199 protein-coding genes, 1 tRNA gene, 1 pseudogene and 2 riboswitches (2 of these 203 cut by a window edge) are annotated in these 226,171 nt (G+C 69.0%); of the genes and pseudogenes, 119 read left to right on the top strand and 82 right to left on the bottom strand.

Going from position 1 to position 226,171, the window contains the following annotated elements; genetic code table 11:
- Nucleotides 1-906 carry the final stretch of an ATP-dependent chaperone ClpB gene (gene clpB / locus E2F49_RS08020; protein ID WP_133393310.1) on the top strand. It extends 1,692 nt beyond the left edge of the window, so 906 of the gene's 2,598 nt are visible here — the last part of the coding sequence; the start codon falls outside the window, past its left edge; its stop codon occupies nt 904-906.
- Nucleotides 907-966: 60 nt separating this feature from the next.
- On the opposite strand, the gene E2F49_RS08015 is transcribed toward clpB, so the two are convergent.
- Nucleotides 967-1,440 carry a hypothetical protein gene (locus E2F49_RS08015; protein WP_133393309.1) on the bottom strand — a complete coding sequence of 158 codons (474 nt, stop codon included), beginning with the start codon at nt 1,438-1,440 and terminating at the stop codon, nt 967-969.
- A 250-nt stretch (nt 1,441-1,690) separates the two neighbouring features.
- On the opposite strand from E2F49_RS08015, the gene E2F49_RS08010 reads away from it, so the two are divergent.
- A complete protein-coding gene (locus tag E2F49_RS08010) occupies nt 1,691-2,590 on the top strand; it encodes a TIGR01777 family oxidoreductase (protein WP_133393308.1) in 900 nt (299 codons plus the stop codon).
- 89 nt (nt 2,591-2,679) lie between these two features.
- Complete coding sequence (locus tag E2F49_RS08005) at nt 2,680-3,549, top strand: AraC family transcriptional regulator (RefSeq protein WP_208004833.1); 870 nt, start codon at nt 2,680-2,682, stop codon at nt 3,547-3,549.
- A gap of 10 nt (nt 3,550-3,559) precedes the next feature.
- On the opposite strand, the gene E2F49_RS08000 is transcribed toward E2F49_RS08005, so the two are convergent.
- The 3 genes from E2F49_RS08000 to E2F49_RS07990 all read right to left on the bottom strand — a co-directional run bounded on the left by E2F49_RS08000 (nt 3,560) and on the right by E2F49_RS07990 (nt 8,655).
- On the bottom strand, nt 3,560-4,315 hold the full coding sequence (locus E2F49_RS08000; RefSeq protein ID WP_133393307.1) for an SIR2 family NAD-dependent protein deacylase: 756 nt from the start codon (nt 4,313-4,315) through the stop codon (nt 3,560-3,562).
- Between the two features lie 2 nt (nt 4,316-4,317).
- A complete protein-coding gene (ybaL, locus tag E2F49_RS07995) occupies nt 4,318-6,048 on the bottom strand; it encodes a YbaL family putative K(+) efflux transporter (RefSeq protein WP_133393306.1) in 1,731 nt (576 codons plus the stop codon).
- A 207-nt stretch (nt 6,049-6,255) separates the two neighbouring features.
- Nucleotides 6,256-8,655, bottom strand: a complete 2,400-nt coding sequence (locus E2F49_RS07990; RefSeq protein WP_133393305.1) for a TonB-dependent receptor plug domain-containing protein — start codon at nt 8,653-8,655, stop codon at nt 6,256-6,258.
- Between the two features lie 172 nt (nt 8,656-8,827).
- Between E2F49_RS07990 and E2F49_RS07985 the strand changes: the two genes are divergently transcribed.
- The 5 genes from E2F49_RS07985 to E2F49_RS07965 all read left to right on the top strand — a co-directional run bounded on the left by E2F49_RS07985 (nt 8,828) and on the right by E2F49_RS07965 (nt 14,350).
- Nucleotides 8,828-10,696 carry an ABC-F family ATP-binding cassette domain-containing protein gene (locus E2F49_RS07985; RefSeq protein WP_133393304.1) on the top strand — a complete coding sequence of 623 codons (1,869 nt, stop codon included), beginning with the start codon at nt 8,828-8,830 and terminating at the stop codon, nt 10,694-10,696.
- Nucleotides 10,697-10,753: 57 nt separating this feature from the next.
- Nucleotides 10,754-11,449 (top strand): hypothetical protein, encoded by a 696-nt coding sequence (locus tag E2F49_RS07980; protein ID WP_133393303.1) that lies wholly within the window; start codon nt 10,754-10,756, stop codon nt 11,447-11,449.
- Nucleotides 11,450-11,593: 144 nt separating this feature from the next.
- Entirely contained in the window at nt 11,594-11,914 is a 321-nt protein-coding gene (locus E2F49_RS07975; RefSeq protein ID WP_055249607.1) for an FmdB family zinc ribbon protein, read from the top strand.
- Nucleotides 11,915-12,048: 134 nt separating this feature from the next.
- Nucleotides 12,049-13,824 carry an aspartate--tRNA ligase gene (gene aspS, locus E2F49_RS07970; protein WP_133393302.1) on the top strand — a complete coding sequence of 592 codons (1,776 nt, stop codon included), beginning with the start codon at nt 12,049-12,051 and terminating at the stop codon, nt 13,822-13,824.
- A gap of 4 nt (nt 13,825-13,828) precedes the next feature.
- Nucleotides 13,829-14,350, top strand: coding sequence for a GNAT family N-acetyltransferase (locus tag E2F49_RS07965; protein WP_133393301.1), 522 nt, complete (start codon nt 13,829-13,831; stop codon nt 14,348-14,350).
- A 37-nt stretch (nt 14,351-14,387) separates the two neighbouring features.
- Here the strand turns inward: E2F49_RS07965 and E2F49_RS07960 are convergent, their stop codons facing one another.
- On the bottom strand, nt 14,388-14,816 hold the full coding sequence (locus E2F49_RS07960; protein ID WP_133393300.1) for an organic hydroperoxide resistance protein: 429 nt from the start codon (nt 14,814-14,816) through the stop codon (nt 14,388-14,390).
- Nucleotides 14,817-14,932: 116 nt separating this feature from the next.
- Here E2F49_RS07960 and E2F49_RS07955 point away from each other — a divergent pair, with 116 nt between their 5' ends.
- The 6 genes from E2F49_RS07955 to E2F49_RS07930 all read left to right on the top strand — a co-directional run bounded on the left by E2F49_RS07955 (nt 14,933) and on the right by E2F49_RS07930 (nt 20,382).
- Complete coding sequence (locus tag E2F49_RS07955) at nt 14,933-15,733, top strand: helix-turn-helix domain-containing protein (RefSeq protein ID WP_133393299.1); 801 nt, start codon at nt 14,933-14,935, stop codon at nt 15,731-15,733.
- 41 nt (nt 15,734-15,774) lie between these two features.
- Entirely contained in the window at nt 15,775-16,371 is a 597-nt protein-coding gene (locus tag E2F49_RS07950) for an esterase/lipase family protein (RefSeq protein WP_425481359.1), read from the top strand.
- 36 nt (nt 16,372-16,407) lie between these two features.
- Nucleotides 16,408-17,136 (top strand): YebC/PmpR family DNA-binding transcriptional regulator, encoded by a 729-nt coding sequence (locus tag E2F49_RS07945; protein WP_133393298.1) that lies wholly within the window; start codon nt 16,408-16,410, stop codon nt 17,134-17,136.
- Nucleotides 17,137-17,200: 64 nt separating this feature from the next.
- A complete protein-coding gene (gene ruvC, locus E2F49_RS07940; RefSeq protein ID WP_133393297.1) occupies nt 17,201-17,725 on the top strand; it encodes a crossover junction endodeoxyribonuclease RuvC in 525 nt (174 codons plus the stop codon).
- Between the two features lie 106 nt (nt 17,726-17,831).
- Complete coding sequence (gene ruvA, locus E2F49_RS07935; protein WP_055249919.1) at nt 17,832-18,422, top strand: Holliday junction branch migration protein RuvA; 591 nt, start codon at nt 17,832-17,834, stop codon at nt 18,420-18,422.
- A gap of 34 nt (nt 18,423-18,456) precedes the next feature.
- Nucleotides 18,457-20,382 carry a potassium transporter Kup gene (locus E2F49_RS07930; RefSeq protein ID WP_133393296.1) on the top strand — a complete coding sequence of 642 codons (1,926 nt, stop codon included), beginning with the start codon at nt 18,457-18,459 and terminating at the stop codon, nt 20,380-20,382.
- A gap of 48 nt (nt 20,383-20,430) precedes the next feature.
- Here the strand turns inward: E2F49_RS07930 and E2F49_RS07925 are convergent, their stop codons facing one another.
- From E2F49_RS07925 to rph, 6 genes are all read right to left on the bottom strand, one after another.
- Nucleotides 20,431-20,772: a PilZ domain-containing protein gene (locus E2F49_RS07925; RefSeq protein ID WP_243713510.1), complete on the bottom strand. Its 342-nt coding sequence runs from the start codon at nt 20,770-20,772 to the stop codon at nt 20,431-20,433.
- Nucleotides 20,772-22,982 carry a DUF1631 family protein gene (locus tag E2F49_RS07920; RefSeq protein ID WP_165971147.1) on the bottom strand — a complete coding sequence of 737 codons (2,211 nt, stop codon included), beginning with the start codon at nt 22,980-22,982 and terminating at the stop codon, nt 20,772-20,774. The genes E2F49_RS07925 and E2F49_RS07920 overlap by 1 nt, the downstream gene beginning before the upstream one ends.
- Nucleotides 22,983-23,240: 258 nt before the next feature.
- A complete protein-coding gene (gene hemW / locus E2F49_RS07915) occupies nt 23,241-24,419 on the bottom strand; it encodes a radical SAM family heme chaperone HemW (RefSeq protein WP_133393293.1) in 1,179 nt (392 codons plus the stop codon).
- Between the two features lie 27 nt (nt 24,420-24,446).
- A complete protein-coding gene (gene rdgB, locus E2F49_RS07910) occupies nt 24,447-25,052 on the bottom strand; it encodes an RdgB/HAM1 family non-canonical purine NTP pyrophosphatase (RefSeq protein ID WP_133393292.1) in 606 nt (201 codons plus the stop codon).
- Entirely contained in the window at nt 25,049-25,450 is a 402-nt protein-coding gene (locus E2F49_RS07905) for a VOC family protein (RefSeq protein ID WP_133393505.1), read from the bottom strand. The genes rdgB and E2F49_RS07905 overlap by 4 nt, the downstream gene beginning before the upstream one ends.
- 2 nt (nt 25,451-25,452) lie before the next feature.
- Nucleotides 25,453-26,181 carry a ribonuclease PH gene (gene rph / locus E2F49_RS07900; RefSeq protein ID WP_055249590.1) on the bottom strand — a complete coding sequence of 243 codons (729 nt, stop codon included), beginning with the start codon at nt 26,179-26,181 and terminating at the stop codon, nt 25,453-25,455.
- A gap of 141 nt (nt 26,182-26,322) precedes the next feature.
- Here rph and E2F49_RS07895 point away from each other — a divergent pair, with 141 nt between their 5' ends.
- The 11 genes from E2F49_RS07895 (at nt 26,323) to E2F49_RS07845 (ending at nt 37,661) form a co-directional block, all read left to right on the top strand.
- Nucleotides 26,323-27,183, top strand: a complete 861-nt coding sequence (locus tag E2F49_RS07895) for a YicC/YloC family endoribonuclease (RefSeq protein ID WP_133393291.1) — start codon at nt 26,323-26,325, stop codon at nt 27,181-27,183.
- A 115-nt stretch (nt 27,184-27,298) separates the two neighbouring features.
- Nucleotides 27,299-27,943: a guanylate kinase gene (gmk, locus tag E2F49_RS07890; RefSeq protein ID WP_133393290.1), complete on the top strand. Its 645-nt coding sequence runs from the start codon at nt 27,299-27,301 to the stop codon at nt 27,941-27,943.
- A gap of 105 nt (nt 27,944-28,048) precedes the next feature.
- The gene (gene rpoZ, locus E2F49_RS07885; protein WP_055249584.1) at nt 28,049-28,348 is read left to right on the top strand and encodes a DNA-directed RNA polymerase subunit omega; all 300 of its coding nucleotides are present in this window, start codon (nt 28,049-28,051) and stop codon (nt 28,346-28,348) included.
- Nucleotides 28,349-28,501: 153 nt separating this feature from the next.
- Entirely contained in the window at nt 28,502-30,673 is a 2,172-nt protein-coding gene (locus tag E2F49_RS07880; RefSeq protein ID WP_133393289.1) for a RelA/SpoT family protein, read from the top strand.
- A gap of 63 nt (nt 30,674-30,736) precedes the next feature.
- On the top strand, nt 30,737-31,120 hold the full coding sequence (locus E2F49_RS07875) for a RidA family protein (RefSeq protein WP_133393288.1): 384 nt from the start codon (nt 30,737-30,739) through the stop codon (nt 31,118-31,120).
- A 16-nt stretch (nt 31,121-31,136) separates the two neighbouring features.
- Nucleotides 31,137-33,245, top strand: coding sequence for an ATP-dependent DNA helicase RecG (recG, locus tag E2F49_RS07870; protein WP_133393287.1), 2,109 nt, complete (start codon nt 31,137-31,139; stop codon nt 33,243-33,245).
- A 204-nt stretch (nt 33,246-33,449) separates the two neighbouring features.
- The gene (locus tag E2F49_RS07865) at nt 33,450-34,103 is read left to right on the top strand and encodes a response regulator (protein ID WP_133393286.1); all 654 of its coding nucleotides are present in this window, start codon (nt 33,450-33,452) and stop codon (nt 34,101-34,103) included.
- Nucleotides 34,104-34,155: 52 nt separating this feature from the next.
- Nucleotides 34,156-35,091, top strand: coding sequence for a nucleoside hydrolase (locus E2F49_RS07860; protein ID WP_133393285.1), 936 nt, complete (start codon nt 34,156-34,158; stop codon nt 35,089-35,091).
- 81 nt (nt 35,092-35,172) lie between these two features.
- Nucleotides 35,173-35,424: a type B 50S ribosomal protein L31 gene (locus E2F49_RS07855; protein WP_055249571.1), complete on the top strand. Its 252-nt coding sequence runs from the start codon at nt 35,173-35,175 to the stop codon at nt 35,422-35,424.
- A gap of 265 nt (nt 35,425-35,689) precedes the next feature.
- Nucleotides 35,690-36,991, top strand: a complete 1,302-nt coding sequence (locus tag E2F49_RS07850) for a citrate synthase (protein WP_133393284.1) — start codon at nt 35,690-35,692, stop codon at nt 36,989-36,991.
- A 208-nt stretch (nt 36,992-37,199) separates the two neighbouring features.
- A complete protein-coding gene (locus E2F49_RS07845) occupies nt 37,200-37,661 on the top strand; it encodes a hypothetical protein (protein ID WP_133393283.1) in 462 nt (153 codons plus the stop codon).
- A 42-nt stretch (nt 37,662-37,703) separates the two neighbouring features.
- On the opposite strand, the gene E2F49_RS07840 is transcribed toward E2F49_RS07845, so the two are convergent.
- Nucleotides 37,704-38,336, bottom strand: coding sequence for a hypothetical protein (locus E2F49_RS07840; RefSeq protein ID WP_133393282.1), 633 nt, complete (start codon nt 38,334-38,336; stop codon nt 37,704-37,706).
- Nucleotides 38,337-38,482: 146 nt separating this feature from the next.
- Nucleotides 38,483-41,032, bottom strand: coding sequence for a penicillin-binding protein 1A (locus E2F49_RS07835; protein ID WP_133393281.1), 2,550 nt, complete (start codon nt 41,030-41,032; stop codon nt 38,483-38,485).
- 204 nt (nt 41,033-41,236) lie between these two features.
- Between E2F49_RS07835 and E2F49_RS07830 the strand changes: the two genes are divergently transcribed.
- The 12 genes from E2F49_RS07830 to E2F49_RS07775 all read left to right on the top strand — a co-directional run bounded on the left by E2F49_RS07830 (nt 41,237) and on the right by E2F49_RS07775 (nt 54,456).
- Entirely contained in the window at nt 41,237-42,295 is a 1,059-nt protein-coding gene (locus tag E2F49_RS07830) for a pilus assembly protein PilM (RefSeq protein WP_055249561.1), read from the top strand.
- Nucleotides 42,295-42,948 (top strand): PilN domain-containing protein, encoded by a 654-nt coding sequence (locus E2F49_RS07825; RefSeq protein ID WP_055249559.1) that lies wholly within the window; start codon nt 42,295-42,297, stop codon nt 42,946-42,948. The genes E2F49_RS07830 and E2F49_RS07825 overlap by 1 nt, the downstream gene beginning before the upstream one ends.
- Nucleotides 42,945-43,616 carry a type IV pilus inner membrane component PilO gene (locus tag E2F49_RS07820; RefSeq protein WP_133393280.1) on the top strand — a complete coding sequence of 224 codons (672 nt, stop codon included), beginning with the start codon at nt 42,945-42,947 and terminating at the stop codon, nt 43,614-43,616. Before E2F49_RS07825 ends, E2F49_RS07820 begins: the two co-directional genes overlap by 4 nt.
- 17 nt (nt 43,617-43,633) lie before the next feature.
- The gene (locus tag E2F49_RS07815; protein ID WP_133393279.1) at nt 43,634-44,158 is read left to right on the top strand and encodes a pilus assembly protein PilP; all 525 of its coding nucleotides are present in this window, start codon (nt 43,634-43,636) and stop codon (nt 44,156-44,158) included.
- 14 nt (nt 44,159-44,172) lie between these two features.
- Complete coding sequence (locus tag E2F49_RS07810) at nt 44,173-46,080, top strand: type IV pilus secretin PilQ (RefSeq protein WP_133393278.1); 1,908 nt, start codon at nt 44,173-44,175, stop codon at nt 46,078-46,080.
- 144 nt (nt 46,081-46,224) lie between these two features.
- On the top strand, nt 46,225-47,217 hold the full coding sequence (locus tag E2F49_RS07805; RefSeq protein ID WP_208004831.1) for an AAA family ATPase: 993 nt from the start codon (nt 46,225-46,227) through the stop codon (nt 47,215-47,217).
- Entirely contained in the window at nt 47,163-48,122 is a 960-nt protein-coding gene (locus E2F49_RS07800) for a DUF58 domain-containing protein (RefSeq protein WP_133393276.1), read from the top strand. Before E2F49_RS07805 ends, E2F49_RS07800 begins: the two co-directional genes overlap by 55 nt.
- 3 nt (nt 48,123-48,125) lie before the next feature.
- Nucleotides 48,126-48,584, top strand: a complete 459-nt coding sequence (locus tag E2F49_RS07795; protein ID WP_133393275.1) for a DUF4381 family protein — start codon at nt 48,126-48,128, stop codon at nt 48,582-48,584.
- Nucleotides 48,581-49,603 (top strand): vWA domain-containing protein, encoded by a 1,023-nt coding sequence (locus E2F49_RS07790; protein ID WP_133393274.1) that lies wholly within the window; start codon nt 48,581-48,583, stop codon nt 49,601-49,603. Before E2F49_RS07795 ends, E2F49_RS07790 begins: the two co-directional genes overlap by 4 nt.
- A complete protein-coding gene (locus tag E2F49_RS07785; RefSeq protein ID WP_133393273.1) occupies nt 49,600-51,342 on the top strand; it encodes a tetratricopeptide repeat protein in 1,743 nt (580 codons plus the stop codon). The genes E2F49_RS07790 and E2F49_RS07785 overlap by 4 nt, the downstream gene beginning before the upstream one ends.
- Before the next feature lie 8 nt (nt 51,343-51,350).
- Nucleotides 51,351-53,036 (top strand): BatD family protein, encoded by a 1,686-nt coding sequence (locus E2F49_RS07780; RefSeq protein WP_243713507.1) that lies wholly within the window; start codon nt 51,351-51,353, stop codon nt 53,034-53,036.
- A 46-nt stretch (nt 53,037-53,082) separates the two neighbouring features.
- Entirely contained in the window at nt 53,083-54,456 is a 1,374-nt protein-coding gene (locus E2F49_RS07775) for a dicarboxylate/amino acid:cation symporter (protein ID WP_133393271.1), read from the top strand.
- 61 nt (nt 54,457-54,517) lie between these two features.
- Here E2F49_RS07775 and E2F49_RS07770 read toward each other — a convergent pair whose 3' ends face one another.
- Nucleotides 54,518-55,084, bottom strand: coding sequence for a Dps family protein (locus tag E2F49_RS07770; RefSeq protein ID WP_055249537.1), 567 nt, complete (start codon nt 55,082-55,084; stop codon nt 54,518-54,520).
- Between the two features lie 83 nt (nt 55,085-55,167).
- Here E2F49_RS07770 and hrpA point away from each other — a divergent pair, with 83 nt between their 5' ends.
- Nucleotides 55,168-59,142: an ATP-dependent RNA helicase HrpA gene (hrpA, locus tag E2F49_RS07765; protein ID WP_133393270.1), complete on the top strand. Its 3,975-nt coding sequence runs from the start codon at nt 55,168-55,170 to the stop codon at nt 59,140-59,142.
- Here hrpA and E2F49_RS07760 read toward each other — a convergent pair.
- A complete protein-coding gene (locus E2F49_RS07760) occupies nt 59,135-59,602 on the bottom strand; it encodes a hypothetical protein (protein WP_133393269.1) in 468 nt (155 codons plus the stop codon). The two genes, hrpA and E2F49_RS07760, sit on opposite strands and share 8 nt — an antisense overlap.
- 58 nt (nt 59,603-59,660) lie before the next feature.
- The gene (locus E2F49_RS07755) at nt 59,661-60,176 is read right to left on the bottom strand and encodes a hypothetical protein (RefSeq protein ID WP_133393268.1); all 516 of its coding nucleotides are present in this window, start codon (nt 60,174-60,176) and stop codon (nt 59,661-59,663) included.
- 82 nt (nt 60,177-60,258) lie between these two features.
- Between E2F49_RS07755 and E2F49_RS07750 the strand changes: the two genes are divergently transcribed.
- Together E2F49_RS07750 and E2F49_RS07745 are read left to right on the top strand one after the other, a co-directional pair.
- On the top strand, nt 60,259-62,424 hold the full coding sequence (locus tag E2F49_RS07750) for a bifunctional (p)ppGpp synthetase/guanosine-3',5'-bis(diphosphate) 3'-pyrophosphohydrolase (RefSeq protein WP_133393267.1): 2,166 nt from the start codon (nt 60,259-60,261) through the stop codon (nt 62,422-62,424).
- 118 nt (nt 62,425-62,542) lie between these two features.
- A complete protein-coding gene (locus E2F49_RS07745; protein ID WP_133393266.1) occupies nt 62,543-64,024 on the top strand; it encodes a tetratricopeptide repeat protein in 1,482 nt (493 codons plus the stop codon).
- Here the strand turns inward: E2F49_RS07745 and E2F49_RS07740 are convergent.
- The gene (locus tag E2F49_RS07740; RefSeq protein ID WP_133393265.1) at nt 64,014-66,122 is read right to left on the bottom strand and encodes a glycosyltransferase; all 2,109 of its coding nucleotides are present in this window, start codon (nt 66,120-66,122) and stop codon (nt 64,014-64,016) included. The genes E2F49_RS07745 and E2F49_RS07740 overlap by 11 nt on opposite strands.
- A 123-nt stretch (nt 66,123-66,245) precedes the next feature.
- Between E2F49_RS07740 and mrcB the strand changes: the two genes are divergently transcribed.
- The 6 genes from mrcB to E2F49_RS07710 are packed head-to-tail and all read left to right on the top strand — an operon-like array spanning nt 66,246 to nt 73,821.
- A complete protein-coding gene (gene mrcB, locus E2F49_RS07735) occupies nt 66,246-68,717 on the top strand; it encodes a penicillin-binding protein 1B (protein ID WP_133393264.1) in 2,472 nt (823 codons plus the stop codon).
- Nucleotides 68,717-69,250, top strand: a complete 534-nt coding sequence (locus E2F49_RS07730) for a tetratricopeptide repeat protein (RefSeq protein WP_133393263.1) — start codon at nt 68,717-68,719, stop codon at nt 69,248-69,250. The genes mrcB and E2F49_RS07730 overlap by 1 nt, the downstream gene beginning before the upstream one ends.
- Nucleotides 69,251-69,270: 20 nt before the next feature.
- On the top strand, nt 69,271-71,343 hold the full coding sequence (yoaA, locus tag E2F49_RS07725) for a DNA repair helicase YoaA (RefSeq protein WP_133393262.1): 2,073 nt from the start codon (nt 69,271-69,273) through the stop codon (nt 71,341-71,343).
- Nucleotides 71,340-72,077, top strand: coding sequence for a tRNA (adenosine(37)-N6)-threonylcarbamoyltransferase complex dimerization subunit type 1 TsaB (gene tsaB, locus E2F49_RS07720; protein ID WP_055249521.1), 738 nt, complete (start codon nt 71,340-71,342; stop codon nt 72,075-72,077). The genes yoaA and tsaB overlap by 4 nt, the downstream gene beginning before the upstream one ends.
- Before the next feature lie 49 nt (nt 72,078-72,126).
- Entirely contained in the window at nt 72,127-72,756 is a 630-nt protein-coding gene (gene lepB / locus E2F49_RS07715) for a signal peptidase I (RefSeq protein WP_055249917.1), read from the top strand.
- A gap of 60 nt (nt 72,757-72,816) precedes the next feature.
- The gene (locus E2F49_RS07710) at nt 72,817-73,821 is read left to right on the top strand and encodes a class I fructose-bisphosphate aldolase (RefSeq protein WP_133393261.1); all 1,005 of its coding nucleotides are present in this window, start codon (nt 72,817-72,819) and stop codon (nt 73,819-73,821) included.
- 61 nt (nt 73,822-73,882) lie between these two features.
- On the opposite strand, the gene E2F49_RS07705 is transcribed toward E2F49_RS07710, so the two are convergent.
- Nucleotides 73,883-74,401: an O-acetyl-ADP-ribose deacetylase gene (locus tag E2F49_RS07705; RefSeq protein ID WP_133393260.1), complete on the bottom strand. Its 519-nt coding sequence runs from the start codon at nt 74,399-74,401 to the stop codon at nt 73,883-73,885.
- Nucleotides 74,402-74,499: 98 nt separating this feature from the next.
- On the opposite strand from E2F49_RS07705, the gene E2F49_RS07700 reads away from it, so the two are divergent.
- On the top strand, nt 74,500-74,982 hold the full coding sequence (locus E2F49_RS07700; protein ID WP_133393259.1) for a hypothetical protein: 483 nt from the start codon (nt 74,500-74,502) through the stop codon (nt 74,980-74,982).
- Between the two features lie 178 nt (nt 74,983-75,160).
- On the opposite strand, the gene cysK is transcribed toward E2F49_RS07700, so the two are convergent.
- A complete protein-coding gene (gene cysK / locus E2F49_RS07695) occupies nt 75,161-76,120 on the bottom strand; it encodes a cysteine synthase A (RefSeq protein ID WP_133393258.1) in 960 nt (319 codons plus the stop codon).
- A gap of 174 nt (nt 76,121-76,294) precedes the next feature.
- Here cysK and E2F49_RS07690 point away from each other — a divergent pair, with 174 nt between their 5' ends.
- The 6 genes from E2F49_RS07690 (at nt 76,295) to E2F49_RS07665 (ending at nt 84,402) form a co-directional block, all read left to right on the top strand.
- Entirely contained in the window at nt 76,295-77,413 is a 1,119-nt protein-coding gene (locus E2F49_RS07690; protein ID WP_243713506.1) for an efflux RND transporter periplasmic adaptor subunit, read from the top strand.
- On the top strand, nt 77,410-80,547 hold the full coding sequence (locus tag E2F49_RS07685; protein WP_133393257.1) for an efflux RND transporter permease subunit: 3,138 nt from the start codon (nt 77,410-77,412) through the stop codon (nt 80,545-80,547). Before E2F49_RS07690 ends, E2F49_RS07685 begins: the two co-directional genes overlap by 4 nt.
- Entirely contained in the window at nt 80,540-81,097 is a 558-nt protein-coding gene (locus E2F49_RS07680) for a GNAT family N-acetyltransferase (RefSeq protein ID WP_133393256.1), read from the top strand. The genes E2F49_RS07685 and E2F49_RS07680 overlap by 8 nt, the downstream gene beginning before the upstream one ends.
- A 107-nt stretch (nt 81,098-81,204) precedes the next feature.
- Nucleotides 81,205-82,695: an alanine/glycine:cation symporter family protein gene (locus tag E2F49_RS07675; RefSeq protein ID WP_243713505.1), complete on the top strand. Its 1,491-nt coding sequence runs from the start codon at nt 81,205-81,207 to the stop codon at nt 82,693-82,695.
- A 1-nt stretch (nt 82,696) separates the two neighbouring features.
- The gene (locus E2F49_RS07670; RefSeq protein ID WP_133393254.1) at nt 82,697-83,596 is read left to right on the top strand and encodes a TrmH family RNA methyltransferase; all 900 of its coding nucleotides are present in this window, start codon (nt 82,697-82,699) and stop codon (nt 83,594-83,596) included.
- Nucleotides 83,593-84,402 carry a methyltransferase domain-containing protein gene (locus E2F49_RS07665; protein ID WP_133393253.1) on the top strand — a complete coding sequence of 270 codons (810 nt, stop codon included), beginning with the start codon at nt 83,593-83,595 and terminating at the stop codon, nt 84,400-84,402. The genes E2F49_RS07670 and E2F49_RS07665 overlap by 4 nt, the downstream gene beginning before the upstream one ends.
- 8 nt (nt 84,403-84,410) lie before the next feature.
- Here E2F49_RS07665 and E2F49_RS07660 read toward each other — a convergent pair whose 3' ends face one another.
- From E2F49_RS07660 to E2F49_RS07645, 4 genes are all read right to left on the bottom strand, one after another.
- Complete coding sequence (locus E2F49_RS07660; protein WP_165971146.1) at nt 84,411-85,853, bottom strand: M28 family peptidase; 1,443 nt, start codon at nt 85,851-85,853, stop codon at nt 84,411-84,413.
- A 95-nt stretch (nt 85,854-85,948) separates the two neighbouring features.
- Nucleotides 85,949-86,377: a large-conductance mechanosensitive channel protein MscL gene (gene mscL / locus E2F49_RS07655; protein WP_133393252.1), complete on the bottom strand. Its 429-nt coding sequence runs from the start codon at nt 86,375-86,377 to the stop codon at nt 85,949-85,951.
- A gap of 39 nt (nt 86,378-86,416) precedes the next feature.
- The gene (locus tag E2F49_RS07650) at nt 86,417-87,142 is read right to left on the bottom strand and encodes a fumarylacetoacetate hydrolase family protein (protein WP_133393251.1); all 726 of its coding nucleotides are present in this window, start codon (nt 87,140-87,142) and stop codon (nt 86,417-86,419) included.
- Between the two features lie 66 nt (nt 87,143-87,208).
- Entirely contained in the window at nt 87,209-87,502 is a 294-nt protein-coding gene (locus E2F49_RS07645; RefSeq protein ID WP_133393250.1) for a hypothetical protein, read from the bottom strand.
- A gap of 78 nt (nt 87,503-87,580) precedes the next feature.
- Here E2F49_RS07645 and E2F49_RS07640 point away from each other — a divergent pair, with 78 nt between their 5' ends.
- Nucleotides 87,581-87,934 (top strand): Rieske (2Fe-2S) protein, encoded by a 354-nt coding sequence (locus E2F49_RS07640; protein ID WP_133393249.1) that lies wholly within the window; start codon nt 87,581-87,583, stop codon nt 87,932-87,934.
- Here E2F49_RS07640 and E2F49_RS07635 read toward each other — a convergent pair.
- The 4 genes from E2F49_RS07635 to thiS form a co-directional block, all read right to left on the bottom strand.
- The gene (locus tag E2F49_RS07635) at nt 87,931-89,775 is read right to left on the bottom strand and encodes an SLC13 family permease (RefSeq protein ID WP_133393248.1); all 1,845 of its coding nucleotides are present in this window, start codon (nt 89,773-89,775) and stop codon (nt 87,931-87,933) included. The two genes, E2F49_RS07640 and E2F49_RS07635, sit on opposite strands and share 4 nt — an antisense overlap.
- Nucleotides 89,776-89,907: 132 nt before the next feature.
- Nucleotides 89,908-90,663: a tRNA (guanosine(46)-N7)-methyltransferase TrmB gene (trmB, locus tag E2F49_RS07630; protein WP_133393247.1), complete on the bottom strand. Its 756-nt coding sequence runs from the start codon at nt 90,661-90,663 to the stop codon at nt 89,908-89,910.
- Nucleotides 90,664-90,673: 10 nt separating this feature from the next.
- Entirely contained in the window at nt 90,674-91,471 is a 798-nt protein-coding gene (locus tag E2F49_RS07625; RefSeq protein ID WP_133393246.1) for a thiazole synthase, read from the bottom strand.
- A gap of 203 nt (nt 91,472-91,674) precedes the next feature.
- Nucleotides 91,675-91,875: a sulfur carrier protein ThiS gene (gene thiS / locus E2F49_RS07620; RefSeq protein ID WP_133393245.1), complete on the bottom strand. Its 201-nt coding sequence runs from the start codon at nt 91,873-91,875 to the stop codon at nt 91,675-91,677.
- A 163-nt stretch (nt 91,876-92,038) separates the two neighbouring features.
- Between thiS and E2F49_RS07615 the strand changes: the two genes are divergently transcribed.
- The 3 genes from E2F49_RS07615 (at nt 92,039) to rimK (ending at nt 95,042) form a co-directional block, all read left to right on the top strand.
- A complete protein-coding gene (locus E2F49_RS07615; RefSeq protein ID WP_133393244.1) occupies nt 92,039-93,886 on the top strand; it encodes an autotransporter domain-containing protein in 1,848 nt (615 codons plus the stop codon).
- Nucleotides 93,887-93,963: 77 nt separating this feature from the next.
- Nucleotides 93,964-94,037 (top strand) — tRNA-Gly (locus E2F49_RS07610).
- Between the two features lie 81 nt (nt 94,038-94,118).
- Nucleotides 94,119-95,042: a 30S ribosomal protein S6--L-glutamate ligase gene (rimK, locus tag E2F49_RS07605; protein ID WP_133393243.1), complete on the top strand. Its 924-nt coding sequence runs from the start codon at nt 94,119-94,121 to the stop codon at nt 95,040-95,042.
- Between the two features lie 176 nt (nt 95,043-95,218).
- Here the strand turns inward: rimK and E2F49_RS07600 are convergent, their stop codons facing one another.
- Nucleotides 95,219-95,791: a hypothetical protein gene (locus E2F49_RS07600; RefSeq protein WP_133393242.1), complete on the bottom strand. Its 573-nt coding sequence runs from the start codon at nt 95,789-95,791 to the stop codon at nt 95,219-95,221.
- Between E2F49_RS07600 and E2F49_RS07595 the strand changes: the two genes are divergently transcribed.
- Both E2F49_RS07595 and E2F49_RS07590 read left to right on the top strand, forming a co-directional pair.
- Nucleotides 95,790-96,473 carry a response regulator transcription factor gene (locus tag E2F49_RS07595; RefSeq protein WP_055249477.1) on the top strand — a complete coding sequence of 228 codons (684 nt, stop codon included), beginning with the start codon at nt 95,790-95,792 and terminating at the stop codon, nt 96,471-96,473. The genes E2F49_RS07600 and E2F49_RS07595 overlap by 2 nt on opposite strands.
- Nucleotides 96,460-97,824, top strand: a complete 1,365-nt coding sequence (locus E2F49_RS07590; protein WP_133393241.1) for a sensor histidine kinase — start codon at nt 96,460-96,462, stop codon at nt 97,822-97,824. Before E2F49_RS07595 ends, E2F49_RS07590 begins: the two co-directional genes overlap by 14 nt.
- Before the next feature lie 30 nt (nt 97,825-97,854).
- On the opposite strand, the gene E2F49_RS07585 is transcribed toward E2F49_RS07590, so the two are convergent.
- Together E2F49_RS07585 and metF are read right to left on the bottom strand one after the other, a co-directional pair.
- Entirely contained in the window at nt 97,855-98,433 is a 579-nt protein-coding gene (locus E2F49_RS07585) for a hypothetical protein (RefSeq protein ID WP_133393240.1), read from the bottom strand.
- 46 nt (nt 98,434-98,479) lie between these two features.
- A complete protein-coding gene (metF, locus tag E2F49_RS07580) occupies nt 98,480-99,304 on the bottom strand; it encodes a methylenetetrahydrofolate reductase [NAD(P)H] (RefSeq protein ID WP_133393239.1) in 825 nt (274 codons plus the stop codon).
- 211 nt (nt 99,305-99,515) lie between these two features.
- Between metF and mqo the strand changes: the two genes are divergently transcribed.
- Both mqo and E2F49_RS07570 read left to right on the top strand, forming a co-directional pair.
- Nucleotides 99,516-101,219: a malate dehydrogenase (quinone) gene (mqo, locus tag E2F49_RS07575; protein ID WP_133393238.1), complete on the top strand. Its 1,704-nt coding sequence runs from the start codon at nt 99,516-99,518 to the stop codon at nt 101,217-101,219.
- 99 nt (nt 101,220-101,318) lie between these two features.
- Complete coding sequence (locus E2F49_RS07570) at nt 101,319-101,876, top strand: DUF3228 family protein (protein WP_133393237.1); 558 nt, start codon at nt 101,319-101,321, stop codon at nt 101,874-101,876.
- A gap of 70 nt (nt 101,877-101,946) precedes the next feature.
- Here the strand turns inward: E2F49_RS07570 and ahcY are convergent, their stop codons facing one another.
- Nucleotides 101,947-103,395, bottom strand: a complete 1,449-nt coding sequence (ahcY, locus tag E2F49_RS07565; protein WP_133393236.1) for an adenosylhomocysteinase — start codon at nt 103,393-103,395, stop codon at nt 101,947-101,949.
- A gap of 38 nt (nt 103,396-103,433) precedes the next feature.
- A riboswitch (S-adenosyl-L-homocysteine riboswitch) is annotated at nt 103,434-103,510 on the bottom strand.
- A gap of 202 nt (nt 103,511-103,712) precedes the next feature.
- Here ahcY and E2F49_RS07560 point away from each other — a divergent pair.
- Nucleotides 103,713-105,434 (top strand): LysM peptidoglycan-binding domain-containing protein, encoded by a 1,722-nt coding sequence (locus E2F49_RS07560; RefSeq protein WP_133393235.1) that lies wholly within the window; start codon nt 103,713-103,715, stop codon nt 105,432-105,434.
- 207 nt (nt 105,435-105,641) lie between these two features.
- Complete coding sequence (locus tag E2F49_RS07555) at nt 105,642-108,143, top strand: S9 family peptidase (protein WP_133393234.1); 2,502 nt, start codon at nt 105,642-105,644, stop codon at nt 108,141-108,143.
- Between the two features lie 60 nt (nt 108,144-108,203).
- Here the strand turns inward: E2F49_RS07555 and E2F49_RS07550 are convergent, their stop codons facing one another.
- The 4 genes from E2F49_RS07550 to metK form a co-directional block, all read right to left on the bottom strand.
- The gene (locus E2F49_RS07550; RefSeq protein ID WP_133393233.1) at nt 108,204-108,935 is read right to left on the bottom strand and encodes a proteasome-type protease; all 732 of its coding nucleotides are present in this window, start codon (nt 108,933-108,935) and stop codon (nt 108,204-108,206) included.
- A 76-nt stretch (nt 108,936-109,011) separates the two neighbouring features.
- Nucleotides 109,012-110,019, bottom strand: a complete 1,008-nt coding sequence (locus tag E2F49_RS07545; protein ID WP_133393232.1) for an alpha-E domain-containing protein — start codon at nt 110,017-110,019, stop codon at nt 109,012-109,014.
- 4 nt (nt 110,020-110,023) lie between these two features.
- A complete protein-coding gene (locus E2F49_RS07540) occupies nt 110,024-111,436 on the bottom strand; it encodes a circularly permuted type 2 ATP-grasp protein (protein ID WP_133393231.1) in 1,413 nt (470 codons plus the stop codon).
- Nucleotides 111,437-111,819: 383 nt separating this feature from the next.
- Nucleotides 111,820-113,031 carry a methionine adenosyltransferase gene (metK, locus tag E2F49_RS07535; protein ID WP_133393230.1) on the bottom strand — a complete coding sequence of 404 codons (1,212 nt, stop codon included), beginning with the start codon at nt 113,029-113,031 and terminating at the stop codon, nt 111,820-111,822.
- Nucleotides 113,032-113,196: 165 nt separating this feature from the next.
- Here metK and E2F49_RS07530 point away from each other — a divergent pair, with 165 nt between their 5' ends.
- On the top strand, nt 113,197-114,213 hold the full coding sequence (locus tag E2F49_RS07530) for a metal-dependent hydrolase (protein ID WP_133393229.1): 1,017 nt from the start codon (nt 113,197-113,199) through the stop codon (nt 114,211-114,213).
- Nucleotides 114,214-114,347: 134 nt separating this feature from the next.
- Here E2F49_RS07530 and E2F49_RS07525 read toward each other — a convergent pair whose 3' ends face one another.
- The 6 genes from E2F49_RS07525 to E2F49_RS07500 all read right to left on the bottom strand — a co-directional run bounded on the left by E2F49_RS07525 (nt 114,348) and on the right by E2F49_RS07500 (nt 123,032).
- Nucleotides 114,348-117,356: a TonB-dependent receptor gene (locus tag E2F49_RS07525; protein WP_133393228.1), complete on the bottom strand. Its 3,009-nt coding sequence runs from the start codon at nt 117,354-117,356 to the stop codon at nt 114,348-114,350.
- Nucleotides 117,357-117,804: 448 nt separating this feature from the next.
- A complete protein-coding gene (gene catB / locus E2F49_RS07520) occupies nt 117,805-118,449 on the bottom strand; it encodes a type B chloramphenicol O-acetyltransferase (protein WP_133393227.1) in 645 nt (214 codons plus the stop codon).
- Between the two features lie 31 nt (nt 118,450-118,480).
- On the bottom strand, nt 118,481-119,476 hold the full coding sequence (gene dusB, locus E2F49_RS07515; RefSeq protein WP_133393226.1) for a tRNA dihydrouridine synthase DusB: 996 nt from the start codon (nt 119,474-119,476) through the stop codon (nt 118,481-118,483).
- A 53-nt stretch (nt 119,477-119,529) separates the two neighbouring features.
- Nucleotides 119,530-120,480 (bottom strand): ribokinase, encoded by a 951-nt coding sequence (locus tag E2F49_RS07510; protein ID WP_133393225.1) that lies wholly within the window; start codon nt 120,478-120,480, stop codon nt 119,530-119,532.
- 31 nt (nt 120,481-120,511) lie between these two features.
- The gene (locus E2F49_RS07505) at nt 120,512-121,810 is read right to left on the bottom strand and encodes a NupC/NupG family nucleoside CNT transporter (RefSeq protein ID WP_055249434.1); all 1,299 of its coding nucleotides are present in this window, start codon (nt 121,808-121,810) and stop codon (nt 120,512-120,514) included.
- A gap of 88 nt (nt 121,811-121,898) precedes the next feature.
- Entirely contained in the window at nt 121,899-123,032 is a 1,134-nt protein-coding gene (locus E2F49_RS07500) for a GGDEF domain-containing protein (protein WP_165971145.1), read from the bottom strand.
- 99 nt (nt 123,033-123,131) lie between these two features.
- On the opposite strand from E2F49_RS07500, the gene E2F49_RS07495 reads away from it, so the two are divergent.
- The 10 genes from E2F49_RS07495 (at nt 123,132) to E2F49_RS07450 (ending at nt 133,050) form a co-directional block, all read left to right on the top strand.
- Nucleotides 123,132-124,100, top strand: coding sequence for an aldo/keto reductase (locus E2F49_RS07495; protein WP_133393223.1), 969 nt, complete (start codon nt 123,132-123,134; stop codon nt 124,098-124,100).
- A 105-nt stretch (nt 124,101-124,205) separates the two neighbouring features.
- On the top strand, nt 124,206-124,412 hold the full coding sequence (gene hemP, locus E2F49_RS07490; RefSeq protein WP_055249428.1) for a hemin uptake protein HemP: 207 nt from the start codon (nt 124,206-124,208) through the stop codon (nt 124,410-124,412).
- A gap of 155 nt (nt 124,413-124,567) precedes the next feature.
- Nucleotides 124,568-126,799: a TonB-dependent hemoglobin/transferrin/lactoferrin family receptor gene (locus E2F49_RS07485; RefSeq protein WP_243713504.1), complete on the top strand. Its 2,232-nt coding sequence runs from the start codon at nt 124,568-124,570 to the stop codon at nt 126,797-126,799.
- A gap of 2 nt (nt 126,800-126,801) precedes the next feature.
- Nucleotides 126,802-127,434: a Hemin transport protein gene (locus E2F49_RS07480; RefSeq protein ID WP_243713502.1), complete on the top strand. Its 633-nt coding sequence runs from the start codon at nt 126,802-126,804 to the stop codon at nt 127,432-127,434.
- Nucleotides 127,431-128,378, top strand: a complete 948-nt coding sequence (locus E2F49_RS07475) for a DUF6607 family protein (RefSeq protein WP_133393222.1) — start codon at nt 127,431-127,433, stop codon at nt 128,376-128,378. Before E2F49_RS07480 ends, E2F49_RS07475 begins: the two co-directional genes overlap by 4 nt.
- A 247-nt stretch (nt 128,379-128,625) precedes the next feature.
- Entirely contained in the window at nt 128,626-129,591 is a 966-nt protein-coding gene (locus E2F49_RS07470) for an SPFH domain-containing protein (protein ID WP_133393221.1), read from the top strand.
- An 11-nt stretch (nt 129,592-129,602) separates the two neighbouring features.
- Nucleotides 129,603-130,034 carry an NfeD family protein gene (locus E2F49_RS07465; RefSeq protein WP_133393501.1) on the top strand — a complete coding sequence of 144 codons (432 nt, stop codon included), beginning with the start codon at nt 129,603-129,605 and terminating at the stop codon, nt 130,032-130,034.
- An 81-nt stretch (nt 130,035-130,115) separates the two neighbouring features.
- Nucleotides 130,116-131,213 (top strand): glycine cleavage system aminomethyltransferase GcvT, encoded by a 1,098-nt coding sequence (gene gcvT / locus E2F49_RS07460; RefSeq protein ID WP_133393220.1) that lies wholly within the window; start codon nt 130,116-130,118, stop codon nt 131,211-131,213.
- Nucleotides 131,214-131,283: 70 nt separating this feature from the next.
- Nucleotides 131,284-131,679 carry a glycine cleavage system protein GcvH gene (gene gcvH, locus E2F49_RS07455; RefSeq protein WP_133393219.1) on the top strand — a complete coding sequence of 132 codons (396 nt, stop codon included), beginning with the start codon at nt 131,284-131,286 and terminating at the stop codon, nt 131,677-131,679.
- Between the two features lie 849 nt (nt 131,680-132,528).
- Nucleotides 132,529-133,050 carry a hypothetical protein gene (locus E2F49_RS07450; RefSeq protein WP_133393218.1) on the top strand — a complete coding sequence of 174 codons (522 nt, stop codon included), beginning with the start codon at nt 132,529-132,531 and terminating at the stop codon, nt 133,048-133,050.
- 264 nt (nt 133,051-133,314) lie between these two features.
- On the opposite strand, the gene E2F49_RS07445 is transcribed toward E2F49_RS07450, so the two are convergent.
- On the bottom strand, nt 133,315-134,730 hold the full coding sequence (locus E2F49_RS07445; protein WP_133393217.1) for a serine hydrolase domain-containing protein: 1,416 nt from the start codon (nt 134,728-134,730) through the stop codon (nt 133,315-133,317).
- Nucleotides 134,731-134,814: 84 nt separating this feature from the next.
- Between E2F49_RS07445 and E2F49_RS07440 the strand changes: the two genes are divergently transcribed.
- The 3 genes from E2F49_RS07440 to E2F49_RS07430 all read left to right on the top strand — a co-directional run bounded on the left by E2F49_RS07440 (nt 134,815) and on the right by E2F49_RS07430 (nt 138,316).
- Nucleotides 134,815-135,420 carry a LemA family protein gene (locus E2F49_RS07440; RefSeq protein ID WP_133393216.1) on the top strand — a complete coding sequence of 202 codons (606 nt, stop codon included), beginning with the start codon at nt 134,815-134,817 and terminating at the stop codon, nt 135,418-135,420.
- 50 nt (nt 135,421-135,470) lie between these two features.
- Nucleotides 135,471-137,363, top strand: a complete 1,893-nt coding sequence (locus tag E2F49_RS07435; RefSeq protein ID WP_133393215.1) for a M48 family metallopeptidase — start codon at nt 135,471-135,473, stop codon at nt 137,361-137,363.
- A 65-nt stretch (nt 137,364-137,428) separates the two neighbouring features.
- The gene (locus tag E2F49_RS07430) at nt 137,429-138,316 is read left to right on the top strand and encodes a DMT family transporter (RefSeq protein WP_133393214.1); all 888 of its coding nucleotides are present in this window, start codon (nt 137,429-137,431) and stop codon (nt 138,314-138,316) included.
- Here the strand turns inward: E2F49_RS07430 and E2F49_RS07425 are convergent.
- On the bottom strand, nt 138,313-139,917 hold the full coding sequence (locus E2F49_RS07425) for a GMC family oxidoreductase (RefSeq protein ID WP_133393213.1): 1,605 nt from the start codon (nt 139,915-139,917) through the stop codon (nt 138,313-138,315). The two genes, E2F49_RS07430 and E2F49_RS07425, sit on opposite strands and share 4 nt — an antisense overlap.
- 118 nt (nt 139,918-140,035) lie before the next feature.
- Here E2F49_RS07425 and E2F49_RS07420 point away from each other — a divergent pair, with 118 nt between their 5' ends.
- The gene (locus tag E2F49_RS07420) at nt 140,036-141,403 is read left to right on the top strand and encodes an NTP/NDP exchange transporter (protein WP_133393212.1); all 1,368 of its coding nucleotides are present in this window, start codon (nt 140,036-140,038) and stop codon (nt 141,401-141,403) included.
- Entirely contained in the window at nt 141,387-142,520 is a 1,134-nt protein-coding gene (locus E2F49_RS07415; RefSeq protein WP_133393211.1) for an NAD-dependent epimerase/dehydratase family protein, read from the top strand. Before E2F49_RS07420 ends, E2F49_RS07415 begins: the two co-directional genes overlap by 17 nt.
- 11 nt (nt 142,521-142,531) lie before the next feature.
- Here the strand turns inward: E2F49_RS07415 and E2F49_RS16630 are convergent, their stop codons facing one another.
- From E2F49_RS16630 to E2F49_RS07400, 3 genes are all read right to left on the bottom strand, one after another.
- Entirely contained in the window at nt 142,532-142,711 is a 180-nt protein-coding gene (locus E2F49_RS16630) for a hypothetical protein (protein WP_243713500.1), read from the bottom strand.
- Between the two features lie 209 nt (nt 142,712-142,920).
- Complete coding sequence (locus E2F49_RS07405) at nt 142,921-143,403, bottom strand: hotdog fold domain-containing protein (protein ID WP_133393210.1); 483 nt, start codon at nt 143,401-143,403, stop codon at nt 142,921-142,923.
- Nucleotides 143,404-143,496: 93 nt separating this feature from the next.
- Nucleotides 143,497-145,977: an acyl-CoA dehydrogenase gene (locus E2F49_RS07400; protein WP_133393209.1), complete on the bottom strand. Its 2,481-nt coding sequence runs from the start codon at nt 145,975-145,977 to the stop codon at nt 143,497-143,499.
- 184 nt (nt 145,978-146,161) lie between these two features.
- Between E2F49_RS07400 and E2F49_RS07395 the strand changes: the two genes are divergently transcribed.
- From E2F49_RS07395 to E2F49_RS07370, 6 genes are all read left to right on the top strand, one after another.
- Nucleotides 146,162-146,782, top strand: coding sequence for a TetR/AcrR family transcriptional regulator (locus E2F49_RS07395; RefSeq protein WP_055249399.1), 621 nt, complete (start codon nt 146,162-146,164; stop codon nt 146,780-146,782).
- A gap of 22 nt (nt 146,783-146,804) precedes the next feature.
- Nucleotides 146,805-147,548 (top strand): helix-turn-helix domain-containing protein, encoded by a 744-nt coding sequence (locus tag E2F49_RS07390; protein WP_165971144.1) that lies wholly within the window; start codon nt 146,805-146,807, stop codon nt 147,546-147,548.
- Between the two features lie 79 nt (nt 147,549-147,627).
- Nucleotides 147,628-149,400, top strand: a complete 1,773-nt coding sequence (locus E2F49_RS07385; RefSeq protein WP_133393207.1) for a phosphoenolpyruvate carboxykinase (GTP) — start codon at nt 147,628-147,630, stop codon at nt 149,398-149,400.
- Nucleotides 149,401-149,491: 91 nt separating this feature from the next.
- Nucleotides 149,492-150,766 (top strand): aspartyl/asparaginyl beta-hydroxylase domain-containing protein, encoded by a 1,275-nt coding sequence (locus tag E2F49_RS07380; protein ID WP_133393206.1) that lies wholly within the window; start codon nt 149,492-149,494, stop codon nt 150,764-150,766.
- A gap of 23 nt (nt 150,767-150,789) precedes the next feature.
- On the top strand, nt 150,790-151,272 hold the full coding sequence (locus tag E2F49_RS07375; protein WP_133393205.1) for a hypothetical protein: 483 nt from the start codon (nt 150,790-150,792) through the stop codon (nt 151,270-151,272).
- A gap of 10 nt (nt 151,273-151,282) precedes the next feature.
- Nucleotides 151,283-152,980, top strand: a complete 1,698-nt coding sequence (locus E2F49_RS07370; protein ID WP_133393204.1) for a putative 2OG-Fe(II) oxygenase — start codon at nt 151,283-151,285, stop codon at nt 152,978-152,980.
- A 646-nt stretch (nt 152,981-153,626) separates the two neighbouring features.
- On the opposite strand, the gene E2F49_RS07365 is transcribed toward E2F49_RS07370, so the two are convergent.
- From E2F49_RS07365 to hslO, 3 genes are all read right to left on the bottom strand, one after another.
- The gene (locus tag E2F49_RS07365; protein ID WP_055249389.1) at nt 153,627-156,521 is read right to left on the bottom strand and encodes a TonB-dependent receptor domain-containing protein; all 2,895 of its coding nucleotides are present in this window, start codon (nt 156,519-156,521) and stop codon (nt 153,627-153,629) included.
- A gap of 268 nt (nt 156,522-156,789) precedes the next feature.
- Nucleotides 156,790-157,641 carry an XOO1806 family protein gene (locus E2F49_RS07360; protein ID WP_055249386.1) on the bottom strand — a complete coding sequence of 284 codons (852 nt, stop codon included), beginning with the start codon at nt 157,639-157,641 and terminating at the stop codon, nt 156,790-156,792.
- 104 nt (nt 157,642-157,745) lie between these two features.
- Nucleotides 157,746-158,648, bottom strand: coding sequence for an Hsp33 family molecular chaperone HslO (hslO, locus tag E2F49_RS07355; protein ID WP_133393203.1), 903 nt, complete (start codon nt 158,646-158,648; stop codon nt 157,746-157,748).
- Between the two features lie 58 nt (nt 158,649-158,706).
- Between hslO and mtgA the strand changes: the two genes are divergently transcribed.
- Both mtgA and E2F49_RS07345 read left to right on the top strand, forming a co-directional pair.
- Nucleotides 158,707-159,465, top strand: a complete 759-nt coding sequence (mtgA, locus tag E2F49_RS07350) for a monofunctional biosynthetic peptidoglycan transglycosylase (RefSeq protein WP_133393202.1) — start codon at nt 158,707-158,709, stop codon at nt 159,463-159,465.
- Nucleotides 159,462-160,430 carry a glycosyltransferase family 2 protein gene (locus E2F49_RS07345; protein ID WP_133393201.1) on the top strand — a complete coding sequence of 323 codons (969 nt, stop codon included), beginning with the start codon at nt 159,462-159,464 and terminating at the stop codon, nt 160,428-160,430. Before mtgA ends, E2F49_RS07345 begins: the two co-directional genes overlap by 4 nt.
- 3 nt (nt 160,431-160,433) lie before the next feature.
- On the opposite strand, the gene E2F49_RS07340 is transcribed toward E2F49_RS07345, so the two are convergent.
- The 6 genes from E2F49_RS07340 to E2F49_RS07315 form a co-directional block, all read right to left on the bottom strand.
- Nucleotides 160,434-162,416: an AsmA family protein gene (locus E2F49_RS07340; RefSeq protein ID WP_133393200.1), complete on the bottom strand. Its 1,983-nt coding sequence runs from the start codon at nt 162,414-162,416 to the stop codon at nt 160,434-160,436.
- Nucleotides 162,417-162,490: 74 nt separating this feature from the next.
- Nucleotides 162,491-162,889 carry a hypothetical protein gene (locus E2F49_RS07335; RefSeq protein ID WP_133393199.1) on the bottom strand — a complete coding sequence of 133 codons (399 nt, stop codon included), beginning with the start codon at nt 162,887-162,889 and terminating at the stop codon, nt 162,491-162,493.
- Nucleotides 162,890-162,937: 48 nt separating this feature from the next.
- Nucleotides 162,938-163,591 carry a PAQR family membrane homeostasis protein TrhA gene (gene trhA / locus E2F49_RS07330; RefSeq protein WP_133393198.1) on the bottom strand — a complete coding sequence of 218 codons (654 nt, stop codon included), beginning with the start codon at nt 163,589-163,591 and terminating at the stop codon, nt 162,938-162,940.
- Between the two features lie 75 nt (nt 163,592-163,666).
- Nucleotides 163,667-165,271: a peptide chain release factor 3 gene (locus tag E2F49_RS07325; protein ID WP_133393197.1), complete on the bottom strand. Its 1,605-nt coding sequence runs from the start codon at nt 165,269-165,271 to the stop codon at nt 163,667-163,669.
- Between the two features lie 72 nt (nt 165,272-165,343).
- On the bottom strand, nt 165,344-166,246 hold the full coding sequence (locus E2F49_RS07320; protein WP_243713496.1) for a M23 family metallopeptidase: 903 nt from the start codon (nt 166,244-166,246) through the stop codon (nt 165,344-165,346).
- 8 nt (nt 166,247-166,254) lie between these two features.
- Complete coding sequence (locus E2F49_RS07315; protein ID WP_133393196.1) at nt 166,255-167,343, bottom strand: NHL repeat-containing protein; 1,089 nt, start codon at nt 167,341-167,343, stop codon at nt 166,255-166,257.
- 119 nt (nt 167,344-167,462) lie between these two features.
- A riboswitch (SAM riboswitch) is annotated at nt 167,463-167,592 on the top strand.
- 99 nt (nt 167,593-167,691) lie between these two features.
- Here E2F49_RS07315 and metX point away from each other — a divergent pair.
- From metX to E2F49_RS07295, 4 genes are all read left to right on the top strand, one after another.
- Nucleotides 167,692-168,747 (top strand): homoserine O-succinyltransferase MetX, encoded by a 1,056-nt coding sequence (gene metX / locus E2F49_RS07310; RefSeq protein ID WP_133393195.1) that lies wholly within the window; start codon nt 167,692-167,694, stop codon nt 168,745-168,747.
- The gene (locus E2F49_RS07305) at nt 168,744-169,982 is read left to right on the top strand and encodes an O-succinylhomoserine (thiol)-lyase (protein ID WP_133393194.1); all 1,239 of its coding nucleotides are present in this window, start codon (nt 168,744-168,746) and stop codon (nt 169,980-169,982) included. The genes metX and E2F49_RS07305 overlap by 4 nt, the downstream gene beginning before the upstream one ends.
- Entirely contained in the window at nt 169,979-171,061 is a 1,083-nt protein-coding gene (locus E2F49_RS07300) for a homoserine dehydrogenase family protein (RefSeq protein WP_133393193.1), read from the top strand. Before E2F49_RS07305 ends, E2F49_RS07300 begins: the two co-directional genes overlap by 4 nt.
- Nucleotides 171,062-171,181: 120 nt before the next feature.
- Nucleotides 171,182-171,934, top strand: coding sequence for a DUF1521 domain-containing protein (locus E2F49_RS07295; RefSeq protein ID WP_208004830.1), 753 nt, complete (start codon nt 171,182-171,184; stop codon nt 171,932-171,934).
- A gap of 57 nt (nt 171,935-171,991) precedes the next feature.
- Here the strand turns inward: E2F49_RS07295 and E2F49_RS07290 are convergent, their stop codons facing one another.
- The gene (locus tag E2F49_RS07290; protein ID WP_133393192.1) at nt 171,992-173,374 is read right to left on the bottom strand and encodes an L-serine ammonia-lyase; all 1,383 of its coding nucleotides are present in this window, start codon (nt 173,372-173,374) and stop codon (nt 171,992-171,994) included.
- Between the two features lie 49 nt (nt 173,375-173,423).
- On the opposite strand from E2F49_RS07290, the gene E2F49_RS07285 reads away from it, so the two are divergent.
- On the top strand, nt 173,424-173,657 hold the full coding sequence (locus E2F49_RS07285; protein WP_133393191.1) for a glutaredoxin family protein: 234 nt from the start codon (nt 173,424-173,426) through the stop codon (nt 173,655-173,657).
- Between the two features lie 168 nt (nt 173,658-173,825).
- On the opposite strand, the gene E2F49_RS07280 is transcribed toward E2F49_RS07285, so the two are convergent.
- From E2F49_RS07280 to E2F49_RS07270, 3 genes are read right to left on the bottom strand one after another with little or no spacing between them, the layout of a single operon-like run.
- Nucleotides 173,826-174,380 (bottom strand): YceI family protein, encoded by a 555-nt coding sequence (locus E2F49_RS07280; protein ID WP_133393190.1) that lies wholly within the window; start codon nt 174,378-174,380, stop codon nt 173,826-173,828.
- Between the two features lie 4 nt (nt 174,381-174,384).
- Entirely contained in the window at nt 174,385-174,966 is a 582-nt protein-coding gene (locus E2F49_RS07275) for a cytochrome b (RefSeq protein WP_133393189.1), read from the bottom strand.
- Nucleotides 174,963-175,637, bottom strand: a complete 675-nt coding sequence (locus E2F49_RS07270; protein WP_133393188.1) for a YceI family protein — start codon at nt 175,635-175,637, stop codon at nt 174,963-174,965. Before E2F49_RS07270 ends, E2F49_RS07275 begins: the two co-directional genes overlap by 4 nt.
- Before the next feature lie 224 nt (nt 175,638-175,861).
- On the opposite strand from E2F49_RS07270, the gene E2F49_RS07265 reads away from it, so the two are divergent.
- The 5 genes from E2F49_RS07265 (at nt 175,862) to pdeM (ending at nt 185,608) form a co-directional block, all read left to right on the top strand.
- On the top strand, nt 175,862-179,356 hold the full coding sequence (locus E2F49_RS07265) for a ligand-binding sensor domain-containing protein (RefSeq protein ID WP_133393187.1): 3,495 nt from the start codon (nt 175,862-175,864) through the stop codon (nt 179,354-179,356).
- A 119-nt stretch (nt 179,357-179,475) separates the two neighbouring features.
- Nucleotides 179,476-180,477 carry a ligase-associated DNA damage response exonuclease gene (locus E2F49_RS07260; protein WP_133393186.1) on the top strand — a complete coding sequence of 334 codons (1,002 nt, stop codon included), beginning with the start codon at nt 179,476-179,478 and terminating at the stop codon, nt 180,475-180,477.
- The gene (locus E2F49_RS07255; protein ID WP_133393185.1) at nt 180,474-182,177 is read left to right on the top strand and encodes a cisplatin damage response ATP-dependent DNA ligase; all 1,704 of its coding nucleotides are present in this window, start codon (nt 180,474-180,476) and stop codon (nt 182,175-182,177) included. Before E2F49_RS07260 ends, E2F49_RS07255 begins: the two co-directional genes overlap by 4 nt.
- Nucleotides 182,178-182,487: 310 nt before the next feature.
- Nucleotides 182,488-184,941, top strand: coding sequence for a ligase-associated DNA damage response DEXH box helicase (locus tag E2F49_RS07250; protein WP_165971161.1), 2,454 nt, complete (start codon nt 182,488-182,490; stop codon nt 184,939-184,941).
- A complete protein-coding gene (pdeM, locus tag E2F49_RS07245) occupies nt 184,934-185,608 on the top strand; it encodes a ligase-associated DNA damage response endonuclease PdeM (RefSeq protein ID WP_133393183.1) in 675 nt (224 codons plus the stop codon). The genes E2F49_RS07250 and pdeM overlap by 8 nt, the downstream gene beginning before the upstream one ends.
- 1 nt (nt 185,609) lies before the next feature.
- Here pdeM and hemE read toward each other — a convergent pair whose 3' ends face one another.
- The 4 genes from hemE to E2F49_RS07225 are packed head-to-tail and all read right to left on the bottom strand — an operon-like array spanning nt 185,610 to nt 188,727.
- On the bottom strand, nt 185,610-186,671 hold the full coding sequence (hemE, locus tag E2F49_RS07240; protein ID WP_133393182.1) for a uroporphyrinogen decarboxylase: 1,062 nt from the start codon (nt 186,669-186,671) through the stop codon (nt 185,610-185,612).
- A 37-nt stretch (nt 186,672-186,708) separates the two neighbouring features.
- A complete protein-coding gene (locus E2F49_RS07235) occupies nt 186,709-186,963 on the bottom strand; it encodes a WGR domain-containing protein (RefSeq protein ID WP_133393181.1) in 255 nt (84 codons plus the stop codon).
- Nucleotides 186,964-186,989: 26 nt separating this feature from the next.
- A complete protein-coding gene (aroB, locus tag E2F49_RS07230; protein ID WP_133393180.1) occupies nt 186,990-188,084 on the bottom strand; it encodes a 3-dehydroquinate synthase in 1,095 nt (364 codons plus the stop codon).
- Between the two features lie 52 nt (nt 188,085-188,136).
- Nucleotides 188,137-188,727: a shikimate kinase gene (locus E2F49_RS07225; RefSeq protein WP_133393179.1), complete on the bottom strand. Its 591-nt coding sequence runs from the start codon at nt 188,725-188,727 to the stop codon at nt 188,137-188,139.
- Nucleotides 188,728-188,941: 214 nt separating this feature from the next.
- Here E2F49_RS07225 and E2F49_RS07220 point away from each other — a divergent pair, with 214 nt between their 5' ends.
- Nucleotides 188,942-189,442 carry a transcriptional repressor gene (locus E2F49_RS07220; RefSeq protein ID WP_055249330.1) on the top strand — a complete coding sequence of 167 codons (501 nt, stop codon included), beginning with the start codon at nt 188,942-188,944 and terminating at the stop codon, nt 189,440-189,442.
- Between the two features lie 10 nt (nt 189,443-189,452).
- Here the strand turns inward: E2F49_RS07220 and E2F49_RS07215 are convergent, their stop codons facing one another.
- The 3 genes from E2F49_RS07215 to E2F49_RS07205 all read right to left on the bottom strand — a co-directional run bounded on the left by E2F49_RS07215 (nt 189,453) and on the right by E2F49_RS07205 (nt 193,623).
- Nucleotides 189,453-190,685 (bottom strand): MFS transporter, encoded by a 1,233-nt coding sequence (locus E2F49_RS07215; RefSeq protein ID WP_133393178.1) that lies wholly within the window; start codon nt 190,683-190,685, stop codon nt 189,453-189,455.
- Nucleotides 190,682-191,050, bottom strand: coding sequence for a MarR family winged helix-turn-helix transcriptional regulator (locus E2F49_RS07210; protein WP_243713494.1), 369 nt, complete (start codon nt 191,048-191,050; stop codon nt 190,682-190,684). The genes E2F49_RS07215 and E2F49_RS07210 overlap by 4 nt, the downstream gene beginning before the upstream one ends.
- Before the next feature lie 371 nt (nt 191,051-191,421).
- Nucleotides 191,422-193,623: a TonB-dependent receptor gene (locus E2F49_RS07205; protein ID WP_133393176.1), complete on the bottom strand. Its 2,202-nt coding sequence runs from the start codon at nt 193,621-193,623 to the stop codon at nt 191,422-191,424.
- 74 nt (nt 193,624-193,697) lie between these two features.
- On the opposite strand from E2F49_RS07205, the gene E2F49_RS07200 reads away from it, so the two are divergent.
- Both E2F49_RS07200 and E2F49_RS07195 read left to right on the top strand, forming a co-directional pair.
- Complete coding sequence (locus E2F49_RS07200; RefSeq protein WP_055249323.1) at nt 193,698-194,093, top strand: MerC domain-containing protein; 396 nt, start codon at nt 193,698-193,700, stop codon at nt 194,091-194,093.
- Between the two features lie 77 nt (nt 194,094-194,170).
- Nucleotides 194,171-194,398: pseudogene (locus E2F49_RS07195) on the top strand (30S ribosomal protein THX); the annotation flags it as partial.
- Between the two features lie 58 nt (nt 194,399-194,456).
- Here the strand turns inward: E2F49_RS07195 and hutI are convergent.
- Together hutI and E2F49_RS16330 are read right to left on the bottom strand one after the other, a co-directional pair.
- Nucleotides 194,457-195,677, bottom strand: coding sequence for an imidazolonepropionase (gene hutI / locus E2F49_RS07190; protein ID WP_133393175.1), 1,221 nt, complete (start codon nt 195,675-195,677; stop codon nt 194,457-194,459).
- Nucleotides 195,667-195,834 carry a hypothetical protein gene (locus E2F49_RS16330; protein ID WP_165971143.1) on the bottom strand — a complete coding sequence of 56 codons (168 nt, stop codon included), beginning with the start codon at nt 195,832-195,834 and terminating at the stop codon, nt 195,667-195,669. Before E2F49_RS16330 ends, hutI begins: the two co-directional genes overlap by 11 nt.
- A 61-nt stretch (nt 195,835-195,895) precedes the next feature.
- Here E2F49_RS16330 and E2F49_RS07185 point away from each other — a divergent pair, with 61 nt between their 5' ends.
- From E2F49_RS07185 to E2F49_RS07170, 4 genes are all read left to right on the top strand, one after another.
- A complete protein-coding gene (locus E2F49_RS07185) occupies nt 195,896-197,140 on the top strand; it encodes a formimidoylglutamate deiminase (RefSeq protein WP_133393174.1) in 1,245 nt (414 codons plus the stop codon).
- 106 nt (nt 197,141-197,246) lie between these two features.
- On the top strand, nt 197,247-198,890 hold the full coding sequence (locus tag E2F49_RS07180; protein WP_165971142.1) for a serine hydrolase: 1,644 nt from the start codon (nt 197,247-197,249) through the stop codon (nt 198,888-198,890).
- Nucleotide 198,891: 1 nt separating this feature from the next.
- On the top strand, nt 198,892-200,127 hold the full coding sequence (locus E2F49_RS07175; RefSeq protein ID WP_133393172.1) for a sensor histidine kinase: 1,236 nt from the start codon (nt 198,892-198,894) through the stop codon (nt 200,125-200,127).
- The gene (locus E2F49_RS07170; protein WP_133393171.1) at nt 200,124-200,888 is read left to right on the top strand and encodes a LytR/AlgR family response regulator transcription factor; all 765 of its coding nucleotides are present in this window, start codon (nt 200,124-200,126) and stop codon (nt 200,886-200,888) included. Before E2F49_RS07175 ends, E2F49_RS07170 begins: the two co-directional genes overlap by 4 nt.
- A gap of 15 nt (nt 200,889-200,903) precedes the next feature.
- Here E2F49_RS07170 and E2F49_RS07165 read toward each other — a convergent pair whose 3' ends face one another.
- The 3 genes from E2F49_RS07165 to E2F49_RS07155 form a co-directional block, all read right to left on the bottom strand.
- Nucleotides 200,904-201,416, bottom strand: a complete 513-nt coding sequence (locus E2F49_RS07165) for a methylated-DNA--[protein]-cysteine S-methyltransferase (RefSeq protein ID WP_133393170.1) — start codon at nt 201,414-201,416, stop codon at nt 200,904-200,906.
- On the bottom strand, nt 201,413-202,963 hold the full coding sequence (locus tag E2F49_RS07160) for a DNA-3-methyladenine glycosylase 2 (RefSeq protein ID WP_133393169.1): 1,551 nt from the start codon (nt 202,961-202,963) through the stop codon (nt 201,413-201,415). Before E2F49_RS07160 ends, E2F49_RS07165 begins: the two co-directional genes overlap by 4 nt.
- 287 nt (nt 202,964-203,250) lie before the next feature.
- A complete protein-coding gene (locus E2F49_RS07155) occupies nt 203,251-204,519 on the bottom strand; it encodes an alkaline phosphatase family protein (RefSeq protein WP_133393168.1) in 1,269 nt (422 codons plus the stop codon).
- A gap of 161 nt (nt 204,520-204,680) precedes the next feature.
- Here E2F49_RS07155 and E2F49_RS07150 point away from each other — a divergent pair, with 161 nt between their 5' ends.
- Nucleotides 204,681-204,998 (top strand): hypothetical protein, encoded by a 318-nt coding sequence (locus E2F49_RS07150; RefSeq protein WP_133393167.1) that lies wholly within the window; start codon nt 204,681-204,683, stop codon nt 204,996-204,998.
- A gap of 81 nt (nt 204,999-205,079) precedes the next feature.
- Here E2F49_RS07150 and E2F49_RS07145 read toward each other — a convergent pair whose 3' ends face one another.
- Nucleotides 205,080-205,787: a ThuA domain-containing protein gene (locus E2F49_RS07145; RefSeq protein ID WP_243713492.1), complete on the bottom strand. Its 708-nt coding sequence runs from the start codon at nt 205,785-205,787 to the stop codon at nt 205,080-205,082.
- Nucleotides 205,788-205,948: 161 nt separating this feature from the next.
- On the opposite strand from E2F49_RS07145, the gene hutU reads away from it, so the two are divergent.
- On the top strand, nt 205,949-207,619 hold the full coding sequence (gene hutU, locus E2F49_RS07140; protein WP_133393165.1) for a urocanate hydratase: 1,671 nt from the start codon (nt 205,949-205,951) through the stop codon (nt 207,617-207,619).
- Nucleotides 207,620-207,655: 36 nt separating this feature from the next.
- Here hutU and copM read toward each other — a convergent pair whose 3' ends face one another.
- Complete coding sequence (gene copM / locus E2F49_RS16625) at nt 207,656-208,120, bottom strand: CopM family metallochaperone (RefSeq protein WP_243713491.1); 465 nt, start codon at nt 208,118-208,120, stop codon at nt 207,656-207,658.
- 156 nt (nt 208,121-208,276) lie between these two features.
- Here copM and E2F49_RS07130 point away from each other — a divergent pair, with 156 nt between their 5' ends.
- Genes E2F49_RS07130 through E2F49_RS07120 form a run of 3 tightly spaced genes read left to right on the top strand, consistent with a single transcriptional unit; the run spans nt 208,277 to nt 209,738 of the window.
- Entirely contained in the window at nt 208,277-208,864 is a 588-nt protein-coding gene (locus E2F49_RS07130) for a hypothetical protein (RefSeq protein ID WP_133393164.1), read from the top strand.
- A gap of 55 nt (nt 208,865-208,919) precedes the next feature.
- A complete protein-coding gene (gene msrB, locus E2F49_RS07125) occupies nt 208,920-209,384 on the top strand; it encodes a peptide-methionine (R)-S-oxide reductase MsrB (protein ID WP_133393163.1) in 465 nt (154 codons plus the stop codon).
- A 60-nt stretch (nt 209,385-209,444) separates the two neighbouring features.
- Nucleotides 209,445-209,738 carry a hypothetical protein gene (locus tag E2F49_RS07120; RefSeq protein WP_133393162.1) on the top strand — a complete coding sequence of 98 codons (294 nt, stop codon included), beginning with the start codon at nt 209,445-209,447 and terminating at the stop codon, nt 209,736-209,738.
- Between the two features lie 22 nt (nt 209,739-209,760).
- Here E2F49_RS07120 and E2F49_RS07115 read toward each other — a convergent pair whose 3' ends face one another.
- Nucleotides 209,761-210,420 carry a hypothetical protein gene (locus tag E2F49_RS07115; protein WP_133393161.1) on the bottom strand — a complete coding sequence of 220 codons (660 nt, stop codon included), beginning with the start codon at nt 210,418-210,420 and terminating at the stop codon, nt 209,761-209,763.
- 11 nt (nt 210,421-210,431) lie between these two features.
- The gene (locus tag E2F49_RS07110) at nt 210,432-210,929 is read right to left on the bottom strand and encodes an RNA polymerase sigma factor (protein ID WP_133393160.1); all 498 of its coding nucleotides are present in this window, start codon (nt 210,927-210,929) and stop codon (nt 210,432-210,434) included.
- Between the two features lie 204 nt (nt 210,930-211,133).
- Between E2F49_RS07110 and E2F49_RS07105 the strand changes: the two genes are divergently transcribed.
- Entirely contained in the window at nt 211,134-212,498 is a 1,365-nt protein-coding gene (locus tag E2F49_RS07105) for an MFS transporter (protein WP_133393159.1), read from the top strand.
- A gap of 222 nt (nt 212,499-212,720) precedes the next feature.
- Here the strand turns inward: E2F49_RS07105 and E2F49_RS07100 are convergent, their stop codons facing one another.
- Nucleotides 212,721-213,512, bottom strand: coding sequence for a dioxygenase family protein (locus E2F49_RS07100; protein ID WP_133393158.1), 792 nt, complete (start codon nt 213,510-213,512; stop codon nt 212,721-212,723).
- Between the two features lie 285 nt (nt 213,513-213,797).
- Here E2F49_RS07100 and E2F49_RS07095 point away from each other — a divergent pair, with 285 nt between their 5' ends.
- The 4 genes from E2F49_RS07095 (at nt 213,798) to E2F49_RS07080 (ending at nt 217,332) form a co-directional block, all read left to right on the top strand.
- Entirely contained in the window at nt 213,798-214,385 is a 588-nt protein-coding gene (locus tag E2F49_RS07095; protein WP_133393157.1) for a sigma-70 family RNA polymerase sigma factor, read from the top strand.
- Entirely contained in the window at nt 214,382-215,041 is a 660-nt protein-coding gene (locus E2F49_RS07090; protein WP_425481340.1) for a ChrR family anti-sigma-E factor, read from the top strand. Before E2F49_RS07095 ends, E2F49_RS07090 begins: the two co-directional genes overlap by 4 nt.
- A 63-nt stretch (nt 215,042-215,104) precedes the next feature.
- Entirely contained in the window at nt 215,105-216,142 is a 1,038-nt protein-coding gene (locus E2F49_RS07085; protein ID WP_133393156.1) for an SMP-30/gluconolactonase/LRE family protein, read from the top strand.
- A gap of 32 nt (nt 216,143-216,174) precedes the next feature.
- Nucleotides 216,175-217,332 (top strand): AAA family ATPase, encoded by a 1,158-nt coding sequence (locus tag E2F49_RS07080; RefSeq protein ID WP_133393155.1) that lies wholly within the window; start codon nt 216,175-216,177, stop codon nt 217,330-217,332.
- Nucleotides 217,333-217,405: 73 nt separating this feature from the next.
- On the opposite strand, the gene E2F49_RS07075 is transcribed toward E2F49_RS07080, so the two are convergent.
- The 3 genes from E2F49_RS07075 to E2F49_RS07065 form a co-directional block, all read right to left on the bottom strand.
- Entirely contained in the window at nt 217,406-219,196 is a 1,791-nt protein-coding gene (locus E2F49_RS07075) for a M56 family metallopeptidase (protein ID WP_133393154.1), read from the bottom strand.
- Nucleotide 219,197: 1 nt separating this feature from the next.
- Nucleotides 219,198-219,587 carry a BlaI/MecI/CopY family transcriptional regulator gene (locus E2F49_RS07070; RefSeq protein WP_133393153.1) on the bottom strand — a complete coding sequence of 130 codons (390 nt, stop codon included), beginning with the start codon at nt 219,585-219,587 and terminating at the stop codon, nt 219,198-219,200.
- A gap of 189 nt (nt 219,588-219,776) precedes the next feature.
- A complete protein-coding gene (locus E2F49_RS07065) occupies nt 219,777-220,400 on the bottom strand; it encodes a dihydrofolate reductase family protein (RefSeq protein WP_133393152.1) in 624 nt (207 codons plus the stop codon).
- Between the two features lie 212 nt (nt 220,401-220,612).
- Between E2F49_RS07065 and E2F49_RS07060 the strand changes: the two genes are divergently transcribed.
- A complete protein-coding gene (locus E2F49_RS07060) occupies nt 220,613-220,984 on the top strand; it encodes a hypothetical protein (protein WP_133393151.1) in 372 nt (123 codons plus the stop codon).
- Between the two features lie 70 nt (nt 220,985-221,054).
- The gene (locus E2F49_RS07055; RefSeq protein WP_133393150.1) at nt 221,055-221,444 is read left to right on the top strand and encodes a hypothetical protein; all 390 of its coding nucleotides are present in this window, start codon (nt 221,055-221,057) and stop codon (nt 221,442-221,444) included.
- Nucleotides 221,445-221,472: 28 nt separating this feature from the next.
- On the opposite strand, the gene E2F49_RS07050 is transcribed toward E2F49_RS07055, so the two are convergent.
- Nucleotides 221,473-222,585, bottom strand: coding sequence for an alkene reductase (locus E2F49_RS07050; RefSeq protein WP_133393149.1), 1,113 nt, complete (start codon nt 222,583-222,585; stop codon nt 221,473-221,475).
- 244 nt (nt 222,586-222,829) lie between these two features.
- Between E2F49_RS07050 and E2F49_RS07045 the strand changes: the two genes are divergently transcribed.
- On the top strand, nt 222,830-223,345 hold the full coding sequence (locus E2F49_RS07045; protein ID WP_055249278.1) for an MgtC/SapB family protein: 516 nt from the start codon (nt 222,830-222,832) through the stop codon (nt 223,343-223,345).
- 114 nt (nt 223,346-223,459) lie between these two features.
- Nucleotides 223,460-224,281 (top strand): hypothetical protein, encoded by an 822-nt coding sequence (locus E2F49_RS07040; RefSeq protein ID WP_133393148.1) that lies wholly within the window; start codon nt 223,460-223,462, stop codon nt 224,279-224,281.
- A gap of 279 nt (nt 224,282-224,560) precedes the next feature.
- On the opposite strand, the gene E2F49_RS07035 is transcribed toward E2F49_RS07040, so the two are convergent.
- Together E2F49_RS07035 and E2F49_RS07030 are read right to left on the bottom strand one after the other, a co-directional pair.
- Nucleotides 224,561-224,932, bottom strand: a complete 372-nt coding sequence (locus E2F49_RS07035) for a DUF1428 domain-containing protein (RefSeq protein ID WP_133393147.1) — start codon at nt 224,930-224,932, stop codon at nt 224,561-224,563.
- Nucleotides 224,933-225,072: 140 nt separating this feature from the next.
- Nucleotides 225,073-225,465 carry a MerR family transcriptional regulator gene (locus E2F49_RS07030; protein ID WP_133393496.1) on the bottom strand — a complete coding sequence of 131 codons (393 nt, stop codon included), beginning with the start codon at nt 225,463-225,465 and terminating at the stop codon, nt 225,073-225,075.
- An 88-nt stretch (nt 225,466-225,553) separates the two neighbouring features.
- Here E2F49_RS07030 and E2F49_RS07025 point away from each other — a divergent pair, with 88 nt between their 5' ends.
- Nucleotides 225,554-226,171 carry the 5' portion of a MauE/DoxX family redox-associated membrane protein gene (locus tag E2F49_RS07025; RefSeq protein WP_133393146.1) on the top strand. It continues 162 nt past the right edge of the window, so only the first 618 of its 780 coding nucleotides appear in the window; it begins with the start codon at nt 225,554-225,556; the stop codon falls past the right edge of the window.

Below are 226,171 nucleotides of genomic sequence, written 5' to 3'. Positions count from 1 at the left end.
CAGCTGCACACGCGCGTGATCGGCCAGGAGGAAGCGATCAAGGTCGTGTCCGATTCGGTGCGCCGCTCGCGCGCGGGTCTGTCCGATCCCGATCGTCCGACCGGCTCGTTCCTGTTCCTGGGCCCCACCGGCGTCGGCAAGACCGAGCTGTGCAAGGCACTGGCCGAGTTCCTGTTCGACAGCCAGGACGCGATGGTGCGCATCGACATGAGCGAGTTCATGGAAAAGCACTCGGTCGCGCGCCTGATCGGTGCGCCCCCGGGCTACGTCGGCTACGAGGAAGGCGGCTATCTGACCGAGGCCGTGCGTCGTCGCCCCTACAGCGTGATCCTGCTCGACGAGGTCGAGAAGGCCCACCCGGACGTCTTCAACATCCTGCTGCAGGTGCTCGACGACGGCCGCCTGACCGACGGCCAGGGCCGCACCGTCGACTTCCGCAATGTCGTCATCGTGATGACCTCCAACCTCGGCTCGCACCAGATCCAGGAGATGAGCGAGCGCGGCACCGACGCCGACAGCGCTGAGGGCTACACGCAGATGAAGGCCGCGGTGATGGGCGTCGTGCAGGCGCACTTCCGCCCGGAGTTCATCAACCGGCTCGATGACATCGTGGTGTTCCACCCGCTGCAGAAGGCGCAGATCCGCGAGATCGCAAAGATCCAGATGCGCGGGCTCGAGAAGCGCCTGGCCCAGCGCGGACTGCGCATCGAGGTGTCGGAAGCGGCGTTCGATCTGCTGGGCAACGTCGGATTCGACCCGGTCTACGGCGCGCGTCCGCTCAAGCGCGCGATCCAGCAGCAGCTGGAAAACCCGCTCGCCTCGAAGATCCTCGCAGGCGACTTCGCGAGCGGCGACACCATCGCCGTCGATGTGGCGGGCAGCGAGCTGGGGTTCTCGAAGCGATGATTCGCAGTCGGCTGCATCGGCGCGTGCGTATACGCGCCGATGCAGCGCTGCGAGTTCCGGTTACGACGCCTGTGGTCCGACGCAGCGGCTGTCGGGTAGTACGTCGCCCTGCGGGTCACGCGCACTGCCGATCACGTAGCGCGCGTTCGGGTGACCGAGCGAGGCGATGAAGTCCGCGCGGCTGGCGTCGTCGAATACCAGTACCAGGCGCGCTTGGCGCTTCCATGCGGGGCCTCGTGCATCTTCCGCCTGGCGCATCGCGACGAGTGCGTCCATGCCGATCACATCGATCAACGTCTCGAGATCGCCGACGGCCGAACTCAGCATGCCCTCGAGATTGCGATCGCCCACCAGCATCTGCGCGCGGGCTGTGCGCAGATGGGGATGCGGGGTACGTAGCGACGCGGCCTGCAGCGTGTAGGTGTGCATCGCGCGCTGTCGCTCACGGGCGTCGCCTTGCAACGCGACGTCGCGGCGCGTGGAGGACGAGTCGACGTACGGCGCATGCAAGGTGCACGCGTGCTGGACGGGCATGCGCGCAGATACGTGCGGCGGGACGAGCACCACGGCGAAACACGCCAAGGCAGCATCGCGGATGGGGCGCACGGGCGGTCCTTATGCCTCTCCAGGGCGGACAGGGTACATGCCCCGCTGGCGGGCATTCGCGTGGCACAGCGCATCGAACAGCACATTTCGAAGACCTGTACGCGCATCGCGACGACTTGATCGTGCCTGGACGGCGGTTCTGCCAGCATCCAGACGGACCTCCACGTGGACATCGCGCATGCGCATCCTGATCACCGGCGGCAGCGGCTTCATCGGCAGCGCGCTGACGGCGCGGCTTCAGCGCGAGGGCGCGCAGGTGACCTGGCTGTCGCGCCGGGCGTCGACGCCGGCGCCCGAAGGCGTGGAAGTGCGCGACTACGCCTCGTTGTGGGCCGACGACCGGTTCGATGCGGTGATCAATCTCGCCGGCGCGGGCATCGCCGACGCGCGATGGACCCGGTCGCGCAAGCAGACGCTGCGCGACAGCCGGCTGATTCCGACCGGCGTGCTGACCGACTGGATCCGCTCGGTGCACACGCCGCCCAAAGTGCTGCTCAGCGGTTCGGCGATCGGCTGGTACGGCGCGCAGGACGATGCGCCGCTGGACGAAGACAGCGCGCCGCACGACGAGTTCCAGCATCGCCTCTGCGCCGACTGGGAAGCGGCGGCGCGTGCGGCCGAGGACCGTGTGCCCGTGGTGCTCCTGCGTACCGGCGTCGTGCTGCATCCGGCCGGCGGCATGCTGCAGCGCCTGCGGATGCCGTTCCAGTTCGGACTCGGGGCGCGTCTCGGCGATGGTCGGCAGGTGCTGAGCTGGATCGCGCGCGAGGACTGGATCGACGCGGCCATGACGTTGCTGCGTCCGCATCTCGACGGTGACGCCGATGCGCCGACCGGTGCGTTCAACCTCACCGCGCCCGAGCCCGTCAGCAACAGCCGGTTCACCCGCGCGCTGGCGGATGCCTTGCGACGTCCGGCGCTGCTGGCAGTGCCGCGCAAGGCGCTCGAACTGGGCCTGGGCGAGATGGCGACGCTGCTCGTCGACGGCCAGCGCGTGCTGCCGGCGCGCCTGCAGCAGCGCAGCCATGCCTTCGTTTGGCCGGAGCTCGAAGCCTATCTGGCGTCCGTGCTGCGCTGATTCCGGGCGCCGCCGCGCTGCGCAAGATCGGGTACGCGCGCCGGCGCATTGGACCGGATACTCGCGGCGAGTCCACCGCGAGCGCCGTCATGAAAGCAGACACCCGGTCCCGTCTCGCGCCGCGCATCGCGGCGGTTGCCGGGCATCTGCAGGACCTCGTCGCCGAAGGCGCCGCGGCGCCGCCGCTGGAGACGCTCGCGCGCCAGGCGAGCCTGTCGCCGTTCCACTTCCATCGCGTCTGGCGCGCGGCGACCGGCGAGACGCTGGGCCGTACCCTCACGCGACTGCGCCTATCGCGCGCGCTGCAACTGCTGGCCGCGGGCGAGACGGTCACGCGGGCGGCGCTCGCCGTGGGATACGCCAGCCCGCAGGCGCTGGCACGCACGTTCCGGCAGACGCTCGGGGTCACGCCGGCAGCACTGCGCGGCCGTACCGCAGAGGCGCGTGCATTGCTGGGTCGCCTGCAACCGCCGGGTCCGCCGACGCCCGAACCGCTGGCCGTCGAGCTGGTCGAGATCGCACCGTTCGAGGTCGTGGCCCTGCGCGCGCGTGGTGCATTCGACGATCTCGATGACGCTTTCGGGCGTCTGTTCGGCTGGGCCGAAACCGCAGGCGTGGCGGATCGCATCGATGCACTGATCGGCGTGCCGCTCGGGGACCACCGCGACCTGCCCCCGCACGCGCTCCAGTTCGATGCCGCGCTGCGTCTGCCGGCTCCGGCGACGGTGCCGCGCCCGCTGCGCAAGCTGAAGATCGGTGGCGGTCGCCACGCCCGCGTGCGCCACGTCGGCGCGTACTCGGGACTCGAAGACGTGACCGATCGTCTGCTGGCGCAGTGGTGGCCGGCGAGCGGCGAGCGCCTGCGCGAGGCGCCGCTGCATTACCACTTCCTCGACGATCCCGAGCAGGTGGCCGAGGCCGAACTGCGTGCCGACATCCTGCTGCCGCTGGACGACTGAGACGCGACGCTCAACGGCCCAAGACGCCCGTCGGATCGCCTGGCGACGCTCGCAGCCGAGCCCGAAACTTCGCCATGCCGGCGGTCGCGGCCAGCGGCCAGTGCGCGGTCGCACGCGTCGACAGCGGCGTCGCATGCGGATTGATCTCGAGCACCGGCGTGCCGGCCCGCAGCGCACGGTCGGGCAGCCCGGCCGCCGGCCAGACCAGCGACGATGTGCCGATGACGACCAGCAGGTCGCAGGCATCGACGGCGGCTTCGGCCGCGTCCCATGCATCGGACGGCAGCGATTCGCCGAACCAGACCACGTCCGGCCGGAACGCCTCCCCGCATTGCACGCACGCCGGCGGCATCTCGCGCGCGCCGCCGTCGGGCGGCGCAGGCGCGGCGAGGATCGGATCGGGCGTGACGCGCGCGCCGCAACCGATGCAGCGCGAGGCCAGCAGGCGGCCGTGCAGGTGCAGCACGTCGCGCGCGCCGCCGCGCTCGTGCAGGTCGTCGACGTTCTGTGTCACCACCGTCAGCGCGTGGCCGTCGTCGGCGAGCCCGGCGACGTCGACGTGCGCGGCGTTCGGCGCGGCCGCGGCCACCAGCGCCGCGCGCCAGCGGTACCAGCCCCAGACGAGCGCGGGATCGGCGCGGAACGCGGCTTCGGTCGCCAGGCGCTCTGCGTCGAAGCGTGCCCACAGGCCGGTCAGTGCATCGCGGAACGTCGGGATGCCGCTCTCGGCCGAGATGCCCGCACCGCTGAGCACGACGAGGCGCATCGTCAGACCGGCTGGATCGCCTCGGCGGGAACTGAGCCCGGACGCACCGGACGGAACGGCGGCGTCGACATCACCATCTCGGCCAGCGAATACGCCAGCTCGCGTTCGGCCAGCACCGCGCCGTCGGCACCGTGCTGCAGCAGATGCCGGACCTCGCCGTCGCTGTGCGCGCGTGCCAGTACCGTCAGCGCGGGATTGACCGCCTTCATGCGCTCGATGGCTTCGCCGGCTTCGAGCGCCTGCGGAATGGCGAAGATCGCCAGCGCCGCGCGGTCGGGCGCGGCGTCGAGCATCACCGGTTCGGAGGCGATGTTGCCGCGCACGACGGTGAAGCCGCGCTCGCGGCCACGACGGACCAGTTCGTTGTCGTCTTCCACGACGACCAGCGGCACGCCGCGCTGCTGCAGCAGTTCGGCCAGCTGGCGGCCGACGCGGCCGTAACCGACGAGGATCGCGTGGTTGCGCAGGTCCTCGGGCACGCCATGCTCGGGCGGTGCCTGCGCGGCGTGGGAGGCGGCCGCGGCGCGCGCGGCGAGCTCCTGCTTGGCCTGCCAGCGATCCAGCGCGGAGAACAGCAGCGGATTGACGATGATCGACAGCAGCGCGCCCGCCAGCACCAGGTCGCGCCCGGTTTCGGGCAGCAGCTGCAGGGCGACGCCGAGGCCGACGAGGATGAAGGAGAACTCGCCGATCTGCGCCAGGCTGGTGGAGATGGTCAGCGCGGTCGAACGCGGATGCTTGAACAGCCGCACGATCCAGTACGCGGCGATCGACTTGCCGACCACGATGATCAGGAACGTCGCCAGCACCTGCCACGGATGCTCGACGAGGATCATCGGATTGAACAGCATGCCCACCGATACGAAGAACAGCACCGCGAACGCATCGCGCAGCGGCAGCGAATCGTTGGCCGCCTCGTGGCTGAACTCCGATTCGTTGAGCACCATGCCGGCGAAGAACGCGCCGAGTGCGAACGACACGCCGAACAGCGCCGACGCGCCGAATGCCACGCCCAGCGCGATCGCCAGCACCGACAGGGTGAACAGTTCGCGCTGGCCGGTGCCGGCGATGCGTTCGAGCACCCAGGGAATCACGCGGCGGCCGACCAGCAGCATCACCGCGACGAAGGCGCTGACCTTGACCAGCGTCCAGAGGATCATCAGCGCGATCGCGCCGGCCCCGGGCGGCGTCGCGCCGCCGCGGTCGGTGTAGATGTCGGCCAGCACCGGCAGCAGAACCAGCGCCAGCACCATCACCAGGTCCTCGACGATCAGCCAGCCCACGGCGATCTTGCCGCGCCGCGTATCGAGCAGGCGCCGCTCTTCCATCGCGCGCAGCAGCACCACGGTACTGGCCACCGACAGCGCCAGACCGAATACGAAGCCGCTGACCAGCGGCCAGCCCATCAGCCATGCGAGCACCCAGCCGAGCACGGTGGCCACCGTGATCTGCGCGATCGCGCCTGGAATGGCGATGGACTTCACGTCCATCAGGTCCTTGAGCGAGAAGTGCAGGCCGACCCCGAACATCAGCAGCATCACGCCGATCTCGGCGAGCTGGTTGGCCAGATCCTGGTCGGCGACGAAGCCGGGTGTGAACGGCCCGACGATGATGCCCGCGACGAGATAGCCCACCAGCGGCGAGAGCCGCAATCTGTTGGCGAGCGCGCCGAGCACGAAGGCCACGCCGAGGCCGACGGCGACGATGTTGATCAGGTCGGTGTTGTGCGGCATCGGGGGACATGTCGCCTGTACTGGTCTTGCAGTGTCGCCGACGCGTCGTGACAGGGGCAAGCCGGACGATTCCGGTTCTTCGGCGAATTGCAGATTGTGCGTGGTGATGCGCGGAGATCGGACGTGATCGTGCGCCTGCGAATCCGGCCCCCGAAACGACGATGCCCCGGCAGACCGGGGCATCGAAGTACGATCAGATGGCGTCGATCACCAGTTGTAGGCGATCTTCGCGTAGGCGAACGCACCGCCGAAGCCGAACGGCGAGAGGTTGCTGTACGGGAACTGCCCGTTGGTCGAGTTGCCGAAGATGTTCTCGTCCGGGTATTCGTTGAGCACGTTGTCGGCGCCCAGCGTCAGCGCCCAGTTGTCGCCCGGCTTGAACGTCGCCGACACGTCGACCAGCCACTTCGCGCCGTACTCCTGGTCGAGCGCGGCATTGGTCGGCGTGGTGCGCACGCTGCCGTAGCGCGTGGTGGCGAGCGCGAACGCCCAGTCGTCGACGTTCCACGTACCCGACAGCAGCAGCTTGTTGCGCGGGAAGCCGTCCTCGATGCGACCGATCTCGGCGCGATCGATGCGCTCGAGGTTCAGGCCGTTCTGGCTCAGGGCCGCCGGGTTCGGCGCGATGCGGGTGATCTCGGTTTTGGTGTGGTTGTAGCCGGCGGTCAGGTCGACGCTGCTTGCGGCGAGGTCCCAGCGGTAGCTGCCGACGACGTCGATGCCGCGCGTGCGGGTGTCGATGGCATTGGTGAAGTAGCGACCGCCGGTGACACCGAAGATGCCCTGCGATTCGAGCAGGCGACGCACCGCATCGCCGGTGAGGTTGGACGACAGCGCGATGCGGTCGTCGACGTCGATCTGGTAGGCGTCGACGGTGACGTAGAGATTGTCGACCGGCTGCAGCACCAGGCCCAGGCTGTAGGACAGCGATTCCTCGGGCTTGAGCGCCTCGGCGCCGAAGGCCTGCGCCACCGCGCTGCTGGCCGGGAAGGTGCGGATCTCGAACGGCGTGGTGATGCCCGGCAGGAAGGTCGTGCTGACGGTCTGGAAGTACTGCTGGGCCAGCGACGGTGCGCGGAAGCCGCTCGACACCGTGCCGCGCAGCGCGACCGCGTCGGTGAACGCGTAGCGCGCCGACAGCTTGCCGGACAGCTGGCTGCCGAAGTCGTCGTAGTCCTCGTAGCGCGCGGCGGCGCCGGCCGAGAACTTCCCGGTCAGATCCGCTTCCAGGCCCGCGTAGACGGCGTGGCTGTCGCGGTCATAGGCGCCGGCGACTTCCGGTGCGAAGCCCGCGAAACCCTGCGCGCCGCCGCCCGCACCGGGCGCGCCGCGTCCGGCGTTGGCGTAGGAACCGAACTCGCCCGGCGACTGGTTCCACTTCTCGTTGCGCGCTTCCACGCCGAACGACAGCGTCGCCGGATACGCCAGACCCAGTTCCAGCGGGCGGCTGACGTCGAGATTGACGATATTCTGCGTGGTCTCCAGCGCGCCGTCGTAGAACGACGTCGGCGAGCTCGCGCCCAGGCTCGCGTTGAGCGTGTTGCGCGTATAGAACTCGAGGTGGTTGTAGCCGTAGTTGTAGCTCAGGTCCCAGTTCCACTCGCCCGCGGCCCCCTTGATGCCGGCGACGATCGAGCGGTCCTTGGAGATGTTGTTGATCTCGGGCAGGAAGCCGTCGGGGTAGATGGCGCGGATGTTCTGCGTGGTGTTGCCCGGCGCGCGGAAGAACGCGAACGAGGTGATGTCGCGGTTGCTGGCGGTACCGAAGCCGTAGAGGGTGAGGGCATCGTTGAGCGCGAACTCGCTGTTGAAGCCCACCGCGCCGAAGTCGACCTCCGGCTCGCCGATCACGAAGGCCTTCTGGCCCAGCGCGGGCTGGGTAACGCCAAGCGTGCCGGCGAACGGTCGCGCGCGGTTGGTTTCTTCCTGCTGGCCGAGCTGCGCAGACAGATGCAGGAACCCGCGGTCGTCGCCGAGCGACAGGCCGGTGTCGCCGGCGATCTGGGTCTGCTTGCCGTCGCCGGCCGAATACTGGCCCGCGCTCACCGACAGGCTGCCGCCGCTGGAGGCGCCCTTGAGCACCACGTTGACCACGCCGGCGATCGCGTCCGAGCCGTACTGCGCCGACGCGCCGTCGCGCAGCACTTCGACGCGCTCGATCGCCGAGACCGGAATCGTGTTGAGGTCGACCGGCGAGGAGCCGCGGCCGATGGTGCCGTTGAGGTTGAGCAGCGAGGAGGTGTGGCGGCGCTTGCCGTTGACCAGCACCAGCACCTGGTCGGGCGCCAGGCCGCGCAGCTGCGCCGGGCGGATCGCCGAGGTGCCGTCGGTCAGCGCCGGGCGCGGGAAGTTCAGCGAGGGCAGGGCGCGTGCGAGCGCGGTCGCCAGTTCGGTCGTGCCGGTCGCGGTGAGCGTTTCGGACGTGATGATGTCGATCGGCGACTGCGATTCGGCGACGGTGCGGTCGCTGACGCGGGTGCCGGTGACGATCAGGGTGTCGAGGGTCGAGGTGCGCGTCTGGGAATCGGCCGGGGTCTGCTGCGCGAATGCGGTGGCAGGCAGGACGAGGGCCGCGGCGACGGCGAGCGTGAGGCGGTGACGAAGCATGGGCGGGCTCTTGGGGGGAGGGTGTGTTAAGTGGGGTTTAACACGGTCGTTTCAAAAGGGTCAATCGCGCCAAAAATCGGTTTCGATTGTTTCTTTTTTGGAACGATGCTGAGGCGCCTTTCGGCGCACCCCCGGAAGAGAGCAGCGGCCTGCCTCCGGTAGAATTGCCGCCATGATCTCCTTCAAGAATTTCGCCCTGCGGCGCGGCGAACGCCTGCTGCTGTCCGCTGTCGACCTGACCATGCACGCGGGCTGGCGCACCGGCGTCGTGGGCCGCAACGGCACCGGCAAATCCTCGCTGTTCGCCGCGGTGCGCGGCGAGGTGGAGGCCGACATGGGCGACCTCGACCTGCCCAACCGCGTGCGCGTGGCGTCCATCGCCCAGGAACTGCCTTCGCTGCCGGATGCGGCCATCGATTTCGTGCTCGCCGGCGACGCCGCCGTGGCCAAGGTGCTCAAGGCCGAAGCCGACGCCATGGCCGCCGAGGACTGGGAAGCCGTGGCCGAAGCGCATCTGCGCATGGCCGAAATCGGCGCCTACGACGCCGGCGCGCGCGCGGGCAAGCTGCTGCACGGCCTGGGCTTCCCGGCCGAAACCCACCAGCGTGCGGTCTCCACGTTCTCCGGCGGCTGGCGCGTGCGCCTGAATCTGGCGCGCGCGCTGATGACGCCCAGCGACCTGCTGCTGCTCGACGAACCGACCAACCACCTCGATCTCGACGCGGTGCTGTGGCTGGAGCAGTGGCTGCTCAAGTATCCCGGCACGCTGCTGCTGATCTCGCACGACCGCGAGTTCCTCGACAACGTCTGCACCCACACCCTGCACCTGCATGGCGGCAGCGCGAAGCTCTACACCGGCAACTTCACCGCCTTCGAGCGCCAGCGCGCCGAACAGCTGCGGCTGCAGCAGATCACCCACGAAAAGACCCAGGCCGAGAAGGCGCACCTGCAGAAGTTCATCGACCGCTTCAAGGCCAGCGCGGCCAAGGCCAAGCAGGCCCAGTCGCGCGTCAAGCGCCTGGCCAAGATGGCCGACACCGAAGCGGTGCGCGCCGAGCGCGAAGTGCAGATCGACTTCCCGCAGCCGGTCAAGCTGCCGCACGCGCTGTTGCGCATCAACGACGGCATCTGCGGTTATCCCTCGGCGGACGGGCAGGTGGTCATTCTCGACAAGGTCGGCTTCGGTCTCGAGGCCGGCGACCGCATCGGCCTGCTGGGTCCGAACGGCGCGGGCAAGTCGACGCTGGTGAAATCGCTGGTCGGCGACCTGCCGCTGCTGGCCGGCGAGCGCTATGCGCATCCGGATCTGCGCATCGGCTACTTCGCCCAGCACACGGTGGAATCGCTAGTGGCCGGTACCTCGCCGATCGATCACCTGCGCGAGATCTCGCCGAATGTCGCCACCCAGGCCTTCCGCGATTTCCTCGGCAAATGGAGTTTCCCGGGTGATCGCGCGTTCGAGAGCATCGACGGCTTCTCCGGCGGCGAGCGCGCGCGTCTGGCGCTGGCGCTGATCGCCTGGCTGCAGCCGAACGTGCTGCTGCTCGACGAACCGACCAACCATCTCGATCTGGAAATGCGCGAGGCACTGGCCGAGGCGCTCAGCGATTTCCCCGGCGCGATCGTGCTGGTCTCGCATGACCGGCACCTCATCGGTCTGGTCAGCGAGACCTACTGGCGCGTCGCCGACGGCGCGGTGATTCCGTTCGACGGCGACCTCGACGAATACGCCGCGTGGTTGCGTGCGCGTGGCAATGCCGGCGAACTGCGCACGCCGCCTGCAATGCCCGCGGCGGCTGCGCCGGTCGCTGCCGCCCCGGCCACGCCGAAGTCCAAGGCCAATCCGCACAAGCTGCAGAAGGCCGAGGCGCGCGTCGCCGAACTGGAGCGCGAGCTGTCGGACATCGACGGCGCACTGGCCGACCCCAACACCTGGTCGGACGCGAGCAAGGCCGCGACGCTCGGCCAGCGCCAATCGACGCTGCGCAGCCAGCTTGAACAGGCCGAGGGCGAACTGCTCGCGCTCTACGACGCGGCGTGAGCGCCACCCGGGTGCGCCCGGGTTGCTGGCCCCGGAAGCGGCGGTTAGGGTGATGCGATGAACACCATTCCGCTTCGACTCGCCCTGATCACCTCCGCGTTTGCCCTCGCCGCCTGCGGCAACAACGCGCCTGCCGAAGCGGACCGTCCCGCCGCGGCCAACCCCACTGCCGATGCCGCGGCCGCCGCCGCGGCGGTCGATGCCGCGACCCAGCGCGTGCCCGCCGACGAGTTCCTCGCCGCGATCGCACGTCACTGCGGCGAAGCCTTCGCCGGCCGCATCATCACCAACGAGCCGGCGCCCGCGCCGGGCGCCGAACCCGACCCCTTCGAGGGCAAGGAACTGGTGATGCACGTGCGCGACTGCAGCAACCGCAAGGAAGAACTGCGCATTCCTTTCCATGTCGGCGACGACCATTCGCGCACCTGGATCCTGACCCGCACCGAGCACGGCCTGCGCCTGAAGCACGACCATCGCAAGCCCGACGGCAGCGAGGATCCGGTCACCATGTACGGCGGCGAATCGCAGAACGCCGGCACCGCGCAGCGCCAGGAATTCCCGGTCGATGCCGAGTCAATCGCGCTGTTCGAGAAGGAAGGTCTGAGCGCCTCGGTGACCAACACCTGGGCCATGGAGATCGAGCCGGGCAAGCGCTTCGTCTACGAACTGGCGCGTCCGGGCGGCCGCAAGTTCCAGGTCGAATTCGACCTGACGAAGACCGTGGCCGCGCCGCCGACGCCCTGGGGCTACTGATCCAGCCGGGCGCTGCTGCGGCGGCGCCCTGCCGGCGACATCGAAATCCCGCACAATCGCGCCCCCGGCCGGCTTGAACCGGCCCGGGGCGTCCTCATGTCCGGTCTCCGGATATTCCCGCTTCCTGCCAGCCAGCCTTCCGCCATGCCGATCTATGCCTTCCAGTGCGCCGACTGCGGCCACAGTTTCGACCGCCTGCAGAAGATGTCCGACCCTGATCCGGACACCTGTCCCGCCTGTGGCGCCGCGGCGGTCAAGCGCCAGCTGACCGCGCCGTCGTTCCGCCTCGCCGGCAGCGGCTGGTACGAGACCGACTTCAAGAAGGACGGCGACAAGAAGCGCAATCTGGTCGAAGGCAGCAGCACCGCGTCCGCCACCGACACCGCCGCAGCCCCGGCCAAGACCGAGAGCAAGCCGGCTGCGACCGAGTCCAAGCCGGCCGCCAAGCCCGCTGCGGCGGACTGACGCCTGCCCGCAGGCCGTGCCCGGCGCGGCCCCGCGTGACGCCTTAAACTAGCGGGCTGTCAAAACCCGCGCGATGCACCGCGCCACCGGCCCGCGCTCCCAGCAGGTCGGTGCCCCCCGTGTCCGGAGTTCCCATGCGTACCCATTTTTGCGGCCTGATCGACGAATCGCTGATCGGCCAGACCGTCACCCTGTGCGGCTGGGCCGACGTCGCCCGCGATCTGGGTGGCGTGTGCTTCATCGACCTGCGCGATCATGAAGGCATCGTGCAGGTGGTCGCCGAGCCGTCGGACGCCGAAGGCAACGCGGACGTGATCGCGACCGCGGTGAAGGTGGGCTACGAGGACGCGTTGCGCATCACCGGCGTGGTGCGTGCGCGCCATTCGGTCAACGCAAAGATCCGCACCGGCCAGGTCGAGATCGTCGCGACCGAGATCCAGGTGCTCAACAAGGCCGAGCCGCTGCCGTTCCACCACCACGAGAACCCGGGCGAAGAGACGCGCCTGAAGTATCGCTATCTCGACCTGCGTCACCCCGAGATGCAGCGCCGCATGCGCACGCGCACGAAGCTGGTCAGCGCACTGCGTCACTGGCTCGACGCCAAGGGCTTCCAGGACATCGAGACGCCGATCCTGACGAAGGCGACGCCGGAAGGTGCGCGCGACTTCCTGGTGCCGGCGCGCATGCATCCCGGCGAGTTCTATGCGCTGCCGCAGTCGCCGCAGCTGTTCAAGCAGATCCTGATGATGGCGGGCTTCGACCGCTACTACCAGATCGCACGCTGCTTCCGCGACGAGGCGCTGCGCGCCGATCGCCAGCTGGAATTCACCCAGCTCGACATGGAGTTCGCGTGGGTGTCCGAGCGCGACGTGCAGGACATGGTCGAGGCGATGATCCGCGACGTGTTCCGCGATGTCGCGAACGTTGAACTCGCCGCCGAATTCCCGCGCATGACCTATGCCGAGGCGATGCGCCGCTACGGCTCCGACAAGCCGGACCTGCGCATCGCGCTGGAGCTGGTCGACGTCGCCGATCTGGTCAAGGACAGCGGCTTTGCGGTGTTCACCGGTCCGGCTGCCGATGCCGGCGGACGCGTGTGCGCGCTGCGCATTCCGGGCGGCGCGAATCTGAGCCGCAAGCAGATCGACGAGTATGCCGCGCATGCCGGCAAGTACGGCGCCAAGGGTCTGGCCTACATCAAGATTTCCGAGACCGGCGAGGTGTCGTCGCCGATCCAGAAGTTCTTCGACGAGGCCGCGTTCGCCGCGCTGGTCGCGCACGTCGGTGCCGGCAACGGCGATCTCGTGTTCTTTGGCGCCGGCAAGTATTCGACCGTCAGCGACTTCATGGGCGCGGTGCGCCTGAAGGCGGGCAAGGACTTCGCTCTGGTCGCCGACGGCTGGGCGCCGCTGTGGGTCACCGATTTCCCGATGTTCGAATGGGACGACGAGGCGCAGCGCTATGTCGCCCTGCATCACCCCTTCACCGCACCGTCGGTCGACGACGAGGCCGACCTGCGCGCGAATGCCGGGACGGCCGTGTCGCGCGGTTACGACATGGTGCTCAACGGCAACGAGATCGGTGGCGGTTCGATCCGCATCCACCGCGCGTCGATGCAGTCGGCGGTGTTCGAGCTGCTGGGCATCGGCGCCGAGGAAGCGCAGGCGAAGTTCGGCTTCCTGCTCGACGCGCTCAAGTACGGCGCGCCGCCGCACGGCGGCATCGCGTTCGGCATCGACCGCATCGCCGCGCTGATGGCCGGCACCGAGTCGATCCGCGACGTGATCGCGTTCCCCAAGACCACCGGCGCGCAATGCCTGATGACCGATGCGCCGTCGCCGATCGCCGATGCGCAACTGGCCGAAGTGCACATCCAGGTGCGTCCGCGGGCCGAGAAGGCCGCGAGCTGATCGCATGACCGCGACGCTCCGCCGCGCCACCGTCGACGACGCACAGACGCTGTCGACGCTGGCCGCGCGCACGTTCACCGAAACCTTCGGCCATCTGTATCCGCCGCAGGATCTGGCGGATTTCATTGCCGATGCCTACGCGGTGGAGAAGCAGCGCACGATCCTCGCGCACCCGGACTACGCGGTCTGGCTGCTCGAAGTCGATGGCGAGGCCGTCGGCCATGCGGCGGCCGGCCCTTGCGGTCTGCCGCACGCCGACGTCGCAAAAGGCGATGGCGAGCTCAAGCGCCTGTATCTCGTGCAGGGCCACCAGGCCGGCGGCAACGGCACGCGGATGATGGATGCCGCGATGGACTGGCTGCTGCGCGACGGGCCGCGCACGCTGTGGGTCGGCGCATGGTCGGAGAATGTCGGCGCGCAGAGGTTCTACGCGCGCTTCGGCTTCGACAAGGTCGGCGAATACATCTTCCCGGTCGGTACGGTCCAGGACCTGGAATTCATCCTGCGCCGCCCGGCGCAGGGCTGAGCGGAACGCGCGACGCGCGTCCCGCCCCCTGTACGTCTCACCCGGCGATCGACAGCGTCACGTCGATGTTGCCGCGGGTCGCGTTCGAGTACGGGCACACGATGTGCGCGGCGTCGACGAGGGTCTGCAGCTGCGCGCGGTCCACGCCCGGCGCCGAGATGGTGAGGTCGGCCTGGATGCGGAAGCCGGTCGGAATCTTGCCGATGCCGACCTTGCCGGTGACGGTGGTGTCGGCCGGCAGTGCGACCTTGTGCTGGCCGGCGACGAACTTCAGCGCGCCCAGGAAGCAGGCCGAATAGCCGGCCGCGAACAGCTGTTCGGGGTTCGTACCCGGACCGCCGGCACCGCCGAGTTCGCGCGGGGTCGACAGGGTCACGTCGAGCACGTTGTCGGACGAGGTGGCGCGGCCCTCGCGGCCGCCAGTGGCGCTGGCGGTGGCGGTGTAGAGCACGGTTTCGATGGACATCGGACATCTCCAGTGGAGCCGCCGGCGACATGCCGTGCGGCGATGGACGCATCGTGCACGCCAATCGGCGACGACTGGTGATACAACGTCCATGAAACTTGTCCCGGAGTCCTGAAATGGTCGATCGCCTCGCCGCTTTGCTCGACCGCTTCCCGATCGCCGCCCGCGTCGATCCGCCCGGCGACGGCGCCTCGGGACCGGCCCTGTGGTTGCTGCGCGAGGGCGGACTGGTGGTGCCCGGCACCGGCGCGTGGCAGGGGCCGGGCCTGCTGTTGCAGGCACGCGCGGATGCGAGCGCGCCCGTCCTGCCCGCGCCCGAAGCGGCGTGGATGCGTGTGCGCCTGCACTTCGAGGGGGACGCCGACAATCCGCTGGCCGTGGCGCTGCCGGCAACGGTGTGGATGTCGCCCGACGCGCTGCCCGGTTCGGACGGGCTGCTGGCGCTGCTGTTCGAGGAAGCCTTCGATGGTCGCTGCGGTCGCACCGCGCTGATCGAGAAACTCGTCGAAGCGCTGCTGGTCCAGGTGCTGCGCCAGCAGATGGAGGCCGGTGCGCTGCGCGGCGGCCTGCTGGCCGGCATGGCGCATCCGCGCCTGCGGCGCGCGCTGGTGGCGATGCACGACGCGCCGGCGCACCCCTGGTCGCTGGACACGCTGGCCGACGCGGCCGGCATGTCGCGCAGCGCGTTCGCCGATGCGTTCCGCGCGTCGGTCGGACAGACGCCGGGACAGTATCTGCAGGGCTGGCGCATCGGCCTGGCGCAACGCGCGCTGCGCCGCGGCCGGCCGCTGAAGCTGATCGCCGACGAGGTCGGCTACGGCAGCGAGGCCGCGCTGTCGCGTGCCTTCAAGGCGCACAGCGGGGTGTCCCCGCGTGCCTGGCGACAGGCGCGCGTCGCGCACGGGGCGGCTGCGTGAGCACGGCGCCGACACGGGTGCTGCTGCTGCACGGCATCTGGATGGTCGGCCTGACGATGCGACGCTTCGCGCGTGGCCTGGCCGAGGCCGGGTTCGAACCGGAGATCATCGGCTATCCGAGCATCGCCGGCGGTCCGGACGCGGCGGCCGAACGTCTGGCCGATGCGCTCGCACGGGGGCCGGCCCACGTCGTCGGCCACAGCCTCGGCGGCCTGTCGGCGCTGCAGGCGGCGGGCGCGTTGCCCGGGCTGCCGGTGCGCCGCATCGTCTGCCTGGGCTCGCCGGTCTGCGGCAGCGGCGCGGCGCACGCGCTGTCGCGGGTGCCGATGTCGCATCTGTATTTCGGCCGCAGTGCCGACATCCTGCACAGCGGCTGCGTCGAATGGCCGGCCCGCTTCGAGGTCGGCATGGTCGCCGGCTGCGTGCCGCGCGGCCTGGGTGCGCTGCTGGCGCGCTTCGACGGGCCGCACGACGGCACGGTGTCGGTGGACGAGACCCGCTCGCCCGCGCTGGCCGACCACATCGTCGTGCAGGCCAGCCACAGCGGGCTGCTGCTCTCGACCGATGCGATGCGCCAGACCGCAGGATTCCTGCGCTGTGGCCGCTTCGAACACGCGCGCCCGGAGCGGGCGGAGTAAAATCGCCGGCTCCAACGCCGACAGACGACACGACCCATGGGACGAGGACCTTCGATCGAGGCCCGCAAGAACGCGACCGACGCCAAGCGCGGCAAGATCTTCACCAAGATCATCCGCGAGATCGGCGTCGCGGCGCGCGCCGGTGGCGGCGATCCGGCGAACAACCCGCGCCTGCGTGCGGCGATCGACAAGGGCATGGCGCAGAACATGTCCAAGGACGTGGTTGAGCGCGCGATCAAGAAGGCCACCGGTGAGCTGGAAGGCGTCGAATACGAGGAGATCCGCTACGAGGGCTACGCGCCCGGCGGTGTCGCCGTGATCGTCGACACGCTGACCGACAACCGCGTGCGCACCGTGGCCGAAGTCCGCCACGCGTTCGGCAAGTGCGGCGGCAACATGGGCACCGAAGGCTCGGTCGCCTTCATGTTCAAGCGTCTGGGCGTGCTGAGTTTCGAAGGCGCCGACGAGGATGCGGTGACCGAGGCGGCGATCGAAGCCGGCGCCGACGACGTGGTGGTCTACCCCGAGGACGGCGCGATCGACGTGCTGACCTCGCCCGAGGCGTTCGAGACCGTGCGTGATGCGATGGTCGCCGCCGGCGTGCAGCCGGCGCATGCCGAACTCACCTTCCGCGCCGACAACGACATCGCCGTCGATGCCGACACCGCGCCGCAGGTGCGCAAGCTGCTCGATCTGCTCGAAGACCTCGACGACGTGCAGGCGGTGTACTCCAACGTCGACCAGGCGTCGCTCGGCGACGCCTGATGGCGGCCGGGAACCGCCGTGCACCGGCGTTCCCGAACCCCCGATTCCGAATCCCGGCCGTCAAGTGACCCGCATCCTCGGCATCGATCCCGGCTCGCAACGCACCGGAGTCGGCATCATCGACGTCGACGCCGCCGGCCGGGTGACGCACGTCTTCCACGCGCCGCTGGTGCTGCTGACCGCGGGCGATTTCCCGTCGCGGTTGCGGCGCCTGCTCGACGGGCTGACCGCGCTGATCGTCGAGCACCGTCCCGACGAGGTCGCGATCGAGAAGGTGTTCATGGCGCGCAATCCCGATTCCGCGCTCAAGCTCGGCCAGGCCCGTGGCGCCGCGATCGGCGCGGTGGTGCTGCGCGATCTGCCGGTCAACGAATACGCGGCCAGCGAGATCAAGCTGGCCGTGGTCGGCCGCGGCAGCGCGGAGAAGACCCAGGTCCAGCACATGGTCGGCCTGATGCTGGGCCTGAGCGGCAAGCTGCAGGCCGACGCGGCCGATGCACTGGCGGTGGCGATCACCCACGCCCATGTGCGCGCCAGCGCCAGGCGCCTCGGCGTCGACGTGCGCCAGGCCTGGAGTCGCAAGGGATGAGCGCGGGCTGTCGCAGGCTGGCATCCGTTCGCGCAATGGCGCGCGGTTGGCGCGCTGCTTGCGTGCGTGCCGGCACCGCTTCAACCGTTTCCCCAGGAGGGTCCCGATGATCGGAAGACTGCGCGGCACGCTGGCGCACAAGGCGCCGCCGTGGCTGGTGATCGACGTGGGCGGCGTCGGTTACGAGCTCGAAGCGCCGATGAGCACCTTCTACGACCTGCCCGAGGTGGGCCGCGAGGTCGCGCTGTTCACGCACTACGCGCAGAAGGAGGACAGCGTCTCGCTGTACGGCTTCCTCCACGAGTCCGAGCGGCGGCTGTTCCGCGACGTGCAGAAAGTCACCGGCATCGGCGCGAAGATCGCGCTGGCGGTGCTGTCGGGCGTCAGCGTGGATGCCTTCGCACGCCTGGTGCAGACCGGCGACGTCACCGCGCTGACCAAGATTCCCGGCATCGGCAAGAAGACCGCCGAGCGCATCGTGGTGGAACTGCGCGACCGCGCGGCCGACCTCGCCGGCGCCGGTGGCGCCATCGGTAGCGCGCCGGTGCCCGCCGACCCGCTGTCGGAGGCCGTCGTGGCCCTGCAGCAGCTGGGCTACAAGCCGGCCGAGGCGCAGAAGATGGCCAAGGCCGCGGCGGGTGAAGGCGACCCGCCCGAAACCATCATCCGGAAAGCGCTACAGTCCGCGCTTCGCTGACCCCCTCAACTCCGTCGGCCAGGTCGACACCTCCATGTCACACCCCAGCAGCACGCCCGGCACGGGCCCGCGTTCCCATGGCACATCGCACGGCCAGGTGGGGCTCGCAGGCCTCGTCGCCGGCGCGATCGGCGTCGTCTTCGGCGACATCGGCACCAGCCCGCTGTACACGCTTCGCGAAGCGTTCTCCGAGCACTACGGCCTGATCGCCAACCACGACACCGTGCTCGGCGTGCTGTCGATGATCTTCTGGTCGCTGATGATCGTGGTGACGTTCAAGTACGTCACGATCATCCTGCGCGCCGACAACGACGGCGAGGGCGGGATCATGGCGCTGATGGCGCTGGCCCAGCGCTGCCTCGCCAAGGGTGGCAAGTCGGCCTACCTGGTCGGCATCCTCGGCGTGTTCGGCGCGTCGTTGTTCTTCAGCGATGGCGTGATCACGCCGGCAATCTCGGTGCTGTCGGCGGTCGAGGGCCTGGAGGTCGTCGCGCCCGGACTGCACGCGTGGATCATCCCGATCACCGTCGTCGTGCTGGCGCTGCTGTTCGCGACGCAGCGCTTCGGCACCGCCAAGGTCGGCCGCGTGTTCGGCCCGATCATGATCCTGTGGTTCAGCGCGCTCGCGGTGCTGGGCGTGCTCAACATTCTGCACGAGCCGGAAGTGCTGCACGCGATCAACCCGTGGTGGGCGGCGAACTTCTTCGTCGAGCACAGCTGGGGCGGCATCTTCATCTTCGGCGCCGTGGTGCTGGCGGTGACCGGCGGCGAGGCGATCTACACCGACATGGGGCACTTCGGCGCCAAGCCGATCCGCTACGCCTGGTATTTCTTCGTGCTGCCGGCGCTGATGCTCAACTATCTGGGGCAGGGCGCGCTGGTGCTCGAGGATCCGGCCGCGATCCGCAACCCGTTCTACATCGGCGTGCCCGAGTGGGCGCGCTGGCCGATGATCGTGCTCGCCACCTGCGCGACTGTCATCGCCTCGCAGGCGGTGATCACCGGCGGCTTCTCGATCGCCCGCCAGGCGATGCAGCTGGGCTACATCCCGCGCATGCACGTGCGCCACACCTCCAGCGACACGATCGGCCAGATCTACATCCCCGGCATCAACTGGGCGATGGCGGTCGTGGTGATCGCGCTGGTGCTGACGTTCCAGACGTCTTCGGCGCTGGCCGCGGCCTACGGCATCTCGGTGTCGCTGACGATGTTCATCGATACGCTGCTGTTGATCGTCGTCGCCCGCGCGCTGTGGCCGCGCTGGCGCAAGTGGGTGCTGCCCTCGTGCGCGGGCTTCATCCTGCTCGACCTCGCGTTCGTGATCGCCAACGGCGCCAAGGTGCTGCAGGGCGCCTGGTTCCCGCTGGTGCTCGGCATCACGCTGTTCACCCTGCTGCGCACCTGGCGTCGCGGGCGGCAGCTGCTGCACGACGAGATCCGCAAGGACGGCATCCGCCTGGACACCTTCATTCCCGGCCTGATGCTCGCCCCGCCGGCGCGCGTGCCCGGCACCGCGATCTTCCTCACCAGCGACCGCGGCATCGTGCCGCATGCGCTGATGCACAACCTCAAGCACAACAAGGTGCTGCACGCGCGCAACGTGTTCCTGACCGTCGAGACGCTGACGCTGCCCTATGCGGCCAACGACCGGCGCCTGAAGATCGAATCGATCGGCGACGATTTCTATCGTTTCACCCTGCGCTTCGGCTTCATGGAAACGCCGGACGTGCCGATGGCGCTGATGCGCGCGGGCGACATCGAAGGCGGCATCTGCGTCGACCCGATGGACACGACCTACTTCACCAGTCGCGAGACCGTCGTCGCCAGCCCGCGCCGCGGCATGCCGGTCTGGCGCGACAAGCTGTTCGCGCTGATGCATCGCAACGCGGCGCCCGCGACCGGGTTCTTCCGGATTCCGGGAAACCGACTGGTGGAGTTGGGATCGCAGGTCCAGATCTGACGGGCGCCCGCGGGCCGCGGGCGTCACGGACCGATGCCGCACGCCGCCTCAGGCGTAATGACTGCCCGGAGCGTTGACCCAGTTCTGCAAGCGGTGCGCGAGCGACGGCGTCGTCGCGATGAAGCGGAAGCCCGCCCAGCTCGCACCCGCCAGCGTGGCATCGTCGAGCCACAGCAGATGCGCGCCGATCTCGACCGGGGTGTCCGGCGCGTCGGGAAGAGTGAAGGACAGCTGGTACAGGCCGTCCTCGACGAAGGGCTCGCTGGCGATCAGCAACATGCCGGTCTCCGACAGGTTGCCGACGCGGCCGACCACGCGTGCGGTCATCGCGTCGGTCACGAGGATCACCTCGGGCGCCTTGCGCCGGCGGGCGCGGCGGAACTCCTGCATCATGCCGTCACCTCGGAACGCTGTTCGCCGCGGCCGGCAAAGCTGCGCAGGGCGCCCATCGCCGCCTGCCAGGCGCGGTCGACGAGGTGGCCGCGGTCGGCGGTCACCACACGGGCGTTGCCCGAGGCCATCAGGCGCGACACCGCATCCATCGACTGTTCGCCGGTGCGCTGGCCACGCTGGTTCACGAACAGCACGTGATCGGTCATCGGGCTGTACCAGGACATGCGCCGGCGCACCATGTCGCCCTGCTGGTTGGTGGTGAACTCGATCCAGGTGCCGAAGGGCAACGTGCGCAGATGGTCGTACTGGGCCTGCTCGTCCGGCGTGCGTGGCGGCAGCTTCTCGCGTCGGGCGGTCCCGGCCTCCTCGCCCAGCCGCGCGCGGGCCTTGAGCTTCATCGCCAGTTCGGTGCGCGAGGCGGCATCGTCCTCGTCGCTGCGGTGGCTGGTCAGGCGCTGCGCGATCACCGTCGCTTCCTCGCCGTGGTAGCCGACGTGGCCCAGCGCGGATTCGACTTCGGCCTGCAGGCTGTCGTCGTCGCGCGGCATCACCGCCAGCGAGGCATCGACGATGCGGCGGGTCGTGTCGAGCTGGCGATTGGCCTCCTCCGAATACTCGCCGTGACGCAGGAGGGTGAGGGTCAGCACATCGGCCCAGGACTGGTCGAGCAACGCGCGCGAGAACCGCGGCAGACGCCGGTCGCCGACGATGCCCTGCATCAGTTCGTCGGCGCGCGCGCGTGCGGCGGCCAGCTTCTCGCGGCCGCGCGCGGCCTCGATGTGCCGGCGCTCCTGCAGTTCGGCGGTGCGTGCCTGCGCCTGCAGCTGGGCCTGCACCTTGGCGTTGCCCTCGGCGAAGACCGCGACATCGCCTTCGTAATTGGCGACGACGTAAGCCACCGCAGCGCGCAGCGCGGTCTCCACGCGCGGGTCGAACGCGGTGTCGTCGTGCCAGCTGGCCGCGCTCTCGGCGACGGTGTTGAGCAGTTGCCGCGCCGGGTGGCGCTGGCGGGTGAAGAAGGAATGGTCCTGCAGCGCTGCGCGCAGCACCGGAATCTGCAGGTCGCGCACCAGCGGCGCGGCCGGCGCCTCGGTGCGGATCTCCTGTTCGATGTGGCCGTAGAGCATGCCGAGCAGTTCGAACGCGTCTTCGTCCTGCGGGGCCAGGCTCGCGCCTTCGCCGTCGCGCTGGCGGGCCTGCGCGAGCAGCGAGCGCTTGATGTCGACCAGGCTCCGCGCATTGCGCCCGGCGCCGGTCGGCTGCTGCTGCAGCTGACGCAGCGCATCGGAGACTTCACTGGTCGCGAGCTGGCGGCGCGGCAGCGGCGAGTCGCCGCGCGGCTGGAACTTGCGCAGCAGTTCGCGCCGGCCCGACATCAGCTGCTGCAGGCGTGCGTAGGCCGCCTCGTGCGCCTGCGGATCCAGATCCTCGTCGTCGGCCGCGGTGTCGGGTTCCCCCCAGCCGGTGAACGGACGCTGTGCCTCGTCGGCGGCCGGACGCGTCGGTGCGGGCGCCTCGGGTGCCCGCTGCGGGCGCGCGGGGTCACGCGGCTCGACGGCCTCGGCGCGCGCGCGCATCGGCACGAAGGTCAGCGACGGCAGGATGCCGTCGTCGGCCAGCTGCGCATCGAGTCGCTCGAGCACGCGGGCATACCCCGGCATCACCACGCGATCGAAGCAGCGGTAGAGCAGCAGGCGGGCGTCGTGTTCGATCTCGAGCACGTGCGCGGCGGCGGCGATCGCGCGGCACAGGCACTGCGGGCCCAGCGGCAGGCGCTCGGCATCGAAGGCGGGCGCGGCGGCGAGCACGCCGAAGCGCTGCCCCAGCAGATGCAGCGACAGGTTGGCGCGACCTTCCTGGCGACTGGCGATCTCGCGCAGCACGGTGCCTTCGTCCATCACCGTGTCCTCGACCAGGCTCAGCGGTCCGAACGAGGTGCTGTCGGCCGGCACCGGTGGCGGTGGTGCGGCCGGCGTGCGCAGGGCGGCGAGCGTGCCTTCCAGCGCGAGCAGAAAGCGCGGCACCAGATCGGCGCGGTTGGCGCGGAAGGTCCGCAGCGTGGCCATATAGCCCGATTCGAGCCCGGGATTGCGGGCCTGGTCCGCAAGCCGGAACAGCTCCTGTTCGAACTCGGACACCAGATTGGACAGGCCACCGTCGAGCTCGGTCGAAACGAACGAGAGCGCACGCTCCAGCGTGCGTCGCACGCGGGGCGGCAGACCGGCCGCGGCGATCGAGCGGGGCGGAAGGGCAGGGTGTGCGGTCGCAGGCATTCCGGTTGCCGGGCTGGGCATTGGTCACATTCTTTAGCATGCGCGCGCCGCCGTCACTAGCGGTCGACGCATGCAGTGGCAAGGCCGCGCGATGCGGGGTGTCAGGCCGGTCAGAACGCGAACGCCGTCCCCGATCGGCCACCGGCCTGCTGCAATGCGACACGGCGCTGCGCGTCCGAGCCGACCGACCGCTCAGTCCTCGAGAAACAGCGCGACCACGTCGTTGGTGAAACGCCGGCCCAGCTCGGTCGGCACGATCCGCGCGCCATTGCGCTGCAACCAGCCCCTGTCAACCGCGATGTCAAGCGGGCCGTCGATCGCCGACACCGGCAGTCCGGTCGTGGCGACGAAGTCGTCCAGCGCGAACCCGTCGACCAGGCGCAGCGCATTGAGCATGAACTCGAACGGTCGGCGGGCCGGCTCGATGCGCTCGTCGCCACCGATCGATGCAGGCGTGCCGGCGCCGGCGAGCCACGCGACCGGGTGCTTGGATTTCCAGCGCCGCAGAAGGGTCTGCTCGCTGCCCAGCGTGAGCTTGCCGTGCGCGCCCGCGCCGATGCCGAGATAGTCGCCGAAACGCCAGTAGTTGAGGTTGTGCGCGCAGCGCCGACCGGGCCTGGCGTAGGCCGACACTTCGTATTGCGCGTAACCGGCCTCGGCCAGCATCGCCTGGCAACGCTCCTGCATGTCCCAGGCGAGATCGTCGTCGGGAATGCCGGTCGGCGGGCGCGCGGCGAAGACGGTGTTGGGTTCGAGCGTGAGCTGGTAGTGCGAGATGTGCGCCGGCGCGAGCGCGATCGCGCGAGCCACATCGTCCTCGGCCATCGCCAGGGTCTGCCCGGGCAGCGCGTACATCAGGTCGAGATTGAAATTGTCGAAGCCGGCGTCCCGGGCCAGCGCGATCGCCGAGAGCGCCTGCGCCCCGTCGTGGATGCGGCCCAGCGTCCGGAGCGTCGCATCGTCGAAGGTCTGGATGCCGAAGCTGATGCGGTTCACGCCCGCGCGGCGGTAGTCCTCGAAACGCCCGTGCTCGGCGGTGCCAGGGTTGGTCTCCAGTGTGACCTCGGCGCCGGGCGCGAAGCGCAGCCGCGACGAGGCCCCCTGCAGGATGCGTTCAATCGCATCGGCGGGAAACAGGCTGGGCGTGCCGCCACCGAAGAACACGCTGTGCACGGTGCGGCCCCAGACCAGCGGCAGGTCCTGGTCGAGATCGGCGAGCAGCGCGTCGACGTAGGCGTCGAACGGCGGCGTGCCACCCTTGAACTCGTGCGAATTGAAATCGCAATACGGGCATTTGCGCACGCACCAGGGCAGGTGCACGTACAGCGAGAGCGGGGGCGGAATCAGCATCGGAGCGTGTCTGGCAGGCATTGCGCGGCGGCGGGGATGCGGGCCGCTTCAGTCAGTGCGCAAGGTTTTCGCGAGGCGTGTCCGCAGCACCTGCAGGGCCTGTGCGCGGTGGCTGATGCGGTTCTTCTGCGCCGGTTCCATTTCCGCGGCCGTCAGGCCATGCACCGGGTCGAGGAAGACCGGGTTGTAGCCGAAGCCGTTGTGGCCGCGCGGCGCGTCGAGAATGCGGCCCTCCCAACTGCCCTCGGCGATCAACGGCTGCGGATCGTCGGCGTGCCGCAGCAGCACGATCACCGCGTAGAAGCGCGCGCTGCGCCGCGCTTCGGGCAGACCGCCGAGCGCCTGCAGCAGCTTGGCATTGTTGGCGGTATCGTCGGTCGGGCTGCCGGCATAGCGCGCGCTGTAGAGACCGGGCGCGCCGTCGAGCGCGTCGACGATCAGGCCCGAATCGTCGGCCAGTGCCGGCAGGCCGGTGACCTTCGCGGCGTGCCGCGCCTTGATCAGCGCGTTCTCGACGAAGGTGGTGCCGGTCTCGGGCACGTCGTCCACGCCGAGGTCGCGCTGCGGCACGATCGAAACGCCGAGCCCGTCGAGCATCGCCCGCAGTTCGACCAGCTTGCCGGCGTTGCCGCTGGCGAGGACCAGGGTGCTCATGCGCGCGGCTCCAGCAGGTCCCACTTGTTGCCGTAGAGATCGACGAACACCGCGACGCTGCCGTAGGGCTCGTGGCGTGGCGCTTCGAGGAATTCGACGCCCGCCGCCGTCATCGCCGCATGATCGCGGGCGAAGTCGTCGGTGTAGAGGAAATGGTCGACGCGGCCGCCGGTCTGGTCGCCGATGCGCGCACGCTGCGCGTCGTTCGCCCGCTGCGCGAGCAGCAGCGAGGCCTCGTCGGCAGTGCCCGGGCCGATCTGCACCCAGCGCTTGCCGTCACCGAGCGGTCGGTCCTCGAACACCTGGAAGCCCAGCGCACGCGTGTACCAGGCGATAGCCGCGTCGTAGTTGGCGACCAGCAGCGTCGTCAGCGCGATGCGACGCTTCGCGCCCGGCATCGTCATCCCGCAAGTGCCGCGCGCTGCATCGCGACCAGTTCGGCGACGCCGGCTTCGGCCAGCTGCAGCATCGCGTCCATCTCGGCGCGGCGGAAGGCGTGGCCTTCGGCGGTGCCCTGGACTTCGATGAAACCGCCGCCGTCGTTCATCACGACATTCATGTCGGTATCGCAGTCGCTGTCTTCCGCGTAGTCGAGATCGAGCACCGGCACGCCGCGGTAGACGCCGACCGAGATCGCCGCGATCGCGCCGTGCACCGGGTCGCGGCCGATCTCGCCGCGACCGCGCAGCGCCGAGATCGCATCGACCAGTGCGACATAGGCGCCGGTGATCGCCGCGGTGCGGGTGCCGCCGTCGGCCTGCAGCACGTCGCAGTCCAGCGTGATCGTGCGCTCGCCCAGCGCCTTGCGATCCACGCAGGCGCGCAGGCTGCGGCCGATCAGGCGCTGGATTTCCAGCGTCCGTCCGCCCTGCTTGCCGCGCGTGGCCTCGCGGTCGTTGCGGGTATTGGTGGCGCGCGGGAGCATGCCGTACTCGGCCGTCACCCAGCCTTCGCCCTTGCCGCGCAGGAAGCCGGGCACGCGGTTCTCCACGCTGGCCGTGCACAACACGCGGGTGTCGCCGAAGCTCACCAGCACCGAGCCCTCCGCGTGGCGGGTGAAACCGCGTTCGAAGCGCACGGCGCGCAGCTGGTCGGGCGCGCGGCCGCTGGGACGGGAGAAGTCGGACATGGAGACGGCCAGAAGACGGCGGGAAAGTCTAGCAGCGGTGGCGATCCACTCCGGACAAGGCGGGCCTGCCTCCCCGAATCCCGAATCCCCAATCCCGGCCCTGATGCATACTCGTCCGCCGTTTTCCGCAGGCACGCCCCGATGATCCGCAGCATGACCGCCTTCGCCGCCGGCGAGCGCAGCACCGAATGGGGCACGCTGGCCTGCGAACTGCGTGCGGTGAATCACCGTTTCCTCGAACTGGGCACGCGGATGCCCGAGGAGCTGCGCAGCGTCGAGCCGGCCTTGCGCGAGCGCATCTCGGCGAAGGTCTCGCGCGGCAAGGTCGATCTGGGCCTGCGCCTGCGCAGCGTCGAAGGCGGCGGCGAGCTGCAGCTCAACCGCGCGTTGCTGACGCAGCTGCAGGGTCTGGCCGGCGAACTGCGCGGCGGATTTCCCGAACTGCGCGCCAGCCTGACCGAGCTGTTGCAGTTTCCGGGCGTGCTGCAGTCGCGCGGCGTCGATCCGGCCGCGCTGCAGGCCGAGGTCCTGACGCTGCTCGACACGGTGCTGGCCGAATTCGTCGCCGCGCGCGAGCGCGAAGGCGCCAAGCTGGTCGCCGCGATCCTCGAACGCGTCGACGGCGTCGCCGCGCTCGCTGCCGAAGTCCGCAGCCTGATGCCGGCGATCCGCGACGGCCAGCGCGCCAAGCTGCAGGCACGCCTGGCCGACCTGCCGCATCCGGTCGAGCCGGGTCGCATGGAGCAGGAACTGGTGCTGTGGCTGCAGAAGCTCGACGTGGACGAGGAACTGGACCGCCTCGACAGCCACATCGACGAGATCCGCCGCGTGCTCGCCCAGCGCGAGCCGGTCGGTCGCCGTCTGGACTTCCTGCTGCAGGAGTTCAACCGCGAAGCCAACACACTGGGTTCGAAGTCGGTCGACCGCCGTACGTCGCAGGTGGCGATCGAGCTGAAGGTGCTGATCGACCAGATCCGCGAGCAGGTCCAGAACATCGAGTGACCGCCGCGCCGCCGCCGGGCCAGCGCGCCAGGCGGCGTAAAGCGGTACGATGCGCGGCCCTCGAGCGCCGGAGACGGGCGTGGCCCCCGAATCCCACCATTCCGCGGAAACGCCGATGCGCGGCACGTTGTTCATCGTCGCGGCGCCGTCGGGCGCCGGAAAGTCCAGCATCGTCAACGCCTGCCTGGCGAAAGATCCGGACATCGCCCTGTCGATCTCGTTCACCTCGCGCCTCGCGCGCCCGGGCGAGCGCCATGCCGAGCACTACCACTTCGTCGGCAAGGACGTATTCCAGCAGATGATCGATGCCGGCGACTTCTTCGAGTACGCGCTGGTCCATGGCGACTGGAAGGGCACCGCGCGGCAGTCGGTGGAACCGCAGCTCGCCGCGGGCAAGGACGTGCTGCTGGAGATCGACTGGCAGGGCGCGCGCCAGGTCCGCGAGAAGGTGCCCGAAGCGGTCAGCGTCTTCATCCTGCCGCCGTCGCGCACCGCGCTGGACGAGCGCATGCGCAAGCGCGGCCAGGACAGCGAGGCGGTGATGGCCCAGCGTCTGGCCGCCGCGCAGGAAGAGATGTCGCACTTCGACGAGTTCGACTATGTCGTGGTCAACGAGGATTTCGACACCGCCGTGGCCGAGATGTGCGCGATCTTCCGCGCCAGCCGCCTGCGCCGGGAGCGTCAGGCCGAGCGCCACGCGGCGCTGATCGGCCGCCTGCTGCGGGAAGAGGCCTCCGTCGCGGCGTCGAATCCCGCGTAACTGTCTGATTCGTATGGGCAGCGCTTGCGCCCCGACGGGGCGGGCGCTAGCATACGCGACCCTTTTTATTCAATCGCGCGGCCACAGCGGTCGCCGGGAGCCCGCATGGCCCGCATCACCGTGGAAGATTGCCTGGAAGTCGTCGACAACCGCTTCGAGCTGGTCATGATGGCCGCGCGTCGCGCCCGTCAGCTCGCCAACGGCGTCGAAGCCCAGCTCGACAACAGCGAGAACGACGACAAGCCGACCGTGCTCGCCCTGCGCGAGATCGCCGCGCGCCGCATCGACCAGCCCTACATCGAAGCCGTCGACAAGTCCGAGCGTGAGCGCAAGGAGCGCGAGGCGCTGGAATGGGCGGCTGCCGAAGTCGTCGCCGACGAAGACATGGCCAAGGGCGACGACTGATCGTCCCCGCCGCGTGCACCGCACGCGGATGGAGTGCCCCGACGACCCCGCCCCGGCGGGGTCGTCGCGTTTGCGCCGAAGTGCGCCGAAGACGCGGTGTCGCGCCCCTGTCACATGGTTCCCAAAGCCGGACCTTGCCCGTAGGCTTCGCGGATGACGCCCGCCGCACCCGCCACCGTTCTCGACCTGCCCGACGTCCTCGCCGACGACGCGGTGCCCGAGTACATGCGCGTGCTGGAGCGGGCGACGCTGTATCTGCCCGAAGAACAGCGCGTGCAGTTGCGGCGTGCGTGGTCGGTCGGCGCGGCCGCGCATTCGGGCCAGATGCGCAAGTCCGGCGAGCCCTACATCACCCATCCGGTTGCGGTGGCGGTGGTGCTCGCCGAACAGAAGGTCGACATCGAGACGCTGGTCGCGGCGATCCTGCACGACACCATCGAAGACACGCCGTTGACGCGCGAGGCGCTGGCCTCGGCCTTCGGCGAGACCGTCGCCGAACTCGTGGAGGGCGTGACCAAGCTCGACAAGCTCAACTTCGGCAGTCGCCAGGAAGCGGATGCCGAGAGCTTCCGCAAGATGATGCTGGCGATGGCGCGCGACCTGCGCGTGATCCTGATCAAACTCGCCGACCGCCTGCACAACATGCGCACCCTCGGCGCGCAGCCGGGCCCGTCGCGCGAACGCATCGCCCGCGAGACGCTCGAGGTCTATGCGCCGATCGCCCAGCGCCTGGGCATGAACAAGATCAAGGCCGAGCTGCAGGATCTCGGCTTCCATGCGTTGTACCCGATGCGCCACATGATTCTGGAAAAGCGCATCCGCAACCAGCCGCTAGTGCGGCGCGAGGCGCTGGCCAGCATCGAGGCGCAGCTCGCGCAGCGGCTGACCGCGGCCGGCCTGCAGTACCGGCTGGTCGGGCGCATCAAGTCGCCGTGGAGCATCTACAACAAGATGCAGGGCGAGGGGAAAACCTTCACCCAGGTCATGGACGTGTTCGGCTACCGGATCATCGTCGGCAACGCGGCGGACTGTTACCACGCGCTCGGCATCGCGCACTCGGTGTTCAAGCCGCTCGACGGGCGCTTCCGCGATTTCATCGCGATCCCGAAAGCCAACGGCTACCAGTCGCTGCACACGGTGCTGTTCGGTCCCTATGGCGCGCCGATCGAAGTGCAGATCCGCACCGAGGAGATGGACCTGATCGCCGAACGCGGCATCGCCGCGCACTGGGCATACAAGCACGGCGGCGATGGTCCCAACAGCGCGCAGTCGCGCGCGCACTCGTGGATTGCCGGCCTGCTGGAGTCGCAGCGCACGACCGGTTCGTCGCTGGAGTTCCTGGAAAACGTCAAGGTCGACCTGTTCCCGGACGAGGTCTACCTGTTCACGCCCAAGGGCGACATCATGTCGCTGCCACGCAATTCGACAGCGCTCGATTTCGCGTATTCGGTGCACACCGACATCGGCAACCAGGCCGTGGCCGCGCGTGTCGACGGCAAGCTGGTGCCGCTGCGCACGATGCTGCTGAGCGGCCAGCGCGTGGAGATCGTCACCGCGAAATCCTCGATGCCGCGCCCGCAGTGGCTGGAGTTCGTGGTCACCGGCAAGGCGCGCACTGCGATCCGCGCCCAGCTCAAGCATCTGCAGCACGAGGACGCCGTGCAGCTCGGCCACCGCATGCTCGACCGCGCGCTGGAACTGCTGGGCACCTCGCTGGACCGTCTGCCGCAGGAACGGCTGGATGCGTATCTGGTCGAGGCGAAATACCCGCGCCTCGAAGAACTCATGGCCGACATCGCGCTCGGCAACTGGATGCCTGCGCAGGTCGCGCTCGCACTGGCGCAGAACGAAGGCGACGTACCGACCGAGCTGGTCGCCAAGGCCGGCGAAACGATCCGCATCCGGGGCGACGAGCGCGGCATCATCAGCTTCGCCAACTGCTGCATGCCGATTCCCGGCGACGAGATCATGGGCTATCACACGACCGGCCGCGGCATCGTCGTGCACCGGATCGAATGCCCGAACGTCGCCGAGTACCGCAAGTCGCCCGAGCGCTGGGTCGCGATCGACTGGGACCGCGAGGTAGTCGGCGACTTCAACGTCGCGCTGCGCATCGAGGTGGAGAACCACCCCGGCGTGCTGGCGCAGGTGGCCGCGGCGATCGCGCGCGTGCATTCCAACATCGACGGCGTCGATTACCTCGAGCGCGACAGCACGGTGGCGGCGATCCGCTTCTCGATCGAGGTCAAGGGCCGCAAGCACCTGGCCGAAGTGATCCGCCGGACACGCCGCCTGCCGGTCGTCCACGGCGTGCAGCGGATGTAATCCGAATCTCCGGCGCGCGGGCGCCCGCTAGAATGCGGGCTTTCCCGTCGCCGGAGTTCCCCGATGCCCCGTACGCCCATTGCCACCTCGGACGCGCCCGCCGCGATCGGCCCGTATTCGCAGGCCGTGCGCGCCGGCAACACGGTGTACTTCTCGGGACAGATTCCGCTCGACCCGGCGACGGGCGAGATCGTTGCCGGCGACATCACCGCGCAGGCGCGCCGTGCGTTCGACAACCTCAAGGCCGTGGCGATCGCCGCTGGCGGCACGCTCGACGACATCGTGCGCGTCGGTCTGTACGTCACCGACCTGGGCGAATTCGCGCAGGTCAACGCGGTCATGGCCGAATACTTCGACGCCCCCTATCCCGCGCGCTCCACCATCGAAGTGCCGGCGCTGCCCAAGGGCGCGCGCTTCGAGGTCGACGCGGTGATGGTGCTCGGCTGATCGACGCCGCGGGCGCATGAGCAGGGCGGGGACGCGCGTCCCGGCACTCGCCGACGCGGGCCGCACGCCGGTGTCGGCGCTGTCGGGCGTCGGACCGAAGGTCGCCGAGAAGCTGGTTGCGCGCGGTCTGGCGACGCTGGGCGATCTGTGGCTGCACCTGCCGCGCCAGTACGAAGACCGCACCCGGGTCACGCCGATCCGCCATCTGCGCGGCGGCGTGCCGGCGCAGATCGAAGGCGTCGTCGAGGCGGTCGAGAAAGGGTTCCGGCGACGCCCGATGCTGCGTGTCGCCATCGGCGACGGGTCCGGCGGCACGCTGGTGCTGCGGTTCTTCCATTTCCGTGCCGCGCAGGTCGCGCAGCTCGCGGTCGGTACGCGGGTGTGCTGTTTCGGCACGCCGCGTCCCGGGCAGCAGGGGCTGGAGATCGTGCATCCGAGTTACCGGGTGCTCGATGGCGATGCGCTGACGGTGCTCGATGACCGGCTCGATCCCGTCTACCCGGCGGTCGAGGGCGTCGGACCGCAGGTGTTGCGTCGACTGATCGGCCAGGCGCTCGATCGCCTGCCGGATGCGGCGTCACTGGAACTGCTGCCGGCCGGAGCGCTCGATACGCTGGACCTTCCGATCCTGCGCGACGCGCTGCTGTACGTGCATCGACCGCCGGCCGATGCCGACCTCGGCCTGCTGGCATCGGGCCGGCATCCGGCGCAGCGCCGCCTCGTGTTCGAGGAAATGCTGGCCCATCACCTGAGTCTGCGGCGCCAGCGCATCGCGCTGCAGGCGCATCGTGCACCGGCCCTGCGACCCGGCACGCTCGCCGATGCATTGCGCGCGTCGTTGCCGTTCGCGCTGACCGGCGCGCAGTCGCGCGTGCTGCGCGAAGTGTCGAAGGATCTTGCGCAACGCAAACCGATGTTGCGGCTCGTCCAGGGTGACGTGGGCAGCGGCAAGACAGTGGTGGCCGCGCTCGCGGCCGCCGCGGCCATCGACGCGGGGCTGCAGGCGGCCCTGATGGCGCCGACCGAACTGCTCGCCGAACAGCACGCGCAGAACCTGCGCGGCTGGTTCGAGCCGCTCGGCATCCGCGTCGCCTGGCTGGCGGGCAAGGTCACTGGACGTGCACGCGCGACGGTGCTGGCCGACATCGCATCGGGCGCCGCGCAGCTGGTCGTCGGCACGCACGCGCTGATGCAGGCGAACGTCGACTTCCACGATCTGGGCCTGGCGATCATCGACGAACAGCACCGCTTCGGCGTGCATCAGCGCCTCGCCCTGCGCGACAAGGGCGCCGGCGGCGAACGCGTGCCGCACCAGCTGGTGATGACCGCGACACCGATCCCGCGCACGCTGGCGATGTCCGCCTACGCCGACCTCGATGTCTCGGCGATCGACGAGCTGCCGCCGGGCCGCACGCCGATCCAGACCGTCGTGCTCAGCAGCGAGCGTCGGCCCGCGCTGATCGAGCGCATCCGCCACGCCTGTACGGAAGGGCGGCAGGCCTATTGGGTCTGCACCCTGATCGACGATTCGGACGAGGTGGTCGCGCAGGCGGCGCAGACCACGTTCGAGCAGCTGCACGCCGCGCTGCCCGACGTGCGCGTCGCGCTCGTGCACGGGCGCATGAAGGCGGCCGAGAAGCAGGACGCGATGCAGGCATTCAAGCGTGGCGACATCGACCTGCTGGTGGCGACGACCGTCATCGAGGTCGGCGTCGACGTGCCCAACGCATCGCTGATGGTGATCGAGAACGCGGAACGCCTGGGCCTCGCGCAATTGCACCAGTTGCGCGGACGGGTGGGGCGCGGGACCGCCGCGTCGAGTTGCGTGCTGCTGTACCAGTCGCCGCTGTCGCGGATGGCGCGTGAGCGGCTGGACACCATGCGCAGCACGAACGACGGCTTCCTGATCGCCGAAAAGGATCTGGCGCTGCGCGGGCCGGGCGAACTGCTGGGCACGCGTCAGACCGGTCTGGCGGAATTCCGACTCGCCGATCTGGCGCGCGACGCTGACCTGCTGCCCACGGTGCACGCTGTGGGCGATGCGATGTTGTCCGAGCGGCCGGATCTGGGCGACCGGATCGTGACCCGATGGATCGGAAGCGCGACGCGATACGCCTCGGCCTGAACAGATCGGCTTTTTACAAGGTTGCAGGCAGGGGTTTCACTGTTTCTCCACGTGCGCGGACTACCGTATCTGTTCACGAGTCTGATGTGATTTTCGTCACGAAATGTGGGTGGGCATTTCGGGTAACGGCGGGATAATTCTGAAGGACGGGCAGACGAGGGCAGGACGTGACGCTGCGATTGCCATCGCCCAGGGAGGGACTCCATGGACACCCAGCTACGTATTTTCATTGCTGACGATCATCCGTTCACACTTGCCGGCGTCCGCGCCGAGATCGAACGCGCAGGTGAGCCGCTGCAGGTTGCCGGAGAGGCCTCGAACGGCACGGCCCTGCTCAAACTGCTGGTGAAGTCGCGACCGGGCGACCTGCTGGTGACCGACTTCTCGATGCGTGGCCCGCAATTGCGCGATTGCGACGGGCTGCCGCTGCTGCTGACCCTGCGTCGCCAGTTCCCCGCATTGCCGATCATCGTGCTGACCGAGGTCGAGAACCCGGCAATGCTGCGTGCGATGGTCGATGCCGGCGTGCGCGGCCTCGTCGACAAGACGTCCGCGCGCAATGAACTGCTCACTGCGATCCAGAAGGTCGCCGCCGGGCGCATCTATTTCTGCCGTGCGATGCGCGACGTGCTCGACCAGGCCGGCGGACTGGACCGGCAGCCGGCCCGCATCTCCCCGCACGAAGCGGAAGTGGTGCGGCTGTTCGTCGGCGGCCTGACCGTCAGCGAGATCGCGGTGCGGCTTTCGCGCAGCGTCAAGACGATCAGCCGGCAGAAGAACGACGCGATGCACAAGCTCGGCCTCGACAACAACAGCCAGCTCTACGCCTACGCGCGCGACCACGGGCTGACGTCTTAAGGCGGACATCCGTGCGGTGGCCGGTCGCGGTCCGGGTCGGCGATAATGCCGCATGACCGACAAGATCCCGTTGCTGATCGATACCGATCCCGGCGTCGATGACGCCCTTGCGCTGTTGCTGGCATTCGATGACGACGCGCACGACGTCGTCGGCCTGACCATCGCTGCCGGCAATGTCGGCTTGCAGCATACGGTCGCCAACGCGCTCAAGCTGTGCGAAGTGGCGGGGCATCCCGATGTGCCCGTGTTCGCCGGCAGTGCGTCGCCGCTGCTCCATGCGGCGCCCGACGCCGCCTATGTGCACGGCAACGACGGCTTCGGCGATGTGGGCTATACGCCTGCGCGTCGTCGTGTCGAGGACGAGCACGCCGCGCTGGCGATCCTGCGCCTGTCCCACGTCCACGCCGGCCGGCTCGTGCTGGTTGCGCTCGGTCCACTGACCAACGTGGCGCTGGCGCTGAAGCTCGACCCCACGTTGCCCACGCGTATCGCGCGATTCGTGGCGATGTCGGGCGCGGTGACCGGGCACGGCAACATCACGCCCAGTGCCGAGTTCAATGCCTACTTCGACCCGGAGGCGGCGAAGATCGTGTTCGATGCCTTCCCGCAGTTCGATCTGTCGGACTGGGAGGCTACGGTGGCACACGGCCTGCCGCACGATGCGGTGGTGACGTGGATGCAGGAAGGCGGCGAGATCGGCCGCTTCTACGATGCGATCTCGCGCAAGACCCGCGAATGGTCTGCCGATCGCCGCGGCGACGACTGGCACTCGGCCGATGCGCTGGCGATGGCCTGGGTGCTCGAGCCCGACGCCGCGACCGAAGTCGTCGAGCGTCCGCTCGATGTCGTGCTCGACCACGGGCCCGCGCGTGGTGCCACGATCGTCGACTGGCAGCGTCAGCTCGGCCGGGCGGACAATGCCCGCATCCTGATGCGCTTCGACACCGCGCGTTTCCATGCCCGGATCCGTCGCGCCCTGTCCCGCTGAGTCCGGCGACGGCCCGCTTGCGTGGCGGGTCGATTGCCCGCTAAAATGCCGCTCTTACCTTCCGCAACTCTGGTGCCCGCCATGAAGGCCGACATCCATCCCGAATACCGCGAAGTCGTCTTCCAGGACGTCACGTCCGATGGCTTCAAGTTCCTCACCCGCTCGACCCTCGCCGCCTCGGCGAAGGAAACGATCCAGTGGGAGGACGGCAACGAATACCCGCTGATCAAGATCGAAGTGTCCTCGGCCACGCATCCGTTCTACACCGGCCAGAACAAGATCATCGACACCAGCGGTCGCGTCGACAAGTTCCGCAAGCGCTACGCCAAGTAAGCGTCTGCATGACGATGCGTGTCGCCCGTGTGGCGCGCATCGTTCGACGACACCGGCGGCCGCCCTCGGGCGGCCGTCTGCGTTCCCGATCACTTGTATTTCTGCTGCATTTTCCAATGCGGCAGCGTTCGTCGTGTTCGACTTTCGTGCAATGCCGCGTGCCGGCGCGCACGGAATCGCTATGCGATAATTGATGCGTTGCGGCACCTGCCGCGCCCGCCAGGCCGGATGGCGTTGCCGTCCGGAGAAATGAGGAGCCTTTAGAGTGTCTGAATCCAACTCCAAGCTCGACCAGGTCACGCTCGACGCCGCCGGCAAGACGGTGACGCTGCCCGTCCTGCACGGCACGCTCGGCAACCCCTGCGTCGACATCTCGAAGCTGCCGAAGGAAACCGGCTGTTTCACCTACGATTCCGGCTTCACCGCCACCGCCAGCTGCAAGTCGGCGATCACCTACATCGACGGCGACGAGGGCGTGCTGCTGTATCGCGGCTACCCGATCGACCAGCTGGCCGAGAAGTCGAACTTCCTCGAAGTCGCCTACCTGCTGCAGGCCGGCGAGCTGCCGAACAAGGACGAGTTCGCCAAGTTCGAGCACGAAGTCACGCATCACACGATGATGCACGAGTCGCTCAAGAGCTTCCTGCAGGGCTTCCGTCACGACGCGCACCCGATGGCGATGCTCGCCGCGTCGGTGGCCTCGATGTCGGCCTTCTATCACGACACGCTGGACCTGCAGGATCCCGAGCAGCGCCGCCTCGCCGCGATCCGCCTGATCGCCAAGGTGCCGACGCTCGCCGCGGCCGCGTACCGCTATTCGATCGGCCAGCCGATCCGCTACCCGCGCAACAGCCTGAACTACGTCGACCGCTTCCTGCACATGATGTTCGAAGTGCCGAGCGAGCCGCTGGAGCTCAACCCGGTCGTCGCCAAGGCGATGGATCTGCTCTTCATCCTGCACGCCGACCACGAGCAGAACGCGTCGACCTCGACCGTGCGTCTGGTCGGTTCGACGGGCGCCAATCCGTACGCCTCGGTCGCCGCCGGCATCACCGCGCTGTGGGGCCCCGCGCACGGCGGCGCCAACGAGGCGGTGCTCAAGCAGCTCGCCGAGATCGGCACTGCCGACAACGTCGAGACCGCGGTCAAGCGCGCCAAGGACAAGAACGACCCGTTCCGTCTGATGGGCTTCGGCCACCGCGTCTACAAGAACTTCGACCCGCGCGCGAAGATCATCCGCGAGATGACCCACAAGGTCCTCGGCGAGCTGGGCATCAACGACCCGCTGCTCGACGTGGCGATGAAGCTCGAGGAAGCCGCGCTGAAGGACGACTACTTCGTCGAGCGCAAGCTGTACCCGAACGTCGATTTCTACAGCGGCATCATCTACAAGGCGCTGAAGATTCCGACCGAGATGTTCACCGTAATGTTCGCGATCGGCCGCACCGCCGGCTGGGTCGCGCACTGGCTCGAGCAGCAGGTCGATCCGGAAGCGAAGATCGGCCGGCCGCGCCAGATCTACACCGGCTACGACGTCCGCGATTACACGGACAGCAGCAAGCGCTGATCCTGCGGCGGGCCTGGCGGCCCATACGCGGTGGTGACGGGGCGGCCTTCGGGCCGCCTTCGTCGTTTCTGGCAGCCACGCATCGGAGGTTTCCGACGGCCGGCCCTGCGCTTTTCCTGCGGTGACGCTCCGGTCGTCCCGGCAGACTGGCCCTGTCGCGCAGGTGGCCGCCACCGCGCCCGGGGCAATCAGCAGAGGGGATGGAGCGATGAAGATGCGGAAGATGTGGGGCGTGGTGTTCGCGTGCGTCGTAGGGATGGCGGCTTCTAACGTCTCGGCCCAGGAAATGTCGTTCCGGAGCGGCCTGATCACGGCCATCAGCCCGATCCAGGTGGCCGTGGCGAGCCAGCAGCAGGCGGCGGCGCCGTCGCGGACCAGCGGCGCATTCGGACGCGCGCTGGGACGCATCGCCGGCCGCGCGGCCTCGAACGTCGCGGGCGAATACGCCTATGACGCGTACCAGGTCGCCAGTGGCGTCGCCCAGGATGCCGTGGCCGGTGCGGCTTCGACGCCAGCTGCGGGACAAGCGGTCACGGCCTACATGGTGATGCTGAAGTTCGACGACGGCAGCGAGTCGGCCATCCAGTCGGCACACACGAACGGCCTGCAGGTGGGTTCGCGTGCACGCGTGTTCGGCAGCGGTGCCAGCGCGCAGATCGTCGCGGAGTAATCGCAAGCAAGGAGGCGCGCGCTCCCGAAGGAGCGCGTGTTATCACTCGGCGCCGTGCTCCAGCGCGATCAGGCGCTCGAGCTGCGCGTGCGAGGCGCGGCGCATCGGCTTCTCGTCGACCGCAGACAAAGGTGCCTGGCGCAGCACGGCCTCCGGCAACACCGTTAGATCGAAGGTCAGACCGTCGGCGGTGAAGACCCAGACATCGAAGTCGCCGGTCCGTTGGCGGTCCAGGCGCAGGCGCCGCATGCGGCCTTCGGCCGGAATGCCGTGGTCGTCGAGAAAGCGGGCGACCGCGCTGGCGTCGTCGGTGTGCAGATGCAGGGTCACGGCGGAATGATCGTCCGCCGTCCCTTCGAGGACGGGGCCGACCAGTCGCGGTGCGAACGGCTCGAAGAATCCCAGTGCCTGCACGGCTGCCTCGCGGCGAATACGCACCGCATCGGCCTGACGCGCGCCGACGAACAGGCGCTGGTGTTCGCGGAGCGCGTCCTCGATCTCGCGATTGCGCGGCAGCGAAGCGTCGTCGTGGATGCCGAGGCGACTCGCGGCCTTGAGCTTGGCCTGGTGGAAATCGCGGATGCCGCCTTCGGCCATCATGCGTGCAGCTTCGTGGGCGACGCGGTGCCGGCGTTCGCGGGTCCGGGTGTCCGCGTGTTGCTGTGCGCGATGCATCGCATCGTCCCCTGTCGATCACCTGTCACGACTCTACGCCGGTGGCGTGACGGGTCAATGCACGTCGGGCGACCAGGACGGCTGACGCTTAGAGGCGATGCGCAAGGCGACTGGCAGCGGCAGCGCGGAGGCTGCCGCCTCGGGCATCAGAAGATGTCGAACGCTTCCTCGGCCGGCACGTCGTCGATCTGCAGATCGATCTCGGATTCCATCCGCTCGAGATCTTCGGCCTTCACGTACTCGATGATGCCCCCGTCCGAAGTCGTCGGCAGCAGGCGACCGCCGGCGGTGACCGCGACCCGCACCATGCCTTCCGGCGGCTCGTTCGAGGCTTCCGGAACGCCTTCGAGCGCGACCCGCATAAAATCGATCCAGATCGGCAGCGCCGCGCGACCGCCGTACTCGCGATAGCCGAGCGAGCGGTTGTCGTCGCGACCGACCCACACCGAGGTCACCAGATTGCCACCGAAGCCGGAGAACCAGGCGTCACGGTGCTCGTTGGTCGAACCGGTCTTGCCGCCGACGTCTTCGCGTTCCAGCACGCGCGCGGCGGTGCCGGTGCCGCGACGCACGACGTCGCGCATCATCGAGATCATCTGGTAGGCGACGCGCTCGTCGATCGCGCGCGGCGCCATGACCGGCGCGGCACCGTCGGCACGCGGCTCGGGTTCGGGGGCTGCCTCGACCGGCGCAGCGGTGACCTCGCGCTTCTCGGCCGCCGGGCCGAGATTGAAGCCGTCCACCACGTGCGTTGGCGTCGACGACTGGCCGGGCGTGCCGCTGCCGTCGCAACCGCGGCAGGCGCGCGCAGCGTTCTCCTTGAAGACCAGCGTGCCTTCGCGGTCACGGACCTCGTCGATGAACCACGGCGTGACCCGGAAGCCGCCATTGGAGAACACCGCGTAACCGCGGGTCACGTCCAGCGGCGTCAGCGACGGTGTGCCGAGCGCGATCGACAGATTCGGCGGCAGCTGCGATTCCTCGAAGCCGAAGTGGCTGATGTAGCGGCGCGCATAGTCGACGCCGATCGCATCGAGCAGACGGACCGCGACCAGGTTGCGCGACTGCACCAGCGCTTCTCGCAGGCGCATCGGTCCGACGAACCGGCCGTCGGAATTCTGCGGACGCCAGTCCTGGCCGCGGCGCATGCGGAACAGCACGGGCGCATCGAGCACGATCGACGCGGGATTGAAGCCCTTCTCGAAGGACGCGGCGAAGATGAAAGGCTTGAAGCTCGAGCCCGGCTGGCGACGCGACTGGGTCGCACGATTGAAATTGCTGCCCGCGAAGCTGTAGCCGCCGATCAATGCGCGCACCGCACCGTCGTCCGGCTCCATCGACACCAGCGTGGACTGCGCGCGCGGCAGCTGGTCGAGCTGCCAGCTGACCGTCGGCGGCGGCATGTCCTCGGGCGCGGTGTCGGCAGGCGCCTTGGCAGGCGTTTCGATGCGGCGCACGCGGGTCAGATCGCCACGCGTCAGCAGGGCGGCCGGATTCTTGCCGGTCCAGCGGCTGGTCGAGGCGTCGAGCGTCACCGTGCTGCCGTCGGCCAGCACCACGTCGGCCGTGCCGTCGCCGCTGCGCACGACGATCGCCGGCAGCAGGCCGCCCTGTGGCGCGACGCCGCGCAGGCGACGCGCCGTGGTCGCGGCGTCTTCAGCGGCCGCCAGTTCGAAGGTCTCGGCGGGCTTGGTCCAGCCATGACGATGATCGTAGGTCGACAGCCCGTTGCGCACGGCCAGCTCGGCCGCGGCCTGCATGGTGGGGTCGATCGTCGTGGTGACGTGGTAGCCGCGGGTCAGCACGTCGCCGCCGTAACGGGCGACCATCTCCAGACGCACCATTTCGGCCACGTAAGGTGCGAAGACCTCGATCGGGCGCTCGTGCGGGCTGGCGTGCATCTCGACCGCGCGCGCCGCCGCGGCTTCCTGCGCGCTGATGTAGCCCAGCTCCTGCATGCGCGCGAGCACGTAGACGTCGCGGCGTTCCTTGGCGCGTTCGGGATTGCTGATCGGGTTGCCGCTGGAGGGGAATTTGGGGATCGCGGCCAGCGAGGCCATCTCGTCGAGATCGAGTTCGGCCAGGGTCTTGCCGTAGTAGAACTCGGCCGCAGCGGCCACGCCGTAGGCGCGGTTACCGAAGAAGCTCTTGTTGAGATAGAGCTCGAAGATCTCGTCCTTGCTGAGGTTCTGCTCCATCTTCCGCGCGAGCAGCATCTCAGCGAACTTGCGGGTGAAGCTGTACTCCGAGCTCAGGAAGAACTGGCGCGCCACCTGCTGGGTGATCGTCGAACCGCCCGGCACGCGGCGGTCGTTGGTCGTCGCCAGCAGCCACAGCGCGCGACCCACGCCGCGGTAGTCGATGCCGCCGTGCTCGTAGAAGCGCGCGTCCTCGGTGGCGAGAAAGGCCTGCTTCAGGCGGTCGGGCACGTCGGCGATCTTGACCGGGTAGCGCCGGGTCTCGCCGAACAGGGCGATCAGCCGGCCGTCCTTGGCATAGACGTACATCGGCTCCTGCATCTCGATATCGCGCAGCGCTTCGACATCGGGCAGCTTCGACGCCACGGCCGCATAGAGAATGCCGCCGGTGATCGCGCCCAGCAGACCGAGCACCAGCATCAGGATCAGGCTCCAGCGCACGAAGCGGCGGAAGCGGGAAGGGCGGGGCTTGGACGTCGTCGCGGGGGCTGGGCTCATGGCGGCGGAGTATAGGGGAGGCGATCGGGAGACGCCGCCGCGCCGGTGCGGTACGCGCCTTGCAGGGACATCCGGGCAGTGTAGGCTGCGCGCTGTTCAGCTTGCCGGGATCGAAGGCGCGTGTTGCCAATGCCCGGAAAGTCCGTTATTTAATGCGCCGGGACACGAGGCGTGGCTAAACGCCCGTGGCAAAGGGGATATTCCGTGGGGCTCATCACAAAAAGCCAGGTGCCGATCATCGGCGTCGACATCAGCTCGACTGCGGTCAAGCTGCTGCAGCTGTCGCGCCAGGGCAATCGCTACCGCGTGGAGCACTACGCGGTCGAACCCCTGCCGCCCAATGCGGTGGTCGAGAAGAACATCGTCGAGGTCGAGGCGGTGGGCGAGGCGATCCGCCGCGCGGTGTCGCGCTCGGGCACCAAGGCCAAGCACGCCGCGGCTGCGGTCGCGGGTTCGGCAGTCATCACCAAGACCATCCCGATGCCGGCCGACCTGGACGAGGACGATCTCGAATCGCAGGTCGAACTCGAGGCGGTCAATTACATTCCCTATCCGATCGAGGAAGTGAACCTCGATTTCGAGGTGCTCGGGCCGATGCCCGGCAACAGCGAGATGGTGCAGGTGCTGCTGGCGGCGTCGCGCTCGGAGAACGTCGAGCTGCGTGCCTCGGCGCTGGAACTCGGCGGCCTGACGGCCAAGGTCATCGACGTCGAGGCCTTCGCGGTCGAGAACGCGTTCGCGATGATCGCCCAGACCCTGAGCATGCCGTCCGACGGCGTGGTCGCCCTGGTCGACGTCGGCGCGACGATGACCACGCTCAACGTACTGCGTAACGGGCGCAGCCTGTACTCGCGCGAACAGGTGTTCGGCGGCAAGCAGCTGACCGACGAAGTGATGCGTCGTTACGGCCTGAGCTACGAGGAAGCCGGTCTGGCCAAGCGCCAGGGCGGATTGCCGGAAAGCTACGAGATCGAAGTGCTCGAGCCGTTCAAGGAAGCGATGGTCCAGCAGGTCAGCCGTCTGCTGCAGTTCTTCTACGCCGGCAGCGATTTCAACCGCGTCGACCAGGTCGTGCTCGCCGGCGGCTGCGCGTCGATCCCGGGCGTCGCCGACATGGTCGAGGAGCAGCTGGGGGTGCAGACCGTGCTCGCCAACCCGCTGGCGCAGATGACGCTCGGGCCGCGCGTGCAGGCGCACGCCCTGGCCCAGGATGCGCCCGCGCTGATGATCGCCTGCGGCCTCGCGCTGAGGAGCTTCGACTGATGTCCAGGATCAATCTCCTCCCGTGGCGCGCGGAGCGACGCAAGCAGCGGCAGAAGGAATTCGGCGTCATGGTCGGCATCGCTGCGGCGGCCGGCGTGGCGCTGTGGTTCCTCGTCAACATGTACTACAACGCGCAGATCGACGGGCAGAACGAACGCAACGCGTTCCTGCAGCAGCAGATCGCCGCGGTGGATACGCAGATCACCGAAATCGACGCGCTCGAATCGCAGCGTGCACGCCTGCTGGCGCGCAAGGCGGTGATCGAGGAACTGCAGGGCAACCGCTCGCAGATGGTGCACCTGTTCGACCAGCTGGTGCGCACGATTCCCGATGGCGTGCTGCTGACCTCGCTCAAGCAGGAAGGCCAGACGCTGACGCTCGAGGGCCGCTCGCAGTCCAATGCCCGCGTCAGTACCTACATGCGCGCCCTCGACAGCTCCGGCTGGATGACCAGCCCGCAGCTGTCGGTGATCGAAGCGCGTGACGGCGTCCCGGGTCTGCCGTATGCGTTCACCCTGAGCGTGCAGCTGTCGACGCCGGCCGCGAAGGAAGCCGCCGCGGCCGAAGGCACCGATCCCGCCGCGCCGGTGGACGCGACCGCACCGGACGCCGCGCCCGTCGTCGCGCCCGCCGCCGAAGGAGCCGCGTCGTGAGCAAGAAGAAGATGTCGCTGCGTGAGCTCGACCTCAACAACACCGGCTCGTGGCCGCGCGAGTACAAGATCGGCGCCTGCATCCTGATCGGCCTGCTGATCTTCTTCCTGCTCTGGTACGTCATCACTCGCGAGAAGGGCGATGAGCTGACGAACCTGGAGTCGCAGGAATCCACGCTGCGCAGCGAGTTCGAGACCAAGCAGGGCAAGGCCGCCAATCTCGAGCCGCTCAAGCAGCAGCTCGCGCAGATGGAGCAGCAGCTCCAGCAGATGCTGCGGCAGCTGCCGAGCAAGACCGAAATGCCCGACCTGATCGTCGACATCTCGCAGACCGCGATCGCGACCGGTATCCAGAACGACCTGTTCAAGCCGGGCGAGGAGGTTCCACGCGAGTTCTATGCCGAGCAGCCGATCGCGCTGCGCATGGTCGGCACGTACCACCAGTTCGGCGCATTCGTCAGCGGTGTGGCCTCGCTGCCGCGCGTGGTCATCATGACGATGCACGACATCTCGCTGAAGCCGCGCAGCGGCGGCGCGGATGGTCTGGCGGCCATTGGTCCAAACTCCAGCCTCGAGTTGTCGGGCACTGTGAAGACCTATCGCTACCTCGACGAGGAAGAGACCGCCGCACAGGCGCAGACCGCGCAGGCGACGGAGGGGGCGCAGTGATGGCTGCAGGAAACGGAATGATTCTGCGAGGTGTGGCTGTGCTCGCGGTCACGCTCGCCGTCGCGGGTTGCGGACGTGGCGTGACCAGCGAGCCGGGTGAGGCGCCCAATCTCGAGGCCTGGGCCGAAGAGGTCAAGCAACGTCCGGCGCCTCCGCTGGAGCCTCTGCCGGTGATGCAGCAGTTCGAAACATTCGAGTATTCCGCCCAAGGGATCCGCGATCCCTTCAGCAACGCGTTCACCGATGACTCCGGTGGCAGTGGCCCGCGTCCGGACTCGAACCGTCGCAAGGAGATCACCGAGCAGTATCCGCTCGACAGCATGTCCATGGTCGGCACGATCGGAACCGGCGGTCGCATCGTCGGGCTGGTCCTCGCGCCGGACAAGGTGACCTACCGCATTAGCCCGGGCAACTACCTGGGTCAGAACGATGGCCGTGTCACATCGGTCAACGAGAATCGCATCGAGCTCGTGGAGCTGGTGCCCGATGGTGCCGGTGGCTGGCTGGAGCGCCCGGCTTCGCTCGCGCTGAACGAACAATGATGAGGGGAAGCAACATGACCGTGAGCAAAGCGGGAAGCCTGCAGTCGGGCCGGAAGCACTCGGTGCGTGCCGGCGCGCTCGGTCTTGCCATTGGACTGGTGGCGACGTTCAGCGGTGCGCAGGCGGCGCAGGCGCCGACGCACGTGTCGATGATGCCGATGCTCCAGGCCGCGACCGCGGCCATGCAGCCGACTGCGGTTGCGGTGACCGACATCGATTTCCGCCGCGGCGACGGCGGCTCGGGCAAGCTGGTGCTGCGCTTCGATGGCGATGGCGCCGCGCCTGATCTGAGGACCCAGGGCGGCAATGTCGTCATCAATCTCGGTGGCGCGACGCTGCCGAGTTCGTTGCAGCGTCCGCTCAACGTGACCGACTTCGCGACACCGGTGCAGCGGATCGATGCGCGACAGGGTGCGGAAGGCCCACAGGTCGTGCTCAGCGCGCGCGGCGAGTTCGAGCCGATGGCCTACCAGAGCGGTCGCGACTACATCGTCGAAATCGTGCCGCGCGGAGGTGCCGTGGCTGCGACGCCGGCAGCGCTTCCGGCGCCGGTGCGCGCGGTGGGCGCAGCGACGACTGCGGCGACGATGGGGCAGGCCGCAACAGCGACCGTCTCTGACGTTCGCAGCTACAGCGGCGCGCCTGTGACGTTCAACTTCCAGGACGTGCCGGTGCGCACGGTGCTGCAGCTGATCGCCGACGAGTCGAACCTCAACATCGTCGCCAGCGACAGCGTGGTCGGCAACGTGACGCTCCGCTTGCAGAATGTGCCTTGGGACCAGGCGCTGGACATCGTGCTGCAGGCCAAGTCGCTCGACAAGCGTCGCAGTGGCAACGTGGTCTGGGTTGCGCCGCAGAGCGAAATCGCCGCGTTCGAGCAGGCCAAGGAAGACGCGCGCCTGGCGATCGAAGAACGTGCGGAGATGACCACCGAGTACATCCCGATCAGCTACGGCAATGCGGAAGACATTGCGAAGCTGCTGACAGAGGAGAGCAAGAGCAGTTCTGGAGGTGGCACCGGTGGCGCCTCACAACAGCGCGGCTTCCTGTCCTCGCGCGGCAGTCTCAGCTTCGATCGCCGCACGAACACACTGCTGGTAATCGATATTCCGAACCGTGTGAGCGAGGTCCGCCGTCTGGTCAACATGCTCGACAAGCCTGTGGATCAAGTTGTGATCGAAGCGCGCATTGTCATCGCCAACGAGTCCTTCGCTAGAAATCTTGGTGCGCGCTTTGGCGTCAGTGGTACCAAGGAACGTGTGAACGTCGGTGGCTCATTGGTCGCGCCGGAAGGTTCCACCGCCTTCGCGCCAGGCGGGCTGAATGTGAATCTGCCGACACCTATCGAGGCGCCGGCGCTTGGTTTCACGATTCTTGGCAACACCATCGATTGGGCTGTCGAATTGCAAGCGTTGCAGACCGAGCAGCGGGGAGAGGTGATCTCCAATCCCCGGATCGTGACCAGCAACCAGCGCGAGGCTGTGATCAGTCAGGGCCAGGAAGTTGGCTATCTGACAGTCACTGGTGGGCAGAGCAACAACGTGCCCACCGTGCAGTTCAAGGATGTCCTCTTGGAATTGAAGGTAACGCCGACGATCACCAACGACGGGCGGGTGTTTCTTGCGATGGATGTGAAAAAGGATGAAGTCATTGATTACCTTACGTACGCGGCTGGCGAAGTTCCGCTGATCAGCAAGCGAAATGTGACTACTGCCGTGTTGGTAGACGATGGCCAAACAGTTGCAATTGGTGGTGTTTACGAGTTCAACGACCGATCCTCCTTGTCCAAGGTGCCGTTCTTGGGGGACATCCCGATCCTGGGCAATCTGTTCAAGAGCCGAGGTCGGGAAAAGTCGAAGGCTGAGTTGCTGATTTTCGTCACCCCGAAGGTCATGCGCGTGGCGCAGCGACCGGTCGGTTGATCAGCGCGCTCGGGATTTGCGCAACGGGGCCTTCGGGCCCCGTTCGCATTTGCGGGAACCGGTTTGGCTGGCGTTGTGAACCACTGGCGCGGGTTCGGGTCAAACTGGGCCATGGCGCGACGGGCGCCGGTGACGAGGATGGCGATGGACCGGACTGACGAAGCTGGCGCTGCGTTGCATGCGCGGTTTGCGGCGCTGCGCGACGCATTGTCCGAGGAGATCATCGGGCAGGCGGCGCTGGTCGAGCGTCTGCTGGTTGCGTTGCTGGCAGACGGGCACCTGTTGGTCGAGGGCGCGCCGGGTCTGGCCAAGACGACGGCGATCCGCGCGCTGGCTGCGCGGCTGGATACCGAATTCGCGCGTGTGCAGTTCACACCCGATCTGCTGCCGGCCGACCTGACCGGTACCGAGATCTGGCGACCGCAGGACGGGCGTTTCGAATTCCAAGCCGGGCCGATCTTCCATCCGCTGCTGCTCGCCGACGAGATCAACCGGGCGCCGGCAAAGGTGCAGTCGGCCCTGCTGGAGGCAATGGGCGAGCGGCAGGTCACGGTCGGTCGCGAAACCTACCGGCTGCCGGACCTGTTTCTGGTCATGGCAACGCAGAACCCGATCGAGCAGGAGGGCACGTTTCCGTTGCCTGAAGCGCAGCTCGACCGGTTCCTGATGCACGTGCGCGTCGGTTATCCGGAAGCCGACACCGAGGCGCGCATCCTGCAATTGGCGCGGCGTCGCGCGCGTGCGCAACTCGATGACGTGCACGCGGCCGTCGAGCGTATGCCCTTGGATCTGCTGTTCCAGGCGCGTCGCGCGGTGCTGGATTTGCACATGGCGCCGGCGGTCGAGCGTTATCTGGTCGAGCTGGTGCTGGCCTCGCGCGACGCCGGCCGCTACGACGCATCGCTCGCGGCGCGGATCGCCTGGGGCGCGAGTCCGCGCGGGTCGATCGCGCTCGAACGCTGCGCCCGCGCGCTGGCCTGGCTGTCCGGACGCGATTTCGTCACTCCCGACGATGTGCGGCGCGTTGCGCCGGATGTGTTGCGTCACCGCGTGTTGCCCAGCTACGAGGCGACGGCCGAAGGCTGGGATGGCGAGCGGCTCGTGCAGGCCCTGCTCGATCGGGTGCCGCTGCCGTGAACCCGGCGGATGCGGACACGACGCCAGGCATCCGGCCATCACTGGCCGAGCTCGTCGCGCTGCGTCCGCTCGCGCGGCAGCGCGGCACCGTGCGGCGTGCGCGCAGCGGAGTGCGTGCGTTGGCACCGTCGCCGCAACGCGGGCAGGGCATGGAGTACGCCGAGTCGCGCGACTACGTTGCGGGCGACGATGCGCGCCACATCGACTGGCGCGTCACGGCGCGGACCGGGCGGCCGCACACCAAGACCTTCCAGCGCGAGCGCGAGCGGGTGACGCTGATCGTGGCCGATACCGCCGCGGCGCTCTATTTCGGGACGCGCGTGCGGTTCAAGTCCACGCAGGCGGCGCGCGCCGGTGCCGTTGCCGCGTGGTCGGCCGCCGCCGACGGGGATCGCATCGCGGCCTTGCGCGGGGCGACCCGCGAAGCGCCGGTCGCGCCGGGCAGCGGGATGCGTGGCGCGTTGCGCGTCCTGCACGCGCTCGCGCGGTGGTATGCCACGCCGTCCGCCGATGACGCCGGCTTGGGCGTGGCGATGGACCATGCACGGCGCCTGCTGCGTCCCGGCGCGCGTTTCGTCGTGCTTGCCGATGCCGCCAGCGTTGCGGCGGTCCCGGCGCGCGACTGGGCAGCGGTCGGCGCGCATTGCGATGGGCTGGTCCTGCTGCTCGACGATCCGGTCGAACGCCTGCCGCCGCGCGCGCGCCTGGGCTTCGCACAGGCCGGTGGACGCATCGATCTGGACCTGTCGGCCGACGCGCAGCGCGCGCGCTGGCGCGACATGTTCGAAGGACCTCGCGACGCGGCTGTCCAGACTCTGCGCCGTGCCGGCGTCAGCGTCGAATCGCTGTCCAGCGACGCCGCCAGCGACGCATGGCTGCCGGCGTTCGCGCGCGGGCGGAGATGAGTAATGGCGGCGCCCGATCTCGTGCTGCGCGACATCCACCAGCCATCGGCGCCTCCTTGGTGGCCGCCGGCGCCGGGCTGGTGGTGGCTGGCTGCCGCGATTCTGGTCGTGTGCCTCGCGATCGTCGTCTGGCGCGTGTTGCGGGCCTGGGAGCGTCGTCGTTGGCAGCGGACGTTCGACGCGGAAGTGGCGCTGGCCGGCTCCAATACCGGTCGGATCGCGGTGATGTCGTCGCTGCTGCGCCGTGCCGCGCGTCGACATCGCGCGGACGGGGACCGGCTGCAGGGTGACGACTGGCTGACGTTTTTGGATGTCGGCCAACGGGGCGCGCCCTTCAAATCGGGCGTCGGGGCGGCGTTGCGTGACGGCGCGTTCCGTCGCGACACCGGTGCGCTGGATCTGGATGCGCTGCACGCACTGGCGCGCGGCCGGTTCGTCGACCTGATGACGAAGCGCGCATGACCGGCGACGCGGGCAACTGGATGCAGGCCCTGCGCGAGGTCTTCGCGTGGCCGTGGTGGCTGCTCGCGATCCCGCTGCCTTGGCTGGTGCGGCGTTTCGCGCCCGCTGCGCAACGTGGCGGCAGCGCGCTGCGCGTGCCCTACGGCGGGCTGGAGGCGATGACGACATCGCGCACTCGCCCGGGTATTTCGCCGACGCCATGGCTGCTGTGGATCGCCTGGTGCCTGCTGTGCATCGCCGCAGCGCGGCCCTTGCAATGGGGCGAAGTCGAGCAGCCGCCGCGCAGCGCGCGCGACCTGATGCTGGCGGTGGATCTGTCGGGCAGCATGAGCGAGGAGGACATGTACGTCGGCCGGCGCGCGGTCGACCGGCTGACCGCGGCGAAGGCCGTGATCGCCGATTTCCTCGAGCGCCGCGCCGGCGACCGGATCGGACTGATCGTGTTCGGCCAGCGGGCGTACGCGATGACGCCGATGACGCTGGATCGCGAGAGCGTGCGTCAGCAGCTCGATGCGACCGTCGTGGGTCTAGTCGGGCGCGAAACGGCGATCGGCGATGCGGTCGGGCTCGCAGTCAAACGTCTGCAGGACGCGCCGCGCGGGCAGCGGCTGCTGATCCTGCTCACCGACGGCGTCAGCAATGCCGGTGCGTTGACGCCCGACAAGGCCGCGGAACTCGCGCGGGATGCCGGCGTGCGCGTGCACACCATCGCGTTCGGCAGCGAGGCCGGCGCAGGCGGGATGTTCGGATTCCAGATGCCCGGCAGCGAGCCGGCGATCGACGAGGCGTCTCTGCAGCGCATCGCCGACGTCACCGGTGGCCGCGCGTTCCGGGCGCGTGACACCGCGGAACTGGCAGGCATCTATGGCGAGATCGATCGTCTCGAGCCGGTCGCGCAGCCCGGCCCTGCGCTGCGGCCGCGCATCGAGCGATATCCCGTGCCGCTCGCGATCGCCTGCGGCGTCCTGCTGCTCGCGTTGCTGCCGCGCCTGCGTGTGCGCCGCGAGGTGAGCACATGACGCTTCCGTTCGAGACGCTGCAGTTCGCGCGCCCGGCCTGGTTGTGGGCGCTGGCTATCCTGCCGGCACTGGCGTGGATCTGGTGGCGCAGACGGCGCGAAGCCGATGCGTGGCGGGAGGCCGTTGATCCGCATCTGCTCGCGCATCTGCTCGAAGCGCGTCCGGACCGGCGGGGACTGCTTGGCCTCGGTGCATGGCTGCTGGCGGCGCTGCTCGCGGTGCTGGCGCTGGCAGGCCCGGGCTGGCGCGAGACCGAAGTGCCGCTCCAGGCGCAGGGCATGGCGCCGCTGGTGATCGCGATCGATCTGTCGACGGCATCGATGGCGAGCGATCTGCCGCCGTCGCGCCTGCTGCAGGCGCGCGCGAAACTCGCGCGGCTGCTTGCCGCACGATCCGCGGGACAGGTCGCCCTGGTCGCCTGGGCCGACGACGCGTTCACCGTTGCGCCGCTGACCGACGACGCGCGCAACGTCGCGCTGTATCTCGATGCGCTGTCGCCGGAGGTCATGCCGGTCGACGGCCGGCGGACTGACCGGGCCATCGTGCAGGCCACGCAATTGCTGCGGCAGGGGCAGGCGCAGCGTGGCGACATCCTGTTGCTGACCGGAGACGCCGATGCAGCCGCGATCGCGGAAGCCGCCGTGGCGGCGCGCATGGGCTATCGCGTGTCCGTGCTCGGCCTGGGATCCGCCGCCGGCGCGGCCTACCGTGGTGGCGATGGCGGACTTGCGCATGCGCGCCTCGATGCGACGGCGCTGCAGGCCCTGGCAGCGGCGGGCGGTGGACGTTACGAAACGCTTTCGATCGATGACGGCGACCTGCAGGCGTTGGGCGTGCTGACGCCGGAGGCAACAGGGACGACCGCACGCGCTTCGTCCGGTGACGGCGTGCGGCGCGTGCTCGACGAGGGCTACTGGCTGCTGCTGCCGCTGCTGGCGGTGGTGCTGCTGGCGTTCCGGCGCGGATCAGGGTTCGCATGCATCGCGGTGCTCGCGCTGTGGCCGGCGCTGGCTCCACTGGGGGCGCATGCGGCGCCGCCCGCGGCCACGCCGTGGCAGCGCGCCGACCAGGTCGCGCACGGCCGCATGCAGGACGGAACGGCGGCTTACAGAAGTGAACGCTACGAAGATGCGCTGAAGGTCTGGACCGGCCTGCCGGGCGCGGATGCGGCCTACAACCGCGGCAATGCGCTGGCGCGGATGGGGCGCTACGACGACGCGATCGCCGCCTACGACGACGCACTGGCTCGGCAACCCGGCATGGCCGACGCGCAGGCCAATCGCGCAGCCGTCCTCGCGGCGCGCGATCGCAAGCCGCCGCCGGGGCAGGGTCAGGATTCGCGCGCGCATCAACAGCAGCGCAAGAATGACGACAGCCAAGGGCAGCCAGGCGACCAAGGAGAGCCCGCGAAGGGAGAGCAGGGCACCTCGGACGGTCGGGGCACGTCGCCGCAGCCGCCGCCCGACTCGCGCAAGGATCCGGCCGATGCCGGATCACCGTCCGATGCCCAAGCCCAGCGCGAGGCCAACGCCGCGCAGCGCGAACGCATGCAACGGGCGCTCGATGGCGACCCTTCGAACCCGCCCGAGGACGCAGTCGCAGCCGGGGGCGAGGCCGGCGACGAGCGCGAGCAGGCCAACGCCGCGTGGCTGCGGCGGGTGCCCGATGACCCGGGCGGATTGTTGCGGGCGAAGTTCCGGCTCGAGTACGAGCGTCGCGCGGCAGGAGGCGACCGATGAGGACGAATGTGTCGACGAGATGGCGAACGGGCCTGTGCGCCACCGTGATGGTGCTGTGGTGCATCGCGGGCGTCGCGCAGGCGCAGACGCGTGCCTGGCTGGACCGCGATCGCGTCGCATTCGGTGAAACCACCACGCTCAACGTCGAAACCGACGACGCGGGCGACGCGCCTGACTGGGCGCCGCTGGCGCAGGATTTCGACGTCAGCGGCCACACCAGCCGTCGGCAGGTCGAGATCAGCAACGGGCAGCGCGTGACGCGATCGCTGTATGGCGTCGCGCTCAAGCCGCGCCGCGAAGGCGTACTGACGGTGCCGCCGCTGCAGGTCGGCAGCGCTCGGACACAGGCCCTGTCGCTGAGTGTCGCGCCGGCGGTGGTGAGTGCCGCGCGCGATGGCGCGCCTGCGTTCATCGAGGCGGATGTCGACGTGCAGTCGCCCTATGTGCAGCAGTCGATCGGCTACGTGTTGCGGCTGTTCTACGCCACGCCGCTGGTGTCGGGCAGCCTCGACCAGCCTGCGCCGCAGGGCGCGTCGATGCAGCGCGTCGGCAATGACGTGCAGTACAGCCGCGACATCGGCGGCCGCCGCTACAGCGTGGTCGAGCGCCGCTACCAGCTGGTGCCCGAGCGCAGCGGCACGCTGACGATTCCCGGCGCGCGTTTCGAAGGCCGGGGTGCGGGCGGTGGTGGCTTTTTCGACGACGTGTTCAATCGCGGGCCGCGCGACCTGTCGGCGAACGGGCCACCCAGCGTGCTCGAAGTGCGGGCGATGCCGACCGGCGCCCCCCAGCCCTGGCTGCCGCTGTACGGCGTGCAGGCGCGCTGGCTGGAAGCGCCGAACGAAGGGCGCGTGGGCGAAGCGAGCACCTTCGTGCTCGAGGCGGTGTTCGACGGCGCGGTCGGCACGCAACTGCCCGGCGTCGAGCTGCCCGCGCTGCCCGACGCACAGGTATTCGCCGAGCCGCCGCAGTACGACGAGAGCTTCGAGGACGGCCGCCCGCGCGTGCGCCTGACCCGGCGATACGCGGTGGTCCCGCGCAGCGGGGGCGCTTTGCAGATCCAGGGGCCGCGCATCGGCTGGTGGGACGTGCGTGCGGGCACGGCCCGCGTCAGCGGGCCGCCAGCGGTCTCGCTGGCAGTGGCGCCGGGCGCGGCGCGCGCGGACGATGGGGTCGCAACCCCAGGACAGATCGATGTGGCCGCTCCGTCGGCGGTGCGCGACAGGTCCTCCGCGCTGTGGCCGGCGGTCAGCGCCTTGCTGGCTGCGCTCTGGCTCGCGACCGCGCTCTTGGCGTGGCGCCTCCGTCGCCAGCGTCCGGCGCCGTCGGCAGCGCGTCATGCGGTGCCTCCGCACGAGGACCCGGCAGGCGGCAAGCCACCGGACGTCAACGCAAATCAGGCCCATCGCCGCCTGATGCAGGTGCTGCAGACCGGCGAACCCGGCGAGGTCGAGTCCGCATTGCGCAGCCTGCGCAGCCCGGTCTTCGCCGATCTGGACGCGCTGCAGCCGGCGCTCGACGACGCCGCGCAACGCGAGGCGCTCGTGCTCTGGCAACGCGCGCGCTGGACCGGCGGTGATCTTGCCGGCGCGCGGCAAGCCCTGCGCACCGCGTTCCGCCCGGGCCCTCGATGGCACGGCGCGCCCGCCCCTCGCGCAGACGCGGCGCTGCCGCCGCTGTACCCGCAGCGATGAGCGACGGTTCCTGCTAGCCTCGCCGCTTTCCCGCGGTCCTTCCGACATGGCCGAATCCAGCGCCGCCCCCCGTTCCCGTCTGCCGCTCCATTGGAAGATCGCAATCGGCTTCATCGCCGGTCTGGTGCTCGGCCTGGTCGCGCACTACACCGGCCTGACCGCCTGGACTCTGGCCGACCCGGCTTCGGCCGCATGCACCGGCGCCGATCCGGGCTGGCAGTGCCGGCCGCTGATCGACAGCTTCGTCGCCTGGGTGACCGAGCCGCTGGGGACTTTGTTTCTCAGCCTGATCTTCATGCTGATCGTGCCGCTGCTGTTCTCCGCGCTGGTGATCGGCGTGTCGGAAATGGGCGATGTCGCCGCGCTGGGCCGCATCGGCTGGCGCACGCTGGCGTGGACGATCGTGCTGTCGGGCCTGGCCGTGCTGCTGGGTCTGGTGATGGTGAACGTGTTCCGGCCGGGCGACGGCGTGGATCCCGCGCTCGCGCAGCAGCTGCTGGCCGAAGGCGCGCAGCGCACCGCGGCCATCGTGCGCGACAGCAAGGAAGGCGCGACCGGCATGGAGATGCTGTTGTCGATCGTGCCGCAGAACGTCGTCGGCGCCGCCGCCGACAACGCCAACATCCTCGCGTTGATGTTCTTCGCGCTGATGTTCGGTATCGGTCTGGTGCTGACGAAGTCCGAAGCCACCGCGACGCTCAAGCGCGGCATCGAGGGCCTGTTCGAAGTCTCGATGACCCTGATCGGCCTGGTGATCCGCCTCGCGCCGATCGCGGTGTTCTGCTTCATGTTCAACCTGGCCGTGCTGTTCGGCTGGGACCTGCTGCTGCGGCTGGGTGCCTATGTGCTGGTGGTGGCCGTCGCGCTGGCCGTGCACATGCTGGTGACGTACTCGCTGGCGCTGAAGTTCGTCGGCGGCTGGTCGCCGCTGGCGTTCTTCCGCGGCGTGCAGGAGGCGATGCTGATGGCGTTCTCCACCGCATCCAGCAACGCCACGCTGCCGACGGCGCTGCGCGTGGCCGACGAGAACCTCAAGCTGCCGCGCAAGGTCTCGCGCTTCGTGCTGACCGTCGGCGCGACCGCCAACCAGAACGGCACGGCGCTGTTCGAGGGCGTGACGGTGATCTTCCTCGCGCAGTTCTTCGGCGTGGACCTCTCGATCTGGCAGCAGGTGCTGGTGATGCTGGTCTGCATCCTCGGCGGCATCGGCACGGCCGGCGTGCCCTCGGGCTCGCTGCCGGTGGTGGCGCTGATCTGCACGATGGTCGGTGTGCCGGCAGAGGGCATCGGCCTGGTGCTGGGCGTGAACCACTTCCTCGACATGTGCCGCACCACGGTCAACGTGACCGGCGATCTGGGCATCGCGGCGCTGGTCTCGCGTGGCGAGGCCGACGCGCCGGAGCCGCCGGCGACGGCCTGAGCCCGGATACGGAAAAACGCCCGGCAGTGCCGGGCGTTTCTTCGAGACGTCGTAACGGCGCTTACTGCAGCAGCGAGCGCAGCATCCAGGCGTTCTTCTCGTGGGTCTGCAGGCGCTGGGTCAGCAGGTCCTCGGTCGGATCGTCATCGGCATCGTCGGCGACTTCGAGGGCCTTGCGCGCGCTGCGGCAGACGGCTTCGTTGCCGATCACCAGCTGGCGCACCATCTCGCGCCAGTCCGGCGCCTTCTCCAGGCCCGGTTCTTCCTTGATCGAGGACAGCTGGATGAACTCGCCGTACGAACCCGGCGCGTTGTAGCCCAGCGCACGGATGCGTTCGGCGATCTCGTCCAGCGCGTTCCACTGCTCGGTGTACTGGCCTTCGAACATCACGTGCAGTGCGTTGAACATCGGGCCGGTGACGTTCCAGTGGAAGTTGTGGGTCTTCAGGTACAGCGTGTAGGCATCGGCGAGAAACACCGACAGGTGCTGGGCGACGACCTTGCGATCCTGGTCACTGATCCCGATATCGATGGCCGGCGCCTTCGACTGCGCGTCGGGCGAGGCGACGGCCGGCGCGACCGCGACGGCATTGGGCGTGCTGGACTTCTTCGGCTTGGCCTTGGCCATGACAGGACTCCGGTGTGAGGGGATGGCGTCCACAATAGGCGCGCATCCGTTGTGGATCTGTGACTTGAGGGCGGGTTGGACGCGTGACGCAGCATTCCATCGACAAGGCGGTGAACGACGCGTTGAAGCAGGCGCAGGGCGCGATCGACGCGGCCGGGACGCGCGACCGCGGTCGCCTGCTCGGGCTGCTGGGCCGCTGGCGCAGGGCGCCGGGCGATGCTGCCGCGCGCGCCGCCTTCGAGACCCGGCTCGATGCGTCCACGCGTCAGCGCGAGACGCGTGCCGCGCAACTGCCGCGGGCCGAAGTCGATGCCGCGCTGCCGATCGCCGGCAAGGCCGAGGAGATCGTCGCGCTGATCCGCGCGCATCAGGTGGTGGTGGTGGCTGGTGAGACCGGCTCGGGCAAGACCACCCAGTTGCCCAAGCTGTGCCTGGCGGCGGGTCGTGGCGCGGCCGGCATGATCGGCTGCACCCAGCCCCGGCGCATCGCCGCGCGGACCGTCGCGCGGCGCGTGGCCGAGGAACTGCGGGTGCCGATCGGAGGCGCGGTGGGCTACCAGGTGCGTTTCAACGACAACGTCAGCGAGGCGACCGCGATCAAGTTCATGACCGACGGCATCCTGCTGGCGGAGATCGCCTCGGACCGCTGGCTGTCGGCCTACGACACGATCATCGTCGACGAGGCGCACGAGCGCAGTCTCAACATCGATTTCCTGCTGGGCTATCTCAAGCAGCTGCTCGCGCGGCGTCCGGACCTGAAGGTGATCGTGACCTCGGCGACGATCGACACCGCGCGCTTCGCCGAGCATTTCGACGGCGCGCCGGTGGTCGACGTCGAGGGCCGCGGCTATCCGGTCGAGGTGCGCTATCGCCCGCTCGAAGGCGACGGCGAGGACGCGGGCGAGCGCAGCGTGCTCGACGGCATCGTGTCGGTCTGCGACGAGATCATGCGCGAGCGCGGCACCGGCGACACGCTGATCTTCCTGCCCGGCGAACGCGAGATCCGCGACGCGCACCAGGCACTGGAGCGCCGCAAATACCGCCACACCGAGGTGCTGCCGCTGTATGCGCGGCTGTCGGCGAAAGACCAGGATCGCGTGTTCAATCCTGGTCCGCAGCGGCGCATCGTGCTGGCGACCAATGTCGCCGAAACCTCGCTGACGGTGCCGCGCATCCATTACGTCGTCGATCCGGGTCTCGCGCGCGTCAAACGCTACAGCCCGCGGCAGAAACTCGACCGCCTGCACATCGAGCCGGTCAGCCAGGCCAGTGCCGACCAGCGCAAGGGCCGCTGCGGCCGCATCGCGCCGGGCACCTGCTATCGCGTGTTCTCCGAGGCGGATTTCGAAGCGCGTCCGCAGTACACCGATCCGGAAATCCGCCGCGCCGCACTGGCCGGCGTGATCCTGCGCATGTTGTCGCTGGGTCTGGGCGACATCGAGTCCTTCCCCTTCGTCGAGCCGCCCGATCCGCGCGCGGTCGCCGACGGCTGGCAGCAGCTGGCCGAGCTCGGCGCGATCGACGCGCAGCGCAAGCTCACGGCCATCGGCCGCACGATGGCCAAGCTGCCGGTCGACGCCAAGCTGGCGCGCATGCTGGTCGCCGCACGCGAGCACCGGTGCCTGCCCGCGATGCTGGCGATCACGTCGTTCCTCGGCATCCAGGATCCGCGCGAGCGACCGTCCGACCAGCGTGGCGCGGCCGATACCGCCCATGCGCAGTTCGCCGATCCAAAGTCCGAGTTCGTCGGCATCGTGACACTGTGGGATGCCTATCGCGCCGCGCATGCCGAACTCACCCAGTCCCAGCTGCGCAAGTGGTGCGACCGCAACTTCCTCGGCTTCCTGCGCATGCGCGAGTGGCGCGAGCTGCATCGCCAGCTGCGCCTGCAGTGCGAAGAGTTGGGCTGGTCGATCGATGCTGCGCCCGTCGTCGAAGGCGATGCACGTGCCGTGGCGCGTGCGCAAGCCGGTGCCTACATCGCCCTGCACCGCGCGCTGATCGCCGGCCTGCCGACTCAGGTCGGGCATCGCACCGATCCCGGCGGTGGCGGGCGCGCAAGCGGACAGTTCGAAGGTCCGCGTGGACGCCGCTTCCAGTTGTTTCCGGGGTCGCCGCTGTCGAAGAAGCCGCCGCCGTGGGTGCTGTCGGCGACGCTGCTCGACACCGAGAAGGTCTGGTCGCTGACCAATGCGGCGATCGAACCGGACTGGGTCATCGCCGAGCTCGATCATCTGCTGGCCCGTCGCCACCACGACCCGCGCTGGTCGCGCTCGCAGGGGCGGGTGGTGGGCAGCGAGCAGATCAGCCTGTTCGGGCTGGTGCTGGCGCCGAAGAAGCCGGTCGATTACGGGCGGCTGTACCCGGACGAGGCGCGTGCGCTGTTCCTGCGCGACGCTCTGGTCACGGGCGAGATCAACACCCGGGCCAGCGTCGTCGAGCGCAACCTGCGCACGCTCGAGCGCGCGCGCGAGGAGGAAGCCAAGCAGCGCCGCGTGGGTCTGGTGGTGGACGAGGACTGGATGGCGCAGTGGTATGCGCAGCGACTGCCGGCCGACGTGCTGTCGGCGCAGGCGCTGGACGCTTGGTGGCGCAAGGCGCCGGACGCGGCGAAGCAGGCGCTGGCGTGGAGCCGCGACGACCTGCTGGTCGCCGACGGCGTCGATGCCGATCTGTTCCCGGCCTTCATCGCGCTCGGCGATGCCCGGCTCGCGGTGTCCTATCGCTTCGAGCCCGGCGCGGTCGACGACGGCATGACGGTGTCGGTGCCGCTGCACCTGCTCAACGCGATCGATCCGGTGCGCCTGTCGTGGCTGGCGGCGGGCTTCGTCGAGGACAAGGCCGCCGCGTTGATCCGCAGCCTGCCCAAGGCACTGCGCCGGAACTTCGTGCCCGCGCCCGATTTCGCCCGCGCATTCGCCGAGGCGTGGCGTGGCGGCGATGTGGACGCCTTCACCGGCACGCTTGCGCGATTTCTGAAGAGATTGGCAGGCGTGGAGATTTCCGCGACGGACTTCGACGAGGCCACGCTCGACGCGCACCTGCGCGCGAACCTGCGTCTGGTCGACACCGGCCGCGACCGCAAGGGCACGACGGTGCTCGCCGAGTCACGCGATCTGGACGATCTGCGCCACCGTTTCGGTGACCGCGCCGCGCGCGCATTCGCAGCCCACGCGGCCGACGGCATGCAGCGTCAGGAATTGACCACGTTTCCGGATACGCCGGTGCCGGTTTCGGTGCCCGGTGCCGGCGGCCTGCCGGCGTACCCGGCGCTGCAGGACGACGGCGAGACCGCGTCGCTGGCCGTGCATGCCGATGCCGCCAAGGCGCGACGGCTGCATCCCGAGGGCGTGCGCCGGCTGATGACGATCGCGCTGGCCGACCGCGTGCGCCAGGCGCGCAAGCAGTTGCCGGTCGCGCCGAAGACCGCGCTGCTGTACGCCGCCATCGAATCGGCCGCGCCGCGCGAAGGCAAGCCGGGCGACCGCCTGCGCGAAGACCTCGTCGACGGTGCACTGGCCGCGTTGCTGGCCGACGGGCTCGAGGCGATCCGCGATGCCGACGCCTTCGCCGCGCATCGCGACGCGGTCGGCAAGGCACTGTTCGGCGAGGCGATGGCGCGGCTGCGCCAAGCCGAGGCCATTCTCGACCGCGTCGCCGAGGTGCGCGCGAAACTCGAATCGAAACTCATGGGCTGGGCGCGCGCCAATCTCGACGACATGCGTGGCCAGCTCGACGCACTGGTGCCGCCCGGATTTCTGCGCACGGTGCCTGCGACCGCACTGTCGGAGTACGCACGCTGGCTGCACGCGCTGGCCTTGCGCGCCGAGCGGGGGCAACGCGACCCGCAGCGCGACCAGCAACGCATGCTCGACGTCAAACCCTTCGTCGATGCACTGGCTGACGCCGCCGCGCGCGGCCGCAGCGGCGAGCCCGACTGGCAGGCGCTACGCTGGGACATCGAAGAGCTGCGGGTCTCGCTGTTCGCGCAGGAACTCGGCGCGAAGGGTGGGGTCTCGCCGAAGAAGCTCGCGGCGCGGGTAGCGGCGCTTACCTGATGCGCTCGACCCGCACGCGTGTGTTGTAACCCATGACACGGAGCCACCAGCCGCCGAGGCGGGCCGGGCTGATCTCGACCGCAGGGGCCTCCGAGCGCACGCCCTGCAGCGGTGTGTCACCCACCTGCTTCCAGACCTGGCCGTTCGCCAGTGTGAATTCACGTCCACGCGCGAAACCGTCGAAGCGGCCAACCAGCGTGCTGTTCACCGGCTCGGCGACGGCCTCCTGCTGAAGGCGTGCGCCGGCGCCGTCATGCCGCCCCGGCATACGATCGTCAACCGGATCCCGTGCCGCGACGGTCTGACTCGCAATCCACTGTTCCAGCGAATGCAGTTCCGCAGCATCGAGCTTGTGCAGACCCGCCGCATTGAACCGAGCTTCGCCCATCCGGGCTTCCAGCTGTGAGGTCTGCGTCCAGGCCGCGGTGCTTGCACACGCGAGCGCGGCTGCGAGGATCATCTGTATTCCAGAACGCATGGCTGTTGCTCCAACGGAATTGTGTTTCGTGATGAGCGGTTCAGCGTACGCGTTCGACCTTGGTCTGCGTGTTGTAGCCGTCGACCTTCAACCACCACACGCCCATGAAGCCTGGGCGGACACGAACCGCAACGTCGTTTCCGCGCGCACCACTGATGGTGGCGCCATCGGTCTGACGCCAGACCTGGCCGTTGGCGAGGGTGTACTGCCGGCCTTGAGCGAAACCGCTGAACGCGCCGACGATGGTGCTCTCGATGGGTTCTCGTGAGGCTGCAGAGGACAGACTGCCGGCATCCGCGGCGGCCTCGCGGCGCCCTTCTTCGCGCGCCTGCGCGATGCGTGCCTCGACGTCGGTCGTCGTAACGCCGGCGGGCGGCACCGAGGTCAGTGCGACCGCGGTCCGATCCCGTGCCAACAACTCGTTGAGGCGTGCGAGTTCGGCATCGCTCAGCTTGTTCAGGCCGGCGGCACGAAATTCAGCAGCACTGACGCGATCCTCGATCTTCGCCTGCTGTGCGAATGCGGGCACTGCGATGCACAACGCCGCGGCGATCAAGACACTGTGGACTGCACGCATACTCTGTTCCTCCGGTCTGGGCGCGGCTAGTGTAGACCGTCCCGCCTGCGTCGGACGGCTGATGCCCGAGCGCCCGGACAACCTGCGCGACCGCCTGTTGACGCTGCCGATGTTGGCCGCGTCCGGCGCGCCGCTGCGCGCTGCGCTGGCGTCGCTCGGCGACGACGTGCCCGCCGATGGCCGCGAGGCGGACGTCCTGCTCGACACGCTCACGGCCCTGGGTCGGCTCGGTGCGGATGCGGACGTCGTCGCGACCGCCATCGCCGACGCGGTACCCGCCTGGCGCGAGCCGATGCAGGCGCGGCTGCCCGCGATCGCGCCCCTGCTCGAAGGTCTGTCGGCCGCGCATCAGGTCTGGTCGCTGCACGCCGAGCACGTCAGCGAGGGCAATCCCGAAGGCCTGCGGCGGCTGTTGCTCGCGCTGATCCGCGACCTGCGTCTGGTCCTGGTGCTGCTGGCACGGCAACTGGCCCTGATGCGCGCCGCGGCGCGCGACGAGGACGGCGAGGCGCGCCGCGCACTGGCCGCGCTGACCCGCGATATCCACGCGCCGCTCGCCAACCGGCTCGGCATCTGGCAGCTGAAGTGGGAGCTCGAGGATCTCGCGTTCCGGTTCCTGCAGCCGGAGACCTACAAGCGCATCGCCGGGCTGCTCGACGACAAGCGGCTCGGGCGCGAGCGTTACATCGAGACCGTGCGCATACAACTCGGCGAGGCGCTGTCGGCGCAGGGCGTGCAGGGCGAAGTCGCAGGGCGGCCCAAGCACATCTACAGCATCTGGAAGAAGATGCAGCGCAAGCAGGTGCCGATCGGCGAACTCTACGATCTGCGCGCGGTGCGGGTCCTCGTCGACGACGTGCCGGCCTGCTACGCCGCGCTGGGCGTGGTGCATGCGCTGTGGACGCCGATTCCCAGCGAGTTCGACGACTACATCGCCAGGCCCAAGCACAACGATTACCGCTCGCTGCACACGGCGGTGGTCGGGCCGGACGGCAAGACGCTCGAAGTGCAGATCCGCACGCGCGAGATGCACGAAGCCTCCGAGCTCGGCGTCGCCGCGCACTGGCGCTACAAGGAGAGTGGCGGCTCGCAGCGGTCGTCGTCGGCGAGTGCCGCCGCGCTCGAGCGGCGCATCGAATGGATGCGTCGCCTGCTAGATGCGCACACCGATCCCGCCCGCGAGGACGGCGAGGCGCTGGCCGGCGCGCTGGGCACAGAACTGGTCGAAGACCGGGTGTTCGTGCTCACGCCCAAAGGTGAGATCGTCGACCTCCCGCAGGGCGCGACGCCGCTGGACTTCGCCTACCACGTGCACACGATGGTCGGGCACCGCTGTCGCGGCGCCAAGGTCGACGGGCGCATCGTGCCGCTGGATTACGTGTTGCGCAGCGGCGAGCACGTCGAAATCCTCACCGCGAAGGAGGCTGCGCCGCGCCGCGACTGGCTGGTGGTCGCGAACGGCTTCCTCGCCAGCCCGCGGTCGCGCGAGAAAGTCCGCAGCTGGTTCCACAAGCTCGACCGCGCGCGCAATCTGCAGGCCGGACGCGAGCTGCTGGAGAAGGATCTGCGCAGGCTCGGCCTGCTGCAGGCGGATCTGGCGCCGGTGCTGTCGCGCTTCAACGTGGTGACGGTCGACGAGTTGTACGTGCTGGTCGCGCTGGGCGATGTCGGCCCCAACCAGATCGGTCGCGCACTGCTGGAGCTCGAACGTGAGCGGACGGCGCCGGTGGAGCCCGCCGCGCCGACCTTGCCCCTGCGCACGCCACGTCGCGCGCCCAAGACCGGCGAGTCCGATTTCCACGTCGTCGGCGTGGACAACCTGCTGGTACAGGTCGCCCGGTGCTGCCGGCCGGTTCCGGGTGAGCCGATCGCGGGGTATCTCACGCGGGCGCGCGGGGTCAGCGTGCATCGACGCGACTGCCCGGCATTCCTGCGCCTGTCGGCCGGCCATCCGCAGCGCGTGCTGCCGGTGGAATGGGGACGCGCGAGCGGCGGTCACGAGTCCGACCTGGTGGTCGAGGCGGTGGATCGCCGGCATCTGCTCAAGGACCTCAGCAATGTGATCGCGCAGGAAGACGTGCACGTGCTGTCGATCCAGAGCGAAACCATGGGCCTGTCGCGCGTGCGCCTGAAACTGCGCGTGCGTGTGGGGGACTACGGTCAGCTGGCGCGCCTGCTCGGCAAGCTCGACGACACGCCGGGCGTGGATGCCGCGCGCCGTGGTTGAGGCCCGATGGTGACGCGATCGTTCATCGGCCGCCTCCATACTTCCGCGCGTGCCTCGAGCCCCTGATACCTCCGGTCCGGCCGATCCCGCTGCGCGCGTGCCGCTCGCGCGGCGCCGCATGCACGTGATCGCGGACGATCCGCGACGTTGGCGCTGGATCGTTGCCGGCGTCTGCGTGGGCGTCGTGGTGCTGGTGGTGCTGGTGCGCCTGTTCGTGGTCGAGCGCTTCTGGCCGCAGACGCGCGCGCAGGCGCTGCTCGACGATGCGGCGATTGCGGTGGCGGCCGGTCATCTCGACGATCCTGACGGCGATGGCGCACGCCAGCTCTACGAGGCCGCGCTCGCGCTCGATCCCGACGACGTGCGTCCACAGGCCGGCCTTGCCGAGGTGGCGCGTGCAGCGGTGGTACAGGCCGCTGCAGCCGTCGATGCCGGACGTTTCGACGAGGCGCGTGCGGCACTGCGGCTCGCGCAGTCGCTCTCGGCGCCGCGCGAACACGTCGACGCGGTTGTGGCCGCGCTGCAGCGGCGGGAAGCGTCCGGAGCGGGCCTCGAGCGGCTCATCGCCAGCGCGGACGCGGCGCAGGCGGCCGGCAACCTCGACGGGGGCGAGGACAGCGCGCTACCGCTCTACCGGCGCGTGCTTGCACTGCAGCCCGACAACGCCGAGGCGCTGCGGGGGCGGGAGGACGCACTGGCGATGCTGCTCGACCAGGCGCGCACGCGGTTGCGCACGGGTGGGCTGCGCGAGGCGGCGGATCTGATCGTGCAGGTGCGCAGCTACGATGCCGGTCATGTCGACCTGCCGGACACCGAGGCGCGGTTGACCGAAGAACTCGACGCCTTGCGTCGTCGCGCCGCGCGCAGCCTCGAATCCGGGCGCGTCGAGCGGTCTGTGGCCGAGTGGCGCACGCTGCTGGCCTTCGATCCGGACGATGCGCGGGCGCAGCGCGGGCTGGTCGACGCTGGCGCCGCCTACGCACAGCGTGCCGAACGCTTCGCGCGCGACTTCAACTTCGCCGATGCCGATGCGCAGTTGCGCGAGGCGCAGGCACTCGCACCCGACAGCGACGCGGTCCGCAACGCGATCGCCCACGTCGAACGCTCGCGCGCACGCCATGCGCGGCTCGGGCCGCAGCTGCCGCCCGCGCAGCGCCGCCAGCGCATCGACACCTTGTTGCGCGAGGCCGCTGCGGCGGAAGCACGCGGCGATCTGCTGACGCCACCGGGCGACAGCGCCTACGACAAGATCCGCGCCGCACGGCGCGTGGCGCCCGACGACGCGGCCGTCGCGCGCGCATCCGCGCGCCTGTTGCCGTCCGCGCGCCAGTGTTTCGACGCCGGTCTGCGTGCGAACAGCCTCGCACGCGCGCGCAGCTGTCTCGATGCCCGCGAGGCACTGGGCGACGACGCCGGCAGCGTGCGCGATGCCCGCCGCCGCCTGGCGCAGCGCTGGCTGGCGATCGGCGACGAACGGTTGGGGGCCGGCAACGTCGCCGGTGCCGAAGCCGCGCTGGCATCGGCGCGCGCGGTCGAGCCGGGTGTTCCAGGCCATGCGGAGTTCGCGCGGCGCGTGCGCGCCGCCTCGGTCAGGCCCTGATCGGCCCGTCGAAGAAGACCGCGCGAACGGTCTCGCGCGCCGCATCCAGCGAGAAATGCGCGGCCACATTGGCCAGTCCGTTCGCGGACAGGCGTGACCACAGGGCTTCGTCGCCATGGAGCCGCACGACCGCGTCGGCGAATCCCGCAGCGTCGTCTGCCAGCAGCACATCCTCGCCATCGCGCAGATGCATGCCTTCAGCCGCGCAGCTGGTCGCGACGACCGGCTGGCCATGCGCCATGCTCAGATTGACCTTGCCCTTGACCCCCGCACCGAAGCGCAGCGGCGCGACCGCGATGCGGCAGCCGTCCATGTAGGGCTCGATATCGGGAACATGGCCGTGGATGGACACGCCCGGCGCGTCACGAAACGCGGCGATGACCTCGGGTACGTCGCCGCCGATGCAGTGGAAGTGGACGTCGGGCAGCACGGCACGGATGCGGGGAAACACATCGCCAAGAAACCAGCGCATCGCGTCGACGTTCGGCGGATGCCGGAAGCCGCCGACGAAGACGAGATCCCGGCGCTGCGCGAACGCGGCGCCTGCGCCGGCAATCTCGTGCAGGTTCGACAGCACGGTCACGCGTGCATCGGGTGCATCCGTCGCGAGGACATCGGCTTCGGTCGCACTGACCACCAGTGTCTCGTCGCTGCGCGCGACCACGTCGAGCTCGAGCGCGCGTGTGCGCGCAGCCGCACGGGCCAGCGCTGCGTCGCCGGCGATGTCGGCACCTCGCTGTTCGCGGACATAGTGCAGGTCGATGCTGTCGAACACCACGCGCGCCTGCGGCGCATGCGTGCGGACGAGCGGCAGGAACTCACGCGCGATGTAGTGGCGGCACAGCACCACGCGCGAAAAGCGCGATCCATGCACGCGCATCCAGCGTGCGACTCCGGCGACATGGGGTGCATGCCAAGCCTCGACGCCCAACGCCTGCAAAGCCCGCGTCGCTGCGCCCGCGTGATGCCCGTCGGCGGGCAGGAACACGATGTGCGCGCCGGCCGCGCGCAGCATCCGCATCAGGTTCACCAGCCGCAACGAGGCCGAATCGCGCGCGGTGTCCGGAGTGATGCTGTCGACGATCAGGATCTGCGCCGTGCCCGACCGGGGTAGACGGCCGGCAACCACGGGATCGAGCGGTCGCGTCGCCAAGTCTTGGCGCCAGCGCGCTTCGAACACCGGCAGGTTGCGCGCCTGCGCGGCCTTCATGCCCTGCGCGGGATCGGTACCCGCACTCGCGCCTTCGAGGTGCACGATCTGGGCGACCGGTTGTACCAGCACGCGCAGGCCGGCATCGCGCACGCGGAAGGCGAGGTCGGTGTCTTCGTAATAGGCCGGCGCATAACGCAGGTCGAACCCATCGAGTCGATCGAACAGCGCTCGTTCGATCATCAGCGCCGCGCCCGACACGTAGTCGACATCCGCGCACCATGCGAACGCCGGATGCTCGGGCGAGGCGAAGCGCCCCCGGCTCTCGCCGCGGCCATCACGGGCCAGCATCGCGCCGGCCTCCTGCAAACGGCCGTCGGGGTAGACCAGTTGCGCGCCGACAATGCCCACGTCCGCATGTGCGTCGAAGGTCGCGCGCATCGTGTCGAGCCAGCCCGGCTGTGGCACCGTGTCGTTGTTGAGGAACAGCAGAAAACGTCCGCGGGCGATCGCGGCGCCCGCATTGCAGGCGCCGATGAAACCCCGGTTGTCGGGCAGGGCGTGCAGGCGCAGACCGGCCACCTGCGACAACGCGGCGAGCGTGTCGTCCGGGCTGGCATCGTCGACGACGATCACCTCGATCGCCGCCCGCGGCGGGTGTGCGGCGATCGCGCGCAGACACGCCACGGTCTCGGCGACGTGGCCGTACACGGGAATGACGATGCTGACGTCCGGTGTCCCGGACGCCGGCAACGCGAAGGGCGCGAACGGCGACAGATCGGCAGCGACCAGACCGCGCACGGTCGTCGGCGCAAACAGGCCCAGCTGCGCGGTGACGCGCTGCCAGGTCGCACGGGGGCCGCGCGTGCGCAGGCTGGCCAGGCCGCGGCGGCACAGGCCGAGCGCGCGTTCCAGCTGGAAGCGAGCGCCCGACAGGGAAAACGACATGCGTTCGTAACTCCAGCTGACTGTTCGGGGGGCGGCCCGGGCCCGCATCCGGACGCTGGGATAGACTGCCCGGCGCTATTGTGGCATCGACATCGACCCGCACGCTGCGGGCGCAGGAATTCCATGGCCCGGATCGATTACGAAGACGACGACATCGAGGATCTGAACGACGAGGCGCCGCCGGTCTGGCGCCGTCGGGTCGTGACCGCGGTGCTGGCGGTGATCGGTCTCGGTCTCGGGTTCCTGATTCCGTACACGCTCTATCTCAACCACCAGGTCAGCGAGAAGTTCGGCGCGCTGACCTGGCAGGTGCCCACGCGCGTCTATGCGCGTCCGCTGCAAGTCACGCCGGGCGTGGCGATGAACGCCGCGACGCTCAAGACCGAGCTCGATGCGGCGGGGTATCGCGAGGGCGACGGCGTCAAGCCGGGCACCTATGCGACCGAGGGTGCACGCTGGACGATCTCCAGCCGCGGCTTCCGCGACGTCGACGGCGTGGTCGCGCCCGGTCGCGTGCAGGTCACGCTGTCGGGCGGGCGCGTCTCGCGGCTGCGCGATGGGGACGGCGAGCGCGCGCTCAAGGTGGCACGCATGGACCCGGCGCGTATCGCCACGCTCTACGGCCAGCGGCAGGAAGAGCGCCGTCTGGTGCGCATCGACGAGGTGCCGCAGTTGCTCACCGACACGCTGCAGGCGGTGGAGGACAAGGACTTCGCGCACCATCACGGCATCGATCTGAGCGGCATGGCGCGCGCGGCGCTGGTCAACATGCGCGCCGGCGAGACCCGCCAGGGCGCCAGCACGCTGACCCAGCAGCTCGCACGCAGCGGTCTGCTCGGCATCGGCCGCGAGCAGACCTACACGCGCAAGTTCAACGAAGTGCTGTACGCGATGCTGATCGAGGCGCGCTACGGCAAGGGCGCGATTCTCGAGGCCTATCTCAACCAGGTGTATCTGGGGCAGCGCGGCGCGCAGGCGATCCACGGCGTCGCCGCGGGCGCGGAGTTCTGGTTCGGCCGCCGCCTCGACGACCTGGAAACCGAACAGGTCGCGCTGCTGGTCGGCATCATCCGCGGTCCATCGCACTACGACCCGCGCCGCAATCCCGAGCGCGCGCTGGCACGCCGCGACTTCGTGCTCGGCAAGATGCTCGAAGCCGGCCTGATCGACCAGGCCGCGCACGATCGCGCCGCCAAGCGTCCGCTCGGGATCACCGAAACGCCCGGCAGCATCGCCGCGAACCGCTTCCCGGCTTACGTCGATCTGGTGCGCCGTCAGCTCGGCCGCGACTATCCGACTGCCGAACTGCAGGGCGCCGGTCTGTCGGTGATGACCGCGATGGCACCGTCCGCCCAGGCCTACGCCGAAGGTTCGACGGTGCGCACGCTCAAGAGTCTGTCGACCGGCAAGCGGCCGCCGCTGCAGGCCGGCCTCGTGGTCACCGACGTGCACACCAACGAAGTGGTCGCGGCGATCGGCAGTCGCGATCCGGTCGAACACGGCTTCAACCGCGTCGTCGAAGCGCACCGCCCGGTCGGTTCGTTGCTCAAGCCCTTTGTCTATCTGATCGCCCTCGGCAGCCAGCCGGAGCGGTACTCGCTGGCGAGCTGGGTCGACGACTCACCGGTGACGATCACGCTGGAAAACGGCCGCTCGTGGTCGCCGGGCAATTCCGACGGCCGCAGCCATGGCACGGTGCGGATGATCGATGCGCTGGCGCGTTCCTACAACCAGGCGACGGTGCGCATCGGCCAGGACATCGGGCCGCGCGCGCTGGCCGATCTGATCTACACGCTGACCAGCGTGCGCGCGACGCCCAATCCGTCGCTGACGCTCGGCTCGATGGACCAGAGCCCCTACGCAATGGCCCAGCTCTACCAGTTCCTGGCCTCCGGTGGCGAGATCCAGCCGCTGCGTACGGTACGCGGCGTCATCGATGCGCAGGGCCGGGTTGTGAGCCGCTACGACACCGCGCCGAGTCCCGCCCAGCCCGGCGATGCCATCGCCACGCGTCTGGTCACGCTGGCCCTGCAGAACGCGGTGACGTCGGGCACCGGCCGCCAACTGGTCAACGACGGGCTCGGTCGCCTCAACGCCGCCGGCAAGACCGGTACCAGCAATGATGGACGCGACAGCTGGTTCGCCGGCTGGACCGGCGACCATCTGGCCGTGGTCTGGGTCGGCAACGACCAGAACGAGCAGACCGGCCTGTACGGTGCGACCGGTGCGATGCGCGTGTGGTCGGGCCTGTTCTCGCGACTGCCGAGCGCACCGCTCGAGGTGAGCGACGAAGGCCTGGAGTGGCAGTGGGTTGCGCAGTCCAATGCCACCGATGCCGACTGTCCCGAGGCCCGCCGTTTCGCGTTCGTCGCCGGCTATGCGCCGCCGTACCAGCCGTGCCCCACCTACGACCCGAACCAGACCTTCGTCGACGAGAACGGCAATCTGGTCGACGCGACCGGCGCGCCGGTGCAGCAGGAGCGCCGCGGATGGCGCGAGTTCTTCGGCTTCGGTCGCGACGATGCCCCGGCGCCGCCGCCCGAACCCGTCCCTTCCCAGCCGGCGCCCGCGCCGCCCATCGAGGAATCGCCGTGATGCTTCCACGCCGCATCGCTTTCCGCGCCGCGTCCATCGCCGGCGTGCTCGCACTCGGCGCCTGCGCCAGCCAGTCGCCGACCACGGCCGAGACCGCGCCGGTCTCCACCATTCCGCCGGCGACCATGGTCCAGGCGATCCGTGCCTCGGCGGGCGATGGCGACGGCGAGCTCGCCGTGCAGCCGCTTCGCGATCCGATGGTCGAGGACCTGCGCGCGCGCGCGGTCACCCTGGAAGCCCGGGGCGATCTCGACGGCGCCGTCGCCGCACTCGACGAGGCCATGACCATCGTCGACAGCGATCCGGCGCTGCTGCAGGAACGCGCCGAACTGGCGATCCTGCAGAACGATCTGCCCAGGGCCACCCAGCTTGCCGAGCGCGCGTATGCGCTCGGCGCGCAGGTCGGTCCGCTGTGCCGCCGCCACTGGATCACGCTGGAACAGGTGCGCCTGTCGACCGGCGATGCCGAAGGCGCGACGCAGGCCCGCAGCCAGGCCGACGGCTGCCGCGTCGCCGGGCCCGACCGCTTCTGAACGACGCAGGACGCGTGCCGGTGCTCGACACGCGCGACGCCCGCCTCGCGGACCGCAGCCGCGACGCCCTCGTCGAGGGTGGCCTGCTGGCGGAACACATTCCCGCATTCCGGCCGCGCGTCGCGCAGCAGGCGCTGGCGATGTCGGTCGCCGACGCGATCGACCAGCGCGCCACCCTGCTGGCCGAGGCCGGCACCGGCACCGGCAAGACCTTCGCCTATCTGGTGCCGGCGCTGCTGTCGGGCCTGAAGACCATCGTCTCCACCGGCACGCGCGCGCTGCAGGACCAGCTGTTCCACCGCGACCTGCCACGCGTGCGCGACGCGCTCGGCAGTGGCCTGCGCAGCGCGCTGCTCAAGGGCCGCGCGAACTATCTGTGCCTCTACCGACTGGAGCAGGCGCGGGGCGAGCCGCGACTGGCCACGCGCGAGCAGATCCACCAGTTCCAGCGCATCGTCGCCTGGGCGGGACGCACGCGCATGGGCGACATGGCCGAGCTCGACGGCCTGCCCGAAGACACGCCGCTGCTGCCGATGGTCACCTCGACGGTCGACAACTGTCTCGGCAACGACTGCCCCTTCTGGAGCGAATGCTTTCTGGTGCAGGCGCGGCAACGCGCGCAGGCGGCCGACGTGGTGGTGGTCAACCACCATCTGCTGCTCGCCGATCTGGCACTGAAGCAGGAGGGTTTCGGCGAGATCCTTCCGGGCGCGCAGGTGTTCATCGTCGACGAGGCGCACCAGTTGCCCGAACTCGCCGCGCAGTTCTTCGGCGAAGGCATGAGCGCGCGTCCGCTGGTCGAACTGGCGCGCGACGCCATCGCCGAATGCAAGGACGTGCCCGGCGTGCTGCCGGTGTTGCAGGGGCCTGCGCACCTGCTGGAGGACGCGACGCGTGCCCTGCGCACCGCGATGGACGGCCTGCCGCCGCGCGGCACCCGTTATCGCGCGCTCTACGAGCCGGCGGTCGAAGAAGCGCTGCACGCGCTCGACGACGCGCTGCTGCATCTGCGTGATGCGCTCGCCCCGGTACGCGAAGCCTCGCCAGGGCTCGACAGCTGCCACGCGCGCGCGCTCGCCTTCATTGCAAAGCTGCGGCGCTGGAACGACGGCAGCGCGGCTGCGGAACCACTGTTCGACGACGATGTGCCGGCCGAATCGCCGGCGTCGACGCCGCCGGCCGATGACGGCGTGCTGTGGTACGAACTCACCCCGCGCGGCTTCCGCCTGCAGCGTACGCCGCTCGATGTGTCCGCGCCGCTGCGCACGCATCGCGAAGCGTCCCGTGCCGCCTGGATCTTCACCTCGGCCACGCTCGCCGTGGACGGCAGCTTCGACCACGTCGCCGAGCGTCTGGGCATCGAGGCGCCGCAGACGCTGCTCACGCCAAGCCCGTTCGACTGGCCGCATCAGGCCCTGTGCTATCTGCCGCCGAAACTGCCGCAGCCGTCCGCGCAGGACTACACGCGCGCAGTCGTCGACGCGGTGCTGCCGGTGCTCGAAGCGTCCGATGGTCGCGCCTTCCTGCTGTTCGCCTCGCATCGCGCATTGCGCGAAACCGCGGCGCTGCTGCGCGATGGCAGCCGCGAGGTACCGTGGCCGCTGTTCGTGCAGGGCGAGGCCCCGCGCCACGTGCTGCTGCAGCGGTTTCGCGACTCGGGCAACGGCGTGCTGCTGGGCGCGGCGAGTTTCCGCGAAGGCGTCGACGTGGCCGGCGATGCCCTGAGCGTGGTGGTGATCGACAAGCTGCCGTTCGCCGCGCCTGACGATCCGGTGTTCGAGGCGCGGCTGGACGCGATCCGCCGCGCCGGCGGCAACCCCTTCCGCGACGAACAGTTGCCGCAGGCGGTGATCGCGCTCAAGCAGGGGGTCGGCCGGCTGATCCGCACCGAGTTCGACCGTGGCGTGCTGGTGCTGTGCGACCCGCGTCTGCTGGGTCGCAGTTACGGCGGGGTGTTCCTCGATTCGCTGCCGCCGCTGCCGCGGACCCGCGAACTGTCGACCGTCGCCGCGTTCTTCGCCGCGCCTGCGACAATGGCGGCGGACGCGCTGTCCGAATCCCCGATCCCCAATCCCGAATCCCAGGCCGTATGAAACTGCTCGCGTTCGAAACCGCCACCGAGGCCTGTTCCGTCGCCGTCTGGGACGACGGGCGCGTGCTCGAACGCTTCGAGATCGCGCCGCGTCGTCATGCCGAACTCGCGTTGCCGTGGGCAGAAGACCTGCTGGCCGAGGCCGGCATCGCGCGCAGCCAGCTCGACGCGGTCGCGGTGGGGCGCGGCCCCGGCGCGTTCACCGGCGTGCGGCTCGCGATCGCGCTGGTGCAGGGCATCGCGCTGGCGCTCGATCGCCCGGTCGTCGCGCGTTCCACGCTCGAAGTGCTGGCGATGCGCGCCGAGGGGGCGGACGACGCGCGCGTGCTGGCCGCGATCGACGCGCGCATGGGCGAGGTCTACAGCCAGGCCTTCGTGCGCACGGCGGACGGCCTGCGCGCACTCGACGACGCGCGCGTGTGCGCGCCGGATGCGGTCGCGCTGCCGGACACCGCGGACGGCTGGGTCGGTGTCGGCACCGGCTTCTCCGCCGCCGAACATGCCTTGCAGACACGTCTGGCGGGTCGCTTCACGCATATCGACGCGACGGCGCTGCCGCGCGCGGTCGATCTCGCACGACTGGCCGCCGCTGCGTTCGCGCGCGGCGAGACGCTGGCACCCGAGCGGGTCGAGCCGGCTTATCTGCGCGACAACGTCGCGCTGACCTTGGTCGAGCAGGCCGCGTTGCGCGCCTCGAAGCAGGCCGCGGAACCCGGCACGCCGGGCGCGGTCTGAGTTCCGGACTGGCACGGGAGGCCGCATGACCGCGACGACACCGCAATCCATGCCGCCCTCGCCCTGGCGCGTCGGACCGCGTGGCGCGCGTCTGCGCGGCTGGCTGCGCCGCGAAGGCCTGCCGCTGGTCTTGCTGCTCGGTCTGCTGCTGGTCGCGCGCTCGTCGCTGGCCAACCATTACCACGTGCCCAGCGGTTCGATGGAGCCGACGCTGGTGCCCGGCGATCGCGTCGTCGTCGACATGCGGGCCTATGGACTGCGCGTGCCGTTCACCGCATGGACGCTGTGGCCCGGCGATGCGCCCGTCGCCGGCGATGTCGTGGTGTTCCGCTCGCCGTCGGACGGCGTGCGCCTGATCAAGCGTGTCGTTGCGGTCGCCGGCGACCGGGTCGATCTCGTCGACGGCCACCTGTCGGTCAACGGGCAGCCGCTGGCCGACCGGCCCGGCGCGCCGGAAGACTTCGGCGATGTCGAGGTCATGCTGAACCTCGACGCCGGCGGCGGGCCTGATCTCGACGGCGTGGTCGTGCCCGAGGGGCAGGTGCTGGTGCTGGGCGATCACCGCGGCGCCAGCATCGACGGCCGCTATTTCGGTTTCGTGCCCGCAGCGTCGATCTACGGACAGGCGCGGGGCGTGTTCTGGCGCAGTGGCGAGGGCTTCGGCTGGCGCCGGCTCTGAGGGCGAGGGGCGCGGCGGCTTATAATCGGCGGCCTTATTCCGCAGTCGGACGCACCGCCCATGAGCATCGAACAGCTTGCCGAAACCGCCCAGGCCATGGTCGCCAAGGGCAAGGGCATCATCGCGATCGACGAGTCGACCGCCACGATCGGCAAGCGCTTCGAGCAGGTCGGCATTCCGAACAACGAAGAGAACCGCCGCGCCTACCGCGAGCTGTTGCTGACCACGCCCAGGCTCTCGGAGCACATCAGCGGCGCGATCCTGTTCGACGAGACCCTGCGCCAGTCGACGAAGGCCGGCGTGCCGTTCGCGAAGTACCTCACGCAGAACGGGATCATTCCGGGCATCAAGGTCGACAAGGGCACGCACGCACTCGCGGGCTTCCCCGGCGAACTGGTGACCGAAGGCCTCGACGGCCTGCGCGCGCGCCTGGAGGAGTACTACAAGCTCGGCGCGCGTTTCGCCAAGTGGCGCGCGGTGATCCGCATCGGCGAGGACATGCCGTCGGGCACCTGCATCGACGTCAATGCGCACGCGCTCGCGCGCTATGCCGCGCTGTGTCAGGAGCAGGGCCTGGTGCCGATGGTCGAGCCGGAAGTGCTGCTCGACGGCGACCACGACATCCAAACCGCCTATGAGGTGACCGAGGTCGTGCTGCGTGGCGTGTTCGACGCGCTCTACAGCCAGAACGTCATGCTCGAGGGCACGATCCTCAAGGCCTCGATGGTGCTGCCGGGTATCGACAGCGACGAGGAGGCCGAAGTCGAGGAAGTCGCAGAGGCCACGCTGATGTGCCTCAAGTCGTCGGTGCCGGCGATCCTGCCGGGCATCGTGTTCCTGTCGGGCGGCCAGTCCGACGAGCTGGCCACCGCGCACCTCGATGCGATGAACCGTCTTGGCCCGAACCCCTGGCCGCTGTCGTTCTCCTATGGCCGCGCCATGCAGCAGGCCGCGCTGAAGCTGTGGTCGCAGGATCTCACCGGCAACGTGCGCAAGGCGCAGGACACGGTCTATGCCCGCGCCCGCGACAACGGTCTGGCGGCGCAGGGCAAGTTCGAAGGCTGATCCGGCGCATCGCTCGCAGTCCGCAACGCCGGCCTCGTGCAGGCGTTGCGCGTTCGGGGGATCAGCGGGAGAGCGCCTGTTCGTAGCGCGCCAGCATCGCCGCGTCGTGGCAGCAGAAGGCCACGTCGATCGGTGACATCGCTGTCCACGCGCGCACCTCGGCCACCGCGATGGTCACCGCCTGGTCCGGCGGATAACCGAACACGCCGCAGCTGATGGCCGGGAACGCGACCGAACGCAGTTCGTGCTGCGCTGCCAGCGCGAGGCTGTTGCGGTAGCAGGCGCGCAGCGCATCGGCCTCGCCCGCGTCGCCGCCCCGCCAGACCGGACCCACGGTATGGATCACGTAGCGCGCCGGCAGGGCGAAGCCGGGTGTGATCCGCGCTTCGCCGGTCGGGCAGCGGACCCCGGCGCGGACCTCTGGCAACGCGCGGCATGCGTCCAGCAACGCGGGACCTGCGGCGCGATGGATCGCGCCATCGACGCCGCCACCGCCGAGCAGCGTCTCGTTCGCCGCGTTGACGATGGCATCGGCGTCGCTGCGCGTGATGTCGGCCTGGCGCGCATGGAGATGTGACATGTCGATAGCCTCGTGCGGCGCGCGTGGACGCGCGGTGAGCCGGTCATCGCGCACCCTCCGCTAGGCTGGCTGCAGGTTCCGTCGAACGAGGTCATCGGATGAGCGCCGTGTCCCGCGCCACACGTCTGCACGTGCCACTCGAAGTCCACGACGCGCTGCGCCGCGGCAGCGTCATCGAGGCGATCAAGCATCTGCGCGATGCCAACACGGGCCTGTTGCTGTCGGATGCGCGCGACGCCGCCCAACGCCTGGCCGAGAACCCGTCCGACGCGCTGGATGCCGACGATCCGTTCCAGCCCCGCGGCGGCGCCGCGCCGCAGGCCAGCGGGACGCTGCCGAGCGAAGTGGCCGCGAAGGTTGCGACCGGCAATACCCGCGACGCGGCGAAGCGTCTGCGCGACATCAAGCCGGGTCTGAGTGAGGAGGACGCGCAGCGCGAGGTCGCCAAGCATTGCTCACCGTTGCTGCGCGAGGCGCGGCAGGAGACGGTGGTGCAGGGCGACAGCGGGCGCTACGGCTGGCTGGGTTGGGTGCTCGCGCTGGTCGTGATCGGCGGCGGCCTGGCGATCTGGCTCGGCTGATTCCGGATCGGCGGATCGAAGAAACGCTGCGATCGGGCGAGGTGCTCACCGTGGGTACGCGCTTGCGCACGATTGCCGACCTGCGGCACCGGTTCGAAACATCGCGCGCGAGCGCGCTCCCACCAGGACGTGCGGCGGATCCGCGCGCGCATACGCGGATCCGTTGACGACGCACGTCTCAGGGCAGGCCGGCCAGCCAGTCGTCGTCCGAGCCTTCATTGACGTCGGCGAACAGCGGCGTCGAGAAATAGCGCTCACCGGTATCGGGCAGCATCGTCAGGATCACCGCGCCATCGGCGGCGGTCCTGGCGACCTCGAGCGCGGCCGCCAGCGTGCCGCCGGCCGAGATGCCGACGAAGATGCCTTCCTCGGCCGCGAGGCGGCGTGCGGTGTCGATGGACGCGGCATCGTCGATCGACAGGACCCGATGGGCGACGTCGCGATTGAGCACGCCCGGCACGAAATCGGGCGTCCAGCCCTGCACCTTGTGCGGCGTCCAGTCCTTGCCCTGCAGCAGCGCAGCGCCTGCCGGTTCGCAGGTCACGATTTCCACTTCGGGCCTCGCGACCCGCAGCACTTCGCCCACGCCGGTCAGCGTGCCGCCGGTGCCCCAGCCGGTGACGAAATGGTCGAGCCTGCGTCCGGCGAAATCACGCAGGATCTCGGCCGCCGTCGTCTGCCGGTGATACGCGGGATTGGCGGGATTCTCGAACTGGCTGGCCCAGAACCAGCCGTGCTGCTCGGCCAGTTCTTTCGCCCGGCGGACCATGCCGCTGCCGCGCTCGGCGGCGGGCGTGAGAATGACCTTGGCGCCGTAGGCGCGCATCAGCTTGCGGCGTTCGATCGAGAAGGTCTCGACCATCGTCGCGACGAACTTGTAGCCGCGCGCCGCGCAGACCATCGCCAGCGCGACACCGGTATTGCCGGACGTGGCTTCGACGACGGTATCGCCGGGCTTGAGCGCGCCGCGGCGTTCGGCGTCGAGAATGATCGCCAGCGCGAGGCGGTCCTTGACCGATCCGCCGGGATTGAACGATTCCACCTTCGCGTAAAGTTCGACGTTCGGCGGGGCGATGCGGTGCAGGCGGACGATCGGGGTGTGGCCGATCGTGTCGAGAATGCTGTCGTACAGGGCCATGTGGGGTGCCTCGTTCGCGTGCGCCGGGCGCGGTGAGGTCAGACTGGGCCACAACGCGTGACGCGGCCAGCGGTTGACGTGGAACGCTGTTTTTTCATCCCCATCCGATGGCACAGTGAACGTCACGGACCAGCGGGTAAGATCGGGCGGTTTTTCCGTCTCCGCAGGCCTCCCTTGTCCCAGCATGTCTCCGTCCGTCCCGCCGCGCTGTGGGCCTTCGGCATCGCCGTCTCGCTCGTGTTGACCGCCTGCGGTGGCGGCGGAGAAGCGCCCGGGCGTGGCCCGGCCGGCGCCGGCGCACCGGTGCCGGTCACGACCACCGTCGTGCAGCCGCGCCAGTGGAACGACAGCGTCACTGCACTGGGTACCGTGAATGCGCGCGAGTCGATCACCGTGACCGCGAAGGTCAGCGAGATCGTGCAGCGCGTGCACTTTGAAAGCGGCGACGAAGTCACGGCCGGGTCGGCGCTGGTCACGCTGAGCGGCAACCAGCAGCAGGCCACGCTGCAGGCGGCCGAGGCCGCCGCCATCGATGCCGACAGCCAGTACCGCCGCGGCGCCGAACTGGTGGAAAGCCAGCTGATCGCGCGCGCCTCGGTCGACACTTTGCGCGCAGAGCGCGACGCGGCGCGGGCCACCGTCGCCGAAATGCGCGCCAACATCGGCGATCGCACCGTGCGTGCGCCGTTCGCCGGCGTGCTCGGCATCCGCCAGGTCAGTCCCGGTGCGCTGGTCACGCCGGGCACGCCGATCGCCACGCTCGACGACATCCGCTCGGTCTACGTGGACTTCCCGGTGCCCGAGACGCTGCTCGCCCGCGTGGCCCCCGGCCAGACCGTCATCGGTCAGGTGGCGGCGCGCCGCGGCACGCGCTTCGAGGGCACGGTGCAGACCATCGATGCGCGCATCGATCCCAATACCCGCGCGGTGATGGTCCGCGCCGGCTTCGAGAATGCCGAGCGCCTGCTGCGCCCCGGCATGCTGGTCGAAGTGCGGCTGCAGCAGGCGGCGCGCGAAGCGCTGATGCTGCCCGAGATCGCGGTGATCCAGGTCGGGCGCGACACCTTCGTGTTCCGCGTCAAGGACGACGACACCGTCGAGCAGGTGCCGGTGACGGTCGGCGTGCGCGAGCAGGGTCTGGTCGAAGTGGTGGAGGGACTGGAGGCCGGCACGCGCATCGTCGTCGACGGCACCGGCAAGCTGCGCCCGGGCATGACCATCACCGAAGGGTCCGTGCAGGAGGCCAAGACGCCGCCCGCCGATGAGGCCGGGGCTGCCGGGGCCGCGCAATGAAGATGTCGGACATCGCGATCCGGCGGCCGGTCTTCGCCGTCGTGATCAGCCTGTTGCTGGTGGTGCTGGGCCTGATGGCGTTCAGTCGCCTGACCCTGCGCGAGATGCCCAACATCGACCCGCCGATCGTCTCGGTGGACGTGAGCTACCCGGGTGCGTCGGCCGCCGTGGTCGAGACCCGCATCACCCAGATCCTCGAGGATGCGCTGGCCGGCATCGAGGGCATCCGCACGATCGAATCGCGCAGCCGCAACGGGCGCGCCGACGTGACCATCGAGTTCAACCTCACGCGTGACATCGAGGCGGCGGCCAACGACGTGCGCGACGCGATCAGCCGCGTCGCCGACCGCATGCCGCAGGAAGCCGACCCGCCGGAAATCTCCAAGGTCGAGGCCGACGCCGACGCGATCCTCTGGCTCAACCTGCGCTCGAGCACGATGGGCACGCTCGAGCTCACCGACTACACCGACCGCTACATCCTCGACCGGCTGTCGTCGCTCGACGGCGTGGCGCGCGTGCAGCTCAGCGGCGGCCAGCGCTATTCGATGCGCATCTGGCTCGACCGCGAGGCGATGACCGCACGCGGCGTGACCGCGGCCGACGTCGAGAACGCGCTGCGCACCGAGAACGTGGAGCTGCCGGCCGGCAGCATCGAGTCGGAAACACGCGACTTCACCCTGCGCGTGGAGCGCGGCTATCGCGAGCCGGGCCAGTTCGCTCAGATGCCGGTACGGCGTGGCGACGACGGTTACGTGGTGCGCGTGGGCGACATCGCGCGGGTCGAACTGGGGCCCGACGAGCGCCGCTCCTACATGCGCAGCAACTCGGTGCCCAACGTGGGCCTGGGCATCGTGCGCACCTCGACCGCGAACGCGCTCGACGTCGCCCGCGCGGCGCGTGCCGAGGCCGAACGCATCCAGGAGACGCTGCCCGAAGGCACGGAGATCTTCGTCGCCGCCGACAACACGATGTTCATCGAGTCGGCGATCACGCGCGTGTACTGGACGCTGTTCGAGGCCATGGGCCTGGTGTTCGTGGTGATCTGGCTGTTCCTGGGCAGCCTGCGCGCGGCGATCATCCCGGCCGTGACCGCGCCGGTCTGTCTGATCGCGGCGTTCGTCGCGCTGTACGCGTTCGGCTTCTCGATCAACCTGCTGACCCTGCTGGCGCTGGTGCTGTGCATCGGTCTGGTCGTAGACGACGCGATCATCGTGCTGGAGAACGTGCAGCGCCGCGCCGATGCGGGCGAGCCGCCGCTGGTGGCCGCGCGGCGCGGCACCGCGCAGGTGGCATTCGCGGTCATCGCGACCACGGCGGTGCTGGTCGCGGTGTTCCTGCCGGTCGGTTTCATGGAGGGCAATTCGGGCCGGCTGTTCCGCGAACTGTCGGTCACGCTCGCCGGTGCGGTCGCGCTGTCGGCGTTCATCGCACTGACGCTGACGCCGATGATGTGCTCCAAGCTCGTGCGGCCGCACGGCCAGAAGAAGACCGGCTTCAATGCCTGGGTCACCCGCAAGCTCGACACGGTGAGCAGCGGCTACGGCCGCCGCGTCGATCGTCTGGTCGCGCTGACGCCGATGCGGCTGGTGCTGCTGCTGGCGCTGGCGATCGGCGGCTGCCTGCTGGCCGCGGTGCTGCTGTTCTGGCGCGTGCCCGGTGAACTGTCGCCGGCCGAGGATCGCGGTCGCTTCTTCGTCGGCGTCGACGGCCCCGAAGGTGCCGGCTTCGACTACACCGTCGGCCAGATGCAGCAGGTCGAGGCGATCTTCAACAAGTACCTGGGCGAGAACCAGCCGATCGAACGCGCGAATTCGCGCGTGCCGCGTGGCTGGGGCGGCGCCCAGGACATGCACAACGGACAGGTCATCGTGTTCCTGCAGGACTGGCGCGAGCGCAGCGTCAGCACGCCCGAGATCGTCGACATGCTGCGCGCGGATTTCGCCGAACTGCCGGGCGTGCAGGTGCGCGCGAACGTCCCCGGCGGCCTGATCAGCAGCCGCGGCCAGCGTTACCAGCTCGTGCTCGGTGGCCCGGACTACGCCGAGATCGCGCAGTGGCGCGACCGCATGCTCGCGCGCATGCGCGACAACCCCGGCATCCAGGATCCCGACTCGGACTACAAGGAAACGCGTCCGCAGATGCGGGTGGACATCGACCGCACGCGCGCCGCCGATCTGGGCGTGTCCGTGCAGGAGATCGGTCGCACGCTCGAGACCATGATGGGCTCGCGCCAGGTCACGACCTTCGTCGACAGCGGCGAGGAATACGACGTGCTGCTGCAGGCCGACCGCGGCGCGCGCATGTCCCCCGCCGATCTCGCGGGCACCTACGTGCGTGGTCGCGACGATGCGCTGATTCCGCTGTCGAATCTGGTCACGCTCAGCGAAGTGGCCGAGCCGGCGAGCTTCAACCGCTTCAACCGCCTGCGCGCGATCACGATCTCGGCCGGCCTGTCCGAGGGGTACACGATGAGCGAGGCGCTCGAGTGGACCCGCCAGGTCGCCGCCGAGGAATTGCCGCACTACGCCCAGCTCGACTGGAAGGGCGAGAGCCGCGAGTTCCAGGAAGCGGGCGGTGCGGTGGTGCTGACCTTCGCGATGGCGCTGCTGATCGTCTACCTCGTGCTCGCGGCGCAGTTCGAGAGCTTCGTGCATCCGCTGTCGATCATGCTGACCGTGCCGCTGGCGGTGCTCGGCGCGCTGCTCGGCCTGTGGGCGACGGGGGGCACGCTGAATCTCTTCAGCCAGATCGGCATCGTGATGCTGATCGGCCTGGCGGCGAAGAACGGCATCCTGATCGTCGAGTTCGCCAACCAGCTTCGCGACGACGGCCGGAGCGTGCGCGAGGCGATCGCCGAGGCCTCGGCCGTGCGTCTGCGCCCGATCCTGATGACCGCGGCCGCGACCGTGGTCGGCGCGATTCCGCTGGTCGTGGCCGGCGGTCCGGGCTCGGCCAGCCGCGCCACGATCGGCGTGGTGATCATCTTCGGCGTCACGTTCTCCACGCTGCTGTCGCTGTTCGTGGTGCCGGCGTTCTACGCCCTGCTGGCCCCGTTCACCCGCTCGCCCGAAGCGCTGGCGCAGGAGCTCGAGCGCCTGGAGGCGGAGACGCCGGTCGTCGGCGGCCATGCCTGACGCCACGCGCTGGGACGCGGTGCGTCTGGACGGCGCGGGCTTCGTGCTCCGCCGCTGGCGCACCGCAGATCTCGGCGCTCTGCTGCGGCATGCCGACGATGCCGCGATCGTCCGCGGACTCAGCGAGCGCTTCCCGCATCCCTACACGCGCGCGGACGGCGAGGCCTTCCTGGACGGCACGGTCGTGGACCTATCGCAGCCGGTGCTGGCGATCGAGATCGACGGCGAGGCCTGCGGCAGCATCGGCATCCGCGCACCGGGCAGCGGCGAGCGCGCGCATGCGGCCGAACTCGGCTACTGGCTGGGCCGGGCGCACTGGAACCGCGGCGTGATGCGTCGCGCCGTCGCGCTGTACGTGCCGTGGGTCATGGACGCGCTGGGCCTGTCGCGATTGCAGGCCAACGTGCTCGACATCAACCCGGCCTTGGCCCGCGTGCTGCTGGCCAATGGCTTCGCCGAGGAAGGGCGGCTGCGTGCCGCGATCCGCAAGCCCGACGGGCTGCACGACCTGCGCGTGTTCGGATTGCTGCGGGACACCGCTGCCCACTGATCGACGCCGCATCGCACGTGTCATCGCGTCACGCGCCCGGAGGAATGCAGGTATCGTGTCGCCTTCGCGGCGGGGGCCGCAGCCACCGATCGGGGAGCAGAGGACACGTGGATACCGTACTCAGTGCATTGAACGGACTGATCTGGAGCAAGGCGCTGATCGCGCTGTGCCTGGGCGCCGGCTTGTGGTTCTCGTTCCGCACCCGCTTCATGCAGGTCCGCGGTTTCGTCGAGATGACCCGGCTGACCTTCAGCGGCAAGAGTTCGAACGCCGGCGTGTCCTCGTTCCAGGCGCTGGCCATGTCGATGGCCGGGCGCATCGGCATCGGCAACATCGCCGGCGTCGCCACCGCGATCGCCTTCGGCGGCCCCGGCGCGGTGTTCTGGATGTGGGTGATGGGTTTCCTCGGTGCCTCGACCTCGTTCGTCGAGTGCACGCTGGCGCAGATCTACAAGGAAAAGGACGCCGAAGGGCGCTACCGCGGCGGCCCGGCGTACTACATCGAAAAGGCCATGGGTCTGAAGTGGTACGCGCTGGCGTTTGCGTTCGCGACGCTGATCGCCGCCGGCCTGCTGATGCCGGGCGTGCAGGCCAATGCGATCGCCGACAGCATCGTCAACGCCTGCCGCGGCGGTTCGGTCTGCGGTGATCTGTCGGGCGAAATTCTGGGCATGCCGGCTGCAACGGCGCTCAAGGCCGGCATCGGCGTCACCGTCGCGGCGATGCTGGCGGTGGTGATCTTCGGCGGCGTCAAGCGCATCGCGCGCTTCGCCGAGACCGTGGTCCCGTTCATGGCGATCGCCTACATCCTGACCGCCGTCGTCGTGATGGTCGCCAACATCGACTTCCTGCCGACGATGTTCCGCATCATCTTCGAAAGCGCGTTCGGCGCGCATGCGGCGTTCGGCGCGATGCTGGGCCTGGCGGTGGAGTGGGGCGTCAAGCGCGGCATCTATGCCAACGAGGCCGGCCAGGGCACCGGCCCGCACGCGGCCGCGGCCGCCGAGGTGTCGCATCCGGCCAAGCAGGGCTACGTGCAGGCCTGGGCGATCTACTTCGACACCATGCTGATCTGCACCTCGACCGCGTTCCTGGTGCTGGCGACGGGCATGTACAACGTGGTCAACCCCGCCGGGGGCATGCTGCACGAGGCGCTGCCGGGCGTGCAGGCCGGCGCCGGCTTCGCGCAGGCGGGCATTGACTCGATCCTGCCGGGCTGGGGCGCGGGCTTCCTCGCGGTCGCGCTGTTCTTCTTCGCGTTCACCACGATGCTCGCCTACTACTACATGGCCGAGACCAACCTGACCTATCTCAACAACCACGTGTCCCGACCGGGCCGCACGCTGCTGCTGCGCCTGGCGATCACCGGCATGGTGATCTTCGGCGCGGTCCGCAGCGCCGAGATGGCCTGGATGCTCGGCGACATCGGCGTGGGTGTGATGGCCTGGCTCAACATCGTCGCGATCCTGATCCTGCAGAAGCCGGCGCTGCAGGCGCTGCGCGACTACGAGCAGCAGAAGAAACAAGGTCTCGACCCCACGTTCGATCCCGACAGGCTCGGGATCCGCAATGCCGATTTCTGGCGCAAGGCTCCCTGACATGACGAAGTCCCCCTGGTCCGGTAGCGGCCGCGATACGCCCCGCACACCGGCGCCTGCGCCGGGTCGCGACAGCCCCTGGGGCGGTCGCGGGCGCACGATGGCGCCGGCCGCGCCCTCGCCACGCGCGGCCCCCGCCGCGGCGTCGGCGGAGGAACCGGGCGAGGACCGACGCGAACTTCGGCTGTACGGACGCAACGCGATCGAGGCGGTGTTCGCGCGCCGGCCCGAGGCGATCCGCAAGCTGTATCTGCTCGAAGCGCGCATTCCGCAGGTCCAGCCCCTGCTCAAGTGGTGCGCGTCCAACCGCGTGGGCTATCGCGTGGTCGGCGAGGACGATCTGCGCAAGCTTGCCGCCAGCACGCACCACGAAGGCATCGTCGCCGACGTGCTGCGCGAGACGCCGTTGTCGCTCGGCGAATGGCTGACCGCGCTGCCGGAAGGCCCGGCATGCGCGCTATGGCTCGACGGGGTGGGCAATCCGCACAACCTCGGCGCGATCCTGCGCTCGGCCGCGCATTTCGCCATCGGTGCGGTGCTGCTGCCCAAGGACGCCTCGCTGGCACTGTCGGGCGCTGCGGCGCGTGTCGCCGAAGGCGGCGCGGAGGCCGTGCGTTTCGTACGCATGGGTCGCGAGGACAACGCGCTCGCGCAGTTGCGCAGCGCCGGTTTCCAACTGGCCGCCACGGTCGTGCGCGGCGGCGAGGACCTGTTTGCCACGCGCCTGCCGCAGCGTCTGGTCTACGTGCTCGGTGCCGAAGGCGAAGGCATGGACGATGCGCTCGCCGCGACCTGCGACACGCAGCTGCGCATTCCCGGCAGCAGCGCGGTCGAAAGCCTCAACGTCGCCTCGGCGACCGCGGTGCTGCTGGCGCAGTGGCGGCAGCAACACCGGGCATGACGGTCTGCCGGGATCACGCGTCATGGTGTGATGCCGCAGCGACGTCGCGGGCCGCCGACGTCGCCCTGTCGATCGACGGTCAACCGCTCCCAGGAGTTTGCGGTCTCTGCGGTGCATCGGCAGGATTCAGCGCTGCGATCGATCATGCGGATGCGCGCGAGGGTCTCGCGTGTCTGGCGTGCGGTTGCAATGCACGGCAGCGCGCCGTCGGCGGCGTGCTGAAACAACGGATGGGCGGACAGCCGCAAGCGCGCATCCACCTCACCGAGCACGCGAGTCGTCTGTATCTCGCACTTCGCGCCATCTTTCCGCGCATGAGCGGTTCCGAGTTCGTCGTCAGCGTCGCCAAGCGCCTGCGGTTGTCGCTCTGGCTGCTGCGCCAAGGCGTTCCGGAGCTCGTGCGGCATGAAGACGTCACCGCGCTCGGTTTCGGGACCGGCACTTTGGACGCGTTGGTCAGCCTCGATGTGCTGGAACACGTGCCCGATGCGTCGCGCGCGTTCGTCGAACTCGCGCGGGTCATTTCGCCCGGGGGTGTTTTCGTCGGAACCGTGCCGTTCTACGAGGATGCAGAGGAGAGCCGCCGTGTCGCGGAGCTGTCGTCCGATGGGCGCATCGTGTTTTTCGGCGAACCCGAGTACCACGGCGACCCGCTGGGCGGCGGCGTGCCCTGTTTCCACCACTTCGGCTGGAGTCTATTGCGCGATCTGCGCAATGCCGGGTTCCGTGATGCCGCGGCGCACCGGGTCCAGGACGCCGACGGCGGTGTGCCGCACGGCATCTGGGTGATCGTCGCGGAGCGCTGACGCCGGCTTCAGTGCTCTGCGGCGTCGCCGTCCGTCTTCGGCGCGCTGCCGAAACTCTCTTCGGATTCCGCGGCCAGCCACGCGAACACGGCGTAGGCGGCGGTGTTCTGCGCGACCGCGTCGGGATCGACCTTGTCGAGGGTGTCGTTGGCGTTGTGGTGCAGGTCGAAGTAATCGGTGCCGTCCTGGCCCAGCCATCCCCAGGCGCCGCCCTTCGCGGCCAGGGGCGAGATGTCGGGGCCGGGGCCGCCCTTGTCGGTCAGGTAGTCGATGCCGAGCGGGCGCAGCACCTCGGCGATCGCGTCGCTGGTCGCACGCTGGCCGGCCGGTGCGCTGGTGTTGAAGCCGTAGATGCGGCCGGCGCCGAAGTCGCTCTCCGCGCCGATCACGTGCCTCGCGATGACGTCCGCGCCACCGTGCGCCTCGGCATAGGCACGCGCGCCGAGCAGGCCCTGCTCCTCGTTCGCGAAGGCGACCACGCGCACGGAGCGGCGCGGACGCTGCGGCAGCTGCGCGATCAGATGGCCGGCGGCCATGGTGATGCCGACGCCGGATGCGTCATCGACGGCGCCGGTGCCCAGGTCCCAGGAATCGAGATGTCCCGCGATCAGCACGATCTCGTCCGGCGCCTCGCGACCGGTGAGTTCGGCGATGACGTTCTGCGAGGTGTAGTCGCCGTTCCAGCCGACGTCCAGCGCCAGGTGCACCTGCACCGGGCCGAGTCGCAGCAACCGCGCGAGCTGGTCGGCATCGGGCAGCGAGAGCGCCGCCGACGGGATCGGCGTGACGTCCGCATCGAAGCGGGTGATGCCGGTGTTGGCGACGCGGTGCGGGCTGGTACCAATCGACCGCATCAGATAGCCGGCAGCGCCCTTGCGCGCGGCGATCGACGGGCCGCGTCCGCGTACAGGACCTGCGGCGCCGTAGCCGCTGCCGTCGCGCGAACGCGCCATCGGCACGTCGACGAAGGCGAGCTTGCCGCGCAGCATCGCCGGGTCCGCGGCTTCCAGCGCTGCGATGCTGTCGAACCGCACCAGCTCGGCGGTGACGTCGCCGCCCGGGCTGCCGCCCAGCGCGGTGATCACCAGGGGCTGCGCATGCGCGCCGACGACCGCAGCGTGCTCGCTGCGCCGCTCCCATTTCGGAAACGTCACCGGCTCGGTCCAGACCTTGTCGTAGCCGAGCGACTCGAAACGCGCCTTCGCCCACGCGACGGCGCGCGCATCGGCCTCGCTGCCGGGCAGGCGCGGGCCCACCTCGGTGGTCAGCGATTCGATCAGTGCATACGCCGTGCCGTCCTGCGCGGCGCGCTCGCGCAGCTGCGCGGCCTTCTCGAGCGTGGCCTGTGCGAGCGGCGCCGAGTCCGGCGACTGCGCGAACGCCGGCATCGCCGCAAACAGTGTGGTCGAGAGCAGGGCGACGGCGAGGGGTCGGAAGGACGGGATGCGCATGCGAAAGGCTCCGGCGGGAAGAGGCAATGAAAAACGGGCCGCGGCATTGTCGCGCGCGGCCCGTCGGATGGCTGGATTGTCCGTGGAACCCTGTATCAGGGCTGCGTGCGCAGCGAGTCGCGGATCTCGCGCAGCAGCTTCACTTCCTCGCTCGGCTCGGCCGGCTTGGCCGGTTCCGGCGCCTCGGCCTGCTTGCGCTTCAGGCGGTTGATGAATTTCACCGCCAGGAAGATTGCGAAGGCGACGATGGTGAACTGGATGATGGTGTTGATGAAAACGCCGTAGCCGATCGCGACAGCGGGAATCTCTTCGCCGGTGGCCGCATCGACCGTGGCGGCGCGCAGGGTGATCGCAAGTTCGGTGAAGTCGACATTGCCGATCAGCAGTCCGATCGGCGGCATGATGATCTGGTCGACCAGCGCGGTGACGATCTTGCCGAACGAGGCGCCGATGACGACACCGACGGCGAGGTCGATGACGTTGCCGCGGACTGCGAATTCCTTGAATTCGGAAAGGATGCCCATCGAGTACTCCTGCGTGTTTGATCGGGAAAACGCAGGCGACTATAGCGACGCCGGGGTGATCCTGAAGTGCAGTTCCAGCACGTCGTCGAGGCGTGCGACACCGCGATCGCCGGGCTGCAGCGCGGCCACACCGGCAGGCGTGCCCATGAAGACCAGATCGCCTGCGCGCAGCGCGAACAGCTTCGACAGTTCGTGCAGGATCTCGGGCACGTCCCAGATCAGCGCATCGAGCGTGGACGCCTGGCGCTGCGCGCCATTGACCTCGAGCGACAGCGTGCGCGGCGCGAGTGCGCCGATGTCCGCAGCCGGCACCAGTTCACCGATCGGCGCGGACGCGTCGAATCCCTTGGCGACGTCCCACGGCAGGCCCTTGGCCTTGGCCGCGGCCTGCAGGTCGCGACGGGTGAGGTCGAGACCCACCGAATAGCCGAACACCAGCGCCTGCGCATCCTCGACCGCAAGTACGCCGGCCGGTGCATCGGCGCCGAGTGCGACGACCAGTTCGACCTCGTGATGCAGGTCCTGCGTGGCGCTGGGGTAGGGCACGTCGGTGCCCGTCACCAGCGCGTCGGCGGGCTTAGCGAAGAACACCGGCGTGCCGCGCTCGGCCTTCGAGGCCGGTGCCTGTGCGCCCATTTCCTTCGCGTGGTCGGCGAAATTGCGGCCGACGCAGTAGATGCGGCGCACCGGGAAACGGCCGCCGCCGCGCACGCTCAGGCGAACGGGTTCGGCAGCGGGCACGACATCGCGCGCGGGATCGGTCATCGCGGGTCCTCGGCGCGGCGCGCCATCGAAGTGTGGAATGCGTGCGGCGCGCGGGCCGGCGACAGCTCAGCGCAGGGCGGCGTGGTCGCGGTTGCGGACCACGCGGTATTCGGCATCGACGATGCGGCCGTCGCGCGGCGCTGCCGGCTGGCGCACCAGCAGGCGCCGGGCCAGACCGAACATGATCATTGCCGCACCGATGAAGACACCGGCGACCAGCAGCACCGCGAGCATCGCCACGCCGACCAGGCCGAGCGCAATGCGCAGCAGCGGGTGACGCGGCTTGCGCGGCGCGAACATCGCGCGCACGCCGGAGGCGTCGAATCGGGCATGGAGATCGCGGAAAAAGGCGTTGGACATAAGCTCTTTGGACGTCGTGACACAATGCGGCCAGTTCGGCCGGCGACCAGTATCGGCGGGGCCACGACCGGAGTTGTAATGCAATCGTTAAATCCGCGTGATAACGCTGCGCCGCTGCTGGCGCTCGATGCGATCGACGACGGCGGATTCGCCGAGGTGGAGGCGATCGTCGACGGCGACGCCGAATCGCTGGTGCTGCACCGGGACGGCGCGCGCGTACAGGCCTGGTTGAACATCTGCCCGCATGCCGGCCGTCGTCTCGACTGGGCGCCCGGCCAGTTCCTGAAATCGAAAGCGGGCGATCTGGTCTGCGCGGCGCATGGCGCGAGCTTCTCGCTGGCGGACGGCGTCTGCATCGCGGGCCCGTGCAAGGGCGAATCGCTGCGCGCGGTGCCGGTATCGGTGCGCGACGGCCAGGTGCTGCTGGGCTAGAACAGCAGGTTGACCATCGCGACGACGACGACCGTGTAGATCAGCGAAATCGGCAGACCGATCCGCCACAGCTCGCGCGCCTTGTAGCCGGCCGGACCGATGATCATCGACATGACCGGGTTCGACTGGGTCATGAAGTTGTTCGATGCCGACAGCGCCGTGATCAGTGCGAACGCGGTCGGATTGCCGCCCACGGCCAGCGCCAGGTTGATCGCCAGCGGCACCACGACGATCGTTGCGCCCACGTGGCTGATGACCATCGAGAAGGCCGCGGTCAACAGGGCGAGCGCGATCTCCAGCACCCAGATCGGCAGACCGGTGGGCAGTCGTTCGATCGTGTGCCCGGCGACCCAGGCTGCGGCGCCGCTGGAATCCATCGCCCAGCCCAGCGGAATCAGACAGGCCATCAGGAACACGGTCTTCCAGTTGATGGCGCTGTAGGCCTCGTCCATCTTCAGCACGCCGAACACCAGCATGCCGGCGACGCCCGCCATCAGCGCCACCGACGTGGGCACGCGCGAGGACAGTGCGATCAGCATCGTCACGGCGAAGATCGCCATCGCGACCTTGAACTTGTGGGGGCGCTGCTCGCCTTTGGGATAGTCGGTGACGATGAGGAAGTCGAGCGACTTGGCGGTCTTGGCCAGGTCCTGCCAGATGCTGTGCAGCACCAGCATGTCGCCGGCACGCAGCGTGATGTTGCGGACGTCCTCGCGGATGACCTGCTTGTCGCGGTTGATCGCCAGCAGGCGCACGCCGTACTTCTTGCGCAGGCTCAGTTCGGCCGCGGATTTGCCGATGAACTTCGAGGTCGGCGGGATCACCGCCTCGGCGATGCCGGCGCGGCTGGGATTGAACAGGTCGCCGAAGTTGCGCAGGCGCGTGCTCATGCGCAGGAACTGGTTCTGCGCGAAATCGGCGACCTGCTGGCGCTGGCCCATCGCGCCGATGACGCTGCCCACCCAGATGCGCGCGTCGGCCGGCGGGGCCAGCCGCGAGTCGTTCTCCGACTTGAGCGCCAGCAGCACCGGCGCGTCGTGGATCGCCTCGGCCTCGCCGAAGGTCATGCCGACCAGCGGACTTTCGGCCGTGACGACGAGTTCGAACACGTCGCCGTCGATGCCGTAGGCGCTGGCGAAATAGGTCTGCGTGCGTGCCGGCGTGACGTTGCCCTCGCCGTCACGCAGCTCACCCAGCTCCCGGTTGCCGCGGAAATGGAAATAGGCCAGTCCAGAGATCAGCAGCGCGATGCCGATCGGCATCGGCGCGAACATGTTCAGCGATTCCAGCGTTGCCGCACCCGAAGGCAGGTTGGCGTTGGCTGCAGTGAGCAGGTCGTTGAGCAGGATCAGCGGGGAGGTGCCAACCATCGTCAGCGCGCCGCCCATGACGATGGCCACGCAGATCGGCAGCAGCATCTGCGCCAGGCGCAGGCCCGAACGCGAGGCCAGACGCGCCGCCACCGGCATGTACAGGGCCATGACCGAGGGGTTCTGCATCACCGAGGAATTGACGCCGGCCGTGGCCGCGGTCAGCAGCAGCAGCCGGTCTTCCTGTCCCTTGGAGCGACGCAACAACCAGCCGGCGAGGCGGTTGAGCGCGCCGGTACGGTCCAGGCCCATGCCCAGGATCATCGTGGCGATGACGCTGATCGTCGCGTTCGACGAAAAACCGTTGAACACGTCTTCCGGCGCGACCAGCCCGGTCAGGCCCAGCATCACCAGCACCACCAGCGCGACGAGATCGGCGCGCACGCGCTGGAATACGAACAGCACCATCGTCAGACCGACGAGGGCCAGGACGATCTTCATGTCGGTGGTGAGCGCGAGCGCGGTATCCATCAGCGGCGCGGGCCGTACTGGCCGGAGTCGGTGCGTCGTGCGGTCGGATCGCAGGCGGCCATCGGGGCCAGCCTGCGGCGCGCCGCGTGCAGGGGGTGTCGAACCCGGTGTCCTGGGGTCCGGCTCACGGCACTAGCGTCCGCTGTCGGCGTCGTCGACGCGGTCGTAGATCAGGTCCCACACGCCATGGCCGAGCTTCTGGCCACGCGTCTCGAAATGCGTCTGCGGCCGCCACGGCGGGCGCGGCACGTGGCCGCGAGGCCCCGCCCGGTTGCGCAGGCCCGGGGTCGCTTCGAGCACGTCCCACATCTGTTCGGCGTAATCCGCCCAGTCGGTCGCCAGATGCAGGCGGCCGTCGGGACTCAGCTTGCGTACCAGCAGCGCGGCGAACTCCGGCTTCACCAGACGGCGCTTGTTGTGGCGCTTCTTGTGCCAGGGATCGGGGAAGTAGATGCGGATTTCGTCGAGCGACCCGTCGGCGATCTCGCGCTCCAATACCTCGACCGCGTCGTGGTGGTAGACGCGCACGTTGGTGTTGCCGTCCTCGGCCAGCGCATTGAGTACGCGGCCGACGCCGGGCGCATGCACCTCGATGCCGATGTGGTCGCGCGCGGGATCGAGCTGCACCGAATGCCGCAGCGCGGCGCCGTTGCCGAAGCCGATCTCGACGATGCGCGGCGCGTCGCGCCCGAACAACGCCTCGAAATCCTTCGGCGCGCCGGTGTAGTCGAGGCCGAATTTCGGCCAGGCGTCATCGAACGCGCGCTGCTGCGCCGGCGTGAAGCGGCCCTGCCGCAGCACGAAACTGCGGATCTCGCGCCGGCCCTCGGTCACGGTGAACGGCTTGGGCGGGGCCTTGGCGCCGTCGCTGGAAAACGGGTCGGTCATCGCGCGTCGATCAGCCGATCACGCCATCGACGGGCGACGACGCGCTGGCGAAGCGCTTGCGCGGAATACGGCCGGCGAGGAAGGCCTCGCGCCCGGCCTCGACCGCCTTGCGCATCGCGCTGGCCATCAGCACCGGATTGCGCGCGCCGGCGATCGCGGTGTTCATCAGCACGCCGTCGCAGCCCAGCTCCATCGCGATCGCCGCATCGGACGCGGTGCCGACGCCGGCGTCGACGATGATCGGCACCTTGGCGTTCTCGATGATCTCGATCAGGTTGTACTTGTTCTGGATCCCCAGGCCCGAGCCGATCGGCGCGGCCAGCGGCATCACCGCCGCGCACCCGATCTCCTCCAGGCGCTTGGCCAGGATCGGATCGTCCGAGGTGTAGACCATGACGTCGAAACCATCCTTGACCAGCTGTTCGGCGGCCTTGAGTGTCTGCACGACGTCCGGGAACAGCGTGCGCTGGTCGCCCAGCACTTCGAGCTTGGTCAGGCGATGGCCGTCAAGCAGTTCGCGCGCCAGACGGCAGGTGCGCACCGCGTCTTCGGCGGTGTAGCAGCCGGCGGTATTGGGCAGGATGGTGTAGCGGTCCGGCGGCAGCACGTCGAGCAGGTTCGGCTCGCCCGGGTTCTGTCCGATGTTGGTGCGGCGGATCGCCACGGTGACGATCTGCGCGCCCGCGGCCTCGGTGGCCAGACGGGTCTCGTCGAGATCCTTGAACTTGCCGGTGCCGGTGAGCAGACGGGAGGAATAGGTCTTGCCGGCGACGACGAGGCCGGTTTCAGCAGGAAGTGCGGTGATCATCGGCCGATTATCGCCGATGCGGCTGGCGCATGTGGACGTTCGTCATCGGGTTCCGCGAGACAGGCTCCGAAGAGCCCGCACGCACGGGCACGGATGCGACTCCGGGCAAGCCCATCCCGGGCCTGCTGGTCCCGTCCGCACTGCCGCGTGCGGGGGTCAGCAACCGTCTCCGATGCCGGTTGGCATCGGAGGGGTGCGGTGCCTCACCCACCGCCCAGTGCATGCACGATCTCGACACGGTCGCCTTCGGCGATGACGTGCGCGTCGTGCTGTCCGCGGGGGACGATGTCGCCGTTGACCTCCACCGCGACGCGGCGGCCGGCGAGACCCTGATGGACGAGCAGGGAGGCGATGGTGCTGCCGGTGTCGATGGCGAGATCTTCGCCGTTGAGTCGGATGTGCATGGCGCGATTGTCGCCGCTCGGCGCGCGTGGCGCACGCGTGTCGCAGTGCAACGTGCCGGCCCGCGCGGACGCGTGGGATCATCCGCGCAATTCGGCTCCGTACGGAGTCGCCAGATGGCCGGACGTATGATCGCCGGCCTTTTTTTCCAGGAGAGTCCCCGTCATGTCGTCCAGGCCCATCCGTGCCGTCCTTGCCGTCGCGCTTGCCGCGGCCGCCATTCCCGCCCTTGCCGACGACACGTTCTCGCGCACGGTGTTCTTCGGCGACAGCCTCACCGACTCGGGTTATTTCCGCCCGGTCATCGTGCGCACCGTGGGCGCGCAGGGCGCGATCCTCGGCCGCTTCACCACCAATCCGGGCCTGACCTGGGCCGAGCACGTGGCCGATCGCTACGGCACCGAGGCCAATCCCAATGGCAACGGCCAGGTCGGCGACAACTACGCCGCCGGCGGTGCCCGCGTGGCCGTCGCGAACCCGACCGCGCTCGGCATCGCGCCGTCGCTGGCGGCGCAGGTCAATACCTATCTCGCCGCCAATGGCGGTCGCGCCGATGCCAACGCGCTCTACACCGTATGGGGTGGCGCTAACGACCTGTTCGCCGTCGCCGCGAACCCGGCGCAGGCGCAGCAGATCATCGGCTCTGCAGTGACGGCCCAGGTGGGCATCGTCGGCGCGCTGCAGAACGCCGGTGCCCGCTACGTGCTGGTGCCGTCGATTCCCGACATCGGCCTGACCCCGCAGTCGCGCGCCGGCGGCGCCGTCGGCATGGCCACCGGTACCGCGCTCTCGAACACCTACAACACCGCGCTCTACGGCGGACTGGCCAGCCAGGGTCTGCGCGTGATCCCGGTCGACACCTTCCACTTCCTGCAGGAAGTCGCCGCCAGCCCGGCGCTGTACGGCTTCGCCAACGTCACCTCGGCCGCCTGCCGCGCGCAGCCGGGCATCGGTGATTCGTCGGTGTTCTGCAATCCCAACTCCTATGTCACCCCGTCCGCCGCGGACACCTATCTGTTCGCCGATGGCGTGCACCCGGCCAGCCGCGCGCACGGAATGATCGCCGACCTCGCGATTTCGATGATCGACGGCCCGCAGCAGATCGCGGTGCTGCCGCAGTCGGCCGCGATGACCGGTCGCGCGCGTGCCGATCGCGTCAACAATCGTCTGAGCCTGGCGCCGGCGCGCGCCGAGGGCCGCAGCTGGTGGGCCGACGTGCGCGCGGACATGCAGCGTTACGACCACGGCGATGCCTACGACGGCGTCGGTCCGGCGCTGACCGCGGGCATGGACTGGACCTCGGGCAACACGACCTTTGGCGGCTTCGTCGGCTACGGCAAGCAGGGCAACGACTGGGGCCTGCGTCGCGGAAGCTGGGACCAGACCGAAGCGACCGTCGGCGGATTCGTCGGCTGGCGCGCCGACAGCGGCGCCTGGGTCAATGCGCAGCTCAGCTACACCTGGCTCGACTTCGACACCGACCGCACCGTGCAGATCGGGCCGGCGACGCGCGTGCACACCGGCCAGGCCGACGGCAACAACACGACGGCTGCGATCGGTGCAGGCTGGAACTTCGGACAGGGCGCCCTGCAGCATGGCCCGGTCCTGTCGCTGGTGGCCCAGCGCATCGAGATCGACGGCTTCGCCGAAAGCGATCCGACCCTGTCGAGCTCGCTGGCCTATCCGGCGCAGGACATCGATTCACTGATCGGCAGTGCCGGCTGGCAGTTCGCCTACGCGGCCAGCGATGCGTTCCGTCCCTACGCGCGCCTGACCGTGGACCGGGAGTTCGAGGACGCGCCGGCCGAAGCCTGGGCACAGGCCCAGGCGCTGCCGTCGACGCTGCCCTATGCGGTGCCGGCGCGCGGCTACGACACCAGCTACGCCACCGCGACGCTGGGCACGCAGACCAAGCTGTTCGGTCTGGATGCCAACGTCGGCGCCGCGCTGACCATCGGCCAGAAGGGCGGCAGCCACACGACCGCGTTCGCGACCCTCGGCGCCGGTTTCTGAGACGTGCGCGAGGCGACGGCGCCGGCTCCGGCGTCGTTGCCAATCCGCGCAGGCCCGGCATAGACTGGCCGCCTCGCGCGGGTGTAGTTCAATGGTAGAACTGCAGCTTCCCAAGCTGCTAGCGTGGGTTCGATTCCCATCACCCGCTCCACGATGCGACAGCGCGATATTCCTGCGGCGACACCGGCGATTCGGTGTCGCCGTTTTCGTTGGTGGCCCGCCCGGTGATTCGATGAAGCTCGCGATCCTCTCCCGCAACACCAAGCTCTACTCCACGCGTCGCCTGGTCGAAGCGGCCCGTCAGCGCGGGCACACGGTGCGCGTGCTCGACCCGCTGCGCTGTTACATGCGCATCAGCAGCACCGGGTTTTCGATGCACTACAAGGGCAAACCGGTGGTAGGCTACGACGCGGTGATCCCGCGCTTCGCGGCAACGGTCACGCGCTACGGCAACGCCGTGCTGCGCCAGTTCGAACTGATGGGCACGTATGCGCCCAACCCGTCGGCCGGTTTCGCGCGTGCGCGCGACAAGCTGTTGTGCCAGCAGCTGATGGCCGCCGAAGGGCTGGGCCTGCCGGTGACGGTGTTCGGCGACAACCCCGACGACACCGACGACCTGCTGGCGATGCTCGGCCCGCCGCCGCACGTCATCAAGCTCAACGAGGGCACCCAGGGCGCGGGTGTGATGCTGACCGAGAAGCCGTCGGCCTCGCGCGGCGTCGTCGAGGCTCTGCGCGGGCTGTATGCGAGCTTCGTCGTGCAGGAGTTCATCGCCGAGGCGCAGGGCGCGGACCTGCGCTGCTTCGTGGTCGGCGACCGGGTCATCGGCGCGATGCAGCGTCAGGCGCCGGCCGGGGATTTCCGCTCCAATCTGCACCGCGGCGGTACTGCCAGCCCGGTCGAGACCACGCCCGAAGAGCGCGCCGTCGCAGTGCGCGCCGCGCAGGTCATCGGTCTGGGGATCGCAGGGGTCGATCTGATCCGCTCCGAGCGCGGCCCGCTGGTGCTGGAAGTCAACGCTTCGCCAGGGCTCGAAGGCATCGAGGCCGCCACCTGCGACGACATCGCCGGCGGCATCATCGAGCACCTGGCGGCCCACGTGCGGGCCAAGCCATCGAACAAACGGAGCAGACGGCTCGCATCGAACGGAACTTGAACGATTTTTTTCCGGATTCCGACAATCGCACGGCTAATCTGCATGTCCGGAATGCGCTTGCGCTCTCTCCGTCCCGGGGGACCGGGGCCGCAGCGGATGACGGCAATCGGGGCAACACTCCTTTGACCCGGGCGGTTTCCGTCCGGGTCTTTTTGTATGCGCGACGCCGACGCCGGTCATGACAGGATGCGGCGCTGTGCGATCATCGACATCACAGACTTACATCTTAGAAGCGGCAGGGAAGACACGTTATGAATAGGAATGTCATGCTCGGATTGATCGGCTTTGTCCTCGTCCTTGGCGCGAGCGTCGATGCGCGCGCGCAACTCGACTCCGGAAGGCTTGGACTGGAATCGACGGCGTTCCCCGAGCAACGCCAGGAAATTCTGCAGAAGCTGGAGGGCGGCGAGACGTACAAAGAGCTTTCGAGTGCCGACCGCCAGGCAGTGTCTGCAGCGCTCGACCGCATGCAGCGACTGTACGAGAACGTGGGAGATGCTTCGCCCACTGATCCCCAGCAGGTTGCATTTTTCAACGATGGGCAGGTCGTAAACGCATTGCTCGGGCAGGCGCGCGCCGATAGTCGAGTCGTGTGCGAGCGCGTGCAGGGCACGGGCTCGCGTCGGGTACAGCGGTCGTGTCTGACGGTCGCTGAGCGTCAGCGACGTCAGCGCGACGCTGAAGACTATCTCCGCGTTCGACGTCCGGACGTCGAACGCTCCAACTGAATCCAAGGTCCAGAATTCCATGCACATCCTCGTCATCGAAGACAACCAGGACATCGCCGCCAATCTCGGGGACTATCTCGAGGACCGCGGCCACACCGTCGATTTCGCCGCCGACGGCGTGACCGGCCTGCATCTGGCCGTGGTCCACGACTTCGACGCGATCGTGCTCGATCTCAACCTGCCGGGCATGGATGGTCTCGAGGTCTGCCGCAAGCTGCGCAACGATGCGCGCAAGCAGACCCCGGTGTTGATGCTCACCGCGCGTGACAGCCTGGACAATAAGCTCGCCGGGTTCGATTCGGGCGCCGACGACTATCTGGTCAAGCCCTTCGCGCTGCAGGAAGTGGAAGTGCGCCTCAACGCGCTGTCGCGGCGCGGCAAGGGCACGCATACGCGTGTGCTGGACGTCGGCGACATCGAGTACAACCTCGACACGCTGGAAGTGCGCCGCGGCGGCAAGCTGTTGCAGCTCAACCCGACCGCGCTGAAGATCCTGCAGTCGCTGATGGAGGCGTCGCCGGCCGTCGTCACCCGGCAGGAGCTCGAGACGCGCGTCTGGGGCGAGGAACTGCCGGACTCGGATTCGCTGCGCGTGCACATCCACGGCCTGCGCGCGGTGATCGACAAGCCGTTCGACGTGCCGTACATCCAGACACGTCACGGCATCGGCTATCGCATCGCCGTGCCCGATGCCGGCAACTGAGGTCGCGCCGGTTCGGCCGGTCCGTTCGCGCAGGCGTCGTTACAGGCGGCGCCTGCGCAGCCGCATCATCCTGTCGTTCGTGCTGCTCGGTCTCGGGCTCACGACGCTGTTCGCCTTCCTGACCCAGGAAGCGCGCGACCGCGTCGAGAACACGCTGGTCGAAGACCTGATGAACCGCAACATCGACGAGTACGCGCGCCGCTACTACGTCGATCCTGCCGTCAATCCTGCGGTGCCCTTGGAGCAGATCCGCGCGCGCGTGATCAAGCGCGACCGCTTCGAGGAGCTGCGCCGCGACCAGCCCGACTGGTACGAGCTCGGCGACGGCATCCACAACCTCAGTGGCATCGACGACGACGGCACGCCCTTCATGTACAAGCTCGCGGTGCGCAAGACGCCCGACGAGTGGTTCTTCCTCGCCTACGACATGAGCGAAACCATGCGTGGCGCCACGCAGTTCCAGCGGGCGATCTTCGGTTCGGTCGTGCTGGTGTCGCTGTTGTCGTTGCTGATCGGCTGGTGGTCGGCGGCCCGGGTCATGAGCCCGGTGTCGGCGCTGGCCAACCGGTTGCGCAGTTCCGGCGACACCTCGACACCCGAAGCCCTGGCGCCGCATTTTCCCGACGACGAAGTCGGTCAGCTGGCCAGCGCGCTCGACGACTACGCATTCCGCCTGACCGAAGTCGTGCAGCGCGACCGCGAATTCAATGCCGACGTCAGCCACGAACTGCGCACGCCGCTGGCCGTGATCAAGGGCGCAGTGGAACTGCTGCTGACGCGGCCCGAACTCGACGACAAGACCCGCACGCGCCTGCTGCGCATCCAGCGTGCCGAGCAGCAGTGCACCGACCTGATCAGCGCGCTGCTGCTGCTGTCGCGCAACGAGCGCGGCCACGGCGCGACCGATGTCGGCCGCGTGGTCGAGCAGCTGTTCGATGCGCACCGCGGTCAACTGGCCGGCAAGCCGCTGGTCCTGCGACTGGAATGCGGTGTCCAGCCGCTGGTGGTCGACGCGCCGGAAGCGGCGGTCACGGTGGCGCTCGGCAATCTGGTCGGCAACGCGATCAAGTACACGCTGGAAGGCGAGGTGGTCGTACGCCTGGGCGAGCACACGGTCGAGGTTGCGGACTCCGGGCCCGGCCTCAGCGCCGAGGACGCGGCGCGTTTGTTCGAACGTGGCTACCGCGGCACGCATGCCGAGCATTCGCAGGGCGGCGGCATCGGCCTGTCGATCGTGCGGCGCCTGTGCGCGCTGTATGGCTGGCAGGTGCGCGTAGTGCCGGGCGCGGTGCGCGGCGTCGTGGCCACGTTGTCGTTCCGTCCCGATCGCCCTTCGTTGCCGGCGGCGTGATGTCGCGGAAAGGCCGCGACCGGGTCGTCGCTACAGGCTGAGCCACCAGCAGCCGAGGTGGCGTCGCAGGCCGAACACCGTCTGCACCGTGCCGGCGCCGCTGTCGCCGGCCTGGTCCACGCGCAGCGCATTCGGCGGCCGCTCGGGCACGGCGGTGGGGATGTCGCGCGCGCTGACCCAGCCAGTGAAACCGCTCCGCTCCGGCGCGACGACCGTCTGCGCCGGCCGTTGCGCGGTGATGTCGATCAGCGGCCGCTGCGCGATCGCGTCCAGCCGCTCGAGAATCCGGTACCCGCCGCTGTGGCTGATGCCTTGCCAGTGGTAGAGGCCGGCGAGGCGGTTGGTGTCCCGCTGCTGGATCGCGTACTGCAGTTCCTGGGTCAGTCCACGCAGATTGCGCTGGCAGCTGATGCGCGGCAGGCGCGTCTGCGCGGCGCCGCGGGCGGGCGTGCTGGCCACGGCGCCGACGGCCGCGCAGGCGCGATCGGTGTAGACGGTGCCGCCATCGGGCGCGGTGCACCGCCGGATCTGCGCATCGGCCACCGGCGCGTGCAGCGCCGGCGCCGCGAGGGCGGCCAGCAGCAGGAAGGACGTCGGGCGACGGGGCATCGACGCAGCCTAGCCCGTGCACGGTGCAGGCGACAGTGACGACCGGTCAGGCCAGGCGGGCGAGCACCGCCTGGGTCGGCTTGGCCAGGTTGAGCGTGTAGAAGTGCAGCGCCGGCGCGCCGCCGGCGATGAGGCGTTCGGCCAGCCGGGTCACGATGTCGGCGCCCAGTTCGCGGACCGCCTCCACGTCGTCCCCATGTGCGGTCATGTGCCGCTGCATCCAGCGCGGAATCTCCGCGCCGCAGGCCTCGGAGAAGCGTCGCAGCTGGCTGAAGTTGGAGATCGGCATGACGCCGGGAATGATCGGAATCTCCACGCCGGCGCGGCGCACGCTGTCGACGAAGTGGAAGTAGGCGTCGGCGTTGTAGAAGTACTGGGTGATCGCGGCATCCGCGCCGGCATCGACCTTGGTCTTGAAGTGCCGCAGGTCGGCACGGGCGTCGTCGGACTGCGGGTGGATCTCCGGGTAGCACCCCACTTCGATGCGGAACCGGTCACCGAACTCGCTGCGGATGAAGGCGACGAGGTCGGAGGCATAACGCAGATCGCCCGGCTGGCCCATGCCCGAGGGCAGGTCGCCGCGCAGCGCGACGATCCGGGTGCAGCCGATCGCGCGGTAGAGCTTGAGCAGCTCGCGGATGTCCTCGCGGCTGCCGCCGACGCACGACAGGTGCGGCGTGGCATCGAACCCGTGCTGCTGCTTGAGGCGGCGCACGGTCTCGGGCGTGTGGCTCAGCGTCGAGCCGCCGGCGCCGAAGGTGCAGGACACGTACTCGGGCGCGTGTGCGGCGAGCTTCTTCGCGGTCCGGTCCAGCTGGGTGCGCTGGTCGTCGGTCTTGGGCGGGTAGAACTCGAAACTGATCGGCAACATGCGCGGCCCCGGTGTGCGGACTGGTGCATTGTATCGCTTTATCGCGATGCATGAGATGAGCGGGTGCAATGAAAGCGGCGTGGAACGCGCCTTCCCGTCTGCGTGACGGGCCCGGGTCCTATAATTTCACCGTCGCCCGGCACCGCCGGGACCCAGGCCCCGACCGTGGCCCTGCGCCGTGGCATCGGCCGTCCTCCCCCAAGGATTCGCTATGAAGAAGTTTCTCAAGGCCCTCGTCGGCCTCGTCGTCGTTCTGGCGATCGCCGCCGGCCTGTTCCTGTACTGGCCACTGTTCGAAAAGTCGCCGCCCGAACCGGAGAACGCCGAGCCCGTCGACGTGGTGCTGATCGGCGCCGGCGTCATGAGCGTCACGCTGGCGACCTATCTGCAGGAGCTCGAGCCCGACTGGCGCATCGAGATGTACGAGCGCCTGGATGGCGTGGCACTGGAAAGCTCGGACGGCTGGAACAACGCCGGCACCGGCCACTCCGGTTTCGCCGAACTCAACTACACGCCCGGACGCGAGGACGGCAGCATCGAGACCGCGCGCGCGGTCGACATCGCCGAGCAGTTCGAGATCTCGCGCCAGTTCTGGTCGCACCAGGTCGAGGCCGGTCGCCTGGGCACGCCGTCCGGCTTCATCAACTCGACGCCGCACATGAGCTTCGTCTGGGGCGACGCGAACATCGACTATCTGCGTCGCCGCCACGCGGCCCTGTCGAAGGAACCGCTGTTCCACGGCATGCAGTATTCGGAAGACCCGGCGCAGATCGCGCAGTGGGCGCCGCTGATGATGCAGGGCCGCGACCCGTCGCAGAAGATCGCCGCGACCTGGATGCCATTGGGCACCGACGTCAACTTCGGCGTCATCACCCGCCAGCTGACCCAAGCGCTCGAGCGCAGCCCGAACTTCGCCCTGCATCTGCGTCATGAGGTGCGCAAGCTGCAGCGCGAGGACGACGGTACCTGGACCGTCGCGGTGCACGACCTGGCGAGCAACACGACCCGTTCGATCCGCACGAAGTTCGTCTTCGTCGGTGCCGGCGGTGCCGCGCTGAAGATGCTGCAGCACTCGGGCATTCCCGAAGCTGCGAACTACGGCGGTTTCCCGGTCGGCGGCCAGTTCCTCGCCGCCGACAATCCGGCGGTCACCGCGGCACACGACGTGAAGGCCTACGGCAAGGCGGAAGAAGGTTCGCCGCCGATGTCGGTGCCGCATCTCGATGCACGCATGCTCGACGGCAAGCCGGTGCTGCTGTTCGGCCCGTTCGCATTGCAGAGCACACGCTTCCTCAAGCACGGCTCGTGGTTCGACCTGTTCTCGTCGGTCAACAATCACAACGTGGCCGGCATGATGCGCGTCGGTGCCGAGAACCGCGACCTGGTGGGCTACCTCGTGAGCCAGGCAATGCTGTCGGACGCCGATCGCATGGCCGAGTTGCGCAAGTACTACCCGGACGCGCAAGCCGCCGACTGGCGTCTGGTGACTGCGGGTCAGCGCGTGCAGGTGATCAAGCGCGATCCCGAGAAGGGCGCAATCCTGCAGTTCGGCACCGAGATCGTCACCGACGCCGACGGCAGCATCGCCGCACTGCTGGGCGCGTCGCCGGGCGCGTCGACCTCGCCCAAGATCATGCTCGACGTGATGCGCCGCGCGTATCCGGCGCAGATGGACGGCGCCTGGCGCGAACGCGTGCAGCAGATCGTGCCGTCCTACGGCCAGACGCTCAACACCGACATCGCACTGACCAATCGCATCCGTCGCATGACCAGCCGCGTGCTGCAGTTGCCCTACCTCGACGTGCCGGGCGCGGCGGTCGGCGACGGTCAGCCGCCGGCGATGAACGACGAGCTGCATGGTCCCGACGAGGGGCCGGACGAGGCGGAACTCGACCGGCGCATGCAGGCGCTCTGATCGATCTCCTACCGCACGGAAAGGCGGGCCCCAGGGCCCGCCTTTTTCGTGTGGGGCGCTCGCGCGTTACCCTGACGCGCCACCGCTCGCGATCCACCGATGTCCATCGTCCTGACACCGTTCGCCCGTCCCCGCCTGTTTCCGCGCACGCCGCGCGGCAATACCATCCAGGACATCACGCCCGAACAGTTCGAGGCGCATCTCAACCGGGAGACGCCGCACGTCGTGCTCGACGGCTATGCGCCGTTCTGCAAGCTCCACGTGCATCGCAACTGGACCTCGACGCGCTGTCTGACGGTGCCGATCACCGACGACAACCGGCACCTGCTGCGCTCGGGCTACGAAGCGCGCAATCGCGAGGAGCTGCCGGTGCTGGTGCGCTGGTTCGAGGGCGTGGAATCGCCGCGCGCCGAGTATCTGGTGGTGATTCTCTACAGCGCCGAGCAGTTGGCGAAGGAAGGTTCGCCGATCGACGCCGACTGGGGAGTCGTTGGCTGCATCTACACCGCCGAACCCGACGAGATTCCAATGGCGCCGATCACGATGCTGCGCAATGCGCTGGGCGTGGAGGAGGGCGGATCGGGCGTGCCGCTGGATCGCGAGGCGTACCGGCGCAGTGTGGAATTCTGGGAACGGAACGCGAACTGGCGACCTTGAGCGCCAGGTCCCAACGAAAACGGGCGCCTTCCGGCGCCCGTTCTGCGTATCGCATCCGCAAGCGGACCGATCAGTAGCGGTAGTGGTCCGGCTTGAACGGGCCTTCGACCGGCACGCCGATGTAGTCGGCCTGTTCCTGCGTGAGCCTGGTCAGCTTCACGCCGATCTTCTCCAGGTGCAGGCGCGCGACTTCCTCGTCGAGCTGCTTGGGCAGCAGGTAGACCTTGTTCGCGTAGGTGTCCTTGTTGGCCCACAGGTCGATCTGCGCGAGCGTCTGGTTGGCGAACGAGTTCGACATCACGAAGCTCGGATGGCCCGTGGCGCAGCCCAGGTTCACCAGACGGCCGTCGGCCAGCAGGAAGATCGCGTTGCCGTTGCCGAAGACGTACTTGTCGACCTGCGGCTTGATGTTGATCTTCTCCACGCCCTTGAGCGCGTTGAGCGCATCGACCTGGATCTCGTTGTCGAAGTGGCCGATGTTGCAGACGATCGCCTGGTCCTTCATCGCCTGCATGTGCTCGACGCGGATGATGTCCTTGTTGCCGGTGGTGGTGACGTAGATGTCGCCGCGGCCGAGGGTCTCCTCGATCGTCGTGACTTCGTAGCCTTCCATCGCGGCCTGCAGCGCGCAGATCGGGTCGATCTCGGTGACGACCACGCGCGCGCCGTAGGCGCGCAGCGAATCGGCGCAGCCCTTGCCGACGTCGCCGTAGCCGCAGACGACGGCGACCTTGCCGGCCAGCATCACGTCCATCGCGCGCTTGAGGCCGTCGGCCAGCGACTCGCGGCAGCCATAGAGGTTGTCGAACTTCGACTTGGTGACCGAGTCGTTGACGTTGATCGCCGGCACCAGCAGCTTGCCGTCCTGCGCCAGCTGGTAGAGGCGATGCACGCCGGTGGTGGTCTCTTCCGAGACGCCCTTCCACTCGGCCACGGTGCGGGTCCAGAAATCCGGACGCTCGGCGTGCACACGCTTGAGCAGCGCCTTGATCACCGACTCCTCGTGGCTGCCGGAGGCCGAGTTCACCCAGCTCTCGTCGCCCTTCTCGAGCTCGTAGCCCTTGTGGATCAGCAGGGTCACGTCGCCGCCGTCGTCGACGACGAGTTCGGGACCGATCAGGCCGCCCTTGCCGTCGGGAAACGACAGCGCGTCGAGCGTGCAGTCCCAGTATTCCTCCAGCGTCTCGCCCTTCCAGGCGAACACCGGCGTACCGGTCGCGGCGATCGCGGCGGCAGCGTGGTCCTGGGTCGAGAAGATGTTGCAGGACGCCCAGCGCACGTCGGCGCCGATGTCCTTGAGCGTCTCGATCAGCACCGCGGTCTGGATGGTCATGTGCAGCGAACCGGTCACGCGCACGCCCTTGAGCGGCAGGGTGGCGGCGTGCTTCTTGCGGATCGACATCAGGCCCGGCATCTCGTGCTCGGCGATGTCGAGTTCCTTGCGGCCCCAGTCGGCCAGCGCGATGTCGCGGATCTTGTAGTCGCCTTCGGTCGAGAAGGACTTCAGCTGTGCGTTCATGGCAATGCTCCGTAGCGGGAATGCGGCGCGCGCATTCGCGATGACGGGCGCCGTTCGTGGGACACCGCGCCGAGCCTGGCCGTCCTGATCGACGGTCGCAGCGCCCCTCGGCGAGGCAGGCGCACATTCTATCGCAGCACTTGATCGCCCGCCCTCCTGCAGCACGTCGCCAGGCGGCGGTCTGAACCGGAATTCAGGCTGCGGGCATCGCCTCGGGTTTTCCCCAGTATGTCCGCGCGCCGGCCGTGTCCGACCATGAGGCATGTCGCAGCGGCGCTGCGGCGCTTTCTCCTGATCGACGAGGCGAATCCTTGAACATGCTGGTCCATGACGGCGGTGGCGCCGCCCTTCCGCAGACGCTTCCCGAACCGACCCTCGAACCCACGCAACATCACGCGACCGCCGGCGACACCGTTGCATCGCTCGCCGAGCGCTACATGGTCAGTCCCGAGGCGATCCACGCGGCGAATCCGCAGCTGGTGTCGCCGACCTCGCAAGGCGGCAATGCGATCCAGCCCGGCGACGTGATCGAGATTCCCGCATCGCCGATGAGCGCGAGCGGCGGCATCGAGGTCGGCGATGCGAACCATTCCACGTCCGACGTTAAGATCAGCGCCAGGACCGACGGCGGCAGCATCACCTGGCAGCCCGACAGCGTCGCGGTGCAGCTGACGTCCAAACAGGAAGCCGAACTCGGCAACAACCGCCCGGAGGGCGCGCCCGGCAACAGCCGTGGTGCGTCCATCAGCGTCGCCAGCGAATCGAACGTCCAGTTGCAGGAAAGCCAGGGCGAGGGCACCACGTCGTTCACGGTCACCGTGGGCACGCAGGTGGGTGTGTCGGGCGAGGCGAACGCGGGTGGCCGCGGCGGCGCGGAAGTCGAGGCGGGCATCACGACCGGCTTCGAATCCTCCTACAAGGTCACCCTGCCGGGCGAAGGACAGACGGTCGAAGCCGCCGGTGCGGTGAACCCGTTCGACCCGACGACGATTCCGGTCGGCGGCAGCGTCACCCTAGACAGCAGCGCGTTCGCGGAAACCGAACTCGCGGGCTCGTTCCGCATGATCGGCACCGAAAGCAAGATCAAGGAATCTGACGGCGTGAGCTACACGGTCGAGCGTGTAGACGCGGACACCGTGCGGGTCACCACCGGGCCGACCGAATCCATCAACGCCTTCAACGGTGTCGGCCTGCGTGCGGGTGACCTGTCGGTGATGGCGGGCCGCGAGGACCAGTTGCATGGCGCCACGCTGCAGACCGCCGAGTTCGACATTTCCAGCGTCGAAGGACAGTCGGCCTATGCGCACTTCAATGCGACCGGCCAGATCGCGCACGAAACGCCGGGCGTGGACAACGTCGCGACGATCTCGCGCATCGACTATTCGTCGCAGACCCAGCTGCGTGCCGGATTCGACCAGGTCAGCATCGCCCTGGGCGGACAGGCCAACCTCGGCAGCTCGGTGCAGGTGACCTACCCGGACGGCTCCAGCTCGGTGACCACCGACCTGACCTACGGCGGCAACGTGCCGCTGACCATCGAGCAGCGCTTCGATGCCGCCGGCAACGAACTGCCGGGCGAGCGCAGCTACCAGTTCGAGATCAACACCGACCGGCCCTCCTACAACTGGTTCGAGCGCAACATCCTCGGACAGAACGAGGCCAGCGAGGAGCAGGCCAATGCCGACCTGCTGAACTGGGCGCTGACCGGTGGCATCGAAGGTGGCCCGGTGGGCGCCGGCGAGACCGCCGTGCTGACCTTCAGCGAATCGCAGCTTGAAGCACTGATGGAGCAGACGCGGGCCACGGTGGACGGCGGGCAGGGCATCGGCGGCGCCCACAGCGACCTGCGAATTCTCGTCGAGGACTACAACGGCAATCCGGTGAACGACACGATGGACTTCGCCGTGTCGTTGGCGCGCAACCTCGGCGGCGATCCCTACGGCTTCGCCGCGAAGCTGCAGACGATTTCCGCAGGCGCCGACGGCGACGTGGCCAACGGCAGCTTCGCACGCATCGATGCGGACGTGCAGACGCGCTGATCCGCTGCACGGTTTGGCATCGGATGGATGTCAGGTTTTGGGGCCGCCTCAGGGCGGCCCCGTTTTTTCCAGGCGTGGCAGGCCCACGCGTCGCCTGACCGACATCGTGGTCGCGCGCAAGTCCCGTCGGTCCCGTGAGGTTCGCCGCGGCCGGACGCGCGGTCGCGGGTATCCTCGAAGACCCGTGTGCTTCCGGATCGCCTGCCGATGTTTCGAACGACTGCCCGCCGTCGACTGTCCCTCGTCGTCTCCGCCACGCTGCTCGCCGCCGGCCTGTGCAGTGCGCCCCTGTTCGCGCAGACCGCGCCGGCCGTCACGTCGGAGGCGGGCGGGTATCGTCTGCCGCCCGAAGCGCTGCGCGCGATCGTCGATGCGCCACGTCCGCCGCGACTGTTGCTGAGTCCGCAGCGCGATCTCGCCGCGTTCCTGCAGACGCCCGCGCTGCCGTCGATCGCGGAAGTCTCGCAACCGGAACTCAAGCTCGGCGGCATCCGCATCAATCCCAGGACCTGGTCGGCCAGCCGCGCGTCCTACGTCACCGACGTCTGGCTCAAGCCGGTGGATGGCGGCGCCGAGCAGCGCATCGCGGGCCTGCCCGAGCCGCTGTCGCTGGCCTCGCTGCTGTGGTCGCCCGACCAGCGCCACATCGCCTTCAGCCAGGTCGACGCGCGCGCCGGCGAAGTGCAGCTGTGGGTCGTCGACGTCGCCACGCGCCAGGCACGCCGTCTGCTCGCGCAGCCGCTCAACGCGGTGATCGGCAACGGTTTCGAATGGGCGCCCGACAGCCAGGGCCTGCTGGTGCGCCTGCGCGCCGAAGGCCAGGCGGCTCTGCCGCAGGACGACGGCGTGCCCGCGGGCCCGAACGTGCAGGAAACCGGCGCCGGCGGCACCGTGCAGCAGCTGCGCACCTATCAGGACCTGCTGCGCAGCGAGCAGGACGCGCGCGTGTTCGCCCACTACATGACCAGCCAGCTCGCGCGCGTCGCGCTCGACGGCACGGTGGTGCCGGTCGGGACGCCGGGCCTGACCACGAGCGCGACGCTGTCACCCGATGGCCGCCACATCCTGCGTCAGCAGATCGACCGGCCGTTCTCCTACCAGGTGCCGTACTCGCGCTTCCCGCGGCGCATCGAAGTGATCGGCCTCGACGGCAAGCTGCAGCACACGGTCGCGACGCTGCCGCTGGTCGAAGGCCTGCCGGTCGGCAACGACGCGGTGCCGACCGGCGTGCGTTCGGTGTCGTGGCGCAGTGACGCGCCGGCCACGCTGGCCTGGGTGGAAGCGCAGGACGGCGGTGATCCGGCCCGCGAGGTGGCGGTGCGCGACATCGTCTATACGCAGGCCGCGCCGTTCCGCGGCAAGCCTGATGTGCTCGCCGAACTGTCGATGCGCTACGCCGGCACGCAATGGGGCAGCGGCGAGCTCGCGCTGCTGACCGAGTACTGGTGGAAGACGCGGCAGATTCGGGAGTGGCGTTTGCAGCCCGACGGCAGCGCCGCGCCGGTCAAGGTGCGCGACGGGTCCTACGAGGACCGTTACGCCGATCCCGGCATGGCGGTGATGATGCCCGACGCGACCGGCAACAGCCGTCTGCTGATCGCTGCCGACGGCAACAGCATCTACCGCATCGGCGATGGCGCCTCCGAAGAGGGCGACCGCCCGTTCCTCGATCGCCAGAACCTCGCCGACGGCAGCACTACGCGCCTGTTCCACTCGCAGGCGCCGTACTACGAGTCGCCGAGCGCGGTGCTCGATGCCGAGGCCACGCGCCTGCTGACCTCGCGCGAAACCCAGACCGAGCCGGCCAACATCTACGTGCGCCGTCTCGACACGCCCGATGCCGATCCGGTCGCACTGACGGCGTTCGAGCATCCCACGCCGCAGCTGCGCGACGTGCAGAAGGAACTGGTGCGGTTCAAGCGCAAGGACGGCGTGGACCTCAGCGGCACGCTGTACCTGCCGGCCGGTTACGACGCCAGGCGCGACGGTCCGCTGCCGATGCTGATGTGGGCCTACCCCGGCGAGTTCAAATCCGCCGACGCGGCCAGCCAGGTCACGGACTCGCCGCACCGCTTCAATGCGATCGGCTACTGGGGCCCGCAGGCGTATCTGGCGATGGGCTACGCGGTGTTCGCCGACGTGTCGATGCCGATCATCGGCGAGGGCACGGCCGAACCGAACGACACCTACATCGAGCAGCTCGTCGCCAGCGCCGAAGCCGCGATCGACGAAGCCGTGCGTCGCGGTGTCGCCGACCGGCGTCGCGTCGCGATCGGCGGGCATTCCTACGGCGCTTTCATGACCGGCAACCTGCTCGCGCACTCGCGTCTGTTCGCCGCCGGTATCGCCCGCAGCGGTGCCTACAACCGCACGCTGACGCCGTTCGGCTTCCAGGCCGAGGAGCGCAACTACTGGCAGGCCGAAGACACCTATCTGAAGATGTCGCCGTTCAACTACGCCCAGAACATCAAGGATCCGATCCTGCTGATCCACGGCGAAGAGGACAACAATTCCGGCACATTCCCGATGCAGAGCGAACGCATGTTCGCCGCGATCAAGGGCCTGGGCGGCAATGCGCGTCTGGTGATGCTGCCCAAGGAATCGCACGGCTACCGCGCGCGCGAATCGATCCTGCACATGCTCTACGAGACCAACGCCTGGCTCGAGACGTACGTCAAGAATCGCCCGGCGGAGGATGCCGCGCGCTGAAGTCTCGCAGGCCTTCCGCGTACGCGGGAGGCCTGCGCTTCCCGCGGTCGGGAGCCGGCGTTACGCCCAGCCGGGCAGCGGCAACTCGGCGACCGCGCGGCGCATGCTCTCGTTCCAGTGGCTGCGGATCGACTGCAGATAGGCGTCGCCGTCTTCGAAGCGCTGCTGGATCTCGACCGTGAGGCTGTCGCGCTTGTAGACCAGCAGGTCGATCGGCAGACCGACCGACAGGTTGGAGCGGATCGTCGAGTCGAACGACACCAGCGTGCACTTGGTCGCGGTCGCGAGGTCGGTATGCGCATTGATCACGCGGTCGAGGATCGGCTTGCCGAACTTGATCTCGCCGGTCTGGAAGAACGGTGTCTCGTCCGAACTCTCGATGAAGTTGCCTTCCGAATAGACCAGGAACAGCCGCGGCGCTTCGCCCTTGATCTGGCCGCCGACGATAAAACTGCCGCTCGGGTCGATGCCGCTGTCGCGCAGGTAGGCCTCGTCGCGACCGCGGATCTCGCGCATCGCATCGCCGACGACTTGCGCCACCTGGAACATGGATTGTGCGTTGAGGATGCCGATGCGCTCGGGTTCGTGGCGTGCGCGATGCTCAAGCAGGTTGAGCACGTTCTGGGTCAGCGAGAGATTGCCCGCCGACAGCGTCACCACCACCCGCTCGCCGTCCTGCGCGAACACCCGCATCTTGCCGGCTCGGCGGATATGGTCCACGCCGGCATTGGTGCGCGAGTCGGACGCCAGCACGAGGCCGTCGTCGAGGTTGAGTCCGATGCAATAGGTCATGGAGGTGCGGCGGTGTCGCGAAAACAGGCCGCCATTGTGCCCGGCGTGGCCGGGCAGGGACAGGGTGCAACCGGGGTCAGGCGAAGCTCTGCTGGCGCTGGCCGCCCAGGCCCGGCGGCGCGGCAGGCCGTGCATCGACGGTCATGAACTGTCGGTGGATCTCGTCGCCCAGGCGGGTCAGCCGCGTCATCGCGTCCTGCAGCCACGCCTCCAGACCGCCGGCGATGATCTCGTCGATGCGCGCATAGCGCGACTGCGCGGACAGTGCACCGGCCTGGCGCGCGACCTCCAACGACTCGCCGCCCGACAGCACCTGCAGGATCTGGTGGATCGCGCCGACGCAGGTCTGCAGCGAACGCGGGTTGTCGCCGTTGAGCAGCATCAGCGTGGCGACGCCCGCCGGGCTGACCGATTCGCGATACAGGCGGCGATAGGTCTCGAACGCCGACAGTGCCTGCAGCAGCGCGCTCCACTGGAAGTACTGGGTGGCGTCGCGCGCTTCGCCGGTCTCGGGGAGGTCCTCGTCGCTGGCGATCATGTCGAGCAGGCGGATCGACCACTCGGCGCGTTCGATGAAGGCGCCCATCTGCAGGAACTGGTAGCCCTCGCCGCGCCCCAGCGTGCCGATGGTGATGCCGCGGAACGACGCCGAGCGGGTCTTCACCCAGTCCAGCGTGCTGCCCAGACCTTCCTGGCGCAGGCGCGTGGCATCGAAGCGGCGGATCTCCAGCCAGGAGCTGTTGAGGTCCTCGTACATCTCCGAGGTGATCGCCACGCGCTGTGCGCGCGCATTCTCGCGTGCGTTGCGCAGGCAGCTGAAGATCGAACCGGGATTGGCCGAGGACAGCAGCAGGTGCTGCACCACGCCCTCGGCATCGATGCGCTCGTGCTGCTGCAGGAAATCGGGGACCAGGCCCAGCGCATCGAGTGCGCGGCGCCACGGCGCGGCCTGCGCCTTGCCGCGGTCCAGACGCTCGGGCAACAGCGCGATGCGCTGCGCCATGTCGAGCAGGCGTGCGGTGTTCTCGGCGCGCTCCATGTTGCGCGCCACCCAGTAGAGATCGTTCGCGGTGCGGCACAACATCCGATCAGCTCTCCATGACCCAGGTGTCCTTGGTCCCACCGCCCTGCGACGAGTTCACCACCAGCGAGCCTTCGCGCAATGCGACGCGGGTCAGCCCGCCGGGCACCACGTGGATGCGGCGGCCGCTGAGGATGTAGGGACGCAGGTCGATGTGTCGCGGCGCCAGACCGCTCTCGACGAAGGTGGGGCAGGTCGACAGCGACAGCGTCGGCTGGGCGATGTAGTTGCCCGGGTCGGCGAGGATGCGCGCGCGGAAGGCTTCGATCTCGGCCTTCGTCGACGCCGGTCCGACCAGCATGCCGTAGCCGCCGGCGCCGTGGACCTCCTTGACCACCAGTTCGGGCAGATGCTCCAGCGTGTACTTCAGATCGTCCGGGTTGCGCAGTTGCCACGTCGGCACGTTGTGCAGGATCGGGTCTTCGCTGAGGTAGTAGCGGATCATCTCCGGCACGTACGGGTATACCGACTTGTCGTCGCCCACGCCGGTCCCCGGCGCATTGGCCAGCGTGACGTTGCCGGCGCGGTAGGCGCCGAACAGGCCCGGCACGCCGAGCATCGATTCGGGCCGGAACACGGTCGGGTCGAGGAAGTCGTCGTTGATGCGGCGGTAGATCACGTGCACGCGCTGCGCGCCGCGCGTGGTCTGCGCGTAGACCATGTCGTCGTGGACGTAGAGATCGGCGCCCTCAACCAGCTCGACGCCCATCTGCTGGGCGAGGAACGCGTGTTCGTAATAGGCCGAGTTCGCCGCGCCGGGTGTCAGCACGGCAACGACCGGATTGTCGACATTGGCCGGCGCGCACTGGCGCAGCACTTCGAACAGCGCGTCGGGATAGCGCTCGACCGGTGCGATCTGCTGGCGCGCGAACAGCTCGGGCGTGAGCCGCGCCATCATGCGGCGGTTCTCGAGCATGTACGACACGCCCGAGGCTACGCGCAGGTTGTCCTCGAGTACGTAGTACTCGCCATCACCGGCGCGCACCAGGTCGATGCCCGAGACGTGCGAATAAGTGTTGCAGGCAACCTTCAGGCCCTGCATGTCCTTGCGGTACTCGCTGTTGTCGAGCACCAGTTCGGCCGGGATGCGGCGGTCGCGCAGAATGCGCTGTTCACCGTAGATGTCGCCCAGAAACAGGTTCAGCGCATGCACGCGCTGGCGCAGGCCGGCTTCGAGCACCTTCCATTCGCGGGCCGGCAACACGCGCGGCACGATGTCGAAGGGGATCAGGCGTTCGTTGCCCGATTCCTCGCCGTAGACGGAAAAGGTGATGCCGACGCGGTGGAAAGAGATTTCCGCCTCGCGGCGCTTGTGCGCGATCTGTTCGTCGGGTGTCGCGTGCAGCCAGTCGTCGAAGTCGCGATAGTGCGGGCGGACGTGCCCGTCGGCATCGTGCATTTCGTCGTAGCTGGGCGGCATCGGGTGACAGGCTCCGTGGGCAATGCGCGGGCGGATCTGTGCTGCACTGCACGGATAGCATGCGAACTGCGCAATGCACAACGGGTGACGATGTGCGGTGCGGTTGCCGACTGTAACGAGCGAGAGCGGGCGTCGGCTCGGGCGCCCGCCGGGACCCACGCCCAGTCGCGGCCCGATATCCGCCTGGTGGTCGTGGCACCCGGCAGGCGCTGGACACATCGCCGCGTCGGACGGGAAAGCGAAGGCATCGACTGTCTAGGCAGGATGGGTAGAGTGCAGCGAAACCCATCGAGTGCTGCAGGGAAGTACTCCTCGCACCAACGAAAACGGGCCGCTTGCGCGGCCCGTTCCCGTGTCACCTGCAGAGCGGCAATCGCCGCCGCTTACTTCAGCTTGGCATCCGCGCGCAGCGCGTCGGCGCGGTCGGTCTTCTCCCAGGAGAATGCCGTCGCGGTGTGCGACTTGCCGGCGCCGTCGGTGTAGGTGAATTCCTTCGGCTTGCGGCCGAAGTGACCGTAGGCGGCGGTCGGCTGGTACATCGGATGGATCAGGTCGAGCATCTGGATGATGCCGTACGGGCGCAGGTCGAAATGCTTGCGGATCAGCTTTTCGATCTTGTCGTCCGGGATCTTGCCGGTGCCGAAGGTGGTGACCGAGATCGAGGTCGGCTCGGCCACGCCGATGGCGTAGGACACCTGCACTTCGCAACGGTCGGCCAGGCCGGCGGCGACGACGTTCTTGGCGACGTAGCGCGCGGCGTAGGCGGCCGAACGGTCGACCTTCGACGGGTCCTTGCCCGAGAAAGCGCCACCACCATGACGGGCCCAGCCGCCGTAGGTGTCGACGATGATCTTGCGACCGGTCAGGCCGCAATCGCCCACGGGACCGCCGATGATGAACTTGCCGGTCGGGTTGATGTGGAATTTGGTGCCCTTGTGCAGCCACTTGGCCGGCAGCACGGGCTTGATGATCTCTTCGCGGACGGCCTCAATGAGGTCCTTCTGCTTGATGCCCGGATCATGCTGGGTGGAAAGCACCACCGCATCGATCGCGGTCGCCTTGCCGTCTTCGTAGCGCAGCGTGACCTGCGACTTCGCGTCGGGACGCAGCCACGAGAGGTTGGAGTTCTTCTTCTTGCGGATCTGTGCCTGGCGCTCGACGAGGCGGTGCGACAGGTGGATCGCGGCCGGCATGTAGCTGTCGGTCTCGTTGGTCGCATAGCCGAACATCAGGCCCTGGTCGCCGGCGCCCTGCTGCTCGGGGCTCTTGCGGTCCACGCCCTGGTTGATGTCGGGCGACTGCTTGCCGATCAGGTTCAGCACGCCGCAGGTCTCGCCGTCGAAACCGACGTCGGAGCTGTTGTAGCCGATGTCGAGGATCACCTTGCGGGTCAGCGCTTCCAGATCGATCCACGCGCTGGTGGTGACCTCGCCGGCGACGATCGCTACACCGGTCTTGACCAGGGTCTCGCAGGCCACGCGGGCGCGCTTGTCCTGCGCGAGGATCGCGTCGAGGACGGCGTCGGAAATCTGGTCGGCGATCTTGTCCGGATGGCCTTCGGAGACCGACTCGGAGGTGAAGAGATAGCTGGACATCAGGCCTATATCCCTATATTCGGATGAAAAGATGGGCGGCAATGATACAGAGCCGGCCGCGGTTTTGCATTGTGCGCCGGTGCGGATTGCGCTGCTGTTAAGCGCCAGCTGCTCGGGCGCCGGCCAAGGCAGGCGGGCGCATGGGCGGCTGATAGCATCGCGCGCATGGATTCATTGACCCAGATCGTTCTCGGCGCCTCCGTCGCCGCCGCCGTCGTCCCCCCCGCCCATCGTCGCGCCGCGCTCGCCGTCGGTGCCGTGCTCGGCACCTTGCCGGACCTCGACGGCATTCCGATCGCGCTGATGACCGACGACCCGGTGCTGCGCATGACCCTGCACCGCGGCCTGACCCATTCGCTGCTGGTGCTGCCGTTCGTGGCGGCCGGCATCTGGTGGCTGTTCAAGCGTTTCGGCAAGGGACGCGTGGCCGAGTCGCCCGTGCGCTGGTTCTGGGCGATCGCACTGGCGCTGATCACGCATCCGCTGCTCGATGCGTTCACTGTCTACGGCACGCAGCTGATGTGGCCGTTCCGGCCCTCGCCGGCCATGTGGTCGAGCGTCTTCATCATCGATCCGCTGTACACGATCTGGTTGCTGATCGGCGTGCTGGTCGCGGCGTTCGCCGGGCCGCGTGTGCTCGGCAAGCGTGCGATCGCCATCGGTCTCGCCCTGAGTACGGCGTATCTGGGCTGGTCGCTGGTCGCCAAGACGCTGGTCGACCGCGAGGCCGGGCGCAGCCTCGCCGCGATGGGCCTCGCCGACGCCCCGCGCTTTTCGGTACCGATGCCAGCCAACACCGTGTTGTGGCGCGTGGTCGCGATGACGCCGGACGGCTATCTCGAAGGCTTCCGCTCGCTCGCCGTCGACCGCGGCCCGATGCAGTTCACGGCGTACCCCTCGGACACGGCTGCGCTGCGGGCGAATGCGCATCTGCCCGCCGTGCAACGGCTGGCCTGGTTCAACAGCGGCTTCATGGGCGCCACCGTGGTCGACGACCGGCTGGTCCTCAGCGACCTGCGCATGGGCAACGAGCCGGACTACTTCTTCCGTTTCAACGTGGCCGAGCGCCGGGGCGCCGGCTGGGGCGCGGTGCCGCCGATACAGGCCGACATGGCACGCGACATCGGCGAGACCTGGAATGCGACCTGGGCGCGGATGTGGCACGCGCCGGACGATCGCTGATCACCCCCCAAGGAGTGTCCTGCCACGCCCCACGCTTCGATGCGTGCCGCGAGCGGTGAGCGATTCCCTGACCGAGCGTCTGACAAGAAGAAGGGCCGCCGGATGGCGGCCCTTCTGCTGCCCGCGGGAGTGGATCAGAGATCCCAGCGGATGGTGAAGCGCGCATAGCGCGGGGTGGTGTAACTCACCACACGCCCGGCCTGGTTGTACGGTACGCCGGGTCCGCCGTTCTCGCCGTACTCGATCCGGTTCTGTTCGGTCTGCGAGTTGAACACGTTGAAGACGTCCAGCCCGAACTCCAGCCGCGAGCCCGCGAAATCCGGGCGATATGCCACGCCGACATCCAACAGCTTCGTCCAAGGCAGTCGGCCCGCGCTGCCGCGCGGCGTGGGCTGGTTGTTGCAGTAGAAGTAGTAGGGGCCGCCGTAGGCATACAGCGCGTTGAACTCCTCGTTCTCCGGCGTGTCGGGGTAGTAGCCCATGCAGTTCTTCGGGCGCCCCGATGCAAGGCTGGCCGTCGCCGAGACGCGCCACTCGTCGGTGATCTGGTACGCGCCGAACGCCTTGATGTAATGGCGACGATCGTTGGGCAGGTAGCCGTTGGCGTTCTCCATCAGCTCGGGATGGTCCCAGTCCTGGGTCTGCGACACGTCGGTCTGGCCGATGTCCGATTTCACCTGTCCCTCGGCATTGCCGTAGTTCTTGGACAGCGTGTAGTCGATGCGGCCGAACCAGGTTCCGTTGAAGGGTCGCTCGATGAACAGATCCAGGCCCTGGTAGTTCCGCTTGAGTTCCGGGAATCCGAGCTGCTCCTTGCTCAGCGCGACTTCGACGAGCGTGCCGCTGCCGTCGTCGAGCTGGAAGGTATTTGCCTCGCCCGGATTGAACAGTCGGCAGTTCGCAAGTGCATTGCCGAGGTTGTCGGCCACGTCCTCCGAATAGCCGTTGTCGATCGCCCAGCGGTATGCCGGCCGGTAGTCGCACATGTCGTCGATCGCACTCTGCAGGCGTCGATAGACGTAGCGGGCCCCGTAGGTGAAGGTGTCGCCGACGGTGCTCTCGAAGCCGAGCGCGACCTCGTCCTGGTAATGCGACTTGAGACCCTTGGCCGCGACGGACGCCGGATCCGGTGCCTGGCCGTACTCGCGGTTGGTCGAATAGGGGCCATCGCCCAGCGGGGTGGTGCCGGTCGGCACGCCGGTCACCGGATCGATCCCGGTGAACGCGAAGTACTCGTTGGTGTACAGCGACCCCGCCGCGCCACGCAGCGCGACATTGTTGGGCATCGCCAGGTGGTATCGGCCGGCGTTGGCGAACAGCTTGAGCGAAGAATCGCCGCGGACGTCCCAACTCACGCCCAGGCGAGGCGCCCACTGGTCCTTCTGCTCGACGTAGATGACATCGTCGGCGTTGTAGTTCTCGAAATTCTCGTTGCGAAGCCCGAGCGAGAGCAGCACGTTGTCCGAGACCTGCCAGCGATCCTCGACGTAGTAGCCCCACTGCTTGACGCTGAAGGTGCCGCCGTTGGCGTACCTGAGCTGCGAGACGTAGTCGCCGCTGCCGCCCGGGCAAAGAGCGCCGCCACCGCCGGGAATCGGCGTGCCGCCGTTGCCTGCGCCGCAGGTGTCGTAGACCCAGCGATAGCCTGGGCCGGAGGTGACCTGGCCATCACGCGATTCCGAATCATGGCGGTCGTAGCCGAAGCGCAGCAGGTGGTCGCCCGCGCTCCACTCCAGATCCAGGCGCCCGCCCTTGGTCTCGTCGTACGCATCGGGAAATGCGAGCTGGGCATAGGAGCCCCTCTGGACCGGATTGGCGATCGAGCGCGAGTCGCTGACGTACACCACGGACGGGTCGTAGCCAACGGGGTCGGCGGTATGGTCCTGTTTCTGCGTGCCGTAGAGGGCGGTCAGTGTCAGCGAATCGGTCAGATAACCGGTGTACTTGCCGATGTAGAGCTCGCCGCCATCCTCGTAGAGGTAACCACCGGTCTTCCGGTCTCCGAACTGGTAGGTGTCCGCGCCCGGATCGTAGGTCAGGCCGTAGTAGCTGACCGACTCCTTGGTGACGTCCGACACGGCGGTCAGTTCGAGCAGATGCGCGTCGCTGATCTGCCAGTCCAGCTTTGCGGTCCAGCGCGGAATGTCATAGTCGCTTGCCTGGTAGCCGTTCTGTGCGTTTCCGGGTCGCGCCAGCACGCCGACCTGCTCCTGTTGCGTGATCTCGCCGCCGGCGTAGAGGAACAGCCGGTCCTTGATCAGCGGGCCGCTGGCGCTGACACCGTAGGAGAACGCATTGACCGAGTGCTCGTCGCGCTTCTGGTAAACGAGCCCGTCGCTTGCGGTTCCGTTGTCGGGATAGATGATGTTCTTGTAGGTCGCCCGCGCACCCGAAGGCGTGTACGTGACCAATCCGCCGAATTCCCACTCGTTGCCGCCACGCTTGGTGACGATGTTGACCACGCCGCCGGTCGCACGGCCGAACTCGGCGCCGTAGCCACCGGTGATCACCTGCATCTGGTTGATCGCATCGAAGGGCAGGGTGGTCGATCCGAGATTGGTCAGTGGGTTGGTGACCGCGTAACCATTGATGTAGAACGCGTTCTCGGAGGCGGACGAACCGCCGAAAGAAGCGGTGTTGGGATAGCGCGAGTCGGCCTGGACGACACCGGGCGCGAGCAGCGCGACGGACTGGATGTTGCGGCCCACCGTGAGGCGTTCGAGGCGGTCGGCGGTGAACACTGTCCGGGTATCGGTCTGCGACACGTCGGTGACCGGAATGTAGGTGCCGCGCACCTCGACCCGGTCGAGATCCTGCATGTCGGCGCGCGCGGTGAAGGAGACATCGGTGCCGCTCGCGATCGTCACCGCGACGTTTTCGCGCACCGAAAGCGACTCTCCGCCGCGCTGCTGCGTCACCGTGTACATACCATCGGGCAGCGACGTCGCGCGGTAGCGACCGTTGGCATCCACCTGCACCGTCCTCGACAGGCCGGTCGTGGTGTTGCGGATGACGATGGTCGTGCCGGGTTCGGCCTGGCCGAAGATGATGCCGGTGATGTTGGATTGCGCGTGTGCGATGCCGGTCGAAAGAGCAGCGCCCAGCGCGACGCAAAGCGCGGCTCGACGCAAAGTCGAATGCATGGATCTCATGTCGTCAGGTCCCCGAACAGGAATGGATGCGGCGGAACGGCGATCCGCGCTGACGGATCGATCCTTAACGGACGTTCATACTGCTAGCACCGCGTCTACAGGGGCGCAATGCGCTGCACGCACAGGCGCCAGAACTCCCGTATTTATTGACCGGGGCGATCCGAATTCTGTGCACTATCTGGCGTTTCAACGTCGAACGTCGGCACCGCACAGGCGATTTGCGCGAAATGCTACGGTCTTGAGCGCGGGATTCGGACTGTGGAGCAAGCGTCGGCCAGTCAGGCCGATCAAGCAGCAGGCTGTGAAGTGACCGGTGCGCAGGTCTGCATCCGCTACGCGTGCCGCTGAATCGCAGCGCAACTGACGAGACACGTCAGAGGCAGCACTTGGGCGTGCGACGAGATGTCAGCGGGTCGCCTGCGCCAGCGCCGAGCCTGCTCTACGCAGGCGTCCCGGCCTGCCTGCGCTGCCATGCCGCGTACAGGCCGTCGATGTCGGCCGAACACAGCAGCGGCATCGCCTCGGTGATCATCTCGAGCGGCCAGTCCCACCACGCCATCTCCAGCAATCGTGCGATGGCGTCGTCGGCGAAGCGCATGCGCAGCACGCGCGCAGGATCCCCGCCTACGATGGCGTAGGGCGGCACGTCCTTGGTCACCAGCGCGCGGCTGCCGATCATCGCGCCGTCGCCGATCCGCACGCCCGGCATGAGCATCGCCTCGGCGCCGATCCACACGTCGTTGCCGATCACCGTGTCGCCGGCCGGCTGGAACGCGTCACGCGCACCGGCGAAGGCGGGCTCTTCGGCCATGTAGAAGAACGGGAACGTCGAAACCCAGTCGTTCCGGTGGCCCTGGTTGCCGGCCATCATGAAGACCGCACCGGTGCCGATCGAACAGAAGCTGCCGATGCGCAGCTTGTCGACATCGTCGCGGTCGGGCATCAGATACCGCGCGCAGTCGTCGAAGCCATGGCCGTGATACCAACCCGAGTAGTCGCTGTAGCGGCCGACGATGATGTTCGGATTGGTCACCTGCTCCGAGAGCAGGCGGCCGCGGAACGGACTTTCGAAGGCGTTGTGCATGCGGTTCTCGGGCCGTGAGTGGTGGTGCCGCTCAGGTTGCAAGCGTCGGCTGGATGTCGTCGGCGATCAACGCATCGAAGTAATCACGCGTCAACGCGATCTGCGCCTCGGCGGTTTCGGCGCGATTGACGACGCTGCGGAACGCCGCGTTCTCCGGCCGGTCCTTGGCGTACCAGCCCAGATGCTTGCGCGCGATGCGCACGCCGGACACTTCGCCGTAGAACGCGTGCAACGCGTCGAGATGACCGAGCAGGATGTCGCGGATCTCCTCGAGCGTCGGCGGCGGCAGGTGTTCGCCCGTCGCAAGGAAATGGGCGATCTCGCGGAAGATCCACGGCCGGCCCTGTGCGGCGCGTCCGACCATCACCGCATCCACGCCGGTATGCCGCAGCACGGCCAGCGCCTTGTCGGGCGAATCGATGTCGCCGTTGGCGAGCACCGGGATCGACAGTGCCGCCTTGGTCGCGGCGATCGTGTCGTACTCGGCGGTGCCGGTGTAGTGCTGGTCGCGGGTGCGGCCGTGGACGGCGAGGGCGGCGATGCCGGCATCCTCGGCGATGCGGGCGATGGTCGGCGCATTGCGGTGCTCGGCGCACCAGCCGGTGCGGATCTTCAGCGTCACCGGCACGTCGACCGCGCGCACCACGGCGTCGAGGATGCGTGCCACCAGCGCCTCGTCCTGCATCAGCGCCGATCCAGCCCAGGCGTTGCAGACCTTCTTGGCCGGGCAGCCCATGTTGATGTCGATGATCTGCGCGCCGTGGTCGACGTTGTAGCGCGCGGCGTCGGCCAGCATCGCCGGCTCGGTACCGGCGATCTGCACGCCTACCGGCGCGGGTTCGCCGTCGTGGTCCATGCGTCGCAGTGACTTCTCGGTCTGCCAGAAGCGCGGATCGCTGATCGTCATCTCCGACATCGCCAGCCCCGCGCCCAGCCGCTTGCACAGCTGCCGGAACGGCTTGTCCGTGACCCCGGCCATCGGGGCCAGGACCACGTTCGGTTCGATGCGGTAGGGGCCGATCTGCATGACGCGATTGTCGCCGATCGGCCGGCCGGGGGCCGGATCGGCGACGCGGACGTTCAGCCAGCGACGGCCAGCCGGGGCATCGCCTGCGCCGCGCCGACCTGTTCGGTCGACAGCCCGGCATAGCGGTTGGCGAAGCGCACGTGCTCGGCGAAGGCGCGGCCCTGGCCCTGTGCGTAGGCGGCGGCGAGGGCGCCGTTGAAGGCATCGCCGGCGCCGGTGGTGTCGACTGGCTGCACCTTGTCGGCGGCCACGCGATAGAAGGGCGTGTCGTCGCCGCGGAGCAGGTCTTCGCGATGCGAGACGAATGCGCCGGCCGCGCCGAGCGTGATCACCACGGTGCCGCGTGGCAGCAGGGTGCGGCAGAGCTTGTGCAATTGCGCATCGGCAGTGCTGGCGATCGTCTCGCTGTCGATGCGGTGGCTGGTGTGGCGTTCGAGCAGCGCGGCGAATTCGGTTTCGTTCGGAGTGAGTACGTCCGCCGCTGCCAGCAGTTCGCGCAGGCACTGCGCATTGGCCGGCGCCGGATTGAGCATGGTGGTGGTGCCGCCCGCGCGGGCGAGACGCATGGCTTCGAGCACGCTGTCGAGCGGCGATTCGAGCTGCGACAGCAGCACGCGCGCGCCGGCCAGCGCCTGCGCCTGGCGGCTGACCCATGACGCCGACAGATCGCCGTTGGCGCCGGCGCCGATCACGATGGTGTTGTGTCCGGCCTCGTCGACGTAGATGCCGGCGGTGCCCGTGGGATGGAGGCTCTCGTGCACGCGCAGGGCGATGCCGTCGGCCTCGGCCAGTGCGCGGGCCTGGCGGCCGCCGTCATCGTCGCCCAGTGCGCACAGGAAGCCGGTCTCGACCCCGGCGCGTGCGGACGCGACGGCCTGGTTGAAGCCCTTGCCACCCGGACCGGTGTGGTAATGCCCGCTCAGCGTCTCGCCGCGGCGCGGCAGCGAGGCGCAATTCCAGACATGGTCGACATTGAACGACCCGACGACGACGACACGACTCACGCGCACATTCCCCGCTTCGATCGTCGCGCCGTCAGGCGCCGACGTAGGTCAGCACGCCGGCGATGGTCGCCGTCATCAGCGTGGCGATGGTGCCGCCCAGCACCGCGCGCAGGCCGAAGCGCGCCAGGTCCTGGCGACGGTCCGGGGCGAGGCCGCCGATGCCGCCGATCTGGATCGCGATCGAGCTGAAGTTGGCGAAGCCGCACAGCGCGTAGGTCGCGATCAGACGGCCCTGCTCGCTGAGCGCCACGCCTTCGACGCGGCCGTTGACGATGTCGGCCAGCTGCAGGTACGCCACGAACTCGTTGATGACGATCTTCTGGCCGATCAGCGAACCGACCACCGAGGCGTCCTGCCAAGGCACGCCGATCAGCCACGCGATCGGGGCCAGCACGAACCCGAAGATGGTGGCGAGATTGGTCGGGCGGCCGATGGCCTCGGCGATGCCGGTGGCTTCGCCGATCCACTCCAGCGGCCAGTTGACCATCGCGATCAGCGCGATGAAGGCCAGCAGCATCGCGCCGATGTTCAGCGCCAGGCGCAGGCCGTCGCCGGCACCGTGGGCGGCGGCGTCGATGATGTTGCTGGTGGTCTTCTCGACCTCCATCTTCACCGTGCCGCGGGTCAGCGGCTCGCGCGTTTCGGGAATCAGGATCTTGGCGATCACCAGCGTGGCCGGTGCGGCCATGATCGAGGCGGCCAGCAGATGCTTGGCGTAGAAGGCCTGCTCTTCCGGATTGCCGCCGCCGAGCATGCCCACGTACGCGGCCAGCACGCCGCCGGCGATGTGCGCCATGCCGCCGATCATCATCGTGATGAGTTCGGACTCGGTCATGCGCGAGATGTAGGGGCGCACGGTCAGCGGCGCCTCGGTCTGGCCGATGAAGACGCTGGCGCAGACGCTGGTGGTCTCCGCGCCGGACACGCGCATCACCTTGGTGATCGCCGTCGCCATGATGCGCACGATGAACTGCATGACGCCCAGGTGGTACATCACGCCCATCAGCGCGGCGAAGAAGATGATCGTCGGCAGCACCTGGAAGGCGAAGATGAAGCCGTAGGTCTCCACGTTCATCAGGCTGCCGAAGATGAACTCCGAGCCGGCGTTGACGAAGGACAGCACCTTCACGAAGCCGTGGCCCAGCGCGTCGAAGACCTCGCGGCCGCCCGGCACGCGCAGCACCACCGCGGCGAAGGCGATCTGCAGCACCACGCCGGTCGCGACGAGTTTCCAGTCGACGGCACGCTTGTTGTTGGAGAACAGCCACGTGATCGCGAGCAGCACGGCCAGTCCGAACAGGCCGAAGCCGATTCGCGTCAAGTCTTCCATCGTGGCCCCCCGGGCCCTTCGCCAAGTCGCGCAGCCTAGTCCAGCAGGCCTGCCCGGGCAACCACAGGGGGCGTGAAAATGCTGTCGTTCAGGCGTCGCGCGCCTCGATACGGTTGCGCCCCAGGCGCTTGGCCTGCTGCAGACGACGGTCGGCGACGCCGAGCAGCGCGGACACCTCGCCGCCGTCGGGCGGAAACGCGGCAAGACCGGCGCTGAAACTCAGCGGGATCGGCCGGCCGTCGCGATCGGACGCGACCGGCCCGGTCGACAGCGCCCGTCGCACCCGGTCCAGCCGCTCCCAGGCACTGCCGGCCGGGCAGCGCAGCAGCAGCACGAACTCCTGGCCACCGATCCGCGACAGCGACTCTCCCTCTTCGAGCAGGGTCTGCAGATGTCGGGCGATGTCGCGGATCGCGCGGTCGCCGATGCGCGGCCCGGCCTCGGCATTGATCCGGCGGAAACCGTCGAGATCGAGCAGGCCGAGGGTCAGCGAGCGCCCGTCGTGGCGCGCGTCGGCGAGCTGGCGCGGCGCATGCTGCAGCAGCCACGCGCGGTTCGGCAGGCCGGTCAGGCCGTCGCGACCGGACAGTTCCACCAGCCGCTGCATGCGATAGACGATGGCGCAGGCGACCACGGTCATCATCGCAAGCAACAGCAGACGTTCGACCTGACCGGCCAGCGAGACCACGCCATAGCCCAGCGACGCCGGACGCGGCGCATCGCCGCCGCCGATCAGCACCGCGGCCAGCACCGCGTACTGGACGATCGCGATGCCGCCGACGTACAGCGCGAGTCGACCATCGTTGCGCAGGGCGGTGATCGCGATCGACAGCATGTAGAAGTTCCACACCACCACGCTGTTGAGCGCCGCGGCCGGATCGCGTGTGGCGAGCAGGGCCAGCACTAGCGTGGTCATGCTGACGTCGTAGGTGCCCGTGGCGTAGGGCAGCCAGGCATGGCGCCGCTGGCGACGGGCGAGCACCAGCCACACCTGCGCCATGACATTGGTGAAGACCGCCAGACCCAGACCGACGACCACGATGCGGGTGCCCAGGCCGCCGGCGGCCGCGACCAGTGGCAACAGCGGGATCAGCAAGGAGAGCGCCGCGCGCACCCGTGCGACGACCAGCTCACCGCCGGCACCGAGTTCGAGCATCACCTCGTCCACGCGTCCGAACAGCGTGGCGACGATGCCCTGCCGGGTGCGATCGGGTGCGCGCATCGGAAGGTCCTTGTGGCGGCCGCGGCAGCATAGCGCGGGGCGGGACCGCGAACGCGGCGGGCATACTGGCGGCATCGCAACCGTCCTTGTGGAGTCTCCATGCAGTACCGCCGCCTCGGCTCGTCCGGCCTGCAGTTGTCCGCCTTGTCGTTCGGCGCCTGGGTCACGTTCGGCAGCCAGATCGGCCGCAGCGAAGCACGCGAACTCGTGGCCGCCGCCTGGGACCACGGCGTCAACTTCTTCGACAACGCCGAGGGCTACGCCAACGGCGCGGCCGAGCAGGTGATGGGCGACGTGATCGCCGACCTGCGCCTGCCGCGCGATGGCTACTGCATCTCGAGCAAGGTGTTCTTCGGTGCGGCCGCCGAGCCGGCGCCGACGCAACGCGGCCTGTCGCGCAAGCACGTGCGCGATGCCTGCGACGCGGCGCTGAAGCGGCTGCGCGTCGAGCATCTCGACCTCTACTTCTGTCACCGGCCCGATCCCGACACGCCGGTCGCCGAAACCGTGTGGGCGATGGACACGCTGATCCGCCAGGGCAAGGTGCTGTACTGGGGCACGTCGGAGTGGCCGGCCGCGCTGATCCGCGAGGCCGCGCAGATCGCACGCACGCATCATCTGCACGGGCCCACGATGGAGCAGCCCGAGTACAACCTGCTGCGCCGCGAGCGCGTTGAACTGGAATACGCGCCGCTGTACGCCGAGCTCGGTCTCGGCACGACGATCTGGTCGCCGCTGGCGTCGGGCCTGCTGACGGGCAAGTACGCCGACGGGGTGCCTGCGCGCAGCCGGCTCGCGCAGCCGGGCATGGAATGGCTGCAGGGCAGCGTGCTGGGCGAGGGCGATGCCCGTCTCGCACGTGCGTGTCGCTTCACCGCACTGGCGTCCGAACTCGGCGTTGCGCCGGCGCCGCTGGCCATCGCCTGGTGCCTGACCAATCCGCATGTCTCGAGCGTGTTGCTGGGCGCGAGCCGGGTGTCGCAACTGCTGCAGAACTTCGAAGCACTGACGCTGCTGGCACGCTTCGACGAGAGCGTGTGGCGTCGCGTGGAAGCGGCGACGGCCTGACACGCGGCCCGTCGCCCGCATGGGCCCGGGCATCAAGATGACAGTCACTCTTGACTAGCAAATGAGAATCAATATCATCGGAATCCCCTATCGGAGGATCCCGACATGCTCGCGTCCCAGTTCCCGGCTTCGCCCGTGTCCCGCGACACCCACGACGGCGGCAACGTCCATCCCTTGACCCGCGCGCCCGAGGTCATCGAGCTCGACAGTGCCCAGCTGCTGCGCGGCCAGCGCGAACTGCGCATCCGGCACGGCAACGAGATCTACCGCCTGCGCCATACGCGCAACGACAAGCTGATCCTCACCAAGTAAGTCCTGATACGTCCCACGGCGTGGCGGGCCCTCGTAACGGACCTGGCCGACGCCGTGCGCTACATCGACATCCTCTCTCCAGAGGCTGCCCGCCCGCGCGTTCCTCTCCCCCGCGCCCGCCAGCTCGCCGCTCTCCACTCCCAGCGCGAGCTCCCATGCGTCCCAGTCTGCTGTCCGTGTCACTGGCCCTGTGCCTGTCCTCCACGTCCGTCATCGCCGCGCCCGATGGCGCGCCGCGCGATCTCGACCAGATCGTCGTCACCGCCACCCGCACCGAGCGTGCGATCGCCGACGTCCCCAACACCGTCGACGTGATCGACCGCGCGCGCATGGACGCGCTGCTGGTGCGGGACATCGCCGATCTGTTCCGCTACGAGCCGGGCATCACCGTCGGCAGCAGTTTCGGGCGCTTCGGCCTCAACGACATCCGCATCCGCGGGCTCGGCGGCAACCGCGTGCGCATCCAGACCGACGGCATCGCGGTGCCGGACGCGTTCGCGATCGGCAGCTTCTCCAACGCCAACCGCAACTTCGTCGATCTCGACACGCTCAAGCGGGTCGAAGTGGTGCGCGGACCGACGAGTGCGCTGTACGGCTCGGACGCACTCGGTGGTGTGGTGTCCTTCGTCACCAAGGACCCGGCGGATTATCTGGGCGAGGGCAGGACGGCCCATTTCGGCACGAAGCTCGGCGTGACCAGCGCCGACGAGGGGCTGTTCGCCGGTGCGACCGCGGCCTTCGGCGGCGAACGCTGGTCGGGCCTGGTCGCGGTCAGCCACCGGCAGGGCCAGGAAACCGGGAACATGGGCGAGGTCGGCGGCACCGGCAGCGCCCGCACGCAGGCCAATCCGCAGGCCTACGCCGGGCGCAGCGTGCTCGGGAAGGTCGTGTTCGCGCCGAGCGAAACGCAGCGCTTCAAGCTGACGGTCGAAGGCAACGAGGACGATGTCGACACCGACGTGCTGACCTCGTACGGCCTGCAGGCCCTGACGGGTGCAACCAATACGCAGGTGCTAGGCGAAGACCACCAGTCGCGCGCGCGCGTCACCTTCGGCCACGAGATCGGCGGCCTGTCGTCGGCGCTGGCCGACAGCGTCGACTGGCAGCTCTATCGCCAGGACAGCCGCACGCGGCAGGACAGCGTGGAAGTGCGCCGTGTGCCGTCGGGCGGCACGGTGATCCGCGACCGTCGCGAGCGCGCGTTCCATTTCGACCAGCGCAGCTATGGCCTGCAGGCGAACGCGCGCAAGACCTTCGAGACCGGAAGCGTCGACCACGCGATCGCCTACGGCCTCGACATCGAGCGCACCGAAACGAAGCAGAAGCGCGACGGGCGCCGCATCTTCCTCGACACAGGCGTCGTCACCAATGTGATGTTGCCCGACGTGTTCCCGGTGCGCGATTTCCCGATCAGCGACACCACCCGGGCCGCGCTGTACGTGCAGGACGAGATCGGCTTCGCCGATGGCGCGTTCCGGCTGGTGCCGGCCCTGCGCGTGGATCACTACCGGCTCGACCCCGAGGTCGACACGATCTTCCGCGAGGACAACCCGACCACGCAGGTCGCCGACCTGCGCGAGACCAGCGTGTCGCCCAAGCTCGGTGTCGTCTGGAAGTTCTCCGATGCCTGGTCGCTGTTCGGCGGCTACGCACGCGGCTTCCGCGCGCCGCCCTACAACGACGTCAATATCGGGTTCACCAATTTCATGTTCGGGTACACGGCGATTCCGAACCCGGATCTGAGGTCGGAGACCAGCGACGGCCTCGAGCTCGGTCTGCGCTTCGCCGGCGACGTCGGCTACGCCAGCCTGAGCAGTTACTACACGCAGTACGACGACTTCATCGAGTCGACGCGCTACATCGGCGACGACCCGGTCACCGGACTGATGATCTACCAGTCGCAGAACGTCGACGACGCGCGCATCCGTGGCGTGGAGTTCAAGGGCGGTCTGTACTTCGACACCTTTGCGCCGGCTTTGGAGGGCTGGTCGCTGCAGGGCGCGGCCGCGTGGTCGCGCGGCGAGGATCGGACGACGGGCGAGGCGCTCGGCAGTGTCGACCCGCTGACCGCGACGCTCGGCGTGGCGTTCGCGCGCGAGGCGTGGGGTGCAGAGCTGATCGGCCGTTTCGCCGGGCGTCGTGACCGCCTGCCGGCTGCGCCGGCGGGTAGCGCCTACTTCGAAAGTCCCGGTCATGCGCTGCTCGATCTCTACGCACACTGGCGCTTCGCGCCCGGCACGCGGGTCGACGTCGGCGTGTTCAATCTCGCCGACCGCAAGGTCTGGCAGGCCGGCCTGGTGCCGGTGGTCTCCGCGACCAGCGCCACCCTCGACCGCTACACCGCGCCGGGTCGCAACGTCGCGGTCAGCCTGTCGGTCGATTTCTGAGCATGGCCGGCATCCCGCACGCATCCAACGGTCGCCTGGTGCCCACACCGTCGCAGCTGGCGGCGCTGGGCACGGTGCTGTGCCTGCACCGGGCGGGCGCGGCCCGCGAGCTGGGCGGCTGGTCGTCGGCCTCGCGCGCCGAAGCCCATGCCGGGCTCGATGGCGACGGCATGCACGAAAGCCTGAGGTTCTTCGATGCCGCCGACGCCTGTTGCTGGCAGTTGCATCTGTTGCCCGACAGCGACTTCCTCGGCTGGGAGCGTCTGAGCACACAGCTGCCCCGCTGCAGCGATGTCGCACCGGGCGGGCTCTCCGAGCGCCTGTGGCGCAGCGTCGCGCAGCGCCTGCGGGGCGGCGCCTGGTCGGCCAGCGTGCTGCGGTTCCAGTGCATCGGCCCAGTGGCGGAGGCGGGCGACGCGATGCTGGTCGCCTCGCTCGGCACGCTGTCGCCGCTGGGCGTCGAGAGTGCGCGCCGCATCGCCCGCGGCCATGGCATCCCCGCGTCTCCCGCACTCGACGACTGCTGCTGCCGGCGCGCCGCCGCTGCGGCGCGTACGACCCGATCGATCCGGCCGCGTACGACACGCGGATCCGACTGTCCTGATGTCTCCGAACCCCGAGGTCTGAACCGATGAAACCGCAAGCGACCGCGCTGGCGCTCACTGCACTGCTGGCATCCACCGCCGCGTCCGCCGCCACCCGCCCGCCCGCCGCACCCGCTGCCGCCGACCGCGCCGCGATCCTCGCGATGCAGGGCGAGTACACCGTGCGCTTCCTGTTCGACGAAACCGTCGTACTGCGCCCCGACTACACGCGCAAAGATCCCAAGCGCAGCGGCGGCGACGAAGTCGTCATCGTCGTCGAGGATTCGCCGAGGAAGATCGTGCTGCAGCATCTGCTGCTCGACGTCAAAAGCGGTCACGTGATCAAGCACTGGCGCCAGGACTGGATGTACGAGGCGCCGCAGCGCTGGGAGTTCGCCGCCGACCAGACCTGGCGTCTGCGCGACGTGCCGGCTGACCGCGTGGCCGGCGGCTGGACGCAGTGCGTGTTCGAGGTCAGCGACGCACCGCGCTACTGCGGCACCGGTCGCTGGGACCACGCCAACGGCACGTCGACCTGGACCTCCGACGCCGGCTGGCGCCCGCTGCCGCGCCGCGAATACACCACCCGCGAGGACTACAACGCGCTGGCCGCGATCAACCGCCACACCATCGTGCCCGGCGGCTGGACCCACGAGCAGGACAACCGCAAGGACATCCGCGACGCCACAGGCGCGGTCACCGGCAGCATCGTTCACGAGACCGGCTTCAACGACTACGTGAAGACCGACGCGATCGATTTCACCCCGGCCTACGACTACTGGAAGGCCACGCAGGACTACTGGGCCCGGGTGCGCGCGCGCTGGGAGACACGTCTGGGGTCGCCCGAGGGCGTGCATCTGAAAACGAAGGTCGACGGCATGGCGCTGATCGTTCCGCTCTTCGAGCAGGCGCAGACCGTGCAGGACGGCGGCAGCGTCAGCGAGGCGCAGATCGACGCGGTGTTCGCGGAATTCGTCGATGTCGCGCGCGACTGAGGCCGGTGCATCGAGCCCTCCCCCGCACGCGGGGGAGGGTTGGGTGGGGGCGAACTTCCAGACTCCGGAGCATTGATCCCGGGCGCGATTGTGGGCAGCGCGTATCCGGCGCATCCGCGGCTCGAGCGCTTGCCCAACCCAACCTCCCCGTGCACGGAGAAGGGCCCGTGCCGGTCTGCGGACGGAAAGCCCCAGCGCCTATACTCGAAGCCAGCGGCATCGGCCGCCCGCAGACAGGGAGCGAAGAATGGGAACCGGATTGTTTCTGGCCGTGGTGCTGGCGCTGGCCGGCGTCATCGTGCTGTTCAAGACCGTGCGCATGGTGCCGCAGGGTTTCGAGTGGACCGTCGAGCGCTTCGGCAAGTACACCCATACGCTGACCCCCGGCCTGCACTTCCTGGTGCCGGTGGTCTACGGCGTGGGCCGCAAGATCAACATGATGGAGCAGGTGCTCGATGTCCCCAGCCAGGACGTCATCACCAAGGACAACGCGGTCGTGCGCGTCGACGGCGTGGTGTTCTTCCAGGTTCTCGACGCCGCCAAGGCCGCGTACGAAGTGTCGAACCTCGAAATCGCGACGATCGCGCTGGTGCAGACCAACATCCGCACCGTGATCGGCTCGATGGATCTCGACGAGTCGCTGTCCAACCGCGAGACCATCAATGCGCAGCTGCTGAGCGTGGTCGACCACGCCACCAATCCCTGGGGCATCAAGGTCACCCGCATCGAGATCCGCGACATCCAGCCGCCGCGCGACCTCGTCGATTCGATGGCACGGCAGATGAAGGCCGAGCGCGACCGCCGCGCGGTGATCCTTGAGGCCGAAGGCCACCGGCAGTCCGAGATCCTGCGCGCCGAGGGCGACAAGCAGGCGGCGATCCTGCAGGCCGAAGGCCAGAAGGAAGCCGCGTTCCGCGAGGCCGAAGCGCGCGAGCGTCTGGCCGAGGCCGAGGCCAAGGCCACGCAGATGGTCTCGGCGGCGATCGCCGAGGGTGACGTGCAGGCGATCAACTACTTCGTCGCACAGAAGTATGTGGAGGCGTTCGAGAAGCTCGCCACCGCCCCGAACCAGAAGTTCGTGCTGATGCCGATGGAGACCAGCGGCCTGATCGGTTCGATCGCCGGCATCGGCGAACTGGCGCGCGAGGCGCTGTCGAACAAGTCGGACCCGCCGCCGGTGCCGCCGCAGCAGCGTCCGCGGACCGGAGTCTGAGCATGGACTGGATGCGCTGGGACGTCGCCGGCTGGGGTGCGCTGGCGTTGCTGTTGATGGCGGCCGAGACGCTCGCGCCGGGCGCCTTCCTGCTGTGGATGGGATTCGCCGCCGCGGCGGTGTTCCTTGTCGCGCTGTTCGCGCCCGGCCTGACCCTGCTGACCCAGGTCGCGCTGTTCGTCGTGCTGAGCTTCCTGTCGGTGCTGATCTACCAGAAGTTCTTCCGCAAGCGCGCGCGTCCGAGCGACCAGCCGCTGCTCAACCGGCGCGCGCAGCAGCACGTCGGTCGTGTGGTGCCGCTGGAGCAGGGCATCGTCGCCGGTCGCGGCCGGGTCAAGATCGGCGATGCGTTCTGGGTCGTCGAAGGTCCGGACCTCGAGACAGGCACGCCGGTGCGCATCGTCGGCACCGACGGGGTGAACCTGCACGTCGAGGCGGCCTGACGTTCCACCTGCGCACGAAGTCCCGGGGCGCACGCCCCGGGCACCTGCGATAATCCCGGCTTTCCGCAACGAGCCGGCCAGATGACGCAGAAGACGATCCTCAACGATGCCCACCGCGCGCTCGGCGCGCGCATGGTCGATTTCGGCGGCTGGGACATGCCGGTCGCCTACGGCTCGCAGATCGAGGAACACCACCACGTCCGCCGCGATGCCGGCATGTTCGACGTCAGCCACATGACGGTCGTCGACCTGCGCGGCGCGGGCACCCGCGATTTCCTGCGCAAGCTGGTCGCCAATTCCGTCGACAAGCTCAAGGTGCCGGGCAAGGCGCTCTACACCTGCATGCTGACCCTCGAGGGCGGCATCGTCGACGACCTGATCGTCTACTTCATGTCCGACGACTGGTTCCGCCTGATCGTCAACGCCGCCACGCGCGAGAAGGATCTGGCGTGGATCGCTGCCCAGGCCGAAGGTTTCGAAGTCACCGTGACCGAGCGTCCGGAGCTGGCGATGATCGCGGTGCAGGGACCGAAGGCGCGCGAGATCGTCGGCGACCTGCTGGGCGAAGCCGATGCCGCGAAGGTCGCCAGGCTCGGTCGCTTCGCCGCTGCCGATCTGACCGGCACGTCGTACGGCGACCTGTTCGTCGCACGCACCGGCTACACCGGCGAGGACGGCTTCGAGATCGTCGTCGGCGAGGCGCACGCGGTCGCGCTGTGGCATGCACTGCAGGCCGCGGGCGTCGCGCCGGCCGGCCTCGGTGCGCGCGACACGCTGCGCCTCGAAGCGGGCCTGGCGCTGTACGGCCAGGACATGGACGAGACCGTGTCGCCGTACGAGGCCGCACTCGGCTGGACGGTCGCGCTGGACGAAGGTCGCGCCTTCAACGGGCGTGCGCTGCTCGAGTCGCAGGCCGCCGGTGCACCGCGCCAGATGATCGGTCTGGTGATGGACGACAAGGGCGTGCTGCGTCACGGGCAGACGGTGAGCACCGCGAACGGTGCCGGGGAAATCCTTTCGGGCACGTTCTCGCCGACCATCGGCAAGGCGATCGCGTTCGCGCGCGTACCGGCTGGCGAACCGGGCGAGGTCACCGTCGACATCCGCGGTCGCCAGGTGCCGGTGCGCGTGGTGAAGTTCCCGTTCGTCAGGAACGGCCAGCCTGCCGATGGCGTCTGATGCGCGGCGCTCGGCATCGTCGTTACACTAGCGCCATCTTTCCCGCCCCAACGTGTTCCCGGAGCCGACCATGAGCGAAATCCCAGGCGACCTGAAGTTTCTGAAGTCCCACGAGTGGGTCCGTGTCGAAGGTGACGGCAAGGTCACGGTCGGCATTTCCGATCATGCGCAGGGTCTGCTCGGCGACCTGGTCTACGTCGAACTGCCGGCCGTCGGCGACGACGTGCAGGCCGGCAACGGCGTGGCCGTGGTCGAGTCGGTCAAGGCTGCGTCCGACGTCTATGCGCCGGTGTCGGGCACGGTCACCGCCGTCAACGCGGCGCTGGCCGACAAGCCCGAGACGATTAACGAAGATGCCTACGGCGAAGGCTGGTTGTTCGTACTCGAAGTCAGTGAGCCCGAACAGCTCAACGACCTGCTGGCGCCCGACGACTACGCCGAGCTGCTCGAAGGCGAAGAAGGCTGACGTCGTCACGCGACCGTCGCGTCCGATCGACCGGCGCGTTCCGAAAGGAACGCGCCGGTTTTCGTTTGGGCGGACAGTGCGCGAGGGTGTCTTCGAAGCGGCGTGCGCATGTCGTCGTCGAAGCGCGTCGGACATCGCGACGCCTGCGCGAACGAGCGCCGAGGTCGTTCCGACGCCGCGCATTTTTCGCGCAAACCGATCCCGCAACCGCGAAAACGCGCGCGCACCGGCACGGTCGGATTTACGTTGCGGTCGGGTGGGTGATCCTGTTTTCACCACGTCCGGCGTGCACGCGCGCGCTGCATGCGGACGCACGATGCGGAAACGCGCGCGTGCATTCTTGCCTTGTTTTATGGGGTTTCGATGACGCGTCGTTCGCGCAGCGCGCGTTGACATGCAGTGCGTCGATGCGTGTGCATGTCGGCGACGCGGCGAACGTGCAGGCACATGCGTCGGACCGCCCGGAAAAAAAATGCGACGACCTGTTGACAGTGGAAAAAACCGTGATTAGGTTTCGCGGCAACAGACGCCCGCCACAAGAACGAGTGAGTCGAGCCACGACACCATCGCGCAGCACAACTCGGACCTCCGCCAGGAACATCATAAGGTGGATGCGGGCATCGTCTCCGCTGCGAAATCACACACACCTCATTCCGACCTCCGCGACCGACGTGGCGCGTGCAGGTCTTCCGTTTCATCGGGGCGATGTCGTGCAGTCGACGACCCACCCTATCGAATCCGGTCCGATGCGCGGTGCGCGTCGGCGGGTGTGCGCGGGTCCGACTCCCGCGTGCCGTTTGAGAACTGGGCCGCTGTACATGCAAGTCCACTGACGAGGAGAGTCATCCCATGGCCACCAAGAAAGCTGCAAAGAAGGCGCCTGCGAAAAAGGCGACCAAGAAGACCGCAAAGAAATCCGCTGCCAAGAAGGCCGTGAGCAAGGTCAAGAAGGCAGTGAAGAAGGCTGCGAAGAAGGTCGCCAAGGTCGCGAAGAAGTCGCCGGCCAAGAAGACCACCAAGAAGGCTGCGAAGAAGAAGGTCGCCGCCAAGAAGACCGCCAAGAAGTCGACGGCCAAGAAGACCGCGAAGAAGGCGACCAAGAAGACCGCAACCAAGAAGGCCGCCAAGAAGTCGACTGCCAAGAAGACTGCGAAGAAGGCGACCAAGAAGGCTGCGACCAAGAAGACTGCAGCGAAGAAGACCGCCAAGAAGTCGACCGCCAAGAAGGCGACCAAGAAGGCTGCGGGCAAGAAGGCTGCAACCAAGAAGACCGCGACCAAGAAGGCCGCCAAGAAGCGTGCGCCGGCCAAGCGTGCGAGCAAGAAGTCCGCGCCGGTCGTGATCCCGCAGATGCCGACCCCGCTGATCTGACGTCACGCGTTCGCGTCACCGAAAGCGCTTCCTCCGCGTGCCCAGGCGGAGGAGGCGTTTTTTTTGCCGGTTGTTTCTGCCGGCGCAGCTCGGGCCTCGACAGGGGTGCCCGACCTGACGCCATTGGGGTCAGTGCACGGTGGCTGCATCGCAACCCTTCGCAGGAGACGGAAGCAGCGGAGCCCGCAGCCTGCCGGCGTCGAACACCGGGCCGGTTGGCCACTCAGAAACCGGAAGCACACGCGCGCCGTCAGGCGCGGCGCTTCACTCCGGCGTCGCCGCCGCCCGCTGTGACGTGCTGCCGCCCGACGACGGCACTGCCGGTGCGTGCGAACGCTGGGCATGCAGCGTTTCGAGGTTGGGATCGACGTCCAGCCAGCGCTGCGGCGGCAGGCCGATCGCGCGGTCGAGGATCGTCGGCAACATGCCCGAAGGCAGGCTGCTCTCGCTGTTCCACAGCACGACCATGCCGAAGTCGCGCCCCGGGATCATCGCCATCAGGCCCCGGTAGCCCTGCACCGCGCCACCATGGAACACCACGCGCTCGCCGGCGTAGTCGTAGACGCGCCAGCCCAGGCCGTAGCCCGCGGCATCGAGACGGTCGCGACGCCAGGAGGAATTGCGCATCTCCGGCGGCGTGCCGACGATCGGCGCCTGCAGCGTCGCCAGCAGCGGCGCGGGCAAGACGTCGGGGCGATGGCCGGTCTGCGCGACCAGCCACTGCGCCATGTCGCTGATGCTGGCGTTGACGCCCGCGGCCGGTGCCAGGCGGTAATAGGTCGGCTTGGGCATCAACGAGGTCCAGCCACCGCCGGCGCGCACGTGCGGCTTGGCCCAGCGGGTGCTGGCCTGGATGCCTTCGAGCCCGTAGCTCGCATCGTTCATGCCCAGCGGTTTGAAGATCCGGCGCGAGACGGCCTCGCTGTAGAACTGGCCGGACGTCGCGAACACCACGTCGCCGACCAGGCTGAAGGCGACGTTCTGGTAGGCGTAGCAATTGCCCGGCTGGCAGGTCATCGGCAGGGCCGACAGGCGCTGCACCAGATCGTGATAGTCGGCGTTGCGCTCGATGTCGCGGTCGTAGGCGTTGCGACCGATGCCCACGCGGTGGCTCAGCACGTCGGCGACGGTGAGCTGCTGCGCGGCGGACGGGTCGGAAAACCGCAGCGACGGCAGGTAATCGACGACGTGGCTGTCCCAGCGCAATGCGCCTTCGGACACCAGCATGCCGGTCACGGTGCCGGCGAAGGACTTCGACAGCGACGCGAGTCGGAACACGGTGTGCGCGTCGACGGGCTCGGCCGCCTTGACGTCGGTGATGCCGTATCCGCGCGCGCTGAGCACCTGGCCCTTGTGCACGATGGCCATCGCCAGGCCGGGCACGCGCTGGTTGGCGACCAGGTCCTGGGCCATCGCTTCGAGCAGGGTGACGTCGAACGTGGACGCCAGCGGTCGCGTCTGGCCGGGCACCATCGGCTGTGGTTTGACCGCGTCCTCGCGGCTGACGACGGCGGGGTGTTCGTCGAGCGGCACGATGGCCGCGATGTCGTCCTCGCCCTCGTTCTCGACGACGTCCGCGGAGGTCGGCGACTGCGCGGCCGTGCCGAGCGCGGCAGGCATCAGCAGGCCGATCAGACCAAGCCGGACGAGCGGCCGGCGCAATGGATGTCGGCTTTTCATCGGCGCTGCCCCCTGCGTATGCTTCTGGTGCTGGGGGCGATGATAGCGCCTGCATCCTGGATTGCATGAACAAGGGGAAGTTCGATGGGTAGCGCGTTGATCCTGCTGGTTTTGTTCCTGGTCGTCGTCGGCGGCTTGGCGTTGTGGGGCGTCGGCATCTACAACGGGCTGATCACCGCCCGCAACGCTTACAAGAACGCGTTTGCGCAGATCGATGTGCAGCTGCAGCGTCGCTTCGACCTGATTCCCAACCTCGTCGAGACGGTCAAGGGCTACATGCAGCACGAGCGCGAGACGCTCGAAGCGGTGACGCAGGCACGCACTCTCGCCCAGGCCGGTCTGTCGGCGGCCAAGGCCGATCCCGGCGATGCCGCGGCGATGGCGCAGCTGGCGCAATCGCAGGGTGCGCTCAACAGCGCGCTGGGCCGACTGCTCGCGGTGTCGGAGGCCTATCCGGACCTCAAGGCCAGCCAGAACATGATGCAGCTCACCGAAGAGCTGACCAGCACCGAGAACAAGGTTGCGTTCGCGCGTCAGGCCTACAACGACTCGGTCATGGCCTACAACAACAAGCGCGAGGTGTTCCCGTCGAGCGTGCTGGCCGGGATGTTCAACTTCAAGGAAGCCGCGCTGCTGGACATTCCGGCAGACCGCGCCGAAGTGCGCGACGTCCCGAAGGTGTCGTTCTGATCCTGGCGTCCGCGCGTTTTGCCGAACGCGCCTGACCGGGACTGTCCGCGATGAACTTCTTCGAACGTCAGGCCCGGGCGCGACGCAGCAGCTCGCGGCTAATCGTGCTGTTCGCGCTGGCGGTGCTGGCGATCGTCGTCGCGGTCGACCTGATGGTGCTGCTGGTCATCGGGCCGCGTCCCGGCGCGTTGCTCGCCTCGACCGTCGTCGCGCTGGCGGTGATCGGCATCGGCTCGCTGTTCCGCATCGCCTCGCTGCGCGGTGGCGGCGAGCCGGTCGCGCAGCAGCTCGGCGGCGTGCCGGTGGCCGAGGACACGCGCGATCCGCAGCTGCGCCGGTTGCGCAACGTGGTCGAGGAGATGTCCATCGCGTCCGGCGTGCCGGTGCCAAAGATCTACGTGCTCGAGCAGGAAGCGGGCATCAACGCCTTCGCCGCGGGCTATTCGACGTCGGATGCCGTCGTCGCGGTGACCCGCGGCGCGCTCGACCGGCTCAATCGCGACGAGCTACAGGGCGTCGTGGCGCACGAGTTCAGCCATATCCTCAATGGCGACATGCGGCTCAATGTCCGGCTGATCGGTGTGCTGTTCGGCATCCTGATGATCGGCATCATCGGCCGCAAGATCCTGCTGCACGGCCGCGGCTTCCGGAACAGCGCGACCATCATGGTGGTCGTGGGGGCGATCGCGGCGATGTCGGTCGGCAGCCTGGGCATGTTCTTCGGTCGCATGATCAAGGCCGGCGTCAGCCGCTCGCGCGAGGTGCTGGCCGACGCATCGGCGGTGCAGTTCACCCGCCAGACCGCGGGCATCGCCGGTGCGCTGAAGAAGATCGGCGGACTCGACGGCGGCTCGCGGCTCGCCCATCGCGAGGATGCCGAGGAAGTCAGCCACATGCTGTTCGGTGACGGCGCCGGCCTGCGCGGTCTGTTCGCCACGCATCCGCCGCTGCTGCAGCGCATCCAGGCGCTGGAGCCGGGTTTCCGGCCCGAACATCTGTCGCGCCTGCAGGCGCAGTGGCTGGCGAACCCGCCCGACGGCCTGCAGGAAGACATCGCGCTGGGTCTGGTTGCGCCGGGCGAGGCGCTACCGCAGGTCGACCGCGCGCTGGCAGTGACACCGCCGATGGTCGCCGCCCAGGTGGCGCATCCGCACGACGACGATTACCAGCGCGCACACGCGGTGGTGGCTGCGATCAGTGAGCCGCTGCACGACATCGCCACGCACCGCGAAGCGGCCATGCCGCTGATCCTCGGTCTGCTGCTGGATGACGATGCCACGGTGCGCAGACGACAGCAGGTCGAGATCGCCGCGCGCCTGGGTGCAGCCGCTGCAGACCACGCCGCGCAGCTGCGCGAGACGCAGTTGCAGGATCTGCATCCGATGCTGCGCATGCCCCTGGCCGCGCTGGCGTTCCCGGTGCTGCGCCGGCGCCCGCGCCCGCAGCTGGAAAGCTTCCTCGACACCGTGCACGCGGTGGTCCACGCCGACGACCAGGTCTCGTTGTTCGAGTACTGCCTGGGACGTCTGCTGGAGGTGCAGCTGCGCGAGGCGCTCGATCCCGCGCGCTACATCCGTTTCGGGCGTCGCAAGCCGGGCAACGTGAAGCAGGAATTCGCGACGTTGCTGGCCGTGGTCGCGCAGGCCGGCAATCCGGGCGATCGCGCGGCCGCGCAGCATGCGTATCTCGCCGGCATGCAGCGCGTGCTGCCGCGCGACCATCTGCCCTACGCGCCGCCCGCCGGCGGTGTGCAGGCGCTCGATGCGGTCTGGGAACCGCTGGACGCACTGGACCCGCTGGCCAAACAGGTCATGGTCGAGGCGATCACGGCCGCGGTCAGCCACGACGGTCGGATCAGCGTGGCCGAGTCGGAACTGCTGCGGACGATCTGCGGCGTGCTGCATTGCCCGCTGCCGCCGACGCTCGAGCAGTTGCCGCACTGACCAAGGTCGCAATGACGCGCGGCGCGATCGGCGCGACGATGCGGCAACGCCCGGCCGGTCTGCCCATGTCCGCTCCCCGGTTTCCGTCGACCTCGCACACCGCGCTTGGCGGTGCCTTCGTATTGCTGTGGTGCACCGGCTACATCGCCGGCAAGCTGGTGGTCGCGCATGCCGCGCCCTTGACCGCGCTGGTCTGGCGCTTCGGCCTGGCCGGTGTCTGCTTCGGTGCGTTCGCGCTGCTGACGCGCGCGCCCTGGGGCACGCGCCGGGCGATTGCGCACAGCGCGGTGGCCGGCGTGCTGATGCTGGCCCTGCAGTTCGGCGGCGTGTATCTCGCGCTGTCCTGGGGCGCGAGCGCGGGCGTCGCCGCACTGGTGATCGGCACGATGCCGCTCGCAGTGGCGCTGCTGGCGGTATGGTCGGGCGCGGAGCGACTGCGCGCGACGCAATGGGCAGGCCTGCTGGTGGGCATCGCAGGCGTGGCGCTGGTCGTCGCCGACCGTATCGACGGCGCGACCGCATGGCCCGCATGGCTGGCGCTGCTCGCTGGCCTGGCGGGTATCGCGTTCGGCACGGTGTATCAGAAACGTCACGCGTCCGATGTCGACCTGCCCACCGGACTGGCGGTGCAGAATCTCGCCGCGACCGCGATGCTGTTGCCGGGTGCGTTGTGGCTGGAGGGCTTCCGCTTCACGAACGCGGCTGATTTCTACCTGCCGATGCTGTGGACGGTGGTGGTCAATTCGATCGGCGGCTTCGCGCTGCTGTTCCTGCTGATCCGCCGCGGCGCGGCGACGCAGGTGGCCGCATTGTTCTTCCTGATGCCGCCGGTGACCGCGCTGTTCGGCACATGGACACTGGGCGAGCACCTGACGCCATTGAAGCTCGCCGGATTCGCGCTGGCGGCCGCAGGCGTGTGGATGGTGACCCGCGCGGGCGCTCGCGCCGCCTAGTCGCCGCGGATCAGCGCCGCGGCACGCTCGGCGATCATGATCGTCGGCGCATTGGTATTGCCGCCCGGCAGGGTCGGCATGACCGACGCATCGACCACGCGCAGGCCGTCGACGCCGCGCACCCGCAACTGCGGATCGACCACGGCGTCCTCGTCGCTGCCCATGCGGCAGGTGCCGACCGGGTGATAGACCGACTCGGCCTTCGCGCGGACGAAGTCCGCAAGCTGCGCATCGGTGAGATCGTCGCGTGCCGGGAAGATCGGCGCGCCGCGCACGTCGTCGAAGGCGGACTGCGCGAGGATCGTGCGCGAGATCTTCGCGCATTCGACCATCATCTTCAGGTCGAAACCATCGGCATCGCCGAGGTAGTTCGCCTCGATGCGCGCCTTGTCGCTGATGCGGTTGCTCGCCAGCGTGACGCGGCCGCGGCTGCGCGGGCGCAGGAAACAGGCGTGCAGCGTGTAGCCGTCGCCGGGCAGGCGGTTGCGGCCATGGTCGTCGAGCATCGCCGGCACGAAATGGAACTGGATGTCGGGGCGGTCGTCGGGCGCCAGCGGCGAACGCCAGAAGCCGCCGGACTCGGCGATGTTGCTGGTGCCCGGCCCCTGGCGGCCGCGCACGAAGTAGTCCCAAGCGATCGCGACGTCGCTGGCGCGGTCGTAGCTGATGCGCTGCGTGCAGTGGAACAGCGTGCAGATGTCGAGATGGTCCTGCAGGTTGGCGCCGACGCCCGGCGCATCGTGGACGACCGACAGTCCCTGCCGGCGCAGATCCATCGCCGGGCCGATGCCCGAGAGCATCAGCAGCTGCGGCGAGTTGATCGCGCCGCCGCACAGCAGCACCTCTCGCGTCGCGGGCTGATGGAAGGCGCCGCGCGCGGTCGCGTACACCACGCCGGTGGCGCGACCGTGCTCGAAGGTCACGCGGCTGGCGAGCGCGCCGGTCTGGATCGTCAGGTTGGGGCGTGCGCGCGTGGCGCGGTCGAGATAGGCCGTGGCTGCCGAACACCGCGCTCCGTCGCGCTGCGTGACCTGGTACAAGCCCACGCCCTGCTGCGCGGGGCCGTTGAAGTCGTCGTTGGCCGGCAGGCCGGCCTGCTGCGCCGCCTCGATGAATCTGCGCGACAGGGAATTGACGTAGCGCAGGTCGGACACCGTCAGCGGACCCTCGCCGCCGTGCAGCGCATCGCCGCCGCGCGTATTGCCTTCGGCATGGCGGAACCACGGCAGGACGTCCTCCCAGGCCCATCCGTCCGCGCCCTGCGTGGCCCAGTCGTCGTAGTCGCCGGGCACGCCGCGCGTGTAGCACATGGCGTTGATGGAACTCGAGCCGCCCAGCACCTTGCCGCGCGGCCACCACAGGGCACGGTTGTCGAGCTGCGGCTCGGGCGCGGTGTCGTAATCCCAGTTCACGCCCTTGCGGTTGACCAGCTTGGCCAGACCCGCGGGCATGTGGATGAAGGGATGCGTGTCGTTGGGGCCGGCTTCGAGCAGCAGCACGCGGACGTCGGGATCGGCACTGAGCCGGTGCGCGAGCACGCAACCGGCAGAGCCGGCGCCGACGATGACGTAGTCGTAGACGGGAGCAGGGCGTCGAGGCATCGCGGCACGGTAGGCAAGGGGGCTAGAGCATATGCTCCGCGCACCGCTCCGTGCCGGCGCTGCGCTGGTGGCGGTCACGGCGTTGCGTTAACGTGCCGCGGTCCGTCCGGAGCCCGCCATGCGTCCCCCCGCCATGCCGCCCCCACGCCCGCGGCTGCGCGCCGCGCTGGCGGAGTCGCCGCCGCTGTGGTGGGCGCTGCTGTACTTCTTCTGCCTGCTGTGCGGCTACTACGTGCTGCGCCCGGTGCGCGATGCGATGGGCGCTTCGTCCGATGCTTCGACTGTGTTTCCCGCCTTCCTGCTCGACTGGGCCGCGGCGCGCGGCATCGCGCTGGGCGACTTCACGCTGCAGGCGCTGTTCACCGGCACCTTCGTGGTGATGCTGCTGCTGCAGCCGCTGTACGGCGCGCTGGTGTCGCGCTATCCCCGACGCGTGTTCCTGCCGGTGGTGTATCTGGTCTTCATTGTCTGCCTGCTCGGTTTCCGCTGGGCTTTCGACAGCGATCTGTCGGGGCGCGGCGCGCTGTTCTTCATCTGGATCGCGGTGTTCAACCTGTTCGCGGTCACGGTGTTCTGGAGCTTCATGGCCGATGTGTTCGACAACGCACACGCCAAGCGCTACTACGGCTACATCGGCGCCGGCGGCACGATCGGTGCATTCGTCGGGCCGCTGATCACGACGACGCTCGTGCAGCGGATCGGCGTGGCCGACCTGACTCTGGTCTCGATCGGGTTTCTCGGCGTGTGCCTGCTGTGCATCCTCAAGCTGCGCGGTTGGGCGCGCCGCAACGAGGCCGTGCGCGGTGAGCGCGGCGAGCAGGCAATCGGTGGTTCGATCTGGGCGGGGCTCAAGCTCATCGCCGCCGATCCGCTGCTGCGCGGTCTGGCGATGCTGATGTTCTTCGGTGTCGGCGTCGGCACGCTGCTCTACAACGAACAGGCCGCGATCGTGCGGCGGCTGTATCCCACCGCCGAAGCCGCGACGCGCTACTACTCGATGATCGACTGGGCGGTCGCCGGTCTGACCATCCTCGTGCAGCTGCTGCTGACGCGCTGGCTGCTGCGGCGCTACGGCGTCGCGCCGCTGCTGCTGTTGCCGGCGGTGGCGATCCTGATCGGCTTCTCGCTGCTGTCGGCATCGCCGTATCCGCTGCTGATCGCGGTGGTGCAGGTGATGACGCGCTCGAGCGAGTTCTCGCTGGCCAAGCCCGCGCGCGAGACGCTCTACACCCGCGTGGACCGCGAGTCGCGCTACAAGGCCAAGGCGGTCATCGACACGGCCGTCTACCGCGGTGGCGACTTGACCTTCGTCTGGGTGCACAAGGCGCTGGCGACGCTGGGCTCGCAGGTGGTGTTCGTCGCCGGCATCGGCATCGCGCTGGGCATGACCTTCGGCGCATGGCGGGTGATCCGCGCCGAGCGCAGGCTTCCGGAACAGCCGGCAACGGGCCGGTCCCCGGAGCACGCCCATGGCAAGCCGTCGTGAGTTCCTCTCCCACAGCCTGACCGCCGCGGCGCTCGCGGCATTGCCGGCATCTGTGTTCGCCGCCGACCGCCCCGCGCGGCCGCTGAAGCTGCTGGTGCTCGGCGGCACAGGCTTCCTCGGCCCGCACTTCGTCGAACGCGCGCACGCGCGTGGTCACACGCTGACCCTGTTCAACCGCGGCCGCAGCAATCCGACGCGTTTCGACGGCACGCCGCTCGCCGGCATCGAACAGTTGCGCGGCGATCGCAAGGACGATCTGGCCGCCCTCGAAGGCGACCGGCGCTGGGATGCCGTGCTCGACACCTCGGCGTACTTTCCCGGCGACGTCGCGCGTAGCGCCGGGCTGCTGGCCGGGCGCGTCGGCCACTACCAGATCATCTCGTCGATCTCGGTCTACGCCCGCAACGACATCGCCAATGACGAGGACAGCCCGCTGGCGACGCTGACCGATCCGGAAACCCGCACGATCACCGGCGAAACCTACGGCGGGCTCAAGGCCGCCTGCGAGCGCGCCGCGCAGGACGCGCTGCCCGGCAAGACCTCGGTGGTGCGGCCGGGGCTGATCGTCGGTCCGGGCGATCCCACCGACCGCTTCACCTGGTGGCCGGCGCGCGTGGATCGCGGCGGCGAGATCGCCGCGCCGGGCACGCCGCAGGACCCGACGCAGTGCATCGACGTGCGCGACCTCGCCGCCTTCCTGCTGCACCTGATCGAACAGGACACGACCGGCGTATTCAATGCCGATGCCGCGCCGGGCACGCTGACGATGGGCGGCCTGCTCGACAGCTGCGTGCGGCAGGCGAAGGCGGCCGGTGGCGCGCCCGACGCACGGCTCACATGGCTGCCGGCGGATTTCCTCGAGACGCAGGACGTCAAGGCGTGGTCGGACATGCCGGTGTGGATCGCGCCGGTCGGCGAGTACGCGGGCTTCGGCAGGACGCGTGTCGACCGGGCAGTCGCGGCCGGGCTGACGCATCGCCCGATCGACGACACGGTGCGCGACACGCTGACCTGGTGGCGCGCGCAGCCCGCCGAGAGACGCGCCGCGCCGAAGTCGGGTCTATCGCCCGAGCGCGAAGCCGCCGTGCTCGCGGCCTGGCACGCGCGGAGTTCCTGATCACGCGGCGCTTACGGACGACCCAGGGCCGCGACGGTGAACATCACCGCGCCCACCGCGAATGCCACACTGAGTCCATGCACCAGCGGGTGATGCACCCGCAGCCAGACGAACTGCAGTCCCAGCCGCAGCCACCAGAACGCGGCCATGCCGCCGAGCACCGCACGTCCGAGCGGAAGCCGCGAGTGCATCGGGCATCGCGAAGCACAGCAGTGCGATGCCGCTGAATACCCAGACCAGTTGTGCATTGGCGATCTGCAGGATCGCGCGGTTCGGACGCGTCGTGCTCCGCAGTGTGCGTGGCCAGTCGAACAGGCGCCAGAAGCCGAGATGGAACAGCGCGAACCCGGCGCTGTGGATGCCGCAGGCGAAGATCAGCCCGTCGACCGTGCCCACGGCGTCACCCGCCGCGTGCCGGTGTGCGCGGCGACACCCACATCGCGATCTCCGCGCGGAACACCGTATCGCCGGCGGTGTCGCGGACGACGATCTGCATCGGCAATGCATAGCCGGCGTCCGCGGTGTGCGGTGCGAAGGCGGGCGTCGCAGTCGCATGCATCGTCCCGGTCGCCTTCCTGAGGTATTCGACCGTCATGCCTTTCGGAATCCAGCGCATCGATGCGGGAATGCTGACCTCGGTGGTCAGTCCGCCGATCAGTTCGGCCAGATTGCACAGCGCGATCGCGTGCACCGTGCCGATGTGGTTGGTCACCGCGCGGCGGTGGCGCATCGTCGCTTCGCCATGGCCGACGCGCAGCACGGTGATGCGCGGCGCGATGCTGGCGAAGTAGGGCGCCTTGCGGCAGACGAGGAATCCGAACAGCCAGGCACCACCGGGCCAGCGGACGAGCTTGTCGCGAAGCTTGAGCAATGGTGCGGTCATGTCGATCTCCGCGGATCGGAATGCGTGCGCAATAGCCGGATGCGACGACGGCGGGACTGGCCCGCCGTCGTCGAGATCATCCGCGGTCCAAGATCAGGCCGCTTCGCGCGACCGGTCGTCGGCGGCCTGCGCCGGGGCGCGATAGCCGGCCGAACGCAGTTCCTCGGTGTCGAAGTCGTCGACGGTGATCGTGTCGAGGGTGAGCTCGCGCAGTTCCACCAGCAACGCGCGCTCTTCGGCCGTGATGTGGCCTTCGCGCACGGCCTCGTCGAGCTGCGCGTCGTAGTCCAGCGCCTCGATGCCCTTGGCCTTGAGCGCCTTGAGGAACTTGCGCTCCACCGGCTCGGCTGCGATCGCCTTGGCGAGGTAGCTGTCGATACGGCCACCCGGGTTGTTCTCGCACGGGGTCAGGAACACGCCCTGGGCGAGACGCGCGCGCGCCTCGTTCGGCGCCATCAGCAGGGCGGCGACGCGACGCGACAGACGATCGCCCGGCGCTTCGGCGCGACGGCCCCACGGGAAGATCAGCGCCCACATCAGCCAGCCGATCGGACGGATCGGGAAGTTGCGCAGCGCCGCCGACAGGGCGACCTCGATCTTGTGCACGCTGTCGTGGAAGGCCCAGGCCAGCAGCGGCTGGTCGGCCTGAGGCGCGCCTTCGTCGTGGTAGCGCTTGAGCATCGCGCTGGTCATGTAGACATGGCTGAGCACGTCGCCGAGGCGACCCGACAGCGATTCCTTGAACTTCAGCTTGCCGCCCAGCGTCAGCATCGACACGTCGGCCATCAATGCGAGATTCGCGGAATAGCGATCGAGCTTGCGGAAGTAGCGGCGGGTGTAGTCGTCGCCGGGCGCGGCACCGATCTTCGCGCCGGTCAGGCCGAACCAGAACGAGCGCACCGCATTGGAAATCGCGAAGCCGATGTGGCCGAAAAGGTTACGGTCGAATTCCTCGAGACCACGCTGGGTATCCGGATCCTGCGCCGCCTTCATCTCCTTCATGACCCACGGATGGCAGAGGATCGCGCCCTGGCCGAAGATCAGCAGGCTGCGCGTCATGATGTTCGCGCCTTCGACGGTGATCGCGATCGGCGCTGCCTGCCAGCTGCGGCCGGCGAAGTTCTTCGGGCCGAGGATGATGCCCTTGCCGCCGACGACGTCCATGACGTCGCTGATGACTTCGCGGCTCATCGAGGTGCAGTGGTACTTGGCGATCGCCGAGGGCACCGACGGCACGTCGCCGCGATCGACCGCGGCCGCGGTCGCCTGCGACAGCGCGCTGATCGCATAGGCCTTGCCGCCAATGCGCGCGAGGGCTTCCTCGACGCCCTCGAAGCGGCCGACCGACAGACCGAACTGCTTGCGGATGCGTGCATACGCGCCGGTCACCACCGCACCGGCCTTCGCACCGCCCGAGGCAGTGGAGGGGAGGGTGATTGAACGGCCCACGGCCAGACACTCGTTGAGCATGTTCCAGCCCTTGCCGGCCATCTCGGCGCCGCCGATCAGCTGGCTCAGCGGAATGAAGACGTCCTTGCCGTGGATCGGGCCGTTCTGGAACGGCGAGTTGAGCGGGAAGTGGCGACGGCCGATGTCCACGCCCGGCGTCTCGCGCGGCAGCAACGCCAGCGTGATGCCGATGTCCTGCGTGTCTCCGATCAGGCCGTCGGGGTCGTACATGCGGAAGGCCAGACCGATCAGCGTCGCCACCGGCGCCAAAGTGATGTAGCGCTTGTCGAAGGTCAGGCGCACACCGAGCACGTTCGCGCCGTTCCAGTCGCCCTTGCAGACGATGCCGTAGTCGGGGATGGACGTCGCGTCGGAGCCGGCGAACGGCCCGGTCAAACCGAAGCACGGCACTTCCTGGCCGATCGCCAGGCGCGGCAGGTAGTGGTCCTTCTGCTCCTTGGTGCCGTAGTGGTTGAGCAGTTCACCCGGGCCGAGCGAATTCGGCACGCCGACGGTCGAGCTGACGACGCTCGACACCGATGCCAGCTTCTGGATCACCTTGTGGTGCGCCAGCGCCGAGAACCCCAGACCGCCGTATTCCTTCGGGATGATCATGCCGAAGAACTTGTTCTGCTTGATGTAATCCCACAGCTCCGGCGGCAGGTCGGCGTGGACGTGGGTGATCTCCCAGTCGTTGATCATGCCGCACAGCGTTTCGACGGGGCCGTCGAGGAAGGCCTGCTCTTCGGCGGTGAGCTGCGGCTTGGGATAGTCGAGCAGCTTCTGCCAGTCGGGATCGCCGGTGAACAGTTCGCCCTCGAACCCGACCGAGCCGGTTTCCAGCGCGATGCGCTCGGTCTGCGACAGCGGCGGCAGCACCTTGCGGAAGAACGACAGCAGCGGCGTGGTGACCAGCGCCTTGCGAACGGGCGCGATCAGCAGCGGCACCGAGATCGCGGCGACCAGCAGGGCGGCGACGATCGTCGCGGTCGCATTGGCGCCCAGCAGCCAGCAGGCCAGCAGCACGGTGACGGTGATCGCCGCCCAGTAGGCGAGGCGCAGGCGATGGTAGGCGGCGAAGGCGCCCACCAGCAGGAAGGCGAGGAAGGGAATCGCGACGCTCATATCAACTCCGGCAATCGGCGTGGCAGGTGGCGGAGCCGGCGCATGGCCGGCTGCACGGGCGGGTCCCGATGCTGTCCGTACGGTCGAGTATGGTGACGCGTTCCGGCGAAGTCAATGTGCCAGCCGAGGCGTGTCGGGCGTGTCGATACTGTTGCGGATGGATGCGTATGGATAGACTGTCGCGATGACCAGACCTGCCCCGAAAACCGCGGCTGCGGCCGCGTCGAACGACGCGCCGCCGCCCGAACGTCCCGGCCGACTGAGCGCCGATGACTGGGCTCAGGCCGCGCTCGACCTGATCGCCGAAACCGGCGTGCAGGCCGTCGCGGTCGAACCGCTGGCGCGCCGCCTGGGCGTGACCAAGGGCAGCTTCTACTGGCACTTCCCCTCGCGCGACGCGCTGCTGCAGGCCGCACTGGAGCGCTGGGAGAACGTCGAGCAGGAAGCACTGTTCGGCGCGCTGGAAAAAGTGCCCGACGCACGCGAACGCCTGCGCGCGCTGTTCCACATGGTCGCGCGCGAGTACAAGTCGCACGTCATCTACAGCGCGCTGCTCAAGGCCCAGGACCATGCCACCGTGCAGCCGGTCATCGAGCGCGTCTCCAAGCGCCGCCTCGACTACCTCACCGCCTCGTTCCGCCAGGCCGGCCTCGGTCGCGAGGATGCGCAGCATCGCGCGCGGCTGACCTATGCCGCCTACGTGGGATTCCTGCAGCTCAACCTGCAGCTGCACCAGGCGCGCATGCAGCAGGACGAGTTCGACGCCTACGTCGAACATCTTGCGCAGACGCTGGTGCCGGCCTGACCGCAGCGTTCCGCGTGCCGCGATGAGCCTGTCCGTCGATCTCGTCGATGCACTCAAGTGCGCCCTGCGCGCGCAGGGCATGACGTACCGCACGCTGGCGCAGCGTCTTGGCCTGAGCGAGGCGGCGGTCAAGCGCATGTTTTCGCGGCGCGCGATGACGCTGGTGCGGCTGGAGTCGATCTGCGACGTGCTCGGCATCGGCCTGGAGGAACTCAGCGGCGCTGCAGGGCGTGGTCGCGAACCGATGGCGCGCCTCGACGAGACGCAGGAACAGGCGCTGGTCGACGACCCGGCGTTGATGCTGGCAATGTTTCTGAGCATCAACCGCTGGTCGCAGGCCGATGTGCTGGCGCTCTTCGACTTCGACATTCCGAAGTGGACGCATCTGCTGATGCGGCTGGATCGGCTGGGCATCATCGAACTGCTGCCGGAGAACCGCACCCGCACGCTGACCGCGCGCAACTTCCGCTGGCGCAGCGACGGGCCGATGGAGCGGCATTTCCGCACGACGCTGCTGGGTGACTATTTCTCCGCGCCGTTTACCGGTGACTGCGATGCATTGTTCCTGTTGAGCGGCAGTCTCGGTCGCGAAGGCATCGCCCAGATGCGCGCGCGCCTCGAGGATCTCGCGCGCGAGTTCGATAGTCTGCTGGCGCGCGATGCGGGACTGGACGTCGCGGCCCGCACCGGCATCAGCCTGGTGCTGGCACAGAAGCCGTGGATGTTGCAGCTGTTCGATCGCTACAGGCGCGCGCCTGCGCGTTGAGTCGCGGAGTGTTGCGACGCAGCGCGACCGGTTGCAGATGTGACGATTAGACTGCGGCGTCCCGTTCGCAGGAGTCGCCATGAACGCAGTGCCTTGTTCGCCGCCCGAAGCCGGGACCCGCCTGCAGGCACTCGCGGACTGGGTCGCCGAGGTGGCCGCGTTGACGCGACCCGATGCGATCCACTGGTGCGACGGCAGCGATGCCGAGTACGACGCCCTGCTGTCGCAGCTGCAGGCCGATGGCACGCTGATCCCGCTCAATCCAGACACGCATCCGGGATGCTGGCTGCATCGCTCCGATCCCGACGACGTCGCGCGCGTCGAGCATCTGACCTTCGTGTGCACGCGGGATGCCGAAGACGCCGGCCCGAACAACCACTGGATGGCACCCGACGCGGCGCACCGGAAGATGGACGCGCTGTTCGAGGGCTGCATGCGCGGCCGCACGCTATACGTCGTGCCCTATTGCATGGGTCCGATCGATTCGCCACTCGCGCGTTGCGGCGTCGAGATCACCGACTCGCCATATGTGGTCGCCAACATGCGCCTGATGACGCGCATGGGCGCGCCCGCGCTGCGTCGCATCGAGCGCGAAGGCAGCTTCGTCCGCGGGCTGCACTCGCTGGGTGAGCTCGATCCGGACCGCCGTTTCATCATGCACTTCCCCGAGGAGCTGTCGATCCAGTCCTATGGCTCGGGCTACGGCGGTAACGCGCTGCTCGGCAAGAAGTGCCACGCCCTGCGCATCGCGTCGTGGCAGGCGCGTGAGGAGGGCTGGCTGGCCGAGCACATGTTGATCGTCGGCATCGAGAATCCGCAAGGCGAGACGCACTACATCGCAGCGGCATTTCCCAGCGCCTGCGGCAAGACCAATCTCGCGATGCTGGTGCCGCCGGCAACCTATCTCGAAGCCGGCTGGAAGGTCTGGACGGTCGGCGACGACATCTGCTGGATGCGGCCGGGGACCGATGGTCGCCTGTGGGCGATCAACCCCGAGGCCGGCTACTTCGGCGTGGCACCGGGCACGTCGGCGAAGTCGAACCCCAACGCGCTGGCGATGATCCAGCGCGACACGATCTACACCAATGTGGCGCTCACCGGAGACGGCCAGCCGTGGTGGGAAGGTCTCGACGATCGCGTGCCGGCGTTTGACTGGCAGGGACGTCCCTACGATCCCGCGAACGGACCGGCGGCGCATCCCAATGCACGTTTCACCGTCTCTGCGCGTCAATGCCCCAGCTGGTCGCCGCGCGCGGAGGACCCGCAGGGTGTCCCGATCAGCGCGATCGTGTTCGGTGGCCGTCGCGCGACCACGATGCCGCTGGTCTTCGAAGCCCGCGACTGGGCCCATGGTGTGTTAGTCGGCGCGACGATGGCCTCGGAAACCACCGCCGCCGCGACCGGCCAGGTCGGCGTCGTACGGCGCGACCCGATGGCGATGAAGCCGTTCTGCGGGTATCACTTCGGCGACTATTTTGCGCACTGGCTTTCGTTCGACGTGCCCGGCGCGAAGCTGCCGAAGATCTTCCACGTCAACTGGTTCCGCAAGGACGCCGACGGCCATTTCCTGTGGCCGGGCTTCGGCGAGAACCTGCGGGTGCTGGAGTGGATCGTAGGGCGGGTGACCGGTCATGCGGCTGCCGAAACATCTCCGCTCGGTCTGCTACCCGTAATCGACTCGATCCAGATGCCAGCATCCGTTCAATTGGAAACGGAGCGCGCATCAATTCTCGGTTACGAACCCGAGCTCTGGGACGCGGATCGCGCCGAGGCCGGGCGCTCGCTCGCGACTTATCGCCCACGTCTTCCTCAGGATTTCGAGACGGCACTGCGCGCTGTTCCCGAATCCTGATCGCGCTGCCAGCCGGCGACGCTGTATTGGACACCGGCATCGTGGCTAGAATCGGGTGGATGTCCTTAACGGACGTTTCGGGAAGGCAGGCGTGACCGATTCTCTGGCCGGTCTGGCCCAGGCAGCAGGGCGCGCGGCGGCAGAGGGCCGCTGGCAGGATGCCGAGCGCTTGTGGGCGCAAGTTCGCGCGCTTGATCCAGGCAATGTCCAAGCGTTGTTCAGTCTTGGCGTGCATACGTTCCAACGCGGGGATTCGCTCGGAGCTCTGGAATTTCTGCAGGATGCGCGCGCGCGCGCGCCGCGCGATCCGATGATCGTGCTGACGTTGTCGCGCGTGTTCCGCGAGCTTTCCCAGCTCGACCAGGAATGGAGCGCGATCATCGCTGCACTGGAGATCGACCCCTACTTCCTGCCCGGGCTGCTGAGCAAGGCAGAGTTCGTCGAGCGACAGCGCCGGCCCCGCGTGGCTGCGGCGATGTTCCGAGATGCCCTCAAGGTTGCGGCGGACGAGTCGCAGTGGCCCGCGGCGTTGCGTCGGAGGCTGGAACACGCGCGGAAGATGGTCAAGGATGAGACGGACGAACTCACTGGATTCCTGGCGCACCGGATCGCGGCCAGTCGCAACGCGGCGGATGCAGCCGTGGCCAATCGCTGGGACGAGGCCGTCTCGATCCTTGCCGGCCGGACGCGGCCGTATCACTCGGAATGCAACCAGCTTTTCGCCCCGCGTCTTCCTGCGCTCACGTTCTACGACGACGCGCTGTTTCCCTGGATGCATGAACTCGAGTCGCGTACCGAAGCGATCAAGTCGGAACTACAGGACATGCTGGCCAGACGTGGCGGCGAGTTCGTTCCCTACATCCAGTACCGGCCTGGAGATCCCGTCAACCAGTGGGACAAGCTCAATCATTCGCGGAACTGGAGCGGCTTTCATCTCTATGCGCATGGGCAACCCGTGCAGGAACACCTTGTGCAGTGTCCGCAGACTGCCGAGGCACTCTCGCTGATCGACACGGTCGACATTCCCGGTCTGTGTCCCAACGCCATGTTTTCGGCTCTTGCGCCGGGCGCGCACATTCCGCCCCATACCGGAGAGACGAACGTGCGTCTGGTGGCACATCTGCCGCTTGTCGTTCCCGAGGGATGCCGCTACCGGGTCGGTTACGACTGGCGTCAGTGGCGCGAGGGAAAATGCTGGGTATTCGATGACACGATCGAGCACGAAGCACGCAATGACAGCGATCAGACTCGGGTGATTCTGATGTTCGATGTGTGGAATCCTCTGCTCGGACGGGAAGAGCGGGAGATGGCTTCGGCACTCGCCGGCGCAATGCGCGAGTGGCGCAGTGGGGATGATGTGCTCTGAGGTATTCTCTTCGCGTCCACCCGATGGAGACGCCGATGCGCGTTGCGTCGTTGCTGATTGTGTGGGGACTCGCGACACCACTCGCAGCTGGGGCGACCGAGGAAGCGCCGCATCCTTGCGCACGCGTGTCTGCGCCGGCCGAACGTCTCGCCTGCTACGACAAGGCGTTTCCACTTCCAGGGGAGGTCGTCGCCGCGGATGCGCAACAGGCGCAGGCGGGATTCGGCCTGACGCGTGGCCACGGACGGAAGGTAACGGGGGGAGGCGGCGGTATCGCGCAGGTGGCACCGGACCGCATCGAATCCCGCGTGGTGAGCGTGGCGCACGGGGGAGGCGGCCAGCGACGCTTCGAACTCGACAATGGACAGGTCTGGATGCAGGCGGACGCGAACAGCAACGGTCACGTCCGATCGGGCGACGTGGTGCAACTTCGCAATGGCGCGCTCGGCAGTTATCAGCTCAGAACGCCCAGCGGTGTGATGGTGCGCGTTCGCAGAGTCCGTTGAAGCGGCAGGCGTGACGCTGCTTTCCAGTTCGTTGAGCCCGTCCGAGGCAACGCGCTTTCGCAGTGCGATCGCATACCTGCAGGCAGGACAGTCCGCATCGGCATTGCGAATCGCCAGAGATCTGATCGCGCAGGCGCCGCGCGCTGCCGATGCCTGGCAACTTCTGGGGATGTGTCTTGCCGATACACGAATGCCTGGAGAGGCAGAGCGCGCATTCGAGCGGGCGCTCGCGCTGGCGCCCGGCAATGCGACTGTGCTTCGCAACTACGCCACGAGTTTCGCTCGCCTCGGGAAGGGCTTGCGCGCCGATACTCTGTACGAATCCGCAGTGCCGGTGTTGCGCAAGGCGCTTGCGCTCGCTCCGGACCTGGCGTCAACGTGGGTGGATCTGGGCGTCGCACTGAGGATGTCGGGGCGGATCGACGAGGCGTTGACCGCGTATCGGCGCGCCGAGTCGTTGCTGGATCCGGACAGCGCAGGCAGTCTTGCAGTCACCGACGCCATCACCGGCGTGCTTGCCGATTCCGGTCGAACAGACGAGGCGCTGGTGCATGCGCAGCAGCTTGTGGCCCGTCACCCCCGCATGACGTTTGCACACGAGACTTTGAGCAGACTGCTGCGAGAACACGGGGCCGAGCAAACACCGGACGAGGATCCATTCGGATCGTTTCTTGCCGCTGCCTCTGCTCAACCCGACAACCATGAGTTGCAGTTGGGACTCGCGCGCATGCTCTTGTCTGCCGAGCGCGCCGATGAGGCCCTGCACGTGCTGGATCGACTCAGGGGAGCGCTTGATGCGGCCGACCCTCTGCTGGACTGGTTCACCGCCGACGCTCTCGACATGCTCCACATGCCCGACCGGGCGGCACGTCTTTATGCAGCGGCCGACCGTAGCGGACTGGGCAAGATGCCGGCTTTTCTCAACGCCTACGCGCGACACGCGTTCCGCACCGGCACGTTCGATCTCGCCGAGGCCTTGGCCGGACGCGCGATCGGCGTCGAGCCGCACAATCAGGAAGCGTGGGCGCATCGGGGAACCGCATGGCGTCTCGCCGGCGATGCGCGCGAGGACTGGCTGTGCGATTACGACAGGCTGGTCGCGTATGTCGAGGTTCCCCCTCCGGACGGCTACCCGGATGCTTCGATATTCCTCGATGCGTTGACGGAGGCGCTCGCCAGGCTGCATGGCGCCAGCCGGGCGCCGATCAGCCAGAGTGTCCGAGGCGGCACGCAGACTGCGGGGCAGTTGTTCGGCCGTGACAATGAAGTGATCCAGGCGACCGAGCGTGCAACGCGTGCGGCGGTCGAAACCTGGCTCGCGGCATTGCCGAAGGACCTGCATCATCCATTTCTCGGGCGCAGAATGTCGAGCGTGCGTTGGGCAGGATCGTGGTCGGTCAGACTCAAGGCCTCGGGTCGCCACTCCAACCACATTCATCCGCAGGGCTGGGCAAGTTCGGCATTCCATGTATCGGTACCGTCAGGCGTCCGTGATGCGAATTCGCCTGCGCGAGATGGCTGGCTCCAGTTCGGGGCGCCTTTGGAGTCACTCGGTCTCGATCTCTCGCCGCGCCGGATGATCCGGCCGGCGCCCGGATACCTTGCGCTGTTTCCGTCCTACATGTGGCACGGCACGGTACCTTTCGATGCGCCCGAATCACGGCTGACAATCGCTTTCGACATGCAGCCCAACGAAAAAGCTGACTGACAACGGGTGATCTCGCGTGCGTCCATCGTCGAGCGCCGCCGGAACCCGTGACGGAGCGGCATCGGTCAGGGTGGTGCACCGCTCGCGTTGAGCGCAGTATGTGATGACCGGTCGACATCCATCCTCCTTCACCCGAGGTCTTTCGCATGCGTATCGAAGCTTTCGGTTGTTCACGGTCTCTTCGGCCTGGTCCCTTTGCTCCGGTTGGGGAGCGGTCGCGCCGCGCCGTTGTGGCTTCGGGGGCGCTGATGGCGTGTCTGGCGTTCTCGGGGCAGGTCAGCGGCCAGGCGCCGCCGCCTGAGAGCCCGGCGGCGACAGAGGCACTGCCTGCTGACGTACCGGCAAGCAATGAGAAGATCTGTCGCTATGAAGATGTGACCGGCAGTCGGATGCGAAAGCGGGTGTGTCACACGGCGGAGCGCTGGGAAGCGCGGGAACGCCAGTCGAAGGCTATGGTGCGTGAGTTGGACGACAAGCCGGTGCGAGGCTACACGCACGAACTTTGACTGGAGAGATACCACGCGTCAGCGTGCTGGCCAGGGCGCGCGCCTGCGGGGACTGGGCGGGAAGCTGCAAGTTGGATGCTGCGGTGTGAAAAAAGGGGCAGGCCAGTGGCCCGCCCCTTTTTGACGACGTTCGATGCAAGTCAGAACTTCAGCGAGACGCTGCCGAAGAAGTACCGGCCGGCCTGATCGTAACCGCCCAACGCGTTGGCATTCGCCGCCAGACCGCTGTCGCCCACGAACGGCGGCTCCTTGTCGAGGACGTTGTTGACACCGAGAGAAATCACGGCAGGTCCGAAATTCACACTGCCGTTGAGATCGAGGTAGCTGTACGAAGGCACCCCGTTCTCGATCCAGATAACGCCGTCCTGGATCGTGCTGCCGTCGACGTCCTTGTAGTCCATCTCGCCAACATAGCGCCAGCGTAGACCGAGCGCATAGCGATCCCACGAATAACGGGCAGCAGCAACGTGACGCCACTTCGGCGTCTGGCAGCCATAGGTGTCGTTCACCAGTCCCTTGCAGTCGAAGCCGGTGCTGGGCTCGGAATCGAGCGTCTGGGTGTAGTCCTTGAGAACGTAATTGCCCCCCAGCGTGGTGGTCAGCCGGCCCGGGCCCACCGTCATCGCATAGCTTGCGGCCAGATCCAGACCCGAACGCTTGAAGATGCCGATGTTGTCCTGCAGGTTGTTGATGTTGCCCGTCCCGGGATCCGAGGCCTGGCCGATCCAGAGATCGTAATCGCCGGAGCGCGCGTCGCGGTTGATCCGATCGCAGTACAGGCCCTGTTCCATGCAGAGAATCTGGATGGTGTTGTAGCCGATACCTGCGATCGCCCCTTCGATCTCCACGCTGTACCAGTCGAGCGAGAGGTTGAGGTCCTCGATGGGCTCGATGGCGAAGCCGACTGTGTAGGTGTCTGCGACTTCAGGCGCGAGGCTGGGATTGCCGCCGGTGATGTTGTTGTACTGGTTGGCCGGATTGCTCGGCACATTGCCGTATACCGAAAGCGGAACGCCCGTGCGCGCGCATTGCTCGGCGGTGTAGCTGGGATTCGGGCCCGCGCACAGATCGGTGCCGCCCGTGTTGAGTGCGATGCGTTGCGGGTAGTAGAGGTCGTTGAGGCTGGGCGCACGGACGGCACGATTGTAGCCAGCCCGTACGAGGAGCTTGTTGTCGAGGAACGAGCTGCTCAGGCCGAGCTTGTAGGTGTCGTAATTTCCCGAGGTATCGTCATCCGAATACCGGTAGCCGAGCGATGCATCCAAGCGGTTGAAGGCGCCAGTGCCGACGTAGATGGGGAGCGCAGCCTCCAGGAAGAAGTCGTTCACGGTATTCGACGCATTCACCGGCAGGTTGGCTGCACCGGCGCCGGCGAAATTGCCTGCTGCCGAATCGCCGTCGTACTCGGTTTCATACGAGTAGTCGCGACGCTCCATACCGAACGCCAAGCCGATCTCCTCTCCGTCGGCAGTCGGGAAACCGAATCCGAGATAGCCATTGGCTTCCGCGGAGAAGGCGCGATAGCTCGTCTTGTAGATACTGAAGCTGGTACCTGCCATCGCATCTGCCGCTTCCTGGCTGATGTTGTTGTTCCAGATGTCGTACAGCGTGCAGCCGGCGAAGGTGCCGTAGACCGGATCGGTACAGCCGAGCGCGGCCGCGGCGATGCGGCTGTTGAGGAAATCGTTCTTGCCGATATCGATGGTCTTGGTCTTGCCGGACAGCAGTGACACGTCGTAGGTCCAAGACGAGTCGAAGAACGCACCGCGTACACCGGTGGTGATGCGGTGGCTGGTGTCGTCGCTCAGATGGATGCGTGGACCGCCTTCGACATTGCGCTTGTAGAGCGTGACGCGTGCTTGAGGCGTGGTGACCCCGGTGTCCGCGCAGAGCGTGCCGATCAGCGGATTGTCACAAGCCACGTTGACCGGTACACCGAAGGCGCCGGACTCGGCGATCTGCTGGTCCGAACTGCGTTCCAGGAACAACGCCTCGATGTAGGGCTCGAAATGCTCGTTGATTTCGAAGCTGCCCATGAAACCCGCCGTCACGCGCTTGTCGGGCCGCTGATAGAAATTGATCGGCGCGTAGTTGTAGAGCGGGAAACCATTCTCGTAGCCACTGCCGTTGTAGACAAAGTTGTTGTCGGTTCCCTGCGGCCACGGGACGACGGCGCCGTTCGCGAACTGATTGACGAGGAACCGGCCTGGATCTGCGGTGCCAGAGCCGCCGCATACGGGTGCGTCGAAATACACCGCACAGCTGGAGTAGTCGCGCTGGCCTTGAAAAAGCGCTTCGTTCTCGCGCCAGGTCAGCCAGCCAACCGCGTGGCCCCTGTTGTCGGCGAAGCTGCCGCCGAGCACGACTTCCGCGTTGCGGCTGATGCCGTCGAAGCCGGAGTTGCCGGTGGGATAGTCGAATCCACTTTCTTCATTGAGGGCCTGGATCGCACGGTTGTCGTTGTTGTGCTGATAAGCCGAATAGCCGAGGTTGAAGCTGGCGCCTTCGAACTTGTCGTCCAGGACGAAATTCACGACGCCGGCGACGGCGTCGGCGCCGTAAACAGCGGATGCGCCGCCTGAAAGAATGTCGACACGGCGGATGAGCGCGGCGGGCACGATCGAAGGATCGGTGACTTCGTTCCGGCTTGCCGGCAGGCGGCGACCGTTGACCAGCGTCAAGGTGCGCTGCGGACCCAGGCCACGCATGGAGATGGTGGCGTGACCGAACGACCCGTTGTTCTCGAAATTGTCGAAACTGAGGTCGATCTGCGGCGACTGGTTCACAAGATCCTCGACCGTGGTCGCGCCGTAGGTGGTGAACTCTTCGCCGCTGATTTCCGTGATCGGACTTGATGCGGTGAACGTCTGACTCTTGATGCGCGAACCGGTGACGGTGATCGTGTCGAGATCGGTTGCGGTTGTGGAACCTTGCGCCTCCTGCGCGAATGCAGTGCTCGTACCGGCCATCCCGGTTGCGCCTGCGATGAGCGCGATGGCAATCGCGTCCCGCAGCTTGTTGGTCTTCAAGCTCATCTCTCTCTCCAGAAGATTCGTAGGATTCCCCCCGCCCTCACCGCGCTCGCGACGTCAAACGACGCGCCAAAAACGGCAAGGTGGACCGATCCTAGCGTCGCCTGACTGGAAATTAAAGACTTGTTACGAGCGCGCGCTGTGCTCGATGCACAGCATTGCCTCCCGGCAATCGCTTGCGGGACGTCGATTTCGATGTGTCGGCAGGTCTCAGCGGCCGCGCGCCGCTGCGATTTCCAGGGACTTGCGGAAGGTTCCGACCTGAAGCGGCCTACAGATCCTGCTGATACCGGATATACGGCACCGCGCCCTCGTCGTCCGCGTTCTCGGTCATCTTCGAGAACGGGTTCTTGCCGCGGGTGATGACGTTGTCGGCGCCCACGGTGAGCTGGCCGCTCCAGGGCGTGCGCCAGCTGACGCCGAGGCCGACGCCTTCCCACTTGGGGAGGCCTGGCGTGTCGACGACCTGGCCGACGATGTTGGCACTGAAACGGCCGATGCCGCCGCCGACGCTGAGGCTGCGGCTCGTCCAGTGGTCGCTGAGGTTGGCCGGCGCCGCGGCACTGGGGATCAGCGTGGCCTTGGCCAGGGTGCCGGCGAGCGAGACATAGGCGTCGTCACCCACATCCTTCTTGGCGAACACGGTGAGATCGTGCACGTCGACCTCGCCAGCCGAGGCGGCGCGCGAGGGACTGAGCCAGGCGGGCAGGGTCTCGCGGCCTTCGCCGAAGCTCAGACCGACCCCGCCGCCCGGGCGGCTCATGCTGGCCGTCGCGCTGGCGCGGCGGTTGCCCGATGTGCCGTCGCCGACCGAGGCCAGCTGGCAATTGCGGGCAAGGCTGCTGACCGCGCCGTTGAAGCTGCTGCCCGGGCTGCAGAGCAGGGCGAGGGAACTGCCGGCCTCCAGGCCGAACGCGGCGTCGAACTGGTTGTCGCCGAAACGCCAGCGACGGCTGGCCGGGTTCGCACTCGCCGGCTCGAGGACCAGGAACGCTTCGACCTTGCCGGAGGTGTCGAGCACGGGCAGCACGGTCTGGTTGCGCTTTTCCTGCGCAGACGCGCCCGAGGCCGCCGCGAGGGCAAGGCCGAGAGCAAGCATCAGGCGCGTGACGGGCAGTCGCATGGCCGTGTGACCCGGTCCGTTCCGGGAAGTTCCCCTATCGTTCGATCCGTGACTCTAGAGCGTTTATGTTTATTTAACAATCCTGCAGGCGACCCAATCGCGACTCACTGCAGCCGGTCTGCCGCTTCGACATCGGGGACCGGCGTGTCGAGCAAGGTTTCGACCTCTTCGCCAGTGAACGCGTACGCGGTGCCGCAGAACTCACAGACCACGCGCGCTTCGCCGTCGACGACCGCAGCACGCGCCTCCTCGGCGCCCAACGAGACCAGCATCGCCTCGACCCGGGCCCGAGAGCAGGAACAGCCAAACGCCAGTGGTTTCTCCCCGAGCACCTGCGGGGCGTCTTCCGGGAACAGACGCGTAAGCAGCGTTTCGGTAGGCCATCGGAGCAGTTCATCCGTCGACAGGGTGTCAAACAGGGCGCCGACGCGATTCCAGCCATCGTCGTCGCCGGTGTCGCCCGGCAGCTTCTGCACCATCAAGCCGGCGGCGCGGTCGCCGTCGACGGCCAGGAGCACGCGCGTGGGCAACTGCTCGGACTGGCGGAAGTAGTCCTCGAAAGCCTCCGACAGGGAGCCCGACGTCAGCGCGACGAGACCCTGGTAGCGGTTGGGCTCACGATTGGGCGACGGATTCTCGATGGTGATCGCGAGCATCGCCTCGTCGCCGAGCGCGCGCAGATCGCGTGACACGTCGCTGCCGTCGCCGTCGTACCGGGCGATGCCGCGGATCGTGCCGGCGGCGGTGCACTCCGCGAACAGGGTGCGCAGCGGACCGGGCGCGCGCAATTGCACCGACAGCCGCCCGTCGACCTTGGCGTGTCCGGTGAACAGCGCCGAGGCGACGCAGGCTTCGCCCAGCATTTCGTCGACAGCCGCGGGGTAGGGGCCGTTCGCGCGCACGGCCTGCCAGGCCTCGTGCAGGTGCACACGCACGCCCCGCACGCCGGCGGTCTGCAGCAGGAAGCGGGAGAGGCGGTCGCTGTCGGGCTGTTCGATGTCGGTCATGTCGGCTCGCAGGGGATTTCGATTGGCGATGTCGGGGGCGCCCGATAGAGTGGCCGCCATGGAGCATCCGGATTCCCCACATGGGGGCGGCCACGCCGCCCCGCAAGCGCGCCCGTCGTTCGTCCGGCGTTGGCTGAAGCGGCTTTGCTGGCTCGCGGTGCTGGCCATCGTGCTGCCGATCCTGCAGGTGCTGGTGCTGCGGTTTGTCGATCCTCCGTTCTCGAGCTTCATGGCGATCCGCCAGATCGAGGCCTGGACCGGCGGGGAGCGCGACTTCCATCTCTATTACCAGTGGCGCGATCTCGACCGGATCGCACCATCGCTGCCGGTGTCGGTGATCGCCGCCGAAGACCAGAACTTCGCCCGGCACCGCGGCTTCGATCTCGATGCGATCGAAAAGGCCCGCGCGCACAACGCGCGTGGCGGCCGCATGCGCGGTGCCAGCACGATCAGCCAGCAGACCGCCAAGAACCTGTTCCTGTGGAGCGGCCGCAGCTGGTTCCGCAAAGGGCTGGAGGCCTACTACACGCTGCTGATCGAGACGCTATGGCCGAAGACACGGGTCCTCGAGGTCTACGTCAACGTCGCCGAATTCGGTGACGGCATCTACGGCGCGCAGGCCGCGGCGAAGCGCCACTTCGGCAAGGACGCGGCGCGCCTGGGCGCAAACGAAAGTGCGCGCCTGGCCGCGACGCTGCCCAGCCCACGCCGCTACAGCGCATCGCGGCCCGGGCCGTACGTGCAGCGTCGCGCGCAATGGATCCAGCGCAACGCGCGCCAGATCGGCGGCGAGGCGTATCTGGAGTCGCTGCGATGAGCGTGCAGCGCCTGACCATCGTGGTCGCGGCCTTCGACGAGGCGCGCGCGCTGCCGGTGCTGCATCCGCGCATCGCCGCGGTGATGGACGTGCTGGCGGCCGACGGACTCGAGGCGCGTGTGCTGTACGTCGACGACGGCAGTGGCGATGCGACCTGGGAGGTGATGCAGGGCCTGGCCGCAGGCGATGCGCGTGTGGCGCTGCTGCGGCTGTCGCGCAACTTCGGCAAGGAGATCGCGCTGACCGCCGGTCTGGATCTTGTGACCGAAGGCGCGGCGATGATTCTCGATGCCGACGGGCAGGACCCGCCGGAACTGATTCCCCGGTTCGTCGCACATTGGCGCGCGGGTTTCGACGACGTCCACGGCACGCGCTTGAGCCGGGACGGCGAGAGCTGGCTCAAGCGGTCGACTGCCCATTTGTTCTATCGCGTGATGCAGCGTCTGGCCAAGACGCCGATGCCGGCCGATACCGGCGACTACCGCCTGCTGTCAGAGCGCGCACTCGCCGGACTGCGGCAGCTGCGCGAGCGACACCGCTTCATGAAGGGCCTGTTCGGCTGGGTCGGGTTCAACCGGATCGCCGTGCCGTATGCGCGCGAGCGACGCATCGCCGGCCGCACCAAGTTCGGCTTCTGGCGGCTGTGGAATTTCGCGCTCGACGGCGTGACCAGCTTCTCGACCGCGCCCTTGCGCCTGGCGACCTACGTCGGCGTGCTCACGGCCTGCGGCGCGTTCGCGTTCGCGTTGTACGTGATCGCCAAGGCGATGATGTACGGCGACCGCGTTGCCGGCTGGCCGACGATGATGGCGGTCATCCTGTTCCTCGGCGGGGTGCAGCTGGTCGCGCTGGGCGTGATCGGCGAGTACCTCGGACGGTTGTACGAGGAGTCCAAGCAGCGTCCGCTGTATCTGGTCAGCGCTTGGCATCCGGCGCCCGGGCCGGGCGTCTTGGCGGATCGCTGATCCCTACTTCGCGTAGGGGCCGCCGCAACCGCTGTCTTCGCCGCCGCCGAGTTCCAGCGTCGCGAGCAGGGCGGCCGGGGGGGTGATCGTGCCCAGCGCGATCGCGATCGCCCCGCGCAGGCCCAGCCGCGCGAGGTCGGGCCGGAAGCTCGGATCGGCGAAGGTGCCGCCGATCGTCAGCGGCGTGCGCAGGGCGAGGAAGCTGCGATCCTTCGGACGCGGCTTGAGCAGCAGGTCGAGCTGTTCCTCGCGCAGGTTGATCGTGCCTTCGCCGATGATGATCGTGTCGGTGGTGTCGAATGCGAACGCGCGCGTCTGCATGACACCGCGCTGCACACCGAAGTCCGCGAACGCGCAGCGCACCGGAATCTGCTTGTCCTTGCCGATCAGATATTTCAGCGCCTCGTAGATGTCGATGCCGGCCAGCTCGACCAGCAGGTTGCTCACGCGCCCGGCGCCCATGCCGACGGCAACATCGCCGTTCGCCGTGCCGAGCATCGCGGCCACCGAATTGCCCGTACCGCCCAGATTGAAGTCGCCGCCGATGCGACCGACCGCGTCACCGGCCAGCGTGTCGGGCGGGAAGAGGCCGCCGAGACTGATCCGGCGCACGGACGCCTGCAGGCGCGTGTCGATGGTGTCCTGACGGGCGTCGAGCTGGATGTTCGAGCGGATCGTGCCGTCGGCGACGCCGAAGTTCAGCGGCTCGAGACGCAGCAGGCCGGCATCGAGCTTCAGATGCGCGTCCATGTCGTCGATCGGCAGGCTCGGCGCGTTGATGCGCTGCGCGCGCAGACGCACATCGGCATCCATCGACCGGAGCTTGGTCAGGTCATAGGGCGTGTCGGGGAGCACGCGACCTTTGGCCGCGAGCGCACGTTCGCGCTCCACGAGCTCGGGATCGAGCGCTTCGCCGTTGTCGGCATCGGGCGTGCCGCCGACGAAGCCGGCGAGATCGTCGAAGTCGAGACGCCTGGAGACCAGATCGGCCTTGAGAAACGGGCGGTCGCGTCCCAGCGTCACCGCGGCCGAGCCGTTGAGATCGCTCTGACCGACCTTGCCGGTGAAGCCGTCGTAGTGCCAGGTGTTCGTGGCCGCGTCGCGGGTCAGGCGGCCGTCGAGCGCATAGGGCGGCGTATCGGGCAGGGCAACGCCGACAAGCGGATACAGATCCGCCAGGTTGCGGCCGGACAGCCCGAACTGCAGATCGAAATCGCGCAGCTGGAACGGTGCGACCAGCGCGCCGCGCACGTGCGCGCGGGTTGCCCCCGCGCGTGCGCGCAGGTCGATGCGATAGGGCTTGTCGGTGTCCTGCAGCGCCAACGGCGATTCGGCCATGCCTTCGAGGGTGAAACGGTTGCCCGTCCAGCTGCCGCCGCCTTCGATGGCGATGGCAGGCGCGGCATCTTCGCCGCCGCGTGATTCGCGACTCGACAGGCGCACATCGATGTCGGTCTGGCCGGGAACATCGAGAAAGCGCAGGCGCCCATCCTCGACCCACAGGCGGCGGATCTGCGGCGGCGGGCCGTCGCCTCCGTCGCCGAACGCGATGTCCCAGTTGCCCGGGCCGCCGTCGGGATCGGTCTCCAGCCGCAGGATCGGCTTCACCAGCCGGATTTCGGGCAGACGGACCTCGCGCTTGAACAGCAGCGGGAAGACTTCGAACTGGATTTCCAGCCGTTCGACCGATGCCATCGTCTGCGACTCGGACCAGTCGGCATTGGCGAACCGCAACGCATCGGCGCGCACGGTGGTCGTGCGGCCCAGATCCACGTCGAGGTCGCCACCGATGACGAGCGCGCGGCCGGTGCGCGCTTCGACGATGCGTTCGACCGGTCCCTTGAACCAGTTCCAGTCCCACAACAGGATCAACAACACGATCGCGACCAGCAGGACGAGTGCCCCGATGCGCAACGGCCGCGAGGATGCGAGGCCTTGCAATCGCGGATGTCTCGGGGTCGTGGCGGTCGTCGGTGTCGGCGTCATGGCGGGTCCTTGTGCAAGGCCACCATCGACGCGCTCCGGTCAAATACGGGTGAACATTCCGTTGCGCGAAGCGCTCAGTCCACGGTCTCGGGCGTGTCGGTTTCGAGCCCTGCGACCGAGCAGCGCACGGTGCGGCCGTTGTCCTGCGAGAGTTCCGCGCCGTCGTCGCTGGTGACGAAGCGCAATCCGACTTCCGACCAGACCGGCGGCTTGCTGCCGCGGATCACGCCCAGATTGACGATGCGCCCGTCGGTCATCCGCAAGCGCGCGAAGCGACCGTCGCGGATGATCTCGACCACCGCCGCGCCAGGGCAGTCGTAGCGCGCGGTCACCGTTTCCGGCGCAGGCGGAAGCGCGGGTGCGGCGGGCGGTGCGGGCGCAGCAGGCGCGGGCGGCGCAGGCGGTGCGTCGGGTGTACAGGCCGACAGTGCGAGCGTGCCGGCAACGAGAACGGAAACGGATATGCGTCGCATGCGAAAACCCCGCGTGGCTTCGAAGGTGGACATCATGCGCCCGCGCGCTCAACGCGCTGGCACGACCTGCGCCAGCACCGCCACGTAGTGGCAGACGCTGCCGCCGATGCAAAACAGGTGCCAGATCGCATGCGCGTACGGAATCGAATCGCGCATGTAGAAGAAGGTGCCCAGCGTATAAAACAGGCCGCCGGCGATGATCCAGCTCAGCGTCCAGGTATCGAGGGCGGCGGCGACCGGGCCGATGGCGATGACCACCAGCCAGCCCATCGCCACGTAGATCGCGGTCGACAGGCCGCGGAAGCGCCCGGTGTAGAATAGCTTGAACACCACGCCCGCCAGCGCCAGCGTCCAGATGGTGCCGAACAGCCACCAGCCCAGCGTGCCGCGCAGGCCGATCAGCGTGAACGGCGTATAGGTGCCGGCGATCAGCAGGTAGATCGCGCAGTGGTCGAAGACCTTGAGCCGGCCCTTGGCGACCGGGTGGTTTATCGCGTGATAGAGCGTGGACGCCAGGTAAAGCAGCAGCAGCGAGACGCCGAACACGATCGACGCGCCGAGCTGCCAGCCGTTGCCGTACAGCGCCGCGAGCGTGATCAGCACCGCGCCGCCGGCCAGGGCCGCGGTTGCGCCCAGGCCATGGGTCAGGGCGCTGGCGAGTTCTTCGCGCTTCTGGCGCAGCGTGAGGGCAGGGGCGTTCATCGGCGTCCGGTGGGGGAAGGGACGCCGTCGATTATGGCCGGATGCCGACGTCCTGTCAGACGCCGGCCGTCATGCTCAAGCGGCCGACACCGCGTGCGCATGCTCGCGCGTGGCGAGGAACTCCACGCCCGGCGCGCGTTCCTGTGCCAGCTGCAGGTTCACGCGGGTCGGCGCCAGATAGACCAGCTGGTCGGCAGCGTCCACGGCGAGGTTCATGGCGTTCTTGTCGCGGAACTCTTCGAGCTTCTTCGCATCGGTGCAGCGGATCCAGCGCGCCGTATTGACCTGCACTGGTTCGAACGAGGCATCCACGCCGTACTCGTCCTTCAGGCGATAGGCCACCACGTCGAACTGCAGCACACCGACCGCGCCAAGGATCAGGTCGTTGCTCATCAGCGGCTTGAAGAACTGCGTCGCGCCTTCCTCCGACAGCTGTGCCAGGCCCTTCTGCAGCTGCTTGAGCTTGAGCGGATCGCGCAGGCGCGCGCGGCGGAACAGTTCCGGCGCGAAGTTCGGGATGCCGGTGAAGGCGATGTTCTCGCCCTCGGTGAAGGTGTCGCCGATTGAGATCGTGCCGTGGTTGTGGATGCCGATGACATCGCCCGGATAGGCCTCGGCGGCGATCTCGCGATCGCTGGCCATGAAGGTCAGCGCGTTGGCGAGCTTGAGCGGCTTGCCGGTCCGCGGGTGGAAGGCCTTCATGCCCGCCTCGAAACGACCCGAACACACGCGCATGAATGCCACGCGGTCGCGGTGCATCGGGTCCATGTTCGCCTGGATCTTGAACACGAAGCCGGTGAGCTTGTCTTCCTGCGGCGCGACTTGGCGCGTGGTCGTCTCGCGCGGCTGCGGCGGCGGTGCATGCTCGACGAAGAAGTCGAGCAGCGGCTGCACGCCGAAGTTGTTGACGCCCGAGCCGAAGAACACCGGCGTCTGGGTACCGGCGCGGTAGGCCTCGAGATCGAAGGGATGGCTGGCGCCCTGCACCAGTTCCAGTTCGTCGCGCAGGTTGGCCAGCATCTGCTCGCCGATTTTCTCGGCCAGGCCCGGTGCGTCGATCGACGGGAAGATCGTCGAATCCTGGCGCGTGAAGTTGCGGCCCGGCTCGTAGAGATGCACTTCGCCGCTGACCAGATGCACCACCCCCTTCAGGCGCTGGCCCATGCCGATCGGCCAGGTCACCGGCGCGCACTGGATGCCGAGCACGGTCTCCACTTCGTCGAGCAGGTCGATCGGGTCCTTGCCCTCGCGGTCGAGCTTGTTGATGAAGGTCATGATCGGCGTGTCGCGCAGCCGGCAGACCTCCATCAGCTTGATCGTGCGTTCCTCGACGCCCTTGGCGACGTCGATGACCATCAGCGCGCTGTCCACGGCGGTGAGCACGCGATAGGTGTCCTCGCCGAAGTCGGCGTGGCCGGGCGTGTCGAGCAGGTTGACGATGCGGCCCTCGTAGGGGAACTGCATCACCGAGCTGGTCACCGAGATGCCGCGCTCCTTCTCCAGTGCCATCCAGTCGGACGTCGCATGGCGCGCGGCCTTGCGGCCCTTGACCGAGCCGGCCATCTGGATCGCGCCGCCGAACAGCAGCAGCTTTTCGGTCAGCGTGGTCTTGCCGGCGTCGGGATGCGAAATGATCGCGAACGTGCGGCGGCGGGAGCTTTCGGAAGCGACGTCGGACATGCGGGCGCGCACGCGGGACGTGCGGTCTCGGGAATCGGGGAACCGGCGATTATACGCCGCCGTGCGGCCGGCTCAGGGCGCAGCTGGAGCAGCGTCCTGCGGGAACGTCGTGAAGCGCAGTGGGCCGTCCGGCCCCGACATCCGGAACGCCAGCGATTCGAGCCGCATGCCGCGGTTGGCCTGCACCACGAAGTGCAGATGCGGCGCGGTGCTCAAGCCGGTATTGCCCGAAAAGCCGATGATCGTGCCGCGCAGCACGCGCGTGCCGGGGGCGACGACGACGCCGCCCTTCTGCAGGTGGGCGTAGAGCGCCATCGTGCCGTCGTCGTGAAGAATGCGGATGAAGTTGCCGCGAACGCGATCGTCGGCGGGATCGAAGGCGAGCCGGGGGTCAAGACGGGCCGTGGCATCGGCGGCGACCTGCATCGCCAGACCGTCGCGCGCTGCCAGCACCGGTGTGCCGGCGGGCACGGCGAAATCGACCGCGTGCCGGTTCTCGGCATCGTCGTGGCTGAAACCGCCGCCGTAGCCCTGGGTGATCCGCACCGGTGCGTCGCGCAGCGGATACAGATACTCCACGTTGCGCGGCCGCGGATTCGGCAGACCGGGCACCGCCGGCAGGCGCAGCCGTGCGCCGGGTGCGTCGGTGCCCAGGCGCGCGAGCAGCACGCGTCCGCCGGCGGGCACCGTAGTACGGACCGGCAACGCCGGATCGGCGCGCGGCGTCGGGCCTTCGGCGAGCAGGGTGACTTCGACCGGGCCGGCCAGCGAATTCACCGCGGTTGCTTCGGTCGTGCCGCCGCGCGTCCGCAGTTCGAGCGAGACGTGGGGCATTCGCCCGGCATCGCCGGCGTCGGCGCGAACCGCGTCCGCAACGGGAGACACGCCGGGCCAGGCGCCGGACGAGGGGGTCTGCGCCTGTGCGATGCCCATGCAGGCGATCGGGACGAGCGACCACCACCGGAACACACGCACGCGGCGGCTCAGTGCGTGCAATCGGGATCGAGCCGCAGCGCGGTGGCGATGTCGCGCAGATCGAATGCGACCACCGCGGCATCGTCGTCGACGGCGAATAGGGCACCTGCAGGAAACCGCGCGGTCGGCGAGGCGTGCAGGGCGACGCCGTCTGTGGCTGCGGTCCGCGCGCCGCTGAAGCTGCCCGCCGGCGAGAGATCGTCACGCGCGAACAGGCGGAACACGGTGCGCGGGCGCAACTGGTCGGCAGCGACCCAATAGCCGCCGTCGATGCTGCACGACCAGAGCGCGACGCCCTCGGGCTCCGCGTTGAACGTGCCGGCAGGCAGGGCGCGCCCGGTGTAACGGCCGTCGAGCGTGTAAGCATGCAGCGTGGCGCGATGGCGCAAATCCTCGTCGGCGACGAGTACGCGATCGTGCGCGGGATCACCAGCGATGGACTCGACGATGCGCAGCGCGGTCTCCGGATCGGTCGAACCGTAGGTGCCCAGCGCGGTGACCTTGGACGTGCCGCCGGCGTGATGCTCGAAGCGGTAGCGGCGCACGCGCTGGTCGAGCGTGGCGATGTCCGGAATCTGCTGGAAGTCGGGCCCGTCCATGAAGCTGTCGGTGACGTGGACTTCGTAGGTGTCGGGTGCGGTCTCGTGTACCCACAGGCCATAGGGGCTGCGCAGTTCCGGCATGCCGAATGCGGCGATCGAGCGGAACGTCGGCAGCTCCAGCACCTGCACGCGTCGGCTGTCGCGCTCAGCGACGAAGACGAGGTCGCCATGCACCGCGATGCCATTGGGCCGGTCGAACTGGCCCGGCAGTCGCCCATGTGTACCGACGCTGCGCAGGGCGGCGCCGGTGTCGGCATCGAACACGCGCAACTGGTGTGCGCGCTTGGCAGTCGCGATCAGCCAGGTGGCGCCATCGGGTGCCGGCCAAGTGGCAAGCGAGTCGAGCCCGTCATCCGGTTGCGAGGGCGAATGCCAGGCCTCCGCGATGACCGGCGCGTCGACGTTGCGCGCGGCGACCGGTGTTGCATGCGGTGGCGGCGGGGTGGTGGCGCAGCCGGCGAGCAGGGCGGCTGTGATCAGGAGGGCGATGCGCATGGGTCGGATTATGCAAGCGCGGTGCGTGATGCCCGCTTCCGGTTGCACTGGAAATCAATCCATCTCTCCATGCGAATGAAGCGATTGACATCCGCGAAAGCCGCTGGCAACCTGCGCGACATCCATCGAGATCCGGCGGAGGGACAGGCCCTTTGATGCCGGGGCAACCTGATGGGACCCGCGCTTGCCGCGGCGTCCATCGCGGTGCCAAGTCCTGCGGGGACCTGCGAGTCCACCGGAAGATGGTGATGCGGCATCGGCCCACGTCGATGGCGTGTTCCGCCCCGAGGCGGCTTCCGGCACTCCCCGCGCGACGCGATGGCACCGTCCATCCGGAAATCCCGCGCCATGAGTCTCGTCGACACCGCCGTCCACCGCTCCGACGCCACGCCCGAGCCGGGCTGGGTAATCCCAGGTCCCACCGGTCGGCGAACAACGCCTGCATGCGTGCGTGGCGAGCACGCGATCGTGCTGCAGACCCGCCACGCCGGCGCGCGCCGCGTCACGCTGCGCTACGAACTGCAGGGTGCGCCCGGCGCGCCGGTCGTCTTCGTCGCCGGTGGCATCTCCGCGCATCTGCATCTCGCTGCAAACGATGCGGACACTTCGGCCGGCTGGCTCGACGACCTGGTGGCCGAAGGCCGCACGCTCGATCCGGCCCGGGTCCGTCTGCTTTCCTTCGATTTCGTCGGCGCCGACGGCACGTTCGATGCGCCGATCGACACCGCCGACCAGGCCCATGCAATCGCTGCGCTGCTCGACGCGCTCGGCATCGACTACCTGCACGCGTTCGTCGGGTACTCCTACGGCGCGCTGGTCGGCCTGCAGTTCGCGGCCCGCCACGCCACGCGCGTGCAGCGCCTGGTCGCGGTCAGCGGCGCGCATCGCGCGCACCCGTATGCCGCCGCGTGGCGCGCGCTGCAGCGTCAGGCCGTCGCGCTGGGCCAGCTGCAGTGCGCCGATGCTCAAGGCCTGTCGCTGGCGCGGCAGTTCGCGATGCTCAGTTACCGCACCCCGGAAGAATTCGCCGAGCGCTTCGACGCCGCACCCGAAGTGGTCAACGGCCGCGTGCGCGTCGCCGCCGAGGATTATCTGGATGCCGCCGGCGCTCGTTACGTCGCGCGCACGCCGGTCACCGCGTGGCTGCGCCTGTCCGAATCGATCGATCTGCACCGCGTCGACCCGCGCGAGATCCGCGTGCCGACGACTGTCGTCGCCGTCGAGGGCGACCGCATCGTGCCGCTGTCCGATGCGGTGACGCTGCTCGAAGGCCTGGGTCCGCACGGCCAGCTGCGCGTGTTGCGCTCGCCCTACGGCCACGACGCCTTCCTCAAGGAAACCGACCGCATCGACGCCGTGCTGGCCACCGCACTGCGCGCCCCCATCTCCGGAGAAGCTGCATGAGCACCTACGCCCCCACCGCCGCCTGTCAGCCCGCTACCCGCGCCGTGCGTGCCGGCATCGATCGCGATCCGGCCTTCGGCGCGGTGACGCCGCCGCTGGTGCTGTCGAGCAACTTCAGCTTCGAGGGATTCGGCCAGAAGCGGCAGTACGACTACACCCGGAGCGGCAATCCCACGCGCGACCTGCTGGGCGAAGCCCTGGCGGGACTCGAAGGCGGCGCGGGCGGTGTGGTCACCTCGACCGGCATGGCCGCGATCACGCTGGTGCTCAACGCGCTGCTGGAGCCGGGCGATCGTCTGGTCGTGCCGCACGACGCCTATGGCGGCAGCTGGCGCCTGTTCGATGCGCTGGCACGCAAAAGCCATTTCGAGCTGGTCACCATCGACTTCACCGATGCGCGCGCGTTGACCGATGCACTGGCGATGCGGCCGAAGCTGGTGCTGATCGAAACGCCGTCCAACCCGCTGCTGCGCATCACCGACCTGCGCTTCGTCATCGAGGCCGCGCATCGCGCCGGCGCACTGACGGTCGTCGACAACACCTTCCTGTCGCCGGCACTGCAGCGCCCCATCGAATTCGATGCCGACGTGGTGCTGCATTCGACGACCAAATACATCAACGGCCACAGCGACGTGGTCGGCGGCGCCGTGATCGCGCGCGATGCCGAGGTGCACGCGAAACTCGCGTGGTGGGCCAACGCGCTGGGCATCACCGGCGCGCCCTTCGACAGCTTCCTGACCCTGCGCGGCCTGCGCACGCTCGATGCGCGCCTCCGCGTGCATCAGGAGAACACCGCCGGCGTGGTCGCGTTGCTGGACGCGCATCCGGCCGTGGCGCGCGTGCTGTATCCGGGGCTGACCTCGCATCCCGGGCATGCGATCGCCGCGCGTCAGCAGTCGGGCTTCGGCGCGATGCTGTCCTTCGAACTCGCCGGTGCGCCGGGCGTGGCGCAGGACGATGTGGTGCGCGCCTTCGTCGAGGGACTGGCGCAGTTCACGCTGGCCGAGTCGCTGGGCGGCGTGGAAAGCCTGATCGCGCATCCGGCGACGATGACCCACGCGGCGATGACGCCGGCGGCACGCGCGGCGGCCGGCATCTCCGACGGCCTGCTGCGCCTGTCGGTCGGCATCGAGGCGCTGGACGATCTGCTGGCCGATCTCGAAGCCGCTCTGGACCGTGCGACCGCGGTGCTCGATGGCGCCCTGCGTCCCGCACGCGCCGGAGTCGAGGCATGAGCGCGGTGGTCTCCCTGCGCAGCAACCGGCGCGCGCAGCCGGCACCAGCACGCCTCGCGTTGCTCGGCACCGGCACCGTCGGCTCGGCCTTCGTCGCGCGCTACGCGCGGCTCGCCGCGCAGGGTGTCGCGCTGCCGGAGATCGCCTGGCTGTGCAATTCGCGCACCCAGGTCTCCGGCGGCGACGATCTGCACGCCGCGCTCGAACAGGCGCGTGGCGCGGCCCGCAAGCGCGGCGGATTTCCGCCGTGGGCGGAAGGCGAGAGTCCGAGGCCGGGCGACATCATCGTCGACGCGACCGCAAGCGAAACCGTCGCCGACTGGCATCCCGAATGGCTGACGCGTGGCGTGCACGTGGTCACCGCGAACAAGCTCGGCACCGGGGGGGATCTGGGGCGCGCGCTGGCGATCGGCGACGCGCGTGCGACCGGCGGTCGCTACGGCGACAGCGCGACCGTCGGCGCCGGCCTGCCGCTGCTGCGCAGCCTGCGCGCGCTGATCGACGGCGGCGACCGCATCCACGCGATCGAAGGCGTGCTGTCGGGCTCGCTGGCCTGGCTGTTCGGCCGTTACGACGGCAGCCGGCCCTTCTCGGCGCTGGTGCGCGAGGCGCGGAATGCCGGCTACACCGAGCCCGATCCGCGCGTGGACCTGTCGGGCGAGGACGTGCGCCGCAAGCTGCTGATCCTCGCGCGCGCGGCGGGCATCGCCCTGCCGGCGCACGAGGTCGAGGTGGCCTCGCTGGTGCCTGCGGCCCTCGCGGCCGTCGGCGAGGACGCGGTCGACGCTGCACTCGACGCGCTCGATGCCGGCCTGTTCGCCCGTCATGCCGCCGCGCGCGCGGCCGGCGAGCGTCTGTGTTTCGTCGGCCGCTTCGAGGTGGGCGGTCGCGCGCAGGTCGGACTGCGGTCGCTGCCTGCCGATCATCCGCTGTGCGCGGGCAGCGGCACCGACAACCGCGTGGCGATCCACAGCGACCGTTACGCGGATCACCCGCTGGTGATCCAGGGACCGGGCGCCGGCGCCGAGGTCACGGCCGCCGCCCTGCTCGACGACGTACTGTCGATCGGCAGCCGCTGAAGGCGGATCGGAGATTCCCCACTAGGGGTAGCCCCAGATGGGGTGCGCCCCGATGTCGCGCGGTGGATCGCCGCGCTGGAATGGCGACATTCAGTTTCCATCCAGCCCAGGGGACCACCCGTGACCGACACCCTCAGCGTTTCCGTTTCCGTCAACATTTCAGGACAGTTGCCGGCCATGCAGAGTTCGGCGAGCACACAGCGCACCGGCGACGGCCGCGTGCAGTTCGAGAACGACAACTACCGCATCACCGCCGGCGACAACGACGAGGTCATCGTCTTCAACAAGGGCACGGGTGAGAACTACCGCATCTGGGGCGACCCCCATGTGGAAATCGACGGCAAGCACGCGTTCGATTTCTGGGGCCAGACCACGTTCCAGCTCGACGACGGCACCAAGGTCACCATCGAGACCACGCCGTGGGCGCAGGGCGGCGACGGCGCGACCGTGGCCTCGGTGGTGACCATCACCGACGGCGACTACGGCGTGCAGATCAGCGGCGTGGACAGCAACACCCACGGCGACCTGTCGTTCCAGGAATTCGCCGGTGGCGGTCGCGTGCTCGATGCCGCGGTGCGTGACGGCAACGTGCTGCTGGAGAACGAGAACGGCAGCGGCTTCATCGCCGTCGACCGCAACGGCAACATCCAGAACGTCGACCAGGCCTTCATTCTCGCCACCGACGAACTGAAGAACGGCGGCCCGGACTTCCTCGCGCACTTCGCCGAGATCTTCTCGTTCTTCACCGGCCTGATGTCGATCGGCTTCAGCGGCGGCCTGGCGCTCGGCAGCGACAACCCGAACCGCGATCCCGCGCCGGAGGCCCGGCCGGTGCCGTGGCAGTTCAGCCTGACGCTGTCGATCAGCGCCTGATCCACTGCTGCGCGTGTCGCCGACGGCGTGCCGCATCCGCGGCGCGCCGTTCGCGCATCAGCACTCGATGACGTTGACGGCCAGGCCGCCGCGCGAGGTTTCCTTGTACTTGTCGCGCATGTCGCGGCCGGTGTCGCGCATGGTCTTGATGACCTTGTCGAGGCTGACCTTGTGCTTGCCATCGCCGCGGAAAGCCATGCGCGAGGCGTTGATCGCCTTGACCGCGCCCATCGCGTTGCGCTCGATGCACGGAATCTGCACCAGGCCGCCGATCGGATCGCAGGTCAGGCCGAGGTTGTGCTCCATGCCGATCTCGGCCGCGTTCTCGATCTGGCTGGGCGTGCCGCCCAGCGCGGCGGTCAGACCGGCAGCGGCCATCGAACAGGCCACGCCGACCTCGCCCTGGCAGCCGACCTCGGCGCCGGAGATCGAGGCGTTCTCCTTGTAGAGAATGCCCACGGCCGCCGCGGTCAGCAGGAAATCGAACACGCCCTGTTCGGTGGCGTTCGGAATGAAGCGGTCGTAGTAGTGCAGCACCGCGGGCAGGATGCCGGCCGCGCCGTTGGTCGGCGCAGTCACGACCCGGCCGCCGGCCGCATTTTCCTCGTTGACCGCGAGCGCGTAGAGGTTCACCCAGTCGAGCGTCGTCAGCGGGTCGCGCATCGCGGCCTCGGGCTTGGACGACAGCTCGCGGTACAGCGCCGGCGCGCGCCGGGTCACGTGCAGGCCGCCGGGCAGGGTGCCGGTCTCGCGGATGCCGCGCGCCACGCAGGCCTGCATCGCCTGCCAGATCTCGCGCAGGCCGGCGCGGATCTCGTCCTCGCTGCGCCAGACCTTCTCGTTCTCGAGCATCAGGCGCGCGACGCCCAGGCCACTGTCCTGCGCGCGGGCGATCAGCTCGTCGCCGCTGGCGAAGGGATAGGGCACATCGGTCGTGTCGGCGACGATGCGGTCTTCCGCGGCCTCGTCCTCGTTGACCACGAAGCCGCCACCGACCGAGTAGTAGTCGCGCGTGGCGATGACCGCATCATCGGCGGCGTAGGCGGTGAAGCGCATGCCGTTGGTGTGGAAGGGCAGCTTCTGGCGCTTGTTCATCACCAGGTCGCGCTTCTCCTCGAAGTCGATCTCGTGGCTCCCGCCCAGCCGGATGCGCCGGGTGCCGCGGATGCGTTCGAGCGCGGCGGGAATGATGTCCGGGTCGATGGCATTGGGCATGTGGCCTTCCAGGCCCATCATCACCGCCTTGTCGGTGCCGTGGCCGCGGCCGGTCAGCGCCAGCGAGCCGAAGACCTCGGCGCGGATGCGCGTGACGTCCTGCAGGCGGCCGGGCACCTCCAGCCAGCGGCGCACGAAGCGCGCACCGGCGCGCATCGGCCCGACGGTATGCGAGGAACTCGGCCCGATGCCGATCTTGTAGAGGTCGAAGGTGCTGACTGCCATGCGGCTATTCTACGGCCCGACCCCGCACTCCGACCTGACGAGACGCGGCATGACAGCGCCCCATCCGATCCTGTACCAGCGCGACGACTGCCATCTGTGCGATCTCGCGCTGGCGGTGCTGGCGGCGGCCGGTGCGCCCGACTTCGAGAGCGTCTTCATCGATGACGACATTGCGCTTGAGGCGCGCTACGGCAGTCGCGTGCCGGTATTGCGGGGCCTTGATGGGCGCGAGCTGGACTGGCCGTTCGATGTGGAGGCAGTGCGCGGGGTTCTGCACTGCTGAGGCTTTCGGGTTTCGTGTCAGGCGATCGGGCAAACGCGGTCGGCCTGGGCGCCTGCCGGGTACCGTGCCCGGTCGCGGCCCGATATCCACCTGGTGGTCACGGCATCCGGCCGGCGCCGGATGCGTCTGCATTGTCTGATCCGAGAACGGGGCGTGCGCGCTTCCCGCTCAGTTCGCCGGCTGCAGATAGACCCGGGTGCTGACCGCGATCTCGTTCGAGATGGTGCCGGTATCGGCCCATTCGCCGCCGCCGACGCCGAAGTCCAGGCGGCGCACGGTGGCGCGGCCCGACAGCAGCGGGCGGGTGCCCGGCGTCCAGGTGAAGGTCAGCGTGACCGGCTTGCGCACGCCGCGCAGTTCGAGCGTACCGTCCGCGGCGTACTGGCCATTGCCCAGATCGCGGAAGCCGCTGGCGGTGTAGGTGGCCTGGGCGAATTTCGTCGCATCGAAGAACGCGGCGCCGCGCATCTCGGTGTCGTAGTCATCGTTCTGCGTGGTCGCGGTGGCGATCGGAATCGTCACCGACAGCTTGCCGGCCGCAGGATTCGCGGGATCGAAGCTGACGGTGGTGCGGAAGCCGGGAAAGGTGCCGGAGAACGTCTCGCCCTGGTATTTGCCGGCGAAGGCCAGCGAGGAACCGGGCGCCTGCGTGTAATCAGCGGCGAAGGCGGGCAGCGACAGGGTGGCGGCGAGGCCGGCGGCGAGCACGAAACGCATGCGCATGGAATCAGTCCTGTGGTCGGGTGGAGCGGCCGGCACGCAGCCAGCCGCGGGGCAGCATGCGCGCGAGCGTGTCGTCGCGCAGGAACACGTGGTGATACAGCGCCGCCGCCGCATGCAGCAGCGCGACGGCCACGAGCAGCCAGAACAGCCATTCGTGCACGTTGCCGGCAAGCTGGCGCAGCTCGGCGTCACGTGCGGTCAGCGGCGGCAGGTTGACCAGCTTGAACCACTGCAGCGGATAGCCGGCCGCGGAGTTGAACGTCCAGCCGCTCAGCGGAATCGCGAACAGCAGGCCGTACAGCAGCCAGTGCGTGAGCGATGCGATGCGGTCCTGCCAGCGCGGTGTGCCGGGTGGCGGCACGGGCGCGCCCGCGTAGAAGCGCCACACGAAACGCAAGGTCGCGAGCGCGAGGATCGTCAGGCCCAGCGATTTGTGCAGAGCATAGATCTCGATCTTGGTCGGACTGTTGCGCATGTCGCCCATGACCAGGCCCATGACGCCGGTGGTGAGGATCAGCAGCACCACCAGCCAGTGCAGCAACTGGCTGACACCGCCCCAGCGCATGGCCGTGTTCTTCAACGTCATGGCGCGGGCTCCACCGGCGGCGCATCAGGCGGCGCATCCGGTGCGGCCGCGTCGGGCGTGGGCGCGTCGGCCGCGTCATCAGGAGTGCCACCGCGGCTGCGGGTCGCCTCGACTTCGAGCCGCAGCTCGACCGCATCGCCGATCATCGACTTCCAGGCGTCTGCGCCGAAGGCGCTGCGCGACAGCATGCCCGTGGCGGAGAACCCAACCGTGCGGCGGAACGGCGGCAGCGGGTGCCGCTTGAGCGCATTGCGCACGACCTGCAGCGCGACCTCGCGGGTTTCGCCTCGCAGCGTCAGATTGCCGTGGACGACCGCGCGCTGCGCATCGATCGGTTCGACACGCGTCGAGACGAACGTCGCGACCGGATGCCGTTCGCCGTCGAGCAGGCCGCGGGCCAGCGTCGCCTGGTTCCACTTCGCGTCGCCCAGATCGATGCGCGAAACCGGGATCGACACCTCGACGCGCGCGGTCGACCAGTCGTCCGGGTCGAACACCAGCGTGCCGGCGCTGCCGGACACCGTGCCGATGGCCTTGGAGAAGCCGGCGTGGTCGATCGCGAACTGCACACGGGTATGGACCGGGTCGAGCGCGTACTCCGCGGGCGCGGCGAACGCGGGCAGCGCGGCGAGCAGCAGAACGCAGGAGCAGAGCTGGCGTGGCAGTCGCATCGGCGGTTCCGGAAAGGGAGCGGTGAGGCAGTCGGGCCGATTCTAGGCGCGGCCCGTGCCGACCGCGCAACTTGCGGTGACAACGCAGCGTTGCGAGGATGCCGGGAAGGTTCGGGGGTTGGCGCGAGGGGGTCGGGATTAACAGGACGCGGTTGGCAGGGATTGCCCTGATCTGGATGTTCTGCAGCCTGTGGTCCGGTTTCGGCCGGGGACAGGAACCCGCGATGATCGCGAGCATCCCGCAGATGCGCCAGATCGGCGTACTCGATGGACTGCCCTCGAATCGGGTCAACGACATCGTCGAAGATCGACAGGGCTATCTGTGGATCGGTACCCGTGACGGTCTGGCACGCTTCGATGGCATCGGCTTCCGCGTGTGGCGCGTCGAAGACGGTCTGCGCGACAACTTCGTCTGGGCGGTGCATCTCGATGACCAGGACAGGATCTGGATCGGCACCCGGCGCGGGGGGCTGTCGATGCTGGATGCGGAGCGCGCGACGTTTACGCATTACAACCACGAAACGCATCCGCAGATCCGCGGCGACGACGTCTGGAATGTGACCTCTACGCCGGATGGCGCGATCTGGTTCGGCACCGCAGACGCCGGACTGTACCGGCTGGTGCCTGGCGGTGACCTGCAGAGATTCGATGCCAATCCCGACGATCCGCGCGCGATCCCCTCGGGATCTGTCGGTCATCTCGCGGTGCACAAGGACGGCACATTGTGGGTGGGGACCAAGGGCGGTGTCGTCCGTTTCACCGGATCGGAGTTCGAACGCGTGGTGCTACCGGAGGACGTGACCGGCAGCGTGAACGGTATGGTGTTCGACGCGTCCGGCGATCTGTGGATCGCCGCGTTGGGGCTGGGTGTCGTCCGACGCAGCGACGGGCGTGTAGAGAAGATGACCGAGCGCGACCCGGTGCTCGACCTGCCCGTGTTGCACATGTTGATGCAGGACCGGAGTGGAACGCGCTGGTTCGATACGCGCAGCGGCCTCGCACGCGAAGTAGACGGCCAGCTGGAAGACGTTCCGCTTTTCAGCTTCGCCAGTCGGAGTGCGCTGCGACCCTCTTGGTCCATGGCGTACGAAGATCGCGAGGGCGGGCTCTGGTTCGCGAGCACGGATGCGGGCCTGTGGCACCTGCCCGCGAACTGGCGCAACTTCACTGTGCTGCAGCGTCGCCTGACTGACCCCGACTCCTCCGCGAACGCCTTCGTGCGAGGGGTCGCCGCGTCGCGCGATGGCGGGTTCTGGCTGGTGGGCAGCGGGGGCGTGCTCGATCATCTCGACCCTGTCACCGGTCGCATCCGGCACCGGTTGCGGTCGGTCTGCGGCGACACCGTGAACCGGAGCGTTTACGAATCCAAGAACGGCTATCTGTGGATCGGCTGCCTGGGCCAGCTCGTCCGTTTCGACCCGCGTACGGACGAGGTTGTCCGCTGGTTCGTCGCCGACAGCGTGAACGCCGCACCGATGGGCGAGACCGATCACATCGTCGAGCAGTCGGACGGGACGCTGTGGCTCGCCAGCGAAGTGGAGATCCAGGCGCGCCGGCAGGACGGCCAGGTACTCGCGACATTGCAACCGGAGACGGGCTGGGGCCTGCCGCGGTCCGTCCGGCCTCTGCATTTCACCGAAGCGCCCGACGAAGGCATCTGGCTCGGTACGACGGGCGGCCTGTATCGCGTCGACGCAAGCGAGCACACGGTCGAACGCGTGCCGGGCGGTCCCGACAAAGCCGTGAATGCAATCTCCAGGCAGGCGGATGTGTTCTGGTTCGCTGGCCCCGGTTATCTGAGTACATTCCGTTGGAACGGCACGAAACTCGTGCCGCTGCAGCACTTCGACCAGGCGGACGGCATTCCGCTGGTGACGCCGGGCGGCATCGCGATCGACGATCGCGGGATCGTCTGGGTGACCACGGTCCGCGGGCTGCTGCGATTCGAACCGACGCTGCGCAGGGCGCGCCTCTACAGCATGCTCGATGGCCTGCCCAGCCAGGAGTTCAGCGAGCAGCAGATCGGAGTCTCCAGAGACGGCCACTTCGCGGTAGGTACCGCAGAAGGCCTGCTTCTGTTCCATCCCGGTCTGGTCCATCGACGGACGCGGACGCCGCCGCTGGTGATCGAAACGCTCGATCTACGGCGTGGTGATGACGAGATCGAATTGTCGCCTGACGAACCGATCCGCCTGCGCGACGGCGACCGCGATCTGCGCGTGGTCGCGCGACTGCTGTCCTTTACCGATGCCCATGCGCACCACTACCGCTTCCTTCTGGAGGGATACGAGACGGAATGGGTCGATGCCGACGAGACGGCAGAACGGGTGTTCCCCAGACTGGAATCCGGCCGTTACACCCTGCACGTGGAGGCGCGCACCGAGGACGGCGACTGGACCGCGCTCGCACCACTGTCGATCCATCAGGCGCCTCCTTGGTGGCGGACGGTCTGGGCATCCGTCGCAGCCCTGTTGTTCGTGATGCTGCTGGTCGCGCTGGTTGCGTCCACCTACCGCCAACGCCTGCGCCGCAAGGCCAGCTGGCATCTGGCCGAGCACAAGCGCGAACTGGCCGAGCAGGCATCGCTGGCCAAGAGCCGTTTCCTCGCCACGCTGGGGCATGAGGTGCGCACGCCCATGACCGGCGTACTTGGCATGAGCGAGCTGCTGCTCAATACCGAACTCGACGCGCGCCAGCGCGGATTCGCCGAGTCGATCCGGCGTGCGGGCGACCATCTGATGCGACTGGTCAACGACGCGCTCGATCTGGCGCGCATCGAGGCGGGCCGGCTCGAGCTCGATCCCCAGCCGTTCGAACCGGCGCGGCTGGTGCAGGACGTGGCCGCGCTCTGCGCGCCCATGGCGCGTCAGAAGGCGCTGGGTTTCGACACCGTGCTGCACGAGGCCCTGCCCGGATGGGTGCTGGGCGACGCGGGGCGCGTGCAGCAGATCCTGCTCAACCTGCTCGGCAACGCGGTGAAGTTCACCGAAAGCGGCAGCGTCGGACTGCAGGCCGGGATCGGCGCCGATCGCGCGCTCGTGTTCGTGGTCAGCGATACCGGCCCGGGCCTGAGCCCGGAGCAGCGCGAGCGTCTGTTCCGGCGATTCGAACAGGCCGAGGGCGTGCGGACCGCATCGCGGTATGGCGGCAGCGGTCTGGGGCTTGCGATCAGCCAGGAACTGACGGTGGCGATGGGCGGGCGCATCGAGCTCGACAGCACGCCGGGCGAGGGCACGCGCTTCACCGTGCACCTGCCGCTGCCGGTCGTCGACGCGGCGCCGAGCGTGCAGCAGGACGAGGCCTATCGACAGATCACGTCCGCGGTGGGGCTCGAGATCCTGCTGGTGGAGGACGACCAGACCGTCGCCGACGTCATCGTGGGGCTGCTCGAATCGCAGGGGCACGACGTGGTGCATGCCGTGCACGGGCTGGCGGCGCTGTCGGAGATCACCACCCGCAGTTTCGACCTCGCGATGCTCGACCTCGACCTGCCGGGCATCGACGGCCTGACCTTGGCCGGCATGATGCGCGGCCACGGATTCGCGCAGCCCATGGTCGCGGTGACGGCCCGCGCGGATGCCGATGCGGAAGTGGTCGCGCGCGCGGCCGGCTTCGACGGCTTCCTGCGCAAGCCGCTGACCGGCGAGATGCTGTCCGACACGCTGGCCTCCAACTGGCGCCCGTCGCGGGACGACGACGAGCCGCAGGGCGGGCTCTAGTCGCCCGGCCTGGCCCGGTCTGAACCGCTCGCGGCGCTGTAAGCCCGCGTCTCAGATGTCGAGACGCGGGCCCGGCAGGCTTGCCGCTTCGTGCACAAGCGCGCCAACAGACTGCGCCGATGGCCTCCGCCTCCGACGACCTGATCCAGCTGCGACCCGAAGGGCTGTACTGCCCGGCCGGCGATTTCCATATCGACCCGTGGCGCCCGGTGCCGCGCGCGGTGATCACGCACGGGCACGGTGACCATGCCCGGCTCGGCATGGGCGCGTACCACACGACGCGCGAGGGCCTGCCGATCCTCGAGTGGCGGCTGGGCGAGCAGATCTACATGGCCCACGACTACGGCGCGCCCTTCACGATGGGACGCGCGACGGTGTCGCTGCATCCGGCCGGCCACGTGCTGGGTTCGGCGCAGGTGCGCGTCGAGGTCGATGGCGAAGTCTGGGTCGCCTCGGGCGATTACAAGCGCCAGCACGACCCGACCTGCGCGCCGTTCGAAGTCGTGCCCTGCGACACCTTCATCACCGAGGCGACCTTCGGGTTGCCGGTCTACCGTTGGCCGGACACGTCCGAGGTCGCGCGCGACATCGTCACGTGGCGCGACCGCTGCGGCGAGCGCGGCGAAGCGGCGATCCTCTACTGCTACGCGCTCGGCAAGGCGCAACGCGTACTCGCCGAACTTGCCGCGCACACTGGCGAGGCCGTGCTGCTGCACGGCGCGGTCGCGACCGGTGTCGAGGTCTACCGTCGCGCCGGCATCGCGATGGTCGACACCGTGCCCGTCACCGAAACCGAGAAGACCACCGACTACGCCGGCAAGCTGGTGCTGGCGCCGCCGTCGGCGGCCGGCAGTTCCTGGATCCGCCGCTTCCGCCGTGCGCAGCAGGGCTTCGCGTCCGGCTGGATGCAGATCCGCGGCAATCGTCGGCGCCGCAACTATGACCGCGGGTTCGTGGTCTCCGATCATGCCGACTGGCCGGATCTGATGCGCACCGTGCGCGAGACCGGCGCCTCGCGCATCATCGCCACGCACGGCAATACCGACGCGATCATCCGCGCGCTCAACGAGGACGGCATCGCCGCCGAAGCCTTCCGCACCGATTTCGGGGGTGAGGAGTGAAGCGCTTCGCCCAGCTCTATCGCGAGCTCGACCAGAGTACGGCCACGCTCGACAAGCGTGCGGCGCTGATCCGCTATTTCAGCGAGGCGCCGCCGCGCGATGCCGCCTGGGCGCTGTATCTGCTGTCGGGCGGCAAGGTCGCAGGCGCGCGCCGCAAGATCGCCAACACACGCGAGCTGCGCGAGTGGATCGGACAGGAATCCGGACTGCCGGACTGGCTGGTCGACGACAGCTACGACCAGGTCGGCGACCTGGGCGAAACGCTGGCGCTGCTGCTGGACGATCCCACCGAGGCGGCGCCCGATATCGCGCTGGCCGACTGGATCGAACAGCGGCTGCTGCCGGTCGCCAACAAGGATGTGGAGGTGCGTCGCGCGGTGATCGTCGGCGCGTGGCGCACGCTGCGCTACGACGAGCGCCTGCTGTTCAACAAACTGCTGACCGGCGCGCTGCGCGTCGGTGTGTCGCAACGGCTCGTCCAGCAGGCGCTGGCCGAACTGACCGGCATCGACATCGCCCGGCTCGCGCAACGCATGCTCGGCAGCTGGTCGCCGACGCCGGCGTTCCTGCGCGATCTGCTCTCGCCCGACGAGTTGCCCGGTGACCGGCAACAGCCGTATCCGTTCTTTCTCGCCTCGCCGCTGGAGTCGGCGCTGCGTGCCGAGGCGGAGCCGGCCGGAAGCGCCGAAGAGGATCCGGAAGATGTGGTGACGCCCGACATCGTCGCGCTCGCCAACGATCCCGATGCCGTCGCGCGTGCGCTCGGACCGATCGACGACTGGCTGCTGGAATGGAAGTGGGACGGCATCCGCCTGCAGTTGCTGCGGCGCGATGGCGACGTGGCGCTGTGGTCGCGCGGCGAGGAACGGCTCGACGGGCGCTTCCCGGAAATCGAAGCCGCGGCGATGGCGCTGCCGGACGGCACCGTGCTCGACGGCGAACTGTTGGCCTGGCGCGCGGGCGAAGACGCGCCGCTGGCATTCACCGCCTTGCAGACGCGGATCCAGCGGCTCAAGCCCGGCCCGAAGACCTTGGCCGACACGCCGGTGCGCATGCAGGTCTACGACCTGCTGGAACTTGGCGGCGAAGACTGGCGGGCGCGTCCGCAGCACGAGCGACGAGCGGCATTGGAAGTTTTGATCGCAGCGCATGGCGACCCGCGCATCGTGGTGTCGCCGCGTGTCGAAGCGGCCAGCTGGGCGGCCGCCGCCCGGCTGCGCGACGAGGCGCGCGACCGCGGCGTCGAGGGCCTGATGCTCAAGCGTGCGAACGCGGCGTACCAGACCGGACGCCGACGCGGCGACTGGTGGAAGTGGAAGATCGATCCGCTGACCATCGATGCCGTGCTGCTCTACGCGCAGGCAGGCCATGGGCGCCGCAGCACGCTCTATACCGATTACACCTTCGGCCTGTGGGACGGCGACACGCTGGTGCCGGTCGCCAAGGCCTACTCGGGTCTCGACGACAGCGAGATCCTCGCGCTCGACAAGTGGATCCGCGCGCACACGCTCGAGCGCTTCGGGCCCGTGCGCTCGGTCCGCGCGCACCACGTGTTCGAACTCGGCTTCGAAGCGGTCAACGTGTCGAAGCGGCACAAGTCCGGCATCGCGGTGCGCTTCCCGCGCATCCTGCGCTGGCGCCAGGACAAGCCGATGACCGAGGCCGACCGGCTGGACACCCTGAAGGCGTTGGCGCGGTGAGCGTGGTCCAGCGCAAGTCCGCAACGAGGCGCGTTATCGCGGGGGGCCGTCGACGCGCTGTGTTGCGAGTCCTCCCCCGCAAGGCGGGGGAGGGTTGGGAGGGGGCGAACCGTGAGGTCGATGCAGGAGCAAGTTGCAGGCAATCAGCTCCATCAGTTGCGCAGTCTTCTCCGCGACCGGATCGCTTGCCCCCACCCAACCCTCCCCCGCTAGCGGGGGATGGCTTGCATGCGTCTGGGCTTGCGGGAGCCATCCGACGGTGACTGCGGAAACCACGTCTGGCAAACGCCTCCGCGGCCCCGACGCACCACTGCGTGCCTGGTTCGAATCGCAGGGTTGGACCGCCGCGCCGTTCCAGCGCGAAGTCTGGAAGCGCTACATGGCCGGCGAATCCGGGCTGCTGCAGACACCGACCGGCAGCGGCAAGACGCTGGCCGCATTCGGCGGACCGCTGCTGGAGGCCTGCGCCAACAAGCCCAAGCCGACGCCGGCGACCAGGACGCGCAAGCGGCCGCCGCCCCGGCCACCGGGCAGCCTCAAGGTGCTGTGGATCACACCGCTCCGTGCATTGGCCGTCGACACCGCACGCGCTTTGCGTGCGCCGATCGAAGCGCTGGGACTGGACTGGGTGGTGGCGATGCGGACCGGCGATGCCAGCGCCCGCGATCGCCGCCTGGCGCGCAGCGGACAGGCCGACGTGCTGGTCACCACGCCCGAGTCCCTGTCGCTGCTGCTGTCCTATGCCGACACCGCGCCACAGCTGTCGCAGCTGCAGTGCGTGATCGTCGACGAGTGGCACGAACTGCTGGGCAACAAGCGAGGGGTGCTGCTGCAGCTCGCCCTGGCGCGGCTGCGCCGGCTCAACCCGGCGCTGCGGATCTGGGGCGTGTCGGCGACGCTCGGCAATCTCGACGAAGCGTGTGATGCGCTGCTGCCCCATCTGCCCGACGCGCCACTCGTCGCCGGTGTCGCGCCGAAGCGCTTCACGCTCGACACGCTGCTGCCGGGCGAGGACGAGCGCTTCCCGTGGGGCGGCCATCTGGGCCTCGCGCAGTTGCCGCGTGTGCTCGAACGCCTGATGGCCGAGCGCACCAGCCTGCTGTTCGCGAACACCCGTTCGCAGGCCGAGCTCTGGCATCGCGCGCTGAGCGCGGTCTGGCCCGAGGCGCCAGAGACGCTGGCGCTGCATCACGGCTCGCTGGATCCCAAACTGCGCGCCGCCGCCGAAGACGGTCTGCGCGACGGCAGCATCCGTTGCGCGGTCGCGACATCCAGTCTCGACCTCGGCGTGGATTTTCCGGCCGTCGACCAGGTGCTGCAGATCGGCAGCCCCAAGGGCGTGTCGCGCCTGCTGCAGCGCGCCGGCCGGGCCCGGCATCGACCGGGAGAAGCGGGTCACGTGGTCTGCGTGCCCACGCACGCGCTGGAGCTGGTGGAATACGCCGCCGCGCGCGTGGCGGTGGGCGAGGGCACGATCGAATCGCGGCCGCCGCCAGTGCTGAGCCTCGACGTGCTGGCCCAGCACTGCGTCACGCTCGCGCTGGGCGGTGGCTTCGATGCCGATGCGCTGTTCGACGAGGTCCGCGACACGCATGCGTTTCGCGCCCTGGATGCCACCGCCTGGCGCGCGGTGCTGGACTTCATCGTGCAGGGCGGCACCGCGCTGGCGCACTACCCGGACTTCCGCCGCGTCGTGCGCGACGAGGACGGCATCTACCGCGTCGACGACCGGCGCATCGCGCTGCGGCATCGGCTGTCGATCGGCACCATCGCCAGCGACGGCGCGGTGCGGGTGAAGATGATGCGCGGCGGCGGGCTGGGCTCGGTGGAAGAGAGCTTCATCGGCCGGCTGCGACCGCGCGACCGCTTCCAGTTCGCCGGCCGCACGCTGGAACTGGTGCGGCTGGAAGACATGACCGCCTACGTGCGCCTGGCGAAGTCGGGGAGCGGCACGGTGCCGAAGTGGTCGGGCGGGCGCATGGCGCTGTCGGGCACGTTGGCGCATGTGGTCGAGCGACTGTTCGAGGCGCCACGCGATGTGCCGGAGTTGCGTGCGATCGGGCGCCTGCTCGATCTTCAACAGCGTCTGTCGGCGTTGCCGGCACCGGGGCGACTGCTGGTGGAATGGATCCACGTGCGCGGCGGCGGGCACCTGTTCCTGTATCCCTTCGCGGGGCGGCTGGTGCACGAAGGACTCGCCGCGTTGTGGTCGCTGCGCTGGGGGCGCGTGCACCGCAATAGCTTCACCTTCGCCGCCAACGATTACGGTCTGGTGCTGTCGCCGGCGCAGGATGTGCCGCTCGAGGTTGCGGACGTCGAAGCGCTGCTGACGCCGGATGCCCTGCTGGAGGACCTGCGCGAAAGCCTCAACCTCGCCGAGCTCGCGCGTCGCCAGTTCCGCGACATCGCCCGCGTCGCCGGCCTGCTGCCGCCGTCGCTGCCCGGCCGCGCACCACGGTCGATGCGCCAGCTGCAGGCATCGAGCGGCCTGCTGTTCGACGTGCTGCGACGGCACGATCCCGATCACATGCTGCTGGCCCTGGCCGAGCGCGAGGTCTTCGCCGCGCAGCTCGAAGTGGTGCGCCTGCGCGAGACGCTCGAGGACTGCAGCGCCCGTACGCTGTCGCTGCATGCACTCAAGACCTTCACCCCGATGTCGTTCCCACTGTGGGCCGAGTCGCTGCGCGGCCAGCTGAGCACCGAAGACTGGAAGACCCGCGTGCAACGCGCCGCCGCGCAACTGGAGAAGCGCAACCGTGGTTGAGCTGGCCGTGCCCGGCAGCCTCGGCATCACGGTGGCCGGCGAATCGCTGGTGCTGCTGCCCGACCGCGCACTGTGGTGGCCGCGCATGTCGCTGCTGGCCATCGCCGACCTGCACCTGGGCAAGGGTGATCACTTCCGCCGTGCGGGCATCGCCTTGCCGCGCGGCGGCACCGCGCACGATCTCGACCGGCTCGACGGTCTGCTGGTGCAGACCCGCGCGACGCGACTGCTGGTGCTCGGCGATCTGCTGCACGCCGCCGTGCACGACGCGCAGTGGCGAGATGCGTGGATCGCATGGCGCGCCGGCCGCCAGGCGCTGTCGGTCGAACTGGTCGGCGGCAACCACGACCGCGCGCTGACCGGACGCCCGGGCGTTGCCGCGTCGCTCGGCATCCATCTGCACGGCCACGCACTCGCATTCGCGCCGTTCCTGTTCGTCCACGACCCCGCGCATGGCGCGCAGGCCGATGGTTACCGCCTCGGCGGCCACCTGCATCCGGTCGTGCGCCTGCCCGGCGTGCCGCGTCTGCCGGCGTTCCTGTTCGGCGAGACCGCCGGCGTGCTGCCGGCGTTCACCGCCTTCGCCGGCGGCTGGCGCGTCGACCGCACGTCGGAGACGCGGCTTTTCGCCTGCGCCCCGGACGCAGTGGTCGACGTGTCCGTCTGATTCAGCGCGCGCTGTACGCGTGCACCTCGTCGACCAGCACGCCGACGTGGTCGGGGTTCATGTCCGGCGACATGCCGTGGCCGAGGTTGAAGACGTGGCCGTCGCGCGAGCCGCCGTTGCCGTCGCGGTAGCTGTCGAGCGCGTCGCGGACCTTGGCGCGGATCGCATCGGGTGAGCCGTACAGCGTGGTCGGATCCAGATTGCCCTGCAGCGCGACGCGGCCCTGCGTGCGGCGCGCGGCGTCGCCCAGTTCGATCAGCCAGTCGACGCCGACACCTTCGGCGCCCGACTGCGAGAGTTCATCGAGATACGCGGCATTGCCCTTGCCGAACAGGATGAGGGGCGTGTCGCCGCGTTCCAGCTCGCGCGCGATGCGGGTCAGGTACGGCAGCGAAAACTCCCGGTACATCGCCGGCGACAGCACGCCGCCCCACGTATCGAACACCTGCAGTGCCTGCGCGCCCGCGGCGCGTTGTGCGGCGAGATACGCGATGACCGCATCGGTGTTGACCGACAGCAGCGCGTGCAGCGCCTGCGGGTCGTTGAGCGCCATCGCCTTGATGCGCGCGAAATCCTTGCTGCCGCCGCCTTCGACCATGTAGCAGGCCAACGTCCACGGACTGCCCGAGAAGCCGATCAGCGGGACCCTGCCGTCCAGCTCGCGACGGATCGTGCGCACCGCGTCCATGACGTAGCGCAGTTCGGTTTCCATGTCCGGCACGCCGAGTTTCGCGATGCTGGCCGCGTCGCGGACCGGATGGCGGAACTTCGGGCCTTCGCCTTCGACGAAGTACAGCTCCAGACCCATCGCGTCCGGGATGGTCAGGATGTCGGAGAACAGGATCGCCGCGTCCAGATCGAAGCGCGCCAGCGGCTGCAGCGTGACCTCGCAGGCGAGCTCGGGGTTCTTGGCCATCGCCAGGAAACTGCCGGCGGCCTTGCGCGACGCGCGGTACTCCGGCAGATAGCGGCCGGCCTGGCGCATCAGCCAGACAGGCGTGCGGTCGACGGGTTCGCGGCGGAGGGCGCGGAGGAAGCGTTCGTTTTTCAGGACGGCAGACATCGGGACGGAATTTCCTGTGGAGGCGGCGCGCGCGCGGTCAGGCCGGCGCGTCGCTGCCGCGGGCGAACATCAACTGGAAGCCGCGCTTGAGCTGCGCATCGCGCGCGGTCTCGAGCGCCTTGAGTGCGCTGGGCTGATCGAGGAACTGGTCGCGCCGCAGCGTACTGCGGCCGCCGACCTGGCCGGTTTCGCGCAGCAGCACCCAGCCGCCCAGCAGATCGGGCTGCAGGGTCAGCTGTACGAAGCGGGGCGCCTCGTGGCCGTCGGGGTGCTGCTGCAGGAACAGGCGCATGCCGCCGATTGTACGGCGGGCGAGGTTCAGGCCTCGCGCAGCACCGACAACACTGCCGATTCGGGGACGTCGCCGACCACCTCCGCCCGCCCGGCGCCGCGCCAGACGATGAAGCGCAGGCCGCCGGCAGTCGCTTTCTTGTCGAGACGCATGTGCGCGAGCAGGCGTTCGGGGTCCAGACCCGGCGGCACGTCGACCGGCAATTGCAGGCGCACAAGCAGGTCGCGCAGCCGCCGCGTGTCCGCCGCCGGCGCCAGGCCCAGCGCTTCCGACAACCGCGCCGCCAGCACCATGCCGACCGCGACCGCCTCGCCGTGATTGAGGCCACCGTAGCCCTGCTCGGTCTCGATCGCATGACCGAAGGTGTGGCCGAGATTGAGCAGGGCGCGTTCGCCGTGCTCGAACGGGTCCCGCGCGACGATCGCCGCCTTGTGCGCGCAGCTGCGGGCGATGGCCTCGGCCAGCGCCGCGTCGTCCATTGCCAGCAGCGCGTCCGCGTTGGCATCGATCCAGTCGAGGAAGGCCGCATCGCCGAGCGCGCCGTACTTCACCACTTCGGCCAGGCCCGCACGCAACTCACGCGCGGGCAGCGTGCGCAGCGCGGCGGTATCGGCGATCACCGCGCGCGGCGGATGGAAGGCGCCAACCAGATTCTTGCCCTGCGGCAGGTCGACCGCGGTCTTGCCGCCAACCGAGGAATCCACCATCGCCAGCAGCGTGGTCGGCAGCTGCACGCAGTCGATGCCGCGCATCCAGCAGGCCGCGGCGAAACCGGCCAGATCGCCGATGACGCCGCCCCCGAGCGCGAACAAAGTCGCGTCGCGACGCATGCGCGCATCGGCGAGCGCATCGGTGACGTCGGCGAAACTGGCGAGCGTTTTGGACGCCTCGCCCGGCGGCAGCACGTGCCGGTGGATGCGCAGGTCCGGGCGCGCGGCCTGCAGCGCGGCGGCGACACGGTCGGCATACAGCGGCGCGACATGCGCGTCGCTGACCAGCATCGCGTCGCGGCCGCGGACGCTGCGGGCGAGCAGGGCGCCGTCGTCCAGCAGGCCGGGACCGACGTGGATGCTGTAGGGGACGTCGCCGGCGACGGCGACTTCGCGAGGTGTGAGGTTCATGCGGGTCGTAAGCGGGAGGAGGAATCGACCGGCGTCGCACGGGCGACGCGGTTCAAGGCGAGTGGGATGTGGCGGCATCCGCATGGTCGGCGTCGGGCGCGAGCGCGCGGGGGCCGGGCGGCTGCCAGTGCACTTCGACCAGATGTCCCAGCTGCGCGGCCGCCTCGTTGCAGGCGTGCGGACCGGTGTCGAAGCGCAGATGCGCGGCGTCGGCATACAGCGGGGCGCGTTCGACGGCGAGCCGGCGCAGCACGTCGCTCCGGTCGTCGCCGGCGAGCAGCGGGCGCGTGCGATCGCGCGCCAGTCGCGCCAGCTGGGTGTCGACATCGGCATGCATGTGCACGACGAAGCCGTGCGCGCGCATCGCGGCGCGGTTGCCGGCGTCGAGCACCGCGCCGCCGCCGGTGGCGATGACCTGTCCGCTGCCGGCCAGGATCTGCGCCAGCACCGCTCGCTCGCGCGCGCGGAAGCCGGCTTCGCCTTCGCATTCGAAGATCATCGGAATCGAGGCACCCGTGCGCACCTCGATCTCGTGGTCCACGTCGACGAAGACCGCGCCGAACCGCGCCGCGAGGCGGCGGCCGATCGAGGACTTGCCGGCGCCCATCGGTCCGACGAGCACGAGATTGGGGGCGGACTGCATGCCCGCATGCTAGCAGCGGGGCGCGGGGCGTCGACCGTTGCAGGCGCAAGTGTCGCGGTGTCCGGCCGCGTGTCGATCCGGGCGCCCCGGCGCGCGTCCATCGCGCGGCGCGCCTTGCGTCTCCCGGACACGCGACGCCTGCATCGGCGCATGGACCGATGCGTCCCGACACCGCCGGCTTGAGTCGGCCCCGGTCCGTCTCCATCATGCAGGCATGGCCAAGCACGCCCACCCCTGCACGGATCCGCACCATCACGTCGACGACGCCGCGAGCTTCATCCGCGCGGTGGAGCGCGCCTGCGGCGAGCGCGGCCTGCGGCTGACGCCGATCCGCGCGCACGTGCTGGGCCTGATCGCCGACGCCGGCCGGCCGCTCAAGGCCTACGACCTGCTCGACCAGGTGCGCGAGGGCGACGGTCCGGGCGCGGCGGCACCGCCGACGGTGTATCGCGCGCTGGATTTCCTGCTGGCCAACGGCTTCATCCACAAGCTGCAGTCGGTCAACGCCTTCGTCGCGTGCCATCACCCGAGCACCGCGCAGCATTCGGTGCCGTTCCTGATCTGCGACCGTTGCCACAGCGCCGTGGAGCTGGAGGACGAGGCCGTCGTGGCGTCGCTCGACGAGCGCGCACGCGCGCTGGGCTTCGTGCCGCAGGCGCAGACGCTGGAAGTCCACGGCCTGTGCGCGCAGTGCGCGCACGCCGAACCGCACTGACGCAGCGACGTCAGGCGGCCGCGACCGCCTTCGGCAGCTGCGCTTCGCGGATCGGCAGATTGGCCGCAGCGGCCAGCAGCGCCAGCGCCATGTCGGCGTACCAGACCCACAGATACGAGCCCGTCTTCGCCACTGCGATGCCACCCATCCATGCGCCGAAGAACGCGCCGGTCTGGTGCGAGAGCAGGGTCAGACCGAACAGCGTCGCCAGATAGCGCGGGCCGAACAGCTTGCCGACGAGGCCCGCCGTCGGCGGCACGGTCGCCAGCCAGCTCATGCCCAGACCGATGGCGAACAGGAAGAACGTCGTCGGCGTCGGTGGCGACAGCACGTAGACCAGGATCATCAGCGCGCGGCTGGCGTAGATCGCGGTCAGCAGCCACTTCATGCGGTAGCGCTGGCCCAGCCAGCCGGCGCCGATGCTGCCGACGATGTTGAACAGTCCGATCAGCGAGAGCGCCATCGCCGACACGCCGGCCGACAGCCCGCACATCGCAATCTCGGTCGGCAGATGCGTCACCAGGAAGGCGATGTGGAAGCCGCAGGTGAAGAAGCCCAGATGCAGCAGCCAGTAGCTGCGGTCGCGCAGCGCGACGCGCAACTGTGCGCGCAGGCCGATGTCGTCTTCGACGACCACCGCCACGGCGGCGTCTGCGGGTGCCGGCGGCAGTTTGCGACGCCGCAACGGCCACGCCAGCGGCAGGGTGGCGAGCGCGGTCGCGGCCATGGCCCACGCGGCGGCGGCCCAGCCGAAGGCGCCGATCATCGTGGTCGCGAACGGCGCATAGAGGAACTGGCCGAACGAGCCGCCCGCGTTGACCACGCCCGAGGCCATCGAGCGCTTCTCGGCGGGAATCGCCCGCGCAGTGCTGCCGATCAGGATCGAGAAGCTGCCTGCGCCGGCGCCCGCGGCGCTGACCAGACCCAGCGTCAGCAGCAGGCCCCACTCGGAAGCGAAGAACGGCGCCGCCGCCATGCCGGCGAACAGCAGCACGCCGCCGAGCACCAGCACGCGTCCGCTGCCGCGCTGGTCGGCGATCGCGCCGAACACAGGCTGCACCGCGCCCCAGACGAACTGGCCGACCGCCAGCGCGAAACTGATCGCCGCGATCCCCAGGCCCGTATCGGCGGCGATCGGCTGCACGAACAGGCCCAGCGACTGCCGGATGCCCATCGTGATCATCATCATCGCGGTCGCCGCGAGCACCAGCGGCCACCAGCGGTTCATGACGGGCGCGCTCATGCGGCGAGTGTCCGGGTCGCGCGATCGAGCACCGCGTGCAGGCGCCCGACCTCGTCGACGCCCATCAGCGCTTCGATCTGCAGTTGCGTGGCACGCCACAACGGCTCGGCGACCCGGAGCACCGCATCGCCGGCGGGACGCATTTCGACGCGACGCTGGCGGGCATCGTCGGGATCACGCTGCAGGCACACCCAGCCTGCAGCGACCAGATGCCCGAGATCGCGGCTGAGCGTGCTGCGTTCCATGCCCAGGCTGCGCGCCAGTGCACCGACAGTCTGCGGCTGGCCCCGGGCGTGCCGCAGGATGGCGTACTGGTTGACGTTGATGCCCGCCGGCGCCAACGCCCGGTCGTAGCGCTGCGTCATCAGCCGCGCGATTTTGCGCAGGCGATGGCAACTGCAACCGGAGGCGGGAACGCCGGGAGTCTCGTTCTGGACGCGCATTGCGTGTACCTGCATCGAATTTTCGATGTATTACACCTTGATGACGGGCCGGTCGACTGTGACCGCTCCGCGCGCGTCTCCGCCGTTGCGCTTGTGGGAGCGCGCTGCCGCGGTTCCCGGTAAGCCGGCAGATTTCGCGACCGGGTGGAATCGCGACCGGGGTCGCTCCCGAATCTGCTTCGCAGACTTGGCTGTAGTCCAGCGGCTGGTCAAAAAAAGCCCCACGCCGGAACCCGGCGTGGGGGGGGTGACGCACGCGTCACTGGAGAGACCGGAACCGGTCGGATCGACCGTCAGAAGTACACGCGGATGCCGCCTGCCACCGTGCGACCGGGCAGGGGGGCGTAGTCGCGCAGCAGCGAGGTGTGCGGACGGGCTTCGCGATCGGTCAGGTTGCGGCCGTCGAGGAACAGCTCCCACTGGGTGCCGTCGGCTTCGCCGACGCGCCAGGCGACGCCCGCATTGACCAGGGTGTAGCCGGGGCTGGGCGCCTCGAGCGCGGCCACGCGGTCCTGCTTCTGGTAGCGCACCGCGCCGACGTTCGCGCGCCAGCCGCCCAGGGTCCAGTTGAGGTCGGCGCCGTATCGCGACGGGGCGATGCGCGGCAGATTGCCGCCTTGGGCGATGTCGACCGTGTAGTTGTGCGCGTGGTCGCCATGCGGCACCGCGAACGCGACTTCGCGGGTGCCGCTGCCATCGAGTTCGGCGCGCACGATGTCGCCGAACACGCGCAGGTCGAAGTCGCCCGCGTCGGATTCCAGGAGATGGAACTTGGCCTCGGCCTCGGCGCCGCGGAAGGTCGCATCGCCCTGGGTCCACAGACGCACCGGGAAGCCCTGCTCTTCGACGCCGGTGTCGGCGAGATAGGTGAAGCGGTCGAATTTCGTCTGGTAGACCGCGGCCTTGAACTCGACGAAATCGGTGTGCGCGTGGACGCCCACCTCCAGACGCTGGCCGCGTTCGGTGTCGAGCGTGTCGTCGCCGATCTCGATCGAGCGGGTGGCGATGTGCGGGCCGGCGGCGAACAGTTCCTCGTTGGTCGGCGCGCGCTCGGAGATGTCGGCGCCGAAGCGCAGGTCGAACACGTCCGACAGGTGCCAGATCGCCGCGCCCGACAGGCTGCTGGCGTCGAACTTGCGCGACTGGCCGGCCTGCGGCTCGATTTCGACGCGCTCGTGGCGGCCGCCGAACTCCAGCTTCACCGGCCCGAACTCCTTCTCCTGTACGACGAACAGGCCCAGCGTGTCGGTCACGCTCGGCGGCACGAAGGCTTCTTCGCCGACCGCGCCGAAGTCGACATGACCGACCTGCAGGCCGAAGGCGCCGTTCCAGCCGGCGATCGGGTTCTGCACGGCCTCGATGCGGGCCTCGGTGCCCTTGTTGGTGAAGCGCGTCGCCGGCGTGTCGCCTTCGAGCTCGACATGCTCGTAATCGTTGTAGGCCGCGCGCACGTTCAATGCGCTGAGGAAGGGCAGCGGGTTGTACAGGCCACCCTTCAGGTCAATGCGGTTCTGCACCATGTCGATGCGTACCGAGCCGTGCTCGTCGTGGTCATGGTCGTGATCGTGGTCATGGTCATGACCGCCGTCCTCGGCGTGCACGTGTGCACCGTCGGGCAGGCCGTAGTTGGTGCGGTAGGTGCTCAGGGCCATGCCGAGGTGGCCGCGCTCGCCGAAATACGTGGCGCCGACAGCACCGGCGCGCGTCCGGATCGAACTGTTGGGCAGCGTGCCGAAGGCGTTCTCTTCGTCCGCGTGTTCGTGGTCGTGATCATGGTCGTGATCGTGGTCTTCGGGCACCTGCGCAAAGCCGGGAATGTCGAAGTCGCCGGTGTTGCGGATCAGGCCGTCGACATGCAGCACCAGGTTGTCGCCGCTGACGCCGTCGAGGCGGAACATGCCGCTGCGCTCGTCGTTGCCGCTGGCGGCGCGCAGTTCGGCGCGGCCGCTGAGCGGACGATCGGGCACTTCGCGCGCGATGCGGCCGTCGACCACGTTGACCGCGCCGCCGATCGCGCCGCTGCCGTAGAGCAGGTTGGCCGGCCCCTTGAGCACTTCGATCTGGTCGGCGAGGAAGGGCTCGATGCTGACCGCGTGGTCGGCGCTGACGGTCGAGGCGTCCATGCTGCCGATGCCGCCCGAGAGCACCTGCACGCGCGGGCCTTCCTGGCCGCGGATGATCGGCCGGCCCACACCGGTGCCGAAGAATCCGCTCTGCACGCCGGGCAGCGACGAGACGGTGTCGCCCAGATTGCCGGCCTTGCGATCCTCCAGCGCATCGCCATACAGCACCTCCACCGGGTGGGCGAGATCTTCGGCGTCGCCTCCCAGCGGGGTCGCCGTCACCTGCACGCGGTCGAGCGTGGTGGGATGCGCGTGGGTCTGGTTCTGTGCCTGCGCGTCGCTCTGGGCGAAGGCCGCGGCCGTCGGCAGCAGCAGGGCGACGGCGATCGCGAGGCGGGTCGGGACGGGGGCAAACCGGGAAGTCTTGGTCATTACGGATGCAGTACACTGGTGGGCGAAGAGGGAATGTTATAATGTTACGGAAATCCCCGCATCCCCCAAAAGACATGTCTGCACACGATTCCACCCTGCAACGCGCCGACCGGGTCGGCTTTGCCGCGTCGTTCCTGTGTGCGGTCCATTGCGCGCTGCTGCCGGTGCTGCTGGCGCTGTTGCCGGCCTTCGGCCTGAACGTGGGCGGCTGGATCGACATCGATCAGGCCTTCGTGATCTTCGCCACGCTGCTCGGCGCGACCACGCTGACCCTCGGCTGGCGCAGGCATCGCGCGTTCCGCGCCTGGGCGCTGCTGCTGCCGGGTCTGGCGCTGGTCTGGGCCGGTGCGTTCACCCATCTGCACGACCACACCATCACCCACGCGGTGGTGATGACCATCGGCGGTCTGCTGCTGGCCGGCGCGCATCTGCTGAACCTGCGCCTGACCCACGCCCACCGCGGCCGCTGAGCCCCATCTGCGCCGTGACCGCGTGCTAGAATCCGCGGTCCCGTGCGCCCCGAGTTGGGCGCACGTTCGCGTCCACGCATTCAACACGCAAAAGCATCAGGAGCACATTCATGGGCAAGGGCGACCGCAGGACCCTCAAGGGCAAGCGCTACAACGCGAGCTACGGCAACAGCCGCTCGAAGGGCCTCGTCAAGGCCACCGGCACCGCGACCGCACCGGTCGTGAAGAAGGCCGCCGGCACCAAGACCGTCGCCAAGGCGCCGGCGAAGAAGGCCGTCGCGAAGAAGGCCGTCAAGGCCGACTGACGCGACACGCGCTTCGTTTCAAGACAGAGCCCCGCGAAAGCGGGGCTTTTTCGTGGGCTCAGTCCAGCCGATGCCCGCCGGCGAACGACATCGCCAGCAACGGCCCGCCGAGCCAGTAGACGAGTTCGGCGGGCTGCGCGACCTGCCAGCAGGCGAAGTCCGCGCGCTGGCCGACGGCCAGGCGTCCGCGATCGGCCAGGCCGAGTGCGCGCGCCGCATGCACGGTCGCGCCGCGCAGCGCTTCTTCCGGCGTCAGCCGGAAATGGGTGCAGGCCAGCTGCATGGCCTGGCGCAGCGACAGCAGCGGCGAGGTGCCGGGATTGCAGTCGGTCGCGACCGCCATCGGCACGCCTGCGGCGCGGAAGGCATCGAGCGGCGGCAGCGTGGTCTCGCGCAACACGTGGAAGGCGCCCGGCAGCAGCACCGCGACCGTTCCGGCCCGGGCCATCGCGGCGACGCCCGCGGGTGAGGTGTGCTCGACGTGGTCGGCCGACAGACCGCCGAATTCGGCCACCAGCGCCGCGCCTTCGCCGTCGCTGAGCTGGTCGGCATGCAGTTTCACCGGCAGTCCCAGCGTGCGCGCGACCTCGAACACGCGTCGCGTCTGCGCGGCGCTGAAGGCGATGCGTTCGGCGAAGGCGTCGACCGCGTCGACCAGACCGTCCGCATGCAGGCGCGGCAGCCAGTCGCAGACCGCATCGATGTAGGCATCGCCACGGCCGGCGAACTCCGGCGGCAGCGCATGCGCGCCCAGGAAGGTCGTCCGCACGGTGATGCCGAGCACGTCGCCGATGCGGCGCGCGACGCGCAGCATCTTGCGTTCGTTGTCGAAGTCCAGGCCGTAGCCGGACTTGATCTCCAGCGTGGTCGCGCCGTCGGCAACCAGCGCTTGCGCACGCGGCAGCGACTGCGCGAGCAGCGCGTCCTCGTCGGCCTCGCGCACGGCGCGCACGCTCGACACGATGCCGCCACCGGCGCGCGCGATTTCTTCGTAACTGGCGCCTTGCAGGCGCATTTCGAACTCGCCGGCGCGGTTGCCGGCGAACACCGCATGCGTGTGGCAGTCGATCAGGCCGGGCGTGACCAGACCGCGCGTTTCGATGACCTGTCCGGCCTGCGCCTCAGCGCCGTCGGGCAAGGCGTCGTGCGGGCCCACGTGGACGATCCGCCCGTCGCGCCAGCCCAGCGCGCCGTCTTCGATCAGGCCGTAGCCGCTGTCGCCGTCCAGCGTCGCCAGCGTGGCGCCGAGCAGCAGGCCGTCCCAAGCGTCAGTCGACACCGCCGTCTCCGTTCGCGCCGGTGTCCGCACCGGGGCGCGCCTGCACGCGCGCGTCGGACTGTCGCTTGCGCGTCGCGGCGACGCCGGCGAAGACCGCGACCAGACCGCCGATCACGGCGACCAGTGCGCCCAGCAGCGCGATCGAAGTTGGGCTCATCGGATGTTCCAGGCATGAAGACCGGCTAGCCTACCGCACACGTTTTCGAGGAGCCGGACCGATGCACGAAGACCCCGCGATCCACGTCGCGCGCACGCCGGCCGGCTGGCGCCTGCCCGGCATCGCGAACCTGCATTCGCACGCCTTCCAGCGGGCGATGGCGGGGCTGGCGGAAGTACAGACCGATCCGGCCGATTCGTTCTGGACCTGGCGCGAGACCATGTACCGGATGGCCGGGCGGTTCGATCCCGACACCTTGCGCGCGGTGGCGACGCAGCTCTATGTCGAGATGCTGGAAGTCGGCTACACCACGGTCTGCGAATTCCATTACGTGCACCACGCGCCCGACGGCCGCGCATACGCACCGGCGAGTGCGATGAGCGATGCGCTGATCGAGGCCGCGGCCGGCACGGGCATCCGCCTGACGCTGCTGCCGGTGCTGTACATGGCCGGCGGCTTCGACGGGCGCGCACTGGGCGAGCGGCAGCAGCGGTTCGGACACGACGTCGACGCGTACCTGCGCCTGTTCGGCGATCTGCACGCGCGCCAGCACGAAGGCCTGCGCGTGGGCTGCGCGCTGCACAGCCTGCGCGCCGTGCCGGCGCAGGCGATGGACGCGGTGCTCGCCGGCCTGCCGGACGACGCGCGCATCCACATCCACATCGCCGAGCAGGTGGCCGAAGTCGAGGAATGCATCGCCGTGCGCGGTGCACGGCCGGTGGCGTGGCTGCTGGATCACGCGCCGGTCGACGCGCGCTGGACGCTGGTGCACGCGACGCATCTCGATGCCGCCGAAGTGCAGGGCATCGCCCGCAGCGGCGCGACCGTCGCGCTGTGCCCGACGACCGAAGCCAATCTCGGTGACGGGCTGTTTCCGCTGCGCGACTACCTCGATGCCGGCGGCCGCTGGGGCATCGGTTCAGACTCGCACATCTCGGTCTCGCCGGTCGAGGAACTGCGCTGGCTTGAGTACGGGCAGCGGCTGGTCACGCGCCGTCGCAACATCGCCGTCGGTGACACGACGCCGAGCGTCGGCGCGACCCTGTTCGCCGGCGTGCAGGCCAGCGCAGCAGCGTCCACCGGATTCGACGCGCGCGACGATGCGGTGGTGCTCGATGCCGATGCGCCACTGCTCGTCGGCGCCACGCCCGCCGATGTGCTCGACCGCTGGGTCTTCGCCGGCAACCGGCCGCTGGTGCGCGAAGTGCAGGTGGCGGGTCGCCGGGTCGTCGCGGAGGGCCGGCACGCGATGCACGAGGCCGCGGCGCGGGACCATGCCCGCGCGATGGCGCGCCTGCTCGCCTGAGCCTGCGCCGGTTCCATCGGCCGGATCCGGGGTTCCGTCGCAAGGCCCGGCAGGGAAGGCGCGGGGTGCGCAGCATGGCACCATCCCAGAGGAAGGAGATTCCGCGATGTTGCCCAATGTCATGACGCTCACCGCTTTGCTCGCACTCGCCGCGGGCAACGCCGCCGCGATGGACGATGTCGCGCTGGCCCGTGCGGTCGACGCGCGGCTGTCGGGCGATCGCACCGGTGCCTGCTTCGCGGTCGCGGTGATCGAGCGCGAGCGCGTTGCGCGGACCTACCGCTGCGCCGACGGCACGGCGACACCGCGGATCGGTGCCGACAGCGCGTTCGAGATCGGTTCGGTCAGCAAGACGATGACCGCCGCGCTGCTCGCGCAATTGATCGCCGAAGGGAACGGGTCGCTGGACGACCCCTTGGCCGACTGGTTGCCGGCAGGCACGGTGGTGCCGGCGTTCGAGGGTCGGCCGATCCTGCTGCGGCATGTCGTCACCCACACCTCGGGTCTGCCGGCGCTGCCGGCGCGCATGCAGGTCAGCAATCCGGCCGATCCGTACGCGTCGGTGACGCCGGCGGCGTTGCTGGCCTCGCTCGGCGACGTCACGCTGCAACGCGCACCGGGCACGCAGTTCGAGTACTCCAACTTTGCGTCGATGCTGCTCTCCTACGCGGTCGCGCAGCGCGCCGGCCAGCCGTTCGAAGCCTTGCTCCGCGAGCAGCTGTTCGCGCCGCTCGGCATGACGCACGCCTACATCGCGCAGCCGCCAGGCGGCGTGCGCCCGACCACCGGCCATCTGCCCAACGGCAACCCGACTGCCGCCTGGACCATTCCGGGCGATCTTGCCGGCGTCGGCGGTGTCCGCGCGACGCTCGACGACATGGTCCGCTACACCCAGGCGCAGCTCGGCCTGATCGAAGTGCCCGCCGCGGTGCGGGCGGCGCTCGAGGCCACGCAGCAGCCGGTGTCCGAACAGCCGCCGATGGCAATGAACTGGATGCTCGCCCCGTTGGCCGGGCGCCGCGTGTGGGTGCACGAAGGCGGCACCGGGGGCTTCTCGTCGCTGGTCGGTTTCGACCCGGCGAACGGTCGTGGCGTCGTCGTGCTGTCGGATACCGCGCTGACCGCGCTCGGTGGACTCGGCAGTCTCGGCGCGCACCTGCTCGATGCCTCGGTGCCGGTCGGCAAGCCGCGCAAGGTCGCGACGCCCCCGGCGGAGGTCCTCGATGGCCTGGTCGGCAGCTGGCAACTGGCCGGCGGCATGCGGGTGGAACTGGCGCGCAAGGGCGACACGCTGACGATCCATCCGGCGGGCCAGCCCGTGTTCGAACTCGGCTATGACGACTTCGGCGATTTCTATCCGCTGCAGTTCGATGCGCTGCTGTCGCCCAAGCAGGCGTCGGACGGCCGTTGGACGTTCGTCTGGCTGCAAGGCGGCGGCGCGATGCCGGCCACGCGCGTGGACGACGGAGCGCAGGCCGGGCAGGCGCGGCTAGACGATGCAACGCTTGCGGCCTACGCCGGCGACTACACGCTGATGCCGGGATTCGTGCTGAAAGTGGACGCCGCCGATGGACGCCTGCGCGCGCAGGCGACCGGCCAGGGCGCCTTCCCGCTGGACGCCACCGGCACCGACCGCTTCGAGGCCGCGGCCTTCGGCATCGAGCTGCGCTTCCAGCGTGGGGCGGACGGCCAGGTGAACGCGCTGGAACTGCACCAGGGCGGCCGCGTGATGCGCGGCGCGCGGGGTTGAGATGACGACGGCCAACGCACGCAACGTACTGGGCCAGCCGCTGCCCGACGACGTGGTCGTCGGCGGCGATTATCTGTGGACCCGTTACCGCCGCTATCCGGTGTTCAGCGCGCACTGGCTGGCCGGGCGCACGCTGCTGTTCGGCAGCGTGATCCTGGGCTTCTCGGTGCTGACGCTGCTTGCCATGTCGATCAGCCCGGCCACGCTGGCCGGCGCACTGACCGCGAGTGCCTACTCCTTCATCGCGTTCCTGCTGATGACGACGGCGGGGCCGGCCTGCGCGACGCTCGTGCGGCATCTGCGTCTGCCGCTGCGCCGTGAACGCGTGCTGGTCGTGCTGTCGCTGTGCGTCGGCATCGTGATCGCCTATTTCGCCGATCGTTGGGCCAGCGGTTACATCAACGCGTTCATGGAGTCGCAGATGGGCCAGCCCGCCTACGACCTGGAGGCGATGCGCGCGCATTACGAATCCGGCTCTGCGCGCATGGGCGTGATGGCCGTCCATCTGGTCACGCTGGTCTTCATTTACGGACTGCTCGGCGGCGGCATGGCCCTGCGCGCCTATTTCGGCGAACAGCGGCGTCTGGCCGACAGTCGCCACCGCAGCGAGGTCGCGGCGTTGCAGGCGCAGACACGCGAGTCGGAGTTGCGGCTCGGCGCGCTGCAGGCGCAGGTCGAGCCGCACTTCCTGTTCAACACGCTCGCCTCGGTGCGCGCGCTGGTGCGCCAGGACGCTGGCCGGGCCGAGGCGACGCTGGATGCGCTGGTGGACTATCTGCGCGCGACAATTCCCCGCCTGCGCGACGGCGGGGCGACCCTGCAGTCGACGCTCGGCGAGCAGCTCGACCTGTGCGCGCGCTATCTCGAACTGATGCGCCTGCGCACTGCCGACCGCCTGCGTTACGTCATCGAAGCCGATGCCGCGCTGCGCGCATTGCCGTATCCGCCGCTGTTGCTGATCACCCTGGTCGAGAACGCGGTCAAGCACGGCGTCGAGCCCAAGCCCGGCGCCGGTTGCATCCGCGTGCGCGCGTGGACCGCGGACGGCACGCTGCACGTCGGCGTGGTCGACGACGGCGCCGGCCTGCAGCCGGGTGTCGGCGGCGGTATGGGCCTGGCCAACGTGCGCGACCAGTTGGCGGCCCGCTTCGGCAACCGCGCGTCGCTGCGTCTGACCGGCGTCGCCGGCGGGGGTGCCGAAGCCGAAATCCGCACGCCATTGGACGCACACGCATGACCGACACCGTCACGGCTCTGGTCGCCGAGGACGAAGCGCCGCAGCGCGCCGCGTTGCTGGAGATGCTTGAGACCCTGTGGCCCGGGCTCGACGTGATCGCCGCCTGCGAGGACGGCATCACCGCGCTGCAGGCCGCCGCCGAACACCGGCCGCGCGTGGCCTTCCTCGACATCCGCATGCCCGGCGTCGGCGGGCTCGATGTCGCGCGTGCGGTCGTCGCCGGTGGCGGCCTGGTGGTGTTCACGACGGCCTACGACGAATATGCGATCCGCGCGTTCGAGGCCGGCGCGGTCGATTACCTGCTCAAGCCCGTCTCGGAGGCACGGCTGCGCCTCGCGGTGGACCGGTTGCAGGAGCGGTTGCGGCAGCCGTCGGGCGACGACCTGCAGGCGCTGGTCGACGATCTGGAAGCGCGCCTGCGCCCGCAGGGCGAGCGCCAGATACGCTGGATCAGCGCGAGCATCGGCGACCACGTGCGCATGATCGGCATCGACGAGGTGCTGTTCTTTCAGGCCCAGGACAAGTACGTGCGCGTGGTCACCGCCGACGACGAGGCCCTGATCCGCACTCCGCTCAAGGAGCTGCTGGGCGGGCTGGATCCGGACACGTTCTGGCAGGTGCATCGCGGCACGGTGGTGCGCGTGTCGACGATCGACCGCGTGCGCCGCGACGAACTGGGCAAGACGCGGATCCAGCTCCGCGGGCACCGCGAGTCGTTGCCGGTGAGCGCAGCCTTCGTGCACCGTTTCCGCGGGATGTAGGCGCCGGACGCGCGTCTACAGCAGGGCCGTCTCGCGTGGCCACGCACCTTCCAGCGTCAGCAGGAAGACCTTGGTCGGCAGCCCGCCGCCGAAGCCGGTCAGCGCGCCACCGGCCCCGATGACGCGATGGCAGGGCACGACGATCGACAGCGGATTGCGCCCGTTCGCCGCGCCGACCGCGCGGCTCGCCGTGGGCTTGCCGACCATGCGCGCCAGTTCCACGTAGCTGGCCGTCCTGCCATAGGGAATCCGGGTCAGGCCATCCCAGACCTGCTGCTGGAATGCCGTGCCGCGCGCCGCGAGCGACAGCGCGAAGCTGCGGCGCGTGCCGGCGAAGTACTCGCCCAGCTGCGTCGCAGCGGCGTCGAGCACGGGATGCGCGCCCGCGCGCCAGTCGTCGCCGCGCGGCACCGGATGCCGGTGCTCGGCGAACTCGACCGCATGCAGGCCGGCATCGGACGCGGCAAGGAACAGCGGCCCGACCGGGCTGGCGATCGTGCGGGTGAACACGGCAGGCGTCGGATTCATGTCGGGGAACTCCGTGGGCGACGCGCGCGCGGGGACGGCGTCGGAGAGGATGCGGGTGCGGGTGCGGAGGCGCTGGCCTCGCGCCAGAGATGGAAGACCGCGTAGCCGCGCCATGGGCGCCAATGCTCGGCGTGCGCGAGAAGCTGCCTTGCGCCCAGACGCGATCCGTCACCCGGCAGCGTCTTCTGCAGGACCAGGTCCTCGGCCGGGAACGCGTCGGGATGGCCGAGCGCTCGCAGCGCGATGTACTGCGCGGTCCACGGCCCGATGCCGGGCAGCGCGACCCAGCGCGCGACGAAGTCGTCGAGCGTGCGGGACCGGTCGAAGTCCACCCGGCCCTCGATCAGCGCACGTGCGATGCCGCGGATGGTCGCGATGCGGCTGCCGATCAGGCCGAGGCCGTCGAAGTCGGCATCGACGAGGGCCTCGGGCGTCGGGAACAGATGCGCGAAGCCCTGCGCCGCCAGCGCGTCGGGCAGGCGCGCGCCGAAACGCTGCGACAGGCGCGCGGTCAGCGTGCGCGCCGCGGCCACGCTGACCTGCTGTCCGATCACCGCGCGCACCGCGATCTCGAAGCCGTCCCAGCCGCTCGGCAGTCGCAGGCCCGGGCGCCGGCGCAGCAACGGCGCGAGGCGGGCGTCCGCCGCGAGATGGGCGGCGATCGCGTCGGGGTCGGCGTCGAGGTCGAACATGCGGCGGACCCGCCGTACTGCGTCCTGCAGGTGCGATGCGGCGCAGCCGTGGAGTTCGAGGCGCAAGGCGTCGGGCGCCGAATCGCCGCGCGATGCGGGCCACGCGCCGACGCGCAGCCAGCCCGGCGCCGCGGCCTCGCCGATGACGCGCGTGTAGGACGTCTCGTCGACGTGCTCGATGCCGGGCAGGGCGCGGCCGCGCAGGAAGTCCAGCATCGCCGGCAGGTCGTAGGGTGGACGGTAGGCGAGGCGCAGCACCAGCGCGTCACCGGTCGATTCCCGCGGGGTGCGGCGCAGTTCGCGCGGCGGCATGCGATACGCCTGCTGGAACACCGCGTTGAAGCGCCGCAGGCTGTTGAAGCCGGCCGCCATCGCGACGTCTGTGACCGGCAATGCGGTCTCGGTCAGCAGTTGCTTCGCAAACAGCAGGCGCCGGGTGCCGTGCACGCCGATCGGCGCCGCGCCCAGACGCTCGACGAACAGCCGGCGCAGCTGGCGCTCGCCGATGTGCAGGCGCGCCGCCAGCGCGGACAGCGGCGCGTCGTCGAGCGCGCCTGCATCGATCAGTGCCAGCGCCCGCGCGACGATGTCGTCGCCGCGGTGCCAGCTGCCGTCGACCGGCGACAGTTCGGGCCGGCAGCGCAGGCAAGGCCGGAAGCCGGCCGCTTCCGCGGCGGCCGCGTTGGGGTAGTAGACGACGTTGCCGGGCTTCGGCGCCGGCGCCGGACATACCGGCCGGCAGTAGATGCCGGTCGTGCGCACCGCAGTGAAGAACAGCCCGTCGAAGCGCGCATCGCGGCTCAGGCGCGCCTGCTCGCAGACGGCGGTGTCGGACAGGGCGGGCGGGGGAGGCATGCGAGCAGGCTAGCACCGGGGCAGGCGCCGGACTGGCCGTTTTCGGACATGGATGTCGAGGGCGGGATCGGATCGCGGCTGGCGCGCCGCGCCGCTTCATCCCAGGCGGAAATGAAGCCCTCCCCCGCTCGCGGGGGAGGGTTGGGTGGGGGCAAACGCGCCCATCGCATCACGGCTGAGCTCGGGCAGCTTCGCAGCGAAGACGCGCGCCCGAGGCGTTGCCATGCGATCCGATGGATCGCGCTATTCCATCCTTCATACGCGCGCGGTGAAGGCGACCCGTGCCTTCAGCGCGCGCCGTCGCGCAGCGCCGGCAGCAACGTCCGCGGATTCCCGTCGTTCTCCGCCGGCGTCACCCGCAGCAACCGCGCCAGCATCGGGTAGAGGTCGACGTTGTCGAAGCCGTCGAGCCTCACGCCGCTGCGGAACGCCGGGCCGTGCGCGATGAACACCGCGCGCATCTCCGGCGCGGCCGGGTCGTAGCCGTGCGAGCCGCGCGTCTTGCCGGCGCGTCGCGCGATGGCCGTGCGCGGAATCGCGTCCCAGCCCAGGTGCATCTGGCAGACGATCGGCGGGATGCGCGGATGCGTGCCGAAGTGCCAGCGGGGCGGCAGCTCGCCCTTGCGCCAGCAGTCGTACTGCGGATGCGCGCCCAGCAGCTTGGCCTCGACCTGCGCCTCGAAACCGGCATTCGGCGCGATGCCGATCACCTGTCCGTAGGAGACGACGCGCGCCTCTTCCATCGACACCATGTCTTCCAGCGCGATGGTCCGGCCGGGCGCCACTTCCGCCATGCCGTGATCGGAGACGACGACGAGATTGACCCGGTCCTCGAGTCCGCGCGCGCGGAGGCCCGTCACCAGACGCCCGAGTGCGGCATCGACCTGCCGCAAGGCCGCGTGCAGCTCGGGCGAGTCGGGCCCGTACGTGTGGCCGGCCGAATCGGTGTGCTCGAAGTACAGCGTCGCCAGCGCGGGGCGGGTCGCGTCCGGCTCGGACAGCCAGTCGAGCACCGTGTCGACGCGCGCGTCCATCGCGCGCGATTCGTCGTACGGCAGCCAGCGCGTCGGCCGCACGCCGTGCACCGGCGCCTCGCTGCCCGGCCACGCGAGCGTGGCGGTGGGCAGGCCGGCCTGTTCGGCCGTGACCCACAGCGGCTCGCCATCCTCGAACCATGCGCCGTTGCCGACCGCGTCGCGGTCCGACAGGCGGAAATCGCCCAGCGTCGAATCGTGCATCGAGTTGTGGATCAGGCCGTGACGGTCCGGCCGCAGGCCCGTCACCAGCGTGTAGTGGTTGGGGAAGGTCAGCGACGGGTACGACGGGCGCATCCAGGCCTGCACGCCGGCAGCGGCCAGCGCGTCGAAGTGCGGGGTGTCGCCGCGTCCCAGATAGTCGGGACGCAGACCGTCGAAGGAGACCAGCAGCAAGGTCGGCACTGGGGCGACCATCGCTGCGGACGCAGGTGCCTGGGGAGGTGTGGGCCGGTTGGCGCAGGCGGCCAGCAGCAACAGCGGAAGCAGCGCGATCGCGCGCGCGAAAAAGGTTCGGGGCATCCGCACAGGATACCGGCGTGTCATGACGGACCGCAGTCAGTCGCATGAAGCGGCGGCAACGCAGGCATCACCCGCGCTGAACATTCATCGCGCGCAGACCCGCAGGCACGCGTCTGCGGGTATCGTGTCGGCACACAGGTCTGCACCGCAGGAGGTGCGCGATGAAACAGGCATGGTGGACGGCGGCGATCTTCGCCGGTCTCGCGTTCGGCGCGGTCACCCAGGCGGCGCACGCCCAGCAGCAGGAAGAGGAAGAGGAGTCGATGCGCGAGCGCGGCCAGCGCGCCAGCCCGTCGGACCGCTTCTGCATCCGCGAAACCGGTTCGCGCGTCACGGCTGCGCGCAATGCCCGTTCCAAGCGCGCCGAACAGGAATGCACGACGGGCGGTGGGCGGGTCTACACCCGCGAGGACATCGAACGCACCGGCACCGTCGACATCAAGGATGCGCTGCGGCGTCTGGATCCGTCGGTGTTCTGAGCGGACACGTCAGTGCGCGCCCGAACGCCCGGCCAGTGCCGGGCGTTTTTTGTATCCGCGCGGCATGCAGCGCCGGTCCGCTCAGCAAACTTCCGCGCGCCCCGTGCTCCACAGCAGACCGCGTTGCAGATGTGCGCGGAACACCGGATCGGCGAACAGCGCGGCATCGTGCCCGAGCCCGGTGTACCAGGCGCGCCCGCCGGCATTGGTGTGGCACCAGGCGATCGGATGGTCGTCGCCCATGCCGCCGGACGGGTGCGATGCCGGATCGACCGACGCGATCACCCGGACCTGCGGACGCGGGTTGCGGCGGTAGTCGTAGATCTCGTCGGTGACCCGCCAGTCCTGGACGCCCGCCGGCCCGGACCCGTTCTCGAACACCACGCGCACCGTCTGCAGACCGTCCGGATGCCGCGCGAACCACGCACCGACCAGATCGCCATACCATGGCCAGGTGTAGCCGCTGTCTGCGGCCGCGTGCACGCCCATGAAGGCGCCGCCATTGGCCACGTAACGTTCGAAGGCGGCCTGTTGCGTGGGGGCGAGGACTTCGCGGGTCGTCTGCGCGAACACGACCGCGGCGTAGCGCGCCAGCGTCGCGTCGTCGAACAGCGTCGCGTCCTCGGTGGCATCCACCGTCAAGCCCGACTGCGCGCCGAGCGTGCGCAAGGTGTCGATCGTCACCGGAATCGAATCGTGGCGGAAGCCCGCGGTGCGCGAGAACACCAGAACGCGGCCGGGCGCCCCGCCGGCGACCTGTTGCGCGGGCTCGAGTGCAGGGCTGGACACGCAGCCCGCGAGTGCGACCACGCACGCGGACGTCAGGAGTAGGCATCGGATCATGCGCGCGAGCATAGGCCGTGCGACACGTCCGCCTCACGCCGCAGCGCACCAGCTGGCAGTGCGTCCCGATGCGATAATCGCCGCATCGTCTTCGATGGATTGCCGCAATGACCGACGCCTCGCGCCACGACCCGTCCCGCACCGTTCGCGCCCCGCGCGGCAGCGAGCTGACCTGCCGGTCGTGGCTCACCGAAGCGCCGTTCCGCATGTTGCAGAACAATCTCGATCCCGAGGTCGCCGAGCGCCCCGAAGACCTCGTCGTCTACGGCGGCATCGGCCGCGCCGCGCGCGACTGGGCCTGCTACGACGCGATCCTCGAATCGCTAAAGACCCTCGGCGACGACGAGACCCTGCTGGTGCAGTCGGGCAAGCCGGTCGGCGTGTTCCGAACGCACGCCGACGCGCCGCGCGTGCTGATCGCCAATTCCAACCTCGTGCCGCACTGGGCGACGTGGGAACACTTCCACGAACTCGACCGCAAGGGTCTGGCGATGTACGGCCAGATGACCGCGGGTTCGTGGATCTACATCGGCAGCCAGGGCATCGTGCAGGGCACCTACGAGACCTTCGTCGAGATGGGCCGCCAGCACTACGGCGGCGATCTGACCGGCAAGTGGATCCTGACCGCCGGCCTCGGCGGCATGGGCGGCGCGCAGCCGCTGGCCGCGAGTCTGGCCGGCGCGTGTTCGCTCACCATCGAGTGCCAGCAGAGCCGCATCGATTTCCGGCTCAAGACCCGTTACGTCGACGAGCAGGCCGACGATCTCGACGATGCGCTCGCGCGCATCACGAAATACACGCAGGCCGGCGAGGCCAGGTCGATCGCGCTACTCGGCAACGCCGCCGACGTGTTGCCCGAGCTGGTGAAGCGTGGCGCGCGCCCGGACTGCGTGACCGACCAGACCAGCGCGCACGACCCGGTGCACGGCTATCTGCCGATCGGCTGGAGCGTCGAGCGCTGGATCGCCGAGCAGACCGCGAATCCCGGGGCCGTGCGCGACGCGGCCAAGGCCTCGATGCGCGTGCACGTCGAGGCGATGCTGGCCTTCCACGCGCAGGGCATCCCCACGGTCGACTACGGCAACAACATCCGCCAGATGGCGCGGGACGAAGGCTGCACCAATGCCTTCGATTTCCCCGGCTTCGTGCCGGCCTACGTGCGGCCGCTGTTCTGCCGCGGCATCGGCCCGTTCCGATGGGTCGCGCTGTCGGGTGATCCGGAAGACATCGCGAAGACCGATGCCAAGGTCAAGGAACTCATTCCCGACGACACGCACCTGCATCGCTGGCTGGACATGGCCGCCGAACGCATCGCCTACCAGGGCCTGCCGGCGCGCATCTGCTGGGTCGGCCTGGGCCTGCGCGACAAGCTGGGCCTCGCGTTCAACGAAATGGTGCGCAACGGTGAACTCAAGGCGCCGATCGTGATCGGGCGCGATCATCTGGATTCCGGTTCGGTCGCCTCGCCGAACCGCGAGACCGAAGCCATGTTCGACGGCAGCGACGCGGTCAGCGACTGGCCGCTGCTCAACGCGATGCTCAACGTCGCCGGCGGCGCGACCTGGGTCTCGCTGCACCACGGCGGCGGCGTCGGCATGGGCTACTCGCAGCACTCGGGCGTGGTGATCGTCTGCGATGGCAGCGAGGCCGCCGATGCGCGCATCGCGCGCGTGCTGTGGAACGACCCCGGCACCGGCGTGATGCGCCACGCCGATGCCGGCTACGACATCGCGAAAGACTGCGCGAAGACGCAGGGTCTCAAGCTGCCGATGCTCTGAAGGAACAGCGCCGCCCGGTCCGGCGGCGCTCCTGCATCAGTGGTGCGCGTGCGCGTCGTGGCCGTCGTGCGCGTCGGCCGGTGCGCCGGTCGACTGGCCGCGCGCTTCGAGCCACTGGCGCATCTGCGCGATCTCGGCTTCCTGCGCATCGATAACCTGCTGCGCCAGGGCGCGCACTTCCGGGTCCTTGCCGTGTTCGAGCACCACGTGCGCCATGTCGATCGCGCCCTGGTGATGCGGAATCATGCCGCGCATGAAGTCGACATCGGCATCGCCGGTGAAGCCGGCGCCCATGCCGGCGTGCATCGTGTCGTTGACGCGCTGGTAGGCCAGGGTGGACGGGCTGGCGTCGGCGGCCGCGGGTGCAGCGGCCGGTGCGGCGGGCGCGGTGCTCGGCGCCGCTGCCGACGCGTCGGCACTCGCGGGCGCGTCCGGCGCGGCGGGCGAGCAGGCCATTACGCAGAGCGTCAGGGCGGTCAGGCCGGTCAGTCGCTTGATCACGGGGGGCACCTCGGTGTGGAAGGTCGGACACCATGCCGCCGTCGGCGCCCGCTGTCCATGTCGCGGTAGGCCCGGTGGCCGGAAGTCGGGGTGGCGAAGGTCATGCGCGCCGCGGCTGCGCACTCCGTAGAGTGCCGGCAATACAGGGAGACGACCATGCGGATGTGGGCCGACAACGCGATCGACATCGCAACCGGACGCTGGCGTCTGTGGCTGCTCGCTGCGGTCTGCGTCGCCGAGCTCGCGCACCTGGTCTGGGAACATCTGCACGGCGGCATCGTGAGCCACCACCTGCTCGCACGCCCCGACCTGCCGGCGATCTGGAACGGCTGGGGGCTGGTGCTGCTGCCGGCGCTGGCCTGGTTCGCGTCGGGTCGCGTGTCGCGTCGCATCGCGGCCAGCCGTGATCCTAGGCGCGCGGGTGCCCGCGTCGCCATCGGCGCGGCCGCCGGACTGCTGACCGGCGCATTGCTGTCGGCGGCTTTCGTGCAAGGGCGCGAGGATCTGGCCGGCGCCGTCCTGCTGGCCGCCGTCGCGCTGGGCGTGCTGTTGCCGGCCTTCCGCGCCGAATGCGTGTTCGGCTTCGTCGTCGCGATGACCTTCGTCTTCGGCGCGTTCCTGCCGTTGCTGATCGGTAGCGTGGTCGCCGCGGTGTCGGCGCTCGCGCATCGCGGCGTCTATCCGCTGGTCTGGCGGTTGTGGAAGCGGACGCGCCACCCCGCTACGGGCAGGGTGCGCTCTTGAGACGGGGCCGCGCCGCCGCCATCTGGTCGAGTCCAGACCCGCGACGAGAAGCGCCATGTCCCGATTCGACCTGACTCCGCCAACCCCCGAACAGCGCGCTGCACTTGAGGCCGGGCTGTCCGCGGACGAGCGCCGCGTGCTGCTGCAGCATGGGACCGAAGCGCCGTTCTGCGGCGTGTTCCTCGACAACAAGCGCGAAGGAACCTACTGCTGCCGGCTGTGCGCGCTTCCGCTGTTCCGCTCCAGCGCGAAGTTCGATTCGGGCACCGGCTGGCCGAGCTTCTTCGCGCCCTACGACGCGGCGCACATCACGCTGATCCGCGACACCAGCCACGGCATGATCCGCGTCGAGGAAGTCTGCGCGCGCTGCGGCAGCCATCTGGGCCACGTGTTCCCTGACGGCCCGCCACCGAGCCACGAACGTCATTGCCTCAACTCGGTCGCGCTGTCGTTCGTCGCCGAGGGCGAGCCGTTGCCCGATCCATTGCAGCGTGGCGGTGCGGAGGCGGGCAGCGCCTGACGTTCGGGTTTTTCCATGGAAGGTTCTCCAATGCGGAATACCCCTGCACACACACCGCTGATGGCCGTATCGGTCGTGAGCGTTGCCCGAATGCTGGCGGCGATCTATTTCGTGCTCGGTGTCTTCGCCAGCGCCGTCACGGCGGCGGGCGTGCATTTCGCCAGCGGGCCCGTCACCCAGGTGACGCTGGCAGGGCCAGTCACCTTGTCGTTCGACTCGATGCCGCCGGCCTACGTGTTCATCGGATACCCGATATTGAGCGCGCTCGGCGGCAGCCTTCTCGGTGCCCTGGTCGCCTGGCTCTACAACGTGTTCGCACCACGCATCGGACCGATCCGCCTGAAGCTCGATTGATCGGCGCAGCGCGCTGCAGTCTTCAGCGTGCCTCGAACTCCGCGATCTCGGCGAGCACGCGCTGGCTGCGGCGGATGCCGTCGGCACCGTCGCCGCAACTGGTGGACGTTCCGGCGTCCGTGCGCAGGAGCCGTCGGCGGTGGCGCAGGCTGTAGAGCCAGGTGACGACGAGTCCGATCGCGCTGATCGCCAGGCTCCAGACGATCCACCCCGGCGTGCCGGCGCCGCGCGGCACATCGCCGAGGCCGGCGACCGCGACCACGACCGGCAGCCACATGATCCACCACGGCAGGCCGCATACCGTCGCGTTCAACGCGTAGGCGCGCAGCAAGGCGGCGAGCTGGCGCTGGATCGTCAGCACCGGCGCGCTGTAGTCGACGCGCGCGGCGAGGACCAGCGTCAGCGTCCCGCCGAGGATATTGAGCACGCCGAAGGCGTGCAGCGCGAGACCCGCCGCCAGCAGGCCCGGGACGTCGGTGTTGCGTGTCCAGCAAGCCACGCCGAGCGCGATCAGCCCCAGGCCGAGCGCACACTGCAGCCAGTGCCCGAGCTTGAGCATCCGCAGATGTCCGCGTGCCCGGTTCATGCGGGTTTCGCGCAGCAGCGCAAGCTGCACCGCATCGCTGCGCGCCATGCGCGCTTCGAGCGACTGCCAGGCGGATTTCAGGTCGTCGTGTTCCATGGCGGTGTCCTCTACAGTTCGTGACGGATGCGCTGGCGCAGCCGGCTGATCTTGGTGGCGACGTTGGTCTCGGACAGGCCGAGGATCTCGGCGATGTCGCGGTGGCTGCGCTCGTCGAGGTAGAGCAGCAGCAGGGCGCGGTCGAGCGGCGCCTGCGCGTGGATGAAGCGGTGCAGGGCGCGGACCTGCTGCTCGGCCTGGGCGTCGTGCGGCGCGGGATCGGCCAGGTCGTGCAGCGTCTCGTCCAGTGGCACCGCATGGCGGTGGCGCAAGGTGGCGCTGCGGACCGCGCTGATGGCCACGTTGAGCGCGATGCGGTACATCCAGGTACTGAAGGCGCGGCTGCGGTCGTATTTCGGCCAGGCGCGCCACAACTGCACGGCGATCTCCTGCGCGAGGTCGGCGCGGTCGTGCGGGTCGCGGCAGTAGCTCGCCGCCACGGTGGCGACGATGCCGTGGTGATCGCGCAGCAGCCGGGCGAATTCCGCGCCGGTGTCTTCGAGGGGCATCGTGGTGTCCATGCGTGGCCGGTGGTCGACTCTCATGGGGTGGTTCGCACGGGGGCGAGGGATATCACACGGCGGCGCACATCCGGGCGCGATGCCCGCCGGAGCGCGGTGCGGCGCCATCTAGTCCCAATGGATTAGATGCGCCGTCCGTCACGGGACCCGGGCCTATACTCGCCGCCTTCTCTCCCCCGAGCAGGCCCCCGCATGAGTGCTCCCAGCGCCGCTGCCGCCCCCCTCGCGTCCCGTCCCGCCAGCCTGCGCAGGTCGGTGTCCAACACGCTCAAGGGTTCGGCCGGCAACCTCGTCGAGTGGTACGACGTCTACGTCTACTCGGTCTTCGCGGTCTATTTCGAATCGCAGTTCTTCTCGGCCGACGACAAGAACTCCACGCTCTACGTCTGGGCGATCTTCGCCGCGACCTTCCTGATGCGCCCGATCGGCGCCTGGTACTTCGGCCGCTTCGCCGACCGCTACGGCCGCCGTCTCGCGCTGACGGTGTCGGTGTCGGTGATGGCGGGCTGTTCGTTCCTGATCGCGATCGCGCCCACCGCGCAGCAGATCGGCATCTGGGCGGCCGTGCTGCTGCTGATCGCGCGTCTGGTGCAGGGCTTCGCGACCGGCGGCGAGTACGGCGCCAGTGCGACCTACATGTCCGAGGCGGCGATTCCCGGCCGTCGCGGCTTCCTGTCCTCGTTCCACTACGTGACGCTGGTCGGTGGCCACGTGCTGGCGCAGGCCACGCTGCTGGCGATGCTGCTGATGCTCGACGTCTCGCAGATCACCGAGTGGGGCTGGCGCGTCGCCTTCGGCATTGGCGGCCTCGCCGCGATCGTGGTGTTCTGGCTGCGTCGCACGATGGAGGAATCGCTGGAAACCTCGTCGATCGAAGCGGCCAAGACCGGCGGCGCGAAGGCCAGCGGCTCGATGCGCGAGCTGTTCGTGAACCAGTGGCGCCCGCTGCTGCTGTGCTTCCTGATCACCGCCGGCGGCACGCTCGCGTTCTACGCCTACTCGGTCAACGGTCCGAAGATGATCCAGACCGCGTTCGCCGGTGGCGACGTCATCACCGGCACCTGGATCAACCTCGGTCTGCTGACCTTCCTGATGCTGCTGCAGCCGGTCGGCGGCTGGCTGTCGGACAGCATCGGCCGCAAGAGCCTGCTGGTGTTCTTCGGCATCGGCGGCGTGCTCTACACCTGGTATCTGGTGACGGCGCTGCCGCAGCAGACCAGTGCGCTGTCCGCGTTCGTGATCCTGGGCATCGGCTTCGTGATCCTGACCGGCTACACCTCGATCAACGCGGTGGTGAAGGCCGAGCTGTTCCCGACCCACGTGCGCGCGCTGGGCGTGGGCCTGGGCTATGCGCTGGCCAACTCGGCCTTCGGCGGCACCGCGCCGCTGGCCTACCAGGCCGCGTTGAAGGCCGACCAGATCGACATGTTCGTGATCTATGCCACTTCGATCATCGCGGTGTCGCTGGTGGTCTACGTGTTCTTCCTGAAGAACAAGGATCAGAACTGGCTCGACGACGAAGCGCACATGCACGCGCGCATCGCCAAGCGCCGCTGATCGCGGTTCGACGCCTGAAGCCGCCCGCTCCGGAATCCGGGGCGGGCGGTTTTTCTTTGGGCGTCGAAGCGACCCGCTGACGCAGGATGGGTGGAGCGCGGCGAAACCCATGACGCGCGTCGCTCGCATCGCGATTGCAGTTGATCCCGGCATCTGCCGTCGCAAGGGTGCGCATCGCAATGGCGGGTTTCGCTGCGCTCCACCCACCCGACGCGACGTCGGCTACGCGGGCGCGCCGTCGAAGCGGTAGATGTCCATCGCCAGAAAGCCCATGTCGATGCCGGCATCGATGCGCTGCGCACGCATCGGCGTGCCGCCGGCGCCCATCGCCACGTACAGCGGCAGCAGGTGCTCGTCGGTGGGATGCGCGCGTTCGGCGTGCGGCGCCTGGCGGCGGTAATCGAGCAGGGCGTCGACGTCCTCGGCCGCCATGCGTTGCTCGACCCAGTCGATGAAGGGCTGCACGTAGGGCGCCTGCCTGGCGTCGTTGTAACTGCGCCAGTCGTGCAGGTTGTGGGTGATGCTGCCCGAGCCGATCACCAGCACGCCCTCGTCGCGCAACGGCGCCAGCGCCCGACCCACGGCCAGCTGGTGCGCTGGCCCCAGGTGGGGCTGGATCGACACCGGCACCACCGGAATGTCGGCGTCCGGGTACAGCAGACGCAGGGGCACCCAGACGCCGTGGTCGAGGCCACGGGTGGGGTCGAGCGTCGGCGACAGACCGGCATCGGACAGCAGTCCGGCGACGCGGGCGGCAAGCGTGGGCGCGCCCGGCGCGGGATAACGGATGTCGAACAGCGCCTGCGGAAAGCCCCCGAAATCGTGGATGGTCTGCGGATGCGCCGCGGCGCCCACATGCGGCGCGTGCGCCAGCCAGTGCGCGGATGCGATGACGATCGCGCGCGGGCGGGGCAGGTCGCGGGCGAGTTCGGCCAGACGTGCGCCCACCTGGCCGGGCTCGAGCGCGGTCATCGGCGAACCGTGGGAGATGTAGAGGGCAGGCAGGCGGGACATGGCAGGCTCCGGCGCCAGTGGGCAACCACCGGCAGTTGCCGTCCAATCTGCGGCCGTGGGCGGTACCGGGCCATGCCTGCAGGCGCGAAGCATCGTTCCGCCGGTGCGAACGGAGGGCACGAGGCGCCGTCTTCGCGCAAACGGCCTTCGGTCGCCCACGCATCCGATCGCCGCGTCCGCGCGTAGAGGTGCAGGTCGCAACCTGCACGTCCCGCACACGGCGCCATGCCCAAGCTGCCTCCCACCGCCGCTTCCAAGGTCACGCCCCTGCACGGGGCGTCGCGCATGTCGAAAGCTCTCGCCCAACCGGCGCCGGACGCGCTGTACTGGTCCGGCCAGATGTCCCGGGTGGCCGCGCACGCGGACGTCGACTGCTTCATGCGCATCTACGACCATTTTGCTCCGCGCCTCAACCGCTATCTGCTCGGTCTGGGGCTCGGCGCCGCACAGGCCGAGGATCTGGTGCAGGAGTCGATGCTGCGGCTCTGGCGGCGCGCGCGCTCCTTCGATGCCGACCGCGCGAGTCTCGGGACGTGGTTGTTCCGGATCGCCCGCAATCTGCACATCGACGGGCTGCGCAGGGCGTCGTCGTCGAGCGCGTGGCCGGACGAGGATGTCGAGCTGCTGGGCGAGCCCGAGGACGACGGCGAAATCGGCGCGAGCGCGCCCGAGGCCTTCACCGACCACGTGGGGCTCGGCCGCGCGATCGACGCGCTGCCCGCGGGGCAGGCGCGCCTGATCCGCATGTCGTATCTCGAATCCAAGAGCCACTCCGAGATTTCCAGCGAGCTGGGTATGCCGCTCGGGTCGGTGAAATCCACCCTGCGGCGCGCGTTCGCCAAGCTGCGGCGCGGCCTGGGCGGCGAGGCATGATCGCCCCGTCGCGCCATCTCGACGCGGCGACGCTGATCGGCTATTCGTCCGGCGCGCTGCCGGTCGCGTTCGCAGCCGTGGCCGCGAGCCACCTCGAACTGTGCGCGCACTGCCGCGCCGAGCTTCGCGCCGCCGACGCCATCGGCGCGCGGCTGATCGAACAGCAGGACGGCGCGCCGCTGTCGGCCACCGCGCGCGACGCGCTGCAGGCGCGTCTGGTCGAAGACATCGTCGTGCCGCGTCGCGCCGCGGCATCCGCCGTCGCGGATCCCGACCTGCTGCCCGCGCCCCTGCGGCCGTGGTTCGGCGAGCGCTATTCCACCCTGCGCTGGCGCGCGATCGCGCCCGGCATCCACATGCTGCGCGGTGGCGACGCCGGTCCGGACGGCCAGCTGTTGATGCTGCGCACCGCGTCCGGCAAGCGCATGCCGATGCACGGCCACGGCAACAACGAGCTGACGCTGGTGCTGCGCGGCGCCTACGACGACGTGCTGGGCCATTTCGGGCCCGGCGATGTCGCCGATCTCGACGCGGAGATCGAACACCAGCCGGTCACGAGCATCGGCGCGGCCTGCATTTCGGTGGCCGCGTCCGACGCGCCGATGCGCTTCAACGGTTGGATCGCGCGCGCGATACAGGCGGTGTTGCGGATCTGAGTGACGCCGCGTCGCGGCGATGCGTGGCAGGCTGTGTGACCGAGTCCGCAGCGAGGTCCGCCGATGCATCACTTCCGTCCGCTCTCCGGCGTGCTGTGCGCCGCGCTGCTCGGTGGCTGCGCCAGCACGTCCGCCACCCATCCCGCGATCGGCACGCTGACGGCGTGGACGCCGGCATTCGACGCGGTGGTCGCACCGGGCACGCCCATCGAGCGGCTCGCCGAAGGCTTCACGTGGGCGGAGGGTCCGACCTGGGTCGTCGACGAGGACGGGCGCGGCTATCTGCTGTTCACCGACGTGCCGGAGAACCGCATCCATCGCTGGTCGGAGACCGCGGGCGTTTCGGTGCTCCTGGAGCCGTCGGGCTATGACGGTCCGCCGCTCGACGTGCTGCGGGAGGCGGGCGCCAACGGTCTGCACACCGAGCCGGGCGGCACCGTGTTGCTGGCCGATTCAGGCAGCCGCACCGTGGCGCGTCTGGACCCGCGCACGAAGCGCAAGACGGTGCTCGCGCGCGAGTTCGAAGGCCGTCGCTTCAACAGTCCCAACGATGTCGTCCGCAGCGACGACGGCGCGATCTTCTTCACCGACCCGCCGTACGGGCTGAAGGATCTCGACGCGTCGCCAGTCAAGGAGCTGCCGTTCAACGGCGTCTACCGGCTGGATGCCGACGGTCGCGTGCAGCTGCTCGACGATGCGCTGACGCGCCCCAACGGCATCGCGCTGTCGCCCGACCAGCGCACGCTCTACGTCGCCAATTCCGACCCCGAGCGCGCGCTCTGGATGGCCTACGCCCTCGATGCCGACGGCGCGGTGACGTCGCGCCGGGTGTTCGCCGACGTGACCGCACTGGTCGGCGACGACGCGCCGGGCCTGCCGGACGGCATGACCGTCGCCGCCGATGGCACGGTGTTCGCGACCGGACCCGGTGGGGTGCTGGTCTTCGCGCCCGACGGCACGCGCTTGGGCCGTATCGAGACCGGCAGCGCGGTCGCCAACGTCGCGTTCGGCGATGACGGGCGCACACTGTATCTCGCGTCCGACAGCGTGCTGGCGCGGGTGCGGTTGCAGATCGCAGGGCCTGCGATCACGCGACGATAGAACGACGCGTCGCTTCCGCACCGCACGCGCCCATGCTCACCACGCTCGCCATCGCCCATTACCGTTCGCTGCACGCACTGGTCGTGCCGATGGGGCGGCTGAACCTCGTCATCGGCGCCAACGGCAGCGGCAAGTCCAGTCTCTATCGCGCGCTGCGCCTGCTGGCCGAGACCGCGCAGGGGGGCGTGGTGTCTGCGCTGGCGCGCGAAGGCGGTCTGCAGTCGACGCTGTGGGCGGGGCCGGAGATGCGTGCGCCGATGCGCCGCGGCGAGGTGCCGGTGCAGGGCGGGCCACGGCAGCAGCCGGTGTCGCTGAAACTCGGCTTCGCGGGCGAGACCTTCGGGTATGCGATCGATCTCGGTCTGCCGGTGCCGACGCGGTCGCTGTTCGCGCGCGATCCCGAGATCAAGCGCGAAGTGATCTGGGCCGGCCCGTTCCTGCGTCAGGGCAATACGCTGGTCGATCGACGCGGCGCGCTCGCGCGCGTGCGGGATGGACGCGCGTGGCGTGTGGCGGGCGAGCATCTCAATCCGTTCGAAAGCCTGTTCGGCCAGATCGCCGATCCGCGCCATGCACCCGAGGTGCTGCAACTGCGCGACACCATCCGCGGCTGGCGCTTCTACGACCACTTCCGCGCCGATGCCGATGCACCGGCGCGTCTGCCGCAGCTGGGCACGCGCACGCCGGTGCTGAGCCATGACGGTCACGATCTGGCTGCCGCCTGGGCAACGATCCGCGAGATCGGCGATGTGGAAGCGCTGGACGCCGCCGTGGCCGATGCGTTCCCCGGCGCGCACGTCGCGGTGCAGGTCGAAGGCGCGCGCTTTTCGCTGCAGTTCCATCAGCATGGTCTGCTGCGGCCCCTGTCGGCCGCGGAACTGTCGGACGGCACGCTGCGCTACCTGCTGTGGATCGCAGCGCTGCATACGCCGCGCCCGCCGCCGCTGATGGTGCTCAACGAGCCCGAAACCAGCCTGCATCCCGATCTGCTGCCGGCACTGGGCCGGCTCATCGCGCAGGCCGCGACGCGCACGCAGGTCTGGGTGGTCTCGCACGCGACCCGGCTGATCGCCGCGCTGGAGCAGACTCCGGCGTGCAACACGGTGCGTCTGGACAAGCGCGACAGCTGCACCGTGATCGACGGGCAGGGCCTGCTCGACGCGCCGCCGTGGCACTGGCCGGAGCGCTGAACCCTTCCTCAAGGAGCAGATACGGAAACGGCCCGTCACCGGGCCGCTTCTGTCACACGTGCAACGACGCCGCTCAGAGCCGCTGTGCGCGTCCGCTGGCGATGACCTCGTCGACGATCGCGCGCGCCTCGCGGTTCGCACGCGCCTGCGCCTGGGTCTGCAGCTTGGCCAGTTCGCCCTGCTCGCCGGCGAGCGCGGCCTGCTCGCGGGCGAGAGCGCCCATCTGTGTGCCGAGGCTGCGGGTCTCTGACTGCAGCTCTTCCAGCGCGCGATTGCGCGCGGCATCGTCGCCGTCACGCGCAGCCCGCAAGGACAGCTCGGCCAACCGGCTGCCGATCTCGCCCTGACGTTTGCCCAGTCGGCCCTGCTCTGTGCCCAGCGCGCCCTGGCGTTCGCCCAGCGCGCCCTGCTGTACGCCGAGTTCGCCTATGTCGTCAAAGGCCGCACGGATGCGGGCGCTGGTCACGCTGTCGCGGACGACGTAGCGAATGTCGCCGCGGCGTATCCACAACATCGATTCCTCGCCGTCCCGCGAGGCTGCCGCCTCCGCGAAGTCACTGTTGGAGCCCATCGCGATAGTGTGGTCGTCATCAAGAAGCACGAAGGACTCATCGGCAGCGCTGGGACCGCGCGTGATCGCGTTAGAGCTGATCGTCGTGACATGCCTGCTTACCGATTTCGAAGCAGGAGCACTGGGCGCGGGCGGTGCCGGCGGCGCGGCCGGCATCGCGGGCGTGACGGGCATCGGCGGTGCCGGCGGCGCGGCCGGGGTTTTCGGGGTCACGGCGGCTGGAGGGGCGGGCGGCGCAGGCGGTGCCTCCGGCGCGGCAGGTGCGGGCGGCGCAGGCGGGGTCGCGGCATTGGTGATGCGATAGGGCATCACGCCGACGACCGCGACCAGCAGGGTCGTCGACAACGCGATCGCGCGCGACAGCGGGCGTGTGGTCTGCAGCATGGTGAGTCTCCGCTTGAGGAAGGTGTAGTCGGGCGAGGCACTCGCCAGCCCGGCGTCGGGACGTGGCGCGATGCCCAGCCGCAGCAACAGCGCGCCGTAGGCGTGCGCGCCGTGTTCGTGACCGGCGAGGACCGCGGCATCGCAGGCGCCCTCGCGGGCGAGGCCGTATTCGCGCGCTGCGTAGTGGGCGAGCGGGTGGAACCAGAACAGATGCTGGGCGAGCGTCGGCAGCAGCCCAAGCCAGAGGTCGCGGCGCTGCAGGTGCACCAGCTCGTGGGTCAGCGCCATGTCCAGCTCGTCGGCGCGCAGCGTGCGTGCATAGCCTTCCGGCAACAGCAGCACCGGCGACCACGGGCCGATGAGCTGCGGCGATGCGATCGCATCGGACACGCGCACCTCAGGGGCCTTGCGCAGGCCGTGCGCGTCCGCGGCCAGTGCGAGCGCCTGCATCAAGGTGCGGTCTTCGCAGGGCGCAGCCGCCGCCACGAGACGGCGCGACGCCCGCAGCCCGTGCAGGCTGCGCGCGATCATCGCCACGACACCCGCCAGCCACACCAGCGCCAATGCGAGGGTCCACGACCAGACGGCCGGCGCGGCGGCGTCGATCTGCGCGGGGTCGTCGGCGATCTGCGCAGGCGCGATGCCCGCCTCGCCCAGCGGCGCGACCTGCATCGGCATCACCGTCATCTGTTCCACGGCCGGCAGCAGCGGCAACGCGATCGGCGACGACCAGGCCAGACCGACGACGAGCTGCAGTGCCACCAGCCACCACAGCCAGCAGCGCGTATCGGGCGACATGCGCGGCAGCAGCCGGCACAGGGCCCAGACCAGGGCCACCAGCAGCGTACTTTGCACGCTGGCCGCCAGCAGGCGGGGCAACAGCTGTTCGATCAGGTGTGCGAGGGCCATGTCAGCGCGCCTTGTGCTTGGACTGCAGATTGGCGACCAGCGCCTCCAGTTCGGCCAGTTCGTCGGCGCTGACGTGCTTGCGCTCCGACATCCAGGCCACGAATGGCGACACCGAGCCCTGCAGCGTCTTCTCCACGAAGCTGCCGATCGCGCTGCGCACCACTTCGTCCTGCTGCGTCGTCGGCGCGTAGCGGTAGGCACCGCCGCCGGGCTGGCTGCGCTTGAGGAAGGACTTCGCGCGCAGCCGTTCCATCATCGTCAACACGGTGGAGCGGGCGAGGCCGCGCGGCTCGCCGAATGCCGCGGCGACCTCGCCGACGGTCGAGGGCCCGGCCTCGTCGATGTGCTGCAGCAGGGCCAGCTCCTGGTCCCCGACGGTCTTCTTCGGCATGGCGGCATCCTTGGTGACTACACGTGTAGTCACCATGCGCCTGACTACATGTGTAGTCAATAGGTCGAACGGCACCCTGCCGGACAGATCCGCGAGAAGCGGTTCAGATTCGTTCGACCGCGTCGACCCGAGACGCGGTCACGCTTCGCCGTTCGTTCCGAGCTCCGAAACGCGCGTTCACCTCGTCCTTCACTCGAGCGCGAACGACCCCGTCTCCACAGCGCCCTGACGGACGTAGCGCGTGATCACGATGCCGTTCGGCGACACGACGCCGTGGTCGAGCGCAAACGAGGCGGGCAGGGCATGTCCATCGAACAGCCGCTTGCCGGCGCCGAGCAGCACCGGAAAGGTCAGCAGCCGGATCTCGTCGACGAGGTCGCTGGCCAGCAGCTGCTGCACCAGCAGGCTGCTGCCCTGGGTCAGCAGCACCGGGCCGTCCTGTGCCTTGAGCGCGCGCACCGCGCCGATCACGTCGCCGCCGAGCGCATGGCTGTTGTGCCAGTCGAGCGATTCGCCGCGGTGCGTGGCGACATGCTTGGCCGTGGCGTTGAACAACCGCGCGAGACCGGCGTCGTCGCCGTCTTCGGGCACCCGCGGCCAGTGCCCGGCGAAGATGTCCCAGGTGCGGCGCCCGAGCACCAGCTCGAAGGGCTGCGCGAACAATTCGCGCATGGCCGCGCCGAATCCGGCATCGGCATGCGGAACCGTCCAGCCGCCGAACGCGAAGCCGCCGCTGGTGTCTTCCTCCGGACCGCCGGGGGCCTGCATGACGCCGTCGAGGCTGATGAAGGCGGCAACGATGAGCTTGCGCATGGGTGTTCTCCGTTTCGAGGTGGGATGCCGCCGGCCGGCGGTGACATCATCACGACGGTCGAGCATCCCGGATTTCGACATCGGCCGCAGCGGTTCCGCATCGCTGCAACGGCCCACGCCGTGGATGGGGTCATATCCCGGCCAGCCACCATGCACGCCGGTTCACACGGGCGCACCTAGACTCGCCGTCATCCTTCCAAGCGGACGTCTCCATGATCCAGCGCATCGTTCCGGTTCTCCTCGTCGCCCTGCTGGCCGCGTGCAGCGCACCCGCCGAGCGCAGCGATGCCGTCACGCCGATCGGCGGCCCTGACAAGGCCACCGTCATCACCGAGGCCGAATGCCTGCGCGAGGGTGGACAGTGGACCCAGCTCGGTCGCGCGCCGGTCCAGCAGTGCCTGCGCCAGACCACCGACGCGGGCAAGGCCTGCAGCGACAGCGCACAGTGCGAAGGCCAATGCATGGCGTCCGAAGGTTCGGTCGACGGCGCGCAGGTCAGCGGACAGTGCAGCGTGGACACCAACCCCTTCGGCTGCCAGCAGCGCGTGCGCGGGGGGGTGGCCTCGACTATCTGCGTCGACTGACTGCGCAGGTTTCATCGGCGCTGCATCGGAGCGGGGACAGGATCGGACGCCCCCGCCTTGAGACACCGCCATGCAAAGTACCCAGACGCTTCTGTCCGCGACCCTGCTGATCGCCGCTGCAGCGGCGCCCGCCTGGGCCCAGCAGCTGCAGCGGCCCGCACCGGCGCCGCAGCCCGCGACGCAGACCACGCCCGCCACGACACCTTCGACGTTGCCGGCTACGCCCGCGCAGCGCGCACGCCCTGCCGCCGCGATCCCGGAAACGGGGCCCTCGACACCCGCGCGTCCCGCGACGCCCGCCGTGCAGCCGATGCAGCCGGCGCCCACGACCCCGACGCCGGTGCGCGATGCGCAGGGCCGCATCGTCCCCGGCGCACAGCCGATGACGGGCGACCGCGCGCGTGACCCGGTGACCGGTCAGGAATTCCGCACGACGCCCAACCCCGCACGCCCGCGCTGAGCGCGGGTGTGCAGCGGGACGCCCGGCGTCAGTCCAGCGTCGGGTAGTCCGTGTAGCCGGCATCGCCACCGCCGTAGAACGTGGCCTGGTCGGGCACGTTCAGCGGCGCGTCCTCGCGCAGGCGACGCACCAGATCCGGATTGGCGATGAAGGGGCGGCCGAATGCGACGGCATCCGCGTGACCCGAGGCCACCGCGGCTTCGGCGTCGGTCTTGCCGTAGTCGTTGTTGACGATCCAGACGCCGCGGCCGCCGGCGGCGTTGTAGGACGCCTTCAATGCGGCGTAGTCGAACGGCGCATCGCCCTGCGTGTAGTCGCGCTTGCCACCGGTCGCCCCCTCGATGACATGCACGAAGGCAAGCCCGAGCGGGGCCAACTGTTCGACCACGTGCGCGAACAGCGGTTGCGGATCCGGGTCGTGCGCATCATTGGCCGGGGTCACCGGCGAGAGGCGGATGCCGGTGCGATCACCGCCGATCTCCTCGACCACCGCACGCATGACCTCGCCGAGCAGGCGCGCGCGGTTTTCGATGCTGCCGCCGTATGCATCGGTGCGCACATTGCTGCCGCTGCGCAGGAACTGGTCGATCAGATAGCCGTTGGCGGCATGCACCTCGACGCCGTCGAAGCCGGCATCGATCGCCGCACGCGCGGCGCGGCGGTAGTCCTCGACAATGCCAGGCAATTCGGAGAGCTCCAGCGCGCGCGGCTCGGAGGTGTCGACGAAGGCGCCGTTGCCATCGGCATCGTGGATGAAGGTCTTGCTCCTGGCGCGGATCGCCGAGGGCGCGACCGGTGCGCCGCCATCGGGTTGCAGCGACGTGTGCGAGATGCGACCCACGTGCCACAACTGCACGACGATGCGCCCGCCGGCCGCGTGCACGGCATCGGTGACACGGCGCCAGCCGGCCAACTGCTCGGGCGCGTACAGGCCGGGGACGTCGGCATAGCCCTGACCCTGGTGGCTGATCGCGGTGGCTTCGGTGACCAGCAGGCCGGCGGTCGCGCGCTGCGCGTAATAGAGCGCGGTGCGTTCGAGCGGCACGGCTTTGGGCGAGCGGTTGCGCGTCAGCGGCGCCATCACGATGCGGTTGGGCAGCGACAGGGCGCCGGCGGTCAGGGGATCGAACAGGGTGGGCATGGGGAAGCATTCCGGCCGTGGGGCTTTCGGACCTGTTGGCCGCGACGCCGATTTCAAGCGGCGCCCGCGCATGCAGCGCGGGACGCAGTGTTGTGCAGACGCGTGCGATGCGCTGCGGCTTCATCGAACCCTCACCCGTGTCCCACCCGATCATGGCTAGGCTCGAGGCTCCTTCCGATTCGGGAACCGCGATGCCGCGTTATTCCACGCACCCGGCGACGCGTGCGCCGCAGGTTTCGATGCGATGAGTGTTCTGGACCAGATCGGCAGCGCCATCGCGCGCGAACTCGAACTGCCGGATGCCGACACCATGACCACGATCGTGGTCCGCGTGCTGGTGGCCGCGGTCCTCGGCGGCATCGTCGGCTGGGAGCGCGAGCGCAAGGGTCGGGCTGCGGGCCTGAAGACCCACATCCTGGTCTCGATCGGCTCGGCGCTGTTCGTGCTGGCGCCGCTGTTGGCCGAGATCGACGGCGCCGACGTCACGCGGGTGATGCAGGGCGTGGTGTCGGGCATCGGCTTCCTCGGCGCAGGCGCGATCCTCAAGCTCGGCAAGGAGGAGCGCATCGAAGGCCTCACGACGGCGGCCGGTGTCTGGATGACCGCCGCCATCGGCATGGCCGCCGGCATGGGCCAGGAAATGGTGGCGCTGATCACGACGGTCGTCGCGATGCTGGTCGTGGGCGCCGTGCCGCGCTTCCGCTATCGCGAGGATCTGCCCCATCGCGACATGCGCGCAGGCAAGTCGCCCGACTCGTGACGCAGCCGTCGCAGCGCTGAACCGTCGGCTCGCGCATTGTGCTTTCGACGACGGCGACTTCATGCCGTGCCCGCCACGTTGCGCGTTCCAACCCAACGCACGTCGGAGAGTTCCATGAGCAAGCATGACGAGATCCAGGACGGTGGCCGCGACATGAATCGCGACCCGATCACCAAAGCGCCGGGCGCGCATCCGGTCGGCGTCGGTGTCGGTGGTGCGGCCGGCGGCGTGGCGGCGGGTGCAGCGGCCGGCACGGTGTTCGGCCCCGTGGGCACGCTGATCGGTGCGGCCATCGGCGTCGTCGCCGGTGCCGCGGTCGGCAAGGGTGTTGCCGAGCGCGTCGATCCCACCGGCGAAGTCGAGTACTGGCGTGATGCGCACACCAACCGCGACTACGTGAAGTCCGGCCACGATTACGACCGCGACTACGCGCCGGCCTACGGGCTTGGACTGCAGGCACGCGAGGCCGACCGCACCCGTGGCTGGGACGAGTCCGAAGCCGATCTGCAGCGCCAGTGGGACCAGTCGCGCGGTGCATCGAAGCTCGACTGGGACGATGCGCGCCCGGCCGTCCGTGACGCTTGGGACCGGACCGATCGCACCTACGATCTCTATGCCCGCAGCGATGCTTACCACGCCGACGCGTTCGAGAAGGCGAGCTACCGCGACGCGGATGCCGACTACAGCCACTACCAGCCGGCCTACCGTTACGGCGCCTATGCGCGCAGCCGTCATGCCGATCGCGCCTGGGACGACTCGCTGGCCAGCGAACTCGAGCGCGATTGGCCGAACCGCCGTGGCGACTCGCCGCTGGACTGGGACCGCGCCAAGGCCGCGGTGCAGGATGCCTACGTGTCCCACGACCAGTACACCGGCGGCAACTACCTCCGCGACAACAGTGGGCGCGACGATACCGACCGTTTCCGCGTGGGCTGACCGCCGCGCGTCATCAATGAAAGAAAGAGCGCGTCGCAAGGCGCGCTTTTTCTCGCTGGTGAGCCCGACGGATTCACGGGTCGATGCGGCTTCCGCCATCGCCCAGGTTCGCGTCCGGATTTTTTGGCCGGGAAGCAAAACCAGACGCAAGTCGGGACAGCATCCTGACCCGCCGCATCGTCCTCCCGTCGACCGCCAGGCTTGATGCTGGCACTCGACGGGTGACGCAAGAGACGGTTCAGCCGAGTTGGTCTTCCTTGATCCGGACCACGTCTGTGCTCAGTTCTTCCCGTCCAGCGTGACCACCGGCGAGAAGCCGCCGTAGATCATCCGCTTGCCATCGAAGGGCATCGGGTTCCTTTCAGGATCCATGCGCGGGTCGGTGCCATCCATCATCTTCTGCATGCCCGCATCGCGCGTGGCCTTGTCCGGCCATTCGATCCACGAGAAGACCACCGTCTCGTCGTCCCTGGCCTGCACGGCCTTGCGGAAGTCGGTGCGCGTGCCGTCGGGCACGTCGTCGCCCCAGCACTCGAGCACGCGGGTCGCGCCGTATTCGATGAAGACCGAATCGCCGAGATTGGCGTGGTCGATGAACTTCTGCTTGTTGGCCGTCGGCACGGCGATCACGAAACCGTCGATGTAGGGCATTTCGGACTCCTGGTCGGGGCGCGGGTGCGCGAGAGGCGATGCAGCGGGTGCCGCACAGCTTCATACCGGACGACGTATCAGGGCGGCGTCTTTCGACATGTCGCATCTGCGCATTCAGGAGAAAACTCCGGCAGGCGGCATCAACGCGACCCGGCCCCCGTATCGAAGGCCTCGAGAATCGGACAGGGACCGCGCTTTCCATGTCCGCACCGTTGTGCCAGCGTGGCCAGCGCATCGCGGGCCTGCTGGAGTTCGGCGATCTTCGCGTCCAATGCCGCGATGCGGGCATCGGCGAGGGCGCGTACGCGCGCGCGGTCGTGGGTCGCGTCCAGCGCCAGCAGTTCGGCGATCCCGTCGAGGGTGAAGCCGGCGGCCTGGGCGCTGCGGATGAAACGCAGCCGGCGCAGATCGGCGTCACCGTAGTGACGGATGCCGCCACCGCGGCTGGGCGTGTCGAGCAGGCCGCGGCGCTGGTAGAAGCGCACGGTCTCGACACCGACGCCGCCGGACGCAGCCAGCGCCGAGATCGTCATCGTGTCCACACTTGACTCCGTACTCTGGTACGGACGGTATACAGGGCGGCATCCGGCACCGGCAAGGCGCCGCCAGAGGAGTGTTTCGATGACGACATCCGCTGCCCGCCCGCGCGCGGTGCTCTACCGCATGGTGATGCCCGGGCACCTCTGCCCGTTCGGTCTGAAGGCGCGGCATCTGCTGCGCAGCCGGGGCTACGAGGTCGAGGACCACTGGCTGGAAACGCGTGAGGCCACCGACGCCTTCAAGGCCGAACACGATGTGCGGACCACACCGCAGGTCTTCATCGACGGCGTGCGCATCGGCGGCCATGACGATCTGCGCCGCTTCCTCGGCCTGAAGGTGCGCGACCCGAAGGCGACCACCTATCGCCCGGTCGCGGCGCTGTTCGGGATGACCGCGCTGATGGCGCTTGCACTGTCGTACGCCATGACCGGCAGCCCGCTGACCATCCGCGGTGCCGAGTGGTTCGTGTCCCTGAGCATGTGCGTGTTGGCGCTGCTGAAACTGCAGGACGTGCAGACCTTCTCCAGCATGTTCCTCAACTACGACCTGCTGGCGAAGCGCTGGGTGCCCTACGCCACGCTGTACCCGTTCCTCGAAGGTGTGGCCGGCGTGCTCATGGTCGCCGGCGCGCTGACCTGGTTCTCGGCGCCACTCGCACTCGTGATCGGTGGCATCGGAGCGGTGTCGGTCTTCAAGGCG

The organism is Luteimonas terrae (assembly GCF_004358165.1).
Lineage (GTDB): Bacteria > Pseudomonadota > Gammaproteobacteria > Xanthomonadales > Xanthomonadaceae > Luteimonas > Luteimonas terrae.
This window is presented reverse-complemented; position numbering and strand designations above follow the sequence as displayed.

What these genes read in the sequence shown, in the direction of transcription:
- E2F49_RS08015 (WP_133393309.1), bottom strand. Translation starts at nt 1,440, where the DNA reads ATGCCCGTCCAGCACGCGTGCACCTTGCATGCGCCGTACGTCGACTCG.
- E2F49_RS08010 (WP_133393308.1), top strand. Translation starts at nt 1,691, where the DNA reads ATGCGCATCCTGATCACCGGCGGCAGCGGCTTCATCGGCAGCGCGCTG.
- E2F49_RS08005 (WP_208004833.1), top strand. Translation starts at nt 2,680, where the DNA reads ATGAAAGCAGACACCCGGTCCCGTCTCGCGCCGCGCATCGCGGCGGTT.
- E2F49_RS08000 (WP_133393307.1), bottom strand. Translation starts at nt 4,315, where the DNA reads ATGCGCCTCGTCGTGCTCAGCGGTGCGGGCATCTCGGCCGAGAGCGGC.
- ybaL (WP_133393306.1), bottom strand. Translation starts at nt 6,048, where the DNA reads ATGCCGCACAACACCGACCTGATCAACATCGTCGCCGTCGGCCTCGGC.
- E2F49_RS07990 (WP_133393305.1), bottom strand. Translation starts at nt 8,655, where the DNA reads ATGCTTCGTCACCGCCTCACGCTCGCCGTCGCCGCGGCCCTCGTCCTG.
- E2F49_RS07985 (WP_133393304.1), top strand. Translation starts at nt 8,828, where the DNA reads ATGATCTCCTTCAAGAATTTCGCCCTGCGGCGCGGCGAACGCCTGCTG.
- E2F49_RS07980 (WP_133393303.1), top strand. Translation starts at nt 10,754, where the DNA reads ATGAACACCATTCCGCTTCGACTCGCCCTGATCACCTCCGCGTTTGCC.
- E2F49_RS07975 (WP_055249607.1), top strand. Translation starts at nt 11,594, where the DNA reads ATGCCGATCTATGCCTTCCAGTGCGCCGACTGCGGCCACAGTTTCGAC.
- aspS (WP_133393302.1), top strand. Translation starts at nt 12,049, where the DNA reads ATGCGTACCCATTTTTGCGGCCTGATCGACGAATCGCTGATCGGCCAG.
- E2F49_RS07965 (WP_133393301.1), top strand. Translation starts at nt 13,829, where the DNA reads ATGACCGCGACGCTCCGCCGCGCCACCGTCGACGACGCACAGACGCTG.
- E2F49_RS07960 (WP_133393300.1), bottom strand. Translation starts at nt 14,816, where the DNA reads ATGTCCATCGAAACCGTGCTCTACACCGCCACCGCCAGCGCCACTGGC.
- E2F49_RS07955 (WP_133393299.1), top strand. Translation starts at nt 14,933, where the DNA reads ATGGTCGATCGCCTCGCCGCTTTGCTCGACCGCTTCCCGATCGCCGCC.
- E2F49_RS07950 (WP_425481359.1), top strand. Translation starts at nt 15,775, where the DNA reads ATGGTCGGCCTGACGATGCGACGCTTCGCGCGTGGCCTGGCCGAGGCC.
- E2F49_RS07945 (WP_133393298.1), top strand. Translation starts at nt 16,408, where the DNA reads ATGGGACGAGGACCTTCGATCGAGGCCCGCAAGAACGCGACCGACGCC.
- ruvA (WP_055249919.1), top strand. Translation starts at nt 17,832, where the DNA reads ATGATCGGAAGACTGCGCGGCACGCTGGCGCACAAGGCGCCGCCGTGG.
- E2F49_RS07930 (WP_133393296.1), top strand. Translation starts at nt 18,457, where the DNA reads ATGTCACACCCCAGCAGCACGCCCGGCACGGGCCCGCGTTCCCATGGC.
- E2F49_RS07925 (WP_243713510.1), bottom strand. Translation starts at nt 20,772, where the DNA reads ATGCAGGAGTTCCGCCGCGCCCGCCGGCGCAAGGCGCCCGAGGTGATC.
- hemW (WP_133393293.1), bottom strand. Translation starts at nt 24,419, where the DNA reads ATGCCTGCCAGACACGCTCCGATGCTGATTCCGCCCCCGCTCTCGCTG.
- rdgB (WP_133393292.1), bottom strand. Translation starts at nt 25,052, where the DNA reads ATGAGCACCCTGGTCCTCGCCAGCGGCAACGCCGGCAAGCTGGTCGAA.
- E2F49_RS07905 (WP_133393505.1), bottom strand. Translation starts at nt 25,450, where the DNA reads ATGCCGGGCGCGAAGCGTCGCATCGCGCTGACGACGCTGCTGGTCGCC.
- rph (WP_055249590.1), bottom strand. Translation starts at nt 26,181, where the DNA reads ATGTCCGACTTCTCCCGTCCCAGCGGCCGCGCGCCCGACCAGCTGCGC.
- E2F49_RS07895 (WP_133393291.1), top strand. Translation starts at nt 26,323, where the DNA reads ATGATCCGCAGCATGACCGCCTTCGCCGCCGGCGAGCGCAGCACCGAA.
- gmk (WP_133393290.1), top strand. Translation starts at nt 27,299, where the DNA reads ATGCGCGGCACGTTGTTCATCGTCGCGGCGCCGTCGGGCGCCGGAAAG.
- rpoZ (WP_055249584.1), top strand. Translation starts at nt 28,049, where the DNA reads ATGGCCCGCATCACCGTGGAAGATTGCCTGGAAGTCGTCGACAACCGC.
- E2F49_RS07880 (WP_133393289.1), top strand. Translation starts at nt 28,502, where the DNA reads ATGACGCCCGCCGCACCCGCCACCGTTCTCGACCTGCCCGACGTCCTC.
- E2F49_RS07875 (WP_133393288.1), top strand. Translation starts at nt 30,737, where the DNA reads ATGCCCCGTACGCCCATTGCCACCTCGGACGCGCCCGCCGCGATCGGC.
- recG (WP_133393287.1), top strand. Translation starts at nt 31,137, where the DNA reads ATGAGCAGGGCGGGGACGCGCGTCCCGGCACTCGCCGACGCGGGCCGC.
- E2F49_RS07865 (WP_133393286.1), top strand. Translation starts at nt 33,450, where the DNA reads ATGGACACCCAGCTACGTATTTTCATTGCTGACGATCATCCGTTCACA.
- E2F49_RS07860 (WP_133393285.1), top strand. Translation starts at nt 34,156, where the DNA reads ATGACCGACAAGATCCCGTTGCTGATCGATACCGATCCCGGCGTCGAT.
- E2F49_RS07855 (WP_055249571.1), top strand. Translation starts at nt 35,173, where the DNA reads ATGAAGGCCGACATCCATCCCGAATACCGCGAAGTCGTCTTCCAGGAC.
- E2F49_RS07845 (WP_133393283.1), top strand. Translation starts at nt 37,200, where the DNA reads ATGAAGATGCGGAAGATGTGGGGCGTGGTGTTCGCGTGCGTCGTAGGG.
- E2F49_RS07840 (WP_133393282.1), bottom strand. Translation starts at nt 38,336, where the DNA reads ATGCATCGCGCACAGCAACACGCGGACACCCGGACCCGCGAACGCCGG.
- E2F49_RS07835 (WP_133393281.1), bottom strand. Translation starts at nt 41,032, where the DNA reads ATGAGCCCAGCCCCCGCGACGACGTCCAAGCCCCGCCCTTCCCGCTTC.
- E2F49_RS07825 (WP_055249559.1), top strand. Translation starts at nt 42,295, where the DNA reads ATGTCCAGGATCAATCTCCTCCCGTGGCGCGCGGAGCGACGCAAGCAG.
- E2F49_RS07815 (WP_133393279.1), top strand. Translation starts at nt 43,634, where the DNA reads ATGATTCTGCGAGGTGTGGCTGTGCTCGCGGTCACGCTCGCCGTCGCG.
- E2F49_RS07810 (WP_133393278.1), top strand. Translation starts at nt 44,173, where the DNA reads ATGACCGTGAGCAAAGCGGGAAGCCTGCAGTCGGGCCGGAAGCACTCG.
- E2F49_RS07805 (WP_208004831.1), top strand. Translation starts at nt 46,225, where the DNA reads ATGGACCGGACTGACGAAGCTGGCGCTGCGTTGCATGCGCGGTTTGCG.
- E2F49_RS07795 (WP_133393275.1), top strand. Translation starts at nt 48,126, where the DNA reads ATGGCGGCGCCCGATCTCGTGCTGCGCGACATCCACCAGCCATCGGCG.
- E2F49_RS07790 (WP_133393274.1), top strand. Translation starts at nt 48,581, where the DNA reads ATGACCGGCGACGCGGGCAACTGGATGCAGGCCCTGCGCGAGGTCTTC.
- E2F49_RS07785 (WP_133393273.1), top strand. Translation starts at nt 49,600, where the DNA reads ATGACGCTTCCGTTCGAGACGCTGCAGTTCGCGCGCCCGGCCTGGTTG.
- E2F49_RS07775 (WP_133393271.1), top strand. Translation starts at nt 53,083, where the DNA reads ATGGCCGAATCCAGCGCCGCCCCCCGTTCCCGTCTGCCGCTCCATTGG.
- E2F49_RS07770 (WP_055249537.1), bottom strand. Translation starts at nt 55,084, where the DNA reads ATGGCCAAGGCCAAGCCGAAGAAGTCCAGCACGCCCAATGCCGTCGCG.
- E2F49_RS07760 (WP_133393269.1), bottom strand. Translation starts at nt 59,602, where the DNA reads ATGATCCTCGCAGCCGCGCTCGCGTGTGCAAGCACCGCGGCCTGGACG.
- E2F49_RS07750 (WP_133393267.1), top strand. Translation starts at nt 60,259, where the DNA reads ATGCCCGAGCGCCCGGACAACCTGCGCGACCGCCTGTTGACGCTGCCG.
- E2F49_RS07745 (WP_133393266.1), top strand. Translation starts at nt 62,543, where the DNA reads ATGCACGTGATCGCGGACGATCCGCGACGTTGGCGCTGGATCGTTGCC.
- E2F49_RS07740 (WP_133393265.1), bottom strand. Translation starts at nt 66,122, where the DNA reads ATGTCGTTTTCCCTGTCGGGCGCTCGCTTCCAGCTGGAACGCGCGCTC.
- mrcB (WP_133393264.1), top strand. Translation starts at nt 66,246, where the DNA reads ATGGCCCGGATCGATTACGAAGACGACGACATCGAGGATCTGAACGAC.
- E2F49_RS07730 (WP_133393263.1), top strand. Translation starts at nt 68,717, where the DNA reads ATGCTTCCACGCCGCATCGCTTTCCGCGCCGCGTCCATCGCCGGCGTG.
- tsaB (WP_055249521.1), top strand. Translation starts at nt 71,340, where the DNA reads ATGAAACTGCTCGCGTTCGAAACCGCCACCGAGGCCTGTTCCGTCGCC.
- lepB (WP_055249917.1), top strand. Translation starts at nt 72,127, where the DNA reads ATGCCGCCCTCGCCCTGGCGCGTCGGACCGCGTGGCGCGCGTCTGCGC.
- E2F49_RS07710 (WP_133393261.1), top strand. Translation starts at nt 72,817, where the DNA reads ATGAGCATCGAACAGCTTGCCGAAACCGCCCAGGCCATGGTCGCCAAG.
- E2F49_RS07705 (WP_133393260.1), bottom strand. Translation starts at nt 74,401, where the DNA reads ATGTCACATCTCCATGCGCGCCAGGCCGACATCACGCGCAGCGACGCC.
- E2F49_RS07700 (WP_133393259.1), top strand. Translation starts at nt 74,500, where the DNA reads ATGAGCGCCGTGTCCCGCGCCACACGTCTGCACGTGCCACTCGAAGTC.
- cysK (WP_133393258.1), bottom strand. Translation starts at nt 76,120, where the DNA reads ATGGCCCTGTACGACAGCATTCTCGACACGATCGGCCACACCCCGATC.
- E2F49_RS07685 (WP_133393257.1), top strand. Translation starts at nt 77,410, where the DNA reads ATGAAGATGTCGGACATCGCGATCCGGCGGCCGGTCTTCGCCGTCGTG.
- E2F49_RS07680 (WP_133393256.1), top strand. Translation starts at nt 80,540, where the DNA reads ATGCCTGACGCCACGCGCTGGGACGCGGTGCGTCTGGACGGCGCGGGC.
- E2F49_RS07670 (WP_133393254.1), top strand. Translation starts at nt 82,697, where the DNA reads ATGACGAAGTCCCCCTGGTCCGGTAGCGGCCGCGATACGCCCCGCACA.
- E2F49_RS07665 (WP_133393253.1), top strand. Translation starts at nt 83,593, where the DNA reads ATGACGGTCTGCCGGGATCACGCGTCATGGTGTGATGCCGCAGCGACG.
- E2F49_RS07660 (WP_165971146.1), bottom strand. Translation starts at nt 85,853, where the DNA reads ATGCGCATCCCGTCCTTCCGACCCCTCGCCGTCGCCCTGCTCTCGACC.
- mscL (WP_133393252.1), bottom strand. Translation starts at nt 86,377, where the DNA reads ATGGGCATCCTTTCCGAATTCAAGGAATTCGCAGTCCGCGGCAACGTC.
- E2F49_RS07650 (WP_133393251.1), bottom strand. Translation starts at nt 87,142, where the DNA reads ATGACCGATCCCGCGCGCGATGTCGTGCCCGCTGCCGAACCCGTTCGC.
- E2F49_RS07645 (WP_133393250.1), bottom strand. Translation starts at nt 87,502, where the DNA reads ATGTCCAACGCCTTTTTCCGCGATCTCCATGCCCGATTCGACGCCTCC.
- E2F49_RS07640 (WP_133393249.1), top strand. Translation starts at nt 87,581, where the DNA reads ATGCAATCGTTAAATCCGCGTGATAACGCTGCGCCGCTGCTGGCGCTC.
- E2F49_RS07635 (WP_133393248.1), bottom strand. Translation starts at nt 89,775, where the DNA reads ATGGATACCGCGCTCGCGCTCACCACCGACATGAAGATCGTCCTGGCC.
- trmB (WP_133393247.1), bottom strand. Translation starts at nt 90,663, where the DNA reads ATGACCGACCCGTTTTCCAGCGACGGCGCCAAGGCCCCGCCCAAGCCG.
- E2F49_RS07625 (WP_133393246.1), bottom strand. Translation starts at nt 91,471, where the DNA reads ATGATCACCGCACTTCCTGCTGAAACCGGCCTCGTCGTCGCCGGCAAG.
- thiS (WP_133393245.1), bottom strand. Translation starts at nt 91,875, where the DNA reads ATGCACATCCGACTCAACGGCGAAGATCTCGCCATCGACACCGGCAGC.
- E2F49_RS07615 (WP_133393244.1), top strand. Translation starts at nt 92,039, where the DNA reads ATGTCGTCCAGGCCCATCCGTGCCGTCCTTGCCGTCGCGCTTGCCGCG.
- rimK (WP_133393243.1), top strand. Translation starts at nt 94,119, where the DNA reads ATGAAGCTCGCGATCCTCTCCCGCAACACCAAGCTCTACTCCACGCGT.
- E2F49_RS07595 (WP_055249477.1), top strand. Translation starts at nt 95,790, where the DNA reads ATGCACATCCTCGTCATCGAAGACAACCAGGACATCGCCGCCAATCTC.
- E2F49_RS07600 (WP_133393242.1), bottom strand. Translation starts at nt 95,791, where the DNA reads ATGGAATTCTGGACCTTGGATTCAGTTGGAGCGTTCGACGTCCGGACG.
- E2F49_RS07590 (WP_133393241.1), top strand. Translation starts at nt 96,460, where the DNA reads ATGCCGGCAACTGAGGTCGCGCCGGTTCGGCCGGTCCGTTCGCGCAGG.
- E2F49_RS07585 (WP_133393240.1), bottom strand. Translation starts at nt 98,433, where the DNA reads ATGCCCCGTCGCCCGACGTCCTTCCTGCTGCTGGCCGCCCTCGCGGCG.
- metF (WP_133393239.1), bottom strand. Translation starts at nt 99,304, where the DNA reads ATGTTGCCGATCAGTTTCGAGTTCTACCCGCCCAAGACCGACGACCAG.
- mqo (WP_133393238.1), top strand. Translation starts at nt 99,516, where the DNA reads ATGAAGAAGTTTCTCAAGGCCCTCGTCGGCCTCGTCGTCGTTCTGGCG.
- E2F49_RS07570 (WP_133393237.1), top strand. Translation starts at nt 101,319, where the DNA reads ATGTCCATCGTCCTGACACCGTTCGCCCGTCCCCGCCTGTTTCCGCGC.
- ahcY (WP_133393236.1), bottom strand. Translation starts at nt 103,395, where the DNA reads ATGAACGCACAGCTGAAGTCCTTCTCGACCGAAGGCGACTACAAGATC.
- E2F49_RS07560 (WP_133393235.1), top strand. Translation starts at nt 103,713, where the DNA reads ATGCTGGTCCATGACGGCGGTGGCGCCGCCCTTCCGCAGACGCTTCCC.
- E2F49_RS07555 (WP_133393234.1), top strand. Translation starts at nt 105,642, where the DNA reads ATGTTTCGAACGACTGCCCGCCGTCGACTGTCCCTCGTCGTCTCCGCC.
- E2F49_RS07550 (WP_133393233.1), bottom strand. Translation starts at nt 108,935, where the DNA reads ATGACCTATTGCATCGGACTCAACCTCGACGACGGCCTCGTGCTGGCG.
- E2F49_RS07545 (WP_133393232.1), bottom strand. Translation starts at nt 110,019, where the DNA reads ATGTTGTGCCGCACCGCGAACGATCTCTACTGGGTGGCGCGCAACATG.
- E2F49_RS07540 (WP_133393231.1), bottom strand. Translation starts at nt 111,436, where the DNA reads ATGCCGCCCAGCTACGACGAAATGCACGATGCCGACGGGCACGTCCGC.
- metK (WP_133393230.1), bottom strand. Translation starts at nt 113,031, where the DNA reads ATGTCCAGCTATCTCTTCACCTCCGAGTCGGTCTCCGAAGGCCATCCG.
- E2F49_RS07530 (WP_133393229.1), top strand. Translation starts at nt 113,197, where the DNA reads ATGGATTCATTGACCCAGATCGTTCTCGGCGCCTCCGTCGCCGCCGCC.
- E2F49_RS07525 (WP_133393228.1), bottom strand. Translation starts at nt 117,356, where the DNA reads ATGCATTCGACTTTGCGTCGAGCCGCGCTTTGCGTCGCGCTGGGCGCT.
- catB (WP_133393227.1), bottom strand. Translation starts at nt 118,449, where the DNA reads ATGCACAACGCCTTCGAAAGTCCGTTCCGCGGCCGCCTGCTCTCGGAG.
- dusB (WP_133393226.1), bottom strand. Translation starts at nt 119,476, where the DNA reads ATGCAGATCGGCCCCTACCGCATCGAACCGAACGTGGTCCTGGCCCCG.
- E2F49_RS07505 (WP_055249434.1), bottom strand. Translation starts at nt 121,810, where the DNA reads ATGGAAGACTTGACGCGAATCGGCTTCGGCCTGTTCGGACTGGCCGTG.
- E2F49_RS07500 (WP_165971145.1), bottom strand. Translation starts at nt 123,032, where the DNA reads ATGCGCGCACCCGATCGCACCCGGCAGGGCATCGTCGCCACGCTGTTC.
- E2F49_RS07495 (WP_133393223.1), top strand. Translation starts at nt 123,132, where the DNA reads ATGCAGTACCGCCGCCTCGGCTCGTCCGGCCTGCAGTTGTCCGCCTTG.
- hemP (WP_055249428.1), top strand. Translation starts at nt 124,206, where the DNA reads ATGCTCGCGTCCCAGTTCCCGGCTTCGCCCGTGTCCCGCGACACCCAC.
- E2F49_RS07485 (WP_243713504.1), top strand. Translation starts at nt 124,568, where the DNA reads ATGCGTCCCAGTCTGCTGTCCGTGTCACTGGCCCTGTGCCTGTCCTCC.
- E2F49_RS07480 (WP_243713502.1), top strand. Translation starts at nt 126,802, where the DNA reads ATGGCCGGCATCCCGCACGCATCCAACGGTCGCCTGGTGCCCACACCG.
- E2F49_RS07475 (WP_133393222.1), top strand. Translation starts at nt 127,431, where the DNA reads ATGAAACCGCAAGCGACCGCGCTGGCGCTCACTGCACTGCTGGCATCC.
- E2F49_RS07470 (WP_133393221.1), top strand. Translation starts at nt 128,626, where the DNA reads ATGGGAACCGGATTGTTTCTGGCCGTGGTGCTGGCGCTGGCCGGCGTC.
- E2F49_RS07465 (WP_133393501.1), top strand. Translation starts at nt 129,603, where the DNA reads ATGCGCTGGGACGTCGCCGGCTGGGGTGCGCTGGCGTTGCTGTTGATG.
- gcvT (WP_133393220.1), top strand. Translation starts at nt 130,116, where the DNA reads ATGACGCAGAAGACGATCCTCAACGATGCCCACCGCGCGCTCGGCGCG.
- gcvH (WP_133393219.1), top strand. Translation starts at nt 131,284, where the DNA reads ATGAGCGAAATCCCAGGCGACCTGAAGTTTCTGAAGTCCCACGAGTGG.
- E2F49_RS07450 (WP_133393218.1), top strand. Translation starts at nt 132,529, where the DNA reads ATGGCCACCAAGAAAGCTGCAAAGAAGGCGCCTGCGAAAAAGGCGACC.
- E2F49_RS07445 (WP_133393217.1), bottom strand. Translation starts at nt 134,730, where the DNA reads ATGAAAAGCCGACATCCATTGCGCCGGCCGCTCGTCCGGCTTGGTCTG.
- E2F49_RS07440 (WP_133393216.1), top strand. Translation starts at nt 134,815, where the DNA reads ATGGGTAGCGCGTTGATCCTGCTGGTTTTGTTCCTGGTCGTCGTCGGC.
- E2F49_RS07435 (WP_133393215.1), top strand. Translation starts at nt 135,471, where the DNA reads ATGAACTTCTTCGAACGTCAGGCCCGGGCGCGACGCAGCAGCTCGCGG.
- E2F49_RS07430 (WP_133393214.1), top strand. Translation starts at nt 137,429, where the DNA reads ATGTCCGCTCCCCGGTTTCCGTCGACCTCGCACACCGCGCTTGGCGGT.
- E2F49_RS07425 (WP_133393213.1), bottom strand. Translation starts at nt 139,917, where the DNA reads ATGCCTCGACGCCCTGCTCCCGTCTACGACTACGTCATCGTCGGCGCC.
- E2F49_RS07420 (WP_133393212.1), top strand. Translation starts at nt 140,036, where the DNA reads ATGCGTCCCCCCGCCATGCCGCCCCCACGCCCGCGGCTGCGCGCCGCG.
- E2F49_RS07415 (WP_133393211.1), top strand. Translation starts at nt 141,387, where the DNA reads ATGGCAAGCCGTCGTGAGTTCCTCTCCCACAGCCTGACCGCCGCGGCG.
- E2F49_RS16630 (WP_243713500.1), bottom strand. Translation starts at nt 142,711, where the DNA reads ATGCACTCGCGGCTTCCGCTCGGACGTGCGGTGCTCGGCGGCATGGCC.
- E2F49_RS07405 (WP_133393210.1), bottom strand. Translation starts at nt 143,403, where the DNA reads ATGACCGCACCATTGCTCAAGCTTCGCGACAAGCTCGTCCGCTGGCCC.
- E2F49_RS07400 (WP_133393209.1), bottom strand. Translation starts at nt 145,977, where the DNA reads ATGAGCGTCGCGATTCCCTTCCTCGCCTTCCTGCTGGTGGGCGCCTTC.
- E2F49_RS07395 (WP_055249399.1), top strand. Translation starts at nt 146,162, where the DNA reads ATGACCAGACCTGCCCCGAAAACCGCGGCTGCGGCCGCGTCGAACGAC.
- E2F49_RS07390 (WP_165971144.1), top strand. Translation starts at nt 146,805, where the DNA reads ATGAGCCTGTCCGTCGATCTCGTCGATGCACTCAAGTGCGCCCTGCGC.
- E2F49_RS07385 (WP_133393207.1), top strand. Translation starts at nt 147,628, where the DNA reads ATGAACGCAGTGCCTTGTTCGCCGCCCGAAGCCGGGACCCGCCTGCAG.
- E2F49_RS07375 (WP_133393205.1), top strand. Translation starts at nt 150,790, where the DNA reads ATGGAGACGCCGATGCGCGTTGCGTCGTTGCTGATTGTGTGGGGACTC.
- E2F49_RS07365 (WP_055249389.1), bottom strand. Translation starts at nt 156,521, where the DNA reads ATGAGCTTGAAGACCAACAAGCTGCGGGACGCGATTGCCATCGCGCTC.
- E2F49_RS07360 (WP_055249386.1), bottom strand. Translation starts at nt 157,641, where the DNA reads ATGCGACTGCCCGTCACGCGCCTGATGCTTGCTCTCGGCCTTGCCCTC.
- hslO (WP_133393203.1), bottom strand. Translation starts at nt 158,648, where the DNA reads ATGACCGACATCGAACAGCCCGACAGCGACCGCCTCTCCCGCTTCCTG.
- mtgA (WP_133393202.1), top strand. Translation starts at nt 158,707, where the DNA reads ATGGAGCATCCGGATTCCCCACATGGGGGCGGCCACGCCGCCCCGCAA.
- E2F49_RS07345 (WP_133393201.1), top strand. Translation starts at nt 159,462, where the DNA reads ATGAGCGTGCAGCGCCTGACCATCGTGGTCGCGGCCTTCGACGAGGCG.
- E2F49_RS07340 (WP_133393200.1), bottom strand. Translation starts at nt 162,416, where the DNA reads ATGACGCCGACACCGACGACCGCCACGACCCCGAGACATCCGCGATTG.
- E2F49_RS07335 (WP_133393199.1), bottom strand. Translation starts at nt 162,889, where the DNA reads ATGCGACGCATATCCGTTTCCGTTCTCGTTGCCGGCACGCTCGCACTG.
- trhA (WP_133393198.1), bottom strand. Translation starts at nt 163,591, where the DNA reads ATGAACGCCCCTGCCCTCACGCTGCGCCAGAAGCGCGAAGAACTCGCC.
- E2F49_RS07325 (WP_133393197.1), bottom strand. Translation starts at nt 165,271, where the DNA reads ATGTCCGACGTCGCTTCCGAAAGCTCCCGCCGCCGCACGTTCGCGATC.
- E2F49_RS07315 (WP_133393196.1), bottom strand. Translation starts at nt 167,343, where the DNA reads ATGCGCATCGCCCTCCTGATCACAGCCGCCCTGCTCGCCGGCTGCGCC.
- metX (WP_133393195.1), top strand. Translation starts at nt 167,692, where the DNA reads ATGAGTCTCGTCGACACCGCCGTCCACCGCTCCGACGCCACGCCCGAG.
- E2F49_RS07305 (WP_133393194.1), top strand. Translation starts at nt 168,744, where the DNA reads ATGAGCACCTACGCCCCCACCGCCGCCTGTCAGCCCGCTACCCGCGCC.
- E2F49_RS07300 (WP_133393193.1), top strand. Translation starts at nt 169,979, where the DNA reads ATGAGCGCGGTGGTCTCCCTGCGCAGCAACCGGCGCGCGCAGCCGGCA.
- E2F49_RS07290 (WP_133393192.1), bottom strand. Translation starts at nt 173,374, where the DNA reads ATGGCAGTCAGCACCTTCGACCTCTACAAGATCGGCATCGGGCCGAGT.
- E2F49_RS07285 (WP_133393191.1), top strand. Translation starts at nt 173,424, where the DNA reads ATGACAGCGCCCCATCCGATCCTGTACCAGCGCGACGACTGCCATCTG.
- E2F49_RS07280 (WP_133393190.1), bottom strand. Translation starts at nt 174,380, where the DNA reads ATGCGCATGCGTTTCGTGCTCGCCGCCGGCCTCGCCGCCACCCTGTCG.
- E2F49_RS07275 (WP_133393189.1), bottom strand. Translation starts at nt 174,966, where the DNA reads ATGACGTTGAAGAACACGGCCATGCGCTGGGGCGGTGTCAGCCAGTTG.
- E2F49_RS07270 (WP_133393188.1), bottom strand. Translation starts at nt 175,637, where the DNA reads ATGCGACTGCCACGCCAGCTCTGCTCCTGCGTTCTGCTGCTCGCCGCG.
- E2F49_RS07265 (WP_133393187.1), top strand. Translation starts at nt 175,862, where the DNA reads ATGATCGCGAGCATCCCGCAGATGCGCCAGATCGGCGTACTCGATGGA.
- E2F49_RS07260 (WP_133393186.1), top strand. Translation starts at nt 179,476, where the DNA reads ATGGCCTCCGCCTCCGACGACCTGATCCAGCTGCGACCCGAAGGGCTG.
- hemE (WP_133393182.1), bottom strand. Translation starts at nt 186,671, where the DNA reads ATGTCTGCCGTCCTGAAAAACGAACGCTTCCTCCGCGCCCTCCGCCGC.
- E2F49_RS07235 (WP_133393181.1), bottom strand. Translation starts at nt 186,963, where the DNA reads ATGCGCCTGTTCCTGCAGCAGCACCCCGACGGCCACGAGGCGCCCCGC.
- aroB (WP_133393180.1), bottom strand. Translation starts at nt 188,084, where the DNA reads ATGAACCTCACACCTCGCGAAGTCGCCGTCGCCGGCGACGTCCCCTAC.
- E2F49_RS07225 (WP_133393179.1), bottom strand. Translation starts at nt 188,727, where the DNA reads ATGCAGTCCGCCCCCAATCTCGTGCTCGTCGGACCGATGGGCGCCGGC.
- E2F49_RS07220 (WP_055249330.1), top strand. Translation starts at nt 188,942, where the DNA reads ATGGCCAAGCACGCCCACCCCTGCACGGATCCGCACCATCACGTCGAC.
- E2F49_RS07215 (WP_133393178.1), bottom strand. Translation starts at nt 190,685, where the DNA reads ATGAGCGCGCCCGTCATGAACCGCTGGTGGCCGCTGGTGCTCGCGGCG.
- E2F49_RS07210 (WP_243713494.1), bottom strand. Translation starts at nt 191,050, where the DNA reads ATGACGCAGCGCTACGACCGGGCGTTGGCGCCGGCGGGCATCAACGTC.
- E2F49_RS07205 (WP_133393176.1), bottom strand. Translation starts at nt 193,623, where the DNA reads ATGACCAAGACTTCCCGGTTTGCCCCCGTCCCGACCCGCCTCGCGATC.
- E2F49_RS07200 (WP_055249323.1), top strand. Translation starts at nt 193,698, where the DNA reads ATGTCTGCACACGATTCCACCCTGCAACGCGCCGACCGGGTCGGCTTT.
- E2F49_RS16330 (WP_165971143.1), bottom strand. Translation starts at nt 195,834, where the DNA reads ATGAGCCCAACTTCGATCGCGCTGCTGGGCGCACTGGTCGCCGTGATC.
- E2F49_RS07185 (WP_133393174.1), top strand. Translation starts at nt 195,896, where the DNA reads ATGCACGAAGACCCCGCGATCCACGTCGCGCGCACGCCGGCCGGCTGG.
- E2F49_RS07180 (WP_165971142.1), top strand. Translation starts at nt 197,247, where the DNA reads ATGTTGCCCAATGTCATGACGCTCACCGCTTTGCTCGCACTCGCCGCG.
- E2F49_RS07175 (WP_133393172.1), top strand. Translation starts at nt 198,892, where the DNA reads ATGACGACGGCCAACGCACGCAACGTACTGGGCCAGCCGCTGCCCGAC.
- E2F49_RS07170 (WP_133393171.1), top strand. Translation starts at nt 200,124, where the DNA reads ATGACCGACACCGTCACGGCTCTGGTCGCCGAGGACGAAGCGCCGCAG.
- E2F49_RS07165 (WP_133393170.1), bottom strand. Translation starts at nt 201,416, where the DNA reads ATGAATCCGACGCCTGCCGTGTTCACCCGCACGATCGCCAGCCCGGTC.
- E2F49_RS07160 (WP_133393169.1), bottom strand. Translation starts at nt 202,963, where the DNA reads ATGCCTCCCCCGCCCGCCCTGTCCGACACCGCCGTCTGCGAGCAGGCG.
- E2F49_RS07155 (WP_133393168.1), bottom strand. Translation starts at nt 204,519, where the DNA reads ATGCCCCGAACCTTTTTCGCGCGCGCGATCGCGCTGCTTCCGCTGTTG.
- E2F49_RS07150 (WP_133393167.1), top strand. Translation starts at nt 204,681, where the DNA reads ATGAAACAGGCATGGTGGACGGCGGCGATCTTCGCCGGTCTCGCGTTC.
- hutU (WP_133393165.1), top strand. Translation starts at nt 205,949, where the DNA reads ATGACCGACGCCTCGCGCCACGACCCGTCCCGCACCGTTCGCGCCCCG.
- E2F49_RS07130 (WP_133393164.1), top strand. Translation starts at nt 208,277, where the DNA reads ATGCGGATGTGGGCCGACAACGCGATCGACATCGCAACCGGACGCTGG.
- msrB (WP_133393163.1), top strand. Translation starts at nt 208,920, where the DNA reads ATGTCCCGATTCGACCTGACTCCGCCAACCCCCGAACAGCGCGCTGCA.
- E2F49_RS07120 (WP_133393162.1), top strand. Translation starts at nt 209,445, where the DNA reads ATGGCCGTATCGGTCGTGAGCGTTGCCCGAATGCTGGCGGCGATCTAT.
- E2F49_RS07115 (WP_133393161.1), bottom strand. Translation starts at nt 210,420, where the DNA reads ATGGAACACGACGACCTGAAATCCGCCTGGCAGTCGCTCGAAGCGCGC.
- E2F49_RS07110 (WP_133393160.1), bottom strand. Translation starts at nt 210,929, where the DNA reads ATGCCCCTCGAAGACACCGGCGCGGAATTCGCCCGGCTGCTGCGCGAT.
- E2F49_RS07105 (WP_133393159.1), top strand. Translation starts at nt 211,134, where the DNA reads ATGAGTGCTCCCAGCGCCGCTGCCGCCCCCCTCGCGTCCCGTCCCGCC.
- E2F49_RS07100 (WP_133393158.1), bottom strand. Translation starts at nt 213,512, where the DNA reads ATGTCCCGCCTGCCTGCCCTCTACATCTCCCACGGTTCGCCGATGACC.
- E2F49_RS07095 (WP_133393157.1), top strand. Translation starts at nt 213,798, where the DNA reads ATGTCGAAAGCTCTCGCCCAACCGGCGCCGGACGCGCTGTACTGGTCC.
- E2F49_RS07090 (WP_425481340.1), top strand. Translation starts at nt 214,382, where the DNA reads ATGATCGCCCCGTCGCGCCATCTCGACGCGGCGACGCTGATCGGCTAT.
- E2F49_RS07085 (WP_133393156.1), top strand. Translation starts at nt 215,105, where the DNA reads ATGCATCACTTCCGTCCGCTCTCCGGCGTGCTGTGCGCCGCGCTGCTC.
- E2F49_RS07080 (WP_133393155.1), top strand. Translation starts at nt 216,175, where the DNA reads ATGCTCACCACGCTCGCCATCGCCCATTACCGTTCGCTGCACGCACTG.
- E2F49_RS07075 (WP_133393154.1), bottom strand. Translation starts at nt 219,196, where the DNA reads ATGGCCCTCGCACACCTGATCGAACAGCTGTTGCCCCGCCTGCTGGCG.
- E2F49_RS07070 (WP_133393153.1), bottom strand. Translation starts at nt 219,587, where the DNA reads ATGCCGAAGAAGACCGTCGGGGACCAGGAGCTGGCCCTGCTGCAGCAC.
- E2F49_RS07065 (WP_133393152.1), bottom strand. Translation starts at nt 220,400, where the DNA reads ATGCGCAAGCTCATCGTTGCCGCCTTCATCAGCCTCGACGGCGTCATG.
- E2F49_RS07060 (WP_133393151.1), top strand. Translation starts at nt 220,613, where the DNA reads ATGATCCAGCGCATCGTTCCGGTTCTCCTCGTCGCCCTGCTGGCCGCG.
- E2F49_RS07055 (WP_133393150.1), top strand. Translation starts at nt 221,055, where the DNA reads ATGCAAAGTACCCAGACGCTTCTGTCCGCGACCCTGCTGATCGCCGCT.
- E2F49_RS07050 (WP_133393149.1), bottom strand. Translation starts at nt 222,585, where the DNA reads ATGCCCACCCTGTTCGATCCCCTGACCGCCGGCGCCCTGTCGCTGCCC.
- E2F49_RS07045 (WP_055249278.1), top strand. Translation starts at nt 222,830, where the DNA reads ATGAGTGTTCTGGACCAGATCGGCAGCGCCATCGCGCGCGAACTCGAA.
- E2F49_RS07040 (WP_133393148.1), top strand. Translation starts at nt 223,460, where the DNA reads ATGAGCAAGCATGACGAGATCCAGGACGGTGGCCGCGACATGAATCGC.
- E2F49_RS07035 (WP_133393147.1), bottom strand. Translation starts at nt 224,932, where the DNA reads ATGCCCTACATCGACGGTTTCGTGATCGCCGTGCCGACGGCCAACAAG.
- E2F49_RS07030 (WP_133393496.1), bottom strand. Translation starts at nt 225,465, where the DNA reads ATGACGATCTCGGCGCTGGCTGCGTCCGGCGGCGTCGGTGTCGAGACC.